The sequence below is a fragment of the Kribbella sp. NPDC051137 genome (genome assembly GCF_040682535.1).
Taxonomy (GTDB): Bacteria; Actinomycetota; Actinomycetes; order Propionibacteriales; family Kribbellaceae; genus Kribbella; species Kribbella karoonensis.
In genome coordinates this window covers 923,154-1,148,801 of the sequence record NZ_JBFBBI010000002.1, presented here as the reverse complement: position 1 = coordinate 1,148,801, position 225,648 = coordinate 923,154, and the positions used below count along the sequence as shown (strand labels likewise).

General features: G+C 69.7%; 215 protein-coding genes (2 of these 215 running past the window's edge). 99 read left to right on the top strand and 116 right to left on the bottom strand.

All coding sequences use genetic code 11. From position 1 onward, the window contains the following. Window positions 1-738: the 3' portion of an ABC-2 family transporter protein gene (locus AB0M51_RS13015; protein WP_344187607.1), read on the top strand. 45 nt of this gene lie to the left of the window's left edge; 738 of the gene's 783 nt are visible here — the last part of the coding sequence; its start codon lies beyond the left edge, outside the window; its stop codon occupies window positions 736-738. Here the strand turns inward: AB0M51_RS13015 and yicI are convergent. Next, window positions 717-2,753 (bottom strand): alpha-xylosidase, encoded by a 2,037-nt coding sequence (yicI, locus tag AB0M51_RS13010; RefSeq protein ID WP_363749353.1) that lies wholly within the window; start codon window positions 2,751-2,753, stop codon window positions 717-719. The genes AB0M51_RS13015 and yicI overlap by 22 nt on opposite strands. Window positions 2,754-2,872: 119 nt before the next feature. Here yicI and AB0M51_RS13005 point away from each other — a divergent pair, with 119 nt between their 5' ends. From AB0M51_RS13005 to AB0M51_RS12990, 4 genes are all read left to right on the top strand, one after another. Continuing rightward, window positions 2,873-3,550 (top strand): response regulator transcription factor, encoded by a 678-nt coding sequence (locus tag AB0M51_RS13005; protein WP_344187609.1) that lies wholly within the window; start codon window positions 2,873-2,875, stop codon window positions 3,548-3,550. 35 nt (window positions 3,551-3,585) lie between these two features. Continuing rightward, window positions 3,586-4,998, top strand: a complete 1,413-nt coding sequence (locus AB0M51_RS13000) for a HAMP domain-containing sensor histidine kinase (protein ID WP_363749351.1) — start codon at window positions 3,586-3,588, stop codon at window positions 4,996-4,998. Between the two features lie 62 nt (window positions 4,999-5,060). Continuing rightward, the gene (locus AB0M51_RS12995) at window positions 5,061-5,258 is read left to right on the top strand and encodes a DUF1918 domain-containing protein (RefSeq protein WP_344187611.1); all 198 of its coding nucleotides are present in this window, start codon (window positions 5,061-5,063) and stop codon (window positions 5,256-5,258) included. Window positions 5,259-5,309: 51 nt separating this feature from the next. After that, the gene (locus AB0M51_RS12990; RefSeq protein ID WP_363749349.1) at window positions 5,310-6,065 is read left to right on the top strand and encodes an SDR family oxidoreductase; all 756 of its coding nucleotides are present in this window, start codon (window positions 5,310-5,312) and stop codon (window positions 6,063-6,065) included. A gap of 23 nt (window positions 6,066-6,088) precedes the next feature. On the opposite strand, the gene AB0M51_RS12985 is transcribed toward AB0M51_RS12990, so the two are convergent. Then, entirely contained in the window at window positions 6,089-7,189 is a 1,101-nt protein-coding gene (locus tag AB0M51_RS12985; protein ID WP_363749347.1) for a crosslink repair DNA glycosylase YcaQ family protein, read from the bottom strand. A gap of 151 nt (window positions 7,190-7,340) precedes the next feature. Here AB0M51_RS12985 and AB0M51_RS12980 point away from each other — a divergent pair, with 151 nt between their 5' ends. Beyond that, window positions 7,341-7,595, top strand: a complete 255-nt coding sequence (locus AB0M51_RS12980) for a hypothetical protein (RefSeq protein WP_344187614.1) — start codon at window positions 7,341-7,343, stop codon at window positions 7,593-7,595. Window positions 7,596-7,630: 35 nt separating this feature from the next. On the opposite strand, the gene AB0M51_RS12975 is transcribed toward AB0M51_RS12980, so the two are convergent. Genes AB0M51_RS12975 through AB0M51_RS12965 form a run of 3 tightly spaced genes read right to left on the bottom strand, consistent with a single transcriptional unit; the run spans window position 7,631 to window position 11,790 of the window. Further along, a complete protein-coding gene (locus AB0M51_RS12975; RefSeq protein WP_363749345.1) occupies window positions 7,631-10,000 on the bottom strand; it encodes a glycoside hydrolase family 65 protein in 2,370 nt (789 codons plus the stop codon). Further along, complete coding sequence (locus AB0M51_RS12970) at window positions 9,997-10,740, bottom strand: beta-phosphoglucomutase family hydrolase (protein ID WP_344187616.1); 744 nt, start codon at window positions 10,738-10,740, stop codon at window positions 9,997-9,999. Before AB0M51_RS12970 ends, AB0M51_RS12975 begins: the two co-directional genes overlap by 4 nt. A gap of 60 nt (window positions 10,741-10,800) precedes the next feature. Continuing rightward, entirely contained in the window at window positions 10,801-11,790 is a 990-nt protein-coding gene (locus AB0M51_RS12965; protein WP_363749343.1) for an acetylxylan esterase, read from the bottom strand. Window positions 11,791-11,869: 79 nt separating this feature from the next. On the opposite strand from AB0M51_RS12965, the gene AB0M51_RS12960 reads away from it, so the two are divergent. Continuing rightward, window positions 11,870-13,324, top strand: coding sequence for a sulfatase (locus AB0M51_RS12960; RefSeq protein WP_363749341.1), 1,455 nt, complete (start codon window positions 11,870-11,872; stop codon window positions 13,322-13,324). Between the two features lie 3 nt (window positions 13,325-13,327). Here AB0M51_RS12960 and AB0M51_RS12955 read toward each other — a convergent pair whose 3' ends face one another. Together AB0M51_RS12955 and AB0M51_RS12950 are read right to left on the bottom strand one after the other, a co-directional pair. Beyond that, entirely contained in the window at window positions 13,328-14,380 is a 1,053-nt protein-coding gene (locus AB0M51_RS12955; protein ID WP_363749339.1) for an enolase C-terminal domain-like protein, read from the bottom strand. Further along, on the bottom strand, window positions 14,377-15,390 hold the full coding sequence (locus AB0M51_RS12950; RefSeq protein WP_344187620.1) for a DUF4037 domain-containing protein: 1,014 nt from the start codon (window positions 15,388-15,390) through the stop codon (window positions 14,377-14,379). The genes AB0M51_RS12955 and AB0M51_RS12950 overlap by 4 nt, the downstream gene beginning before the upstream one ends. A gap of 37 nt (window positions 15,391-15,427) precedes the next feature. Here AB0M51_RS12950 and AB0M51_RS12945 point away from each other — a divergent pair, with 37 nt between their 5' ends. From AB0M51_RS12945 to AB0M51_RS12935, 3 genes are all read left to right on the top strand, one after another. After that, on the top strand, window positions 15,428-16,072 hold the full coding sequence (locus AB0M51_RS12945) for an HAD family hydrolase (RefSeq protein ID WP_363749337.1): 645 nt from the start codon (window positions 15,428-15,430) through the stop codon (window positions 16,070-16,072). A 78-nt stretch (window positions 16,073-16,150) separates the two neighbouring features. After that, window positions 16,151-16,849 (top strand): universal stress protein, encoded by a 699-nt coding sequence (locus AB0M51_RS12940; RefSeq protein WP_344187622.1) that lies wholly within the window; start codon window positions 16,151-16,153, stop codon window positions 16,847-16,849. Between the two features lie 31 nt (window positions 16,850-16,880). Further along, complete coding sequence (locus AB0M51_RS12935; RefSeq protein ID WP_344187623.1) at window positions 16,881-19,589, top strand: AAA family ATPase; 2,709 nt, start codon at window positions 16,881-16,883, stop codon at window positions 19,587-19,589. A gap of 3 nt (window positions 19,590-19,592) precedes the next feature. On the opposite strand, the gene AB0M51_RS12930 is transcribed toward AB0M51_RS12935, so the two are convergent. Beyond that, entirely contained in the window at window positions 19,593-20,789 is a 1,197-nt protein-coding gene (locus tag AB0M51_RS12930) for an ROK family transcriptional regulator (protein ID WP_344187624.1), read from the bottom strand. 168 nt (window positions 20,790-20,957) lie between these two features. Between AB0M51_RS12930 and AB0M51_RS12925 the strand changes: the two genes are divergently transcribed. The 7 genes from AB0M51_RS12925 to AB0M51_RS12895 are packed head-to-tail and all read left to right on the top strand — an operon-like array spanning window position 20,958 to window position 27,595. Then, on the top strand, window positions 20,958-22,352 hold the full coding sequence (locus AB0M51_RS12925; RefSeq protein ID WP_344187625.1) for a sugar ABC transporter substrate-binding protein: 1,395 nt from the start codon (window positions 20,958-20,960) through the stop codon (window positions 22,350-22,352). Then, complete coding sequence (locus AB0M51_RS12920) at window positions 22,352-23,245, top strand: sugar ABC transporter permease (protein WP_344187626.1); 894 nt, start codon at window positions 22,352-22,354, stop codon at window positions 23,243-23,245. Before AB0M51_RS12925 ends, AB0M51_RS12920 begins: the two co-directional genes overlap by 1 nt. After that, a complete protein-coding gene (locus AB0M51_RS12915) occupies window positions 23,242-24,135 on the top strand; it encodes a carbohydrate ABC transporter permease (protein WP_344187627.1) in 894 nt (297 codons plus the stop codon). Before AB0M51_RS12920 ends, AB0M51_RS12915 begins: the two co-directional genes overlap by 4 nt. A gap of 10 nt (window positions 24,136-24,145) precedes the next feature. Continuing rightward, the gene (locus AB0M51_RS12910) at window positions 24,146-24,460 is read left to right on the top strand and encodes an EthD family reductase (protein WP_363749333.1); all 315 of its coding nucleotides are present in this window, start codon (window positions 24,146-24,148) and stop codon (window positions 24,458-24,460) included. Beyond that, window positions 24,457-25,545 (top strand): Gfo/Idh/MocA family oxidoreductase, encoded by a 1,089-nt coding sequence (locus AB0M51_RS12905; protein ID WP_363749331.1) that lies wholly within the window; start codon window positions 24,457-24,459, stop codon window positions 25,543-25,545. Before AB0M51_RS12910 ends, AB0M51_RS12905 begins: the two co-directional genes overlap by 4 nt. Further along, window positions 25,545-26,765, top strand: a complete 1,221-nt coding sequence (locus AB0M51_RS12900; RefSeq protein ID WP_363749329.1) for a Tm-1-like ATP-binding domain-containing protein — start codon at window positions 25,545-25,547, stop codon at window positions 26,763-26,765. Before AB0M51_RS12905 ends, AB0M51_RS12900 begins: the two co-directional genes overlap by 1 nt. Next, complete coding sequence (locus tag AB0M51_RS12895) at window positions 26,762-27,595, top strand: phosphoenolpyruvate hydrolase family protein (RefSeq protein WP_344187631.1); 834 nt, start codon at window positions 26,762-26,764, stop codon at window positions 27,593-27,595. Before AB0M51_RS12900 ends, AB0M51_RS12895 begins: the two co-directional genes overlap by 4 nt. Here the strand turns inward: AB0M51_RS12895 and AB0M51_RS12890 are convergent. Next, entirely contained in the window at window positions 27,592-29,070 is a 1,479-nt protein-coding gene (locus tag AB0M51_RS12890; protein WP_363749327.1) for an alpha-L-arabinofuranosidase C-terminal domain-containing protein, read from the bottom strand. The two genes, AB0M51_RS12895 and AB0M51_RS12890, sit on opposite strands and share 4 nt — an antisense overlap. Window positions 29,071-29,172: 102 nt before the next feature. Here AB0M51_RS12890 and AB0M51_RS12885 point away from each other — a divergent pair, with 102 nt between their 5' ends. Further along, on the top strand, window positions 29,173-30,381 hold the full coding sequence (locus tag AB0M51_RS12885) for an ROK family transcriptional regulator (RefSeq protein ID WP_363749325.1): 1,209 nt from the start codon (window positions 29,173-29,175) through the stop codon (window positions 30,379-30,381). On the opposite strand, the gene AB0M51_RS12880 is transcribed toward AB0M51_RS12885, so the two are convergent. From AB0M51_RS12880 to AB0M51_RS12795, 18 genes are all read right to left on the bottom strand, one after another. After that, window positions 30,371-32,350, bottom strand: a complete 1,980-nt coding sequence (locus AB0M51_RS12880; RefSeq protein ID WP_363749323.1) for a hypothetical protein — start codon at window positions 32,348-32,350, stop codon at window positions 30,371-30,373. The genes AB0M51_RS12885 and AB0M51_RS12880 overlap by 11 nt on opposite strands. After that, on the bottom strand, window positions 32,350-34,131 hold the full coding sequence (locus tag AB0M51_RS12875) for a sugar-binding domain-containing protein (RefSeq protein WP_363749321.1): 1,782 nt from the start codon (window positions 34,129-34,131) through the stop codon (window positions 32,350-32,352). Before AB0M51_RS12875 ends, AB0M51_RS12880 begins: the two co-directional genes overlap by 1 nt. Window positions 34,132-34,145: 14 nt before the next feature. Next, window positions 34,146-35,552, bottom strand: coding sequence for a sulfatase-like hydrolase/transferase (locus tag AB0M51_RS12870; RefSeq protein WP_363749319.1), 1,407 nt, complete (start codon window positions 35,550-35,552; stop codon window positions 34,146-34,148). A gap of 1 nt (window position 35,553) precedes the next feature. Further along, complete coding sequence (locus AB0M51_RS12865) at window positions 35,554-37,134, bottom strand: arylsulfatase (protein ID WP_363749317.1); 1,581 nt, start codon at window positions 37,132-37,134, stop codon at window positions 35,554-35,556. Between the two features lie 46 nt (window positions 37,135-37,180). After that, the gene (locus tag AB0M51_RS12860) at window positions 37,181-37,885 is read right to left on the bottom strand and encodes an SDR family oxidoreductase (RefSeq protein ID WP_363749315.1); all 705 of its coding nucleotides are present in this window, start codon (window positions 37,883-37,885) and stop codon (window positions 37,181-37,183) included. After that, on the bottom strand, window positions 37,882-38,727 hold the full coding sequence (locus AB0M51_RS12855) for a carbohydrate ABC transporter permease (RefSeq protein WP_363749313.1): 846 nt from the start codon (window positions 38,725-38,727) through the stop codon (window positions 37,882-37,884). The genes AB0M51_RS12860 and AB0M51_RS12855 overlap by 4 nt, the downstream gene beginning before the upstream one ends. Then, entirely contained in the window at window positions 38,717-39,631 is a 915-nt protein-coding gene (locus AB0M51_RS12850; protein WP_363749311.1) for a sugar ABC transporter permease, read from the bottom strand. The genes AB0M51_RS12855 and AB0M51_RS12850 overlap by 11 nt, the downstream gene beginning before the upstream one ends. A 3-nt stretch (window positions 39,632-39,634) precedes the next feature. Next, complete coding sequence (locus AB0M51_RS12845; RefSeq protein WP_363749309.1) at window positions 39,635-40,636, bottom strand: enolase C-terminal domain-like protein; 1,002 nt, start codon at window positions 40,634-40,636, stop codon at window positions 39,635-39,637. Further along, window positions 40,633-41,826 (bottom strand): ROK family protein, encoded by a 1,194-nt coding sequence (locus tag AB0M51_RS12840; protein WP_363749307.1) that lies wholly within the window; start codon window positions 41,824-41,826, stop codon window positions 40,633-40,635. Before AB0M51_RS12840 ends, AB0M51_RS12845 begins: the two co-directional genes overlap by 4 nt. Continuing rightward, window positions 41,823-43,139: an extracellular solute-binding protein gene (locus AB0M51_RS12835; protein WP_363749305.1), complete on the bottom strand. Its 1,317-nt coding sequence runs from the start codon at window positions 43,137-43,139 to the stop codon at window positions 41,823-41,825. The genes AB0M51_RS12840 and AB0M51_RS12835 overlap by 4 nt, the downstream gene beginning before the upstream one ends. Window positions 43,140-43,141: 2 nt before the next feature. Next, window positions 43,142-44,632 (bottom strand): sulfatase-like hydrolase/transferase, encoded by a 1,491-nt coding sequence (locus AB0M51_RS12830; RefSeq protein ID WP_344187644.1) that lies wholly within the window; start codon window positions 44,630-44,632, stop codon window positions 43,142-43,144. A gap of 107 nt (window positions 44,633-44,739) precedes the next feature. Beyond that, entirely contained in the window at window positions 44,740-45,570 is an 831-nt protein-coding gene (locus AB0M51_RS12825) for a phosphoenolpyruvate hydrolase family protein (protein ID WP_344187645.1), read from the bottom strand. Further along, window positions 45,567-46,781: a Tm-1-like ATP-binding domain-containing protein gene (locus AB0M51_RS12820; protein WP_344187646.1), complete on the bottom strand. Its 1,215-nt coding sequence runs from the start codon at window positions 46,779-46,781 to the stop codon at window positions 45,567-45,569. The genes AB0M51_RS12825 and AB0M51_RS12820 overlap by 4 nt, the downstream gene beginning before the upstream one ends. A gap of 1 nt (window position 46,782) precedes the next feature. Next, window positions 46,783-47,145, bottom strand: a complete 363-nt coding sequence (locus tag AB0M51_RS12815; protein WP_344187647.1) for a cupin domain-containing protein — start codon at window positions 47,143-47,145, stop codon at window positions 46,783-46,785. Window positions 47,146-47,147: 2 nt separating this feature from the next. Then, complete coding sequence (locus AB0M51_RS12810) at window positions 47,148-48,227, bottom strand: Gfo/Idh/MocA family oxidoreductase (protein WP_344187648.1); 1,080 nt, start codon at window positions 48,225-48,227, stop codon at window positions 47,148-47,150. After that, entirely contained in the window at window positions 48,224-49,048 is an 825-nt protein-coding gene (locus AB0M51_RS12805; protein ID WP_344187649.1) for a carbohydrate ABC transporter permease, read from the bottom strand. Before AB0M51_RS12805 ends, AB0M51_RS12810 begins: the two co-directional genes overlap by 4 nt. 4 nt (window positions 49,049-49,052) lie before the next feature. Beyond that, a complete protein-coding gene (locus tag AB0M51_RS12800; RefSeq protein ID WP_344187650.1) occupies window positions 49,053-49,940 on the bottom strand; it encodes a sugar ABC transporter permease in 888 nt (295 codons plus the stop codon). Then, window positions 49,937-51,205 (bottom strand): extracellular solute-binding protein, encoded by a 1,269-nt coding sequence (locus AB0M51_RS12795; RefSeq protein WP_344187651.1) that lies wholly within the window; start codon window positions 51,203-51,205, stop codon window positions 49,937-49,939. The genes AB0M51_RS12800 and AB0M51_RS12795 overlap by 4 nt, the downstream gene beginning before the upstream one ends. A 161-nt stretch (window positions 51,206-51,366) precedes the next feature. On the opposite strand from AB0M51_RS12795, the gene AB0M51_RS12790 reads away from it, so the two are divergent. Next, window positions 51,367-52,785, top strand: coding sequence for a PLP-dependent aminotransferase family protein (locus AB0M51_RS12790; protein ID WP_344187652.1), 1,419 nt, complete (start codon window positions 51,367-51,369; stop codon window positions 52,783-52,785). Window positions 52,786-52,790: 5 nt separating this feature from the next. On the opposite strand, the gene AB0M51_RS12785 is transcribed toward AB0M51_RS12790, so the two are convergent. From AB0M51_RS12785 to AB0M51_RS12770, 4 genes are read right to left on the bottom strand one after another with little or no spacing between them, the layout of a single operon-like run. Next, on the bottom strand, window positions 52,791-54,230 hold the full coding sequence (locus AB0M51_RS12785) for a sulfatase-like hydrolase/transferase (RefSeq protein ID WP_344187653.1): 1,440 nt from the start codon (window positions 54,228-54,230) through the stop codon (window positions 52,791-52,793). Then, window positions 54,227-55,111: a carbohydrate ABC transporter permease gene (locus AB0M51_RS12780; RefSeq protein WP_344187654.1), complete on the bottom strand. Its 885-nt coding sequence runs from the start codon at window positions 55,109-55,111 to the stop codon at window positions 54,227-54,229. Before AB0M51_RS12780 ends, AB0M51_RS12785 begins: the two co-directional genes overlap by 4 nt. After that, complete coding sequence (locus tag AB0M51_RS12775; protein ID WP_344187655.1) at window positions 55,108-56,082, bottom strand: sugar ABC transporter permease; 975 nt, start codon at window positions 56,080-56,082, stop codon at window positions 55,108-55,110. Before AB0M51_RS12775 ends, AB0M51_RS12780 begins: the two co-directional genes overlap by 4 nt. A gap of 15 nt (window positions 56,083-56,097) precedes the next feature. After that, window positions 56,098-57,555 (bottom strand): extracellular solute-binding protein, encoded by a 1,458-nt coding sequence (locus tag AB0M51_RS12770; protein WP_344187656.1) that lies wholly within the window; start codon window positions 57,553-57,555, stop codon window positions 56,098-56,100. A gap of 173 nt (window positions 57,556-57,728) precedes the next feature. Between AB0M51_RS12770 and AB0M51_RS12765 the strand changes: the two genes are divergently transcribed. Both AB0M51_RS12765 and AB0M51_RS12760 read left to right on the top strand, forming a co-directional pair. After that, a complete protein-coding gene (locus tag AB0M51_RS12765) occupies window positions 57,729-58,730 on the top strand; it encodes a LacI family DNA-binding transcriptional regulator (protein WP_344187657.1) in 1,002 nt (333 codons plus the stop codon). Beyond that, a complete protein-coding gene (locus AB0M51_RS12760; protein ID WP_344187658.1) occupies window positions 58,723-60,162 on the top strand; it encodes a sulfatase-like hydrolase/transferase in 1,440 nt (479 codons plus the stop codon). The genes AB0M51_RS12765 and AB0M51_RS12760 overlap by 8 nt, the downstream gene beginning before the upstream one ends. A gap of 8 nt (window positions 60,163-60,170) precedes the next feature. On the opposite strand, the gene AB0M51_RS12755 is transcribed toward AB0M51_RS12760, so the two are convergent. Genes AB0M51_RS12755 through AB0M51_RS12735 form a run of 5 tightly spaced genes read right to left on the bottom strand, consistent with a single transcriptional unit; the run spans window position 60,171 to window position 65,592 of the window. Further along, entirely contained in the window at window positions 60,171-61,127 is a 957-nt protein-coding gene (locus AB0M51_RS12755; RefSeq protein ID WP_344187659.1) for an ABC transporter ATP-binding protein, read from the bottom strand. Beyond that, the gene (locus AB0M51_RS12750) at window positions 61,111-62,097 is read right to left on the bottom strand and encodes an ABC transporter ATP-binding protein (RefSeq protein WP_344187660.1); all 987 of its coding nucleotides are present in this window, start codon (window positions 62,095-62,097) and stop codon (window positions 61,111-61,113) included. The genes AB0M51_RS12755 and AB0M51_RS12750 overlap by 17 nt, the downstream gene beginning before the upstream one ends. After that, complete coding sequence (locus tag AB0M51_RS12745; protein ID WP_344187661.1) at window positions 62,094-62,981, bottom strand: ABC transporter permease; 888 nt, start codon at window positions 62,979-62,981, stop codon at window positions 62,094-62,096. The genes AB0M51_RS12750 and AB0M51_RS12745 overlap by 4 nt, the downstream gene beginning before the upstream one ends. Next, window positions 62,981-63,985 (bottom strand): ABC transporter permease, encoded by a 1,005-nt coding sequence (locus tag AB0M51_RS12740; RefSeq protein WP_344187662.1) that lies wholly within the window; start codon window positions 63,983-63,985, stop codon window positions 62,981-62,983. The genes AB0M51_RS12745 and AB0M51_RS12740 overlap by 1 nt, the downstream gene beginning before the upstream one ends. Beyond that, entirely contained in the window at window positions 63,982-65,592 is a 1,611-nt protein-coding gene (locus AB0M51_RS12735) for an ABC transporter substrate-binding protein (RefSeq protein WP_344187663.1), read from the bottom strand. Before AB0M51_RS12735 ends, AB0M51_RS12740 begins: the two co-directional genes overlap by 4 nt. A 183-nt stretch (window positions 65,593-65,775) precedes the next feature. Between AB0M51_RS12735 and AB0M51_RS12730 the strand changes: the two genes are divergently transcribed. Continuing rightward, a complete protein-coding gene (locus AB0M51_RS12730; protein ID WP_344187664.1) occupies window positions 65,776-66,768 on the top strand; it encodes a LacI family DNA-binding transcriptional regulator in 993 nt (330 codons plus the stop codon). A gap of 40 nt (window positions 66,769-66,808) precedes the next feature. On the opposite strand, the gene AB0M51_RS12725 is transcribed toward AB0M51_RS12730, so the two are convergent. Together AB0M51_RS12725 and AB0M51_RS12720 are read right to left on the bottom strand one after the other, a co-directional pair. Continuing rightward, window positions 66,809-68,065, bottom strand: coding sequence for a putative glycoside hydrolase (locus AB0M51_RS12725; protein WP_344187665.1), 1,257 nt, complete (start codon window positions 68,063-68,065; stop codon window positions 66,809-66,811). Window positions 68,066-68,076: 11 nt separating this feature from the next. Next, complete coding sequence (locus tag AB0M51_RS12720; protein ID WP_344187666.1) at window positions 68,077-69,279, bottom strand: hypothetical protein; 1,203 nt, start codon at window positions 69,277-69,279, stop codon at window positions 68,077-68,079. 92 nt (window positions 69,280-69,371) lie between these two features. Between AB0M51_RS12720 and AB0M51_RS12715 the strand changes: the two genes are divergently transcribed. Next, window positions 69,372-70,025, top strand: coding sequence for an SGNH/GDSL hydrolase family protein (locus AB0M51_RS12715; RefSeq protein WP_344187667.1), 654 nt, complete (start codon window positions 69,372-69,374; stop codon window positions 70,023-70,025). Between the two features lie 10 nt (window positions 70,026-70,035). Next, a complete protein-coding gene (locus tag AB0M51_RS12710; RefSeq protein WP_344187668.1) occupies window positions 70,036-71,325 on the top strand; it encodes a Gfo/Idh/MocA family oxidoreductase in 1,290 nt (429 codons plus the stop codon). A gap of 91 nt (window positions 71,326-71,416) precedes the next feature. On the opposite strand, the gene AB0M51_RS12705 is transcribed toward AB0M51_RS12710, so the two are convergent. Then, complete coding sequence (locus AB0M51_RS12705; RefSeq protein ID WP_344187669.1) at window positions 71,417-72,190, bottom strand: glucosamine-6-phosphate deaminase; 774 nt, start codon at window positions 72,188-72,190, stop codon at window positions 71,417-71,419. Window positions 72,191-72,309: 119 nt separating this feature from the next. Between AB0M51_RS12705 and AB0M51_RS12700 the strand changes: the two genes are divergently transcribed. Both AB0M51_RS12700 and AB0M51_RS12695 read left to right on the top strand, forming a co-directional pair. Continuing rightward, window positions 72,310-73,446, top strand: a complete 1,137-nt coding sequence (locus AB0M51_RS12700; RefSeq protein ID WP_344187670.1) for an amidohydrolase family protein — start codon at window positions 72,310-72,312, stop codon at window positions 73,444-73,446. A 93-nt stretch (window positions 73,447-73,539) separates the two neighbouring features. Further along, window positions 73,540-74,811, top strand: a complete 1,272-nt coding sequence (locus AB0M51_RS12695) for an ABC transporter ATP-binding protein (RefSeq protein ID WP_344187671.1) — start codon at window positions 73,540-73,542, stop codon at window positions 74,809-74,811. Between the two features lie 14 nt (window positions 74,812-74,825). Here AB0M51_RS12695 and AB0M51_RS12690 read toward each other — a convergent pair whose 3' ends face one another. Genes AB0M51_RS12690 through AB0M51_RS12680 form a run of 3 tightly spaced genes read right to left on the bottom strand, consistent with a single transcriptional unit; the run spans window position 74,826 to window position 76,692 of the window. Further along, window positions 74,826-75,164, bottom strand: coding sequence for a putative quinol monooxygenase (locus AB0M51_RS12690; RefSeq protein WP_344187672.1), 339 nt, complete (start codon window positions 75,162-75,164; stop codon window positions 74,826-74,828). Beyond that, window positions 75,161-75,913: an MBL fold metallo-hydrolase gene (locus AB0M51_RS12685; RefSeq protein ID WP_344187673.1), complete on the bottom strand. Its 753-nt coding sequence runs from the start codon at window positions 75,911-75,913 to the stop codon at window positions 75,161-75,163. Before AB0M51_RS12685 ends, AB0M51_RS12690 begins: the two co-directional genes overlap by 4 nt. After that, window positions 75,913-76,692: an alpha/beta hydrolase gene (locus AB0M51_RS12680; RefSeq protein WP_344187674.1), complete on the bottom strand. Its 780-nt coding sequence runs from the start codon at window positions 76,690-76,692 to the stop codon at window positions 75,913-75,915. The genes AB0M51_RS12685 and AB0M51_RS12680 overlap by 1 nt, the downstream gene beginning before the upstream one ends. Before the next feature lie 80 nt (window positions 76,693-76,772). Between AB0M51_RS12680 and AB0M51_RS12675 the strand changes: the two genes are divergently transcribed. After that, a complete protein-coding gene (locus AB0M51_RS12675) occupies window positions 76,773-77,195 on the top strand; it encodes a MarR family transcriptional regulator (protein ID WP_344187675.1) in 423 nt (140 codons plus the stop codon). Here the strand turns inward: AB0M51_RS12675 and AB0M51_RS12670 are convergent, their stop codons facing one another. Then, on the bottom strand, window positions 77,196-79,250 hold the full coding sequence (locus AB0M51_RS12670; protein WP_344187676.1) for a transglycosylase domain-containing protein: 2,055 nt from the start codon (window positions 79,248-79,250) through the stop codon (window positions 77,196-77,198). It abuts the gene before it with no gap. An 82-nt stretch (window positions 79,251-79,332) separates the two neighbouring features. Further along, on the bottom strand, window positions 79,333-82,731 hold the full coding sequence (locus AB0M51_RS12665; protein WP_344187677.1) for a beta-N-acetylglucosaminidase domain-containing protein: 3,399 nt from the start codon (window positions 82,729-82,731) through the stop codon (window positions 79,333-79,335). A 153-nt stretch (window positions 82,732-82,884) separates the two neighbouring features. On the opposite strand from AB0M51_RS12665, the gene AB0M51_RS12660 reads away from it, so the two are divergent. Genes AB0M51_RS12660 through AB0M51_RS12650 form a run of 3 tightly spaced genes read left to right on the top strand, consistent with a single transcriptional unit; the run spans window position 82,885 to window position 84,405 of the window. Beyond that, the gene (locus AB0M51_RS12660; protein ID WP_344187678.1) at window positions 82,885-83,379 is read left to right on the top strand and encodes a DUF3592 domain-containing protein; all 495 of its coding nucleotides are present in this window, start codon (window positions 82,885-82,887) and stop codon (window positions 83,377-83,379) included. A gap of 40 nt (window positions 83,380-83,419) precedes the next feature. After that, on the top strand, window positions 83,420-83,890 hold the full coding sequence (locus tag AB0M51_RS12655; protein WP_344187679.1) for an SRPBCC domain-containing protein: 471 nt from the start codon (window positions 83,420-83,422) through the stop codon (window positions 83,888-83,890). Then, complete coding sequence (locus AB0M51_RS12650) at window positions 83,890-84,405, top strand: hypothetical protein (RefSeq protein ID WP_344187680.1); 516 nt, start codon at window positions 83,890-83,892, stop codon at window positions 84,403-84,405. Before AB0M51_RS12655 ends, AB0M51_RS12650 begins: the two co-directional genes overlap by 1 nt. On the opposite strand, the gene AB0M51_RS12645 is transcribed toward AB0M51_RS12650, so the two are convergent. Genes AB0M51_RS12645 through AB0M51_RS12635 form a run of 3 tightly spaced genes read right to left on the bottom strand, consistent with a single transcriptional unit; the run spans window position 84,395 to window position 87,929 of the window. Continuing rightward, window positions 84,395-84,886: a hypothetical protein gene (locus tag AB0M51_RS12645; protein WP_344187681.1), complete on the bottom strand. Its 492-nt coding sequence runs from the start codon at window positions 84,884-84,886 to the stop codon at window positions 84,395-84,397. The two genes, AB0M51_RS12650 and AB0M51_RS12645, sit on opposite strands and share 11 nt — an antisense overlap. A 5-nt stretch (window positions 84,887-84,891) precedes the next feature. Next, the gene (locus AB0M51_RS12640) at window positions 84,892-87,324 is read right to left on the bottom strand and encodes a molybdopterin-dependent oxidoreductase (RefSeq protein WP_344187682.1); all 2,433 of its coding nucleotides are present in this window, start codon (window positions 87,322-87,324) and stop codon (window positions 84,892-84,894) included. 5 nt (window positions 87,325-87,329) lie between these two features. Next, the gene (locus tag AB0M51_RS12635; RefSeq protein ID WP_344187683.1) at window positions 87,330-87,929 is read right to left on the bottom strand and encodes an NAD(P)H-dependent oxidoreductase; all 600 of its coding nucleotides are present in this window, start codon (window positions 87,927-87,929) and stop codon (window positions 87,330-87,332) included. A gap of 79 nt (window positions 87,930-88,008) precedes the next feature. Here AB0M51_RS12635 and AB0M51_RS12630 point away from each other — a divergent pair, with 79 nt between their 5' ends. The 3 genes from AB0M51_RS12630 (at window position 88,009) to AB0M51_RS12620 (ending at window position 90,135) form a co-directional block, all read left to right on the top strand. Beyond that, window positions 88,009-88,485: a DUF6328 family protein gene (locus tag AB0M51_RS12630; protein ID WP_344187684.1), complete on the top strand. Its 477-nt coding sequence runs from the start codon at window positions 88,009-88,011 to the stop codon at window positions 88,483-88,485. 96 nt (window positions 88,486-88,581) lie between these two features. Then, the gene (locus tag AB0M51_RS12625) at window positions 88,582-89,361 is read left to right on the top strand and encodes a sigma-70 family RNA polymerase sigma factor (protein WP_344187685.1); all 780 of its coding nucleotides are present in this window, start codon (window positions 88,582-88,584) and stop codon (window positions 89,359-89,361) included. A gap of 45 nt (window positions 89,362-89,406) precedes the next feature. Further along, the gene (locus AB0M51_RS12620; RefSeq protein WP_344187686.1) at window positions 89,407-90,135 is read left to right on the top strand and encodes a GAF and ANTAR domain-containing protein; all 729 of its coding nucleotides are present in this window, start codon (window positions 89,407-89,409) and stop codon (window positions 90,133-90,135) included. A 4-nt stretch (window positions 90,136-90,139) separates the two neighbouring features. Here AB0M51_RS12620 and AB0M51_RS12615 read toward each other — a convergent pair whose 3' ends face one another. Genes AB0M51_RS12615 through AB0M51_RS12585 form a run of 7 tightly spaced genes read right to left on the bottom strand, consistent with a single transcriptional unit; the run spans window position 90,140 to window position 94,515 of the window. Continuing rightward, window positions 90,140-91,882 carry a proton-conducting transporter membrane subunit gene (locus AB0M51_RS12615; RefSeq protein ID WP_344187687.1) on the bottom strand — a complete coding sequence of 581 codons (1,743 nt, stop codon included), beginning with the start codon at window positions 91,880-91,882 and terminating at the stop codon, window positions 90,140-90,142. Further along, entirely contained in the window at window positions 91,879-92,247 is a 369-nt protein-coding gene (locus tag AB0M51_RS12610) for a sodium:proton antiporter (RefSeq protein ID WP_344187688.1), read from the bottom strand. Before AB0M51_RS12610 ends, AB0M51_RS12615 begins: the two co-directional genes overlap by 4 nt. Next, window positions 92,244-93,155 (bottom strand): MnhB domain-containing protein, encoded by a 912-nt coding sequence (locus AB0M51_RS12605; protein ID WP_344187689.1) that lies wholly within the window; start codon window positions 93,153-93,155, stop codon window positions 92,244-92,246. Before AB0M51_RS12605 ends, AB0M51_RS12610 begins: the two co-directional genes overlap by 4 nt. Next, window positions 93,152-93,445, bottom strand: a complete 294-nt coding sequence (locus AB0M51_RS12600; protein WP_344187690.1) for a DUF4040 domain-containing protein — start codon at window positions 93,443-93,445, stop codon at window positions 93,152-93,154. Before AB0M51_RS12600 ends, AB0M51_RS12605 begins: the two co-directional genes overlap by 4 nt. Continuing rightward, window positions 93,442-93,768 (bottom strand): monovalent cation/H(+) antiporter subunit G, encoded by a 327-nt coding sequence (gene mnhG / locus AB0M51_RS12595; protein ID WP_344187691.1) that lies wholly within the window; start codon window positions 93,766-93,768, stop codon window positions 93,442-93,444. The genes AB0M51_RS12600 and mnhG overlap by 4 nt, the downstream gene beginning before the upstream one ends. Next, on the bottom strand, window positions 93,765-94,025 hold the full coding sequence (locus tag AB0M51_RS12590; protein WP_344187692.1) for a monovalent cation/H+ antiporter complex subunit F: 261 nt from the start codon (window positions 94,023-94,025) through the stop codon (window positions 93,765-93,767). The genes mnhG and AB0M51_RS12590 overlap by 4 nt, the downstream gene beginning before the upstream one ends. Next, window positions 94,018-94,515 carry a Na+/H+ antiporter subunit E gene (locus AB0M51_RS12585; RefSeq protein ID WP_344187693.1) on the bottom strand — a complete coding sequence of 166 codons (498 nt, stop codon included), beginning with the start codon at window positions 94,513-94,515 and terminating at the stop codon, window positions 94,018-94,020. Before AB0M51_RS12585 ends, AB0M51_RS12590 begins: the two co-directional genes overlap by 8 nt. Before the next feature lie 98 nt (window positions 94,516-94,613). Here AB0M51_RS12585 and AB0M51_RS12580 point away from each other — a divergent pair, with 98 nt between their 5' ends. Both AB0M51_RS12580 and AB0M51_RS12575 read left to right on the top strand, forming a co-directional pair. Beyond that, window positions 94,614-94,841, top strand: a complete 228-nt coding sequence (locus AB0M51_RS12580) for a hypothetical protein (RefSeq protein WP_363749286.1) — start codon at window positions 94,614-94,616, stop codon at window positions 94,839-94,841. Between the two features lie 109 nt (window positions 94,842-94,950). Further along, window positions 94,951-95,109: a hypothetical protein gene (locus AB0M51_RS12575; protein WP_363749284.1), complete on the top strand. Its 159-nt coding sequence runs from the start codon at window positions 94,951-94,953 to the stop codon at window positions 95,107-95,109. A 35-nt stretch (window positions 95,110-95,144) separates the two neighbouring features. On the opposite strand, the gene AB0M51_RS12570 is transcribed toward AB0M51_RS12575, so the two are convergent. Beyond that, window positions 95,145-95,567, bottom strand: coding sequence for a hypothetical protein (locus AB0M51_RS12570; protein ID WP_363749282.1), 423 nt, complete (start codon window positions 95,565-95,567; stop codon window positions 95,145-95,147). A gap of 100 nt (window positions 95,568-95,667) precedes the next feature. On the opposite strand from AB0M51_RS12570, the gene AB0M51_RS12565 reads away from it, so the two are divergent. Beyond that, window positions 95,668-96,063, top strand: coding sequence for a VOC family protein (locus tag AB0M51_RS12565; RefSeq protein WP_363749280.1), 396 nt, complete (start codon window positions 95,668-95,670; stop codon window positions 96,061-96,063). 13 nt (window positions 96,064-96,076) lie between these two features. On the opposite strand, the gene AB0M51_RS12560 is transcribed toward AB0M51_RS12565, so the two are convergent. From AB0M51_RS12560 to AB0M51_RS12550, 3 genes are all read right to left on the bottom strand, one after another. Continuing rightward, window positions 96,077-96,646, bottom strand: a complete 570-nt coding sequence (locus AB0M51_RS12560) for a hypothetical protein (protein ID WP_363749278.1) — start codon at window positions 96,644-96,646, stop codon at window positions 96,077-96,079. A gap of 178 nt (window positions 96,647-96,824) precedes the next feature. Next, a complete protein-coding gene (locus AB0M51_RS12555) occupies window positions 96,825-97,547 on the bottom strand; it encodes an endonuclease/exonuclease/phosphatase family protein (RefSeq protein WP_363749276.1) in 723 nt (240 codons plus the stop codon). Window positions 97,548-97,626: 79 nt separating this feature from the next. Further along, window positions 97,627-98,799, bottom strand: coding sequence for a zinc-dependent alcohol dehydrogenase (locus AB0M51_RS12550; RefSeq protein ID WP_363749274.1), 1,173 nt, complete (start codon window positions 98,797-98,799; stop codon window positions 97,627-97,629). A 92-nt stretch (window positions 98,800-98,891) separates the two neighbouring features. Between AB0M51_RS12550 and AB0M51_RS12545 the strand changes: the two genes are divergently transcribed. Beyond that, the gene (locus AB0M51_RS12545; protein ID WP_344187704.1) at window positions 98,892-99,245 is read left to right on the top strand and encodes a hypothetical protein; all 354 of its coding nucleotides are present in this window, start codon (window positions 98,892-98,894) and stop codon (window positions 99,243-99,245) included. Window positions 99,246-99,294: 49 nt separating this feature from the next. On the opposite strand, the gene AB0M51_RS12540 is transcribed toward AB0M51_RS12545, so the two are convergent. Further along, window positions 99,295-99,438 (bottom strand): GPGG-motif small membrane protein, encoded by a 144-nt coding sequence (locus AB0M51_RS12540; RefSeq protein WP_344187705.1) that lies wholly within the window; start codon window positions 99,436-99,438, stop codon window positions 99,295-99,297. Window positions 99,439-99,564: 126 nt separating this feature from the next. Here AB0M51_RS12540 and AB0M51_RS12535 point away from each other — a divergent pair, with 126 nt between their 5' ends. From AB0M51_RS12535 to AB0M51_RS12485, 11 genes are all read left to right on the top strand, one after another. Continuing rightward, complete coding sequence (locus tag AB0M51_RS12535) at window positions 99,565-100,875, top strand: cytochrome P450 (RefSeq protein WP_363749272.1); 1,311 nt, start codon at window positions 99,565-99,567, stop codon at window positions 100,873-100,875. Window positions 100,876-100,996: 121 nt separating this feature from the next. Beyond that, the gene (locus AB0M51_RS12530; RefSeq protein ID WP_363749270.1) at window positions 100,997-101,887 is read left to right on the top strand and encodes a hypothetical protein; all 891 of its coding nucleotides are present in this window, start codon (window positions 100,997-100,999) and stop codon (window positions 101,885-101,887) included. Between the two features lie 6 nt (window positions 101,888-101,893). Next, entirely contained in the window at window positions 101,894-102,991 is a 1,098-nt protein-coding gene (locus tag AB0M51_RS12525) for an SRPBCC family protein (RefSeq protein WP_363749268.1), read from the top strand. Window positions 102,992-103,023: 32 nt separating this feature from the next. Continuing rightward, window positions 103,024-103,482, top strand: a complete 459-nt coding sequence (gene gvpJ / locus AB0M51_RS12520; RefSeq protein ID WP_344187709.1) for a gas vesicle protein GvpJ — start codon at window positions 103,024-103,026, stop codon at window positions 103,480-103,482. After that, window positions 103,479-104,216, top strand: a complete 738-nt coding sequence (locus tag AB0M51_RS12515) for a GvpL/GvpF family gas vesicle protein (RefSeq protein ID WP_363749266.1) — start codon at window positions 103,479-103,481, stop codon at window positions 104,214-104,216. The genes gvpJ (AB0M51_RS12520) and AB0M51_RS12515 overlap by 4 nt, the downstream gene beginning before the upstream one ends. A 3-nt stretch (window positions 104,217-104,219) precedes the next feature. Continuing rightward, on the top strand, window positions 104,220-104,462 hold the full coding sequence (locus AB0M51_RS12510) for a gas vesicle protein GvpG (RefSeq protein WP_344187711.1): 243 nt from the start codon (window positions 104,220-104,222) through the stop codon (window positions 104,460-104,462). Between the two features lie 6 nt (window positions 104,463-104,468). After that, window positions 104,469-104,942 carry a gas vesicle protein GvpO gene (gvpO, locus tag AB0M51_RS12505; protein ID WP_363749264.1) on the top strand — a complete coding sequence of 158 codons (474 nt, stop codon included), beginning with the start codon at window positions 104,469-104,471 and terminating at the stop codon, window positions 104,940-104,942. Window positions 104,943-104,947: 5 nt separating this feature from the next. Continuing rightward, the gene (locus AB0M51_RS12500) at window positions 104,948-105,256 is read left to right on the top strand and encodes a gas vesicle protein (RefSeq protein ID WP_344187713.1); all 309 of its coding nucleotides are present in this window, start codon (window positions 104,948-104,950) and stop codon (window positions 105,254-105,256) included. Then, entirely contained in the window at window positions 105,249-106,016 is a 768-nt protein-coding gene (locus AB0M51_RS12495) for a GvpL/GvpF family gas vesicle protein (RefSeq protein WP_344187714.1), read from the top strand. Before AB0M51_RS12500 ends, AB0M51_RS12495 begins: the two co-directional genes overlap by 8 nt. Then, complete coding sequence (gene gvpJ, locus AB0M51_RS12490; protein WP_344187715.1) at window positions 106,013-106,168, top strand: gas vesicle protein GvpJ; 156 nt, start codon at window positions 106,013-106,015, stop codon at window positions 106,166-106,168. The genes AB0M51_RS12495 and gvpJ (AB0M51_RS12490) overlap by 4 nt, the downstream gene beginning before the upstream one ends. After that, window positions 106,165-106,437 (top strand): gas vesicle protein K, encoded by a 273-nt coding sequence (locus tag AB0M51_RS12485; RefSeq protein ID WP_344187716.1) that lies wholly within the window; start codon window positions 106,165-106,167, stop codon window positions 106,435-106,437. Before gvpJ (AB0M51_RS12490) ends, AB0M51_RS12485 begins: the two co-directional genes overlap by 4 nt. An 11-nt stretch (window positions 106,438-106,448) precedes the next feature. On the opposite strand, the gene AB0M51_RS12480 is transcribed toward AB0M51_RS12485, so the two are convergent. From AB0M51_RS12480 to AB0M51_RS12470, 3 genes are read right to left on the bottom strand one after another with little or no spacing between them, the layout of a single operon-like run. Then, on the bottom strand, window positions 106,449-107,528 hold the full coding sequence (locus AB0M51_RS12480; RefSeq protein ID WP_344187717.1) for an enolase C-terminal domain-like protein: 1,080 nt from the start codon (window positions 107,526-107,528) through the stop codon (window positions 106,449-106,451). A 25-nt stretch (window positions 107,529-107,553) separates the two neighbouring features. Next, on the bottom strand, window positions 107,554-109,341 hold the full coding sequence (locus AB0M51_RS12475; RefSeq protein ID WP_344187718.1) for a thiamine pyrophosphate-requiring protein: 1,788 nt from the start codon (window positions 109,339-109,341) through the stop codon (window positions 107,554-107,556). Further along, the gene (locus AB0M51_RS12470) at window positions 109,338-112,196 is read right to left on the bottom strand and encodes an FAD-linked oxidase C-terminal domain-containing protein (protein WP_344187719.1); all 2,859 of its coding nucleotides are present in this window, start codon (window positions 112,194-112,196) and stop codon (window positions 109,338-109,340) included. The genes AB0M51_RS12475 and AB0M51_RS12470 overlap by 4 nt, the downstream gene beginning before the upstream one ends. Between AB0M51_RS12470 and AB0M51_RS12465 the strand changes: the two genes are divergently transcribed. Together AB0M51_RS12465 and AB0M51_RS12460 are read left to right on the top strand one after the other, a co-directional pair. Next, complete coding sequence (locus tag AB0M51_RS12465) at window positions 112,091-113,773, top strand: sugar porter family MFS transporter (protein ID WP_363749260.1); 1,683 nt, start codon at window positions 112,091-112,093, stop codon at window positions 113,771-113,773. The genes AB0M51_RS12470 and AB0M51_RS12465 overlap by 106 nt on opposite strands. 18 nt (window positions 113,774-113,791) lie before the next feature. After that, window positions 113,792-114,457 (top strand): hypothetical protein, encoded by a 666-nt coding sequence (locus AB0M51_RS12460; RefSeq protein ID WP_363749258.1) that lies wholly within the window; start codon window positions 113,792-113,794, stop codon window positions 114,455-114,457. Between the two features lie 59 nt (window positions 114,458-114,516). On the opposite strand, the gene AB0M51_RS12455 is transcribed toward AB0M51_RS12460, so the two are convergent. Continuing rightward, complete coding sequence (locus tag AB0M51_RS12455) at window positions 114,517-115,413, bottom strand: LysR family transcriptional regulator (RefSeq protein ID WP_363749256.1); 897 nt, start codon at window positions 115,411-115,413, stop codon at window positions 114,517-114,519. An 81-nt stretch (window positions 115,414-115,494) separates the two neighbouring features. Here AB0M51_RS12455 and AB0M51_RS12450 point away from each other — a divergent pair, with 81 nt between their 5' ends. The 5 genes from AB0M51_RS12450 (at window position 115,495) to AB0M51_RS12430 (ending at window position 120,880) form a co-directional block, all read left to right on the top strand. Beyond that, on the top strand, window positions 115,495-116,178 hold the full coding sequence (locus AB0M51_RS12450; protein WP_363749254.1) for an alpha/beta hydrolase: 684 nt from the start codon (window positions 115,495-115,497) through the stop codon (window positions 116,176-116,178). 271 nt (window positions 116,179-116,449) lie between these two features. Beyond that, entirely contained in the window at window positions 116,450-117,967 is a 1,518-nt protein-coding gene (locus tag AB0M51_RS12445) for an alpha/beta hydrolase (protein WP_344187723.1), read from the top strand. 56 nt (window positions 117,968-118,023) lie between these two features. Continuing rightward, on the top strand, window positions 118,024-119,178 hold the full coding sequence (locus tag AB0M51_RS12440; RefSeq protein ID WP_344187724.1) for a histidine kinase: 1,155 nt from the start codon (window positions 118,024-118,026) through the stop codon (window positions 119,176-119,178). After that, window positions 119,175-119,831, top strand: a complete 657-nt coding sequence (locus AB0M51_RS12435) for a response regulator transcription factor (RefSeq protein WP_344187725.1) — start codon at window positions 119,175-119,177, stop codon at window positions 119,829-119,831. Before AB0M51_RS12440 ends, AB0M51_RS12435 begins: the two co-directional genes overlap by 4 nt. A 74-nt stretch (window positions 119,832-119,905) precedes the next feature. Beyond that, window positions 119,906-120,880, top strand: a complete 975-nt coding sequence (locus tag AB0M51_RS12430; RefSeq protein WP_363749251.1) for an SDR family oxidoreductase — start codon at window positions 119,906-119,908, stop codon at window positions 120,878-120,880. On the opposite strand, the gene AB0M51_RS12425 is transcribed toward AB0M51_RS12430, so the two are convergent. Continuing rightward, the gene (locus AB0M51_RS12425; protein WP_344187727.1) at window positions 120,856-122,304 is read right to left on the bottom strand and encodes an alpha-amylase family glycosyl hydrolase; all 1,449 of its coding nucleotides are present in this window, start codon (window positions 122,302-122,304) and stop codon (window positions 120,856-120,858) included. The genes AB0M51_RS12430 and AB0M51_RS12425 overlap by 25 nt on opposite strands. Before the next feature lie 119 nt (window positions 122,305-122,423). On the opposite strand from AB0M51_RS12425, the gene AB0M51_RS12420 reads away from it, so the two are divergent. Further along, entirely contained in the window at window positions 122,424-123,401 is a 978-nt protein-coding gene (locus AB0M51_RS12420) for a TIGR03557 family F420-dependent LLM class oxidoreductase (protein ID WP_344187728.1), read from the top strand. Here AB0M51_RS12420 and AB0M51_RS12415 read toward each other — a convergent pair. Beyond that, on the bottom strand, window positions 123,387-123,644 hold the full coding sequence (locus AB0M51_RS12415; protein ID WP_344187729.1) for a metal-sensitive transcriptional regulator: 258 nt from the start codon (window positions 123,642-123,644) through the stop codon (window positions 123,387-123,389). The two genes, AB0M51_RS12420 and AB0M51_RS12415, sit on opposite strands and share 15 nt — an antisense overlap. Before the next feature lie 86 nt (window positions 123,645-123,730). On the opposite strand from AB0M51_RS12415, the gene AB0M51_RS12410 reads away from it, so the two are divergent. Then, window positions 123,731-125,113: an MBL fold metallo-hydrolase gene (locus AB0M51_RS12410; protein ID WP_344187730.1), complete on the top strand. Its 1,383-nt coding sequence runs from the start codon at window positions 123,731-123,733 to the stop codon at window positions 125,111-125,113. 141 nt (window positions 125,114-125,254) lie between these two features. Here AB0M51_RS12410 and AB0M51_RS12405 read toward each other — a convergent pair whose 3' ends face one another. The 8 genes from AB0M51_RS12405 to dnaK all read right to left on the bottom strand — a co-directional run bounded on the left by AB0M51_RS12405 (window position 125,255) and on the right by dnaK (window position 134,202). Beyond that, window positions 125,255-126,202 (bottom strand): winged helix-turn-helix domain-containing protein, encoded by a 948-nt coding sequence (locus tag AB0M51_RS12405; protein ID WP_344187731.1) that lies wholly within the window; start codon window positions 126,200-126,202, stop codon window positions 125,255-125,257. 34 nt (window positions 126,203-126,236) lie between these two features. Next, window positions 126,237-127,289 (bottom strand): M23 family peptidase, encoded by a 1,053-nt coding sequence (locus AB0M51_RS12400; protein WP_344187732.1) that lies wholly within the window; start codon window positions 127,287-127,289, stop codon window positions 126,237-126,239. 104 nt (window positions 127,290-127,393) lie between these two features. Further along, entirely contained in the window at window positions 127,394-128,044 is a 651-nt protein-coding gene (locus AB0M51_RS12395; RefSeq protein WP_344187733.1) for a BON domain-containing protein, read from the bottom strand. Next, on the bottom strand, window positions 128,037-130,679 hold the full coding sequence (gene clpB, locus AB0M51_RS12390; protein WP_344187734.1) for an ATP-dependent chaperone ClpB: 2,643 nt from the start codon (window positions 130,677-130,679) through the stop codon (window positions 128,037-128,039). The genes AB0M51_RS12395 and clpB overlap by 8 nt, the downstream gene beginning before the upstream one ends. Continuing rightward, window positions 130,670-130,975 (bottom strand): chaperone modulator CbpM, encoded by a 306-nt coding sequence (locus tag AB0M51_RS12385; RefSeq protein WP_344187735.1) that lies wholly within the window; start codon window positions 130,973-130,975, stop codon window positions 130,670-130,672. The genes clpB and AB0M51_RS12385 overlap by 10 nt, the downstream gene beginning before the upstream one ends. Beyond that, on the bottom strand, window positions 130,972-131,826 hold the full coding sequence (locus AB0M51_RS12380) for a DnaJ C-terminal domain-containing protein (protein ID WP_344187736.1): 855 nt from the start codon (window positions 131,824-131,826) through the stop codon (window positions 130,972-130,974). The genes AB0M51_RS12385 and AB0M51_RS12380 overlap by 4 nt, the downstream gene beginning before the upstream one ends. 4 nt (window positions 131,827-131,830) lie before the next feature. Beyond that, on the bottom strand, window positions 131,831-132,343 hold the full coding sequence (locus AB0M51_RS12375) for a nucleotide exchange factor GrpE (protein ID WP_344187737.1): 513 nt from the start codon (window positions 132,341-132,343) through the stop codon (window positions 131,831-131,833). Next, a complete protein-coding gene (dnaK, locus tag AB0M51_RS12370; protein WP_344187738.1) occupies window positions 132,343-134,202 on the bottom strand; it encodes a molecular chaperone DnaK in 1,860 nt (619 codons plus the stop codon). Before dnaK ends, AB0M51_RS12375 begins: the two co-directional genes overlap by 1 nt. Before the next feature lie 261 nt (window positions 134,203-134,463). On the opposite strand from dnaK, the gene AB0M51_RS12365 reads away from it, so the two are divergent. Beyond that, window positions 134,464-135,654: a helix-turn-helix domain-containing protein gene (locus AB0M51_RS12365; protein WP_344187739.1), complete on the top strand. Its 1,191-nt coding sequence runs from the start codon at window positions 134,464-134,466 to the stop codon at window positions 135,652-135,654. Here AB0M51_RS12365 and AB0M51_RS12360 read toward each other — a convergent pair whose 3' ends face one another. Then, on the bottom strand, window positions 135,655-135,807 hold the full coding sequence (locus tag AB0M51_RS12360) for a hypothetical protein (RefSeq protein WP_363749243.1): 153 nt from the start codon (window positions 135,805-135,807) through the stop codon (window positions 135,655-135,657). It abuts the gene before it with no gap. A gap of 102 nt (window positions 135,808-135,909) precedes the next feature. Here AB0M51_RS12360 and AB0M51_RS12355 point away from each other — a divergent pair, with 102 nt between their 5' ends. Then, window positions 135,910-136,809: an AraC family transcriptional regulator gene (locus AB0M51_RS12355; protein WP_363749241.1), complete on the top strand. Its 900-nt coding sequence runs from the start codon at window positions 135,910-135,912 to the stop codon at window positions 136,807-136,809. Here AB0M51_RS12355 and AB0M51_RS12350 read toward each other — a convergent pair. Further along, a complete protein-coding gene (locus tag AB0M51_RS12350) occupies window positions 136,725-137,879 on the bottom strand; it encodes an MFS transporter (RefSeq protein WP_363749239.1) in 1,155 nt (384 codons plus the stop codon). The two genes, AB0M51_RS12355 and AB0M51_RS12350, sit on opposite strands and share 85 nt — an antisense overlap. A gap of 111 nt (window positions 137,880-137,990) precedes the next feature. Here AB0M51_RS12350 and AB0M51_RS12345 point away from each other — a divergent pair, with 111 nt between their 5' ends. The 5 genes from AB0M51_RS12345 to AB0M51_RS12325 are packed head-to-tail and all read left to right on the top strand — an operon-like array spanning window position 137,991 to window position 141,150. Beyond that, entirely contained in the window at window positions 137,991-138,749 is a 759-nt protein-coding gene (locus AB0M51_RS12345) for an ATP-binding cassette domain-containing protein (protein WP_344187743.1), read from the top strand. Then, a complete protein-coding gene (locus AB0M51_RS12340; RefSeq protein ID WP_363749236.1) occupies window positions 138,746-139,504 on the top strand; it encodes an ABC transporter permease in 759 nt (252 codons plus the stop codon). Before AB0M51_RS12345 ends, AB0M51_RS12340 begins: the two co-directional genes overlap by 4 nt. Window positions 139,505-139,518: 14 nt before the next feature. Beyond that, entirely contained in the window at window positions 139,519-140,295 is a 777-nt protein-coding gene (locus AB0M51_RS12335) for a MerR family transcriptional regulator (RefSeq protein WP_344187745.1), read from the top strand. Between the two features lie 40 nt (window positions 140,296-140,335). Beyond that, on the top strand, window positions 140,336-140,812 hold the full coding sequence (locus tag AB0M51_RS12330; RefSeq protein WP_344187746.1) for a MarR family transcriptional regulator: 477 nt from the start codon (window positions 140,336-140,338) through the stop codon (window positions 140,810-140,812). Continuing rightward, window positions 140,812-141,150, top strand: a complete 339-nt coding sequence (locus AB0M51_RS12325; RefSeq protein WP_344187747.1) for a hypothetical protein — start codon at window positions 140,812-140,814, stop codon at window positions 141,148-141,150. The genes AB0M51_RS12330 and AB0M51_RS12325 overlap by 1 nt, the downstream gene beginning before the upstream one ends. Before the next feature lie 139 nt (window positions 141,151-141,289). On the opposite strand, the gene AB0M51_RS12320 is transcribed toward AB0M51_RS12325, so the two are convergent. From AB0M51_RS12320 to AB0M51_RS12290, 7 genes are read right to left on the bottom strand one after another with little or no spacing between them, the layout of a single operon-like run. After that, on the bottom strand, window positions 141,290-142,336 hold the full coding sequence (locus tag AB0M51_RS12320; protein WP_363749233.1) for a DUF2332 domain-containing protein: 1,047 nt from the start codon (window positions 142,334-142,336) through the stop codon (window positions 141,290-141,292). Between the two features lie 47 nt (window positions 142,337-142,383). Further along, window positions 142,384-144,816 carry an aminopeptidase N gene (gene pepN / locus AB0M51_RS12315; protein ID WP_363749231.1) on the bottom strand — a complete coding sequence of 811 codons (2,433 nt, stop codon included), beginning with the start codon at window positions 144,814-144,816 and terminating at the stop codon, window positions 142,384-142,386. Then, window positions 144,806-145,807 (bottom strand): oligopeptide/dipeptide ABC transporter ATP-binding protein, encoded by a 1,002-nt coding sequence (locus AB0M51_RS12310; RefSeq protein WP_344187750.1) that lies wholly within the window; start codon window positions 145,805-145,807, stop codon window positions 144,806-144,808. The genes pepN and AB0M51_RS12310 overlap by 11 nt, the downstream gene beginning before the upstream one ends. Further along, the gene (locus tag AB0M51_RS12305) at window positions 145,804-146,775 is read right to left on the bottom strand and encodes an ABC transporter ATP-binding protein (protein WP_344187751.1); all 972 of its coding nucleotides are present in this window, start codon (window positions 146,773-146,775) and stop codon (window positions 145,804-145,806) included. The genes AB0M51_RS12310 and AB0M51_RS12305 overlap by 4 nt, the downstream gene beginning before the upstream one ends. Beyond that, a complete protein-coding gene (locus tag AB0M51_RS12300) occupies window positions 146,772-147,629 on the bottom strand; it encodes an ABC transporter permease (protein ID WP_344187752.1) in 858 nt (285 codons plus the stop codon). Before AB0M51_RS12300 ends, AB0M51_RS12305 begins: the two co-directional genes overlap by 4 nt. After that, window positions 147,613-148,551 (bottom strand): ABC transporter permease, encoded by a 939-nt coding sequence (locus AB0M51_RS12295; RefSeq protein WP_363749228.1) that lies wholly within the window; start codon window positions 148,549-148,551, stop codon window positions 147,613-147,615. Before AB0M51_RS12295 ends, AB0M51_RS12300 begins: the two co-directional genes overlap by 17 nt. Beyond that, window positions 148,551-150,155, bottom strand: coding sequence for an ABC transporter substrate-binding protein (locus AB0M51_RS12290; RefSeq protein WP_344187754.1), 1,605 nt, complete (start codon window positions 150,153-150,155; stop codon window positions 148,551-148,553). The genes AB0M51_RS12295 and AB0M51_RS12290 overlap by 1 nt, the downstream gene beginning before the upstream one ends. A 140-nt stretch (window positions 150,156-150,295) precedes the next feature. Here AB0M51_RS12290 and AB0M51_RS12285 point away from each other — a divergent pair, with 140 nt between their 5' ends. Further along, window positions 150,296-151,471 carry an amidohydrolase gene (locus AB0M51_RS12285; protein ID WP_344187755.1) on the top strand — a complete coding sequence of 392 codons (1,176 nt, stop codon included), beginning with the start codon at window positions 150,296-150,298 and terminating at the stop codon, window positions 151,469-151,471. Here the strand turns inward: AB0M51_RS12285 and fes are convergent. Both fes and AB0M51_RS12275 read right to left on the bottom strand, forming a co-directional pair. Continuing rightward, window positions 151,468-152,676 (bottom strand): enterochelin esterase, encoded by a 1,209-nt coding sequence (gene fes / locus AB0M51_RS12280; protein ID WP_344187756.1) that lies wholly within the window; start codon window positions 152,674-152,676, stop codon window positions 151,468-151,470. The genes AB0M51_RS12285 and fes overlap by 4 nt on opposite strands. After that, window positions 152,666-154,027: a M14 family zinc carboxypeptidase gene (locus AB0M51_RS12275; protein ID WP_344187757.1), complete on the bottom strand. Its 1,362-nt coding sequence runs from the start codon at window positions 154,025-154,027 to the stop codon at window positions 152,666-152,668. The genes fes and AB0M51_RS12275 overlap by 11 nt, the downstream gene beginning before the upstream one ends. A 145-nt stretch (window positions 154,028-154,172) precedes the next feature. Here AB0M51_RS12275 and AB0M51_RS12270 point away from each other — a divergent pair, with 145 nt between their 5' ends. The 8 genes from AB0M51_RS12270 (at window position 154,173) to AB0M51_RS12235 (ending at window position 162,819) form a co-directional block, all read left to right on the top strand. Continuing rightward, window positions 154,173-155,846: a helix-turn-helix domain-containing protein gene (locus AB0M51_RS12270; protein ID WP_344187758.1), complete on the top strand. Its 1,674-nt coding sequence runs from the start codon at window positions 154,173-154,175 to the stop codon at window positions 155,844-155,846. An 83-nt stretch (window positions 155,847-155,929) separates the two neighbouring features. Beyond that, window positions 155,930-156,538 (top strand): FMN-binding negative transcriptional regulator, encoded by a 609-nt coding sequence (locus tag AB0M51_RS12265; protein ID WP_344187759.1) that lies wholly within the window; start codon window positions 155,930-155,932, stop codon window positions 156,536-156,538. Next, window positions 156,535-158,016, top strand: a complete 1,482-nt coding sequence (locus tag AB0M51_RS12260) for an amidohydrolase family protein (protein WP_344187760.1) — start codon at window positions 156,535-156,537, stop codon at window positions 158,014-158,016. Before AB0M51_RS12265 ends, AB0M51_RS12260 begins: the two co-directional genes overlap by 4 nt. Before the next feature lie 85 nt (window positions 158,017-158,101). Beyond that, window positions 158,102-158,821 carry a VIT1/CCC1 transporter family protein gene (locus AB0M51_RS12255; RefSeq protein ID WP_344187761.1) on the top strand — a complete coding sequence of 240 codons (720 nt, stop codon included), beginning with the start codon at window positions 158,102-158,104 and terminating at the stop codon, window positions 158,819-158,821. A gap of 13 nt (window positions 158,822-158,834) precedes the next feature. Then, window positions 158,835-159,404 (top strand): Chromate resistance protein ChrB, encoded by a 570-nt coding sequence (locus AB0M51_RS12250; RefSeq protein ID WP_363749223.1) that lies wholly within the window; start codon window positions 158,835-158,837, stop codon window positions 159,402-159,404. A 134-nt stretch (window positions 159,405-159,538) separates the two neighbouring features. Beyond that, window positions 159,539-160,327: a hypothetical protein gene (locus AB0M51_RS12245; RefSeq protein ID WP_344187763.1), complete on the top strand. Its 789-nt coding sequence runs from the start codon at window positions 159,539-159,541 to the stop codon at window positions 160,325-160,327. Further along, window positions 160,324-160,536 (top strand): hypothetical protein, encoded by a 213-nt coding sequence (locus tag AB0M51_RS12240; RefSeq protein WP_344187764.1) that lies wholly within the window; start codon window positions 160,324-160,326, stop codon window positions 160,534-160,536. Before AB0M51_RS12245 ends, AB0M51_RS12240 begins: the two co-directional genes overlap by 4 nt. Before the next feature lie 66 nt (window positions 160,537-160,602). Next, a complete protein-coding gene (locus AB0M51_RS12235) occupies window positions 160,603-162,819 on the top strand; it encodes a hypothetical protein (protein WP_344187765.1) in 2,217 nt (738 codons plus the stop codon). On the opposite strand, the gene AB0M51_RS12230 is transcribed toward AB0M51_RS12235, so the two are convergent. Then, complete coding sequence (locus tag AB0M51_RS12230; protein WP_344187766.1) at window positions 162,816-163,487, bottom strand: response regulator; 672 nt, start codon at window positions 163,485-163,487, stop codon at window positions 162,816-162,818. The two genes, AB0M51_RS12235 and AB0M51_RS12230, sit on opposite strands and share 4 nt — an antisense overlap. A 97-nt stretch (window positions 163,488-163,584) precedes the next feature. Next, window positions 163,585-165,213 carry a sensor histidine kinase gene (locus tag AB0M51_RS12225; protein WP_344187767.1) on the bottom strand — a complete coding sequence of 543 codons (1,629 nt, stop codon included), beginning with the start codon at window positions 165,211-165,213 and terminating at the stop codon, window positions 163,585-163,587. A gap of 113 nt (window positions 165,214-165,326) precedes the next feature. Between AB0M51_RS12225 and AB0M51_RS12220 the strand changes: the two genes are divergently transcribed. Genes AB0M51_RS12220 through AB0M51_RS12210 form a run of 3 tightly spaced genes read left to right on the top strand, consistent with a single transcriptional unit; the run spans window position 165,327 to window position 168,117 of the window. Next, window positions 165,327-166,178: an ABC transporter ATP-binding protein gene (locus AB0M51_RS12220; protein WP_344187768.1), complete on the top strand. Its 852-nt coding sequence runs from the start codon at window positions 165,327-165,329 to the stop codon at window positions 166,176-166,178. After that, window positions 166,168-167,049 (top strand): ABC transporter permease, encoded by an 882-nt coding sequence (locus tag AB0M51_RS12215; protein WP_344187769.1) that lies wholly within the window; start codon window positions 166,168-166,170, stop codon window positions 167,047-167,049. Before AB0M51_RS12220 ends, AB0M51_RS12215 begins: the two co-directional genes overlap by 11 nt. 27 nt (window positions 167,050-167,076) lie before the next feature. Next, the gene (locus tag AB0M51_RS12210; RefSeq protein WP_344187770.1) at window positions 167,077-168,117 is read left to right on the top strand and encodes an ABC transporter substrate-binding protein; all 1,041 of its coding nucleotides are present in this window, start codon (window positions 167,077-167,079) and stop codon (window positions 168,115-168,117) included. Between the two features lie 55 nt (window positions 168,118-168,172). Here AB0M51_RS12210 and AB0M51_RS12205 read toward each other — a convergent pair whose 3' ends face one another. The 8 genes from AB0M51_RS12205 to hpnC all read right to left on the bottom strand — a co-directional run bounded on the left by AB0M51_RS12205 (window position 168,173) and on the right by hpnC (window position 178,108). Continuing rightward, window positions 168,173-169,546 carry a serine/threonine-protein kinase gene (locus AB0M51_RS12205; RefSeq protein ID WP_344187771.1) on the bottom strand — a complete coding sequence of 458 codons (1,374 nt, stop codon included), beginning with the start codon at window positions 169,544-169,546 and terminating at the stop codon, window positions 168,173-168,175. 99 nt (window positions 169,547-169,645) lie between these two features. Next, entirely contained in the window at window positions 169,646-170,641 is a 996-nt protein-coding gene (gene hpnH, locus AB0M51_RS12200; protein WP_344188468.1) for an adenosyl-hopene transferase HpnH, read from the bottom strand. A 2-nt stretch (window positions 170,642-170,643) separates the two neighbouring features. After that, entirely contained in the window at window positions 170,644-172,161 is a 1,518-nt protein-coding gene (gene ispH, locus AB0M51_RS12195) for a 4-hydroxy-3-methylbut-2-enyl diphosphate reductase (protein ID WP_344187772.1), read from the bottom strand. After that, window positions 172,158-174,065: a squalene--hopene cyclase gene (shc, locus tag AB0M51_RS12190; protein ID WP_344187773.1), complete on the bottom strand. Its 1,908-nt coding sequence runs from the start codon at window positions 174,063-174,065 to the stop codon at window positions 172,158-172,160. The genes ispH and shc overlap by 4 nt, the downstream gene beginning before the upstream one ends. Next, complete coding sequence (locus tag AB0M51_RS12185) at window positions 174,062-175,102, bottom strand: polyprenyl synthetase family protein (protein ID WP_344187774.1); 1,041 nt, start codon at window positions 175,100-175,102, stop codon at window positions 174,062-174,064. Before AB0M51_RS12185 ends, shc begins: the two co-directional genes overlap by 4 nt. Beyond that, window positions 175,099-176,424 (bottom strand): hydroxysqualene dehydroxylase HpnE, encoded by a 1,326-nt coding sequence (gene hpnE / locus AB0M51_RS12180; protein ID WP_344187775.1) that lies wholly within the window; start codon window positions 176,422-176,424, stop codon window positions 175,099-175,101. Before hpnE ends, AB0M51_RS12185 begins: the two co-directional genes overlap by 4 nt. Continuing rightward, window positions 176,421-177,281: a presqualene diphosphate synthase HpnD gene (gene hpnD / locus AB0M51_RS12175; RefSeq protein WP_344187776.1), complete on the bottom strand. Its 861-nt coding sequence runs from the start codon at window positions 177,279-177,281 to the stop codon at window positions 176,421-176,423. The genes hpnE and hpnD overlap by 4 nt, the downstream gene beginning before the upstream one ends. Next, complete coding sequence (gene hpnC, locus AB0M51_RS12170) at window positions 177,278-178,108, bottom strand: squalene synthase HpnC (protein WP_344187777.1); 831 nt, start codon at window positions 178,106-178,108, stop codon at window positions 177,278-177,280. Before hpnC ends, hpnD begins: the two co-directional genes overlap by 4 nt. A 220-nt stretch (window positions 178,109-178,328) precedes the next feature. Here hpnC and AB0M51_RS12165 point away from each other — a divergent pair, with 220 nt between their 5' ends. Continuing rightward, window positions 178,329-179,528: a helix-turn-helix domain-containing protein gene (locus AB0M51_RS12165; RefSeq protein WP_344187778.1), complete on the top strand. Its 1,200-nt coding sequence runs from the start codon at window positions 178,329-178,331 to the stop codon at window positions 179,526-179,528. Here the strand turns inward: AB0M51_RS12165 and AB0M51_RS12160 are convergent. Together AB0M51_RS12160 and AB0M51_RS12155 are read right to left on the bottom strand one after the other, a co-directional pair. Continuing rightward, entirely contained in the window at window positions 179,484-180,731 is a 1,248-nt protein-coding gene (locus AB0M51_RS12160) for a wax ester/triacylglycerol synthase domain-containing protein (protein WP_344187779.1), read from the bottom strand. The genes AB0M51_RS12165 and AB0M51_RS12160 overlap by 45 nt on opposite strands. Continuing rightward, a complete protein-coding gene (locus tag AB0M51_RS12155) occupies window positions 180,728-181,489 on the bottom strand; it encodes an SDR family NAD(P)-dependent oxidoreductase (RefSeq protein WP_344187780.1) in 762 nt (253 codons plus the stop codon). Before AB0M51_RS12155 ends, AB0M51_RS12160 begins: the two co-directional genes overlap by 4 nt. A gap of 87 nt (window positions 181,490-181,576) precedes the next feature. Here AB0M51_RS12155 and AB0M51_RS12150 point away from each other — a divergent pair, with 87 nt between their 5' ends. After that, window positions 181,577-183,931 carry an alpha-L-rhamnosidase C-terminal domain-containing protein gene (locus tag AB0M51_RS12150; RefSeq protein ID WP_363749214.1) on the top strand — a complete coding sequence of 785 codons (2,355 nt, stop codon included), beginning with the start codon at window positions 181,577-181,579 and terminating at the stop codon, window positions 183,929-183,931. Here the strand turns inward: AB0M51_RS12150 and AB0M51_RS12145 are convergent. After that, window positions 183,924-185,294, bottom strand: coding sequence for a hypothetical protein (locus AB0M51_RS12145; protein WP_344187782.1), 1,371 nt, complete (start codon window positions 185,292-185,294; stop codon window positions 183,924-183,926). The two genes, AB0M51_RS12150 and AB0M51_RS12145, sit on opposite strands and share 8 nt — an antisense overlap. Before the next feature lie 34 nt (window positions 185,295-185,328). On the opposite strand from AB0M51_RS12145, the gene AB0M51_RS12140 reads away from it, so the two are divergent. Continuing rightward, entirely contained in the window at window positions 185,329-186,303 is a 975-nt protein-coding gene (locus tag AB0M51_RS12140) for an L-threonylcarbamoyladenylate synthase (protein WP_344187783.1), read from the top strand. Here AB0M51_RS12140 and AB0M51_RS12135 read toward each other — a convergent pair whose 3' ends face one another. Then, complete coding sequence (locus AB0M51_RS12135; RefSeq protein ID WP_363749211.1) at window positions 186,304-187,257, bottom strand: aldo/keto reductase; 954 nt, start codon at window positions 187,255-187,257, stop codon at window positions 186,304-186,306. Window positions 187,258-187,355: 98 nt separating this feature from the next. Here AB0M51_RS12135 and AB0M51_RS12130 point away from each other — a divergent pair, with 98 nt between their 5' ends. The 5 genes from AB0M51_RS12130 (at window position 187,356) to AB0M51_RS12110 (ending at window position 192,381) form a co-directional block, all read left to right on the top strand. Beyond that, window positions 187,356-188,216 carry a fumarylacetoacetate hydrolase family protein gene (locus AB0M51_RS12130; protein WP_344187785.1) on the top strand — a complete coding sequence of 287 codons (861 nt, stop codon included), beginning with the start codon at window positions 187,356-187,358 and terminating at the stop codon, window positions 188,214-188,216. Beyond that, window positions 188,213-188,974, top strand: a complete 762-nt coding sequence (locus tag AB0M51_RS12125; RefSeq protein ID WP_344187786.1) for an SDR family oxidoreductase — start codon at window positions 188,213-188,215, stop codon at window positions 188,972-188,974. Before AB0M51_RS12130 ends, AB0M51_RS12125 begins: the two co-directional genes overlap by 4 nt. A gap of 27 nt (window positions 188,975-189,001) precedes the next feature. Further along, the gene (locus AB0M51_RS12120) at window positions 189,002-189,679 is read left to right on the top strand and encodes a FadR/GntR family transcriptional regulator (protein WP_344187787.1); all 678 of its coding nucleotides are present in this window, start codon (window positions 189,002-189,004) and stop codon (window positions 189,677-189,679) included. A gap of 188 nt (window positions 189,680-189,867) precedes the next feature. Then, window positions 189,868-190,068, top strand: a complete 201-nt coding sequence (locus tag AB0M51_RS12115) for a hypothetical protein (protein ID WP_344187788.1) — start codon at window positions 189,868-189,870, stop codon at window positions 190,066-190,068. 390 nt (window positions 190,069-190,458) lie between these two features. Beyond that, a complete protein-coding gene (locus AB0M51_RS12110) occupies window positions 190,459-192,381 on the top strand; it encodes a DUF222 domain-containing protein (protein WP_363749207.1) in 1,923 nt (640 codons plus the stop codon). Window positions 192,382-192,562: 181 nt separating this feature from the next. Here AB0M51_RS12110 and AB0M51_RS12105 read toward each other — a convergent pair whose 3' ends face one another. Genes AB0M51_RS12105 through AB0M51_RS12065 form a run of 9 tightly spaced genes read right to left on the bottom strand, consistent with a single transcriptional unit; the run spans window position 192,563 to window position 201,876 of the window. Beyond that, window positions 192,563-193,330: an enoyl-CoA hydratase/isomerase family protein gene (locus tag AB0M51_RS12105; protein WP_344187790.1), complete on the bottom strand. Its 768-nt coding sequence runs from the start codon at window positions 193,328-193,330 to the stop codon at window positions 192,563-192,565. Next, window positions 193,323-194,375: an ABC transporter substrate-binding protein gene (locus AB0M51_RS12100; protein WP_344187791.1), complete on the bottom strand. Its 1,053-nt coding sequence runs from the start codon at window positions 194,373-194,375 to the stop codon at window positions 193,323-193,325. The genes AB0M51_RS12105 and AB0M51_RS12100 overlap by 8 nt, the downstream gene beginning before the upstream one ends. After that, window positions 194,375-195,775, bottom strand: coding sequence for a CoA transferase (locus AB0M51_RS12095; RefSeq protein ID WP_344187792.1), 1,401 nt, complete (start codon window positions 195,773-195,775; stop codon window positions 194,375-194,377). Before AB0M51_RS12095 ends, AB0M51_RS12100 begins: the two co-directional genes overlap by 1 nt. A 4-nt stretch (window positions 195,776-195,779) precedes the next feature. Further along, a complete protein-coding gene (locus tag AB0M51_RS12090) occupies window positions 195,780-196,898 on the bottom strand; it encodes an aldose 1-epimerase family protein (RefSeq protein ID WP_344187793.1) in 1,119 nt (372 codons plus the stop codon). Then, window positions 196,895-197,632 (bottom strand): SDR family NAD(P)-dependent oxidoreductase, encoded by a 738-nt coding sequence (locus tag AB0M51_RS12085; RefSeq protein WP_344187794.1) that lies wholly within the window; start codon window positions 197,630-197,632, stop codon window positions 196,895-196,897. The genes AB0M51_RS12090 and AB0M51_RS12085 overlap by 4 nt, the downstream gene beginning before the upstream one ends. Beyond that, window positions 197,629-198,795, bottom strand: coding sequence for a mandelate racemase/muconate lactonizing enzyme family protein (locus AB0M51_RS12080; RefSeq protein WP_344187795.1), 1,167 nt, complete (start codon window positions 198,793-198,795; stop codon window positions 197,629-197,631). The genes AB0M51_RS12085 and AB0M51_RS12080 overlap by 4 nt, the downstream gene beginning before the upstream one ends. A gap of 4 nt (window positions 198,796-198,799) precedes the next feature. Continuing rightward, on the bottom strand, window positions 198,800-199,627 hold the full coding sequence (locus AB0M51_RS12075) for a carbohydrate ABC transporter permease (protein ID WP_344187796.1): 828 nt from the start codon (window positions 199,625-199,627) through the stop codon (window positions 198,800-198,802). A gap of 3 nt (window positions 199,628-199,630) precedes the next feature. Further along, window positions 199,631-200,563 (bottom strand): sugar ABC transporter permease, encoded by a 933-nt coding sequence (locus tag AB0M51_RS12070; protein ID WP_344187797.1) that lies wholly within the window; start codon window positions 200,561-200,563, stop codon window positions 199,631-199,633. Further along, a complete protein-coding gene (locus tag AB0M51_RS12065) occupies window positions 200,560-201,876 on the bottom strand; it encodes an extracellular solute-binding protein (RefSeq protein ID WP_344187798.1) in 1,317 nt (438 codons plus the stop codon). The genes AB0M51_RS12070 and AB0M51_RS12065 overlap by 4 nt, the downstream gene beginning before the upstream one ends. Before the next feature lie 150 nt (window positions 201,877-202,026). Here AB0M51_RS12065 and AB0M51_RS12060 point away from each other — a divergent pair, with 150 nt between their 5' ends. From AB0M51_RS12060 to AB0M51_RS12020, 9 genes are all read left to right on the top strand, one after another. Then, a complete protein-coding gene (locus AB0M51_RS12060; protein ID WP_344187799.1) occupies window positions 202,027-202,779 on the top strand; it encodes a FadR/GntR family transcriptional regulator in 753 nt (250 codons plus the stop codon). A gap of 109 nt (window positions 202,780-202,888) precedes the next feature. Then, window positions 202,889-204,895, top strand: a complete 2,007-nt coding sequence (locus AB0M51_RS12055) for a right-handed parallel beta-helix repeat-containing protein (protein ID WP_344187800.1) — start codon at window positions 202,889-202,891, stop codon at window positions 204,893-204,895. 131 nt (window positions 204,896-205,026) lie between these two features. Next, the gene (locus AB0M51_RS12050) at window positions 205,027-206,160 is read left to right on the top strand and encodes a DUF4185 domain-containing protein (protein WP_344187801.1); all 1,134 of its coding nucleotides are present in this window, start codon (window positions 205,027-205,029) and stop codon (window positions 206,158-206,160) included. Between the two features lie 44 nt (window positions 206,161-206,204). Next, window positions 206,205-207,545, top strand: coding sequence for an extracellular solute-binding protein (locus AB0M51_RS12045; RefSeq protein WP_344187802.1), 1,341 nt, complete (start codon window positions 206,205-206,207; stop codon window positions 207,543-207,545). A 7-nt stretch (window positions 207,546-207,552) separates the two neighbouring features. Next, complete coding sequence (locus tag AB0M51_RS12040; RefSeq protein WP_363749200.1) at window positions 207,553-207,957, top strand: hypothetical protein; 405 nt, start codon at window positions 207,553-207,555, stop codon at window positions 207,955-207,957. After that, window positions 207,873-208,529: a sugar ABC transporter permease gene (locus AB0M51_RS12035; RefSeq protein ID WP_363749198.1), complete on the top strand. Its 657-nt coding sequence runs from the start codon at window positions 207,873-207,875 to the stop codon at window positions 208,527-208,529. Before AB0M51_RS12040 ends, AB0M51_RS12035 begins: the two co-directional genes overlap by 85 nt. 24 nt (window positions 208,530-208,553) lie before the next feature. Continuing rightward, the gene (locus AB0M51_RS12030; RefSeq protein WP_344187804.1) at window positions 208,554-209,381 is read left to right on the top strand and encodes a carbohydrate ABC transporter permease; all 828 of its coding nucleotides are present in this window, start codon (window positions 208,554-208,556) and stop codon (window positions 209,379-209,381) included. Between the two features lie 55 nt (window positions 209,382-209,436). Beyond that, window positions 209,437-210,132 (top strand): NAD(P)H-binding protein, encoded by a 696-nt coding sequence (locus AB0M51_RS12025; protein ID WP_344187805.1) that lies wholly within the window; start codon window positions 209,437-209,439, stop codon window positions 210,130-210,132. A gap of 121 nt (window positions 210,133-210,253) precedes the next feature. Continuing rightward, a complete protein-coding gene (locus tag AB0M51_RS12020) occupies window positions 210,254-211,456 on the top strand; it encodes a glycosyltransferase 87 family protein (RefSeq protein ID WP_344187806.1) in 1,203 nt (400 codons plus the stop codon). Here AB0M51_RS12020 and AB0M51_RS12015 read toward each other — a convergent pair. Both AB0M51_RS12015 and AB0M51_RS12010 read right to left on the bottom strand, forming a co-directional pair. Then, window positions 211,420-211,878, bottom strand: a complete 459-nt coding sequence (locus AB0M51_RS12015; RefSeq protein WP_344187807.1) for a hypothetical protein — start codon at window positions 211,876-211,878, stop codon at window positions 211,420-211,422. The two genes, AB0M51_RS12020 and AB0M51_RS12015, sit on opposite strands and share 37 nt — an antisense overlap. 41 nt (window positions 211,879-211,919) lie before the next feature. Then, complete coding sequence (locus AB0M51_RS12010) at window positions 211,920-212,366, bottom strand: nitroreductase family deazaflavin-dependent oxidoreductase (RefSeq protein ID WP_344187808.1); 447 nt, start codon at window positions 212,364-212,366, stop codon at window positions 211,920-211,922. A 148-nt stretch (window positions 212,367-212,514) separates the two neighbouring features. Between AB0M51_RS12010 and AB0M51_RS12005 the strand changes: the two genes are divergently transcribed. From AB0M51_RS12005 to AB0M51_RS11995, 3 genes are read left to right on the top strand one after another with little or no spacing between them, the layout of a single operon-like run. Then, on the top strand, window positions 212,515-213,057 hold the full coding sequence (locus tag AB0M51_RS12005) for a TetR/AcrR family transcriptional regulator (RefSeq protein WP_344187809.1): 543 nt from the start codon (window positions 212,515-212,517) through the stop codon (window positions 213,055-213,057). Window positions 213,058-213,070: 13 nt separating this feature from the next. Then, a complete protein-coding gene (locus AB0M51_RS12000; protein WP_344187810.1) occupies window positions 213,071-213,865 on the top strand; it encodes an alpha/beta hydrolase in 795 nt (264 codons plus the stop codon). Continuing rightward, on the top strand, window positions 213,862-214,794 hold the full coding sequence (locus AB0M51_RS11995) for an aldo/keto reductase (RefSeq protein WP_344187811.1): 933 nt from the start codon (window positions 213,862-213,864) through the stop codon (window positions 214,792-214,794). Before AB0M51_RS12000 ends, AB0M51_RS11995 begins: the two co-directional genes overlap by 4 nt. 4 nt (window positions 214,795-214,798) lie before the next feature. On the opposite strand, the gene AB0M51_RS11990 is transcribed toward AB0M51_RS11995, so the two are convergent. The 4 genes from AB0M51_RS11990 to AB0M51_RS11975 are packed head-to-tail and all read right to left on the bottom strand — an operon-like array spanning window position 214,799 to window position 219,466. Beyond that, window positions 214,799-215,701, bottom strand: a complete 903-nt coding sequence (locus tag AB0M51_RS11990) for a carbohydrate ABC transporter permease (RefSeq protein WP_344187812.1) — start codon at window positions 215,699-215,701, stop codon at window positions 214,799-214,801. Then, the gene (locus AB0M51_RS11985; RefSeq protein WP_344187813.1) at window positions 215,698-216,591 is read right to left on the bottom strand and encodes a sugar ABC transporter permease; all 894 of its coding nucleotides are present in this window, start codon (window positions 216,589-216,591) and stop codon (window positions 215,698-215,700) included. Before AB0M51_RS11985 ends, AB0M51_RS11990 begins: the two co-directional genes overlap by 4 nt. Window positions 216,592-216,600: 9 nt before the next feature. Then, window positions 216,601-217,941, bottom strand: a complete 1,341-nt coding sequence (locus tag AB0M51_RS11980; protein WP_344187814.1) for an ABC transporter substrate-binding protein — start codon at window positions 217,939-217,941, stop codon at window positions 216,601-216,603. 22 nt (window positions 217,942-217,963) lie between these two features. Continuing rightward, a complete protein-coding gene (locus tag AB0M51_RS11975) occupies window positions 217,964-219,466 on the bottom strand; it encodes an alpha-N-arabinofuranosidase (protein WP_344187815.1) in 1,503 nt (500 codons plus the stop codon). A gap of 119 nt (window positions 219,467-219,585) precedes the next feature. Here AB0M51_RS11975 and AB0M51_RS11970 point away from each other — a divergent pair, with 119 nt between their 5' ends. Further along, window positions 219,586-220,677, top strand: a complete 1,092-nt coding sequence (locus AB0M51_RS11970; protein WP_344187816.1) for a LacI family DNA-binding transcriptional regulator — start codon at window positions 219,586-219,588, stop codon at window positions 220,675-220,677. Here the strand turns inward: AB0M51_RS11970 and AB0M51_RS11965 are convergent. Continuing rightward, window positions 220,582-222,807 carry a hypothetical protein gene (locus tag AB0M51_RS11965; protein WP_344187817.1) on the bottom strand — a complete coding sequence of 742 codons (2,226 nt, stop codon included), beginning with the start codon at window positions 222,805-222,807 and terminating at the stop codon, window positions 220,582-220,584. The genes AB0M51_RS11970 and AB0M51_RS11965 overlap by 96 nt on opposite strands. Window positions 222,808-222,887: 80 nt before the next feature. Further along, entirely contained in the window at window positions 222,888-223,889 is a 1,002-nt protein-coding gene (locus AB0M51_RS11960; RefSeq protein ID WP_344187818.1) for a LacI family DNA-binding transcriptional regulator, read from the bottom strand. Window positions 223,890-223,983: 94 nt separating this feature from the next. On the opposite strand from AB0M51_RS11960, the gene AB0M51_RS11955 reads away from it, so the two are divergent. Then, on the top strand, window positions 223,984-224,538 hold the full coding sequence (locus tag AB0M51_RS11955) for a hypothetical protein (RefSeq protein WP_344187819.1): 555 nt from the start codon (window positions 223,984-223,986) through the stop codon (window positions 224,536-224,538). Then, window positions 224,520-225,053: a hypothetical protein gene (locus tag AB0M51_RS11950; protein WP_344187820.1), complete on the top strand. Its 534-nt coding sequence runs from the start codon at window positions 224,520-224,522 to the stop codon at window positions 225,051-225,053. Before AB0M51_RS11955 ends, AB0M51_RS11950 begins: the two co-directional genes overlap by 19 nt. 14 nt (window positions 225,054-225,067) lie before the next feature. Here AB0M51_RS11950 and AB0M51_RS11945 read toward each other — a convergent pair whose 3' ends face one another. Continuing rightward, window positions 225,068-225,648, bottom strand: partial view of a DUF4838 domain-containing protein gene (locus AB0M51_RS11945; RefSeq protein WP_344187821.1) — the end only. 1,714 nt of this gene lie beyond the right edge of the window; the window shows 581 of its 2,295 coding nt (coding positions 1,715-2,295); its start codon lies beyond the right edge, outside the window; it ends in the stop codon at window positions 225,068-225,070.

The window sequence follows — 225,648 nt, the reverse complement described above, 5'->3', positions numbered from 1 at the left end:
CGCCGCGCCTTCGCCTACCGGACCAACTTGTTCTTCGACGCCCTGCTGGCGCTCGTCGAGCTGACCGCGTCGGTTTCGGCCGTCGGCATCGTCTTCGCGAGCACGGGACTGCTCGCCGGATGGACCGCCGGCCAGGTGCTCACTCTCACCGGGACGTATGCACTCATCACCAGCCTCCGGTCGACGTTCCTCGATCCGAGCCTGGCCGACCTCGCACCGCAGATCCGTGACGGTCGGCTCGACACGTACTTGCTCCGGCCGGCAAGTAGCGTCGTACTCGCGACCTGTACCCGGCACGCACCACTCGCCCTCGTACAAGGCGTGCTCGGCCTCGGCGTGATCGTCGCCGGACTGCGCCAACTGGGCACCATGCCGTCACCGGGCGCCATAGTCGGATGGGCGGCTCTAACCCTCATCGGGCTGACGATCGGCTGGGCGACCTCGGTCGGCCTGGCGGCGCTGGCGTTCTGGGCACCCCGACTGAGTCTCGGCGTGCTGCACTCGGCCGCCTGGCAGACCGGACGGTACCCGGTCGACATCTACGGGCGTTGGCTCAAACGGCTTCTGACGTTCGTCTTCCCGGTCGCCGCTCTCACGACCTGGCCGACGCTGGCCCTCACCCGAGGTCCCGACGCCGGCGTGCTCATCGGCGCAGTTCTGCTCGGAGCCGGATTCACGTCCGCGACCCTGCTCCTGTGGAGGCTCGGCGTACGGCGCTACACCGGAGCCACCTCGTAGATCTCGAGGACGCGGGAGCCCTCGCGAGCGAACAGCGGCAGCGAGTCGACAGCGTGGGTCTGCTGGAGCCAGGTGGGACCCGTGTGGGTCTCGCCGGTGAGGAGGGAGGTCCAGCGGCCGGCGGGCAGGTAGAACGAGACTTTGCCGTCGGCGCTCATCACGGGGGCCACCAGGAGGTCGGGGCCGAGCATGTACTGGCGGTCCAGGTAGGCGGTCGCGGGGTCGTCCGGGAACTCCAGGATCATCGGGCGCATCATCGGGACGCCGTCGGTGTGGGCCTCCTCGGCGGCCGTCAGTAAGTACGGCATCAGCGACAGCTTCAGCTTGGTGAACCTGCGGAGCACGTCGACGGCCTCGTCGTCGAAGGCCCACGGGACGCGGTACGACGAGGAGCCGTGCAGGCGGGAGTGGGACGAGAGCAGACCGAAGGCGACCCAGCGCTTGAAGATCGCCGGATCCGGCGTGCCCTCGAAGCCGCCGATGTCGTGGGACCAGTAACCGAAACCGGACGCGGCCAGCGACAGACCCCCGCGGAGCGATTCGGCCATCGCCTCGAACGTCGACTCGCAGTCGCCGCCCCAGTGCACGGGGTACTGCTGACCGCCGGCCGTTGCCGAACGGGCGAACAGCACCGCCTCGCCGGCGCCGCGGTTCTCCTCCAGCAGATCGAACACGGCGGCGTTGTAGAGCTGCGCGTAGTAGTTGTGCATCCGCTGCGGGTCCGAGCCGTCGTACCAGGCGACGTCCTCGGTCGGGATGCGTTCGCCGAAGTCGGTCTTGAAGCAGTCGACCCCGATGTCGATCAGCGCCTGCAGCTTCGAGCGGTACCAGGCGGTCGCGTCCGGGTTGGTGAAGTCGACGATCGCCATCCCGGCCTGCCACATGTCCCATTGCCAGACCGAGCCGTCCGGGCGCTTCAGCAGGTACCCGAGCCGGCGGCCCTCCTCGAACAGCACCGAGCGCTGCGCGATGTACGGGTTGATCCACACGCTGATCCGCAGCCCGCGGTCCTTCAGCCTGCGCAGCATGCCAGCCGGGTCCGGGAAGGCGACCGGGTCCCAGAGGAAGTCGCACCAGTGGAACTGGCGCATCCAGAAGCAGTCGAAGTGGAAGACGCTCAGCGGCAGGTCGCGCTCGGCCATCCCGTCGACGAACGACGTGATCGTCTCCTCGGTGTAGTCCGTGGTGAACGACGTCGACAGCCACAACCCCATCGACCAAGCGGGCACCCGCGCCGGCCGGCCGGTGAGCCCGGTGTACCGGCGCAGCACGTCCTTGGGAGTCGGGCCGGCGAACACGTAGTACTGGAGCTCTTCGCCCTCGACGCTGAACTGGTTGCGGGAGGTGACCTCCGAGCCGACCTCGAACGAGACCATCGCAGGATTGTCGACAAGGACCCCATAACCCTTGCTGCTCAGGTAGAACGGGACGTTCTTGTACGCCTGCTCGCTCGACGTACCGCCGTCCGCATTCCAGCTGTCGACAATCTGACCGTTCTTGACGAGCGGACCGAACCGCTCACCGAGGCCGTAGATCGTCTCGCCGACGCCCAGCGCGAGCTGCTCGTGGACGTACCGCCGCCCGTCCGGACCGGTAACCAGGCCGACGCTCCGCTCCCCCGAGTTCGTCAGCGGCCGCCCGTCCTGCTCGAAGCGGACGTCCCACGCCCCGTCGAGCCCGACCACGACGCTCAGCTCGCCCGAGGTCAGCCGCGCCTCGGTGGGACCGACCTCGACCTTCACGGGATGCCGCTCGTCGGTGTTCAGCCGGTACGCCGGACGACCGGGCAGACCGCCGACGTGGTGCGCGATCCGGACGCCGATCACACCGCGGGCCGGCGAGCTGAACGTGACCGTGAACAGCGGCTGGTTGAGCGTGTCGCCGCGACGCTCGATCCGCTTCGCGGGCGCGTACACGGTCAGCTCGCGGTCCCCCGCCTCGACACTCTCGACCGTCGCCGGCCGGAGCCGGCCGAACCCGGGCCGTAGCTGCCAGTACCCGTCGGTGAACTTCATGGTCGCCGGCCTCCAGAGGGATTGTCGAAGCGCTTCGACAACGCTAGGCGCGGCGGCCCGGGCCGTCAATCCGGAGGCCTCTCAGCGGACTCTCAGCCCCCGGCGGTGACACTGTCGGCATGCGAGTGCTGATGGTCGAGGACGAACTGCGGCTGGCCGACACGGTCCACCGCGGACTGACCGACGCCGGGTTCGTGGTCGAGTTGGTGCACGACGGCGAGAACGCGGTCTGGGCGGCCACCGAGCACAGCTACGACGTGATCGTGCTGGACATCATGCTGCCGAAGCTGAACGGGTACCGCGTGCTGGAGCTGCTGCGGGCCCGCGGGATCTGGACGCCCGTGCTGATGCTGACCGCGAAGGACGGCGAGTACGACCAGACCGACGCGTTCGACCTGGGCGCCGACGACTACCTGACGAAGCCGTTCAGCTTCCTGGTGCTGGTCGCCCGGCTGCGCGCGCTGATCCGGCGCGGCGGCCCGGAGCGTCCCGTCGTGCTGACCGCCGGCGACCTGTCGCTGGACGTGGCCCGGCGGCGGGTCGAACGGAACGGGCGGGAGATCACGTTGACGCCGCGCGAGTACGGGCTGCTGGAGTTCCTGATGCGGCACCGCGGCGACACCGTCAGCAAGACCGAGATCCTGCAGAACGTCTGGGACCCGGCGTTCGACGGCGACCCGAACGTGGTCGAGGTGTACGTCCGCTATCTGCGGAAGAAGATCGACACGCCGTTCGCGCGGCACGCGATCGAGACCATCCGCGGCATGGGCTACCGGATGAACCCCGAGGGCGGCTGAGAAGCAGCTGAGGCGAGACCTGCGAAACTGGTGGGGTGAGCACGGTCGTGCGACGTCGCGTTGACGGGTGGTACCGGACCGCCGGCGGCCTGCGTCAGGCCAGTGTGCGGAGCCGGTCCACCGCTGCTGCCGTGATCGTGGTCGCGGTCGCGCTGCTGATCGGCGCCGCCGCGCTGCTGCTGCTCCTGCAACGGGCGCTGATCGCCGAGGTCTCCGACGCCGCCGAGGGCCGGGTGGCGGACGTCGCCCGCCAGGTCAGCACCGAGGGCACCAAGGGCCTCAGCGAGGACCTGGCCAACACCACCCGCGCCAGCCAGCTCATCCAGGTCCTGGATCCGGGCGGGAAGATCGTCGCCGCCTCGTCGTCCCGGGTGGACAACTCGCCGCTCACCGACCTGCGCCCGCCGGCCGGTGCGCTGCTGCGGGCCGAGGTCGGCGAGATGCCGCTGATCGACGACGACCACTCGTTCCTGATCGTGGCGCAGGGCGCGGAGTACCACGGTACGACGTACACCGTGGTGGTCGCGTCGTCCGTGGAGACGCAGCGGCAGACCGTGGCGACGGTGTCGCAGTACCTGCTGATCGGGTTCCCGGTGCTGCTGCTCGTGGTCGGGGTCGCCGGGTGGCTGATGATCGGGCAGGCACTCCGGCCGGTCGAGCGGATCCGCTCGCGGGTGCAGGGCATCGGCAGCCGGGACCTGACCGAGCGGGTCCCGGTCCCGGAGACGCGGGACGAGATCGCCCGGCTCGCGGTCACGATGAACGAGATGCTCGACCGGCTCGAGACCGGGCAGGCGACCCAGCGGGCGTTCGTCGCGGACGCCAGCCACGAACTGCGGTCCCCGCTCGCCACGCTGACCGCCGCGCTCGAGGTGATCGAGGCGGACACCTCCGGGAAGGCGTGGCGCGAACTGCGGCAGGTGATGCAGACCGAGACCGACCGGATGCGGCAGCTCGTCGAGGACCTGCTGCTGCTCGCGAAGGCGGACGACACCGGCATCCGGATGCGGCAGACCGACGTCGACCTGGACGACCTGGTCGAGGCGGAGATCAAGCGGCTGCGCAGCTCGAAGCCCGAGCTGACGGTCAAGGGCGACGTCCACCCGGTGCGGGTGACCGGCGATCCGGCCCGGTTGAGTCAGGTACTGCGGAACCTCGTCGACAACGCGGCCCGCGCCGCGCACAGTACGGTCCGGCTGACCACCGCCGAGAAGGACGGCGCCGCGGTCATCACGGTCGAGGACGACGGCGACGGGATCCCCGAGGAGGACCGGCAGCGCGTGTTCGAGCGTTTCGTCCGACTCGACACCAGCCGCTCCCGGGCCAGCGGCGGCTCCGGCCTCGGCCTGTCCATCGCCCGCGAGATCACCCGCGCCCACCACGGCACCATCACCCTCGGCCCGGCCCGGTCCGGCGGCACCATCGCCACGGTCTCGCTGCCGAACTGACCGCAGGGGGTGGTGCCGGGCGCCTGGCGGGATCAAGCTGGGTGATGAAGGAGGTGGGTGTGGTGAAAGCCGTAGCAGGCGACCAGGTCGTCGTGGAGAGCAGTCACTTGGCGGCGCACCGCCGCGAGGGACAGATCGTCGAAGTGCCCGATCCGAACGGCGCACCGCCGTACCGCGTGCACTGGACGGACACCGACACCGACACGCTGTTCTTCCCGGGCCCGGACGCGCACATCGTGCACAGCGGCGAGCGGCGGTAGCAGCCGGCAATTGGTTTGCCGTCGGCCGCGCGATCGAGCAGGATCGCCGGCATGCTCGAACGACCTGTCGCGCTCGTCACCGGAGTCGGCCGTACGGTCGGGATCGGCGCGGGTATCGCCCGCCGTCTCGCCGAGTCCGGGTGGGACGTCGCGTTCACGTACTGGACCGCGTACGACGAGCGGATGACGTGGGGCGTGCAGGACGGCGCCACCGCTGAGATCACCGCGGAACTGACCGGGCTCGGGGTGACCGCCGTACCGATCGAGGCGGACCTCGCGGACCCGGCCGCGCCGGAGCGGATCTTCGCCGCCGCGGCGGACCGGCTCGGCCCGGTGACCGCGCTGGTGATGTGCCACTGCGAGAGTGTCGACTCCAGCATCCGCGACACCACCGTCGAGAGCTTCGACCGGCACTTCGCGGTGAACGCGCGGGCGACCTGGCTGCTGATTCGCGAGTACGCCCGCAGGTACGCCGTACCGCATGGCACCGGCCGGATCGTCGCGCTGACGAGCGACCACACCGTCCACAACCTCCCGTACGGCGCGAGCAAGGGCGCCCTGGACCGGATCACACTCGCCGCCGCGCAGGAACTGTCCGACCTCGGCCTGACCGCGAACGTGATCAACCCCGGCCCGATCGACACCGGCTGGATGACCGAGGAACTCCGCATCGCCTGCGCCCAGGGCACTCCCCTCGGCCGTCTCGGCACCCCGGCCGACACCGCCGACCTCGTCGACTTCCTTCTGTCCCCGCGCGGCCAATGGATCAACGGCCAACTCCTGAAGAGCAACGGCGGCTCGGCCTGACCGGAGCGGAGGCCGGGCGCGGCTCAGCCGATGACCAGCTCGAGGCGTAGCCACTTGGCGAGGTCGCGGAGCTCGCGGTGGACGGCGGCGGTCAAGGTCTTCGAGAACGGCTCGTCCTCGTGGATCGCGGCGACCCGCAAGATGCCGGCCTTGCGGTCGGACATCGCGTCGAGCTTCCCGACCAGGCGGTCGTGGTGCAGGATCGGCAGCGCGAAGTACCCCCAGCGCCGTTTCGCGACCGGCTTGTACATCTCCAACTGGTAGTCGAACTCGAAGATCTCGGTCAGCCGCTTGCGGTCGTACACCAACCGGTCGAGGGGCGAGATGATCGCCGTCCGGCCGGTGAACGGCTGGTCGAGCAGCTCCGGGTCGATCCGCCACTCGCCGCGGACACCGTCCACGACCGCGGGCTCCCCCGCCTCGCCGGCGTCCAGCGGCTCGCCCGGGCAGGCCGGGCCCTTCGCGCGCAGCAGGCCCATCGACCGCAGCCGTTGCCGGTCCCGGGTCCGGACCGCCTCGGCGAGCGGCACCGGCGGATCGTCCGGGTAGACCCGGGACGCCAGGTCCCACAGGCGATCCCGGCCCTCGCGGCCGGCGATCGCCACCTCGCCGCGCTGCATCATGAACTCGAGCAGCTGGGACACGTTCCGGTTGTTGGTCCAGCCGCTCGACTTCCACGGCCGCACGCAGGTGTCGGGCAGCTCGCGCATCACCAACGGGCCGTCCTGGCGCAGCCGCTCGAGGATGTCGAGCCGGCAGCCCTCGTTCGCCCGGACCCAGTCGAGGCGGTACTCCTGCCAGTCGAGCGGCTCGCCGTCGGCCGGCCACGCGGCCATCTCCGCGCGGTACAACGCCAGCGTCTCCGGCATCCGGACGAATCCGCGCAGCTCGAGCAGCTCCAGCGACGCGAGCGCGTCCGCCAGCTCGGCCGGGTCGTACGACGAACCGAGCCGGCTCCAGGCGACCAGGTCCGCATTCGGAGCGACGTACGCCGTCTGGTCGAGCTGCACCGCGTTCAGCCCGCGGACCACCTCGAACAGGTCGGCCGGCCGCTCGCGGGTGAGCAGCTGCGCGCGCACGGCCAGCCGTCTGGCGTCGCGTTTCGACAGCTGATGAACAGTCACGACCCCGAGACTACGGCCCCGCCCGGACAGTATTCCGAACCCGCGGCCCAGGGTCCGGTCCGGGTCCGGTCAGGGGAAACTCCACTGCCACGAACCGCGCTCCGCCGGGAGACTCGAGACATACCGTTCGACACCTCGGAGGATCCCAGCCATGTTCGGCTTCATCATCGCCGGTCTCATCATCGGTGCACTCGCCCGGTTGTTCACCCCCGGCAAGCAGAAGCTCGGCCTGCTCGCCACGCTGCTGCTCGGCCTGGCCGGCTCGGTGATCGGCGGCACGATCGCCAGCATCCTCGGCACCGGCGGCATCTTCGAGCTGAACGTGCTCGGCTTCGTCGTCGCGGTGATCTCGTCCGTGCTGCTGGTCGGGACCGCCGAGTCGCTCGCCGCCAAGAGCAAGAACTGACCGGGAGCAAGGACTGACGACGCGAAGCGCCGTCCTCAGCCGTCCTCGTTGACCGCCATCGCCGGCCGTGGCTCACGGCCCGGCGGCTGCGGCGGCCGGGGCAGCAGGGGGCGGCGCTTCTGCAACGTCCGGACCACCGGCTGCGCCGCGGTCACGGTGATCACCTCGCCCGCGTGCCGCAACGTCATCGAGGCGTCCGGTCCGTCGTGCACGCTGTACTTCACCGCGACCGGATCGATCGCCACCTTCAGCCGGACGCCGCGCCAGCGGACGGTGAAGTTCAACCCGGCCAGCCCGATCGGCAGCGCGGGGTCGAACGACAGGATGCCTCCCTGATCGCGCAGCCCGCCGAATCCGGCCACCAGCGCGCTCCACGCACCGCCGAGCGAGGCCATGTGCAGCCCGTCGCCGGTGTTGTGGTGCAGGTTCCGCATGTCGATCAGCGCGGCCTCGTACGCGTAGTCGTACGCCAGGTCCAGATGCCCGACCTCGGCCGCCATCACCGCCTGCACGCACGCCGACAACGACGAGTCCCGCACCGTCAGCCGCTCGTAGTAGTCGAAGTTCCGCGCCTTCTCCTCGGCGGTGAAGGCGTCACCGCACCAGTACGTCGCCAGCATCAGGTCGGCCTGCTTCACCACCTGGGTCCGGTACAGCTGGAAGTACGGCGCGTGCAGCAGCAGCGGGTACTTGCCCTTGTAGGCCTCGAAGTCCCACACGGCGTACCCGGTGAAGCCCTCGGACTGCGGATGCACGCGCAGAGCCTCGTCGTACGGCACGTAGACCGCCGCCGACGCGTCCCGCCAGGACGCCTCCTCCTCGCTGTCCACGCCGAGCTCACGGGCCCTGGCCGGAAGCTTCGCGGCGATCTCCGCGGCGGACCTCAGGTTCCGGGCGGCCATCAGGTTGGTGAAAACGTTGTCGTCGGCAACGGCGCTGTACTCGTCCGGGCCGGTGACTCCGGGCAGGTGCCACTGGCCGTCGCGGTCGTGGTGCCCGAGCGACATCCACAACCGGGCGGTCTCGACGAGCAGTTCGAGCCCCGCCTCGTCGAGGAAGTGCTCGTCGCCGGTGGCCCGGTAGTACCGCATCACCGCCTCGGCGATGTCGGCGTTGATGTGAAACGCCGCCGTACCGGCCGGCCAGTACCCGGAGCATTCCTGGCCGCGGATCGTCCGCCACGGGAACGCCGCACCCTTGAAGCCCAGCTCCTCGGCGCGCTGCCGGGCCATCCGCAAGGTCGAGTGCCGCCAGCGCAGCGCGTCCGCGGCGGCGTCCGGCATCGTGTAGGTCAGCACCGGCAGGACGAAGCCCTCGGTGTCCCAGAACGTGTGCCCGTCGTACCCGGCACCGGTCAGGCCCTTCGACGGGATCGCCCGGCGCTCGGCGCGCGCCCCCGCCTGCAGTACGTGGAAGAGCGCGAAGCGCACCGCCTGCTGGAGCTCGGGATGGCCTTGTACTTCGACGTCGGCGCCGTCCCAGAAGTCGTCCAGGAACTCGATCTGCTGCTTGGTCAGCCCGTCCCAGCCGGAGAACCGGGCACTGGCGAGCGCGGCCGCGACCTGGTCCCGGATCGCGGTCTCCGAGCGCAGGCTGGACCAGCCGTACGCCAGGTACTTCACCACGCGGAGGCTCTCGCCCGGCTGCAGCTGGCAGATCACCGTGGTCCGTGCCCAGTCCTCGCGGACGTCCTGGTCCATCGCGTACCGCACCGACGTGTCGACCTCGTGCGCCATCGCGGCGGCCATCAGCTGCCGGCTACGGCTGGTGCGGTGGATCAGCACGGTGCCGTGCTCGCCGCCGTCGTGGCTGACCGGGTGCAGCGGATTGTCCAGTACGGCGGCGACCCGCGGGTCGTCGGACAGCTTGGGCTGTGTCTCGTTCGCGACCAGCTCGGACTGGATGACGAACCGGGCGGGTTGGTCGACCGGCTCCACGACGTACTCGATCGCGGCGACGGCCCGCTGGGTCAGCGAGACCAGGCGGCGGGTGCGGACCTTGATCCGCTTGCCGCCGGGCGAGGTCCAGTCGACGTCGCGCTCGAGGATGCCGGTGCGGAAGTCGAGTGAGCGCTCGTGCTTGGTCAGGAAGCCGTACCGGATGTCGAACGGCGAGTCGTCGACAAGCAGCCTGATCAGCTTGCCGTTGGTGACGTCGACGAGCGTCTGGCCGGACTCGGGGTAGCCGTAGCCGGCCTCGGCGTACGGGAGCGGGCGCTGCTCGTAGAACGAGTTCAGGTACGTGCCCGGGATCGCGTACGGCTCGCCCTCGTCGAGGTTGCCGCGGAGGCCGATGTGCCCGTTCGACAACGCGAACAGGGACTCGGACTGGGCCAGCTTGTCCATCGCGAGCCGGGTCTCCCGGAGCCGCCAGGGCTCGACCGGATGGTGACCTCGATCGATCATCGGTCCTCCAGCAGCTCGGCGAGGTCCTTGACCACGACGTCCGCGCCGTGCGACGTCAGGTCGGCGGCCTGGCCGACCCGGTCGACGCCGACCACCTGCCCGAACTTCCCGGCGCGGCCCGCGGCCACGCCCGCGAGCGCGTCCTCGAAGACGGCCGCCGCGGACGGCTCGATCCCGAACCGCTCGGCCGCGGCGAGGAACGTGTCCGGCGCCGGCTTGCCCCGCAGCCCCTCGGTGCGGATCGTGATCCCGTCGACGATCTCCTCGACGTACTGCGCCAGACCGGTGACGTCGAGGACCTCGCGGGTGTTCGCGCTGGACGACACCACGGCCCGCCGCAGGCCTGCCTCGACGGCGGCCTGGAGGTACCGCCGGGAGCCTTCGAAGACGTGCACGCCCTCGGTCCGGATCCGGCGCTGGACGGCCTCGTTCTTCCGGTTCCCGAGGCCGTTCACGGTCATCGCCGCCGGCGGGTCGTCCGGGCTGCCGTCCGGCAGCGTGATGTGCCGGGCGGCCAGGAAGTCCCGGACGCCGCTGGCCCGCGGCTTGCCGTCCACGTACGCGTCGTACTCCGCGCGGGCGTCGAACGGCACGAACGCGATGCCGTGCCGCGCCGAATACGCGCGGAGGAACTCGTCGAACATCTCTTTCCACGCCGCAGCGTGGACGGCAGCCGTATCGGTGAGCACGCCATCCAGGTCGAACAAGCAGGCCTGGATCCCCGTGGGTAGTCCGAGCATGCCGACCACACTAGGGGGTCAAGCGGTCCGGACGGCCGAAGGCAGGCTAACGGGACGCTTTCATCCGAAGATCCCGGCGAACCAGTCGAGCTGGACGGCCTGCTGGTAGGTCTGCCCGCCCTCGTGCTCGTTGTACTGGTACACCTCGATGCTCTTCTGCTCGCTCCCGTAGCTGTTGAACGCGGCGAACACGGTCGACGGCGGACAGGTCGCGTCCATCAACGCGACCGAGAACAGCGCGGGCGTCGTCGCCAGCCGGCCGAGGTTCACGCCGTCGAAGTAGCTCAGCGTGTTGTGCACGGCGTCGACGTCCTGCCGGAAACCCTTCAGGTACCGGGTGATCTCGCCGTACGGGTCCTTGTCGGTGATCTGCAGCGCACGCTGGAAGTGACAGAGGAACGGTACGTCGGGGGCGCAGCCGACCAGGTCGATCCCGGCCAGCGGAGCGAGGCCGGCCGCGGCGATCGAGATGCCGCCGCCCTGGCTGCCGCCGCTGACCGCCAGCTTCTCCGGGTCGACGAACGGCGACGCCTTCGCGGCTTCCAGCGCCCGGACCGCGTCGATGTACACGCGGCGGTAGTAGTACGTCTCCGGGTCGGTGATGCCCGCGGTCATGAACCCCGGCGTGTGATTGAGACCGGCGTACGGCGTGTCGTCCGGGGTGCTGTCGAAGCCGCCCTGGCTGTAGCCCTGGCCGCGGGTGTCCATCACGAAGTGCGCGTACCCGGCCTGTGCCCACAGGGTGGTCGAGTGCGGCAGGCCGCGCCCGCCGCTGTAGCCGTGGTACTGCACCACGGTCGGCAGCGGTCCCTCGGCACCGGCCGGCACGTGCAGCCAGCCCTTCACCGGAGTGCCGCCGAAGCCGGCGTAGGTGACGTCGTAGGTGTCGACGACCGCGAGCTTGTTGTCGATCGCGGTGAACGTGGCGGACAGGTCGTCGGTGCGCGCCTTCTCGATCGAGCGGCGCCAGAAGTCGACCAGGTCGGCGGGCGCGGCCACCTCGGGCCGGTACTCGCGGAGCTTGTCGAGGGAAAGGTCGAACATGGCCATGACCGGTAAACCTACGCCCAGCGGGCACCCGCAGGAAAGCGGTGTCCAGATCCGGTCGCGGCTGTACTACGGTGGGTCGATGCCGACCCCGAACATCGTCTTCGTGATGTCCGACGACCACGCCGCGCACGCCATCTCGGCGTACGGCAGCAAGGTCAACAGCACGCCGCACCTGGACCGGATCGCGCGCGACGGCGTGCGGATGGACGCGACGTACTGCACGAACTCGATCTGCTCGCCGTCGCGGGCCTCGATCCTGACCGGGACGTACAGCCACGTGAACGGGGTCGCGTCGATCTACACCCAGACCGACTACCGGGTGCCGACGATCGCGGAGGTGCTGCAGGACGCCGGGTACCAGACCGCGCTGTTCGGCAAGTGGCACCTGGGTCAGCGGCCGGAGGCGGCGCCGCGGCACTTCGACGACTGGCGGGTGTTCCCGGACCAGGGCGAGTACGTCGACCCCGTGATGATCGGGCCGGACGGGCCCGAGACGGTGCCCGGCTACGCGACCGACATCGTCACCGACCAGAGCATCGACTGGCTCCGGCGGCGAGACCCGGACCGGCCGTTCATGCTGCTGGTCCACCACAAGGCGCCGCATCGGCCCTGGGTCCCGGACGAGAAGCACAAGCACCTGTACCCGGTCGGGTCGATCCCGGAGCCGAGCACGCTGCTCGACGACTACTCGACGCGCAGCAAGGCCGTTCGCGCGGTGACGATGTCCGTGGCCGACGACCTCGACGAGACCGAGCTCGGCGAACCGACGCCGCCGGAGCTGGAGGGACCCGAGAACCGTGACGAGCGGATCCGGTGGAAGTACCAGCGTTACCTCCGCGACTACCTGCAGTGCGTGCAGTCGATCGACGACAACGTCGGCCGGCTGCTCGACGTACTGGACGAGGAGGGGCTGTCGGACAACACAGTCGTCGTGTACACGTCCGACCAGGGGTTCTTCCTCGGCGACCACGGGTGGTACGACAAGCGGCTGATGTTCGACCAGTCGCTGCAGATGCCGATGATGATCCGCTGGCCGTCGGTCATCCCGGCAGGCGCCACCTGCGACGACATCGTGACCAACGTGGACTTCGCGGCGACCTTCCTGGAGATGGCCGGCCTCGCCGCGGCCGAGGTCCTTCCGACGTCGCAGGGCCGCAGCTTCCTGCCGCTGCTGCGCGGCGAGAAGGTCGCCGACTGGCCGACGGCGATGTACTACCGCTACTGGGAACACGACGACCCGAACCACCACGCTCCCGCGCACTACGGCGTCCGGACCAAGGACCACAAGCTCATCCACTACTACGGCGCCGGCATGGGCGTCCCCGGCTCGTCGGACCGGGTGTTCGACCCGGAGTGGGAGCTGTACGACCTGCGAAAGGACCCGGAGGAGCTCCTCAACGTCGCCGACGACCCGTCGTACGCCGAGACGCGCGCAGCGCTGACCGCACAACTGGCCGAGCTGCAGCAGCACTACGCGGACCTGCCGTACGAAGGCCCGTCGACACCCGCGCCGACCTGGCCCTGGACCGACTGAGTACTACGGCAACTCCAGGCCGAAGCCCGGGTCGTCGGTGAGGACCACGTGGCCGTCTTCGAGGGTGTAGGCGCCGGGGCCGGGGACGCCTTCGACGATGGGGGTGTTGCCGAGGCCGGCGGAGAGGTGGGCGGCGTACAGGGTCTTGAGTGGGAGGCCCCAGGCGTGGGGTGAGGCTTCGGACTTCAGCAGGGGCATCGTCCGGCGCCAGGCGGTGAGGCCGTGGCCGATGACGTCCATGAGCGCGACGTCCACAAGGCCCTCGGCTGCCAAGGCGACGACGTGGTCGACGTCCGGGTCGTACTCGCCGTCGGCGATCCGGATCGGTCCGCCGTTCAGGTGTTCGCGCAGGGCCTGCAGGTCGGGGCGGCGTTCGGGGAACGGCTCCTCGATCCAGTACAGGCCGCAGTCCGCGACCGCGTCGACGTACTCGAAGAGGCCGTTCAGGGTGAAGCCGTCGTTGCCGTCGACCAGGATCGCTGCGTCGGGGTAGAGCTCGCGGGTCAGCCGGGTGACCTCGATGTCGCGCCGCAGTCCGGCCCGCGGGTCCATCCACCGGTGGCCGCGGCCGATCTTCAGCTTGAAGTCGCGGAACCCGAACGCGTGGTCCTGCGCGAGGTTCGCGCGGATCGCGTCCAACCCGCCGTCCGGCCCACTGTCTGGCCCGCCGTCCAGGTCGTCGAAGTAGATGCCGCCGCTGTAGCACCGCACCCGCGGCGACCCGGCGCCGCCGAGCATCGCGTACACCGGCAGCTCGAGGATCCGTGCCGCCAGGTCGTGCAGCGGGTAGTCGAGGAACTCCGCCGCCGGGTCGACCACGCCGCGCTCCGGGTCGATCAGCTCCGCCAGCGGCCGGCCGATCAGCGGTCCGGGGTCCCCGTCCGACAACGGCAGCCCCCAGCCGGTCGCGCCGCGGTCCGTCTCGACGACGTACGCCGTGAAGCTGCCGCCGCTCCCGTGGCTACCGAGGAAGGAGTTCCGCCCGACGGTCCGCAGGTACTCGTACCCGAGCCGTACGGTCGTGACCGAGCTGATGGTGTGTTTCGTCAACGTCACTGGAAGACCTCCACGAGCCGGCGGTAGGCGGACGGGTTGCTCAGTACGTCGGTGCTGTCCACGAACTGGTCGATCGACCCGATCGGCCCGACGCGCTTCAGCCGCGGGTCCGACACCGTCGCATGACACGCCTCCGCGAACCGCGCGGCGTCCAGGACCAGTGCGGGACGGTCGAAGAACGGCCGCGGCTCCGGGTCGAGCCCGGGCGTGATCCCCAGCGCGTTGTGCCGCTCGGCGACCAGCCGGTACGCCGTGACCAGCGCGCGCTCGCGGTCCGCGAAGTTGCCCGCGGCAACCGTCTCCGCGAGCGCCCGGTCCAGCCCGTCCGGATGCCCCAGCCGGGCGAACGCCGTACCCAGCCATTTCGTGTACGGCGCATAGGTGCGGGACTGCAGCAACGCGAGCCGCAGCACCTCCCGGGCGAGCCGGGCCGCGACGATCCGGGACCCCAGCTCGTCGCCGACCTCGTGGGTCCGCTGCATGAACGGCTCCTCCTGCGAGATCCGGGTCCACTGGCAGGCCATCAGCCAGCGCCAGATCTCGTCCGGATACCAGGCCAACGCTGCACGCACCGGCGCGAGCCGGCCGTCGTCGGCGTACACCTGCCCTTTGACCACGCCGAGGAACTGCTGCTGCGGTGTGACCAGCCAGTCGTCCACACCGATGCCTTGTGTCGCGTCGAAGCCGAGATGTCCACACAACCAGTCACTCAGCCGTGCCACGGTAACGCGGTGCTCCACAGCGTGCACAGAGGACCCGAACCGGACCGGGTAGCCGCGGTACTCGTCCGGCAGCACCGCCTCGATCTGCTTGCGGACAGTCTCCGGTTCGTCCACCAGGACCACCAGCCGCGGACCCCAGTCGTGGTCCATCGAGCGTTCGGTGTCGTAGCCGAGCACGTCGGATCCCCAGCCGAGCAAACCGGCCGCATGGCCGGTGCTGCCGAGCACAGGGGCGACTACGTCCGCGTAGAACCCAGCCGACAGCTCCTGTGCGGGGAGGAAAGCCATGCGCACCATCCTTTCACCCCGCACTACAGTGGCGCTCGTGATTTCGCATGTGGTGTGGGACTGGAACGGGACGCTTCTCAACGACAACCACGCGGTGCTGGCAGCGGTCAACGAGGTGTGTACCGGGTTCGGCCGGCCCGAGCTGACGTGGGTCGAGTGGCAGGCCGCGTACGCGCGCCCGATGCGGCTCTCGTACGAGCAGGTCCTGGAGCGCACGCTCGACGAGGAGGAGTGGGCACAGGTCGACAAGCTCTACCACGACCGGTACGACGCGCTCCTGCACACGTGTGCCCTCGCAACCGGCGCACATGACGTACTGCGAGCTTGTGCGACCGGCGGGCGGACACAGTCGCTGCTGTCGATGTGGTTCCACTCCCGGCTCACACCGACCGTGGAGCTGTACGGGCTCACGCAGTACTTCACCCGCGTCGACGGCCTGCCCGGTGAGGTGGGCGGCGGCTCCAAGGCGGACAGCCTCGCCCGGCACCTCCAGGAGCAGCAGCTGGACCCGGCGTCCGTCGTACTGATCGGTGACGTCGTCGACGACGCCAACGCGGCCCAAGCAGCCGGTACGCAGTGTGTCCTGGTGACTACCGGCGCGATGACCCGCGAGGCATTGCTGGCCACGGGAGCACCGGTCACTGGCTCCATCACGGAGGCCCTGCAACTGCTGGACACGTGAGTCCGCCCGTGGTTCTCCCTGGTGTGATGCACCCACCTGCGACGAGACGGTGGTGCCACACGAAAGGGAGGCACCCCAATGACGCGCGTGGTGGTCTTAGTCGAGCAGGACAGCCAGGACACCCTGGACTGGGCCGCAGCCGAGGCAGCGGCTCGTAGCGCCGAGCTCCGCGTTGTGTACGCGTTCCCCTGGACGCACCCGCTCGACGCGTTCGATGAGCTGTCGGTCGACGAACGGGACCTGGAGGCGGCCGACACAGTCGTGCGGGACGCCGTCGAGTACGTCCGGGGCCTGTTCCCGAGCCTGCATGTCTCCTCGACGGTGTTCCCGGGCCGCCCGCTGACCGCGCTCCTCAACGAGGCGCGTGAGACCGCCGGGGCGCTGGTGGTCATCGGGCACGGGCGACGGTACGAGCGGAAGCTCGCCCGCCGGCTGGCCCGCCGTACGACGGCCTCGCTCGCGGTCGTCGGGCTGACCCGGGACCGTACGACCGGCCCGTCCGTCGGCCGGGTCGTGGTCGCCGTCGACGGTGACTCCGACGCCCTGGGCTTCGCTTTCGGTGCGGCGCGTCGCCGAGGCACCGGCCTGACCGTGGTGGGTCCGGACGACGTCAGCGCATGGCAGACGGTCTATCCGGAGGTCGACGTGCGGCACAGGACGGACGACGGGACCGGCACCGTACTCGTCGAATCCGCAGCGGCCGCCCTGACCGTGCTGACACTCCGCGACGACGGCGGGGTCTCCCGGCTCGCCCGCGGCCCGGTGGTGCTGGTCTGACCCGTGGGCCCGACCGTTTACGCTGGCGGGCGTGGTGGGGAATCAAGGGCTTCGCGGGCGGCGGCACGAGACCGAGGTATTGGCCGCGCTGGTTGGTGAGACCAGGGGTGGGCGTAGTCAGGTGCTGGTGCTCACCGGCGAGGCCGGGGTCGGGAAGTCGGCGCTGCTGGAGGCGCTGGTCGCCGCAGCCGACGGGTGCCGGGTCACGCGGACGGCCGGGATCGAGTCCGAGATGGAGCTCGCGTACGCCGGGCTGCATCAGCTCTGCCTGCCCTTCCTGGACAACCTCGAGCGGTTGCCGGATCCGCAGCGGGACGCGCTCGGTACGGCGTTCGGCCTGCGGAGCGGACCTACTCCGGACCGGTTCCTGATCGGGCTCGCGGTACTCAACCTGCTGGCTTCCGGTGAGCAGCCGGTCGTGTGTGTGGTCGACGACGCGCAGTGGCTGGATCTGATGTCCGCGCGGATCCTGGCGTTCGTCGCGCGCCGGCTCGCGGCCGAGTCGGTGGCGATGGTGTTCGCGGTCCGGGACGGGATCGCGCACGAGTTCGAGGGTCTGCCCGAGTTGCCGGTCCGCGGCCTGGACGACGCCGACGCGCGGGCGCTGCTCGAGTCCGTGCTCCCCGGGCCGATCGACCCGCGCGTCCGCGACCGGATCGTCGCCGAGACCCGCGGCAACCCGCTCGCGCTGCTCGAGCTCCCACGCGCCTGGACCGCGGCCGAGCTGGCCGACGGCTTGGTCACGGGCACGCTCACCGGGCGGATCGAAGACGGCTTCGTGCGTCGCGTCGAGGCCCTGCCGACCGAGACCCGCCTCCTCCTGCTCACCGCGGCCGCGGAGCCGCTCGGCGACCCGACCCTGTTGTGGCGAGCCGCCGAGCAACTCGGGATCGGTACGGACGCGGCCGCCGAGGCGATCGAGTCCGGGCTGATCGAGTTCGACCAGCACATCCGGTTCCGGCATCCGTTGGTGCGGTCGGCGGCGTACCGGACGGCGACTCCGCAGCAGCGGCTCGCGGTCCATCGGGCGCTCGCGGCGGTGACCGACCCGGAGACCGACCCGGACCGGCGCGCGTGGCACCGCGCGCAGGCGGCGGTGACGCCGGACGAGGACGTCGCCGCCGACCTGGAGCGGTCCGCGGCCAGGGCGCGGGCCCGCGGCGGGTTCTTTGCCGCCGGCATCTTCCTGGAACGCGCGGCCGCGCTGACGATCGACCCGGACCGGCGGGCCGACCGCGTGCTGGCCGCCGCGACCGCGAAGCGCACCGCGGGCGCGCTCGACTCCGCGCTCGACCTCCTCGGCGGGGCAGCCGCGGGTCCGGCGAACCCGGTCCGAGAGGCCGAGATCACCCGACTGCGCGGCGAGATCGCGTTCGACCGCGGGCACGCCGTCGAGGCCGCCCGTACGTTGGTCGAAGCCGCGAAACGACTCGAGCCGCACGACCATGACCAGGCCCGCGTCGCGTACCTCGAGGCGATGTCGGCGGCCATCTGGGCCAGCGGACCCGAAACCCCCGGCATCCTCACCGAGATCGCCACCGCGGCCCCGGCGCCGCACAGTTCCCTCGCTCCGGCCGGCGATCTGCTGCTGCAGGCGTTGGCCGTTCGCTTCACTCGTGGGTACGCCGAAGCCGCGCCGCAGTTGCTGCGAGCACTCGACCACGCCCGCGAAGGCGAGGCGGAAGACGGCTGGCTCTGGCTGGCCGGGAACCGGGCGAGCGGCATCGTCGCGATCGACCTCTGGGACCTCGACACCGCACTCGAACTCGCCGCCCGCCACGAACGCGCCGCCCGCGACAGCGGGGCCCTGGTCCAACTCCAGTGGGCGCTGAACTTCCGCGCCAACGTCGTCTCGATGACCGGCGATCTGACCGCCGCCGCGGCGTACGTCGACGAGGAACGTCGGCTCGCGATCGCCTCCGGCAACCGCGTCCTCGGCATCGGCGCCATGCAGCTCGAAGCCCTCCGCGGCGACGAGTCCGCCGCCCAGCCCCTCGTCGACGCGATGATCCGCGACGCCCGCGCCCAGGAACAGGGCCGGATGACCGCGATCGCGACGTACACCAGCGCCCTCCTCAACAACGGACTGGCCCGCTACGAGACCGCCCGCGACGCCGCACTCCAGGTCTTCGAACAGGACCCCGTCGCGTACGGCGCACTCGTCGTCGGCGAACTCGCCGAAGCCGCCTCCCGGACCGGCGACACCAAACTCGTCGAGACCACGCTCACCTGGCTCACCGACCGGGTGGCCGCCGTCCCGACCGACTGGTCGCTCGGGATGCGGGCCCGTGCCCAGGCGCTGCTGAGCAACGACGAATCGGCGTACCGCGCCTCCATCGACCATCTCGGCCGTACGGCGCTCCGCCTGGAGACGGCCCGCGCCGAACTCCTGTACGGCGAATGGCTCCGCCGCGAAGGCCGCCGTCAGGACGCCCGCGTGCACCTCCGCACCGCCCACGAACAACTGACCGCGATGGGCACCGCCGCCTTCGCTGACCGCGCCCGCCACGAACTCCTCGCCACCGGTGAAACGGTCCGCAAGCGCACCCCCGAGACCACCAACGACCTGACCGCCCAGGAAGCCCAGATCGCCGGCCTGGCCCGCGACGGCCTCACCAACCCGGAGATCGCAGCCCAGCTCTTCATCAGCCCCCGCACCGTCGAATGGCACCTCCGCAAGACCTTCGCCAAACTCGGCATCACCTCCCGCCGCCAACTCCGCACGGCCCTCGCGCGGTAACCCCTACGCGGACTGCAGCGTGAGCAGGTAGGCGTCCACCGCGGACGGGCTCAACGCGTGCTCGACCACCACCATCGCCGCGCCGTACAGACCGGCGTCGGCGCCCATCGTGGCCGGTTCGATCCGTACGTCGCCTGCCGGGCCGGACTGCGCCGAGCGGGCGATGCTCTCCCGGATCCCGGCGATCAGCTGCTCCTCGGCCTCGGCGAGATAGCCCCAGAGGCTGATCACGCCCGGGTTCAGCAGGTTCACCACGCTCGCCAGCACTTCCCCGAGGTCCCGCCCGGCCATCCGCACGGCGTGACCCGCCTCGACGTCGCCGGACCTGGCCAGTGCGGCGACGGCGCGCGCGTTCGGAGCGTCGAGGCCCCGTGCCCGCAGTTGTTTCGCCAGTGCGGCACCGCTGGCAACGGCGTTCAGGCAGCCCACGTTGCCGCAGCTGCAGGGCTCCTGTGAGCCGCCGACACGCGTGTGCCCGATCTCGCCGGCCAGCTTCGAGACCCCTTGGACGACCTTGCCGTTGACAACGATCCCGCAGCCGATGACGGTGCCGACCTTGACGCTGATCAGTGTCTCGGGCTCGTCGGTCCGCGCGCAGTGCTCACCGAACGCCAGCAGGTTCACGTCGTGATCGACGAACACCGGCACCGCCAGCCAGCCCGCCAGCACATCCTGTACTGCCTCCCCCGACCAGTCGGCGCCCGGCGCGTTCGTGGCCAGCTCGATCCGAGCGGGCATCCCGACCCCGATACCGTGCACCTTGGCGGTCTCGACGCCGAGCTGATCGAGGAGCCGCCCGAAGTCCTCGATCACCACGCCCAGCACCGGTACGGCTCCACTCGTCACGTCGATATCCGTCATCCGGCTCGCGAGGATCTCGCCGGACAGATCGGTGACCGCCGTACGGACACCGGAGATCCCGAGCTGGGCCGCGAGCGTCACACCGGATCGCGGGTTGAAGCTCAGCGTCGACGCCGGCCGGCCGCGGGACCCGACGGCGGTCGGGCCGTCCAGCGTCAGCATCCCGGAAGCGAGCAGCAGCTCCAGCCGGTCGTTCACCGTCGAGCGGGCGATGCCGAGCTGGTCCGCCAGTTGGCCGGTCGTGTTCGCGTCGCCGCGGCGGACGAGCTCGAGGATCTCGCCGGCGCGCACGATGCGGGACGGCGGGATCCGCCTCCGGGCGGGCTCTGTGCTGCTCATCGATTCTCCTCTGCAACCGCGATGTGTCAGCGTACGACGGCTTAATTATGCCAGATTCGACATCTTTCTGTTGACCATCGACATAAACGGTCCTACGCTCACCGAAACGAAGCCGGCCCGCCGCCCGGGGGATGACGGACGGACCGTGACCGAGCGAGGAGCAACCCCATGACCGAGCAGATCGGGAGCACCCGCACGAGCAGGCGTCAGCTCTTGCGTGCCGGTGGCGCGACCGCGCTCGCCGCCGGGCTGGGACCGGCCGCGCTGGCCGCCTGCGGTGGTTCCGGCGACGCCGGCGGCGACAGCGGCCGGCTGACCTTCATGTACTGGGGATCGGCCTTCGAGAAGAAGGCGATCGACGAGATGCTGAAGCAGTACGCCGGGGAGCACAAAGGCACGAAGGTCGACCCCATGTACGTGCCGGTGGCCAACTACCCGACCAAGGTGTCGAGCCTGGTCGCGGCCAACACCCCACCCGACCTGGCTTACCTGGGCACCGCCCAGATGTACGACCTCGCCCAGAAGGGCCTGATCCTCAATCTGTTCCCGTACCTGGACAAGTACCCGGCGCTCAAGGACCGGCTGCCGAGCAGCTACTTCTGGTACGGCAAGGACAAGCTCGCCGCGAACCAGCTCGCGATGGGCGTTCAGATCCTCTACTACAACACCGATGCCTTCAAAGCCGCCGGCCTCGACGCGGCGCCGTTCACCGCCGCGACGGCGTGGAGCTGGGACGACTTCGTCCAGGCTGCCGACAAGCTCACCGTGGACCAGAACGGCAAGCACCCCTCCGAGGACGGGTTCGACGCCGGCCAGGTGAAGCAGTTCGGCACCATCGCACCGTTCGGCAGTGCGCCGCTCTACAGTCTGCTGCGGTCCAACGGCGCCGACATGGTGAACGCGGACGGCACGAAGTTCGCGCTCGACTCGGCGGCGGCGATCGACGTACTGAAGAAGGTCCAGGACCTGATCTACGTGCACCGGGTGGCGCCGACGCCCGCGCAGCTCGGCAAGAACGCGCCGACCACCGCGGTGCAGCTGCAGACCAAGCGCGTCGGGATGGTGATCGACGGGAACTGGCAGATGCTCGACCTGATGGAGGGCAAGGTGCCGTTCGGGGTCGCCGTACTGCCGAAGTTCCAGGAGCCGTTGACGATGACCGGCGGCGCGGCCGGGGTGATCTTCGCGAAGACCAAGCACCCGGAGCAGGCGATCGAGCTCTATCTGTACTACAACGATCCGGAGCACGTGGACCTGTTCAAGGACGGCCTGTGGGCGCCGTTGCAGAAGAAGTACTACACGGAGCAGTCCGAGATCGACAAGTGGGTGCTGAAGGACCAGTACCCGCCGAACTTCCGGACCGCGGTCGTCGACACCACGCTGAAGAACGGCGTCACCGACTGGGGGCAGCAGATCAAGAACGCCGAACGCATCCACCAGGTGCTCGACCCGGCGATCGAGCAGATCAGCCTGAACAAGGGCGCACCGGTCGACATCGTCAAGGCGCTGAAGCCGAAGATGCAGGCGCTGCTGCAGGGCAAATGGCCCAGTCAGGCGCTCTGATGGCCTCGCCGCTCAAACAGGAAGCCCGGTGGGGTGTGCTGCTGGCCCTGCCGGCGATCATCGGGTTCGTCGCGTTCACGTTCCTGCCGATGATCGCGTCCGCGGTGATCAGCCTGACCGACTGGACCATCGGCGCCGCTCCGAAGTTCGTTGGCTTCGCCAACTACAAGCGGATGTTCACCGCTGACGACAGCTTCTACAAGTCGTTGTGGGCCACGCTCTACTACACGCTGGGCGCCGTACCGCTGCTGCTGATCGTCGCGTTCCTCGCGGCGCTGCTGCTGAACCAGCCGGTCCGCGGGCAGGCGATCTTCCGGGTGATCTACTACCTGCCCGCGATCGTCCCGATCGTGGCCAATTCGATGCTGTGGATCTGGCTGTTCAACCCGGACTTCGGCCTGCTGAACACGTTGACCGGGAAGGCCGGGCTGCCCCGGTCGCAGTGGATCTTCGACGAGAGTACGGCGATCCCGTCGCTGATCCTGATGTCCGTGTGGGGCTTCGGGAACGTCGCTGTGATCTTCCTGGCGGGACTGCAGGGCGTGCCACGACAGCTCTACGAGGCGATCGCGGTGGACGGCGGCGGCGCCTGGCGGAAGTTCCGGCACATCACGCTGCCGATGATGACGCCGACGATCTTCTACAGCCTGGTGACCAGCGTGATCGGCGCGCTCCAGGTGTTCGTGCAGGCCGCGGTGATGACCGAGGGCGGCCCGAACGACTCGACGTTGTTCTACATCTACTACCTGTACCGGACCGCGTTCACCAACAACGAGATGGGCTACGCCAGCGCGCTCGCGTGGGTGCTGTTCCTGGTCATCATGGCGATCACCGTCGTGCTGTTCCGGAACTCGAGCCGGTGGGTGTACTACGAGGCCGGGAGCGCGCGATGACCGCCGTACTGGAGAAACCTCGGACCGTCGCGACAGCGGCGCGGGCGTCCCGGCCGCTCGCTCCGAAAGGCCTGGGCAAGAAGATCCTGGTCTACGCGCTGCTGATCGCAGGCGCGGTGCCCACGCTGCTGCCGTTGATCTGGCTGGTCCGCAGCGCGTTGATGGACTCCGGGCAGATCTTCGTCTCGCCGCCGCAGTGGATCCCGAAGCCGTTCGCCTGGGACAACTTCTCCGGCGCTCTCACCCAGGTCCCGTTCGCGCGGTACTTCCTGAACACGCTGATCATCGAGGCCGGCGTCCTGACCGGGACGATGCTGTCCTGTTCGCTGGCGGCGTTCTCGTTCGCGCGACTGCGGTGGAAGCACAAGAACCTGGTCTTCGGCGTCCTGATGTCCGGCGTGATGCTGCCGTACGCCGTGACGCTGATCCCGACGTTCCTGTTCTGGCAGCACCTCGGACTGGTGAACACGTACGTACCGCTGATCCTGCCGCACTGGTTCGGCACCGGCGTGTTCAACATCTTCCTGCTCCGGCAGTTCTTCCTGTCGATCCCGTACGAACTGGACGAGTCGGCGTACATCGACGGTGCGTCGCCGTTCCAGGTGTACTGGCGGATCATCCTGCCGCTGTCGAAACCCGCACTGGCCGTGGTCGGGGTGTTCACCTTCCTCGGCGTGTGGAACGACTACCTCGGGCCGCTGATCTACCTGAACGACTCCGACAAGTACACGCTGGCGATGGGGCTGGCGTCGTTCCAGGGCACCTACACGGCACAGTGGGGGTACCTGATGGCCGCAGCGGCCGTGGTGCTGCTGCCGATCGTGCTGTTGTTCGCCTTCGCGCAGAAATACTTCGTCGAGGGCATCGCGCTGACCGGACTGAAAGGCTGACATGTCCCCCATGTACAAGGTGACCGTCCTCTACGGCCCGCCGGACTCGACCGAAGACTTCGACCGGTACTACGACCAGACGCACATTCCGATCGCGCAGCAGATGCGGGGTCTGAAGCGGTGGACGGTGTGCCGGTTCGACCCGGCACCCGACGGGACGCCGCCGCGGTACCACTACCAGGCAGAGCTCTACACCGACAGCCGCGCCGACCTGGAGCTGGTGCTGAACTCCAAGGCCGGCATCGCGGCGAACCATGACCTGGGGAACTTCGCCACCGGTGGCGCGGTGTTCCTGTTCGGCGAGGAGCGGGAGGTGCCGGTATGAGCATCGACGTGATCGTGGTCGGGCTGGGGTTCGGGGCCGACTTCGCACCGATCTACCAGGCGCATCCGGACGTCGGCCGGGTCGCGGTCGTGGATGCGGATCCGGACCGGACGGCCGCCGTCGCGGACCGGCTCGGGATCGCCGACCGGTTCGCGTCGCTCGAGGACGCGCTGGCCGCCGACGGGTGGGACGCCGTACATCTGCTGACGCCGGTGCGGTTCCACGCCGCCCAGGTCCAGCAGGTCCTGCGGTCCGGCCGGCACTGCGCGTCCGCGGTGCCGATGGCAACGACTCTGGACGACCTGGACGCGCTGATCGCGGCGCAGGACGAGTCCGGGCGCAACTACATGATGATGGAGACCGCGGTGTACTCCCGCGAGTTCTTCCACGCCAAGCGGCTCCTCGACGACGGGGTACTGGGACGGCTCAGCTACTTCAAGGGCGACCATCTGCAGAACCTCGACGGGTTCCCGGAGTACTGGCGCGGGTATCCGCCGATGCACTACGTCACCCACGCGCTCTCCCCCGCGCTCGCGCTGGCCGCTACGCGGGTCGAGTCCGTGCGCTGTCTCGGGTCGAGTCGGCTGACGCCGGAGCACGTCGGCGTTGCGGGCGACGGGTTCGGCACCGAGGCGGCGCTGTTCAAGCTGGCCGGGGACGAGGCGCTGGTGGCCAACGTGACCATGTCGTTCTTCCAGCTCGGGCGGAGCTACCTCGAAGGCTTCTCGGTGTACGGCGACGCCGGTGCGCTGGAGTGGCCGCAGTTGGAGGGCGGGCCGATGAAGGAGTTCCGGATGCCACCGTTGACTGGGGAACGGCGTGGGCGGGAGGTGCATGTCGTGGACGTGGAACCGGCCGGTGCGCCGGATCTGCTGCCGGACGTGCTGCGGGGATTCACGTCCGGTGGGCACGGTGGGTCGCATCCGCACCTGGTGCACGAGTTCGTGTCCAGCATCGTCGAGAACCGCATGCCTCGCGTCGATGCCCGGACGGCGGCGACGTGGACCGCGCCCGGGATCTGTGCGCACCGGTCCGCGCTGCAGGGCGGTGCGGAGATCCGGGTGCCCGATTACGGCACGCGCTGATGCCGACGATCGCTCTCGTCGGTGCCCTCGACACCAAAGGGGCGGAGTACGCATTCCTGGCCGGCCAGATAGAGACCTTCGGCGCCACTCCCGTCCTGATCGACATCAGCGTCCTCGGCCGTCCCGACCTGGCCGCGGTCTCGGTTCACCTTCCCGCGGAGCGGGTCGCCCGGAGCGGCGGAGGCTCACTCGCCCAGTTGCGGGAGCGGCGGGACCGTAACGCGGCAATGACCGTGATGGCCCGCGGCACCGCGCAGGTGGTGGCGCAGTTGGTTGCCGAGGGCCACGTCGACGGGGTGCTGATGGTCGGCGGGTCCAACGCGGCGTACGTGATGGCCGAGGTCTGCGCCCGGTTGCCGTTCGGCTTCCCCAAGGTTCTCGTCTCGACCGTCGCGGCCGGAGACACCCGCCCGTACATCCGGGACACCGACCTCACGCTGATGTACCCGGTCGTCGACATCAACGGCCTCAACCGGCTCAGCCGCCCCGTCCTCGCCAACGCCGCCCACGCCTGCGTCGGGATGGCGAGCCGGCGGTACGCCGAACCGCCCGGCACCGTCCGGGTCGTCGCGATCAGCATGTTCGGCGTCACCACGACCGCCGGTGCCTCGGTCGTCCGCGGGCTGGCGGACCGCGGCCTCGAAGCGTTGACCTTCCACTGCACCGGCGTCGGCGGCCGGACGATGGAGTCGCTGATCCGCAACGGCACGGTCGAGGGCGTCGCCGACCTGACCACGACCGAGCTCGCGGACGAGCTCGTCGGCGGAGTCTGCTCGGCCGGCCCCGAGCGGCTGACCGCGGCCGCGAGTTCCGGCGTACCGCAGGTGGTGAGCGTCGGCGCACTCGACATGGTCAACCTCTCCGGCAGCGTGCCGCCGGAGTTCGCCGACCGGAGGCTGTACCCGCACAACCCGGCCGTCACGTTGATGCGGACGACGCCTGCCGAGTGCGCCGAACTCGGGCGGACGATCGCGGCCCGGCTGAACCCGTCGACCGCCCCAGTGGCGGTCCTGTTCCCATGGCGCGGCCTGTCCCAGCTGTCCGTACCCGGCGAGGTGTTCCACGACCCCGACGCGGACGACGCGCTGTACCGGGCCCTGAAGCACGGGCTGCGACCCGGCATCGAGCTGCACGAATTCGAGACCGACATCAACGACCCGGCGGTGTCCGGTACCGCCGTGGATCTGCTGGCCAGCTGGCTGGAGAAGGAGACACCGTGAACACCAAGTCACGCACCGAACTGCTCGCCCGCCTCCGCCAGAAGGTCGCCGACGGACGCCCGATCATCGGCGGCGGCGCCGGCACCGGCCTGTCCGCCAAGTGCGCCGAGGCTGCCGGGCTGGACTTCGTCGTGATCTACAACTCCGGTCGCTACCGGATGGCCGGCCGGTCCTCGATGGCCGGCCTGATGCCGTACGGCGACGCGAACGCGATCGTGATGGAAATGGGCACCGAGGTGCTGCCGGTCACCGACCAGCTGCCGGTGATGGCGGGCGTCTGCGGCACCGACCCGTTCCGGGACATCCCACGGTTCCTCGACCAGGTGCGCGCGGCCGGGTTCGCGGGCGTCCAGAACTACCCGACCGTCTGCCTGTTCGACGGCATGATCCGGGCCAACCTCGAGGAGACCGGACTGGGCTTCTACCGCGAGGTCGAGATGATCGCCGCGGCCCGCGAACGCGAGCTGGTCACGCTCGCCTACGTGCACAGCGAGGACGAGGCGACCGCGATGACCGAGGCCGGCGCCGACATCCTCGTCCCGCACATGGGCCTCACCACGTCCGGCATGATCGGCGCGCAGACCGCACTCACCCTCGACGACTCGGTTGACCTGGTGACCCGGCTGCGCGACGCGGTGTTCGCCGTCGACCCGGACAGACTGGTGATCTGCCACGGCGGCCCGATCGCCACCCCGGCCGACGCCGCCCACATCCTGGCGAAGGTCGACGGCATCGTCGGCTTCCTCGGCGCCTCCAGCATGGAACGGCTACCCACCGAGGTCGCCATGGTCAACCACATGCGCAGCTACCACGACATCCGCCCCAGCTAAGGCACGAGCGGGGCGGCGGTGGTGACTTCGACGATGGTGTAGGAGCTTGCCGGGAGTTTCAGCACCTGGTTGTCGTCGAGTTTGGTGTGCTCGGTGTGGGGTCGTACGCGGTCGGGGTCGGTCGTGGAGTTCTTCGCCAAGGGGTCTTCTGTGTGGAGTTGGTGGAGCTTCACGACGGTGGTCAGCAACGGCCGGCCCAGGTTGAGCGTGAGGTGGGCCGGGCCGCGGTCGCGGTTGACGATCGAGAGCCAGACGGTGGTGCTGCCGGGGTTCGTCGAGGCGCTGATGTCGAGGGCGGGGAGGTCGCCGGGCGGTGCGGTGTAGTGGGTGTCGCCGGCGAGCGAGAGGGTGCCGCTGTGGTGGCGTTGGAGTTGCAGGGGCCAGTACACGGTCTCGCGGACTACCTGGTCGTCGGTGACGACCAGGGCGCCGACGACATTGATCGTCTGGGCGAAGTTCGCGAGGGTGACGAAGGCGGACCGGCGTTGCATGACGTTGAGGAAGGACGCGACGGCGAGCGCGTCGACGGTCCGGTAGCGGGTCTCGCCAGGGCGCCACTTCGGGCTCATTTCGAAGCGGGTGGCGTCGGCGCAGTTCCACTCGGTGAAGGCCAGCGCGGGTTTCGGCGTACCGGGCTTCTCGCGGGCGACGAGGTCGATCAGGCCCTGGATCGCGACGATGTCGGCCTCCGCGCGGTACGGGCCGGCGAGGACGCGGGTGTAGTCGCCGTCCTCGGTGGTCGGGTCGAACTGCCAGTAGGTGTGCAGGGTCAGGTAGTCGATGTGATCCCACGCCTCCCGCAGCAGTGCGAGGTTCCAGTCGACGGCCTGGGCGGGTTCGAAGCAGCCGATCGCAAGCACCTTCAGCGTGGGGTCGATCCGCTTGATCGCCTTCGCCCATTCGCGGCAGCGGACGGCGTTCTGCTGCGCGTCGACCTGGCCGAGTTCCCAGCTGCCCCACTCCTCGTTGCCGATCTGCCAGTACCGCACGTCGAACGGTTCGTCGTACCCGTGTGAGCGGCGCAGGTTCGCGTACACCGAGTCGCCGGTGCCGTTGCAGTACTCGACCCAGGCGAGCGCCTCGCGGAGCGAGCCGGTGCCGGTGGTCAGGTTGATCTGCGGCTCGGCCCCGATCCGCCGGCAGTACGCGACGAACTCGGCCGTACCGAAGCCGTTGCCGACGTCGTACCCGAAGTGCCAGTCGACGGTCCGCTCCCGGTCCGGGCCGACCCCGCGTTCCCATTCGTACGACGTCCCGGTGCAGCCGCCCGGCCAGCGGACCACCGGCGCGCCGAGCTCCGCGATCGCGTCGACGACCGTACGGCGCAGTCCGTCGGCGCCCGCGTCCGGGTGGCCGGGGTGGTGCAGCGCCTCGTCCGCGACCCACCGGCGGCGGGACAGGAACTGCCCGTAGATCTCCGGCCGGATCGTCCCGTCGACCGTCCCCCGCAGTGTGAACGTCGCCTCTGTGCCCACTGGCCGGCATCCTTCCGCTAGTTTTCTTTGAGTTGAAGATAATGAGCGTACGCCGAGGGTGTCAACGGGTCCGGCCGGTCCCGGCATGCTAGAACCGTTCCTATGAAGGAGCTCACGCGTTCTGCCCAGATCGGCGACATCCGGCAGCAGAACTACTCGACGATCATGCGTGAGCTGATGCGCTCGGGCCCGACCGCCCGCACCGACCTCGCGGCCGCGATCGGGATGTCCACCGGCTCGGTCACCCGGCTGACCGGGGCGCTGGTCCGCTCCGGGCTGGTCCGCGAGTCCCCCGAGCCGACCCAGCGCGGCACCGGACGCCCGAAGGTGCCGGTCGCGATCGACGAGTCGACGTACGGCGTGATCGGGGTGCACTTCGGGCTGCACCGGGTCAACATCTGCCTGAGCGACCTCCGCGGGCAGTTGCTCGCGGAGGCGCACACGTCGGAACGGACCACGGACTTCGACCGGCTCGTCCGCAGCGCGGCGCGCTCGGTGCGGAAGATGATCGACGGCCACAGCCTCACGGTGCTCGGGATCGGCGCGAGCACCGGCGGGTGGGTCGACAGCGCAGGCGGTGTCGTACACAGCCAGCCCGTCCTCGGCTGGCACGACGCGCCGCTCGCAGCCGCCCTGCAGGGGTTGGTCGAGGTGCCGGTGATCGTCGACTCGCAGGTGCGGGCGCTGGCGCTCGCGGAGCACTGGTTCGGCGCCGCGACCGGCGTGGACAACTTCGTCCACCTCTTCGTCGGCAACGTCATCGGCGCGGGCTACGTGTTCAACGGCGCGCCGTACCGCGGTGCCTACTCCGCCGCCGGCGGTCTCGACCACCTGCCGGTCGCCGGCCGCTCGGGCGAGCCGTGCACGTGCGGCAGCCGGAACTGTTTCGCGATGGTCGGCGGCGACCTCGAGGTCGCCCGGCGGGCCCACGCGGCCGGGCTCATCACCGACGACCAGGAGGTGTACGACGTGTTCGCGCTGGCGGTGAACGGCGACCCGCGCGCCCGCCGCCTGCTGCACGACCGGGCCGCCCTCGTCGGCAGCGCGACCGCCACGCTGATCGAGCTGCTGGATCCGGAGCTGGTCGTGATCGGCGGCGGGATCACCGCCCCGTTCGACCAGGTCCCGGTGTTGCGCGACGCCGCGCTGGCCAAGCTCGCGGTCGACCGCGGCGGCGACGCGCCGGCACGGGTCCGGGCCAGCGCTTTCGGCCCGCACGCGCTCGGCATCGCCGCCGCGGCGATCATGCTCGACGCCGTCTACCGCTCCCCCGAGGCGTACGTCTCGGCGCTGACACCGTCTAGTACCTGAGCTCGATCAGGTTGGCCGAGTGCGGCAGCAGCTCGGCCCGGACCTTCCGGCCCGGCGCGAGCGTCGTCGTGGTCCGCTGCACCGGTTGCGCCTGGTCGTTGTTGTACGCCGTGATGTCGGCGTCGGTGACCGTCGTCTGCATCGCCGACCGCACCGCGGGTCCGTCGGCCGGGTCGACCGTGATCGGCATCGCCTGATCGAGACTGCGGTTCACCACCAGCAGCTGCACGCCCGAACTCGTGCGCGTCGCGGCAGCGACCACGGCCGTGTAGCGCTGTCCCGGGATCGTCGGATTGTCGACTGTCGACACCTTCCGCGGCGCCGCGCCAATCATTGGCGCTGCCAACGTCAAGGAGAGCGACCGGCCGGTGATCCCGAAGCCGGGCGGCGATCCGAGGATGTTGCCCCAGTCCCGTTTCGCCGGGTCCGCGTTCGGGCCGCCGTTCAGGTTCGAGTTGATCGCGAGCCGGACGCCGTTGCCGATCTGGCCGATCAGCATCGTGGTCTCGTACACGTTGTGCATCTGCATCGCGGCGAAGTTGGCCGGCGTGCTGACGCCGGTCGGGCCGTTCTGGCTGATCGTGCCGTACTCCGTCACGGTCAGCGCGGGGCGTTTCCGCGGATCGGGGAAGTTCCGCGCGATGTCCTTGCGCAGTTCGGCCAGCTCCTGGGTCGGCCCGTCGCTGGCGTTCATCAGCTGCTGGTAGAGCTGCGTCGCGGTGTACGCGCCGTTCGCGTCGCCGCCGTACTGGTTGGTGTAGGAGTGGATGCCGATGCAGTCGTACGGACGCTTGCCCATGGCCTCGACGAACTCCGGTTTGCCCCATCCGGAGCAGACCGTGATCTTCGGGTCGACCGCCTTCATCGCCTTGACGAAGTCCACGAAGCCGTCCTGGCGGCCGGTCGTGTACTCGATGCTCAACGCGGCGCCCTTCGCCGGGATCGCGCCGTGCGTGCCGTCGCCGAACGTGATCGTCCCTTGCGCCTTGCCGAGCTGATACACCTGATCGCCCGGACCGGCCGTCGCCAGGGAGTCCACCCGGCGCCACGGTACGCCGCCGACGGTCAGCACCGGCTCCGCGATCGGACCTGAAGCCGCCGTCGCGTCGGAGGGCAGGGCGACCGGGTTGTACCGCGTGCGGTACGTCTGGTCCGCGGCCCCGGTACCGCTCTTGCGGTTGACCAGATCGCAACCCGTGAACAGCCCGTCGTCGTCCTGGTACGTCGGATCGGTCGCGGTCTGCCGGCTCCAGCCGCCGTCGATGAACTGACGGACCCGCAGCTGCGGGTCCTCGTCCCGCCAGTACCGCTGCCCGTCGAGGAAGGGCTCGTTGCCGTACTCCCAGGTCTTGATGCCGTACGGCGCGGGGTGCCCGTTGGCTGCCCGTACTTCGGCCCAGTCGACCCCGCCGTTCGGGTTGGTCGCCGTACCGTCACTCGGCGAGTTCATGTACTCGACGTAGTCCGCGGCATCCTGCGCGGTCTGGTTGATCGACGGGACCATCACCATGGTCTTCGCGCCGAGCTGGGAGACGAGCGCCTCCTCCTCGTCCGGCCCGAACCCGTTGCGGGCCGCGGGCAGGTTGCCGAAGCGCACCGCCGCGAACCCGCCGGACGTCTGACACCCGCGCTCCGCGACCGGCCCGATCGCCTTCTTGAAGTCGAAGAAGTTCGCCACCGTGCCGCCCGGATACCGGATCAGCTTCAGCTGCGCCGCAGCTGCGGCCGCCGCGAACCCGCCGGCCGCTCCGTGCGCCGCCGGATCCCAGGCCCCGAGTTCGTTGTCGATCCAGCGGGCGTTCGCGCCGAAGATCTCCGGCGTGACCGCGGGCGCGGCCGTCCCGTCCGCCATGATCAGCGGTGCGTCGTCGACGCGGATCCCGACCCGTCCGGGTTCGGAGTTCGCCGCGGCCGGCACCTGGATCAGCGCGGCCGCGACCGCGGCCACTACTCCCACACCCTTCCTCATCACCACTCCCTCCGACCCAGCTGTACGGCGCGGATCCGCTCGACGTCGAACTTGGCGGTCCGGTCGAAGCCGTAGATCCCGTTCTGTTCCTGGAACACGTCGGTGAGCTGTGTGTAGCAGTAGCCGAACATGTCGGGGTCCTCCAGCAGTACGCGCGTGAGACCCTCGAAGCGCTCGTAGAACTCCTGCACCGACCCGACGCGTTGCCCGTAGCCCCAGGACTCCCGCCGGTCGCTGCCACTCGCGGACGCGGCCTCCGCGTTCCACCAGATGCCGCCGTACTCGCTGACCATGTACGGCTGCCCGCGGTACGGGAGGGACTGCTGAGCGCCTTCCCGGCTCACGTTGCCGAACGGCTCGCTCTTCGCGAGGCCGGCCTGCTGGAGCGCGAACGCCTCCGGGTCCTGCTCGTACGAGTGGCTGTCCCAGATGTCCGTCTCCGGCACGCGGTGGCTGTAGCCGGAGGCGTCGATCACCGGACGCGTCGGGTCCGCCGTCTTCGCCGCCCGGAACATCGCCCGGGTGACGTCGTCGAGCTGCGTCTCGTGGTCGTGCAGGTCCTGGTGGGTCTCGTTCAGCGGGCACCAGCCGATGATCGACGGGTGGTTGTAGTCCCGGGCCACGACGTCCTGCCACTCGGCGACGTACGCCGTGGTCGGCTGCTGGTTGTTGCCCCTCGGACCCTGTCCTTGCGCGCCCCAGTCGGGAAACTCGCCCCACACCAGATAGCCGAGGCGGTCGGCGTGGTACAGGTACCGCTCCTCGAACACCTTCTGATGCAGGCGGGCACCGTTGAAGCCCGCTTCGAGTCCGAGCTGGATGTCCCGGACCAGGGCCTCGTCGGTCGGCGCGGTCATGATGCCGTCCGGCCAGTAACCCTGGTCGAGGACGAGACGCTGGAAGTACGGCGCGCCGTTCAGCAGGACCTGGTTGCCCTCGATCGCCACCGAGCGCAGGCCCGCGTAGCTCTCCACCTCGTCGAGCACGTCCCCGTCGTCGAGCACGAACCGCAGTCCGTAGAGATGCGGATCTTCCGGGCTCCACAGCCGACGGCGATCGGGCCCGATCGGCAGCACGCAGATCGGTGCGAAGTCGGTGCCGATCGCAACCACCTCGGACGCGACCACCCCGGCCGCGTCGGTCAGCTCGACGGTCAGCCGTTGACCGCGCCGGGGGTTGTCGATCGGCGTGCTGACGACGAAGCGCGAGTTCGCGACGTCCGGCGTGATCCGCGGCCGTCCCAGGTACGAGCGGCCGACGGGCTCGATCCACACGGTCTGCCAGATCCCGGTCGTCCGGGTGTAGTAGCACCCGGTGTTCTCGTACCAGGTCGCCTGCTTGCCGCGTGCCTGGACGCCGGAGCGCGGATCACGGGCCCGTACGACGATCGTCCCCGTGTCGCCGTCCAGCGCCTCGGTGATGTCGAACGAGAACGGCGTCGATCCGCCGCGATGGCGCCCGACCTCGATGTCGTTCACCCAAACGGTCGTGTCGTGGTCCACGGCCTGGAAGTGCAGCAGGATCCGCTGTCCACTCCACGCCGGGTCGACGACGACCTCGCGCCGGTACCAGACCGCGTCCATGAAGTCGGTGTTCCCGATGCCGGACAGCTCCGACTCCGGTGCGAACGGCACCAGGATCTCGCGGCGGTACGGCATACTCCGCAGACCGCGCTGCAACCCGGTGTCGCTGTGGTCGATCTCGAACTCCCAGGCGCCGTTGAGCGACTGCCAGCGTTGCCGCCGCCACTGCGGTCTGGGGTACTCCGGACGTGCCTCCATACAGCTGTGTCCTCTCAAGCTCGGACGCGGCGGCTGAGCCGCAACTCCGCGTCGAGACCGGTACGGCGTGCCGTCTGCGCGGCCACCCGCTGCGCGACCGGCCCGCCGTGATGGGTGTGTTCCTGCAGGTACTGCACATCGGTCAGATCGGCGCGCCACGCCAGCAGTGCCTCGAGCAACTGCCGGCGGACCTCCACCCGCTCCGCCCAGATGTCGTGCTGTTCGTGCGGGTCGGTCCGGCGGTCGAACAGCCGGCCGGTCGCGTGCTCCGGGTAGTACTCGAGCTTCCACTCGTCGGTTGCCAAGGCCAACGACCGGTGCAGGACGGATGCCGCACAGGTCCGGGCCGGCGGGCCGAGCAGGTTGAACCCCTGGAGCATCGGCGCGTCGACACCCGCGACGGCCGCGAACGTGGCCGTCAGATCGGTCGTCATCGCCCAGTCGCGGACCGACCCGGCCGCGATCACGCCGGGAAGGCGCACGATCAACGGGATCCGCCACGACTCGTCGTAGAAGGTGTGCTTGTCGTTGAAGCCGTGGTCGTAGTACTGCTGCCCGTGATCGGTGGTGAAGACGACCAGGGTGTCGTCGCGCAGCTCGTTGGCATCCAGCCAACCGACGAGCCGGCCCACCTGCGCGTCGCAGTACGCGGCGGATCCGTAGTACAACCGCCGTTGCCGATCGACGGCGTCGAGGTCCAGCGACCCGTCCTGCTGCTCGGCCTCGACGCCGCGCCGACCGACCAGTTGTTCCAGGTGCGCGGGTCGACGGTCCTCCTCGCCGGGTGTGTAGTTCAGCCGTGGTAGGTCCACACCGTCGAACAACGCGGCCCACTCCCCCGGCGGATCCAGCGGTGAGTGCGGACTGGGCAGCGAACAGAACGCGAAGAACGGTTGTGCCGGCCGCTCGGTGCGGTGCCGGGAGATCCCCTCGATGGTTCGGTCCACCAGGAAGGCGTCGCAGAACAGGTCCGGCGGAATCGGGTTCGGATGCGCAGAGGCCCGTCCGAACCCGTGCGCGGCCAGGTGCCGCGCATAGTCGTCCTCGACCTCGGCGCCTTTCTCCCCGCCCAGCACACTCTCGTCGTCGAACGCGGCCGGTCCCCCGAAGTGGGTCTTCCCGACCATGATCGTGTGGTAGCCGGCCCGGCCCAGCAACTTCGGCAACGTGACCAGGTCGGGGCGCCGGGCGATCCCGTTCTCCACGCATCCGTGCACCGGGGTATGCGTACCGGTCAGCAGACTCGCCCGCGCCGGAGTGCACACCGGCGCCGACGTGTGCGCCTGCTCGAACCGCGCGCCCTCCGCCGCGAGCCGGTCCAGGCACGGCGACACCGCGTGCGCAGCTCCATAGCAGGACAGGGTGTCCCGCCGGGAGCTGTCCGTCATCACGAGCAGGATGTTGGGCCGACCGGCTGCCATGTCAGGCCGGCTGGGTCGGCATCGCGGCCCGGGCTGCGAGTACGTCGCCGTACGGGATGACGCCGACCGTGTCGGCCCAGGTCTGCCAGCGCTCGGACAGGTCCTTCACCAGGTCCGGCTTCTCGGTGGACAGGTCGTGGCTCTCGCTGCGGTCGGTCGTCAGGTCGTACAGCTCCCACGGACCCTCGTACTCGCGCACCAGCTTCCACCGGCCGGAACGCACCGCGGCATTCCCGATGTGTTCCCAGAACAGGTCGTGCTCGTCCGCCGGACCGCCCCGGAGCAGTCCGAGCATGCTCCGTCCCGACGGCGGCGTCAGCTCGATCCCTTCGCGTTCGGTCAGCGCCGGTACGCCGGTTGCCTCGAGCAACGTCGGCGCGATGTCGGTGAGCTGGTTCGGGGCGTCGAGCACCGTCTCGCTCACGCCGCCGGCCGGCCACGACACGATCAGTGGCGTCGCGATCCCGCCCTCGTGGACCCACCGCTTGTACATCCGGAACGGCGTGTTCGACAGGTTCGCCCACGCCCGCCCGTAGCTCGTGTACGTGTCCGCGGTCCCCGGCCGGATCTCGGGAGTGTTCCCGATCTTCATCGGCGTACCGTCCGGCGCGCTCGGCGGGATGATCAGGTGATGCCGCCGGAACTGCTCCGCGCCCTCGGGGTCGCTGCGCAGTTCCTCGGCACAGCCGCCGTTGTCGGACAGGAACACGACGATCGTGTTCTCCCGCTGCCCGGTCTCGTCCAGTGCGTCCAGGATGGTGCCGACGGCTCGGTCCATCGCCCGGACCTGCGCGGCGTACGCCTCCATCCGCTCGAGCTGCCACTTCTGCTCGGGCTCGTCGTCCCAGGCGGGCACCGCCGGGTCCCGGCGGTCGAGCGTGGCGTCCTCGGCACAGATCCCGGCGTCGAGCTGACGCTGCCGCCGACGGGTCCGCAGTACGTCCCACCCCTCGTCGAACGCGCCGCGGGTCTCCGCCAGATCGGCCTCCTTGGCGTGCAGGGGCCAGTGCGGCGCCGTGAAGGCGACGTACCCGAAGAACGGCCGCTCGGCCTCGCGGATCGCGGCCGCGGCGTGCGCGCCGATCTCGTCGGTGTAGTAGAAGTCCGGCCCGAGCGCCGACAGCGGTACGGGCGTCTCGCCGTCGTGCAGCGTGGTCGTCTGGAAGTAGCTGCCCGCACCGCTGATCGTGCCCCAGAAGCGCTCGAAGCCGCGCCGCGTCGGCCAGGTGTCCGACGGCTGCTCACGCTCGTTCGCGAGGTGCCACTTGCCGGTCATGTGCGTGTGGTAGCCGGCGGCGCGGAACGTTTCGGCGAGAGTCGCGCAGCGGTCGTTCAGGCTTCCCGGGTAGCCGCCGGGGCCGTCGTTGTTGACCAGTTCGGCGACCCCGGTCTGGTGCGGGTGCAGGCCGGTCAGCAGCGAGGCGCGGGACGGGCTGCAGCGGGCGGTGTTGTAGAAGTTCGTCAGCCGGGCGCCGTGTGCGGCCAGGCGGTCGATGTTCGGGGTTCCGATCTCGCCGCCGAAGCAGCCGATGTCGGAGTACCCCATGTCGTCGACCAGGATGATCAGGACGTTCGGACGCATGAAGACCTCGCTGTTCGGTGTGTGTCGGTGTTGTGTCGCTGGGTGGTCAGGCCCAGTCCGGCAGCTGCGCGAGCATGCCGCCGTCGACCGGGAGGGACACGCCCGTCACGGCCCGGGCCTGCGGGCCGAGTAGGAACGCGACGACCTCGGCGACGTCCGCGGCGGTGACGAAGCGGCGGAGCGGATGGTGGTTCAGGAGTTCCTCGGCGGCGGCCGGGTCGGACCAGCGTGCGCGGTTGCGCTCGACGGGGACGAAGCCCGGCAGTACGGCGTTGCACCGCACACCGCGCGGGCCCCACTCCACGGCTGCCGCGCGCACGAGCGCGTCCAGCGCCGCCTTCCCCATGGCGTACGCCGCCATACCGGCTTTCGCCCGCTGGGCGTGGACGCTCGAGACGTGCACGACCGACGACGCCCCGGCCTCGACCGCCGCCGCCGTCCAGGCCCACGCGGCGCCTACCTGTGCCTCCAGAACGTCGGCAATCACCCGCGTGTCCAGCTCCTCCAGCGGCGCCTTCCCCTCGGCCAGGGTCGCCGTCACCAATCCGCCGAGCTGCCCCAACTCGCTCGCCACCTTCAGCGCGCGGCGCAGGGTTGCGTCGTCCCGCACGTCCCCCTGCACCCACTCACCGGTGCCCGAGCCTTCCACCAGGTCCACCGCGACGATCCCCCAACCCTGCTGTGCCAAGGCGGCGACCGCCGCCGAGCCGAGGCCACCGGCAGCCCCGGTGACGACGGCAACCGGCGTCATCCCTTCAGCCCGGAGGTTGCGACGCCGTCGACGATCCGGCGCTGGAACGTGATGAAGAGGACCAACGGCGGAAGCAGCGCGACGGTGCTCATGGCCAGCATCGGACCCCAGGACGAGTCGCCGGTGGAGTCCAGGAACTGCCGGAGACCGAGTGGCACCGTGAAGAGCTGGTTGTCGTTCAGGTAGATGAGCTGCTTGAAGAAGTCGTTGTAGGTCCAGATGAATGTGAAGATCACCGTCGTCACCAAAGCCGGCCGCAACAACGGGAAGACGATGTGGCGGTAGATCTTCCACGGGGAACAACCGTCCAGCCGCGCGGCCTCGTCCAGTTCCCGCGGCAGTGAGCGGATGAACTGCACCATCAGCAGTACGAAGAACGCGTCGACCGCGAAGAAGTGCGGGACGAACAGCGGGTAGAAGGTGTTCACCCAGCCGAGCTTGTTGAACAGGATGTACTGCGGTACCAGCGTCACGTGCGTCGGCAGCATCAGCGTGACCAGCATCGTCGCGTACGCGATCCGCCGGCCGAAGAAGTTCAACCGGGCGAACGCGAACGCGGCCAGGCTGCACGAGAAGACATTCCCGACGATCGCCAGCACCGAGATGAACAGTGAGTTCTCCAGGAAGATCGAGAACGCGTTGGACACGCCCTTCCATCCCTCGGAGTAGTTCGACGGCTCGAAGTGCCGCGGAATCAACCCCGGCTGCGAGAAGATCTCCGACGTCGGCTTGAACGAACTGGCCACCATCCACACCAGCGGATACAACATCACCAACGTCACCACAACCAGCGCGAAATGCGCCAACAACCGCTTCTTGTCAGCTCGCCTGTCAGTTTTCATAGTGCACCCAGTACCTGCTGAAGATGAAGTTGACGGCGACCACGGCGCCGGCCAGCAGCACCAGCATCCACGCCATCGCGGCGGCGTAGCCCATGTCGAAGTTCACGAATCCCTCCTGGTAGAGGTACAGCGAGTAGAACAGCGTCGAGTCGGCCGGCCCGCCGGAGCCGTCGCTGATGATGAACGCCGGCGCGAACGCCTGGAACGACCGGATCAGCTGCAGCGTGAGGTTGAAGAACAGGATCGGGCTCAGCAACGGCATCGTGATGCTCCAGAACTGCCGGGCCCTGCTCGCCCCGTCCACCTGCGCGGCCTCGTAGAACTCCCGCGGGATCTGCCGCAGCCCGGCCAGGAAGATCACCATCGGCGCGCCGAACTGCCACACCTCGAGCACGATCAGCGTGCCGAGTGCGGTGTGCGGCTCGGAGATCCACGACGGCCCGTGGATACCCACCAGCGCGAGGATCTGGTTCACCAGGCCGTCGCCGTTGAACACCTTCCGCCACAACACAGCGATCGCCACACTCCCGCCGAACAGCGACGGCAGGTAGATCGCCGACCGGTAGAAGTCCAACCCACGCAGCCCACGGTTCAGTACGACGGCCACCGCGAGCGCGAAGCACAGGCTCAACGGCGTCCCGACGAACACGTAGATCGCGGTCACCTTCAGCGACTGCAGGAAAAGCGGGTCGTCACCGAACATCCGCCCGAAGTTGCCCCACCCGATCCACTTCGGCGCGGTGAGCAGGTCGTACTTGGTGAACGCGAGGTACAACGACATCAGCATCGGCCCCGCGGTGAACGCCAGGAACCCGATCAGCCAGGGCGCCAGGAACAGCAACGCCCACCCGTTCTGGTACCGAGTCCGCCGTCCGCCACGCATCGCCGGAAACGCAACAGCCACAACTCACTCCTCTCCGACTCGTCGTACAGGACCGATCCCGGGCCCCTCAGGCCGCAAGGTGCCGCCCACCGGAGCCGCCTCACCCCACGCGTATTCGAGCCACCCGTCCGCACCCATCAACCCGGCCAGCTGCGCGGCGTGCGCCGTACCGACCGGGCCGCTCGGGTTGTGGAAGGTCAGCTGGGTCTCCCCGATCGCCTCCGCGATCCGCCGTACCCCGTCCGGGCCGCCCGCGTGCTTCGGATCCACCAGCCAATAGGCCAATCCGCCACACGAGGCGGCGGCCACAGCGGGCTGCCACACGTGCTCGCCACCCGCCAGCGACAGCCCCGCCGCGACGGCTGACTCCACGGCGGCGCGATCACCCAGCGGCACCAGATCCTCGACCCAGTGCAGCTCGAGGGCCGCCAACTCCGGTACGACGTCCGCCGCCGGCACCAGGTGGTGACAGTCGACCATCAGCCGTACGTCGTCCGGAAGCGCCGCGCGGACCTTCGTCACCAGCTCCAGCCCCGCGTCGATCAGCCGAGTCCCGGTCAGCCCCCGCGCATGATTGTCCAGGAACGGCGCCACCTTCACCGCCGTGAACCCGTTGCCCACGGCCCGTAACGCCTCCGCGACGATCGTCTCGGCGCCGTCCGCACCGAACCGCCGGTTCAGGTTCGCGTACAGCCGTACCGGACGCGGCGCGCCGAGGCCGAGCGACTCCGACAACGACCGCCCCTCGAGCCGCGCCGTCAGATCCGCGACCGCCGCCGCGAACCCGCCGCGCACCGTCGAGGACAGGAAACTGTCCGCGGGCCGGCCGAGTTCGGTCCTGGCCTGCGCGACGGATCGCCCGACCAGCGACGTACGGACGGACTCCGCGGCCGCGAGCAGCTCGTCGAGTGGACCACCGTCGGACAGCTCGCCGACGCCGTGGATGCCGTCGGCAACCACCTCGGCCAGCACCCAGGTGCTCCGCGACGACGGGCGGTGCGTCCACACCGATGCCGACTCGATCATCCGTACCGCAGCTCTAGCAGGCCGGGGACGAAGGCCGCCGGCGCCGCGTAGATCCGGTCGAGGACGACGCTCGCCGCCGAGACCGCCACCCCGTCGGTCCCGAACACGCTCAGCCGCACCACCGACTCCACGTCCACCGCGCGCTTGTCGCCCAGGTACGCACACGCCCCACGCCGCACGGCCGGCAGGTATTCCGGCGCATCGACCACACCGCCGCTGACGATCAGCACCTCCGGATCGAGCATGTCGATCAACGTCCCGGCCGCGACCCCGACCAACTCCGCCCGGGCGACGAGCAGCCCGTCGGCGTCCGCCGAACCCGTCCGCGCGGCCTGCACCAACTGCTCCAACGTCCCCCGCGTGCCGATCAGTCCGGCCTGCCGAGCCTCGGCGAGGACGGCGAGATCACTCGCGGCCACGTGCAGGCAGTCACGTCGCCCGCACGAACACACCTCGGCAGCCTGTACGCCGACCGACAGGTGGTCGACGCTTCCCGCCGCCGCGCGGTACCCCGGGAACACCTGGCCGCCCAGCACGAACCCGGCACCGACCACGTTCCCGACGAACAGCCCGACCAGATCGTCGACGCCCTGAGCGCCGCCGAACCACCGCTCGGCCATCGCCAGTGCCCGGAAGCTCGAGTCCACCTCGGTCGGCAGCCCGAGACTGCCGCCGAGCACGTCGCGCAGCGGCACGTCCCGCCAGCCCAGCACCCGATGAGCACGGACCACCCCGGCCTCCCGGTCCACCCAGCCGCCGGTGCTCGCACCGACGCCCAGCACCGTCGCACCGTGCCGGGCGACCAGGTCCCGGATCCCCTCGACCGCCTGCGCGACCAGCGGCTCGAACGCCCGCCTCCCCCGGTGCGGCAGCCGTACCTCGGCCAGTAAGCGCCCGCGCAGGTCGAGCAGGCACACCGTCGTACGGCGAAGTCCGAAGTGCACGCCGACGACGCGATACGTCCGCTCATCGACCGCCATCGGCGTCCGCGGCCGCCCGAGCGCCCGGTGTGCCGCCTCCGCGGGGAGCTCCCGCAGCAGCCCGGCCGAGCACAGCAGGCTGGTCAGCCTGGTCATCGTCCCGGTCGCCATCCCGGTCAGCTCGGACAGCTCCGACCGCGCGATCGGGCCGCGTCGCATGACCGTCCGCAGGATCGCCGAGTAGTTCTGCTGCCGCACTTCGGCCGTCACTGCAAGGCGGCCTTCGCATCGGAGAAGAACTTGGTCACCGCCTGCGACACCGAGCTCTTGCCGAAGCCGACCACCTGGTTCGCGTTCGGCAGTGAGGTCTGCAGCAACTTGCTCGCGCCGGGCGGGTACATCTGCAGCGCGGCCGGTCCCTTCGACGCGATCAGCGCGTAGTTGTCCAGTACCAGCTTGTTCAGGCCGGTCGCCGTCTTCGCCACGTCGGCCCGGATGTTCTCCGGGATCGGGACGCCGCGCGCCAGGCCCATCGCCTGCGCCGCCTCCGGCCGGCTGGTCAGGTACTTCAGCATCGAGACCGCGCCCTCGATGTTCTTCGACTTCGGCGAGATCGCGAACCAGCCGGCCGGGATGATGTTGGTCCCCGGCGCGGACCCGGCGCCGCCGGACGGGAACGTCCCGAGGCTCAGCGTGTCCTTCGTCAGACTCTGCATCGACGGCAGCCCGCGCGACGTCGCCGTCCCGGTGTACGCCGCCTTGCCGACCGTCACCGGGTCGTTCTGGAAGCCGGTCGCGGCCGCGGTGACCGGCATCGGTACGGCGGACCCGTTGCCGCGCAGGTCCTGCCAGAGCTGCAGCCACGCGGCCAGGTCCTCCTGGGCGAACCCGAGCGTGCTGCCGTCGCCGAACAGCGCCTTCCCGCGCCCGCGCAGGAACGACTCCAGCGCGATCGGATTGCCGCCGAGGTCCGCCGTACCGGCGAGCTTGTGGCCGCTCTTGTTCCAGACGTCGGCCATCGCGGACTTGTACTGGTCGATGGTCCAGTCCGGGCTCGGCGCGGTCAGGCCGAGACTCTTCAGCTTGGTCGTGTCGACGATGATGGCCGGCTGGGTCGCGGCGCCGAGCAGCGCGAAGTAGTACTTGCCGTCGGCCTTCGTGGTGGTCGCGACGTAGTCCGGCATCTTGTCCAGGCCGAGGTCGTCCTTGTACTGGTCCAGCGGCGCCACCGCCCCGCGCTTGATGTACTCCATCAGGTACGGCAGGTGGATCTGGAACACGTCCGGCGGGTTGCCGCCGGCAACGCGGGTGGCCAGCTTGTCGTAGTACCCCGAGAAACCTGAGTACTGCGGGTTCACCTTCGCCGCGCCGGAGCTCTTCTGGTAGAGGTCGAGCGCCTCGATGAGCTTCTTGTTCTGGTCGCCCTCACCCCAGAACATCACGTCCAGCGCGCCTTTCGACCCGCCGCCGCTCGAGGTGTTGTTGCTGCCGCCGAGCCCGCGGGTGCAGGACGACAGTGCGGTGACGCCGGCTGCCGCGGCCCCGAACTGCAGGAGCCGCCGCCGGGAGAACTGAGTGGTCATGATCAGCCTTTCGGTGCCTGTGTGGCGGGAATGCGTCGACGGACCAGGGCCGCGGCCTCCGGCAGTACGTCGGAGACCTCGTCGGCGAGCAGTTCCGCCAGCCGTGCCGCGGTCGGTCCGTCGTCGGCCGCGAGGTTGTGTTGCTCCCAGGGATCAGCCGCGAGGTCGTACAACTCCGCCTCGTCGTGGGAGCGGAAGACGTACCGATGACCGGCGGTCCGGACGGACAGGTTCAGGCTGTCCCGCGGGTACTGCCAGTCGGCGGCGTGGAACGGGTCGCCGTTCCCGCCGGGTCTGCCGTCGTGCAGCATCGTCTCGGCGGTCACGTAGTCGCGGATCGGCGCCGCCGTGCTGTCGCCGACCATCGCCGCGAACGACCGCCCGTCGTGCGAGTCGTGCCACGATACGTCGGCCAGCTCCGCCAACGTCGCCGCGACGTCGACCATCGACACGAAATTCGCGTTCCGGCTCTGCCGGCCGTCCGGGTGCCGCACGATCAGCGGGACCCGCAGGTCCTCCTCGTAGTGCAGCCAATGGCCCTTCTCCATCAGCCGGTGTGCGCCCATCAGGTCGCCGTGGTCGGACGTGAACACCACCACCGTCCGGTCCCACTCGCCTGCGTCCTCGAGGTACTGGCGGATCCGGCCGAACTGCGCGTCGACGAGAGCGCACAGCCCGAGGTAGTGGCTGGTCACCTCGATCCAGTTCTGCTCGTCGAGGTTCTCGAAGTCGCGGGCGAAGTGCGACTCGCGGACTTCCCGCGGCTTGGTCGCCGTACCTGTCTTCCAACTCTCCGGCAGTTGCACCTCGGCGCGGTCGATCAGCCGGTCGTACGGGCTCGGGACGAGCATCGGGAAATGCGGTGCGTTCATCGAGCAGACCGCGAGCCAGGGCTTGTCGCGCGGACGCCGGTCGAGTCCTTCGAGGAACGTGTCGCACTGCCAGGTCTCCAGGAACGAGTCCAGCGGCACGCTCGACGTCGCGTACGGCTTCGCCTTCAGCTGGGCGAGGTCCGTCGGCGTCAGGTTCTCGATGTGGTCGGGGTCGAACGGATACCCGCGCTTCCCCGCCCAGGCGCGGTAGTCCTCGATGTAGCGCCCGCGGTCCTGACCTCGCAGTACGGCCGGAATCGCGCTGCTGTCCGCCCAGCCCATCCGCTCGGGCGTCGTGCCGGGGACATGCCATTTGCCGTTGTAGTGCGTGTGGTAGCCGGCCGCGGCGAACGCCTGTGCGACGCCGGCCTCGCGGAGTCGCGGCTCGATCGGACGCCAGTTCCCCAGTACGCCGTGGTGCCGCGGCATCAGCCCCGTCCACAGGCTGGTACGCGACGGGCAGCACAACGGGAACGGCGTGTAGCAGGCGTCGAAGACGGTCGACGCCTCCGCCAGCGCGTCCAGGTTCGGCGTTCGCGCGGCGGGGTTTCCGGTACAGCCCAGGGTGTTCCAGCTCTGCTCGTCGGCCATCACGACCAGCACGTTCAGACGGTTGTCCACACGTCCCACCTTGTCGGTTCGACGGGTTTACTTCCAGCTGAAGTTAATTGCGCGGGACGGGTGTGTCAACCGCTCGTCCGGCATTAACTTCCGCCAGAAGGAAACTGTTACCGAACGCCGCGGCGGAGGTTCACGAACTCCGCGGTGGTCGCGGTGATCGCCCGTTCGGTAGGCAGCCGCTCCATCGACGAGGCGCCGTAGAAGCCGTCGATGTCCGGGCACAGCTCGAGGATCCGTTGTACGTCGGGAGGCTCCGCGATCGGGCCGCCGTGGCAGAGCACGAAGATGTCCGGCCGGATCGCGCGGGCCGCCGCGGTCCACTCGTTGATCAGCGGGGCACAGTCGTCCAGCGTGCGCGCCGTACCGGCACCGATCGACCCGCCTGTGGTGAGGCCGAGGTGGCAGACGATCACGTCCGCGCCCGCCTCGGTCATCGCGACCGCGTCGGCGCCGGAGAACACGTACGGCGTGGTCAGCAGGCCGAGTTCGTGGGCGACCGCGATCATCTTCACCTCCTCGGCGTACCCCATGCCGGTCTCCTCCAGGTTCGCCCGGAACGTGCCGTCGATCAGGCCGACGGTCGGGAAGTTCTGTACGCCGGAGAACCCGAGGTCGATGAGGCGCTTCAGGTACTGGGTCGGCTGGTAGAACGGGTCGGTACCGTTCACGCCGGCCAGCACCGGGGTGTGCTCAACGACCGGCAGGACCTCGCGGCCCATGTCCACGACGATGTCGTTCGCGTTGCCGTAGGCAAGCAGTCCGGCGAGCGACCCGCGGCCGGCCATCCGGTACCGGCCGGAGTTGTAGATCACGATCAGGTCGATGCCGCCGGTCTCCTCGCACTTCGCGGACAGGCCGGTGCCGGCGCCGCCGCCGACGATCAGCTCGCCGGCCGCACGCTTGGCCCGCAGGCGTTCCAGGATGGCGTCGCGGTTCATCGGTTCTCCTTCGTGAGATAGGTGTTGAGCTTGTCCGCCGCCGCCTCGGCGAACTGGGCGTCGTTGATCGCGGCGTCGATCTCGACGAGCTCGACGACCGAGCGGTCCACGGTGCCGCGGATCGCGTCGAACAGGGCGGCGTCGGCGGCCGGGTCGTGGAACACGCCGCCCTCGACCGCGATCGCCGAGATGCCTTTGAGCGGCAGCAGGAGGGCGGTCGGCCCGGTGGCGGCATTGAGTCGGTCGGTCAACCTGCGGCCGAGTTCGGCGCACTCCTCGGGGGTCGTGCGCATCAGCGTGACCGACGGGTTGTGCACGAACAGCTTCCGGTCCCGGAACTTCTCCGGCACCGTCTCCATCGGCCCGAAGTTCACCATGTCCAGCGCGCCGACCGACACCACCTGCGGGATCCCGGCCCGGCCGGCCGCCGTCAGCCGGTCCGGTCCGGCCGAGAACACGCCGCCGACCAGCTCGTCCGCCAGCTCGGTCGTGGTCAGGTCGAGCACTCCGGCGAGCTGCCCCGCCAGCGACTCCAGCGTGCGGCCGCCGACGCCGGTCATGTGGAACACGAGCACCTCGTACCCGAGCTCCGTCAGCCGCGCCCGCGCCGTGTTCACCGCAGGCGTGGTCACTCCGAACATGCTTGCTGCCAGCAACGGTACGTCGGTCGCCGTGGTCACCGGCCCGGCGAGCACCATCCCCGCGACGGCCGCCGCCGCGTTCGCCAGGATCTTCGCCGACAACCGGTTCACCCCGGCGACGTCCACCACACTCGGCATCAGCACGAGGTCGGTCTCCCGCACGTACGCCGAGGTGTCGCCCGACGCCGCCGTCGACACGATCACCTTCGGCACCCCCAACGGCAACTCCCGGAACGCGGCCGCCGCGATCGACGTACCCCCGGTCCCACCCAACGCCAACGCCCCGTCCAACCGCCCGTCGTCGTACAAACCCCGCACCACCACCGCCGCCCCACGCGCCATCGCAGTCACCGCGGCCCCCCGGTCCCCCGCCGCCCGCAACTCCCCCAGCTCGACCCCCGCCGCGGCAGCCACGACCTCCCGCCCCACCTCAGCGGGCATCCCCGCATCCCCCAGCACCCCGACATCAACCACAACCACACTTACCCCAGCCGCCAGCAGCCGGTCCCGCACGAACGCGTACTCGTCGGCCTTGGTATCGAGCGTCCCCACCAACACGACCGTCGGCATCTCACTCACCTACCGTTTCGCGGTTCGGAGTGGAGAAGCAGATGACGAAGACCGCCTCGTCCTCCCCCACGTTGCGCGCGTTGTGGAGTGCACCCGTCGGGATGCTGATCGTGTCGCCCGGACCCATCCTGACCTTGTCGTCGTCGACCGTGTGTTCGATCGTGCCCTGCAGCACGTGCAGTACCTCGTCGCAGTTCGGGTGGTAGTGGCGTGGGTTCTGCTCCCCCGGGCGGATGTAGCAACGGCCGACCGTCATCGTGCTGGAGTTGCCCAGCGCGGCCGAGACCATCCACTCGAGTCGCCCCCACGGCTGTTCCTCCACCGTCACCGCGTCGGCGGCCGTCACCCGGCTCTTCTCTCCCATGCTCAACTCCCCATCGTCGCGGACGTACCGGCAGGCAGCCGGCGGTACAACTCGTACAGCTTGAGGATCTCCCGCACCTGCCCGAGCGTGCCCTTCCCGACCGGCTTCCCGGCCAGCACGCTCTCGCAGAAGTGCACGATCTCCGGCACATACCCGAGGTAGAACAAGTTCTTGTTGTAGAGCTGCCCGAGCGAGAACTCCGGCTCCCAGTGCAGCGGAGCCACCGCGTCGTCGGTCACGAACGACGAGGACCGCCCGTAACCGAGGTCGGCTCCGGCGCGGTAGTACGTGATGCGTACACCGTTCTCCACCACGACGTTCGCCCCGTCCCCGATCACCTCCACCCGCTCCAGCGGCGCCCCGTTCGCCGACCCTGCCGCGAGATGCAGCGTGCCGACCGCCCCCGACTCGAACAGCAGACTCGACACACTCGCCCCGGTCCGCGGCTCCCACTCGTAGCTCAACCGCCGTACGGGCCCCATCAGGTACGTGAGGACCGCCGCCGGATGGAAGATGTGATCCAGGAAGCCGATCATCTTCACGTCGTCCGGACGGTCCTCCGGTGCCGGCAACGCCTGCGGGTACCGCACCGAGATCGACGACACCGCCCCGAACTCCGGCGTACCGATGATCGCCTTCACCTTCTCGGTCGCCGGCGTGAAGATCTTCTTCAACCCGGTCATCACGGTCCGGCCCGTCTCCTCGGCCGCCGCCTGCAGCCGATCCAGCTGCGCGATCCCGGCCGCGGTCGGCTTCTCCATCCACACGTGCGCGCCGGCCCGCACGCAGTCCTCGGCCAGTGCCGTCGCCTGCACGTCCCCTTCGGACGTGTACGACGTCACGATGAACACCGCGTCCGGCCGCTCCACCGACAACATCTCGCGATGGTCGTCGTACGCTGCCGCGGCCCCGAACTGGCGCGCATACGTCTCGGCCCGATCCAGCTGTACGTCGCACACGGCCACGAGGTCGACCGGGGCGTACTGGAACGCCGGATACACGTTGCGGTACGAGTGTCCGCCCGCGCCGACGAAGGCGACGCGCAGCCGCTCGGAGTACTCGAACTGATAGGTCACGGTCATCGCAAGGCTCCAGCCACGAGGCCCCGGGTGAACGACCGCTGCAACACGACGTACACCAGGACGGACGGAATCATCGCCAGCACGATGCCGGCGAACAAGGCACCTGAATCGGAGCTGTACTGCCCCTGGAACTGCACCAGGGCGAGCGGGATCGTCCGCTTCTCCTGGCTGAACAACAGCAACAGCGCGAGCTGGTACTCGTTCCACGCGCCGAGGAAACTGAACACCCCGACCGCGAGGACCGCGGGCTTCGCCAGCGGCAGCATCACGCTCCGGAAGATCCGCCAGTCGCCCGCGCCGTCGACCCGCGCGGACTCGATCAGCTCGTCCGGCAGGTCGCGGAAGAAGTTCCGGGCGATGAACACCCCGAGCGGTACCCCGCCGGCGACCAGGATCAACCCGAGCCCGACCCGGCTGTCGACCAGCGACATCTCGCGCAGCTGGTAGAACGTCGGCACCATGATCGCCTCACCGGGCAGCGTCATCACCAGCAGGTACGCGTAGAAGATGCCGTTGCTCCGCCCGGTCGTCAGCTTGCCGAACGCGTATCCCGCGGGGCACGTGACGAGCACGGTCAACGCGGTCACGGCGATCGCGATCACGGCGCTGTTCACGAAGTACGTACTGAAGGCGCCGCTCGTCCACACCGTGCGGAAGTTCTCCCACCGCCAGTGCACGGGCAGGCCGAGCGCGTCGCCGTAGATCTCGGTGTTGTTCTTGAAGGCGCTGAGCAGCGCCCAGAGCACCGGGACCATGGTCGCGCCGGCGATCAGCGCGACCAGAACCACGAGTCCGTGGTGCCAGCGGGTGACGGTACGCATGCGGTCACCTCCCCAGGGCGGCGCGGTCGCGCCAGCGGTTGAAGGAGACGGTGATCACGACCGCGATCACCGCGATGCTCAGCCCGGCCGCACTGGCCGCGCCGATGTCGCCGAGCCCGAACGCCTGACGGTAGGCGTACACCGCGACCAGCTCGGTGGACCGGTCCGGGCCGCCCTCGGTCATCGACCACACGGTGCCGAAGCCCTTGAGCGCGTTGATGAACGCCAGTACGACGACCAGGCTGATCGCGTTGTGCAGTGACGGCACCGTGATGTTCCGGAACCGCTGCCACGCGCCGGCGCCGTCGATCGCGGCCGCCTCGTGCAGCGCGGGATCGATCGCCTGGATCGCGGCGAGGAAGATCACCAGGTAGAAACCGTACGCCTGCCAGGCGCTCGCGATCCCGACCGCGGGCAGCGCGAACGTCGTACTGCCCAGCCACGGCTCGGTCAACCGTCCCAATCCGATCGCGTGCAGGAAGCCGTTCAGCAACCCGATCGTCGGGTGGTACAGCTGGCTCCAGATCACGCCGACGACGGCGAGCGACATGATGTGCGGCACGAACACCAGGCTGCGGAACAACGTCTGCGCCCGGCGCCACCGGATCTCGCTGATCAGCGCGGCGAGCACGAGCCCACCACCGACCGCGAGGCACAGGTGCATCGCCCACCAGATCACCGTCCGGCCGAGCGCCCGGAGGAAGAACGGATCCGACCAGACGTGCGCGTAGTTGTCCAGCCAGGCCCTGTGCATGACCGGCGCGACACCGTCCCAGCGGTAGAAGCTCAGCTCGACGCCACGCAGCAGCGGCAGGAACAGGAAGACCGCGAGCAGTGCCAGCGACGGCAGCAGCATGAGCGTGATCAGCGTCGTACGACGCGTCCCCTTCATCGGCCGGCTCCCATCTTGTCCTGTACGCCCTGCATCGCGTGCTCGGGTGTCGTACGGCGGGTCAGCAGGCCCTGAACGGCCTGGTACCACGCCTCCTTGGCCGCGTCCGGCAGGTACACGCTCGGGTTGAACCCGGTGCCCTTGGCAACCTTCTCCAGCCCGTCCTGGACAGCCGGATCGAGCACAGTGCCGGGCGGCACCACCTGGGCCGGGACCAGTGTGCGACCCTTCGCCGCGGTCAGCTTCAGGTACTCCGGACTCGCCAGCCAGCGCAGCCACTCGACCACCGCCGAGCGGGACTTCGTGCTCTTGTTCACCACCCAGCTCAGCGCCAGCCCGGCCGTCGGCAACGCCTCCTGCCCGGCGTCCACCGGCGGCATCGGGAACGCGCCGTACTGCGAGACGTCGATCCCGTCGTGCCGCGCATCTGCCATCGACCCCTGCGGTACGACGGTCATCGCACCGCCGCCCTTCCAGAACGCGGCCTGCGCCTGACCTCCGTCGAGCGCGGCCGCCTGGCCGCCGTCCAGGCAGCCCTTCGCGATCAGGTCGGACAGCATCTGCCCGCCGCGAACCACGTCCGGATCCGCGAACGACCCGGATCCGTTGATGATCTGGCTCATCTTCTGCCGCCCGGCGGAGGCCTGTACGAGGGCCCCGAGCAACCAGCCGCCCGCGAAGTTGTCCCGCGCGCCGGCCAGCAGCGGTTTCACCCCGGCGTCCTTCAACTTCTGGCAGGTGCCGAGGAACCCTTGCCAGTCCCGCGGTACGTCGATGCCGTGCGCGGCGAAGATCTTCTTGTTGTAGTAGACCTGGAACACGTCCAGGCCCTCGACGATCTCGTAGATCTTGCCGGTGCTCGCCTTCGTCTGCTTGACCACCTCGGGCTGGAACCGGCCGGCCAGCCCGTTGGTCGCGAAGACCTCGTCCAACGGCCAGATCAGTCCCGCCTTGGCGAGCATGCCGACCCGGCCCGGACCCGAGTTCACCAGCAGCAGGTCCGGTCCGCTGCCGGACCGCAGCAGGGTCTGCACGCTGCCCTGCTCGAACGAGATCGCTCCCTTCACGTACTCGACCTTGATGTCGGGATGCTGCTGCTCGAACGCCGCGACCGTGGCATCGGTGTACGGGAAGTCCGCTCCCATGATGCGGATCGTCCGCGACGTGTCCTGCGGGCCGTCGGCGCTCAGCGCTCCGGTGCCGGGCGCGGCGACCGTGGCACACCCGGGCAGGACGAGCAGCAGGGCAATCCAGATCCATCTCATTGCGCCCCACCTCACAGACCAATAGGCTCGATGGCGCCCTAGATTGGCGCTCGAAACCCGATGCCATCTATAGCCACAGCGACGAAATTGGACTCTGTTTGTGATCCAGGACGGTAATGGCCTCAGATTCCCGTAGATTCTCAGCGGATGAGCTCGCTCGCATGCTGGTCGGGACCGGCGCCCGGTCCGGCCCGCTGTACCGGCAGCTCAGCGACAGCCTGGCCGAGCTGATCGAGCGCGGCGAGCTGCCGCCGGGCGCCGCCCTGCCACCGGAGCGCGCGCTGTCCACCGCGTTGACGGTCAGCCGTACGACGGTGGTCGCGGCGTACCAGGCGCTCCGCGAGAAGGGGCAGCTCGAGCGGCGGCAGGGCAGCGGGACGCGGGTCGCGCTCGACCGCAACCGGGAGACCGTGTCGGGACTGGGCGGCGACCACGCCGCGAGCCAGTTCCTGAACGGGCCGCTGGCAACGATCGACTTCGCCACCGCCGCGCTGCCGAGTCTCGACCTGGTCGCCGACGTTGCCGCCGGGTTGACCCGGGACGACTACCTCCGGCTGACCAGCACCCATCACGGCTACCACCTGCGCGGCCTGCCCGCACTGCGCGAGCGGATCGCCCGCTGGTACAGCGACGCCGGTACGCCGACCGTGCCCGAGGACATCCTGATCACGTCGGGTGCCCAGCAGGCGCTCGAACTGGTGGCGCGCGGGTGCTTGCAGCCGGGCGACGGCGTGGTCGTCGAGCAACCGACGTACCGCGGGGCCTTGGAGGCGTTCGCGCGGACCGGCAGCCGGCTGCGGACCGTCCGCATCGACGAGCACGGCCTGGACGTGGCGGCGCTGGAGCGGCTGCTCGCGAACGAGTCGCCACGGCTCGTGTACGTGCAGACGGCCGCGCACAACCCGACCGGCGTCGTCCTGTCCGACGACCGTCGGCAGCGGCTCGCGAAGCTGCTCGACCAGCACGAGGTGGTGCTCGTCGACGACACCTCATTGGCCGGTACGGCATTCGACGGCCGGGCGACTCCCGCCGCTCTGGGGACGCACGAGCGGCTGGTGACGATCGGCTCGATGAGCAAGCTGTTCTGGGGCGGGCTGCGGCTCGGCTGGATCCGCGCCGTACCGCAGGTGGTCTCCCGGTTCGCGCAGGTTCGCGGGATCACCGACCTCGGCAGCTCGCTCGTCGCGCAGGAGGTCGCGCTGCGGCTGCTGGACCACCGCGCCGACGCCGAGGCGGAACGCCGGACGGCACTGCCCGTCGGATTGCGGACGTTGACCGAGCTGCTCGGCCGGCACCTCCCCGACTGGAGCTGGCAGGAGCCGCAGGCGGGCGCGTCGCTGTGGGTCCGCCTCCCACACGGCGACGCCACCCACTTCGCCCAGATCGCGCTCCGGTACGGCGTCGCGCTGCTCCCCGGCGCGGTCTTCTCCGCCGACGGCAGCACCGACCACCACACCCGCCTGCCGTACGCGTTGCCCCCGGCAACGTTGACCCAGGGCGTCGCCCGCCTGTCCCAGGCCTGGACCGACTACATCAACCGCACCACGGTCGACGTCACCCTGACGTCGGCCGTGACCTGAGCGGCTCAGAAGTCGTCGACGCGTGGCTGGCTCCGGTCCTCGGTGGCGACCAGCACGTCGAGCAGCATCTCCTGCAGGCGCAGCCGCACCTGAGCCTGGTCCGCCGCATCCCAGAGATTCTCGAGCTCCTGCGGATCGGCCTCCAGGTCGTACAACTCCCCGGCACGATCACGATCCGTCGACGGCCGCCCGTGGTAGACGACCAGCTTCCACTGCCCGGTCCGCAGCATCGTGGTGTGAACGGGCGGATCGTAGGGATGCCCGCTGTTCCGGTACTCGCTGATCGCCCAGCCGCGCCCGACCGCGCCGGCGTCCCCGCGGGCCAGCGGCAGCAAGCTGCTCCCCTGGCCGCGAGGCAGCGCCGGTGCCCCGGCGGCGTCCAGGAACGTCGGCGCCAGATCGACCCATTGCACCAGCTCCGGCCGGCGCGTGCCTGCGGGCAGCTGCCCCGGCCAGCGGACGATCAACGGCACCCGGACGGCGCAGTCGTACATCATCGGGCCCTTCAGCATCAACTGATGGTCGCCCAGCATTTCTCCGTGGTCGCTGGTGAACACAACGATCGTGTTGTCCGCCAGGCCTTCCGCCTCGAGCGCGGCCAGGATCCGGCCGACCTCGTCGTCGACCAGCGTGACCATCGCCCAGTACGCCGCCTTGACCTGCTGCAACTCGTCCTCGGTGTACGACAGGTACCCGCGCGCGTGCCCGGCGTACGACTCCTTCGACGCTTCGGTCAGGATCGGCGGCTTGTCGTCCAGCTCGGCGGGACGGGTCACCGGCGGCGGCAACTGCTCGGCCCGGTACCGCTCCAGGTACTCCGCCGGAGCACCGAAGCCGTGATGCGGGTCGAAGAAGTTCGCGACGAAACAGAACGGCTTCGACCGGTCCCGTGACGCCTGCAGGAAGTCGATCGTCTCGTTCCCGATCCACCGGCTGTAGTGCGCCTCGGTCGGCAGGTTGTCGAACCCGGGGCCGCCAGGTTCCCGGGCCTGCGCCGCGAGTTCGGGGTACGCCGTCTGCAGCCAGCGGTGGTACTGGTTCTCCGACGAACCCGGATACGGGTCGTGCGCCCAGCGGAAGACCCGGAAGCCGTCGTCGTGCCGCGGCTCCAACCGGCCTCCCTTGCAGGCCGAAAGGTGCAGCTTGCCGACCAGGCCGCAGTCGTAGCCCTCGTCGGCCAGCGTCCTGGTGAAGAACTCCTCGTGGTCCGGCAACTGGACGCCGTTCGCCCAGAGACCGTGCGCGTGCGGGTATCTCGAGGTCATCAGCGACGCCCGCGACGGTGAGCAGACCGGATTCTGCACGTAGCAGTTCTCGAAGAGCACGCCCTCCGCGGCCAGCCGGTCCAGGTTCGGCGTCCGGACATGCTCGTTGCCGTACGCACCGAGCGTGTCGTAGCGCTGTTGATCCGTACAGATGAGAAGGATGTTCGGGCGTTCACTCATGACTTGACGGCTCCTGCGATTCCCTCGACGAAGTAGCGTTGGAGTACGACGAACAGCACGACCACCGGGAGCAGCGAGATCGACGCGGCCGCGGCCATGCCGGACCAGTCCGTCGAGTTCTCGCCGACGAAGGCGAGCATGCCGACACTCAGGGTCCGGAGATCCGGCCGCGAGAAGCTGAACACCAGCGGCAGGAAGAACGCGTTCCAGGTGCCCAGGAACGTCAGCAGCGTGACGGTCGCGGTCACCGGGTTGGCCAGCGGCAGCATGATCCGGCCGAAGATGCTGAGGAACCCGGCGCCGTCGATGACGGCCGACTCCTCGAGTTCCCGCGGCAACTGGCGGAAGTAGCCGAGATACAGCAGGACCGAGGCGACGTGCGCGCCACCCGACAGGGCGAGCACCATGCCCGTCAGCGAGTTGAGCAGCCCGAGCCGCTGGGAGATCTCGACCACCGGGATGATCGTGTATCCGGTGGGCACGAACAGGGTCGCGATCAGCACACCCATGACGATCTTCCGGCCGAAGAATCGGTAGCGGGCCAGGACGTAGCCCGCCATCGCGCACCGCACGACGACGAGCACGACGGTCGTCACCGTGACCACGACAGTGTTGAACAGGTACTGACCGAACCCGGCATCGCTCCAGGCCCGGCCGTAGTTGCCCCACCGGGCGTGTTTCGGCAACAGCGAGAGCCCGGACGTGAAGACCTCGAGCGGGTCCTTGAGCGACGCACCGATCATCCACAGGAACGGGTAGATCCAGAGCAGCCCGCCGATGCCGATCACCACCGCCGCGCACCACCACGGCAGGCGGCGCAGCACACGCGCCGGGTTCCACCGGTTCGGCCGGCCGGCCGCGACCTCGTCCGCCGTACTCATGCCGTACCCCTCGCCTTCCGGGCGGCCCGGATCCCGAGCAACTGCAGGACTCCGATCAGGCCGACGAACAAGCCGAAGATCACCGCCGCGGCCGAGGCGAAGCCCAGCTCGGGAACCGTCGCGGCGAACGCCCACCGATAGATGTAGATCTCGACCACCTCGGTCGCGTAGAAGGGACCTCCGTTGGTCATGGTGAGCATCAGGTCGAAGACCTTCAGCGTGCTTTCCAGGGTCAGCAGCGTGATGATCACCGCGAACGGCTTCAGCAGCGGCAGCGTCACATGCCGCAGCAACCCCCAGGGCCCGGCCCCGTCGATCGCCGCGGCCTCGTAGACCTCGTCCGGTACCGTCTGCAGCGCGGCGAGCCAGTAGATCAGCGTGACGCCGAACCACTTCCAGATATAGACCCCGACCACCGTCCACAGCGCGGTCTTCGGATCGCCCAGGAAGTTGATGCCGTCGGCCACCAGACCGAGCTTGCGCAGAACCACGTTCACCGGACCCGACGCCGGGTCGAAGACGAACTGCATCACGATCCCGACGATCGCCGTCGTGGTCACCACAGGCAGGAAGAACGCGGTCCGGAACAACGTCCGCATCGGCAGCTTGGGCGAGTTCAGTACGAGCGCCAGCAGCAGGGTGAACAGCACCTTCACCGGCACGACGGCCACCATGAACAGCACGGTGATCTTGAACGAGTTCCAGAACAACGGGTCGGCCAGCACGGCCCGGTAGTTCGCCAGTCCGACCCAGTGTTTCGCCTCGTCGAACCCGTTCCACTCGACGAACGAGTACCAGTAGCTCGCGAGCACCGGGTAGATCGTGTAGACGCCGTACAGGACGACGGTCGGAGTGAGGAACAGCCAGATCCACAGCCGATTGCGCCCCTGCCGCGGGGGCTGCGGGCGTCTCGGCGACCGGCCTGCCGGGTCGGTACGGCGGTCCGCCCGGCCCTCAACGGTGACAGTCACGGCTCGGCACGCTCCTCACGACGTCTTGTACTTGTCGTGGCCGTAGTCCTCACCGGGCGTCCAGTTGCCGAACACCCAGTCGCTCTCGCTGACCTTCACGCCCTTCGCTGCCACGGCCTTGATCGCCCGCGCGCGCTCCGCGGTGAGCTTCCGGTCGTACTCCGACAGCGCCTTCCGGGCGTCGGGGAGCTGGCCGCTGAGCACGCCCTGCACGATTCCGCCGAGGTCCGGCTCGACCTGTTTCATCTCCGCCACCACCTCGCTGACTCCGGGGTTGCGGACCTCCGGCGCGGGCCGGAGCCGGATCTGCCGGCCGAACAGCTCGGCCGCCTTCTTGTAGGTCGGGTGGACGTTCGCCTTGTTCACCAGCGCGAGGTCGACCGGCATTCCGTCCATCTGCTCGGTCTCGGCGAGCATCACTTCCTCGGTGGTGAAGATCTTCAGCAGCTTGGCGACAAGTTCAGGCTCCTTGGACGTGGCCGCGGCACAGTAGTCGCCCGCCTTCGGCGGCGCGTAGAGCACCACCGGCCGGCCCGCCTCGGACGACGGGACGGACGCCACACCGACCTTGTCGACGAACGCCTTGAACTGGTCCTTGATCACGCCGATGTTCCACGGACCGTCGAAGAACAGGCCGGCCACGCCGGTGGACCACCGAGCGCGCGCGGTCCGCGCGTCCAGCGAGGACGACGCCGGGAAGATCAGGCCGTCCTTCTTCAACGCGCCGAGGAAGTCGATGGCGTGCACGTACGGATCGGTTCCGTAGCTGAAGGCGCCGGTGCGCGGGTCGGTGGCGCCGACGCCGCCGGCGGCCATCGCCAGGTCGGAGACGTGTTCACCGAGACGCTGGGCGAACTGCAGTGGAGCGATCCATCCCGAGATCCCGTCGCCGCCGGCGGACTTGATCTTGGCGGCCGCGGCCCGGAAGCCGTCCCAGGTCGCCAGATCGCGGTCCGGATCCAGGCCGGCCTTCTCGGCGAGTTCCACGTTGTACCACGTCAGCGTCCCGTACTGCCGGTAATTCACCATCGGCAGCGAGTACAGCTTGCCGTCGAAGTGCGTGAAGCCGTTCAGGAACGCGTCGGCCGGCATCGCCGACAGATCCTCCTTGCTCAGCTCGATCGGCGCGATCCAGCCGTCCTTGCGCAATCGCGGCTGCGGCAGCTTCACGCCGGCCGTCGTGAACACGTCCGGAAGCTGCTTGCTCCCGAAGGCCAGTTGCAGCGCCTGGCCCTGCTGGTTCGGGTTGTAGACCGTGTACTGCACAACGGTTCCGGACGATTTCTGGAAGTCCGCGAACAGCTTCTTGTGCAGGTCCTCGCGAGGCTGGAAGTGGTCCCAGACCCGCAGCGTCTTCGCGCCGGCCGCCTGGCCACCGCCACCTCCCCCCGGTGCGGTGCTGCAGGCCGCGGCCGCGAGCGCACCGATCACGCCACCGGCCGACGCGCCGAAGAATCTTCGCCTGCTGATCATGGATCCTCCCTGGGGATCACCTGGCCCGCTTTGATGATTCATCGTTGTACCAGGAACGTAACCCAGCTGTACAGATCTCGCCGAGAGCTCGGCCGAACGCCGCTCGGATTCAGGCGCGACAGGATTTAACGTTGTATCGTCGCAGCGACAGATCCTGGCGATGGGAGGTGCCGATGGCGGCAACACTCGGCGATGTCGCCGCGCGGGCGGGCGTGTCGATCAAGACCGTGTCGAACGTCGTCAACGGCACCGGCCGGGTCGGCGCAGCGACCAGGCAACGCGTGGAGCAGGTGATCGACGAGCTCGGGTACCGCCCGAACGTCTCGGCCCGGAGCCTGCGGCGCGGGCGGTCCGGCGTGATCGCGCTCGCCGTACCGCAGATCGGCAACCCGTACTTCGCCGAACTGGCCGAGCTGATCGTCAAGTCGGCCGAGAGCTACGGGTGGACGGTCCTGGTCGATCAGACCGACGCGAACCCGGAGCGCGAACGGCTCGTCCTGCAAGGGATCCGGTCGCAGCTCATCGACGGACTGCTGTTCGTGCCCGGCCGGCTGACCGCGGACGACTTCGCCGCCCGGACCGACACCACACCGATGGTCCTGCTCGGCGAGCGGCTGACCAGGGTCGCCGACCGGGTGGCCATCGACAGCTACGCCGCGGGTCGTGCGGCCACCGAGCACCTGATCGACCTCGGCCGGAAGCGGATCGCCGTGATCGGTGCCACGCCCAGCGGCGACGCGGTCTCCCGCGGCCGCTACGAGGGGTACTACGACGCACTGGTCGCCGCGGGTCTGCGGCCCGCGGCGCGGTTGGTGCGGTCCCAGGAGCGCTGGCGGCAGGACAAGGGCGTCGAGGCGGTCGAGCATCTGCTGGCCCTCAGCCGCCCGCCGGATGCCCTGTTCTGCTCGAACGACCTGCTGGCACACGGCGCGCTGCGAGCCCTCTTCGACAACGGCGTCCGGGTCCCCGAGGACGTCGCCGTGGTCGGTATCGACGACATCGCCGCGAACCGTTACACCCGCCCCAGCCTGACGTCGATCGCCCCGGACAAGCAGCACATCGCCGAGACCGCGGTCGGGCTGCTCGCGGATCGGCTGAAGGGCAGCTTCTCGTCCGCACCGCGTGAGTTCGTGGCCGGTTTCCATCTCGAGGTCCGGGAAAGCACCGGTGGATGACCGCGCACCGCGGCAGATCGTTCTCGTCCTGACCGATCAGCAACGCGCGGACCTGACTGCCCGGGAAGGATTCCCCCGGGACTGCACACCCACCCTCGACAACCTGGCCACCACGGGCCGGTGGTTCGACCGCGCCTACACCACGACACCTCTCTGCGTGCCGGCTCGGATCAGCCTGCTCACCGGCCGGTTCCCGAGCGCGCACGGCGTCCTCGGCAATACCGGGTACCACGACCCGGCGCGCGGCGCCGACCTCGTCGACGTCGTCGGACGCGCCGGGTTCCGGACCGCACTGATCGGCAAGAACCACTCGCACCTGACGCCGGACCGCATGGACCACTGGGCCGAGTACAGCCACTACGGCCGTATCCCGCCGACGGCCGCGACCGGCGCCGACCGCGACTTCGACGACTGGTTGCGCGCGAACCCCGGTACGACGACTACGCCGACGCCGTTCGCCCTCGCGCAGCAACTACCGGTCCGCCTGGTCGACGAGGCGATCGACTGGCTGGACTCGGCCGGTCCCGACGACCGCTCCCTCCTCTGGTTGTCGATCCCCGAACCGCATGTTCCCTACCAGGTTCCCGAACCGTACTTCTCCGGCTACGGGCCGGACACCGTGCCGCCACCCGCGACAACGTCCGCCGTTCTGGCCGACCGTGACTTTGCCTGGCGCTACGCCGGTCGGCTCGCGGAGCTCAGCGGCGAGGCCGCGCCGGCAGTCCTGGCGCGGGCACGCGCCAACTACGTCGGCATGCTGCGTCTGGTCGACGACCAGCTCTCGAGGCTGGTCGACCACCTCCGGCGGACCGGGCGGCTGGCCACGACGCTGTTCGTGCACCTGGCCGATCACGGCGACTTCGCCGGAGAGTACGGCCTGATGCGCAAAGGCCCGGGATTGCCCGAGGTACTCGCACGGATCCCGCTGCTCTTCCACGGGCCCGGCGTCCGGCCGGCCCCGCGGCCCAGCCACGCCCACGTGTCGATCGCAGACGTCCTGCCGACGATCTGTGAACTCCTCGACGAGCCGGTACCGGCCGGCGTGCAGGGCCGCAGTCTCGTTCCGCTGCTCCGCGATCCGGAAGCTGACGGCTTCACGAGTGTCTACGCCGAACAGGGAGACGGAACTCCGATACTCCAGGCCGAGCCTGCGGGCCGACTGCCCGGAGTACGTGAGACACCCTCGGGCGATCTCGCGGTCGACACAGTCAACGAGATCACCCAGTCCGGCCGCCGCCGGATGGTCCGGGCCGACCGATGGAAGCTGCTGTCGACCGCGGACGGTGCGGTGCAGCTCTTCGACCTGGAAGCGGATCCTTTCGAACTCGAAGACCTCGCCGACCGCGCGGAGCATGCCGAGACGTTGCGGCACCTCCGCGGCGAACTCGAGCACTGGATCGACCTGATCCACCGCACCTCAGGCATCACCTGATCCGCCACTCACTCGTGCAGCCAGCACCGTGACCAGTGGCCGTCGGGGAACGTGGTGGCCGGGGGTGGCTTCTCGGTGCAGATCGGCATCGTGTGGGGGCAGCGGGCCGCGAACGGGCAGCCCGCGAGTTCCTGCTCCCGGTCGGCCGGCTCCGTAGGACTGTCGACAATCGGCAATCTACCGCGCTCGCCGACGCGGTCCGGGTCCGGCGAGGACTCGAGCAGCAGCTGCGTGTACGGGTGCCGCGGGTGCTGCGTGACCTGCTCCGCTGGGCCGCCCTCGACCATCCGCGCGGCGTAGATCACGTTGATCTCGTCCGCGAAGTACCGGGCACTCGCGATGTCGTGCGTGATGTACAGCATCGCGAGCCCGTCCCGCGCGCACAGGTCCGCGAACAGCCTCAGTACGTCGAGCCGGATCGAGACGTCCAGCATCGACACCGGCTCGTCGCCGATCAGGACGGCCGGGTCCGCGGCCAGCGCGCGGGCGATCGCGACGCGCTGCCGCTGGCCGCCGGACAACTCGTGCGGGTACTTGTCGACGTACTGCTCCCCCGGCGACAGGTTCACCCGTTCGAGCAGCTCGACGATCCGCGCGTCCAGGTCGCCGCGCGCGCCGAAGTTCCGTAGTGGGCGGCCCAGGATGTAGCGGACCTTGTGCAGCTGGTTCAGTGACGCGAACGGGTCCTGCATGATCAGCTGCACCTGGCCGAAGTGCGCCTGCCGGTCCGCGCGCCGCCGGCCGCTGACCTCCTTGCCGGCCAGCCGGATCGTACCCTCGGACGGCTCGTCGCCGAGCGTCAGGATCCGGGCCAGCGTGCTCTTGCCGGACCCGCTCTCCCCGACCAGCGCCACCACCTTGCCCGGCTCCAGCTTCAGCGAAGCCGAGTCCACCGCAGTGAACCATTGACCGTGCCGCCTGCCGTGCAACGCCATCCGCTTGGTGACGTCAATGGCCTCCAGCATGGCCCACCTCCTGACGGTCGAGGAGCAGGCAGGCTGCCTGCGTACGGTCGCGCTCGATCAGCAACGGAAGTGTCTCCTTGCAGTCGTCGACGCGTTGCGGGCAGCGCGGCTCGAACGCGCACCCGGTCGGCAGCCGGCGCAGGTCGGGCGGCGCTCCTCCGATCCCGCGCAGCTCCCGCCGCGGACCGTGCAACGACGGGAACGAGTCCCGCAGCCCTTGGGTATAAGGATGTTTCGGGTCCCGGTAGATGTCCTGCGCATCGGCGATCTCGACCGCGCGACCGGCGTACATCACCATGATCCGGTCGGCGAGCTCGACCAGCAGCGACAGGTCGTGCGTGACGAACAGGACCGAGAACCCGAAGGTCGCCTGCAGCTCCTTCAGGTTGTCGAGGATCTGCCGCTGCATCACCACGTCGACCGCGGTCGTCGGCTCGTCCATCACCACCAGGTCGGGCTCGCAGGCGAGCGACAGCGCGATCGCGGCCCGCTGCCGCATCCCGCCGGACAACTCGTGCGGGTAGCTGCGCACCCGGTCGCGCGGGATGCCGACCAGTTCGAGCAGCTCCCCGGCCCGGTCCCACGCCGCGGCGCGCTTCATCGGCCGGTGCGCACGGATCGCGTCGGCGAACTGCGTACCGACCCGCATCACCGGGTTCAGCGAACTCATCGCGCTCTGGAACACGACGGCCAGCCGTTCCCAGCGAAGTTCCCGGAGCTGACGCGGCGTACAGCCGACCAGCTCGACCGGCCTGCCGTCGGCGGGCCGGTAGGTGACCGTGCCGCCGGCGATCCGCGCGGGCGGACGCTGCAACCGGGTGATCGCGGTCATCAGCGTCGTCTTCCCACTGCCGCTCTCCCCCAGCACGCCGAAGATCTCACCACGTCCGACGTCGAACGAGACCTTGTCGACCGCCCGCAGCTCTTCGCTGTACTCCACCACGAGGTCTCGTACTTCCAGCAACGTCATGCGGTCACGACCTTCCGCTTCGGGCGGCCACGGAGGGTACGGAGGGTACGGAGGGTACGGCGCCGTGGGTCGGACAGCTCGTCGATCCCGAAGTTGACCAGGCCGGCCGCCGTACCGACCAGCGCGATGCCGAGACCCGGCGGCAGGAACCACCACCAGGCGCCGGTCTGCAGCGCGCCCTGCGACTGCGCCCAGTAGAGCATCGTGCCCCAGCTGACCGTGTTCGTGTTGCCGGCGCCGATGAAGTCCAGGCCGGCCTCCGCGGCGATCGACCCGACCACCGCGAACAGGAACGTCGACGCGATCACCGGCGCCAGATGCGGGACGACCTCCAGGAACAGCACCCGCGTCTGTTTGTCGCCGGAGTACTGCGCGGCGGCCACGAAGTCGCGGTTCCGCAGCGACAAGGTCTGCGCCCGCTTGACCCGCGCGCCTCCGGCCCAGCTGGTCAGGCCGATGATCAGCGCGACCGCCGGCCAACCGCCGCGGCCCCTGGTGTAGCTCGCGATCAGCAGCAGCAACGGCAGCCCCGGGATGACCAGGAAGATGTTCACGAATCCGGTCAGCGCGGCGCCCGTCTTGCCCTTGTGATACCCGCTGACGAGTCCGAACAGTACGGCGAGGAACGTCGAGATCGTCCCGCCGACGAGGCCGACGAACACCGAAACGCGGGTCCCGGTGATGAACTGCGCGAACACGTCCACGCCGGACGACGTCGTACCGAGCCAGTGCTCGCCGGAAGGACCCGCCATCGGCGGACCCGCGTGCAGCTTGGTCGGCGACCGGCCGAGCACACCGCTGACGAAGTACGGACCGAGGATCGCGATCAGCAGCATCACGCCGAGGATCGCCAGTCCGACGGTCACCTTGCGGTCGCGGGCCATCACGACACCTCCCGGGTGCGCGGGTCGACCAGTACGTAGAGCGAGTCGACCACGAAGTTCGCCGCCAGCACGGTCAGCGAGATGATCAGGAACAGGCCTTGCATCAGCGGGTAGTCCACGTTCACGATCGCCTGGTTGAGCAGGCTGCCGAGGCCGGGGTAGTTGAACACCATCTCGGTCAGCAGCGAGCCGCCGACCACCATCCCGATCGACACCGCGAAGCCGCTGATGCTCGGCAGTACCGCGTTCCGTGCGGCGTACGAGAACACCACGCGATGCCCGGGCAGGCCCTTCGCCTGCGCGAGCAGGACGTAGTCCTCGTTCACCACCGACGCCATCATGTTGCGCATGTGGATCATCCACCCGCTCACCGAGGTCAGCACGATCGTTGCGGCCGGCAACATCGCGTGCCGGACCGCGCTGCTCAGAAAGTCCGGGCCGAACCCGGGCACGAGTCCGAGGTCGGCGCCGCCGGACAGCGGGAACCAGCCGAGCGTGAACGCGAACACGTAGGCGAGGATCAGCGCCACCCAGAAGTACGGCATCGAGTGCAGGAAGATCGACACCAGGCTGCCGACCGAGTCCAGCGCCCGCCCCGGACGCCAGCCGGCCACGATCCCGAGGCCGGTGCCGAGCACGAAAGCGATCACGGTCGCACTGCCGACCAGCAGCAGCGTCCAGAGGAACCCGGACTTCACCACCGCCGAGACGGTCGCCGGGTAGAACGAGATCGACCGCCCGAAGTCGAGGTGCACGATCCCGTTCAGGTAGCCGAGGTACTCGTGCCACCAGGACTGCCCGCGGGCGCCGCCGAACAGCCGGTGCACCAACTCCTCCTGCTGCTCGGACACCGGCCCGAGTTCGGACATCTTGAACAGGATCGCCGACGCCGGGTCGCCCGGCATCAACCGCGGCAGGACGAAGTTGATCGTGACAGCGGACCAGGCCGCGATCAGGTAGAACCCGATCCGCTGCACGAACGGCGTACCGAGGAACCGGGTCATGCCGGCTTCAACGAGAGGAACATGGTGGCCGCGAACACCCCGCTGATCGCCCCGGGATCCGGCGTCGTGTACGGGTCCTCGGCGCTCGGCCAGCCGGTCCAGTGCTCGGTGTTGTACATGTACGGCGTACCTTTCACCGACACCGGGACCACCGGGAGCTGGGTCAGCATGATCTGCTGCAGCGGCTTCGACGCCTGCAGCTGGGCTTCCGGCGCGGCCTGGGCGAGGGTGCCCAGCGCAGCCTCGGTCGCCGGGTCGTCCCAGCCGACCACGTTGGTCTTCGACTTCTTCGACAGCATCTTGTTGTAGAACGTGTACGGGTTCGTCCCGAAGGTGAACGCGTCACCGTAGATCGCGTCGAAGTCGCGCTTGTCCTCGTCACCGGTGTAGGCGGCCGACGGTACGCCGTTGACCGTGGCGTCGATGCCGACCGCGGCCAGCTGCGACGCGAGCTCCTGCGTGTACGCCATACCGTCCGCGAATGCGCTGACCGTGAGGATCTGGAACTTCAGTTGCTTGCCGTCGGCACCGATCAGCTTGCCGCCCTGCTCCTGGTAGCCGGCCTGCGCGAACTCGGCCAGCGCGGCCGTCTTGTCCGGCTTCACCGGGTCGCGGTCCTTGGCGTCGATCCACTTCGACCAGGTGCCCTGGTACAGCCCGGTCGGGCCGACCGGCTGGTAGACGCCCGGGTTGTACGCGTCGGTGACCGCCTGCCGGTCGATCGACAGCGCGATGCCCTTGCGGACGTGCACGTTGTCGAACGGCTTGCGCTTCAGGTTCAGCATCAGCGGTTTCATGCTCGCGTAGACCGGCCAGAGGTGGTTCTGCGCGGGATTCTTCTGCACGTACTGGTTCTTGACGTCCGGGATCCCGGCGTACGCGAGGTCGACCTCGTGCCGGACCAGCTGCTGGGCGAGCAGGTTGGTGTTGCTCGTGGTCACGTAGGTGATCTGCGGGACCGGGACCTTCTGCTTCCAGTAGTCGTCCCGCGCCGTGAACGTGGCCTGCTGGCCGGTCACCTGGCCGAGCGAGTACGGGCCGCTGCCCATCGGCTTCAGGTTCGTGTCGGTGTCCGGGTCCTTGCCGGTCCACACCTTCTGCGGCACGATCACGGTCCGCCCGAGGTCCTGGATCGCGGCGTACGCCGGTTTGGTGAACGTGAGGTGCACGCCGTCGGCGGTCTTGGTGACCTTGTCGACCGGCAGCGCCAGCAGGTCGTGCTGCTTCAGGTAGCCGAACGTGAAGATCACGTCGTCGGCGGTCAGCGCACTGCCGTCGGACCACTTCGCGCGGTTGTCGAGCGTGAGGTCGATCGCCTTCCCGCCGGGCGCCCACGTGTACTTCGTCGCCAGGCTCGGCATGAACTCGTTCTCGTGCGCGGTGTTGAAGTCGAACAACTGCTCGTAGATCAGCCCGATGGTGCCGCGCAGGGCGTTCACCGAGAACGGGTTGAAGTTCGGCTGCAAGGTCGGCTGCGAGTACGCCGCGACCGTCAGCGGCGGGGTTTTCGCGGCGGCCCCACCCGCGGCGCCTCCGGAACAGGCCGTCACCGAGGACAGCAAGGCCAGACCGGCCACGACCGCTGTCAGTTTCACTCTGGAGCGCACGGGATCTCCCTTCGATCCCCGGCCGGACCGGCCGGGGTGAGATGAGACTGCCAACGTTTGCAGCAAGAGTCAACGGTTTGCAGTCGAAACTCGTCCAAGTGGTTACAATCAGGGTGCAGAGCGGCGGCAATCGTTTGCGCTACGATGCCAAGATCTATCCGTACGCGACTTGGGGAGCTTGCCTTGGCTGTCACGCTGGCGGAGGTGGCCGCGGCCTGCAACGTGTCGACGTCGACCGTGTCACGGGCGCTGACCGATCCAGAGAAGGTCAACGCCGAGACCCGGACCCGGATCGAGCGGGTCGCCCGGCAGCTCGGCTACGCACCGAGCCGGGCCGGCCGCTCGCTGGTGTCCGGACGCACCGACACCGTCGGCCTGGTCGTCCCGGACATCGCGAACCCGTTCTTCCCGCCGATCATCAAGTCCGTCCAGGCGAGAGCCCGCGACAAGCGGTACGCCGTACTGATCGCGGACACGGACGAGCACGTGGCGGACGAGCTCGAGCTCGCCCGCGGGCTCAGCCGCCAGGTGGACGGGCTGATCCTGGCGTCACCGCGGACCGCTCCCGCCGAGCTCACCCGGCTCGCCCAGCAGCTCCCGGTCGTCTTCGTGAACCGCGAGGTCGAAGGCGCCGGCAGTGTCGTCATCGACGAGAACGAGGGAATGCAAGAGGCCGTCGAGCACCTCGTCTCGCTGGGTCATCGCCGGATCACCTACCTCGCCGGTCCGCGCCGCTCGTGGTCCAACCAGCAACGTCGCGACGCCCTGTCCAAGGCGTGCGCCGACAACGACGTGGAGCTCCGCGAGCTCGGCCCCTTCGAGCCCCAGATCCAGGCCGGCATGCGGGCCGCGGATCTGTTGCAGTCCTCGGAGGTCGCCGCCGCCATCGCGTACGACGACCTGATCGCCCTCGGCGTGATGTCCCGCCTCACCGAACGCGGAATGCAGGTCGGCCGCGAGATCAGCGTCATCGGCATCGACGACAGCCCGCTGTCCACCGTCACCCACCCGATGCTGACGTCCATCCACGTCCCGGCCGCCGAACTCGGCTCCGCCGCCGTGGACCTCCTCCTGAACCAGCTCCACGACGACGAAACCCCCACCACCACAGTCAAACTCGAAACCCGCCTGGTGATCCGCGGCTCCACCGGCATCCCCCCGGAAAACCTCCGGTGAGCACGCACCGCTCCCCGGAAGGGAGCGGTGCGTGCTTGGATCAGGAGCGTTTGAGGACGAGGCCGGTGTTGGCGGGGACGGTGATGGTGCCGGTGTAGTGGACGCCATGGAGGTCGGTGTAGGTGCCGGCCGGGAGGTCTACGGTGGACGGCTGGGCCGAGGACGGGTTCACGATCGTGATTCCGTCGCGGTAGAGGCGGGTCCACAGGATCGGGCCGCGACGTACCGGCGGGGTGATCGCGGTGCCGAGGTCGGCCGACATTTCGGGGATCTCGTTGAAGCCGGCGTAGTCCTTGCGGCCGGTGGACTCCAGCATCGCGGGAGACTCGCGATAGAGGAGGTAGTTGGCCACCACCCACTGACGCTGTTCGGGGGTCGACTGGTACCAGTAGTCGGTGGGGAGCTTGTTCATGATCACCGACGGCTTGCAGCGGTGCCGGCGGAGCAGGTCGAACATGATCTGCCACTCGTCGTCGACGACGTTCTCGACGCGGTGCACGGTGAAGCCCTGTTCGTTCAGCCAGATGTCGGAGATGTCGATCATCTGGTCCAGCGCCGCCAGGTACTCCGGCGACTTGTCCTGGAACTCGTCGTGCAGGCTCCCGTTGAACGTCAGGTTGAACGCCACCGACGCCCCGTGCGCGTGCGCGTAGTCGCGGAGGTACCGCAGCCAGTCGAGTACGTCCGCGACCCACGCCGGGTCCTTCGGGTCGGCGCCGAACTGCTGCACCCAGTTCCCGTCCTTGTCGTAGTGCCCGCTGACATGGAAGTCGTTCCGTACGCCGATGTTGTCAACGGCAATCGTCGTGAACCCGGCGGCGAGCGCGGGATCGATCAGGTTCGTCGTGAACCACTGCCGGACCTCGGGATTGCTGATGTCGATCGGCGTGTACACCTGGTTGTTGAACTCCCACGCCGGCGTCGTCCGGTCGGCGGTGTACTCGATCCAGTCGGGGTGGTTCGTCCTGAACCACTCCGGCGTGTACTGCCGCGCCGGCGCGTTCCGGAACGCGGTCACGTACGAACTGGCCAGCACCCCGGCCGGCTGCGCCGCCTTCAACGCGCCCCAGACGAACCCGACCCGTCCCGCATACACGGACGGATCCGGCACCTGCCGGTCGAACACCTGTGCCTGCAGTACGCCGTGATCCCGCGTCACCGGCAGCGGTACGCCGGACGCCGGCGGCGGACAGCTACCGCCTGCGCTGTCGGGTTCGGCCGCTTGCGCGGTCGTTGTGAGCATTCCCAGGCCGACGGCGACGATCACCGCGGCCGAGGACATTCGGCGGAGTCTCATGAAGGGTCCTTTCAGTGAGCCAGCACGCTGCCCGAGTTGGGCGGGAGCGACAGTTGGCCGGAGACCGTGGCGCCGTGCAGATCGGTCCAGGTCCCGGAAGGAAGCGAGACCACCGCGGTCGCGGTGGACGAGGGATTCACCAAGGTGAGGCCACGCTGATAGGAACGCGTGTACGCACCGGACGCGTCGTGCACCGGCGCGGCCGACGGGGCGCCGATGTTCGTGTGCAACTGCGGGCAGTCCACCCACACGTGGTACTCGCCGAGCCCGCAGAGCGTCATCATGCTCTTCTGCTCGCGATACAGCAGATAGTTCGCGACCGCCCAGTCGAGCTGCTCCTGGGTCGCGGTGGCGAGCGTCTCCTCGGTCGTCTGGTTGATCGCGAAGTGCAGCGTCTGTGCCGCGATCTGCCGGGTGAAGTTGTACTTGTCCAGCCAGGCCGTGTCGTTGTAGTTCCCGGGCCGGTGCACGGTGAAGCCCTGCTCGTCGACGTACACGTCGACCAGGCTCACCGCCTCGAGCATGTCGGACAGCACGACGGACCCGTTCCAGGTGATGTTGGCGGCCAGCCCGATCCCGAGCCCGTGCAGCCGGCCGGACAGGTACGACAGCCAGTCCAGTACGGCGCTCGACCAGGCGGTGTCGACCCGCTCCCCGGAGTACTGCTGGATCCAGGTGCTGCCCTGCCAGTGTCCCGCGCTCAGGAACGCGTTGAAGGTGCCGACGTTGTCCAGGGCAATGATCGGGTAGCCGGCGTCGATCTTCGGCTGGACGAACGCGTTCCAGTAGTACGTCCGGACGTCCGGGTTCTGGAAGTCGATCGGCACGTACGTCGTGTTGCCGAACTCCCACGCCGGCGTGGTCCGATCGGCCAGGTACACCACCCACTCCGGGTGGTTCGCCTGGTACCACGCGAGCGTGTGCGTCTTGTCGTAGTCGCGGAAGGCCGGCATGTACGCCGACGGAACCGCGCCGGCCGGTTGCGCGAGGCTGGAGGCTCCCCAGACGAACTGGACGAGCCCGGCGTACACCGAGCGGTCCGGGATCGAGTTGTCGAAGACCTGCCCGCGGCCGATCCCGTCGGCGGGTGGGTTCGGAAGGGTGAGAGCGGACGACGTGGCGCGGGCCGGGGTCGTCGTACCTGCGGCGAGGAAGGCGGTCGCTGCCGTACCGGCCAGCAGACTGCGACGGGTGACAGCGGGAACGTCGTTCATGGCGGACTCCTCTGCGGCGGAGGGGATGCGCTGGACGATACGGACTGCAAACGTTTGTCGCAATAGCAGAGAATGTTGCTATCGTGGTCGCCATGCCAAATCCCACCGGGCTCGTGGCCGCCTTGCGGTCGGACGAACCGATCCGCTGGTCCACGATCGGCGACAGCATCGCCCAGGGCGCGCACTGGACCGGCGCCGAGCGTGACTACGTGCAACTGCTCGAGGAACGCGTCCGCTACGAGCTCACCCGGTACGGCGACTCGTTCGTCCGCTGGGCCGTCTCCGGCGCGACCACCGAGGACACCATCGGCCGCCTCCCGGCCGCGCTCGACCTCGCGCCCGACCTGGTGGTGATCGGTGTCGGCACCAACGACGCGAAGGCCGGACCGGACGGCGTCGCGCGGTTCGCCGAGCGCTACGGCACCTTGCTGACAACGATTCTGGAGACCGGCGCGCTCGTCGTCGCGCAGACGCCCACCGCGGTCCTGCGCACCTGCCGGAACCACCTGGGCGACCACCTCCCGGCGTACGCCGACGCCATCCGCGCCGTCGCCGCGGAGCACGACGTCCTGCTGGTCGACCATTTCGCGCACTGGACCGCGGCCGGCGACGGGTGGGCGCCGGCCGAGTGGATGGCCGACCCGACGCACCCGAGCGGCCGCGGCCACCGGGTGATCGCACGCACGTTGTTCGAGAGTCTTGGCCTGTTCGCCGCCGACAGCGCCTGCTGCCGGCTGCTCGACTGAAGGAGCCCCGATGCCCGCCATCCGCCGGTACGCCGTGTGCGGTCTGTCCGCCCGCGGCCTCGCCAGCTTCGTCCTCCCGATCCTCGGCCTCAGCGACCGAACCGCCGATGGGGGTTTCGGGTACGGCGTCGACGTGGACGACCTCTCGCAGTACGCCGAGGTGGTCGCGATCGTCGACACCGACGCGGACCGGGTCGCCGAGTTCAACGCGTCACTCGAGACGCCGATCCCGTACTTCGCGGACTACGACGAGATGCTGAAGACCGTCGTACCGGACGCGGTGATCGTCACGTCTCCGGACCATACGCACGCCGAGTACATCCTCGGGGCGCTCCGGCACGGCATCGACGTGGTCAGCGAGAAGCCGATGGTCACCACCGCCGCTGCCGCTCGCGAGGTGCTCGCCGCCGAGCGCGCGTCGGGCGGGGGCGTGCAAGTGACGCACAACTTCCGGTACGTCGCCGCGCACCGCGAAGTGAAGCGGCTGATCCAGAGCGGGACGATCGGCCGGGTCACACGCGTGGTGATGGACTACCACGTCGACCTACGGCACGGCGCGAGCTACTTCCTGCGCTGGAACCGTCGCCGCGAGCTGTCCGGCGGGCTGCAGGTGCACAAGTCGTCACACCACTTCGACCTGCTCAACTGGTGGATCGGCGAGGCCCCCGAGGAGATCTTCGGGTACGGCGCACTCAACTACTACGGCCCGTCCAGCCCGCATCGGGCAGCGCGGGCCGAGGATCCGTACTTCCTTGCCCAGCAGGGATCCGGGGTCTTCCCGGCCGACTCCCAGGTACGGGCCGGGCTGTTCGGGCTGCACTACCCGGGGCAGTATCCGGCGGATCGGCCGCTCTACCTCTACGACGCCGAGATCGACGTCGAGGACACCTACAGCGCCGTCGCGCGCTACCCCGGCGGGGCGATGCTGACGTACTCGATCGACTTCTCCAGCACCTGGGAGGGCTTCCGGCTGAGCATCGCCGGTACGCACGGCTCCATCGACCTGCTGCACGGCCGCACGGTGGACGGCGCCCCGCTGCCCGACTCGGACCGGATCCGGGTCGCCGAGCTCTTCGGCCCGACCCGCGTCGTCGAGGTCGCCGCCGAACAGGGCGGCCACGGCGGTGCCGACCCGCGGATGCGCCACGACCTGTTCGCCGGCCCGAGCCCGGAATCCGTCGAACTGGGCCTGCTCGCCACCAGCACGGAAGCGGCGTACGCCGTAGCCATGGGCGACGCCCTGGCCCAGTCCGCCACCACCCACCGCCCCGTCAACCTCCCCGCGCTCCTCACCCCCTGAGCACGCGAACGGATAACCCCTCGCGTCGCCGGTTCTCCCCCCGTGACAAGGCGGGAGAACCGGCAAGCCCGGTGGATATCCGTTCGTGTGGTCAGGCCGGCAGCAGGTCGAGGGAGTCGCCGGCGGAGGCGCCGTCCAGGTAGAGCTTCGCGTGCGGCGTACGGCGGAGGATCGTCGACGGGCAGGTGGCGTCGATCGGCAGGGTCAGCGTGTTGCGGACCGCGGCGGCCTTGCGTTGCTCGGGAGCGACCACCTGTACTTCGCGGGCGCTGAGCAGGGCCGGCACCGTCAGCGAGATCGCGGTCGGAGGCACCGCGGCGATGTCCGGGAAATGTCCCTCGCCGACCTGCTGGCGCAGCGACTCCGCGGTCAGCGTGATCTGCTTGACCCACCGCGGGTCGTCGAAGTCCGCCTGCCCGGGTTCGTTGAACGCGAGGTGCCCGTTCTCGCCGATCCCCATACAGGTCAGGTCGATCGGCGCCGCCCGCAGCAACGCCTCGTACCGCGCGCACTCGGCCTCGACGTCGGCCGCCTCACCGTCGATGTACTCGACCCGGGCCGGGCCGAACGGTTCGGCGATCCGCTCCCGGATCCAGCGCCGGAACGACGCCGGGTGGTTCGCGTCGATACCGACGTACTCGTCCATGTGGAAGACGGTGACCTTCGACCACGGGACGTCGTACCCGGCCAGGGCGGTGACGAACGCGAGCTGCGAGTTGCCGGTGGCGATCACGACCCGGGCGGTGCCGCGCTCGGCGACCGCACGAGTGAGCAGCTCGGCGGTACCGGCGGCGGCCGCGGCGGCCATGTCGGCGGTGGCGGCGAAGACTTCGAGGCGGAGATCCTCGATCTGGGTGACAGGCACTATGCGCTCCTCGGGACGGCAGGATAGGCTACAAACGTTTGCAGCAAAGTAGCAGGTTTTGCCGTCAGTCCCAAGATGTAGTTATCTGGACCGGTACCCCGAGCCCGTGGAGGCGCACTGTGACGAGTGAGGTCCTGGAAGGCCGTACGGCGGACGGCCGCGGCGTGCGGGTGCGGTACTCCCCCGCCGGCATCGAGGAGGTCGCCGACCACCCGTCGGCGCCGGACCTGTTGCTGATCCCCGGCCTGGTCGACGTCCAGCTCAACGGGTACGCCGGCCTGGACGTCAACGACCCGGCCGCCAACGCACTGCCCGCGCTCGTCCGCACGCTGTGGGCGCAGGGCGTGACCACGGTCTGCCCGACGATCATCTCCGCCGACGACGCGACCACCACCACACTCGTGAAGACCGCCGCCGCGGCCCGCGCGAACGACCCGGTCGTGCGGTACGGCGTCCCCGGCCTGCATCTGGAGGGTCCGTACATCTCGTCCGTGGAGGGCGCCCGCGGGGCGCACGACCCGGCCGTGATCCGGGACCCGGACGCGGACGAGTTCGACCGCTGGCAGGCCGCGGCCGACGGGGCGATCGCGATCATGACGATCGCACCGGAACGCACCGGCGCGATCGGGTTCACCCGGCACCTCGCGGCGAACGGCGTACTGCCGTCCGTCGGTCACTCGCTGGCGAGCGCCGAAGACGTGCACGCGTTCGCGGCCGCCGGCGGACGGTTGTCGACGCATCTCGGCAACGGGCTGCCGGCACAGATCGACCGGCACCGGAACCCGATCTGGCCGCAGCTCGCCGAGGACGCCCTGACCGCCGGATTGATTGCTGACGGCCACCATCTCCCCGCCGACACGTTCGTCGCGCTGGTCCGCGCGAAAGGCGCCGGGCGCTGCGTCCTCACCAGCGACGCGGCGGCGCTGGCCGGGTGCGCCCCCGGCGACTACCGGACCGCGGTCGGCGGCGCGGTCACCGTGACCCCCGACGGCGGCCTCCGCCTGACCGGTACGCCGTACCTCGCCGGCAGCGGCGCTTCACTCCTCGACTGCCTCCGCTGGGCCGCGACCCACCTCCCACTGGACGTCGCCGTCACGATGGCCACCGCCACCCCGGCCAACCTCCTCGGCCTCCGTGACCGCGGCCGCCTCGAACCTGGCACCCGGGCCGATCTCCTGCTGTTCGCCCCGGACGCGTCGAACCCGCTCGGCACCCTCGGTACGGTGGTCGTCAACGGCTCAACCATCAACGCCTAGTTGCCACAGGCAACAGTCAAGCATTCAGCAACAACTTGCAGCTAGCTGCAGTAGTTCTTGCCGGTGGCCCTGTCCTTCCCGTATAAGGCGTACATGACGGCGATCCGGCTCGAGGCGGTGTCCAAGGTGTTCGAGGGCGAACACGTGGCCGTCGACGAGCTGTCGCTGGAGATCGGGGACGGCGAGTTCATGGTGCTGCTCGGGCCGTCCGGGTGCGGGAAGACGACGCTGTTGCGGATGATCGCGGGGCTCGAGCGGGTGACCGAGGGCGAGGTGTGGTTCGGGCGGACCAACGGCACCGACATGGCGCCGCGGGACCGGGGTGTGGCGATGGTGTTCCAGACCGGAGCGCTCTACCCGAACCGGACGGTCCAGGAGAACATCATGTTCCCGCTGCAGATCGCCGGGCAGGGCGATGCCGAGGCCGGGACGACCGCGGCCGGGCTGGCGCAGATCCTCAGTATCGAGTCGGTCCTGGACCGGATGCCGCGGACGCTGTCCGGCGGCCAGCGGCAGCGGGTCGCGATCGGGCGGGCGCTGGTCCGGCGGCCGCAGGTGTTCCTGCTCGACGAGCCGCTGTCGAACCTGGACGCGACGATGCGGACCGAGCTCCGGCAGGAGATCGGCGCGATGACCCGCGACCTGAAGGTCACCACGCTGTACGTCACCCACGACCAGGTCGAGGCGCTGACGCTCGCGGACCGGATCGCGGTGATGCGCGACGGGCGGATCGAGGACGTCGGCACACCGACGCAGGTCTACAACGACCCGGCGACCGCGTTCGTGGCCGGCTTCCTCGGGACGCCGCGGATCAACCTGCTGTCCGCGACCGTGAACGTGACCGCGCACCACCGGGTCCGGCTCGAGTTCGGCGGCCAGTCGATCGGCCTGGACCCGACCGACCGCCGCTCGCTGATCCTGCGGCACCACCACGGCGCCCCGGTGATCGTCGGCGCCCGCTCGAACGCGTTCCGCCTGATCGCAGGCGAGGACGCGCCGAATCAGCTGACCGGGACGATCCGCGCGTTCGAGTTCCACGGCCAGCAGTCGATCGCGTTCGTCCAGTGCGGCATCGAGGTCGTCAACCCGGACCGGATCGGCCGCCCGGCGCCCGCGCACGCCATACCCGCCGAGGCCGCCGGCCCGTCCCTCCTCACCCGTCTCCGCGCCCGCCTCGGCCTCGGCACCCCGCCGGAGCCCGAGCCGGAGCCCCACGGCCCGACCCACCGCCGCGCCGACCTCGTCGTCGAACTCCCCGTCGACACCGAACTCCAACGCGGCACCCGCGTCCACCTCGCCGTCGACACCACCCGAATCCACCTCTTCGACCACACCGGCCACCGCGTCGACCGCGTCACCCGCTGAACAAGCGGCGGGGGTCAAGCCAGTTCGACGAGTTGCACCAAGGCCTCGGCGTCGGAGGTGCTGTGCTGGGCGAGTTCGGTGAAGAAGTGCGCCACGTGGTCTGTGGTGAGGTGAGCGCGGAAGGCTTCTGTGTCTGTGTAGATCTCGTACAAGTAGAACGTGCCCGGGTCCGGCACGCTGCGGAACGAGCGGAACTCGCGGCAGCCGGGCTCGCCGCGGACCGCGGTCATGAGGGTGGTGATCGCAGCGGCCAACTGATCCTCGTGGCCGGGGATCGCGCGGACGACGGCGATCATCGGGCGTTCGCCGGTGGGGAGGTCGTCGGCGACGGCAGGCACGAAGTTGCGGTTCATCGGACGGTCACCGGGACACCTGGCAGTACCAGTCGTACGTCGACCTGCGGCGCGAGCCGGGCAACGGCGTCGGCGTAGTGGCGGGGATCCTGGTCCCCCTTGGTGATCATCTGGTCGCCGAGGCGGCCGCTGTGGAACGCGTAGTGCTGGGCGACGGCGACGGTCGGATCGAGTACGGCGGTCAGCTCCGCCGCCTCCTCGGCGTCCATCACGACCTGCTCAAGGTTCATCGGCCGGATGCAGAGGCCGTTCGTCGGCAGGATCGCGAGGTCGATCCGGCCGAACCGCTCGGGGATCGTGTCCAGCTCGGGCACCCGCAGCGAGTCGCCCCCGAAGTACACGGTCCGTCCACCGCTCTGGATCACGAACGTGATCTCGTGCACGCCGTGCTTCCCCGGCGCCGCGGTCACGCGCACATCGCCGACGGCGGTCGCCTCCCACGCCTCGATCGCGCGGACGTCCCGGAAGCCTTTGTTCCGGGCGATCGCCGCCACCGTCCCCGGTCCGACCAGTGGTACGCCGAGATCGAAGCCGCCGTCGACGAGCGCGTCGAGATCGCAGTGGTCGTAATGCTCGTGGCTGACCACCACCGCGTCGATCCGGCCGAGGTCCGCGACCTGGGACGCCACCCGCTCGCCCTGGTAATAGGTGGCCGTCTGGGTGAACCACGGATCGGTGAGGATCCGGCGGTCACCGATCTCGATCAGCTGGCAGGCATGCCCGATCCGCGTCACGGTCAATGTCGTCATCACGCCCCCAGTCCGAGCAGTGCGCCGAGCAGTTCCTCGGGCGTCTCCAGTTGCGGCAGGTGACCGGTCCGCGGCAGCAGCGTGTACGTCGCCGGCGGGATCGCGTCGGCGTACGCCTTGCCGTACTCCGGCCCCGCGATCCGGTCGCTCTCGCCCCAGACCACGTGCACCGGGATGTCGATGCCGCCGAGCCGCTCCGCCAGCGTCGGGTCGGACATCGTCGGCCCGGTGTACCCGATCAGCGCCTGGACGTCCGGGCTCGGGCCGGTCCCGCCCGCGGTCGCCGGCACCGGCGCCTTGCCGGGGTCGTGCCAGGAGAACTTCTGGATCTCGGTCGCCGAGAACCCGCTGACGTCGGTCAACGGCTGCCCCTCGACCTCGATGCCGATCCCGTCCACGATCACCGCACCGCTGACCCGCGGGCTGTGCCGCAACGCGATCTCCGCCGCCAGCCAGCCGCCGAACGAGTTCCCGATCACGGTCACATCGGCGAGGTCGAGCTCCTCGAGCATCGCGACGTACGCCGCGGCGAGGTCCCGCACGTTCGTCAGCCCGGCGCTTCGCGGCGTACCGCCGAAGCCGGGGTGGGTCGGCAGCAGCACCCGCGAATGCGTGCGCTCGGCGAGCAGGTCGGCGAAGCCGGCCATCGTCAGGACGCCGCCACCACCGTGCAGCAACAGGAACGGCCGGGTGCGGTCGCGGTCCTGGACGGTGAGGCCGGCGGCGGTCGTCAGGGTTCGTACGGGCCGGAGACTTCCGGCCGGAATCGGCGTGCTCATCTTTACTCCCTCACAAGGTTGCTTATATCAGGAACCTTAGATCCGGATCTTGATATAAGCAACCTGATACAGTGATCGGCATGAAACACCAGCCCGCGGACGTCGCCCTGGCCGTCAAACGCCTGCAGTACCGTCACCACCGCGCGCTGAGCCGCGCACTCGCCCCGCTCGGGCTCTCGCTCGTGCAGTGGGACACCCTCCGCCACCTGCACCGCAACCCGGACGCCTCCCTGCACGACCTGGCCGTCCTCACGTTCCAGACCGACCAGTCGTTCGGTTCGCTGGCGACCCGGATGGCCGACCGCGACCTGATCGAACGCGTGCCCGGCCCCGGGCGCGCCGTCAAACACCGCCTCACCGCGAAGGGCGAAGAGCTCCGCGCCGAAGGCCAGGAAGCCGTCGACGCCGTACTCGAGAACTCCTTCGACCCCCTCACCGCCGCCCAGCTGGACCAGCTGGGCACCCTCCTCGACAGCGCCCTCGGCCCGGACCCGACGGCGTAGCTACGGTCCGAGGCTGCCGAGGACGCGGGAGGGCGGTCTGGTGAAGTGGTCGTGGGGCAGGCCTTCGAGGGCGCCTTGCATGGCGGCCTCCCAGAGCGGGCCGGCGGTGCCGGACCCGGTGGGGTCGGAGATCGACTGGCCGTCGAGGGTCTGCCCGATCAGGTTCTGGTACGGCGGGGTCGCGTCGGCGACGACCGCGGCGGCGGCCAGGTCCGGGGTATAGCCGGAGAACCAGACGGCCAGGTTCTGGTTGATGGTGCCGGTCTTGCCGGCCAGGTCCCAGCTGCCGAACTTCAGGTGGCCGCCGGTGCCGCCGGGCTGCATGACCGCACTCAGCACCCGGTTGACGCCGTCGGCGACCCACGGTTCGAGGACCTGCTTGCAGGACTGGCTCGGCGTCGACAGGTACTTGCCGTTCTCGTCCCTGATCGAGGTGATCAGCAGCGGTTGGCAGTACACGCCGCGGGCGGCGAACGTCGCGTACGCGTTCGACAGCATCAGCGGGGTCACGTACCCGACGCCGAGCGTCATCGAGACCACCTGGTCGAGCGGGCCTAGGGTCTGCGCGTTGTACATGCCGAGCTTGCCTGCGATCGTCGCGATCGAACACAGCCCGGTCTTGCGGGACAGCTGGAGGAAGTACGTGTTCACGGAGTACCGGGCGGCGTCGACCATGGTGAAGTTGCCGCTCTTCGTCGAGTTCTTCGGCTGGTAGTTCTGGTCCCGCGTCCATCCCTTGCAGGTCCGGTACGGCACCATGCTCAGGTCGATCTGCTTCGGGGAGTCGATCTTGTAGTCGATCGGGATGCCCTGCTGGATCGCCGCCGCGATCGTGAACGCCTTCATCGTCGAACCGTTCTGGAACCCGCCGTACCCGCCCGCGTACGACTTCTCGACGTTGTAGTTGTACGCCGTCTGGTGGCGGCCCTCGCCGTACGGCTTGCTCTGCACCATCGCCTTGACCAGGCCGGTCCCGGGCTGGACGACGGTGATCGCGGCGACAGTGCTGTCGTTCGGTCTGCTCTGCTCGTCGATCGACTTCTGCGCGGCGGCCTGGATCCGCGGGTCGAGCGACGTCCGGATCGTCAGGCCGCCGGTCTTCAGGTACCGGTCGCGCGCCTGCACGGTGTCGCCGAGCGCCCGGTTGGCCAGCAGCTTGGAGGCGACGTACTCGCAGTAGAACGGGTACACCGAGTTGCCGCAGCCGTTCGGCACCAGGTGCATCCGGGAGAGGTCGATGACCGGTGACCGGAGCGCCGAGTTCGCCTCCGCGACCGAGATGCTGCCGAGCTGGAGCATCCGCTGGATCACGGTCGCGCGCCGGTCGGTCGCCGCCGCGGGGTGGTAGACCGGGTCGTAGCCGCTCGGGTTCCGCACCAGCCCGGCCAGCATCGCGGCCTGCGGCACGCTCAGGTTCGCGGCGTTCACGCCGAAGTAGTGCTGGGCGGCCGCCTGGACGCCGTACGCGCCGTCCCCGAAGTTCGCGAGATTCAGGTATCCGTCGAGGATCTGGTCCTTCGACTGTTGCTGCTCGACCGCGATCGCGTACCGCAGCTCGAGCAGCTTCCGCTGGTACGTCGGGGCCGTCGCGGCGCGCTGCTCCGCCGGCGTCCGGGCGTCCTCGAGCAGCGTGAGCTTCACGTACTGCTGGGTGATACTCGAGCCGCCCTCCTGGGTGCCCTCGGCGTGGTTGCGGATCAGGGCCCGCAGAGTGCCCTGCAGGTCGATCGCACCGTGCTGGTAGAACCGCGAGTCCTCGGTGGCGATGATCGCCTGGCGCATCACCGGCGCGATCTTGTCCAGCCCGACCGGGACCCGGTTCTCCTCGTACAGGTTCGCGATCAGGCTGCCGTCCGCGGCCAGGATCCGCGTCCCGACGTCCGCGGGGCGGCTGTTCAACGGTTTCGGCAGGGTGTTCAGCGTGTCCACCACCGCTTTGCTGCCGACGCCGACGAAACCCGCGATCGGCACCGCGAGACCGGCAGCGAGCGCACCGGCGAGCGCACTGACGCCCAGGAAACGCGTCAGCTGCCGGACCCCTTGCCCCGTGCCCACTCCTCCACCGTAGATCGCCGTGCCGCGGCACACACACGCCTCTCAGCGTCCTCTCATGTCGAGTGGCCGGACTGGGCACCTGTCAGACGGCCGGGTAGACCTCCAGCTCGTAGAGCGAGTAGCCGTACTGCGTGGCACGGTGGACGCCTTGCAGGCGGACGTAGCGGGCGGTGGTGTCGAGCCAGAGCGTGTCGACGCCACCGTCACCGTTCGTCACCTCGGTCGCGGTGGTCCAGGTCGTCCCGTCGTCCGACACCTGGATCCGGTACGCCGATCCGTACGCCGTCTCCCAGCGAAGCACGAGCTTGCCGAGGCGGGTCGGCGTACCGAGGTCGGCCTGCAACCAGGAGGCGTCGTCGTAGCCGGACGCCCAGCGGGTGCCGGTGTCGCCGTCGACGGCCAGGTCGGCGGTGAACGACGTACCCGGTTCGGTGCTGGAGGCAACGACCGGGCGGTGCAGGGCGACGTTCGTGGTCGAGGTGCGCGGGCGGACGGCGACTCGCAGTACGGCGTCGAAGCCGGTCTGGCCGACGGTGAGTCTGATCGGGATGTCCACGTCGGCCAGGGGTGCGTCGGCGGGCGGTGTCAGCTTGACCGGGACGGACTGGGTGAAGCCGCGCTTGACGGTCACGGTGGAGGGCGCGTCGACCGTCCAGCCCGCGGGCGCGGTGACGGCGACGGTCCCGTCGACGTCCACGCCGCGCTCGGCGGCCACGTCCACGGTGAAGGTCGACGTCTCGCCGCGGATCACGTCGGCGCGGTTCTCGTCGACGCGTAGCGCGGCGAGCGGGGTGTCCGACCACAGCGGCACCACCTCGGCCACGGTCGGCGTACCGCCCGTCCACACCAGCCGTACGGCGTCCGCCTTCAGGTCCGGCACCGGAAGCTCGGCGTACGCCGACGACACCGTGCCGATCCGCTGCCACACTCCCCCGACCTGGACCTCCACGTCCGCCGAACCGACGCTCCCCTGGAGGATCGTGAGACCGGCCAGCTCCCGCGGTGCCGACAATCCGATTGTCAACAGATCACCGGCGACGGGTGCGGTCGACGGCACGTACGCCGTGTCGAGGTTGCCGTCCACCGCCTGCCGGAACGCCGAGCCCGCCGCCGGGGCCGGCGCACCGCTCGCGGTCAGTGTGGTCGTCCGCCCGCCGGTCGTCTCGACCGTGAACTCGCGAACCACCAGCCAGTAGTCGCTCGCGCTCAACGAGCGGTACCGGACGTAGCGCGCGGCCGTGCCCGCCGGAGCAGTGGCGCGGACCTCGGCCGTCGTCGCGCGGGTGAGCTCGGTCCAGCGGGTGCCGTCCGGCGAGTACTCCAGGACACCCGAGTGGATGTAGTCGTTCGGGCTGGACGTCTTCCCCATCAGGAGGGTGATCAATCCGATTGTCGACAGTTGACCGAGATCGACGCGCACCTCGGAGCCGGTGCTCGGCGCGCCGTTGCTCCAGTAGAACGTGTTCGGGTCGCCGTCGAGCATCCGGGCCGGCACGTTGTCCTGGTACGTGCCGAGGTTGGTCGTCGCCGTCCGTCCGGGCTGGACACCGAGCCAGCGGTCGTGGACGCGGGCGGTCTCGGCGATCAGCTCGTCGACGACCCCCTCGCCGATCCGCGGGTAGGTGCCGCTGTGCGGGAGCCGGCTGTCGCGGATCGCCTTCGCCTGGACGACGAGTGCGTTCACCTGCTGCCGCGCGGCCCAGGCGCCCGCTCCGTCACCGGCGTCCAGGGCGGCCAGCAGGTCGAGCGCGCGGTCCATCGCCCGGCCCCACAGTTCCGTTGCCTTCAGCCACGATTCCGCCTGGTCGGCGAACGCCGGGTCGACCACCTTCGCGCGGATCGTGGCCGGGGCGGCCGCGATCGCCGCCACCTTCGGCCGCAGTACGGCGATCGCGTCGGCGCGCCGGCCCGACCGCCACAGCTGCCAGAACTGGTCGACCGCGGCCGCGAACACGGGCGCACTCTCCGGGTGCAGCGTGCCGTCGTAGGTGTTGAGGTCGGCGAACACCTCGAGTGCGGCGGTCCCGGCCGGGTCGCCGCTCGCCCGCTCGGCGAGGGCCCGGCGCCAGGACGCCTGCGGGTCGTACGTCGCCGGATTCCACCCGAGTTCGGCGAACGAGTACAGCGCGACCTTGCTGACCGCGGCCTGGTTCATCGGGTTCGAGACGACGCCGGCGACGCTGTCCGCGATCGCGGGTTCGCGGCCCGTGTACGGCGCGAGCAGCAGCCGGCCGGCCGCGTAGTCGTTGACCGGGTAGTTGTCCCAGATCAGGATGTCGTGACCGAACACCGCCTTCGCCTGGGCGGCCTGTGCGGCGGTGATCGTGCGCGGCACCACCCCGATCCCGGTCCAGTGCACGACCACATGGCTGTCGAGCTGCTCCCGCAGGGCCTTCTTGTACGGCGTCTCGCTGACGTTGTAGTACTCCGTCGGCACCATCTGCAGCGGGGCGACGTCCGGCTTGGACGCGACCCATTCGCGCTGCACCCGGTTCAGCAGGTCGCTCTGCGCCCGCCCTGCGGCGCCACCGCCCGTCCCGTACTTCGCCTTGTCCGCGTCGCAGTGCCAGGTGTTGTAGTCGATGTCGTCGAGCGGCACGTTGAACGAGCGCGCGCCGACGTCGTACAGCGCCTGGAACTTCGCGATCAGCGCCTGGAAGTCGGTCTCGGACGTGTAGCAGATCGACAACCCTGGCGACAGCGCGAACGTGAAATCGACCTTGTTCTGCCGGGCCCGAGCGACCAACGAGGCGAGCTGCGCGAGCTTGTCCGCAGGGTACGGGTCACGCCACTGCTCTCGGTGGTACGGGTCGTCCTTCGGCGCGTACTCGTAGGTGTTCATCCGGTGCTCGCCGAGGTAGCTGAGCTCGTCGAGACGGTCCGCCTGCGACCACGGCGTACCGTAGAAGCCCTCGATCGCGCCGCGGTATCGCATCGTCGGCCAGTCCCGGATCGCGACGCCGGGCAACCAGTCGCGGCCGGCCACGCCGGAGCCGTCCTGGATCAGCTGCGCGAGCGACTGCGCCGCGTAGAAGGTGCCGTCGCCGTCGACGCCGTCCAGCACCACCTGGGCGCGGTCGTCGCCGTCCCGGCCGGCCGCGAGTACGTACCCTTCGGCGGGGAGACCGGTGCTGTCCGCCACGTGCAGCGCGGAGAGCACCGCCGTGTCGCGGCCGAGCCAGATCGTGGTCGGCGTACCCGGGTCGGTGCCGTCGGTGGTCCGGATCGTCGTCACGCCGGCGCGGGACAGTGCCTGCCGTACGACGCGCTCGGCGTCGGCGTCGGTGCGCGCGGTCCGGACGAGGCCGACGACCGGGGTGATCGGGAAGCCGTCGGAGCGCTGCACGAGCTGCTGCGGCGCGGGTGAGACCGCGGGAGCGGCAGCCTTCGGTGCGAGTGGCAGGGTCGCGCCGGCCGGTGGCGCGAGTGTGAACGGGGCGGCCAGGGCGAGCACGCAGACAGCAGACCGGAGCAGGCGCATCGAGTCTCCTCGGGCAGGCGGGTGCCGACAGTTAGCCATTGCGCAGAACTGCTCGTCAAGGGGTGAAGACAGGCATCTTCAGACAGTCACAACGGCGGCGCGGCGCGCCGGTTCGAGTGGACAGAACACCACCGCTGAGTTCTCTTGAGAGGTGTGAGCACCCAGTACTCGGCGCGGCGGCTGACCCGCCGGAAGCGACTGGGCGCCGCCGTTACCTGGATCGTGTTCACCGCGATGGCCGTCGGCCTCTTCGCGGCCGGTGTCGTCACGCTGATCTGGGGCGTCCACCGGATCAACGACCTCGGTGACCTGGCCGACCACCAGGCCCGTGCCCGCGGCGAGATCGTCGCCACCCGCAAGCTTCCACACGAGCCCCAGGGCACCGGCGGCGGCACCGAGGTCACCGTCGGCTTCCGGTCCGCGGACGGAAGTTTCCACACCACCACCCAACCGGTCCAGTTGTGGAGCCGCGCCCGGCACATCGGCGACAAGGTCGACGTCGTCTACGACCAGCGCAACCCGGACTCGTTCTACACCACGTCGCTCGGCGTCGAACGCTTCCGCGACATCCTGATCCTCGTGCTGGCCGCCACGCTGCTGGTCGGCAGCACGATCGGCTACATCAACTACGTCCGGGATCCCTGGTAGCCACGACTACCCGTGGCGAACCTTGGGCACTGGTGTGTGTATGGCGCGTACAACGACACACCCAGGACGGACGGTTCGGGCGCCCCAACTCAGGTATGTCAGGACGCTGATTTGTGACGCGGACCGCCTGTGGAACCTCATCACCAGACCGGAACTCCTCGGCAGCTGGCTCGGTTCGACGCAGCTGAGCGACACGCAGTACGGCGGTTTCCTGGTCGCGACCGGCCCACAGGAGCACGAGACCGGGCTCGTCACGACGTGCGACCCGCCGCACTACTTCCAGGCCGACTTCGACAACCCGCCGCACGGGCCGAGCACGGTCCTGGTGGACGTCGTTCCGGCGCGGACCGGCTCGCACCTGATCCTGACGCACGGTGGCATCTCGCCCGGCCGCGTCCACCATTACGACGTCTTCTGGACAAGAGCCCTCGACCGGCTCACCCAGGCGGCCGCGGGCAATGCCCCGCTGTCCAAGGGCACCCAACTGCCGACGTCGGCGGGAGGCACCTGATGTACGACGTGCTGGTACTCGTCGAGGAAGAACTGAGCGCCCCGGACGCGGAGCGGCTGGTCGACCTGTACGCCGGTACGCCGGAACCTGTCCGGTTCCACCTGATCGTCCCGTGCGAGGACGCCCAGGCCCAGGTCGAAGCCTCGCTGGCGGGCATCGCGGGCTCCGACGTGTTCGGGATGACGGGACCGCGGTACGCCATGCGCCCGGACGAGGACGTCCGCCGGGCCGCGGAGGAGGCACAACACGCGGTCGACGCGCAGGCGACGGCCGCCGTCGAACGCGGCGTCGGCCGGCTTCGTTCGCACGGCCGGGAGGCGGACGGCAGCATCACCCACCGTCCACCGATCGACGCGCTGAAGGACATGCACGGCCAGGAGGTCGTCGTACTGACCCGTCCACACGTCATCGCCGAGCTGCTCCACGTCGACTGGTCGGCCCAGGCCCGCCGGCACCTCGGCGTACCGGTGCTGCACCTGCTCGAACAGCACCCGGAGGATCCGCCTAAGGCGTGACCATGATCTGCGCTGCGTTGGTCTTCAGGGACGCGTTGGCCCAACGAAGCTGACGGAGAGTCTGCGGGTGGCTGGCCTTCGTCAGGGAGAGCAACTCGGAGTCCTTCAGCGCCTGCGCGGTCTGCGCCAGCACCTCCCAGTCGAGTGACACGCCGGCTGCCTTGCGGTGGATCTCCCGGAGGTCTTTCAGCAGCAGGAGCGCGGGATCGTGGTACCCGCCGATCAGCTCGGCACCCTTCTGCCGGACCGCGGCCAGCAGCCCCGGTTCGTCGGCGGGCTCGGCGTCCAGTTCGACGCCGTAGTTCTTGCCGTGCTTCGCGAGCTCCCGGACATGCTCCTGCGACCACCGGGCGAGATCCCGGCCGAGGTAGAAGATGTCGTGGTCCGCCTTGTGCCGGCTGGACGCCTGCAGCAGCTCCGCGGCCAGGTCGTTCTCGGCGCGGTGCAGCTCCCGGATCGCCAGGCCCACCTTGTTCGTCATGCGTGTCACTCCTCGAAGTGCTCGACGACGGTCGCGTCGATACCGCCGACAGTCGGGCGGATGCCGCCGCCGACCGGTTTGGACGCCGTCGTGGTCGGCGCGGCCGAGGGTGCGTTGCCCAGGGCGACCCGCTCGACGCGCGCGGCCGCGCACTTGAACAACGGCTGCTTGGAGCACGGGTCCCAGTCCGTCACGGTCAGCTCGTTCGCGGCCCGCTCGGGCGGCCCGCCGGGAGCGTCCCAGTAGCCGTAATGGAACGGCAGGAACAGCGTCATCGGCCGGATCCCGCTGATCCGCAACCGGGCCTGCACACTCCCCCGCGGCGTACTGACCCGCAGCAGATCGCCTTCGTCCCACCCGTGCTGCTCGGCGTCGTACGCCGACAGCTCGACCCAGACCTCGGGCGCGGCGTTCCGCAGCTGGCGGACGCGGCCCGTCTTCGTCCGGGTGTGGAAGTGGTACAGGGTCCGCCCGGTCGTCAGCAGGTACGGGTACTCCGGCGTCGTCGGCTCGTGCGGCGGCACGTACTCCGCGGCCTTCAGCACCGCCTTCCCCGACGGGTTCAGCGCCTGGTACTCGACCGGATCCACCGGCGCCCCGGTCACCAGGTCCTTGCCGTAGCTCTCGCAGTACGACGGCGTACTCCAGAAGTCGCCGTCCACGTAGATGCGCTCGGTGCCGTCCGGATGCTCGGCGTTGCACGGCCACTGGATCCCACTGCCGCCGCGCAGCTTCTGGTAACTCATCCCGGTGTAGTCGCAGGGCCGGCCGGCGCTGCACTCCTTCCAGGCCTCGAACGCGCCCTCGGCGTCGGTCCACTTCACGAGCGGCCCGCCGTCCTTGTCCTTCAGCTCCAACCGCTGCGCGTAGTCGATGAAGATGTCCAGGTCGGCCCGCGCGGCGCCCGGCGGATCCACCGCCTTGTCGGACAGATGCACCGTACGGTCGGCGTTCGTGAACGTCCCGGTCTTCTCGCCCCACGTTGCCGCGGGCAACACCACGTCGGCGAGTTCCGCGGTCTCCGACCGGAAGATGTCCTGGACGACGAGGAACAACCGGTCCTGGGTGAGCAGCTTCCGGATCCGGTGCAGTTCGGGCAACGACACCGCCGGGTTCGTCCCGCTGACGTACAGGAACCGGATCGACCCGTCCTCGACGTACCGCAGCATCTGCATCAGGTGGGTCGGCTCGGAGTAGTGCGGGATCTGTTGCGGGTCGATGTTCCAGACTCGCGCGAGGTCGGCGACCTGGTCGTCGTTCGCCCAGTTCCGGAAGCCCGGCAGGTCACCGTCCGCGCCGCACTCACGGGTGTTCTGCGCGGTCGGCTGGCCGTTCATCTGCAGGATCCCGCAACCAGGCCGGCCCAGCATGCCGCGGAGCAGGTTGACGTTGTTGACCTGGACGGCGGCGGCGGTCGCCTGGTGCGACTGGTAGAAGCCTTGCAGGACGGTCGACAGCAGCCGTTCCGCCGTACCGAGCAGCCGTGCCGCGTCGCGGATGTCCCCCGGCTGGAGGTCGCAGAGCTCGGCGGCCCATTCCGGGTCGCAGCCCGCCACCTGCTTCGCTAGTTCGTCGTACCCGACGGTGTGCTGGTCGACGTACTGGCGGTCGACCCACTCGTTCTCGATGAGTTCGTGCAGGATCGCGTTCATCAGCGGGACGTTGGTCCCCGGGCGCGGCGCGAGATGGATCGTCGCAGCCTCGGCCACCGGCGTACGGCGTGGGTCGACGCAGAGGATCTTCGGCGGGTTCGGGCCCGCGAGGCGGTCCAGGATCCGCGTCCACAGCACCGTCTGCGTCTCCGCCATGTTGTGGCCGTAGAGCGCGATCACGTCGGCGTGGTCGATATCGGTGTACGACGCCGGCTGGCCGTCGCAGGCGAACGTCTCCTTCAGCGCCGCCGCCGCGGTCGCCGTACAGAGTCTGGTGTTGCCGTCCAGGTGGTTGGTGCCGATGCCGCCGTGGCCGATCAGGGCGAGCGTGTAGTACTCCTCGAGGAACAGCTGGCCGGTCGTGTAGAAGCCGATCGAGCTCGGACCGCGCTCGGCGAACAGTTCCTTCGTCCGCCCGGCGACCGCGGACATCGCGGTGTCCCAGTCGGTCTCCACCAGCTCCCCGTCCCGGCGGATCAGCGGTGCCGTCAGCCGGTCCGCGGAGTTGTTCGCCTGGTACCCGAACAGATCCTTCGGCCCCAGCCGGCCGTGGTTCACCCGGTCGACAGCGCGACCGCGGACACCGACGATGCGGCCGTCCTTGACCGCGATGTCCAGCCCGTCGCCGTTGGAGTGCAGGATCGCCGCCGACTGCACCCAGCGGTCGACCTCGTCCGGGCCGACCCCGTCGTCCAGCCGCAGGTCGACCCGCACCGGCCAGTCCTCCCCCGGTCCGTACGCCGCCCGTGTCCCCCAGGGCTCCGCGATCCGATCGATCGTCCCCATCGCGGTCAGCCGTTCTTCGGGATCGGGTGGGCTTCGAGGGCGCGCGCCACCGCGGCCAGGTTCGCCGCCATCGCCAGGCCCGTTCGCGCGGACCAGTCGTGGCCCTCGGCCGTCTCCGAGTAGCTCGGACCGGGGCCGGGGCCCCTGTTCCAGTACGTCCAGGCCTGCCCGGGGATCGTGTAACCGATGTCGCCGAGGGCGCCGCCGATCTCGGAGATCACGTGGTGCGCGCCGTCCTCGTTGCCGGTGACCACGACTCCGGCGACCCGGTTGTACGCGACCGGCCGCCCGTCGTCGGTCTCGGAGATCATCGCGTCCATCCGCTCGAGCATCCGCTGCGCGACCGACGACGGCCGACCCAGCCAGGTCGGCGTGGCGACCACCAGGATCTCGCTCCGCAGGAGCTTCTCGTGCACGGACGGCCATTCGTCGCCGGAGCCCTCGTCGCTCGTCACCCCGGGGCTGATCGCGAGGTCGACCAGTCGTAGCCACTCGACCTCCACCTTCTCGCGCTGCAGCCCGTCCGCCACGATCCCGGCCAGCTGCTCGGTGTTCGACCGTTCCGGCGACGCTTTCAGCGTGCAGTTCAGCACCAACGCCCGCATCATGACCTCCCTTGGTCGGGCGTCCGGTGCCCGGCCGTCCGTCCTGCATGCGCGTGGTGCCGCCGGGGTACGAGCAGGTATGGACAGGCTCTCGTACGAGCGCGAAGGCGAGACGTCCGGCGAGCGCCTCGACAGGCACTGGAACGAGTTGCTCCAGGAGTTGCGGCTCGTGCAGACCGGCACGCAGATCCTGTTCGCCTTCCTGCTCGGAATCGCGTTCCAGAACCAGTTCCACACCACGGACGGGTTCACTCATGCCGTGTACGCCTGCACGCTGACCGCCGCCGCTCTCGCGGTCGCGCTGTTCCTGGCCCCGGTCGCCTTTCACCGGTCCCTCTACCGGCAGGGTCTGCGCGACCACCTGGTACGGATCTCCGACCGGCTGGCCCGCGCGGGAATGGTGTTTCTGGTCGCCTCGATCTGCGGCGGGCTGCTGATCGCGCTGGACGTCGTCCTCCCCCGCGGTGCCGCCGTCGCGGTGGTCGCCGGCGTGCTGCTGTGGTTCCTGACGTTCTGGCTGGCGCTCCCGGCGTACGTCCGGCACAAACACCGATGATTCAGCTCGGTAACTCCGGGTACCCGGAGGTGGTCCCGGTTGCGGTCCAACCATGCGCCGCTCTGCCGGAACGGGCAAAAGGCAGGACAACCCGCAATGACAACGAGTAGTCCGGTCAAGGCGTCCCACGCCGAACAGTCCGCGCGGACCGAGCACCTGCTCCGGGCCGCGCACGCGAGCCGCGATCCACGCCGCGGCCGGCTCCGCGAGGAGGCGATCGTCAGCGGTATGCCGCTGGCCCGCACGATCGCCCGCCGGTACCGCGGGCGCGGCGTCGACACCGAGGACCTGGAGCAGATCGCCGTCGAACACCTCATCCGGGCTGTCCGCAACTATCGGCCGACCCCGGGCTCGGACTTCCGGTCGTACGCCGTACCGACGATCCGCGGCGGGATCCGGCACCACTTCCGCGACAACGCCTGGGCGATCAAGCTCCCGCGCCGGCTGCAGGAGATCCAGTCCCGGGTGAACGCCGTACAGACCACGCTCGCGGTCACGCTCGGTCACTGGCCCGACCACGCCGAGCTGGCTGCGGCGGTCGGCGTCGAGGTCGAGGAGATCGTCGAGGCCGAACGGGCCCGCGGCTGCTTCCAGCCGTCGTCGCTGGACGCCGAGCGGACCACCGACTCCGGCGCCCCGGCGTCCGTCCGCGAGGTCGCGCAACCGGGCAACACCTACGAGCTCGTCGACCAGGTCCACTCGCTGCGCCCGGTCGTCGAGAACCTCCCGGAGCGGGACCGGCTGATCCTGCGCCGGCGCTTCGTCGACCACTGCACGCAGGCCGAGATCGGCGCCGAGATCGGCGTCAGCCAGATGCAGGTGTCACGGCGCCTGCGGAACATCATCGGTCATCTGCAACTCGCGCTGTCAGCGTGACACGGCAGTCTGGGCTAACCACCTGCTGCGGTGCATGATGGGCTCGTGGCAGACACCGAACAAGAACTCACGGACGATCCTTTCGCGCGGAAGGATTTCGGGCAGACCGCGGACACATTCTCCAGGCTGGCGATGGAGATGCATGAGGCCCAGAGCATGGACGAGACCATTCAGATGGTGGTCGACTTCGCTCTGCAGGCGCTCACCTGTGAGTACGCGGGCGTCGCGCTGCGCACGGCCGGCGGCGGTCTGGAGATCCCGGCGGTCACCGATCCGGTAGTGGCCGGGATCTACGAGTTCCAGACCGCCGGCGGGGACGGCCCGCTGGTCCTGTGCATGCAGGAGCGGGCGACGGTTCTGGTGCCGGACGTCGTGGAGGACGCACGGTGGCTGAAGTGGGCGAAGAAGGTCCTCGACCTCGGGGTGCGCAGCGTTCTCGACGTGCCGCTGTGGACCTCGGCGGGACCCGTCGGCGTATTGGGTCTGTACAGCCGGCAGCCGGACGCCTTCGGGCCTGACGAGATCGCGGTCGCCTACATCCTGGCCCGGCACGCTGCCGTCGCCGTCGCGAGCGCCCGCCGCGAGGAGCACCTGAAGGTCGCGGTCGACGCGCGGAAGCTGGTCGGGCAGGCGATGGGCATCCTGATGGAGCGCTACAACCTGACCGGCGACCAGGCCTTCCAGGTCCTCCGCCGCTACTCCCAGGACACCAACACCAAGCTCCGCGACGTCGCCCAGCAACTCATCGACAGCCGGCGGCTCCCGTCCGTCTGATGCTTCAGGCCAGGGCCAGCAGTACGGCGGCGCAGGTGATGAGGCCGACGATCGAATACGCCGCGTAGTCGTTCACGGATCCGGTGTGCACGCGCCGGAGGAACGTGATCACCCGCGGCTCCGCGGACCGGCGTACGTACCAGGCGCACAGCAGGAGCCCCGCCGCGATGCAGCCGATCGCGATCAGCAGTTCGTCCGGTGCGAAGTAGTTGAACGGCGGAGGGGCCGGGTGCGGTCGCGCCTGGCCGGCGAGCGCCGCGGCGGCGTATCCGTTCGGGTCGAGCAGTACGGCGGCGGCCGGGGCGGCAAGGTGGTCGACGACGAAGCGCGGGACGACGCCGAACAGCACGCAGCCGGCCGCCAGCGCACCGAACGCGATCAGCGCGCCGGGTCGCCTGCGTTCGAGCGGGTCGTAGTCGTCGTCCCGCCGCCGGAAGAACGCGAGGTACGCCGCCCGGCCGAGCGCCGCGACCGTGATGACCTGCGCGACCAGTACCGCGCCGAACGCGGCCGGGTGGTCCGACCGGAGCGCGTCGTGGATCAGGCCCAGCGAGGCGTACCCGTTCAACGGCGGCACGCCCGCGATCGACGCCGTACCGAGCAGGAACGCCGCCGTCGCCAGCGGGCGGTGCCGCGCCAGGCCGCCCATCTGCGACAGCCTGGTCATCCCCGTCGCGTGCACGATCGCTCCCGCGCACAGGAAGAGCAGCGTCTTGAACAGGGCGTGATCGATCAGGTGGTAGACGAACCCGGTGACCGCGGTCATCGAACCGGCGCCGACGGCCGTCAGCAGCACTCCCATCTGGGAGACCGTGTCGTAGGCCAGCAGTCGTTTGAGATCGTCCTGGCCGAGGGCGAGTGCGGCGCCGGCGATCGCCGAGAGCGGGCCGAGGACGAGCAGGATGGCCGGCAGCGCAGCGCGGTGTACGGCGTACACGTCGAGCGCGAGGCGCGCGATCGCCACCACGCCGAGGTTGACCATCAGGCCGGAGAACAGCGCGGACACCGGGCCCGGCGCCGCCGAGTGGGCGTCGGCGAGCCAGCCGTGGAACGGCATCAGGCCGGCCTTCGTGCCGAACCCGGCGAGGAGCAGGGCGAGCGCTACGAGGTCCGCCGTACTGCCGGTCAGGGTGTGCTGCAGCTGCCCGAGGTTCAGCGCACCGTGCCGGGCGTAGAGGAGCGCCGTACCGACGAAGACGAAGAAGCCGGCCAGGTTGGTCAGCACCATCATCTTGAACGTCGCCTCCAGTGCCCACGGCCGCTCGAGGAAGAAGCCGGTCAGGCCGTAGCTCGCCAGCGCCGCGACTTCGAACCAGACGAACAGGTTGAGCAGGTCCGCGCTGAGCGCCGTACCGATCATTGCTGCGAGCAACAGTTGTGCGAGGCATGCGTACCACCCGGCCTCGTGAGCGCCCAATCCGCCGAGCTCCGAGAGGCTGTAGAGCAGCAGCAGCGTGCCGATCACCGCGGTCAGCAGCGCGTAGGTCAGTCCGAACGGTTCGGCGGTGAGGGTGATGCCGAGTTGCCGCCCGTTGATCGGGCCGACATTCCCGAGGGCGTGGCCGAGGACCTGCCCGCCGTATACGTCCGGAGCGAACAGCAGGAGGACGGCCGATGCACCGCCGAGCGCTAGCAACGACACGATCAGCGGGACCCGGGACGAGAGGTGGCTGAGCAGCGGCGCGAGGACGGCGCCGCCGATCGGAAGGACGATCGGCAGCGCGAGCAGCGCGGGGTTCACCGTCACCCGCAGAGGTCGCGGACCCGATCGGCGTCCAGTGTTCGGTAGTGCTGCGCGATCCGCACGACGGTGACCAGCAGTACGGCGGTCACGGCGACGCCGATCACGATCGCTGTCAGACAGATGTTCTGCAGCACCGGGTCGGCGACGTTGCCGGTCGCGAGGCCCTGCTCGGAGTTTCCCTTCGGTGGTCCCAGCAGTACCGGTGCGGTCGAGCCCCGCCGGTACGCCATCGACAACAGCAACAGGTAGCAGGACGACTCGACCAGCGAGAGGCCCATGACGATCTTGACCAGATTCCGCCGGGTCAGGATCACCACCACCCCGAGTCCGAACACCACCCCTGCCACCAGGTAGTTGGCAACGATCATTGTTCGTCCTTCCCGTCGCTGTCGTCGGGGTTCGCGGGGGTCCAGTCGTGGCGGACGGCGAGGATCGAGAAGATCACGATCGTCAGGCCGGTGCCGACCTCTATCAGCTCTGCCGCGGAGAAGGCTTGCATCGTGCCCCCGCTGCGGAATGTCCGTTCCGGTGCCAACGGCAACCAGTTCGCCCCGAACGAGCCGCGCAGGAACCCGAGTGCCAGGACGACGATCACGAGCAACGCACCGATCAGTTCCACGACCTCCAACGGCCCGGGCCGGACCACCCGGGCGATCCGGCGATACCCGAAGCCCGCGTACACGAGCAACACCAGCCCGACCAGCACAACCCCTGCCGGGAAGCCACCACCCGGCGAGTACCCCTGCAACATCAGATAGAGCCCCGCCACAGCCAGCACCGGCACCACCCACCGCACCGCGAGCCGGACCACCGCCGTCATCCCCCACGCCGGTTCCGGTGCGGCCGTCCCTACCTTCTCGGCATCCGGCGTCACCGCCGCGGCCGGCCGGCCTCCGCTCTCCCGGGCGTCGGCCTCCCGGGCCGATCGTTCGGACGGGCCGACGGGCTCGTCGCCCGGGTTCTCGTACTGTTGCTCCTCCTTGCCCGCTTCCTCCTCCCCGAAGTACTCCCGCCGGCGCTCACGATGACGCCCCAGCAGCAGCACGCTGACAACCGCCGCCAGCAACAAGAACGTCTCGCCGAACGTGTCGAACGCCCTGGTGCCGTACACGACCTCACTCACGGGCTCCGTCGTATGCCACTGCGGCAACGCGACCCTCAGCGCCTCCCTCGCGATCTGCGGCAGCCCGGCGCCCTCGCGCGGCAGATCGACGACACCCAGCGCGAGCACCCCGGCCGTCGCACCACCCAGCACCCAGCCGACAAGCGTCCTCATGACCGCTCGTCCGGCTCGTCGGCGGGTTCGCCGAGCTCGGTCCGGTCCTCGACGTCGGTCCGGACCTTCCCGATCGCGATCAGGTAAAGCGTCGGCAGCGCGATCGCTCCTACCACGACCTGGGCATGGGCATCGTCCGGAGCGCCGAGGACGACGAACAGCAGGCCGAGCACCGTACCGACCAACGACAACGCCATCGCGGCGCCGGCCAGATTCCGCAGCCGCACCACCAGCACGGCGCCGCCCAGCACCACAGCGAGACAAAGATAGTCGAGCACCCAGAAGGTCACGATCGCTCCCGTGGCTCGTCGACGACCGCGCCCGCCCACTGACGGATACCTGTCTTGTACGCCGCCCTGCCGAGCGCATGCGACGCCGCCGGGTTGAGCACCAGCAGCAGGAACGCCACCAGCAGCGCGTGTACGCCGTACTGCGACAGCACGCCCTTGCCGACGGCAACCGCGAGCAACGCGGGCACCGCGCCCATCGTGATCATCTTCGACGTGCACTGAATCCGCGAATAGACGTCCGGCATCCGCAGTACGCCGACCGCGCCCGAGAGCGAGAAGAACAGCCCGACCAGCGACAACACGACCACGATCGCCGCCCTCACAACAGACCACGCTCCAGGAACCGTGCCCAGACGAGCGCGCCGAGGTAGCCGAACGAGGCCATCCACAACGCGACGTCGAGATAGATGGTCCGATCGGCGAACGCCGCGAAGAACAGCAGCGCGAGCGTCGCCTGGGTGGACACCGCGTTCAGAGCCACCACCCGGTCCGTGACCGACGGCCCGATCGCGAGCCGCACCGCGAGCAGGCCCACCACCGCGAACTCGGCGATGGCGGACAATCCGAAGATGTCAGCCATCGCGGTCCCCCGTCAGCGCGGCGATCCGCCGCTCGAGCGGGCCGATGATGTCCTCGTACCGCCGGTCCCGGGGCGGGACGGCGATGCAGTGGTAGGCCAGCTCGCGACGCGACCGGTCGAGGTCGATGATCTGATTGTCGACAATCAGAGAGCTGACAATCCCCACCGCGGCCACCCGATCCGCATCGCCGAACCGGCTCCGCACCACCACCACGCCTGTTGCCAGTGGCAACGAGGGCGTCCAGATCCGGCGGGCGAGCGACAGATTGGCCCGCAGTATCTTGTAGGCGACGAACGGGACGAGCCGCAGCATCCGCACCGCCCGCCACGGAGGAACAACCGATCCGAGCGGCACGAGCGAGCCCGCGATCAGCAGGCTGACGACCAATCCGATCGCGGCCGACTCCACGGTCGGTGGTGAGGTCAGCAGTAGCCACACCAGGTAGCACCAGAAGGTCAGCGCCCCGACCGTCTTCGTGCGCGTGGTCATCCGCACTCCTTCCGCCGTCCAAGTGGTACCCGTGAACCGAGCGCCGCATTCGTTGCTTTCTGACAACGATGCCGGGTTGACGTGCGGCCGATCCGGAGGTGAGATGGAGGCGAACAGCCCTCCAGCAGCGCGGGGTCGCCGTTGTCCGCAAGGACCTGATGGACGAACTTCACGGTAGGGCCGACCGCGATCTCACCGTGGCGTCGATGGACGCCCGGCGGCCGCCGGAAGCTCGTCGCGGCAGCCACGTCCTCCGCGCCGCCACCCGGCGCCGGCAACCGGAGGGTGTCAGCTCGGTCGAGCCGGAATGCGTCGAGTGCGGTTAGCACGAGAACCGGGTCTCCCGCACTCCGGCCCACCGAGTGACGGATGCGTGTGACCGGGATGAGTGCGGGGCACCGGTGCGAGACCAACTCTGTTCGCGAGGAGGCTGACATGAGCTCGATTCCGACGCCGCAAGGCCCGGTGCCGCCGCTCGGCGACCCGGATCGTCTCGACCCAACCGACCCGGACGACCCGGACACCTCGCCGTCCCCGGACCCGGAGCCCGACCCGGACGAGGACCCCGACGAGCAACTCCCCCACGACAACTGACAGCAGTTCAAGGCCGGTGATCGGCCGCCGACTGGTCACGGCATCGGCGGCCGATCCCGCTCACCGCCGCCGCTTCGCGTTCCCGGCTCATCGGAATCGGAGCGGGTCTCCGCGACAGCAGGTGGTCCGTTCTGCGTGTCGTCTTCGTCGGGTGGGCTGAGTTGGGTGAGATCGAGGCGGTGGGTGCGGGTCAGGTACAGGGTGCCGCCGCCGACGATGGCGGCGACCACGAGGATCGCGCCCACGACCCAGGCAGAGCCGTTGTAGTCGCGTGGGCTGGAGTTCGCTGAGCCGGGCGGGTTCGGTGCCGGCGTGTTCGAGCCCAGGGTCGGTGTGGGCGACGGCGCGGCCGTCGAACTCGGGGCCGACGACGCGGCGTTCGCCTGGCCGGCCACAGCGGGCGCCAGTGCGATCACCAGCAGAGCCGCTGCAGCCAGCGTTCGCGATGCTCTGCTCATCATGACTTTCCGGTGCCCGCTCCCCACCATGACAAACCGACGGCTCGGACGCGAACTGGCACACCGTTAGGACACCGTTACACCGGGGAACCGGCCGGGCATGCCAACGAAACGCCCTGACGCAATCGGAGACCTTCGACTGGCCACGGTCTGTGTGAACGCGACCGACATGGACCGCGCCGCGGACTTCTGGTCGGCGGCTCTTGGGTACCGCCGTCCGGACCTGATCCGCGACAACGCCCAGTTCGCCAAGCTGGAGGACCCGGACGGTACCGGTCCCACTGTTCTTCTGCAGCGAGCAGAGTCGATCCCCAGCTCGCCGACCCCGGTGCATCTCGACCTGTACACCGCGGACCGCGACACCCACATCGAACGCCTCCTGAAGCTCGGCGCCACCCGCCCCGACCACTGGCCGTACCCCGCAGAACACGATTTCGTCGTACTGCGGGACACCGAGGGCAACGAGTTCTGCGTCATCAACGTCGCCGCCGACTGACCGCTCTCTCTCTTCAGTTGCTGTCGGTCAGGAAGCGGCGGGGGTCGCTGCCGGCGCTCGCGGAGGAGAAGAGCCAGGCTTGCAGTCCGTCGGGGTCGCGGCGTTCGAGTTCGTCGAGGCAGCGTTGCCGGGCCATGACCACGCGGAGACGCGCCTTCGCCGTCGGTGCCTGGTGCAGTTCGTCGTAGCTGTCCAGCCATTGGCGGCACAGTTGGCGCGTACCGACCGTTGCGTCGGGCATCTTCCTGTCGTGGACGCGGACGCCGTACAGCCGGAGCGCGGGCGGTGAGGTCGCGAGCAGTACGCCGAACATCGCCAGGGCGCCGAACCCCAGCAGTCTGATCAACGCCACCTCGCCGGCGGCCACCAGGAAGCCGACGACGGTCACCGTCACGACGTGGCGACGCCGTGATCGCGAGTTGTCGGTCCCGATCGCGAGCATGAGCCCGAACGGGACGGCCAGCGACGCCAGTATCATCCAGATCGCCGCCGGCAGGATCAGCACCGCGAGGATCACCGCGAGCAGCAGGAGTCCACCGGCGACGGTTCGCCACATCCAGCGATAGGTAAGCATCGCGGTCACGCGCACTCGATGCTGTCGACGATGTGTTCCTGCCGGTCGGTCGTGATCACCGCGAACGATCCGTCGTACTCGTTACCGCACACCTCACACACCGCCATGTGCACCTCCCAGCTAGCGATCGAGCCGCCTCGGTGCCCACGCCGTACACGCGTATGCACGACGAGCGCAGCCCCCGCCATCAGGCGACGGGGACGTCGGCGACGACGGCGTAGTGGTCGGACGGTGGGGAGCCGTGGTCCTCGTCGAAGCCTGTCAGGCGGGAGGTGACGGGGTCGGCGTTCGCGAGGATGTAGTCGATGCGGTGGTCCTCGAGCCACTCTCCCCTGCCCAGGTAGGGATTGCGGGAGCTGTACGTGATCCCGTCGTACGACTGCCGTTGCCAGCAATCCTCGAGGACGGCGAGCAGCGGCTCGAGCTCGGGACCACCGGGCGGAGCGTTCAGGTCGCCGGCCACGATCACCCCGTCGCCGCGGGCCTTGAGCTCGGACACCAGCTCGGCAAGTGAGGTCGCCTGGGCGAACCGCTGCTCCTGGTGGTCCTCTTCCCAGTCCAGGCAGCTCGTGATGAAGTGCAGGCTCTCCGTTCCCAACCGGATCTCGGCCCGCAGCGCGACGGTTCCCGTCGAGAGCGTGTGCCGCTCGACATGCCAGAGCGGGAAGCGACTGAGAATCCCGAGCCCGAGATGTACGTCGGGATCCGGATCCCGCGGCATCCGCGACGGCGCGAACACCGACGTCATGCCCAACTCGAACCCGAGCAGCCTGGGCTGCGCCTGGTCGTCACTGCGCCAAGTCTCCTGCAGAGCAACGAAATCGGGCCGTTGCGCGCGCACCGTCTCGGCAATCGCCCGCTGCCTCCGCAGCCACCGGTCCCCGAACCGTCCCCAGACGTTCCACGTCATGAACCTCACTGCTTTCTCACCTTCCTCGGATCACCCCACCGGTACCCGAGAACCCCGGGCACACGCCCTCAGCCGTGGTTCATGGGTGCAACAACACCTTCACGGCGCCGTCCGCCTTCTGCTGGAAGGTTTCGTACGCCTTCGGGCCCTCCGCGAGCGGCAGGTGGTGTGTCGCGAACGTGTCGACGTGCAGCGGGTCCTCGTCGGTCAGCAGCGGCATGATCTGCCCGCTCCAGCGCCGTACGTTCGCCTGCCCCATCCGGAGCTGGAGCTGCTTGTCGAAGATCGTCAGCATCGGCAGCGGGTCGGCGGCACCGCCGTACACCCCGACCAGTGAGATCGTGCCTCCGCGGCGGACCATGTCGACTGCGAGCAGCAGCGCGGCCATCCGGTCCACGCCCGCCTTCTGCATGAACGAGCGCTGGATCGCGTTCGGCAGCAGTCCCGCCGCCTGCTGGGCGATCCGCCCCGCGGGCGAACCGTGGGCCTCCATCCCGACCGCGTCGATCACCGCGTCGGGTCCGCGGCCGTCGGTACGGTCCCGGACCTGGTCCGCGACGTCGTCGCCGTACTCCAGGGTCTCGACGCCGTACGTCCGGGCTCGGCCCAGACGTTCGGGCACCAGGTCGACCCCGATCACGCGGTAGCCGCGGTGCAGCGCGATCCGGCACGCCATGTCGCCGATCGGGCCCAGCCCGAGCACGGCGACCGTGCCGCCGTCCGGGATCCCGGCGTACTCGACGGCCTGCCAAGCGGTCGGAAGCACGTCGGACAGGTAGACGAACCGGTCGTCGGGCGGACCGTCCGGTACCTTGATCGGCCCGTACTGCGCCTGCGGCACCCGCAGGTACTCCGCCTGCCCGCCCGGCACCTGCCCGTACAGCTTGGTGTAGCCGAACAGGGCGGCGCCCATGCCCTGCTCGCGGACCTGCGTCGTCTCGCACTGCGTCTGCAGCCCCTGCGTGCACATGAAACAGGACCCGCACGCGATCTGGAACGGCACCACGACCCGGTCCCCCGGCGGCAGCCGGCCCACCTCGGACCCGGTCTCCTCGACGACTCCGATCACCTCGTGACCGAGCACGTCGCCGACGTCCAGGAACGGACCCATCACCTCGTACAGGTGCAGGTCCGACCCGCAGATGCCGCTCGACGTAACCTTCACGATCGCGTCCGTCGGTTCCTCGATCCGCGGATCCGGTACGTCGCCGTATCCGATCTCACGCTTGCCCTGCCAGGTCAGCGCCTTCATATGGCCTCCTTTGCGCGGATCGGTGCCCACGGCGCGCGGCGGCAACCGCACGGGAGGCGCTTGGAGTGCGTCGCGCCGGGCACCGGGCGGCCATGACCGTGAAGTTGAACGAGAAGGCGTTCGAGCACGCGAAGTACCTGGTGCGGAAGGGGCAGACCACCAAGGACGAACGGGACGACTGGAGTGAGCACGCGCCGACGGCCGACGAGCAGAACGCTTATCTGGATCGGCACGGCTGGCGGGACTACGGGCTCTGGTTCCTCGGCGTCGACACCGAGATGGACGACGAGACCAAGGGGCACTACGAGTTCCCGTACGGCGACTTCCGGCGGGTGCACCGCTGCGGCGTGATCAGCGCCGAGTCGCGGGCCGCGCAGTACGACCATCCGGACATCCAGCGGGCGCTGGCCGAGATCCACGAACTCCTGGACGGCGGGCACGCCTGAGAAGGCGCCCCCATGCGGAGGAACGACATGGGGGCGCCTGGATCGGTGGTCAGGTGAAGATGCTGACGCCGCCCGGACCGACGAGCAGCCCGATGACGATGAGGGCGATGCCCCACAGCACTGCACCGCGGAACAGCGACACGATTCCGGATATCACCAGAATCACCGCGATGATCCACAGAATGAATTCCATGATCGCTCCCCTTGAATGAGCCGGGACGCTGCCCGGCGGAATACCCGTGCCGGATCTGCCGGTGCCCGTGGCGGCCGTACTCAAACCCAGGGGTTTCGGTGCGGAATGCGCGGACACCGGAGGAGCATGTCGAATCTTCTGCCATCCGCATCGGCGCTGGACAGCGGCCGGATCCTGCGCGACATACTCGGCCCGATGGTCGCCCAAGGCGCCATTCTCCGGCGACCCCGGATCGGCACGCTGGCCGAGCGGCTGAACGTCGACGACCGCGCGCTGCGCCGCGTCCGGCGGCTGCGGGCCCGGTACGGCGACGGCCCGGTGCTGCTCCGGGTCGCGGGGCGCACGATCGGGCTCGTGCTGGCTCCCGAGGACGTCCGCCGGCTGCTCGCCGAGACGCCCGAGCCGTTCGCGGCGGCGGCCGGTGACAAGGTCGGCGCGCTGACGCACTTCCAGCCGCACGCGGTCCTGGTCACCAACTCGTCATTGCGCGCCGGGCGGCGCGAACTGAACGAGCAGGCGCTCGACAGCCACCGTCCCGTTCATCGGCACGGCCACCGGTTCGTCGAGGTGGTCGGCGAGGAACTCGACGCACTGCACGCCACGGTCGGCTGGGACGAGTTCCGCGCGATCTGGTCCCGCGTCGTACGGCGCATCGTGCTCGGCGACACCGCCGGCGACGACCTGGAGATCACCGCACAACTCGACCGCCTGCGCGCCGACGCCAACTGGGCGCAATTCGGTCCGGATCACGAAGTTCTCCGCAGCCGGTTCCTCACGAACATCGCGCAGTACGTCGAAAAGGCCGAGCCCGGGAGCCTCGTCGCGTCTCTCGATCGCGGGCAGGAGGCACTCGACCCGGCCGGGCAGGTACCGCACTGGTTGTTCGCGTTCGACGCGGCCGGTATCGCGCTCTGGCGGCTCTTGGCCGTGATCGGGTCCCGTCCGGAGCTGCTCGAACCGATCGTTGCCGAGGCGCGCCATCCGGAGACCTCACCGTTGCTCGCGCAGGCCGGTGCCGCGGTCCAGGAATCGTTGCGGCTCTGGCCGACGACCCTCGTCGTACTGCGGCAGGCGAGCGAGCCCACCGTGTGGCGGGACCGGGTCGCGCCGGCCGGGACGGAGTTCGCGATCGTCAGCTCGGTGTTCCATCGCGACGACGAGGCGCTCGCGTTCGCCAACGACTTCGAGCCGGCCGTGTGGCTCGACGGGCGGACGGACGGGGCGTGGCCGATCATCCCGTTCAGCGAAGGGCCGGCCGGGTGCCCGGGGCGGAACGTCGTACTGCTGACCGCGAGCGCCGCTGTCGACCACGTCGCGGCGCGGTACCAGCTGGACGTCGACCCGCACACCCGTCGGCGACTGGCCGGCGCAATGCCCGGAACATTCAATCACGCGGATATTCGGATCGGTTTCTGGCGAAACAATCGTATGAATTAAAAATGCCGCCGGAATACGTCCGGTGACGCTCCGCATTTCCGTTCCGGGAAGTGTTTCGGTGGGGTTCCGGCGGGCACCGCCGGTCCGGGTCACGGGGCAACGACTTGTGAGGGAGAATCCGATGAACACGACCGCGAAGATCGCCGCGGCGGTCGCCGGCGGGTACCTGCTCGGCCGGACCAAGAAGCTTCGGCTGGCAGTGCTGATGGGCGGGATGCTGGCCGGTAAGCGGATCGCCGCCGATCCGGCCGCGATCGCGGGGCAACTCACCGACCTCGTGGAGCGGAACCCGGAGCTGTCGCGGTTGTCGGGGCAGGTCCGCGGCAAGCTGCTGCAGGCGGGACGCGAGGCAGCCGTCGCCGCGGCCAGCCACGGCCTCGACCGGGTGAGCGACTCGATCCACGATCGCACCGGCCGGCTGCTGTCGCGCGGCTCCGGGAACGACGAGCCGGACGACGAGTACGACGAGGCGGAGGAACCGTACGACGACGAACCCGAGGACGGGTACGACGACGAGTACGAGGATGAAGAGGAAGACTCCGGGGACGACGAGGACGTCGGGGACGAGGAAGACGCGGCCGACGAGGAAGACGCTGGGGACGAGGAGGAAGCGGGGGCCGCCGACGAGCCGGAGCGCCGCGGAGGCCGCCGGTCCCGGCCGTCGGCCGGACGGCGCCGCGGACGGGACAGCGGACAAGACAGCGGGCGGGACAGCGGAGAAGGCGGCGGGCGGGGACGGCGCCGTACCGCGGCGTCGACGTCGAAACGGGCGAGCGGTTCGAGTACCGCGAAGCGGACGAGCGGGTCGGGTACGTCGAAGCGCGCGAGCGGTTCGGGTACGGCGAAGCGCCCGGCCGCGAAGAAGGCTGTCGCCAAGAAGACCGCGGCAAAGAAGACCGCGGCGAAGAAGGCGACGGGCCGGCCGCCCGCGAAGAAGACGGCCGCGAAGAAGACCCCGGCGAAGAAGACCGCCGCGAAGAAGGCGAGCAGCACCTCGCGGAAGCGTGGGTGACCTGTCATGGCCGAACAGAACACACGCAGCGGTCGTGGCGGGGCCGACCGTAGCGGTGGCAGCCATAACGGTGGCGGCGGGCTCGAGGTGGCGTCGCTGCTCGAGGAGTTGCCGGTCGACAGGCTCAAGGGCGAACTGCAGGACGCCCTCTCCGCAGTGGTCGAGCGGGCGATCGAGGCGGCCACCGGCAAGGTCGGCGATCTCACCGAGCGGCTCACGGACGTCGCGGACGGCGGCAGCCTCCGGGAGAGCTTCGGCGGCGGATCCGAGGGCGAGTCCGGCGGCGGGCTGAAGGGGTCGATGGTCGCCGGAGCCCTCAAAGGCGGGCTTGAGAACGTCAAGGACAAGCTCACCGGCGGTTCCTCCGGGAACGGCGCGGGCAAGGCCACCAAGGCGACCAACATCATCGAGCAGATCGACGTCGGCGTGCCGCTCGACGTCGCGTACGACCAGTGGACGCAGTTCCAGGACTTCCCGGACTTCATGAAGAAGGTCGAGAGCGTCGAGCAGGAGTCCGACGAGAAGCTCACCTGGCGGGCGAAGATCGTCTGGTCGCACCGGACCTGGGAGGCGACGATCCTCGATCAGGTGCCGGACGAGCGGATCGTCTGGCGGTCCAACGGCCAGAAGGGGCACGTCGACGGCGCGGTCACGTTCCACGAACTCGCGCCGAACCTGACCCGGATCCTGGTCGTTCTCGAGTACTACCCGCAGGGGCTGTTCGAGCGGGTCGGGAACATCTGGCGCGCGCAGGGCCGCCGGGCCCGGGCGGAGCTGAAGCACTTCCGCCGGCACGTGATGACCCGGACCATCCTCGCCCCGGACGAGCTCGAGGGCTGGCGTGGAGAGATCCACGACTCCCAGGTCGTCCGCGGCCACGACGAACCCGAACCGGACGACGAGGACGACGCCGACGACCAGTACGACGAGGACGAGGACGAGTACGACGCCGACGACCAGTACGACGACGAAGGCGACGAAGGCGACGCGGACGAGTACGACGAAGGCGACGAGGAAGAGGACTCGGACGAGTACGGCGACGACGAGTACGACGAAGAGGACGAGGGCGACGAGCGCGAGCGGCGCGGCCGCCGGGCGAGCTGACACCGACGATCGACTGGAAGGGGTAGGTACCCATGACCGTTTCGGCGGTTGGACAACGCCGCTCCGGCGGCTATCTCGAACGGCCGGCACCGAGCAGTCTGGCCGACGTGATCGACACGATCCTCGACAAGGGCCTGGTGATCGACGCGTACGTGCGCGTCTCCCTGGTCGGCATCGAACTCGTCACGATCGACGCCCGGATCGTCATCGCGAGCGTCGACACCTACCTGCGGTTCGCTGAGGCCACGAACCGCCTCGACCTGTACCAGCAGGGCGGCGAGAGTCTGCCCGAAGCGGTCCAGGACATGCAGCACCGCGGCGCCGAGGGCCGGACCCGCGGCATCCTGAGCGGCGCGAAGGACGCGGCGAAGGATGCCCTGTTCGGCGACGACAACGACGAGGACGAGGACGAAGAGCAGGAGGCCGAGCCGCGCAGGCCGCGCCGCCGGTCCCGTGAGTCGACCTCCCGCCGGAGGAGGTCCGGCGAATGACCGACGAGCTGTTCTACGTCTACGGCGTCACGTACGACGACGTGGGCCTGCCCGACGACCTCCAAGGGCTCGACGACAGCCCGGTCGACCTGGTGCGCAGCGGGCGGCTGGCCGCCGTCGTCAGCGGGCTCGGCACCGGCCACCGGCTCGGGCGGCGCCGGCAGCTGCTGGCGCACAGCCGGGTACTGGACACGGTCGCGCGGCAGTCCCCGATCGTTCCGCTCCGGTTCGGCACTGTGGTCGAGACGCGCTCAGCCGCCGTAGAACTGCTCGATGCCGCCGAGGACCGCCTCGTGCCGCTGCTGGACAGCCTCGCCGACACGGCGCAGTTCACGTTGCACGCACGGTACGACGAGGAGAAGGTGCTGGCCGAGATCGTTGCCGAGGACCCGCAGATCGCCGACCTGCACCGGCAGACCCGCGGTGCGGCGGACGACACGACGTTGAGTGCGAGGTTGCGGCTCGGGGAGCTCGTCGCGGCGGCGCTGGAGCACAAGCGGGCGGCCGACGCGCCGGTCGTGCTGGAGCCGATCGCGAAACATGCGGTGGCGCACAGCGTGCGGCGGCCGACCACGGACGTCGAGCGGCTGGTCGATGCCGCGTTCCTCGTCGACCACCGGCAGACGCAGCAGTTCGACCAGGCCGCGGAGGCGGTCGCCCGGGCGCTGCACGGACGGGTCCGGCTGCAGCTCGTCGGACCGACCGCGCCGTACGACTTCGTCACGGAGCTCTGACGCATGGGACTGCTGACAGGAGTGCTCTCGTTGCCGCTGGCACCGATCCGGATGACGGTCGCGGTCGCCGAGCAGCTGCGGCAGCAGGCGCTGCAGGAGTACTACGACCCGGACCGGATCCGGCGGCAGCTCGACGAGATCGACCGGGCGCGGGCGGACGGAACGCTCGCCGACGCCGAGGCCGACGCGCTCGAGGAGGAGCTGATCGACCGACTGGTCGAGGGCAGATCCGAAGGGTTCGGGTGATCGGTCGTGGCAGCCCCGCGGAAGAGCACGACGCCGAGGAAGACGGCGGCGAAGAAGTCGGCGACACACAGCAGTGCGGCGCAGAAGCGCTCTGCGGCGAAGAGCACGGGGGCCGAGAACACAGAGGCCAAGAGCACGGCGGCGAAGAGTACGGGGGCGAGGAAGGCGCCGGCCAAGGCGCGTCCCGCGGCCGCGGCACCCTCGAGGGACGGTGCGCGGCTGCGGGACGTCGTACTGCGCTCGACCGGTGAGCTGGCCGAACTCATCGGGCTGCAACCCGAAGGAGTCGTGGCCGTCGAGCTGGACGGTGACGGTGGCGACGACCGGCAGTGGCGGGTCCAGGTCGAGGTCGTCGAGTCGCACCGGATCCCGGAGACGACCGACATCCTCGCCATCTACGAACTGGTGGCCGGCAGCAACGGTGAGCTGCTGTCGTACCGCCGGCTGAGCCGTTATGTCCGCGGGCGTTTCGAGGAGTGACAGCGATGAGCACCATTGAGAGGCAGCCGCTGGGCGGGTACGCGGCGACCCGGCCGCAGGCCGACAGCCTGGCAGATCTGCTGGAACGCGTTCTGGACAAGGGTGTGGTGATCGCCGGTGACATCCGCGTCGACCTGCTCGAGATCGAGCTGCTGACGATCCGGATCCGGTTGCTGCTGGTCTCGGTCGACAAGGCGGCCGAGATGGGCATCGACTGGTGGACCCGTGATCCGATGCTGTCCGGTTCGGCGGACCAGGAGGAACTCGAGCGGCTCCGCCGCCGTGTCGAGGAGCTGGAGGCAGACCATGAGTGACACCGCCTCGTACGTGTACGCCGCCGGCCGCGCGGTCGGCGAGCTGTCCGGCATCCGCGGCCTGCGCGACGCCCCGCTGCGGGTCGTCCGCTGCGGCGGCCTGGACGCGATCGTGAGCAGTGTCGACCTGCAGGAGTTCGGCGAGGCGCCGCTTCGCGAACATCTGGAGGACCTCGGCTGGCTCGAGGAGGTGGCGCGGAGTCACGACCGCGTCGTGCGGGCGGTGTGGTCCGCGACCGGCGCGGTGGCGCCCTTCCGGCTCGCGACGATCTGCACCACCGACGACGCCGTACGCATCCGGCTCACCACGCGGTACGACGAACTCGCGGCCGCCCTGGACCGGGTCGCCGGACGCAGCGAGTGGACGGTCAAGGCGTTCCGCCCACTGGTGTCCGGCACAAGCGCCGGAGCCGGCACCGGAACGAGCACTGCCACGAGTGGTACGACGTACTTGATGCGGCGACGTGAGCAGCTCGATCAGCAACGACAGGCGGCCGTGGACGCGCAGGCGGTTGCCGATGACATCCATCGACGGTTCGCGGGCGCGGCCGACGCGTGCCGGCGGTTGCCGCCGCAGGACCGGCGGTTGACCGGGTACGACGAACCGATGATCCTGAACGGCGCCTACCTGGTCGACGACCGCGAAGGCGAGCGGTTCCGGTCGACCGTCGAGGCGTTCGCCCTCGGCCTGTCCGACGTCCGGCTCACGGTCGACGGGCCCTGGCCGCCGTACTCGTTCACGTCGCTGGAGTCGGCGTGAGCGAAGTCGCGCTGGTCGACCTGCTGGACCGTTTGCTCGGCGCGGGCGTCGTCCTGGCCGGCGATGTCGTGATCTCGATGGCCGACGTCGATCTGGTCGAGATCCGCCTGGCCGCGCTGATCCGGACGATCACCGAGGAGCCTGCCCGATGAAGCAACGCATCGAAGCCGACGCGGAGACCGTCGAGCGCGAACTGTTCCGCCTCGTGCTGACGATCGTCGAGCTGATCCGCCAGCTGATGGAGCGCCAGGCCGTCCGCCGCATCGACGACGGCGGCCTGTCCGCCGACCAGATCGAGGAGCTCGGCCTCGGGCTGATGCACCTGGAGGAGGCCGTCACGTCGCTGCGGACGCGCTTCGACCTCACCCCCGAGGACCTGAACCTCGACCTCGGCCCGCTCGGCTCGCTACTCGGCGACTGATCCTTACATCCTTACGCGACCCGGTACGTCGCGGCCGCGAGCGGGAGCCACGTCATGCCGTGCCCCGGCGACTCGGACGGCGTCGCCGTACCGCCGGCCGGTGCCGGCAGGCCGTCGAACAGCATCGACTCGATCCGGGTGTGGTCGTGGAACCACTCGAGATGCCGCAGGTTCGGTACGGCGGACAGCGCCGCCAGATGCAGCCCCGGGGCGCAGTGCCCCGACAGCTGCAGGCCATGGGCCTCGGCGACAGCGGCGATCCGCAGCAGCTCGGTGATACCGCCGCAGCGCGTCACGTCGGATTGCAGACAATCGACCATCGGACACATCCGGGCGAAGTACGCCAGGTCGTACCCGTACTCCCCCGCCGTCACGTCGATCCCGGTCCGGTCCCGCACCACCCCGAGCCCGGCGAGATCGTCCGACGACACCGGTTCCTCGAACCACGTCACGCCGTACGACGCGAGCCGCTCGGCCACCCGGCACGCCTGCCCGACCGTGTACCCGCCGTTCGCGTCCACGTACAGCTCCGCATCGGCGCCGATCAGGTCCCGGGCCTGCGCGACCCTCGCCAGGTCCCGGTTCTCGCGTGTCCCCCAGCTCTCCCCGATCTTGATCTTGACCCGCGGTATCCCCTGCTCGGCCCAGCCGGTCAGCTGGTCCGCGAGCTGCCGGTCGTCGTACGTCGTGAACCCGCCGCTGCCGTACACCGGCACGCTGTCGTGCACCGCGCCGAGCAACCGGTGCAACGGCAACCCGAGCAGCCGCGCCTTCAGGTCCCACAGCGCGCAGTCGACCGCCGACAGCGCCATCCCGCCGACGCCCGGGCGGCCGATGTTGCGCAGCGCGGACCGCATCGCGTTCCACGATCCGCCGACGTCCATCGGGTCCCGACCCTGCACCACCGACGCCAGATCATGGCTGACCACGGTGGCGCAGGCCGGCGACCCGTACGTCCAGCCGGTCCCGGTCGCGCCGTCGGCCGAGACCTCGACCAGGACCAGCGTCGTGCTGTCCCAGGCGAACGTCCCGTCGCCCTCCGGCGCGTCGGTCGGGATCGTGTACGCCGATGCGCTGACGCTCCCGATCATGACAGGCCGATCATGACAGGGCCGGTCACGACTTGCCGGGCAGGAACTCCTGCACCTTGGACTTCACGCCCTCCTTGATCATCGCGGCCCGATCGCTGTCACCCCGCACGATCGACTCGAGCGCCTTCTCCATCTGCTCCCAGGTCGCGTGCGGCGGGATCGGCGGTACGGCGGGATCGGTCCGGAACTCGACGACGCAGGGCCGGTCCGCCGCCAGGGCCTCCTCCCAGGCCGGCCCGACCTCCTCCGGCTTCTCGGCCGTCACCCCGTGCAGCCCGAGCAGCTTCGCGTACCCGGCGTACGGGAACTCCGGCAGCTCCTGCGACGGCAGGAACTGCGGCGACCCGCCCATCGCCCGCAGCTCCCAGGTCACCTGGTTCAGGTCGTTGTTGTGCAGGACCGCGACCACCAGCCGCGGGTCCGCCCAGTCCTTCCAGTACTTCGCGATCGTGATCAGCTCGTTGATCCCGTTCATCTGCATCGCGCCGTCGCCGACGAGCGCGTACGCCGGCCGGTCCGGCAGCCCGAACTTCGCGCCGATCACATACGGCACACCGGGTCCCATCGTCGCGAGCGTCCCGGACAGCGAGCCGCGCATGTCGCCGCGGATCTTGATGTGCCGCGCGTACCAGTTCGCCGCCGACCCCGAGTCCGACGCCAGGATCGCGTCCGACGGCAACCGGTCCGACAGCTCGTGGAACACCAACTCCGGGTTGATCGGATCCGCGGACGTGTGCGCCCGCCGGTCCATCACCTGCCACCAGCGCCGCACGTTGCTCTCGATGCCCGACCGCCAGGACCGGTCCTGCTTGCGCTGCACCAGCGGGATCAGCGCGCGCAGCGTCCCGGCGGCGTCCCCGACCAGGTTCACCTCGAACGGGTACCGCATCCCGATCATCGTCGGGTCCAGGTCGATCTGGATCGCCCGGGCCTTCCCGAACTCCGGCAGGAACTGCGTGTAGGGGAAGTTCGACCCGACCATCAGCAACGTGTCGCAGTCCATCATCAGCTCGTACGACGGCCGGGTGCCGAGCAGTCCGATCGAGCCGGTCACCCACGGGAGCGCATCCGGCAGCACGTCCTTGCCGAGCAGGGCCTTCGCGACCCCGGCGCCGGTCAGCTCGGCCAGTTCGGTCACCTCGTCGACCGCGCCGCGCGCACCCTGCCCGACGAGGATCGCGACCCGCGAGCCCTCGTTCAGGATCTCGGCGGCACGGGACAGCTGGTCCGCTGCCGGCACCGGTGCCGACCAGTTCAGGTCTGTGCTCGACGGCACCATCTTGAACGCGTGCGACGGCGCCGTGTACTCGAGCTCCTGCAGGTCCGACGGGATGATCAGCGCCGTCACGGTACGGCGCGCCGCCGCGATCCGGATTGCCCGGTCGAGCACGTTCGGCAGCTGCTCCGCGACCATCACGGTCTCGCAGTAGGCGGACGCGACGTCCTTGTAGAGCGTCTGCAGGTCGACCTCCTGCTGGTAGCTGCCGCCCATCGCGCTGCGGGCGGTCTGACCCACGATCGCCACCACCGGCACGTGGTCGAGCTTCGCGTCGTACAGCCCGTTCAGCAGGTGGATCGCGCCCGGCCCGCTGGTCGCCGTACAGACGCCGACCCGGCCGGTGAACTTCGCGTAGCCGACCGCTTCGAAGGCGGCCATCTCCTCGTGCCGGGCCTGGACGAACCGGGGCTCGTTCCCCGCCTTCTGCCAGGCGGCGAGCAGTCCGTTGATACCGTCCCCGGCGTACCCGAAGACGTGGTCCACGTCCCATTCGCGCAGCCGTTGGAGTACGAAATCGGCAACTGTCGTGCTCATTGCAACCCTCCTGCCAGAAGTTCGGCGAGATGTACGGCCCGCCGGTCGGTGGCCTGTTCTATTTGCGTTCGGCAACTGAAGCCGTCGGCGACGATCACGGTGTCGTTGCCCGCGGCCCGTACCTTCGGCAGCAGCACGCGTTCGGCCGCCGCCATCGAGACGTCGTAGTGCCCGCGCTCGAACCCGAAGTTCCCGGCCAGCCCGCAGCACCCGGAGTCCAACTGCTCGCGGTCGATGCCGGCGCGCTCCATCAGGTCCGCGTCGGACGTCAGTACGGCGTGCTGGTGACAGTGCGTCTGCACCATCGCGTGCACGTCGAGCCGCGGCGGATCCCAGTCCTTCAGCAGCTCGGCGAACGTGACGAACTGCGCCGACAGCCGCCGCAGGTCCTCGTCCTCCGGCAGCAGCTCCGGCGCGTCCGACCGGAACACCGCGCTGCACGACGGCTCCAGCCCGACGATCGGCACGCCGGCGCGGATGTCGTCGCGCAGGACGTCGATCGTCCGCCGGAGCACGCGTTTCGCCGTACCGAGCTGGCCGGTCGAGATCCAGGTGAGTCCGCAGCACACCGGCCGCTCCGGGATCGTGACGTGGTAGCCCGCCGCCTCGAGCACCTGGACCGCGGCGCGGCCGACCGAAGGATGGAAGAAGTTCGTGAAGGTGTCCGGCCAGAGCACGATCCGGCGGCCGGGCGTCGGCGGGCGTTGCGAGAACCAGCGGGTGAACGACTGCTCGGCGAACGCCGGCAACCTGCGCTCGTCGGCGATACCGCCGGCCCGCTTCAGCAGCTTCGCGACCCGAGGCGTCTGAGTGGCGGCGTTCGCCAGCTTCGGTGCGCGGCTCGCGAGCTGCGCGGCAACCGGCAACCAGCCCATCGAGTAGTGCGCCATCGGCCGCAGCCGGTGCCGGTAGTGGTGCGACAGGAACTCGGCCTTGTACGTCGCCACGTCCACCCCGACCGGGCAGTCCACCTTGCATCCCTTGCAGGCAAGACACAGATCCAGCGCGTCCCGTACCTCGGTCGACCGCCAGCCGTCCGGGATCACCTCCCCGCGCACCATCTCGAACAGCAGCCGGGACCGCCCGCGCGGCGAGTGCTCCTCCTCGCGCGTCACCAGGTACGACGGGCACATCACCTCGCCCTCCGCCGACGACGACTGCCGGCACTTCCCGATCCCGACACAGCGCATCGCCGCTTTGCTGAACTTCCCGTCGTCGCGCGGATAGCTGAACTCGGTGGGCAACGGAGGGTGCGCGAAGGACGTGCCGAGCCGCAGGTGCGAGTCCAGCGGGTTCGGCTCGACGATCTTGCCCGGGTTCATCCGGTTCCGCGGGTCGAAGATCGCCTTGAACTCGCCGAACGCCCGGACCAGGTCCGGCCCGAACATCGTGGTCAGCAGTTCGCCCCGGGACTGCCCGTCACCATGCTCCCCGGACAGCGACCCGTCGTACCGCTTCACCATCCGCGCGGCCTGCTCCACGAAGTCGCGGTACCGCGCGATGCCGTCGGCGGTGCGCAGCTCGAACGGGATCCGGGTGTGCACGCAGCCCTGACCGAAGTGCCCGTACAGCGACGTCTCGGTCTCGTCGTACCCGAACCTGTTGAGCAGCTCGCGCAGATCGTGCAGGTAGTCACCGAGGTCGTCGGGGTGTACGGCGGAGTCCTCCCAGCCCTCCCAGTTCTCGTGCTTCGCGGCTGGGTGGGCGGTCGCGCCGAGACCGGCCTCCCGGAGTTCGATCAGTTGTTGCTCACGGCCCGGATCGTCGAGGTAGCTGATCGTCGCATCGCCGTCCTTCAGGTCGTCCATCAGCCGGTGCGCGGCCTGGTCCGCCTCCTCGAAGGTGTCGCCGGCGAACTGCACCATCAGCCAGCCGTGGCCTTCCGGCAGCCGTTCGATCGCGGTGTCGACGGTGTGCTCGTTGTGCTCGAGTTCGATCAGTATCTCGTCGAGCCCCTCGAGCTGCCACGGCTTGTGCGGCAGGATCCGGCGTACGGCGCGACCGGCGTCCTCCAGCCTCGGGTAGCCGAGCACGACCATCACCTGGTACTTCGGCACCCGGACCAGCTCGAGTTCCGCGTGCAGCACCGTGACGAGCGTGCCCTCGCTGCCGACCAGCGCCTTCGCGACGTCGAAGCCGTTCTCCGGCAGCAGCGAGTCGAGGTTGTACCCGGAGACCCGGCGCGGGATCTTCGGGTATCCCGTGCGCAGCTCGCCCAGGTACCGGTCGCGCAGGGCGGCCAGCTGCCGGTAGATCTCGGCCTGCCGGTCGTCGTCCGGTGTCGCCTCGTCCGCTGGCCCGACCCACATGCGGACGCCGTCGTACGTCAGCACCTCCAGCCGGCGCACGTTGTCGACGGTCTTCCCGTACGCCTGCGCGCTCGCCCCGCAGGAGTTGTTGCCGATCATCCCGCCGATCGTGCAGCTCTGGTGCGTCGACGGTTTCGGGCCGAACATCAACCCGTCCGGCGCGAGCGCCCGGTTCAGGTCGTCCAGGGCGATCCCGGGCTCGACCACACACGTCCGAGCGTCCACGTCGACCGAGAGCAGGTGGTTGCAGTACTTCGTCCAGTCGATCACGACCGCGGCGTTGGTGGTCTGCCCGGCCAGACTGGTACCGCCGCCACGCGACAGCACCGGCACGTCGGCCTGCCGGCAGACCTCGACAGCGGCCACCGCGGCGTCCACCGTCCGCGGCACCACCACCCCGAGCGGTATCTGACGGTAGTTGGACGAGTCGCACGAGTACGTTGCGAGCGACCCCGCGTCGAACCGCACCTCGCCGTCGACCGCCACCGCCAGCGCGCTCGCCAGCCTCTCAGGCGTGCGCGGGCTGTCGACCTCCACGTCTGCCACCACCGGCAACCTCCAGACCTCGACCGCGGACTGCGGTACCCGGGGCGGATCGCAGCAAACGCGTTTCGTGCGGTTTCCAGTGGTCACCGGGGAACGACAAGCCGATCGATCGAGGAGGCGCGTTCAGCATGGCGCCGCAGCAAGAATCGGCCGCCGGGGTGCTGGATCATCTCGACACCCGGGTGCCGACATCGTTCTACTGGTCACTGACCCTGCTCGCCACGGTCGGCGGGTTCCTGTTCGGGTACGACACCGCGAACATCGGGTCCGTCGTCAACTTCCTGCCCTGGAGCCTGGGCTCGCTCGCCCTCGGCTACCTGGTCGCCGGCGCCTCCATCGGGGCCGCGGTCGGCGCGCTCGCCGCCGGACCGACCTCGGACCGGCTCGGCCGCAAGTCGCTGCTGATCGTCGACGCCGCCATCTACGCGGTCGGCGCGCTGTTGTCCGCGTTCGCGTGGGACGCCTGGGTGCTGCTGTTCGCCCGCACGCTGATCGGTCTCGCGATCGGCGCCGACTCCGCGATCGCGACGGCGTACATCGCCGAATACGCCCCGAAGGCGCGGCGCGGCGCGCTCGGCATTCTGCAGCAGTGGATGATCACGGTCGGGATCCTGATCTCGTACGTCGTGGCGCTCGCCGTCCTCGTCCCGCTCCCCCAGCACGCCCGGTCCTTCGACTGGCGCCTGCTGCTCGGACTCGGCGCCGTACCGGCCCTGTTCGCGCTGGTGCTGCGGACCCGGATGCCCGAGTCGCCGCGTTGGCTGATGCGGCAGGGACGGTACGACGACACGCACGACGCGCTCGCCAAACTCGACATCGACGTCAGCGCCGAGCAGATCGAGCGCAGCGCCCACGAGATCGAGCGGCAGGAGGCACAGGCCGGCCGCAGCTCCCGGAACTGGACACGCGGCGTGAAGCGGGCGCTGATCGTGGTGTGCGTGTTCTTCGCGTTCCAGCAGATCACCGGGATCAACCTCACGTTCTACTACGGTCCGAAGCTACTGCAGCCCTATCTGCAGAGCGGCGGCGACAAGGTGCAGGCAGCGGTCGCGGCCGTCGCCGTCACCGCGCTGATGAGTGTGGTCAACGTCGTCGCGACGTACTTCGCCTTCAAGTTCGTCGACCGGGTCGGCCGCCGCAAGCTCGCCCTCGGCGGGTACGCCGTGATGTCGGTCGCGATGCTGATCGGCGCGGCCGGCGTCGCGTTCACCGGCGGGCTCACCCGGATCCTCCTGATCATGCTCGGCCTGAACATCTTCATCGCCGCGTTCGCGATCGGCGTCGGCGGCACCGGCTGGCTGATCCAGGGTGAGTACTTCCCGACCGCCGTCCGCGGCCGCGCCGCGGCACTCGGCGCCGCGGCCGACTGGATCGCCAACTTCGCACTGATCCTGCTGGTGCCGACAATGCTGAACGGCTTCGGGCTCGCCTGGCTGATGGTGCTGTTCGCCGTCCTGTCGGCGGTCGCGCTGCTGTTCGTGAACTCGTTCATCCCGGAGACCAAGGAGCTGTCGGTCGAGGAGATCACCGAGATCTTCGAACGTCAGGCCGCACACCAGCACCAGCCCGCGCACTGAGCAGGCGATACTTGGGCAATGGAGTTGTCACCTGAGCTCGATCGCGCGCAGTTGCGCGCGATCGAGTTGCTCCGCGAGGGCCACGCGGTCGTCGTGACCAATCCCAGTCCGATGACGTACGGCGTGGTCGCCCGCGACGCCCACGCGGTGAACCTTCTGAAGGGTCGTCCGGTCGACCAGCCGGTCGGGATCTCGGTGCACACCGAAGCCGCTCGCGATCAGCTGTTCCGGTACCTGGACCTCACCACCGACGCCCTCGCGGTAGTCGACTTCGCGCTCGCCGAGCGGATCACCGTGCTGGCACCGATCCGGCCGGACCCGACGATGCCCGAGTGGCTGGCGCCTGCGACGAGTGACGGATGGGTGCTGTTCTTCGACGGATCCTGGGGACCCCTCTGGCCGCTGTGGGGTTCCTTCCCGTTCCTGTACGGAAGCAGCGCCAACCGGACCGGTGGCTCGCCGGCCGCCTCCGCGGCCGAAGCCCGGGCGCAGTTTCCGGCCGGCACGGTCATCGTCGATGCCGACGACCGGCGTACACCGGCCACGACCTACGGCGCCAGCACGATCATCCGCGTCGACACGGACGGCCGGCTGACCCTACGGCGACCGGGTATCCAAGACCAACTGGCGGGCGGACCCGACGTACTCCTGGATCAACTGCGCGAGTTCAGATCCGCGACGTGAGCACCAGGTCGTGCATGTCCCGGAATCCACCACCATGCAGGCCGCAATCCTTGGCATGACTACTGGATCAGGCCGGCGAGGTCGTGGGCGACGGCGATCGCGATCTCTCGTGTCCGGAGTGCGAGTGGGGACTCGGTGCGGTTGGCAGGCCAGTACAGGGAAAGCTCGCGGTACGGCGACGGCTTCAGCGGGTGGATGCTGAGCTCGTCGTCGGCCCAGGCACCGGCGGCGTGCAGGGCGAGCCACGGCAGCACCGCCCAGCCGATGCCGACCCGGACCATCGACAGGATGGTTTCGTGACCCGGCGTACGGAAGACGAACCGCGGCTGTGCGCCGGCGCGGGCCAGCGTCCGCTCCAGCCATCGCTGGTGATAGGTGAGCGGCCAGCCGACCATCGGAACGTCGTCGAGCGCCTTCGCCCGGACCGGGCCGTCGGCGAACGTGCCTGACCGTGCCACCAGGAGGTACGGCTCCTCGAAAAGCTTGATCTGCTCGACCTCGCCCGCGACCGGGCCGTCGTGGAACAGCAGGTCGAGCTCCCCGATCCGGGGATCGTCCGGGGGCACCTCCGACAGCCTGATGTCGCAGCCGGGATGCTCGTCGAGCAGCCGGCGGATGACGGCCGGCAGGATCAGGTTCGACACGCTCTGGAAAGTGCCGATGTCGATCCGGCCGTTGCCCGCCCGGAAGCGGTCGACGGCGTTGGTCAGTGCCTCCGCCTTCGCCAGCAGCTCGCGACCATGGGCGAGGACCACTTCGCCCAGCGGGGTGATCCGGACAGCCCTCGGTCCGCCCGGCCGGTCGAAGACCTGGCCACCGACGGCCTTCTCCAGCGCGGCGATCTGCTGGCTGACCGACGATTGGGTGTAGCCGAGCCTGGCCGCCGCGTGCCCGAATGTTCGTTCCTCGGCGATCACTGCCATGGTCCGCAGGTACCGCAGTTCGACGTCGGCCACGGACCTAGCATAAGCGTTGACGATCGATACGATCGGAAATCATCGCTTTTCGTGATTCACCGACGGCCCTAGCGTGGTGCCATGACCCAGATGAGAACGTACGTGTTGATCCACGGTGGCGGCGACGTCGGCTGGTCCTGGCACCTGGTCGCCGCCGAGCTCCGGCGCCGCGGACACGAGGTGGTGGCTCCGGATCTGCCCGGCGACGAGTCCGCCACGTTCACCGACTACGCCGACGCGGTGATCGATGCCGTCGGCAACCGGGACGGCCTGGTCGTCGTCGGGCACTCGTTCGGCGGATACACCGCACCACTCGTCGCCGATCGACTCGGTGCCGACCTGCTGGTGCTGGTGGCCGCGATGATCCCCGCACCCGGTGAATCTCCGGCGGACTGGGGACGTACCACCGGATACGCCGAGGCGGTGCGAGCGGCCGCCGCCCGCGATGGTGGCCTCACCGGCAGCTCCGATCCGTACGTAGGCTTCCTCCACGACGTACCGCGCCCACTCGCCGACGAGGCGATGCGGAGGTCGCGGGAGCACCCGTCGCCGGCCGGGAGGACCGAGCCGTGGCCGCTGCAGGCCTGGCCGGCCATCCCGACCAGGTTCGTGCTCTGCACCGAAGACCGCTGCTTCCCGCCGGACTTCCTGCGCAAGCTCGCGGTGGACCGTCTCGGCATCGTCCCCGACGAGATCACCGCCGGCCACTGCGTCGCGCTCAGCCGACCGACCGAGCTGGCGGAGCTCCTCGACAGCTACCGATGAACTCGGCCCCTGGCGTGCGTTCGGCACTCTGGCGGCCGATCTTCGACGATCTCGCCGAGCCCGCTGTCGTGGCGCGGCACCGACCCTGCAGCGTACGCCGCCGACGCTTCGCTGACGGTCAGATCTGGTTCGTACCTCCGTCGACGGAGAAGTTCGCGCCTAGTACTTTCGGCCAGGGTGTGGATCAGCCGCGCGCTTGATGTGGGAGGACGGCGCTGATCGGCAGAGTGACTGCTGTCAGAGACGCGTACCGGCCGGAGGGAAAGTCAGGATGCGAAAGGTTGTGACCATCGCCGTCGCGGCTGCCGCAGTGGCAACAGCGACGACCTCGGGGGTTTCGCAAGCGGGGACGGTGAACGCTGCGACGCCTGTGCAGAACATCAAGTGGGGCGAGTGTGACAAGGACGTCGGCGACGGGCTGCCGTTGCCGGAGGGAATGCAGTGCGGGACGTTGAAGGTCCCGCTGGACTACCAGAAGCCCCAGGGCCGCACGATCGACATCGCGGTCTCGCGGCTGCCCAGCAAAAACCCGGAGAAGCGCCGCGGCATCCTGCTGATCAACCCGGGCGGTCCGAGCCCGGGTCTCGGCTACCAGGCGGTCCTGGTGGCGGCGAAGATGCCGCAGGCCGTGCTGGACAGCTACGACCTCATCGGCTTCGACCCACGAGGGATGGGCCGGAGTACGCCGGTGAAGTGTGATCTGACCGAGGAACAGCAGCTCTTCGGCAACATCCCGCCGTACGCGCGGAACACGGCCGACGTCGCGAAGCGCGCCGAGCAGTCGCAGCAGATCGCCGAGCAGTGCGCGGCCTCGGACACCGCCTGGATGCTGCCGTACGTCAGCGCCAAGAACACTGCGCGCGACCTGGACAGCATCCGGACCGCGCTGGGCGAGCAGAAGGCGTCGTACCTCGGGGCGTCCTGGGGTACGTACCTCGGTGCCGTCTACGCCACGATGTTCCCGGAACGCACCGACCGGGTCGTCCTGGACAGCAACCTCGGCCCGGCCGGCTGGGACTACGAGAGCCAGCGGCTGTGGTCGCAGGGGGTCGATGACCGCTTCCCCGACTTCGCGAAGTACGTCGCCGCGAACTACCGCGAGTACGGCCTCGGCCGGACGGCGGCACAGGTGAAGGCGAAGTACCTGCAGCTCGCCGCGCGCCTGGACAGGACGCCGGTCAAAGGTCCGGATGTGGTGTGGGACGGGGTCCTGTTCCGGCTGATCACGTTCGCCTACTCGTACGCCGCGACGCAGCAGCCCGCCCTTGCCGGGGTCTTCAAGGCGCTCGAGGCGAACCAGCCTCCTCCGCCGCTGCCCGCGAGCGAGAACGCCAAGGCGACGGCAGCCGGTGCGGACAACCTGATCTCCGCGCGCTATTACATGATCTGCAACGACTCGCACTGGCCGACGTCCCTGCAGTCGTACCAGCGGAACGTGGCGATCGACCGGATCCGGCACCCGCTGTTTGGTGCGGCCGGAGCGAACGTCAACCCGTGTGCCTACTGGCCGAAGCCGGTCGAGGAACCTGTGAGGATCGGCGACAACGGCCCGTCGAACGTGCTGATGGTGCAGAATCTCCGCGATCCCGCAACGCCGCTGGCAGGCGCCGAGCAGCTGCGGAAGGCGTTGGGCGACCGCGCCCGGATGGTGACGGCCGACCAGGGCGGGCACGGCGTCTACCTGCTGAACAAGAACCAGTGCGCGAACACGGCCGCGACATCGTTCCTGCTGACCGGCCGGTTGCCGGAGCGCGACTACCACTGCTCGGCGGACGCAGCACCCCGCTGATACTCCGTTCTACAAGGAAGGCGACGTACCCGGTGATCGGAAGTACCAACCGGACCTTGGGCCGCATCTTGATCGGCCTCGAGCTGGTGGCCTTGGTCGGCTTCAACGGCGACGAAGCGGTACGCCGGTTGTTCCTGCACGACCAGGCCACGCCGGGCGGTATCGCGTTCTTCGTGACCGGGGCGGTGATCAGCGCGCTGGCGCTGCTGCGGCGCCGGTACCCCGGAGCGATCGCGCAGTTCGTCGCGTCCGCGTTCGCAGTCTCGCTGATCTGCAGCGCGGTGGGCTTCTTCGTGAAGCCGGCCGCGCCGTTCGGCGGTGACGCCGAGACCGTCGCGCTGGCGCTGCTGATCGGAGCCGGTTGCCATCGGCTCCGATCGCTGCCGGCGGCGGCAGTCGCGACAGTCGGTGGACTGGCGCTCGTCACGGCGCCGATGCTCCGCTACGGCAGGGATTCGACCACGCTCACGCTCGCGGTGTTCTGGACGATCCTGTGGGGCTGCAGTGTCGCGATCGGGCTGATGCTGCGGGACGCCGACGCGCGCCGCGAGGCGGCGCTGGCGGCGGCGCGGAACCGGGAGCGGCTCGCCCTCGCCCGGGAGCTGCACGACCTGGTCGCCCACCACATCACCGGAGTGGTGGTCCGGACCCAGGCCGCCCAGGTAGTACTTGCCGAAGGCCCCGAACAGGAGTTGCTGCGCGAGATCGAGGGCGCCGGCGCCGAGGCACTGGCCGCCGTACGGCGCCTCGTGACGATGCTTCGCAGCCCTGAGCCGACCGTGCCACTCACTTCCGACGGTCTGGTGGAGGCTGTCGAGGCGGCCGCCGACGGTCACCCGAACGTTGACCTGCGGCTGGCGCCGAACCTGGACGACCTGACCGTAACACCGGAGACGGTGTCGACCGTGCATCGCGTCGTGCTGGAATCGTTGACGAATGTCCGCAAACACGCGCCCGACGCACGGACGGTGACAGTCACGGTGGAGCCGACGACCGGGCAGGGCGAACCTCTACTCCGCGTAGAGGTCAGGAACGACGGGGTTCGGCCGCGACGCCCGGCCGGTGGGTACGGGCTGGTCGGCATGCGGGAGCGGATCGACGCACTGGACGGCAAGCTGACCGCAGGTCCCGAGGACGACGAGTGGCGCGTCCGCGCCGAACTCCCGCTTCCTGATGGAGCGGCGGAACCGGAGAAGGGAACGGCACTGTGACATCGCGGACTCTGCGGATCCTGCTGGCGGACGACCAGGCACTGGTCCGTACCGGCTTCCGGCTGATCCTGGAACGCGAGGCCGGCATCGAGGTCGTCGGCGAGGCGGAGGACGGCAAGCAGGCGGTCGCGCTCGCTCGGGAGCTGCGGCCGGATGTCACGCTGATGGACATCCGGATGCCGCAGCTGGACGGCATCAGCGCGACCCGGTTGCTCGCCGGACCGGAGGTGGCCGATCCGCTACGCGTGCTGGTGGTCACGACCTTCGACCTGGATGAGCTCGTGCACGAGGCCTTGCACGCGGGCGCGTGTGGCTTCCTGCTGAAGGACGCCGGCCCGCGGCTGCTCGTCGAAGCCGTGCACGCCGCCGCGAACGGCGACTCCTTGGTGTCGCCGTCGATCACAACCAGGCTGCTGCGGCACTTCGGTACGCCGAGCGGCAGGACACGCCGCGCCGTACCGCCGCTGACCGAACGTGAGCTCGAGGTGACGCGATCGGTCGCTCGCGGCCGGACGAACGCCGAGATCACCGACGAACTGGTGATCTCGCTGTCGACGGTGAAGTCACACCTCGCCTCGGTCCAGCGCAAGATCCAGGCCCGCAACCGGACCGAGATCGCTGTCTGGGCCTGGGAGTCGGGCATCGTCCGCTGAACCGCTGTTCACCGAGCCCCGCGTTATTTGTGCGGCGGATGGGGCACCCGGTGGGTATGGGACGGGTTGTGGTGGTGACGGGAGCCAGCGGTGGCGTCGGGCGGGCGGCCGCGGTGGAGTTCGCGCGGCGCGGGGACCGGGTCGCGTTGCTGGCCCGGGGGCGCGAGGGGCTGGAAGGTGCGGCGCGCGATGTCGCGGACGCGGGCGGCGTGCCGCTGGTGATCCCGCTCGACGTGGCGGACTACGGTCAGGTCGAGGCGGCAGCCGATCAGGTCGAGAAGGAGCTCGGGCCGATCGACGTCTGGGTGAACGTCGCCTTCACGTCGGTGTTCGCGCCGTTCGACGAGATCGACCCCAGCGAGTTCAAGCGGGTCACGGAGGTCACCTACCTCGGGTACGTGTACGGGACCCGCGTCGCGCTGGCCCGGATGAAACCCCGTGACCACGGCACGATCGTGCAGGTCGGGTCGGCGCTGGCGTACCGCGGGATCCCGTTGCAGTCGGCGTACTGCGGGGCGAAGCACGCCATCCAGGGCTTCCACGACTCGCTGCGCTGCGAGCTGATGCACGACAAGTCGCAGGTCCGCGTGACGATGGTGCAACTACCCGCGGTGAACACACCGCAGTTCTCCTGGGTGCTGTCACGGCTGCCGAAGCATCCGCAGCCCGTACCGCCGATCTTCCAGCCGGAGGTCGCCGCGGACGCGGTCGTCTACGCAGCCGGCCATCCGGGACGCCGCGAGTACTGGGTCGGCGGCCCGACGGCTCTGACCATCATGGCGAACAAGTTCGCCGCCGGCCTCCTCGACCGCTACCTGGCGCGGACCGGCTACACGTCGCAGCAGACCGATCTGCCGAACGAGCAGGCCGCGAACCTCTGGAATCCCGCGGACAACCGCGGCCGGGACTACGGCGCTCACGGGGTGTTCGACGACCGCTCCACCGCCCGCAGCTACCAGGTCTGGGCCGCCCGCCACCGTGGCCTGCTCGGCGGTGCGGCCGCCGCGGCGGCCGTTACCGCCGCCTACTTCACCCGCAGCCACCGATAGCCGTACCCGCCGAGCACCACGTCCTTCTCGGTCTTCTCGTACGTCTGATCGGCGAGCAGGTCCGCCTCGTGCTCGATCTCGAGGTGGACCTCTTCGTCGGCGAGGTTCGCGAGCATCAGTACGGCGTCCTCGCCGCGACGATGCAGGACGCCGAAGACCGACGGCTGGTCGAACGCGACCGGCTCCGCGTGCCGCTGCGGCAGTCCGCCGAGCTCGTGCCGGGACCGCACCAGTTGTGCGATCCGGCTGAGCAGCGAGCCCGGTTCCAGCTCCTGCCGTTCGGCGGCCGCCCAGTCCATCGGCGTCCGGACCGCCTCCCGCTCGGGCAGCGACAGGTCCTCGTCCATCCCGATCTCCTCGCCGTACCGGACGATCGGCACGCCGGGCAGCGAGATCATGGTGGCGTGCGCCATCGCGATCCGGCGTACGTCGAAGTCCAGCATCGGAGCGATCCGGCGCCGGATGCCGCGGCCGTAGGCGCGCATGTTCTCGTCCGGCGCGAACGCCGCCATCACCTCGGCGCGCTCGTCGTCGGCCAGCAGGGCCAGGTTGAGCTCGTCCTGGTTGCGCAGCCAGTTCAGGTACGTGCAGCCGTCCGGCGGCTCGGGCTGCTGACGCATCGCCCGGCGCAGCGGCTCGGCGTCGCGACGGGCGAGCGCGAGGAACAGCAGGTTGTTCGTCCAGAAGTCCAGGATCCCCGACAGCCGGTCGCCGTTGCCGAAGTAGTTGTCGTACGACGACGGCGGCGAGTCCACCTCGCCCATCAACGGCGCGCCGTCCGCGAACCCGGCCAGCTCGTCCAGGATCCAGAACCCGTCGTCCCGTCCGTCCCGGACCGCCGCCTGCCGGACCATGTGCGGTACGGCGTCGACCCGGAACCCGTCGGCGCCGTGGTCGAGCCAGTGCCGGACGGTCTTCCCGATGTCCGCGCGGACATCCGGGTGCCCGACGTCGAGGTCGGGCTGATGCCAGTAGAACGCGTGCCGGTAGTACATGCCGGCGTGGTCGTCGTACGCCCAGATCGAGTCCTCCACACCCGCGAACACCGGCTGCTTCACGACCTCGTCCTCGTGCGGCTCGTGCGCCCAGACATAGAAGTCGCGGTACGGCGACGTCGGGGTTTCGCGCGCCGACCGGAACCACGGGTGCGCGCTCGACGTGTGCTGCATGACCAGCCCGATCACGACCCGCAGCCCGAGCTGGTGACAGCGGTCGGCCAGCTCGTCGAAGTCCGCCATCGTCCCGAACCGCTGCGACACGCCGCGGTGGTCGACCACGTCGAACCCGCCGTCGCGGTACGGCGAGACGTAGAAGGGCTGGATCCACACGGTATCGGCGCCGAGCGCCCGGATGTGGTCGAGCCGCCTGCGGATACCGCTCAGGCCGCCGTCGGCGAAGGCGCCCGGCGCAAGTTGATAGATCACTCGTCCGTCCAGAGTCAGCACACCTGCCGGGTACCCGTCGCGATCATCGGCAATCGGGGCGATTGCAGGACCCGGCGGCGGGCACCCGGGAAGGGAGACCTACTGATCGGAGGGTGCAGGTGAAGATCGGATACTTCCTGTCCAGCGAGGAGTACACGCCCGCCGAGCTGATCGAGCAGGCGCGACTGGCCGAGGAGGCCGGGTTCGACGGGTTGTGGATCAGCGACCACTTCCACCCGTGGAACGACGAGCAGGGCCAGAGCGCGTTCGTCTGGTCGACGATCGGCGCGATCTCGCAGGTCTGCGAGCTGCCGGTGACGACCGCGGTCACCTGCCCGACGGTGCGGATCCACCCGGCGGTGATCGCGCAGGCGGCCGCGACCAGCGCGGTGCTGCTGAACGGGCGGTTCCGGCTCGGCGTCGGCACCGGCGAGGCGCTCAACGAGCACATCCTCGGCTCCGTCTGGCCGAGTGTCGACGTGCGGCTGGAGATGCTCGAGGAGGCGGTCGAGATCATGCGCCGGCTGTGGACGGAGGACGGATTCGTCAACCACCACGGGAAGCACTACACGGTCGACACCGCACGGATCTACACCCGGCCGGACGAGCCGCTGCCGATCTACATGTCCGGATTCGGGCCGGAGGCAACCGATGTCGCGGCGCGGATCGCGGACGGGTACCTGACCACCTCGCCGGATGCGGAGCTGCTGCAGAGGTTCCGGGACCACGGCGGCGGCGACAAGCCGGCCCAGGCCGGATTCAAGGTCAGCTACGCACCGACGGCGGACGAGGGCGCCGAGCAGGCCCACCGGATCTGGGCCAACTCCGGTCTGCCCGGTGAGCTCGCCCAGGTGCTGCCGTCCCCACGCCACTTCGAGCAGGCGAGCCAGCTGGTCAGCAAGGAATCCAGCGCCCGGTCGGTTGCCTGCGGCCCCGACGCGGGGGCTCACCTGGAGGCGTTCACGCCATACCTCCAGGCCGGCTTCGACGAGGTGTACGTCGCCAACATGGGCCCGTACTCCGTGGACATGCTCAACCTCTACCGCACCGAAGTACTCCCCGAGCTGCGCCTCCGGAAGGCTTCAGGCCAGCGATAGGAACAGCTTTTCCAGTTTGGCGGGGTCGAGGTCGCTGTCCTCGTCGGTGAGGCACTGCTGGAGGCCGGTGCTGACGATCGCGAATCCGGCGCGGGACAGAGCTTTGTTGACGGCGGCCAACTGGGTGAGGGCGGCTTCGCAGTCGGCGCCCTCCTCCAGCATCCGGATCACGCTGCCCAGGTGGCCGTGGGCGCGTTTCATCCGGGTGATGATCGGCTTGATCTCCTGCGGATCGAGGTCCATACGGCCGATTCTACATCCCCCCGGGGGGATGTGCTACGGTGTCTCTCGAACCCCCCAGGGGGATGCCGTTCAGTGAGGACCAGCCGATGAGCCGCCTGACGATCCGGACCGTCGAGACCCCGTCGCTCGGCGACCGCAGCTATCTCGTGCACGACGGCGAGGTGGCGTTCGTGGTCGATCCGCAGCGGGACATCGACCGGATCCTGGACCTGCTCCGCGCCGAGGACGTCCGGCTCACGCACGTCTTCGAGACGCACATCCACAACGACTACGTGACCGGCGGTCTCGCGCTGGCCCGTGCCACCGGTGCGGCGTACCTGATCAACGCCGACGACCAGGTCTCCTTCGAGAGAACGCCGCTCCGCGACGGCGACACGATCCGGATCGGCGCCCGGATGCGGATCCGCGCGATCCACACCCCCGGCCACACCTTCACGCACCTGTCTTACGCGCTCACCGACGACGACCTGCCGATCGCCGTGTTCACCGGCGGATCACTGCTGTACGGCGCGACCGGCCGGCCCGACCTGCTCGGCGCCGAGCACACCGAGGCACTGGTGCGCCACCAGCACCACTCCGCCCACAAGCTCGCGCAGGCGCTCCCGGACGAGACCGAGGTCTTCCCCACCCACGGCTTCGGCTCGTTCTGCTCGGCCACCCAGTCCGCGGCGACCGCGTCGACGATCGGCACCGAGAAGCGGCAGAACCCGGCACTCACCCAGGACGAGGCCGACTACGTCCGCGACCTTCTCGACGGTCTCGGTGCCTGGCCCGCGTACTACGCGCACATGGCCCCGGCCAACGCCGCCGGCCCCGACGCACCCGAGCTGTCGCTCCCCCAGCCCGCCGACGCCGCCGAGCTCGAACGGCGGATCCACGCCGGCGAATGGGTCGTCGACCTCCGCACCCGGACCGCCTTCGCCGCCGGACACGCGCCCGGCACGCTGAACTTCGGTCTCGACGGCGCGTTCGCGACGTACCTCGGCTGGCTGATCCCCTGGGGTACGCCGGTCACCTTGCTCGGGGCATCCGCGGCGGACGTCGCACAGGCCCAGCGCGAGCTGGTCCGGATCGGCGTCGACCCCGCGGCGCACGCCACCGGCGACCCCGGCCAGTGGAGCGCCGACCGGTCCGTGTCGTTCCCGACGGCGACGTTCGCCGACCTCGAGCAGGTCCGGCACCACCGCGACGTCGTCGTGCTGGACGTCCGGCGTGCCGAGGAGCACCGGTCGTCCGCGATCGTGGGCGCGGTCAACGTTCCGGTGCACGACCTGCCGCGACGGATCGCCGACGTACCGCCGGGCGAGCTCTGGGTACACTGCGCCGCCGGCTACCGCGCGTCGATCGCCGCGTCGTTCCTGCACGCGGCCGGACGGCAGCTCGTTGCCGTCGACGACCAGTTCGAGAATGCCGTGAAGATCGGCCTGACCATGAAGGAGAACGAGCATGTGCCGACCGGTCACGTGTAAGACCTGTTCGAAGACCACCTGGGCCGGCTGCGGCCAGCACGTCGCACAGGTCAAGGCGTCCGTCCCCGCCGATCTGTGGTGCCCAGGCCATCCGAAGGCGGAGCGCGAGGGCGGCAGCTGGCTGGGCAAACTGCTCGGACGTTAGGGCAGATCGGCGAGCTGGTCGCCCAGCGGAGTACGTTCGTAGACGACGGTGCGGCCGTCGCGACGGGCACGGACCAGGCCCTGGGCGGTCATCGCGCGCAGCGACTGGTTCGCGGCCGAGGGCGAGACACCGAACTGCTCCGCCAGCGAGGTCGTCGTCCGGCCGCTGCCGAGGGCCCGCAGGTAGCGCAGGCGGCGCGGGCTCAGGAGCGCGGTGCCGCCGGGCTCGCCCGGGTCGGTCCACATCGACCGCTGGTTGCCCGCCCCGTACATCACCATCGGGTCGGAGTCGGTCAGCGGCGTCGAGCTGCTCAGCGTGAACAGCGACGGTACGGCGAACAGCGGCCGCCCGCGGGTGGTCAGCACCAGGTCGTCGTCCTCGCGGCCGAGGATGTGCGCGGTGATCGAGGTCCGGTCCGCGCGAACGCCCGGACCGCAGCCGTTCAGCGTGGCGATCACGCCTTCCGCCGCCAGGGATCGGGCCCGGCACGCGACGTCCGCGTCGAGCACTGCCTGCATCCGCGACCAGTGTGGCTGGAACGCCAACCGCCAGTACGCCGCCAGCGCGTCCGCGAGCCGGTGACCGAACGACCGGCCGCACACCCCGAGCCCCCGCGGTACGCCGCCGACCGCGGACTCGATGTCCGCGCCGAGCGTCCCCAGGTCCTGGTCACGCAGGTACGCGAGCTGCGCGTTGATCGTCAGCGGCACACCGACCCGCGGGTTGAACAGGTCCGGCGTGTCGAACGTCGGCCCGATCAACCCGCGTAGTACGTCGAGCGGAAGCTGGTCGCGGACACCGCAGACGGCGGCGTACCAGGGTGCTTGCAGAGGGTACGAGGACGGCGCGCGCAGCGCTCGCAGCGAGTTGCCGAGCTCGGTGAGCGGGGACACCACGAAGCGCACCAGCCCGTAGTCTCCCGGCTCCAGCTGATAGCGCGCCACAGCAGATTCTAGGCACGCGCCGTCCCCGTGGGCATCAACTCACGCGGTTGTACATGTCGTTGCCCGGGCACGCGGTCACGCCCAGCCGGGTCGCGCATCCGGTGTACTGGCTGGAGCCGTTCCACCACGTCCAGCCGCCGATGGTGCGGCCGTTCAGCCAGGTGTACGTGCCGTTGTAGTTGGCGTCGTACGTCCGGAGGCTCCAGTGCACGTGGGCGCCGGTCGCGGAACCGCCCGCGCAGGTGTCCGTGCCGATGTTGCCGAGCAGTGCGCTGCTGCCGACGGCCGTCGCGTTGTAGTACGTCGCATTCCACATGTGGTAGTAGTCCGTCGAGAAGCCGTTCGGGTGGATCACGCGGGTCCAGCCACCGCCCGCGCCGCACATCGAGGTCGCGGTCCCGCTGCCCGACGAACGGACCCGGCCACTCGCGTTGCCGCCGGAGAAGTCGAGGCTGCTCCAGTAGCCGGTCGCGCCGTCGTTCGCGTGCGGGCCCCCGGTCAGGGTCATGTAGTAGTCGGGCATCCACGGGAGCAGCAGTCCGCCGGTGTTGGATACGGCGGCGAGGTTCGCCTTGTGGTCGGCGTACGCCGTCATCGTCTGGCGCTCTGCTGGTCCGACGAGCGGTGAGGTGGCGACGTAGCCGGCGAACGTGCGGTCGCCTTCGAGGCCGGCGACCCAGTGGCCGTTGACATTGCGGGCGATGTAGAGCCAGCCTTCCGGGCTGCCTTCGGCGGTGCGGGGCGCCTCGACGTAGGCGACACCGCGGGCCCACCCGGCGGTGGCAGTGCGGACGTCGACGACCACTCTGCGCCCCTCGGCGGCGAGCTTGCCGACGGCAACTGCTGGGGCGAGACCGTTGGCGTCGTGGGATCGGGAAAGGATGCCAGCGGCAACCGTATCCACCAGGGACTTGCCACCGGCGCCGAGGGCCCCGGCAACCGCGGCGGGCAGCTTCACGGTGACGCCGGCACCAGGCTGTACCGCGTCCGCCGGCGGGGTGGATGCTGTGGCAGGCGGGGCGGCGAGGAGCAGGGTGACGAGAGCTAGGGTGGCGACGGTTGTCCTGCGGGACAGTTTCGAGGGCATGGGCGGGACCCTTCTGATCGGGCTGACGGGTGCCGCGAGTGTGGCAGACCCCAGGCGCCGCCACGAGAAGTTGAAGCCGAACCCTTAACGGTCGTCCGCGGCGGTCAGTTCACGATCTCGATCTGATTGACCACCTCGGTCACACCCGGCGACGCCCACGCGGCCGCGGCGGCCTCGAGCCGCTCGGCCAGCGACGTCGCGGTCCCGCCGAGCACCACCGTGGTGCCGTCCATCTCGACCGTGATCCCCTTCGCGTCGACCCGGGCGTTACGTTCCAGCGCGTCGACGATCGACTGCCGCACGTCCAGGGCGAGCGGCTCCGCCGCTACCAACCGGATGTCGTTCGTGACGCCCCTGACCGACTCCATCCGGCTGACCACGGTCTCCGCCTCGGCGCGCTGATGCTGCCAGCTCGCCGTACCGCTCAACGTCGCCCAACTGTCGACAATCCTCACGTCGACAGTCGACGGTACGCCGCTGTCCAGCACGAGCGCCTGAAGTACGGCACCGCGCAGGTCCGCGTCGTCCCGCCGCCCGGCATCCAGCGGCGTCACCACCAGCTCGTTACGCACCTCGACGACCCCGGCGACGTGCCGTACGTCGTTCTCCGCCTCGACTTTCTCGCGCAGCGACCCGACCGTCCCGCGCAACGTGGCCACGGCCTTCTCGACCGTCGCGACGATCGCGACACTGTCGACTTTCGGATCGTAGAAGATCGCGTCGTTGACATCACGCTGCAACTCGTCGTCACTCATCTGCTGCTCCAGTCACCGCGGGTGGGTTCTCGTACCGGACGGCCAGAGTGCCGTCGCCGGACAGCGTCACGTCGACCGTCGCGCCGTCCAGCACCTCGCCGCTCAGCAGCGCCCGGCCGACGCGGGTCTCGACCTCGCGGGAGATGAAGCGTCGCAGCGGGCGCGCGCCGTACACCGGGTCGAAGCCCTGCTCGGCGATGAACCGGAGTGCCTCCGGCGACACCACCAGCGTCATCTGCCGGTCCGCGAGCCGTGTCCGCAGGTCCCCGAACATGAGCTCGGCGACGTGCTCGATCTCCGGCAGCGTCAGCGGCTTGAAGAGCACGATCTCGTCGACCCGGTTCAGGAACTCCGGCCGGAAGTGGTGCCGCAGATCGGTCAGCACCGCCTCCCGGGCGTCCTCCGTGATCTGCCCGTCCGGCGTCACCCCGTCGAGCAGGTACGCCGACCCGAGGTTCGACGTCATGATGATCACGGTGTTCCGGAAGTCGACGGTCCGCCCCTGCGCGTCGGTCAGCCGGCCGTCGTCGAGGACCTGCAGCAGCGTGTTGAACACGTCCGCGTGCGCCTTCTCGATCTCGTCGAACAGCACCACCGAATAGGGCTTCCGGCGTACCGCCTCGGTCAGCTGGCCGCCTTCCTCGTATCCGACGTACCCGGGCGGCGCGCCCACCAGCCGGCTGACGGTGTGCCGCTCCTGGTACTCGCTCATGTCGATCCGGACGATGTTGTCCTCGGAGTCGAACAGCGCCGCCGCGAGCGCCTTCGCCAGTTCGGTCTTCCCGACCCCGGTCGGCCCGAGGAAGATGAACGACCCGATCGGCCGCCGCGGATCCTTGATCCCGGACCGGGCCCGGACGATCGCGTCCGCGACCAGCTGCACCGCCTCGTCCTGGCCGACGACCCGCTCGTGCAGTACGTCGTCCAGCCGGAGGATCTTCTCCCGCTCGCCTTCCTGCAGCCGGCTGACCGGGATGCCGGTCCAGCGCGCCACGATCGAGGCGATCTCCTCGTCGGTCACGACTTCGCGCAGCAACCGTCCCGCGCCCTGTTTCGTCGCGAGCTGTTCCTCCTCGGCGAGCAGCCGCCGTTCCAGCTCAGGCAACTGCCCGTGCCGCAGCTCGGCGGCCTTGTCGAGGTCGTACGAGCGTTCCGCCTGGTCGGCGTCCTGCCGGACCTGCTCGATCTGCCCGCGCAGCTCCTGGGTACGGCGTACCACCTGGCGTTCGGCCTCCCACCGCGCCCGCATCGCGTCCGACTCGGCGCGCAGCTCCGCCAGCTCCTTGCGCAGTTCCCCGAGCCGGTTCCTGCTCGCCGGGTCGTCCTCCTTCGCGAGCGCCGCGTCCTCGATCTCCAGTCGCCGTACCCGCCGGGTCAGCTCGTCCAGGTGCGCCGGCATCGAGTCGATCTCGGTGCGCAGCATCGCGCACGCCTCGTCGACCAGGTCGATCGCCTTGTCCGGCAGGAAACGGTCGCTGATGTAGCGATGGCTGAGCACCACGGACGCGACCAGCGCACCGTCCTGGATCTTCACGCCGTGGAACACCTCGAGCCGCTCCCGCAGCCCGCGCAGGATCGAGATCGCGTCCTCGACCGTCGGCTCGTCCACGACCACCGGCTGGAACCGGCGTTCGAGCGCCGCGTCCGGCTCGACGTGCTTGCGGTACTCGTCGAGCGTGGTCGCGCCGATCATGTGCAGCTCACCGCGGGCGAGCATCGGCTTGAGCATGTTGCCGGCGTCCATCGCGCCCTCGGTCGCGCCGGCGCCGACCACCGTGTGCAGTTCGTCGACGAACAGCAGGATCCGGCCCTCGGCCGCCGTGACCTCGTTGAGCACCGCCTTCAGCCGCTCCTCGAACTCACCGCGGTACTTCGCCCCGGCCACCAGCGCGGCGAGGTCGAGCGCGAACACCGCACGGTCCTTCAGCCCTTCGGGTACGTCGCCGTTCGCGATCCGTTGCGCCAGGCCCTCGACGATCGCGGTCTTCCCGACGCCGGGCTCACCGATCAGCACCGGGTTGTTCTTGGTCTTGCGGGACAGGATCTGGATCGTCCGGCGGATCTCCTGGTCCCGGCCGATCACCGGGTCCATCCGCCCGGTCCGCGCGTCGGCGACCAGTTCCCGCCCGTACTTCTCCAGCGCCTCGTACGACGCCTCGGGCAGCGCCGAGGTGACCCGCTGGTTGCCGCGGATCGCGGTCAGCGCCTGGAGGAACTTGTCCCGCGTCAACCCCTGCTCACGGGTCCGGCGGCCCGCCGCGGTGTCGGCGCCCTCCTCCAGCAGCGCCATCACGAGATGCTCGACGGAGACGTACTCGTCCTTGAGCCGCCTGGCCTCCCGCTCGGCGGTGTCGAAGAGCTTCGACAGCCGTTGCGTCACGTACACCTGGCCGGGTTGCGCGCCCGGGCCGGTCACCTTCGGGCGGCGGTCGAGATCGGCCTCCAGGTCTGCCCGCAGCCGGTCCGGGTCGGTGCCCGCCTGCGCGAGCAGCTTGGGGACCAGGCCGTCGGGCTGGTCCAGCAGCGCGAGCAGCAGGTGCTCGCCGTCCACCTCGGTGTGCCCGTGGCGGAGTGCCTTCGTCTGCGCGTCGTGCAGCGCCTCCTGCGACTTCTGCGTCAGGTGGTTCAGATCCATGTCCGGTCTCCGAAGTGTCGGGTACGGAGTGCTGGTTCCTGGGCGGCGAGCCGGTCGAGCAGGTCGAGCACCAGCCCGATCGCCGCGTAGTTGAGCGAGAAGGCCGCCCGCAGCCGCTGGATCCGCGCGACCACCGCGACGTCGCCGTACTCGAACCACACCCGGCCGCCGCTCACCCGCGCCGGCTCGAGCAAACCCAGCGCCACGAATCGACCGATCAGCTGCGGATGTACGTCTGTCAACCGGGCGAACGCGTCGAGATCGAGCAGCAGCGGCCGGGCCAGCGCGGTACTCATCGCGACTTCCCCCGTTCGAGCGTGGCGAGCTGTTCGTAGAGGCGGTGTTCTTCGTCGGACAGCTTCTCCGGGAGGATGATGCGGACCTCGGCGTACAGGTCGCCGTTCCGGAGGCCGCGGCCCTTCAGACGCAGACGTTTGCCGCTCGACGTACCGCCGGGCACCCGGAGCTTCACCTGGCCGCCGGGAGTGTCGAGGGCGAGCCGGGCGCCGAGCGCGGCCTCCGCCGGCGACACCGGGAGGTCGGCGTAGATGTCGCGGCCCTCAACCCGGTATCGCTGGTCAGGAAGGAGCCTGACGATCAGGTACAGGTCGCCGGCGGGCGCGTCGCCACTCCCCCGGCCGCCTTCACCGGACAGCCGGATCCGCTGCCCGTCGGTCACTCCGGCCGGGATCGTCACCTCGATCGTCCGGCCGCCGATCGTCAACCGCCGGTGGCCGCCCCGGTACGCCTCGACGATCGAGAGCTCGAGCTCCGCCTCCTGGTCCGCGCCCGGAATCGGGCCCCAGCCACGCCGCCCGCCGAACATCCCACCGAAGAGATCCTCGAGATCGATGTCTCCGGCATCGAACGGAGCACTCCGGCGCCCGCGCTGAGACCGCGCCCAGGACTCCGGGTCGACGTCCGGCGGCACCCGCCGGAAGTCGTCGCCGAACGCGTCGTACCGCTTCCGCTGCGCGGGGTCCGACAGTACGTCGTACGCCTCGGAGACCTGCTTGAACTTCTCCTCCGCGCCGGGGTCCTTGTTGATGTCCGGGTGGTACTGCCGCGCCAGCTTCCGGTAGGCCCGCTGCAGCTCGTCGGCCGACGCGTCCCGGCCGACCCCGAGCAACTCGTAGAAATCGGCCATGGCGTTACTGCTTCGCGACGACGACCGACGCCGGCCGGAGCAAGGCGTCCGCCGTCCCGTAACCGGCCCGGACCACGGCGATCACCGTGCCCGGCTCCGCGTTCGGATCGGCCAGCATGCTGACGGCCTCGTCGACGGCGGGGTCGAACGGCTCGCCGGTCGGGTCGAACCGCGGGTACCCGAGGCGGTCCAGGGCAGCGACGGCCTGTTGGTGGACCGCCTTGATCCCTTCGACGACCGCCTCGGCGCCCGTGCCCGCGTGCTGGAGCGCCAGCTCGAGGTTGTCCACGACCGGGAGCCAGCCGGCCGCGGCCCGGGCGCGCTCGGCGGCGCGCTCCCGGTCCAGGTCGCGCTGGTAGCGCTTGCGCAGGTTGTCCAGGTCGGCCGCCGTACGGCGCAGCTGGTCGTCGAGCCGGGCGATCTCTGCCTCGCCCGGCGTCTCCGGGTGCCCCTTGTCCGACTCGTCCGCGAACGCCGCCTCGCTCACCTTGTCCGAGAGCGCTTCCTCGCCGGACATCAGTCCACCGTGAAGTCGGCGTCGATCACGTCGTCGTCATCGGGGGCCGGGCCCGGCTGGTCGGCGGGCCGGCTCGCCAGCAGGCTCTGGTACACCTGCTGCAGCTCCTGCGTCAGCGGCCGTACCCGATCGGCCCCGGCACCGTCCTTGACCGCCTGCCGCGCATCCGCGACCAGCGTCTCGGCGCGGGCCTTCTCGTGGACTGCGACCGCCTCGCCGAGCTCGCCCAGCCGCCGGTCGACCTGGTACGCCACCGCGTCCAGCTCGTTCCGCGCGTCGACGTCCGCCCGCAACCGGGTGTCTTCGGAACGGTGCTGCTCGGCGTCCGCGACCATCCGGTCCACCTCGGCGGAGTCCAGCGCGGAGCTCTCGGTGATCGTGATCGCCTGCTCGGCGCCGGTGTCCTTGTCCTTCGCGGACACGTTCAGGATCCCGTTCGCGTCGATGTCGTAGGTGACCTCGATCTGCGGCTCGCCGCGACCGGCCGCCCGGATCCCCTCCAGCCGGAACCGCCCGATCACCCGGTTGTCCGCGGCCCGCTCGCGTTCACCCTGCAGTACGACGATGTCGACCGCGTTCTGGTCGTCCTCCGCGGTACTGAACGTCTCGGTCCGCCGAGCCGGGATCGTGGTGTTCCGCTCGATCACCTTGGTCATCATGCCGCCGAGCGTCTCGACGCCGAGCGACAGCGGCGTGACGTCGAGCAGCAGCACGTCCTTCAGCTCGCCCTTGATGATCGCGGCCTGGGTCGCCGCACCGATCGCGACCACCTCGTCCGGGTTCACGGTCATGTTCGGGTCCTTGCCGCCGGTCAGCCGCCGGACCAGCTGCTGAACGGCGGGGATCCGGGTCGAGCCGCCGACCAGGATCACCTCGTCGAGGTCGTTCGCGGTCACCTTCGCGTCGGCCATCGCCTGCTGCACCGGCCCCAGGCAGCGCTCGACGAGATCGTGGGTGATCTCGTCGAACGTCGACCGCATCACGGTCACCACCAGGTGCTTCGGCCCGGTCGACGTCGCGGTCACGAACGGCAGGTTGACGTGCGTCTGGGTCACCGACGACAGCTCGACCTTGGCCTTCTCGGCCGCCTCGAAGAGCCGCTGCAGCGCCTGCGCGTCGTCCCGGAGGTCGACGCCCTCGGCCTTCTTGAACTCGTCGGCCAGGTAGTCGACCAGCCGCCGGTCGAAGTCGTCGCCACCGAGGTGCCCGTCACCCGAGGTCGACAGCACCTCGACGACCCCGTCGCCGACCGTCAGGATGCTGACGTCGAAGGTCCCGCCGCCCAGGTCGAACACCAGGACGGTCTCGTTCTCCTTCTTGTCCAGCCCGTACGCCAGCGCCGCCGCGGTCGGCTCGTTGATGATCCGCAGCACCTCCAGCCCGGCGATCTTCCCGGCGTCCTTGGTCGCCTGCCGCTGGGTGTCGTTGAAGTACGCCGGAACCGTGATCACCGCCTCGGTGACCTTCTCGCCGAGGAACTTCGACGCGTCCTCGACGAGCTTGCGCAGGACCAGCGCGGAGATCTCCTCGGGCGCGTAGAGCTTGCCCCGGACGTCGAACCGCACCGACCCGTCGGGGCCGTCGACCACGTCGAACGAGACCGCGGTCAGCTCGCTGCTGACCTCGTCGTACCGGCGGCCGATGAACCGCTTCGCCGAGTAGATCGTGCCCTTCGGGTTCAGGATCGCCTGCCGCCGGGCGAGCTGGCCGACCAGCCGCTCGCCGTCCTCGGTGAACGCCACCACCGAGGGGGTCGTCCGGGATCCCTCGCCGTTCGCGATCACCGTCGGGTGACCGCCCTCTACCACCGCGATCACCGAGTTGGTGGTCCCGAGGTCGATACCGACCGCCTTCGCCATCTCAGCCTCCGTCCGTGCTCGGTCCGTTCCCCGGCGCGGTCGTTGCCCAAGGCACCGGCCCTGCACCGACCCGGTACCGGCCCGGGCGGCCGGCCGGGAACCGCCGTACGCCGGGAACGTGCCGGACGCTACCGCCGCGCCGCGACGCCGGCGGCGGATCGCCCGGGTCTTTGTCCGAAGCGACCGACCGGGTTGTCCGAACCACCAGCCGCCGGGTCGCGGGCCGCTGTCAGCACGCCGCCGGTGTGCTGAGATGAGGACATGACCGACACCGAGCCGGACCTCGCGCAGCTCGCGGCCTGGGCGGAGGGACAGCTCCCCGAGCTCGCCGAGCAGGCCTGTACGGCGATCGTCGCCAAGATGCCGTTCTACCGGACCGGCGCGGTCGTCTCGATCGCGGAACTGCGGCGCTCGGTCGGGCACAACCTGCGTTTCCTGGTCGGCGCGATCCGGGAGCCGCAGGCGCCGCTCGACCTGGACGCGCCGCGGGAGACCGGGCGCCGCCGGGCGCAGCAGTCGGCGCCGCTGCCCGAAGTACTGCAGGCGTACCGGATCAGCTTCGCGACGCTCTGGGACGCGCTGCTCGCGCACGCCCGGGAGACCGGCGCGCAGTCCGCGCCGGACGCGCTGCTGTCGGCCGCGAGCCTGATCTGGCAGGTCACCGACGAGCACGCGCTCGCGGTCACCGAGGCGTACCGGGCCGCCACCGCCGAGCTGATGCTGGCGCGGCAACGGCGCCGGGCCGCGCTGGTCGAGGCGTTGCTGACCGGTCAGCCGGGCCCGGACGGCGGCCCGTGGGAGGCCGCGTCACTGCTCGGGCTTCCGCCCGGCGGCCAACTGCTCGTCGTCGCGGCGGAGACCCGCGCGCTGGCGGCGGAGAGCCTGCCCGGGATCGAACGTCGGCTGTCCGAGCGCGGCGTCGTCTCGGGCTGGCGGCTGACACCGGCGCTGCAGCTGGGCCTGATCGCGGTCGCCTCCGGTCAGGAAGAGCTCGCCCTGTCCCTGCTCCGCGACGGCGTCAGCGCCCGTACCGGCGTGAGCCCGCTGTACTCGAACCTGTCGGACACCCCACGAGCGCTCCAGCTCGCACGAACCGCGATGGCGACGGTCCCGGTCGGGCGCGCCGAGGTACGCCGGTTCGACCCGAGCCCGCTGGCCGCGCTGATCGCGATCGACCCGAACGAAGGCCGGCGGATCGCCGAAGCCGTCCTCGGCAGCGTGCTCGCGCTGCCGGCCGACGACCGTACGGTCCTGCTCGACACGCTCCACGAGTACCTGAACCACGACGGCTCGGCGGAGCACGCGGCGCGCGCCCTGCACTGCCACGCGAACACCGTCCGCTACCGCCTCCGCCGGCTGCAGGACCTCACCGGCCGGACGCTGTCGGACCCGCACGACGCCGCGGAGCTGGCCAGCGCCTGGTACGCCGTACAGCTCAGTCCGAGCCGCTGATCAGTCCTCCTTCAACGCCTTCGCGGCGCCCCGCAGATTCTCCAGGCCCGCCTCCAATGCCTCGGTCGAGGTCGGGTCCTCGGCGTCACTCGTCTCCGCGGTCGCCAGCTCCTCGGCCGCGTCGTCGGCCACCTCATCCGGATCTTGTTCCATCGTTCGAGACTAACGAGCGAAGCCCTGCCGCGGACAGGACTTGTCCCGATCGACAGCAAGCAGTGTGGAATAGGCCGCCCCGCCTCGGCTGTTCTCGTGTTCATGGCGGATTCTCGGCGTACCGCGGCCCGGTTCGACCTCGGTCAGCTCAACCACCACATACTCGGCAGGCGCGAGACGTTGAGCGTTCCCGGACCCCAGTGGTTCCTGGTGCTCGACGGTACGGCGTACCTCGAGACGGCGGGCGGGAGTACGCCGCTCGCGGTCGGGGACGCGGCCTGGGTGGACGCGCGAACCGCTTTCGCGATCGCGTCGGACGAGGGCGCCAAGCTCGCGATCGGGGATCTGCGGGTGGTGGTCGCGACGCGGCCGGTGCCGAGTCCGCTGCTCGTGCGCGGGTTCGCCGACCGGCACGCGGGGGTCGCCGACCTGGTGCGAGGCTGTCCGCTGGACGGTGTCTGCCGCGCGACGGTGTTCGCGGACGGGTACGGCACGCTGATCGGGGCCGCGATGACGGACTCCTGGCAGCAGGACCAGGGGCCCGTCCCCGAGGCGGGCGATCCGCTCGTCACGCGGGTGCTCGAGGCGGTGGTCGCGGATCCGGCGAACAAGTGGAGCGTGGAGTCGCTGGCGGGACTCGTACACCTGTCCCGGTCCGCACTCAGCGCACGCTTCCAGAAGGCGCTCGGCCGCAGCCCGGTCCGGATGCTGCGGGAGGTCCGGATGGGCGAAGCGCGCCGGCTGTTGTCCGACCCCCTGCTCCCCGTCGAGGCCGTCGCCGCCCGCTGCGGCTACGGCTCGATCGCGGCCTTCAGCCGCGCCTTCGCCGCTGACCACGGCTCCTCCCCCCAATCCTGGCGGTCCCATGCCCTGCACGACGACCCCAGCACAGCGAAGCCGGCGGAGCCGACTGGCCTTCAGGACGGGCGGAGGACGGCGAAGCCGATCCCGCTGAGTGCTGCGCAGACGGCGCCGACCGTGAGCGCCGCCGCGACGCCGTGACCGTCGACGACTGACCCGCCGACGGCCGCGCCCATCGTGATCGCGGTCTGGAACGCCGTCACCTGCAGGCTCATCGCGGACTCGGTGTGCTCACGCTCGGCCCGCGCCACCCAGAGCTGGGTCGCGACCGGGATCATGCTGAACGCGATCCCCCAGCACACCACCCCGACCACCAGCATCGGCACACCCACGGCGTACCCGGTCACGGCCAGGCTCGCCGACAGCAACAGCGGTGCGACCGCCGACGCCAACCGCAGGCGGGTCGCCAACACGCCGGCCGCGAGATTCCCGAGCAATCCGCCGAATCCCCACGCGAGCAACAACCAGGCCGAGTCCCCCGGCGTCACCCGCATGATCGCCAACCGGATGTACGGATAGGCGACGAAGTTCCCCAGTGCGGCGAGCACGATCATCACCAGACCCGCGATCAGCAACGGATTGCGCAACGCGCTCCGCATCATCACGAGCCCCGCCGACGGATGCGCCGGCACCGCCGGGAACACCGCCACCAGGAACCCCAGGCTCACCACGGTGACCCCGGCCGCGACCCCGAACACAACGCGCCACCCCGCGGTGTCCGCCCCGACCGAGGCCAGCGGTATCGCGACGATCGTCGCCACACTGACCCCGACCGACAAACTGGTCGACACCAACCGCTCCCGACCAGGCATCGCCTGTACGCCGGCCCCGAACGCGAACGACCAGTACCCCGCGATCGCAACCCCGAGCACCAGCCGACTCAACAGAACAACGACAAACGCGGGCGCAAGAGCCACCGCCAGATCCGATACGGCAGCCGCCGCCAACAGCCCGATCAGCACCAGCCGCCGATCCGTCCGCGGCAACACCACGGCGATGGACGGCGCCGTGACCGCACCAGCGATCGCGGTGGCGGCCACCGCCAGCCCCGCCGTCCCTTCGGAGACACCGAGGTCGGCGGCCATCCTGGGCAGCACGCTGGCCGGCAAGAACTCGCTCGCCACCAGCAGGCAGATCCCAAGATCGAGAGCAATCAGAGACGACAGTCCGGTACGGCGGGCTGCCGCGCGAGACGTAGTAGTAGAAGACACCCTCCAAGCCTCGCGACCCCGGCCTCCGCGCGCTTGATCGTCCGTCGCGTGCACTTGATCAGAAGTGCTGCCTTGACCTTGACGCAGGGTCAACCCTTCATCCTGATCGCCATGAGTACCGATCCAGCTATCCGGGTGCAAGGGCTGCAGAAGTCCTACGGCAAACAGGCGGTCCTGCGCGGCGTGGACTTCGAGGTGGCGCGGGGCAGCATCTTCGCGTTGCTCGGCTCCAACGGCGCGGGGAAGACCACGACGATCAGGATCCTCGCGACCCTGCTGCGGGCGGACGCCGGGACCGCGGCGATCAACGGCTTCGACGTCGCGGGGCAGCCGGACGACGTACGGCGGTCGATCAGCCTGACCGGTCAGTTCGCGGCCGTCGACGAGATCCTCACCGGACGGGAGAACCTCGTACTGGTGGCCAAACTGCGCCATCTCGCGGATCCGGGCAAGGTCGCGGACGACCTGCTGGCGCGGTTCTCGCTGACGGAGGCGGGCGCCCGCCGGGTCGCGACGTACTCCGGCGGCATGCGGCGCCGGCTGGACATCGCGATGAGCCTGCTCGGGGACTCGCCGGTGATCTTCCTCGACGAGCCGACGGCGGGCCTGGACCCGGAGGCCCGGATCGAGGTGTGGCAGCTGGTCAAGGAGCTGGCCGGCTCCGGTACGACGGTGCTGCTGACCACGCAGTACCTCGACGAGGCCGAGCAACTGGCGGACCGGATCGCGATCCTGCACCAGGGCCGGATCATCGCGAACGGCACCCTCGCCGAACTCAAGCAGCTGCTGCCGCCCGCGAAGGTCGAGTACGTCGAGAAGCAGCCGACGCTCGAGGAGATCTTCCTGGCAATCATTGGAGACCAGCGATGAACCGGTACTTCCTCAGCGACACCACCGCGCTGACGGTGCGGACCCTGCGGCACATCACCCGCAGCCTGGACACCATCATCACCACCGTGCTGACTCCGGTGGCGCTGATGCTGATGTTCGTCTACGTGTTCGGCGGCGCGATCAACACCGGATCGAAGTACATCAACTTCATGCTGCCCGGCATCCTGCTGATCACGATCGCGTCCGGGATCTCCTACACCGCGTTCCGGCTGTTCATGGACCTGAAGACCGGGATCCTCGAGCGCTTCCGGTCGATGCCGATCGCCCGGTCGGGCCTGCTCTGGGCGCATGTGATCACGTCGATGGTCGCCAACGTGATCGCCTTGGTGATCGTCATCGGTGTCGCGCTGCTGATGGGCTTCCGCTCGGGCGCCGGCGTCCTGGCCTGGCTCGCGGTGACCGGCATCCTGCTGCTGTCGACGTTGGCGCTGACCTGGCTCGCGGTGATCCCCGGGCTGACCGCGGGATCGGTGGAGAGCGCGGGCGCGTTCGCCTACCCGCTGATCTTCCTGCCGTTCCTGAGCTCGGCCTTCGTGCCCACGCAGACCATGCCCGGACCGGTGCGGTGGTTCGCCGAGCATCAGCCGGTGACGTCGATCGTCGACACGATCCGGGCGCTGTTCGCCCAGCAACCGGTCGGCAACGACATCTGGGCGGCGCTGGCCTGGTGCGTCGGCGTGCTCGTCGTGGCGTACGTCCTGGCGATGATGGCCTATCGACGCAAGGCCGCCTGAGGCAGGCTGGACCCATGCTCACGATCAGCCAGTTGGCGGCGTACGCCGGGGTGACGGTCCGGGCGGTGCGGCACTATCACAAGATCGGGCTGCTGCCGGAGCCCGACCGTGACCGCTCCGGGTACCGGTCGTACGGCTCGGCCGCGGTCGTCCGGCTGATCCGGATCCACACGCTGGCCGAGGCCGGCGTACCGCTGGCCCGGGTCCAGGAGCTCCTCGACGCGACGCCGGAGGAGTTCGAGGACGGCGTACACCGGATCGACAAGGACCTGCGAGCGGAGATCCGGCGGTTGCAGGACAGCCGCCGGCGACTCGCCAGACTCGCGGCCGGCGACCACCTCGCGCTCCCGCCGAGCGTCGTGGGCTATCTCGACCGGCTGCGCGCGCACGGCGTCAGCGAGCGCTACATCGAGATGGAACGCGGCGCCTGGATCATGATCGCCGTGCAGGTGCCGGAGGTCATCGACGCCGTGATCGCGGCGAAGCACGAGCAACTGGAGGATCCGGACGCGCAGAAGCTCTACAGCCTGGTGAGCGAGGCGGTCGACAACGACGGCGACGAGGCCTTGCTGGTCGAGATCGCCGACCTCCTCGAACGCCTGTACATCCGGGCGGCCGAGGCCGGCGAGCTCGGCGCGGAGCCGTTCGACGACCGGCTCGTCGAACTGCTGGACGCCGTCATGATCGAATCCGCCCCCGAAGCCGCGCGGCTGCTCGCGATGATGGAGGAGCGCGGCTGGAGGGGGTGGACCCGGATCGAGCGGATCCCGGAGCGGATCACGCGGAGCTGACGCGAATTGTTAGTGTGCTAACTATTGCTACACTAACTGTATGCCCGCACGACAGACCCTGCCGGAGAATCCGCTCGCGCTCGAGCATCAGGTGTGCTTCGCGCTGGCGATCGCCGCCCGCAGCGTGATCGCGCTGTACCGCCCGGTGCTCGAGCCGATGGGGCTGACACACCCGCAGTACCTCGTGATGCTGGCGCTCTGGGAGTTCGAGCCGGTCTCGGTCAAGGACCTGTCCGGGATGCTCCAGCTCGAGCCCGCGACGCTCTCCCCGCTGCTCAAGCGACTGGAGAGCGCCGGCCTGCTGCGCCGCGACCGCGACACCCGGGACGAGCGCTCGCTCGCGGTCGCGCTCACCGACAAGGGCCGCGCGCTGCGCACCGAGGCACTGAAGGTGCCGCCGGCCGTCGTCGCGCGGCTCGGTCTGGACATCGACGAACTGACGGAACTCCACGAACGCCTGACCCACGTCATCGCCGCCGCGCGGAACGCCGGGCCGGCACCAAGAAGTGAGGATTGATGGAAGAGGCACCGTACGCCGACCCGCGACCGCGGCCCCGGCGGCCGATCCGCCGCCGGACGCCGCGGCCGATGAACATCGAGACGGTCCAGCGCTGGGTCGTCTCGGCGGTCCTCTTCCACGTCGGCACCGTCCCGGCGGTCACGCTCGCGGTCTACAGCATCGGCGTCTCGCACGGCGACTTCGGCAAGGGCGTCGGCCTGTGGATCATGTCCGGCGTGATCGGCGTGATGACCGCGGTCGGCATCCTCGCCATCCACCGCCGGAGCCCGCTCTCGCTCTGGGTGGTGCTCGGCATCCTTCCGACCGCGGTGACCGGCTTCTACATCTTCCGTTAGCGGCAGCCACTTCGATCGTTCGAATACACTCGCCTGCTGTGCGCATTCTGGTACTGCAGGCCGAGGGTGGGGCGGGGACGGCCTCGGCGTGCGGGCCAACGAGCTCCTCGCCGAAGCCCGCACGCTCTCCGGCGAGTAATCAGGGCACCCAGGCGAAGTCGTCGTCCGGGGTACGGCGGGGCGCCAGCCGGCGGACGTACGGGTCGGCCAGGGCGAGCAACTCGCCGTCAGGCTGGGTCCCGACGAGGTAGCTGGAGTTGCGCCCGGCCAGCTCGGGCGGGACCTCGATCCCCGCGCGGGCCAGCAGACCGGGGGCCTCGGCGAACACCCAGGCGACAGTTCTGCGCCGGGCGAGAACGTCAAGTTGTGCGAGGAAAGCGCTCCGGTCGTCCGGCGTGAGATAGCTGAGCAGCGACGCGGTGAAGACGACCAGCGGTTCGTCGCCCGGTACGGCGGACAGCAGTCGCTCGACGTCCCGCGCGGCGTCTCCGGCGACCACCCGGATCCCGCCGGCCAGCGTCACGTTCGTTGCCGTGCGCAACATCGCGAGATCGTCCACCTGCTCGGGCCAGACGAACGCCTCCAGCCAGGCCCGGTGCACCGGCTCGCGCAGATCGACCGGATGCGCGTCGATCCCCAGTCGGGTGGTGACCTGGGGCGTCGGCGACAGCAGGTCCTCGAGGTCACCGTCGAGGAGCTCGGTGCCGAACGTGTAGCGGTCGAAGGAGAGGTTCAGCCCCGCACTGGCGCCGACCTCCGCGACGGCGACCGGGCTGTTCCACTTCCGCACCAGGTGACTCACGGCCAGGTGCAGCGCGATCGCCCGCCGCGGCTCGTTCGTCTGCGTCGACCGGGTCCGCAGCAGCGTCACGAGCGGATCGCGGTACGTCCGGCAGAGCGCCCGGAACGCCGGCATCAGTTGACCGTCGACATCGCGCCGGCCACCATGCGTCGGGTAGTACGCCGCCAACGGCTCGTCCGGATGCTCCGCCAGCAGCGCGTTCACGCACGCGAACAGCAGACTCGGCTTCCGCTGCACAGGCGGGGTGCCGAGCATCAGGCCCAGCAGCTCCGCGTCGTCGAGGATCGCCGCACTCAACGCCTCGTACACCGGCGACCGCCCGGCGGCCTGCGTCGTACCGAACAACTCGAAGAGCGCCCGCAGTCGCTCGACCTCTCCATCCACACCCGCACGCTACGCCTCCCGAGGGCCGCGTAGGTGTAGCAATTGTTTCAGGAGCAAACCGTCCATCCAGACCATGGCCGCATCGCCTGGTTCCCACGGGCAGTCGCGGCGCGGCGGGCCGTCTCCTCCTGGTCGTGCAGGGGGTGGGACAGGACGGGTGGTACGGCGGTGGCGACCTCGCGGACCTTGTCGAGGAACGGGAGGTCGGCGGTGGCCGGGAAGGCGTAACGGGCGACGCGGGCCGCCGCGAACCAGTCGGTGGTGTGGGCAAAGGGGACGAGGCGCTCCAGGAACGACATCGCGTGGTCGGTGTCGTGGCGGGGATGCCAGAGTGCTGCGCCGAAGGTTTGCAGTTCGGCCGCCGGGATGCCGGGGGCTGTCAGCAGGAGATCCAGGGCGGTGGTCTTCGCGGCCGCGGTGGGAATGGCCGCGCGTGCTGCGGCCGCTCGCCAGCGGGCGTCCGGGTCGGGGTCGCGGGTCTGCTCGGCGTTGATGCGGTCGTGGTCGGCGGCGCCGAGGGCAACCAGGCGGGTGAGGAGGCGCCAGCGGATCGGCTGGGGTTGATCGGTGCTCGCCAGGAGTGAGTCGACCAGGGCGAGGTGGTCCGCGGTTCCGGCGCAGTCCGCGAGTGCCTCGACCAGGACGGGTTGTGAGGGGTCGAGGACGGTGGTGATGGCGGCGGCGAGGTGATGTTCGAGGGCTGGTCGCTGGGCGGGGTCGGCGTAGATGGTTGCCTCGGCGGCGAGGTTGGTCAGCGCTTGGAGGTGGATGGGGTCCGGTTCGGTGGGCACGGAGGCGGTGACGTAGGTGTAGATGTCGGCGGCTGCGAGGTGGCCGGTGAGCAGGAGGCCCCGGAGGGTACGGCGGGCCGTGAAGCGCGCGACCGGGTCGGTCAGGCCCGCGCCGGACGTCACCAGCGTGCGGATCGACTCGGCGTCGGGCAGCAACATCGCGTACGTCGTGTCGCGGTCGTCGAGGAGCAGCAACCCGGATCCGTCGAGCGGAACCTCGGTGCGGGCCTCGGTCACCGCGAGCCCTACCCGGGCGACCTCCGCGAGCGGCGAACCGGCGTACACGCCGATCGAGATCGTGTGCGGACGCAGTACGCCGTCCTGGACGAGCACACCGTCTTCGAGTGACAGCGTGTTGATCCCGCTCGACTCCAGCCAGAGCCTTGACCACGTGGTCAGGGCCACTGGTGTGAACGGCTGGACGGCGGCGAGCAACGCGGGCAGGTTGCCGTTCCCACCCGAGTGTTGGGCGAAGTACTTGCGTAGGCCCTCGAAAAACGCGTCCTCGCCGACGACGGACACCAGTTGGCGCAGTACGGCCGCGCCCTTGGCGTAGGTGATCGCGTCGAAGTTCGCTTCGGTGGCGGCGATGTCGGGGATCGGGCGGCTGACCGGGTGGGTGGAGGACAGCAGGTCGGCGTCGGCGGCGCGTTCCTTCTCGAGCGCCGTCGCCACCGACCAGCGGCGGTCCAGGACGCCGAGTTCGGCAGCGGCCCAGAGGGCGGCCCAGTCCGCGAAGGACTCGCTGAGCCACAGGCCGTCCCACCACTGCGGCGTCACCAGGTTGCCGAACCACATGTGCGACATCTCGTGCAGCAGGACGAGCGCCCGCCGGCGGCGTTGTTCGGCGGTCGGCTCCGAGCGGTAGAGGACCTGGTCGTTCCAGGTGACGCACCCGTGGTTCTCCATCGCGCCGGGCTGGTCGGGGAGGAACACGTGGTCGTACGAGTCGCCGTCGAACGCCACGCCGAACGCGTCCTCGAAGAGCGCCAGAGCACGCCGGCTCAGGTCGAAGAGCTCGTCGGCGTTCGCGTCCAGAGCGTCCGCCAGCGAACGGCGCGCGAAGACGGCCATCCGCTCCGACCTCGCAACGTGGAACGGCCCGGCGCACACAGCTGTCGCGTACGTCGGCAGCCGCGGTGTCGGCGCGAACCTCCACACCGCGACGTCCCCGTCCTCGGCGACCTCCGTCTCCCGCCGGTTGCTGACGCAGTGCCAGTCCAGCGGAACCCGCACCTGGAACGCGAACGTCGCCTTCAGATCCGGCTGATCGAAACACGCAAACGCCCGCCGCGCATCGAACGGCTGGAACTGCGTCCACGCATACACACCGTCATCGACAGACTTGGACAGGCCGCGTCCCGACCCGGCGCGATGGCGTGAGCGGATGTCCAGTCGGTGGGTCCCGCCCAGGGGACCGAGGCGGAGACGGTCGCCACGGACCACCTCGTCCGGATCCAGAGGTATGCCGTCGAGGACCACCTCGTCGACCCGCTCGGCGACCAGGTCGATCCACGTGAGACCCGGCCCGCCGGTCCCGTCGTACGTGAACTCGACCACGCTCCGCGACTCGAAGTGCTCCCCGCTCGGCAGCCCGGTCAGGTCCAGCGTCACGTCGTACGACGTCACCGACAGCACGGCCGACCGGGCCGCTGCCTCCGCCGCGGTCAGGCCCCCATCATCCGGCATGGGTTGCCTCCGGCAACGGCTCGGCCAGCGGGAAGTGGCACGCCACGGCGCCGGCGCCCACCCGCAGCAGCGCGGGATCGTCCGACGCGCAGCGGTCCTCGGCCAGCCAGCACCGGGTGCGGAAGTGGCAGCCCGACGGCGGATCCAGTGGGCTCGGCGGCTCGCCGCGGAGCACGATCTCGGGCGGCCGGTGCCGTGCGGACCGGTCCGGCACCGGCGCCGCCGCGAGCAGCGCCTTCGTGTACGGATGCCGCGGCCGGGCGTAGACCCGCACCGAGTCTCCCTCCTCGACGAGCCGGCCGAGGTACATCACCGCGACCCGGTCCGCGATGTGCTGTACCACCGCGAGGTCGTGCGCGATGAAGACGTAGGCAATCCCGAGCTCCCGCTGCAACTGCTCGAGCAGGTTCACGATCTGCGCCTGCACCGACACGTCCAACGCCGACACCGGCTCGTCGCACACCAGCACCTTCGGCCGCAGCGCCAGCGCCCGCGCGATCCCGACCCGTTGCCGTTGCCCGCCCGAGAACTGATGCGGCAACCGCTCCGACTGATCCGGGTTCAGCCCGACCATCTCCAGCAGCTCGGCCACCGCCTTGGCCCGGTCGCCCCGCGGTACGACGTCGGGGTGGATCTCCAGCGGTTCGCGGACGATCGCGCCGATCGTCATCCGCGGATCCAGCGACGTGTACGGATCCTGGTGCACCAGCTGGATGTCGCGCCGCGCCCGCCGCAACCGCCGCCCGCGCATCGTGTGCAGCGGCTCGCCGAGCAGCTCGATCTCGCCCGAGCTCGGCCGCTCCATCCCGACCAGCAACTGCGCCAGCGTCGACTTCCCGGACCCCGACTCGCCGACGATCCCGAGCGTCTCGCCGCTCCGCAGCTCCAGATCCACCCCGTCCACCGCGTGCACGGTCCCCCGCCGCCCGGCGAGCAGCCCGCCGATCCGGAAGGTACGCCGCACGTCGCGCGCCTGAAGTACCACAGTCATCCTGCACCTCCGGCGAAGTGACAAGCAGCCTGGTGAACCGACGAAACGGCGGCAACCGGCGGTGCCGTCCGGCAGACGTCCGCGGCCTGCACACAACGGGTCCGGAACGCGCACCCGGACGGCAGGTTGCCGAGGTCGGGCGGTTGTCCGCTGATCACCCGGAGCGGCAGGCCTTTCCGGTCCGCCGTACAGATCGAGTCCAGCAACGCCCGCGTGTACGGATGCGCCGGCCGTTCGAAGACGTCGTCCGCCGGGCCCTGCTCGACGACGCGGCCGGCGTACATCACCAGGATGTCGTCCGCCATTCCGGCCACCACGCCCATGTCGTGGGTGATCAGCATCAGGCTCATCTGCCGGTCCGCCTGCAGGGACGCGAGCAGTTGCAGGATCTGCGCCTGCACGGTGACGTCGAGCGCGGTCGTCGGCTCGTCCGCGATCAGGATCTCCGGGTCCGCAGCCAGCGCGGTCGCGATCATCACCCGCTGCCGCATCCCGCCGGAGAACTGGTGCGGATAGTCGTCGATCCGCCGCGCCGCGTCGGGGATGCCGACGAGATCCAGCAACTCCAGCGCCCGCCGCCGGGCCGCGCGCCGCGACATCCCCAGGTGCACCCGGCAGCTCTCGCCGACCTGGTACCCGACCGGCAGTACCGGGTTCAACGCCGACAGCGCGTCCTGGAACACCATCCCGACCCGAGCACCCCGGACGGTACGCCGTTGCTCCGCCGGCAACTGCAGCAGATCCTGACCGTCCAGCACCACGCGCCCCCGCCCGACCCGGCCGACTCCCGCCGGCAGGACGCCCATGATCGCCCGCGCCGTCGCGCTCTTCCCCGACCCGGACTCCCCCAGCACCGCCAGCGTCCGCCCCGGTGTCAGCGAGAGGTCGACGCCGTCGACGGCGACGTTCCAGCCGCGCGACGTCCGGAACTCCACCGTCAGGTCCGAGACCTCCAGCAACGTTGTCATCGCGACCTCGGATCGAAGGTGTCCCGCAACGCGTCGCCGAGCATCACGAACGACAGCACGGTCACGGACAGGAACAGGGACGGGAACAGCAGCAGATGCGGGTGATCGCGGAAGGAGTCCTGCGCCTGGTTCAGCTGCACGCCCCACGAGATCGACGGCGCCCGCAGGCCGACGCCCAGGAAAGTCAGCGCGGACTCGGCGGTGATCATCCCGCCGACGCCGAGGCTGGCCACCGCGAGGATCGGGGCGAACGAGTTCGGCAATACGTGCCGGGCGATCACCCGGACCGGTCCGGCACCGAGCCCGCGGGCCGCCTTCACGAAGTCGAGGTCGACGGTCGCCAGCGCGGCCGACCGCATCAGCCGGGTCATCGCGGGCCAGGCGAACAGGATCAGTACGGCGGACACCACGACGACGTTCCGCTGGTGCAAGGTGTTCAGGATCACGACCTGCCCGACCAGCGCCGGGAAGCCGAAGAAGATGTCCATCGTGCGGCTGATCACGGCATCGACCGCGCCGCGGTAGTACGCCGCCAGACACCCGAGCAGCAACGCGATCAGCACGCACCCGGCCGTCACGGTGAAGCCGATCGTCACCGACGACCGCGTTCCGTACACCACGTTGCTGTACAGGTCGCAGCCCTGGATGTCGAACCCGAACGGATGCCCCGCGACCGGCCCGTTCCCGCTGTTCCTGAGGTCGCACGCCCGCGGATCGACCGGTGCGAACACTCCCGGTACGGCGGCCACGACCAGGATCAGTACGACGACCCCGAGCGGGATCGCAATCCGCGGCTTCCGCAACACCCGCCGCCGGGACCGCGGAACCGCCAGCACCTCACTTGCGGCCGGCAAGGCTGATCCTCGGGTCCAGTAGGCCGTAGACGATGTCGACGAGCAGGTTGATGATCAGGTAGACCAGCACCAGCAGGCTGCAGACGCCGACCACGACCGGGCCGTTCTGCTGCGAGATGCCGTTGAACACGACGTACCCGAGTCCGGGGATGTTGAAGATGCCCTCGATCAGCACGGTGCCGCTGACCATGTACCCGAGGCTGAGTCCGAGCACCGACACCACCGGGACGAGCGAGTTCCGGAGGATGTGCCGGACCACGATCATCCGCTGCGGCAGGCCCTTCGCGATCGCGGTGTCCACGTAGTCGGCGTACCGGTTCTCGATGATGCTGGCGCGGGTCAGCCGGACCAGCTCGGGAATGCCGAACAGCGCGAGCACCGCGGCCGGCAGCAGGTAGCTGGCCGGCCACCCCTCCCGTACGCCGGACGTCGGGAACCAGCCGAGGTTCACCACGAGCAGGATCTGCGCGACGTACGCGATCACGAAGTACGGTACGCCGACCACCACCGTCGTCGCGGTCAGCACGATCCAGTCGACCGTACCGCCCTGGCGCATCCCGGCGAAGGTTCCGAGCGTGATGCCGACCACGGCCATGATCGCCCAGGCGGTGAGGCCGAGCTGCAACGTGTACGGCCACGCCCGGACGACCAGGTCCGACACCTCATGGCCCTGCAGGTCGATCCCGAGATCGCCGCGCACCAGGCCGCCCAGATAGTGCCCGTACTGCGCCCACAACGGCTGATCCAGGTGGAACCGCTCGCGCAACGCCTCCTCGACCGAAGGCGACAGCACCCGCCCCGGGCCGGCCAGCGCCTTGATCGGATCGCCCGGCAGCGCGTACACCGCGGCGAAGATCAGCAGCGTCGTACCGAGCACGACCGGGACCATCCCCGCCAGCCGGCGGAGCACGTAGCCGGCCATCAGCCGACCTTGACGACCGACAGCCGGGCGCCGCCGAGCACCTCCGGTACGACTCCGCTCAGCCGGTCGGAATGCACGAGCCCGCCGACCGGCCAGTACAGCGGCGCCACCGGGAGGTCCGTGAGCGCCTGCTCGGCCGCCTGCTTGGAGTAGTTCGTCGTCGAGTCCGCGTCCTTGCTCGACGCCGCCTGGGCGATCAGGCCGGCGAACGTCTTCGAGTCGTACCCGGTCACGTTCAGCGGCGCGCCCGCCGAGAACATCTGATCCGCGAGCGCGTAGATGTGCGGGTACGGCGCACCCGAGTACAGCAGGCTCGGACCCTTGATCGACTTGCCGCCGAGGCCCTGGTACAGCTGCGCGATCGGTTGCGACTCGAAGCTGACCTTCTGGAGGCCGAGGTTCGTCCGGAGCTGGTTCGCGATCGCCTGCAGCACCTTCTCGTTCGTCGGGTCCTGGTAGGTGTAGAGCGTCATCGGGCCGTTCCAGCCGCCGGCCGCCTGCAGCGCGGCCTTCGCTCCCTGGGGGTCGTACTTGCACGCGTCGCACTTCGCGTCACCGCCGCCGGTGAGCGTCGGCGGCGCCAGCCCCGTGGCGGCCTTCGCGTTCCCGGCCAGCAGGGACTTGACGATCGCGTCCCGGTCGATCGCCATCGAGATCGCCTTGCGCAGCTGCGGGTTCGCGAACCGGCTGTCGTACAGGGGAAAACTCAGGTACACGACGGCCGGGTACTGGACGTCGACGACCTGGTCCGGAGTGTCCTTCTTGGCCTTCGAGAGGTCGGAGCCGTCGAGCAGCGCGAGGTCGATCGTGCCCGCCTGGAAGTCGGTGTAGATCGCACCGGTCTGCTGGTACACGTGCAGGTCGATGCCACTGGCAACCGCCTTGGTGCCGCCGTACCCGTCGTACCGCTCGAGCTTGATCTCCTGCGCGCCGGTGTCCCAGCCGCCGGTCTTGAACGGGCCGTTGCCGATCGGGTGGGTGCCGAAGGCCTTCAGGTCCTTGGTCGCGTTCGCCGGGAGCGGCGCGAAGGTGGTCGAGGACAGGATGTACGGCAGCAGCGCGTTCGGCTTGACCAGTGTGACCTTGAGCGTGGAGTTGTCGACCACGTGGACGCCGGACAACGTCTTCGCGGCCGGCTTGCCCTTCGGCGGGTTCATCGCGGCGTACCCGGCGAAGATCGAGGTCGACGCGTTCCCGGTGAGCGCGTTGGCGCCGAGGGCGGTCGCGTTCCAGGAGTCCGCGAACGACTGCGCGGTGACCGGACTGCCGTCCTGGAACGTCCAGCCGGGCTTCAGCTTGATCGTCCAGTTGAGGTTGTCGGTGGACTCGATCGAGTCCGCGACCAGCATCTCGAGCTTGCCGCTCTGCCCGTCGACCCTGGTCAGCGGCGACCAGATCGCGTAGTCGACGTAGCTGCTGCCGGAACTGCCGGGCGTCAGGTTCTGCACGAAGAACGCCGGGACGCCGACGGCGAAGCTCTGGTCCCCGTCACCGGCCGAGCTCTTCCCGGCGCAGGCGGCGAGTACCGTCATCGAGACGGCGGCGAGGACCACGACGAGACGCCGCCGTACGCGGGCCGCGGAACTGGCGGGAATTCCGGTCATCAGGGGCCTCCAGGGGATCGGTCCGCCCATCCTGGGTGTGGCGACTGACACGCAGCCTTATCGGACAGCTCAGATTCGGCGCGCCGATGTTGTCGAGATCGACAGCCTCACAGCGGGTCGGTCCGGACAGGATGCAGGACATGACGATGCTGGCAGTCCAGGGTGGCACCGTGGTCCCGGTCGACGGACCTCCGATCCCGGGCGGGACGGTGCTGATCGGCGACGGGCGGATCGTCGCCGTCGGCGCCACGGTCGCCGTACCGGAGGACGCCACGGTCGTGGACGCCCGCGGCCGCTGGGTACTGCCGGGTCTGGTCGACGCGCACACCCACATGGGCACGCTCGAGGAGGGCGAAGGGTGGGCCGGCGACGACCACGACGAGGCAACCACTCCGGTGACCGCGCACCTGCGGGCGCTGGACGCGATCAACCCCGCGGACGAAGGGTTCCGGGACGCGGTCGGCGGCGGGGTCCTCGCGGTCGGGATCAACCCGGGCTCGTGCAACCCGATCGCCGGCGAGACCGTCGCGGTCCGCTGCACCGGCCGCACCGTGGACGAGATGGTGCTGCGCTCCCCCGCCGGGATGAAGTCCGCACTCGGGGAGAACCCGAAGCGGTACCACGGTGACGCCGGCCGGCTGCCGGCGACCAGGATGGGCATCGCCGCGGTGATCCGGCAGGCGCTGGCCGAGGCGCGGCAGTACGACGGTACGCCGGCCGACCTCGGCAAGGAGGCGCTCGGCCGGGTCCTGCGGCGGGAGATCCCGTGGCGGCAGCACTGCCATCGCGCGGACGACATCCGTACGGCGGTCCGGCTGGCCGACGAGTTCGGGTACGACCTGGTCATCGACCACGGCACGGAGGCGCATCTGGTCGCGGAGCTCCTTGCCGAACGCAACATCCCGGTGCTGCTCGGTCCGCTGATCGTCGGCCGCGGGAAGGTCGAGCTCCGGAACCGCGCGTTCCGGAACGCCCGGCTGCTCGCGGAGGCCGGGATCGAGCTGTCGCTGGTCACCGACCACCCGGTGATCCCGGCCAACCTGCTGATCGTCCAGGCTGCGTACGCCGTCCGCGAAGGGCTGGACCGGGACGTCGCGCTCCGCGCCGTCACGCTCAACCCGGCCCGTGTGCTGGGGATCGCGGACCGTCTGGGATCGCTTGCCCCGGGCAAGGACGCGGATCTGTGCGTCTGGTCCGGCGACCCGCTCGACCCGATGCAGCGCGTCGAACTCGCGTACCAGCAGGGCCGCGAAGTGTTCCGCTGGGACAACGAGCGCCGCGTCGGAACGATCGGCGGGCGGGACTGGTGGGCTTAGCCCGTGAAGGCCCAGCGGAGTTCGGAGGGTAGTTCGGCGAGCCAGCAGTTCAGGTCGTGGCCGCCGTTGTACTCCCGGTAGAGGACCTCGTCGGCGTACCCCTCCAGCGCGTCGGCGAGGCGCTGGGTCTGCGGGATCATCCAGTCGCCCTCCTGCAGCCCGACGTCCAGGCAGAACCGGACCGGCAGCTCGCGGTCGACCTGCCGGAGCAGGTATTCGGGCTCCTCATCCGGCGGGCTCCACCAGAACGAGCCGGACTGCGCGATCACCGTCCCGAAGACGTCCGGCCGCCGCAGACCGGCGTACACCGACGCCAACCCGCCGTAGCTCTTCCCGGCGATCACGGTCCTGCGTGGATCACTCGTCGCCCCGGTCACCTTGCGCGCCCACGGCAACAATTCGTCGGTCAGGAGCCGCAGAAACCCTTGGTTACAAGGAAGTTCACGCGCTCTGGTGGCGAAGTCGACGCTGTCCGGCAGGACGGCGACCAGCGGCGGCAGCTCGCCCGCGTCGACCAGGTTGTCGAGCGTCGGGAAGATCGGCAGCGCCTCGTTCCAGTCGCGCCCGTCCAGGAGGACGAGCAGCGCCGGCTCGGGTCCCTGTACGGCGGACTCCCAGAGCCAGACGGTCCGCTCGTTCCCCAGCACGTCCGATGTGACCGTCTCCTCGCGGATCACCCCACGGCGTACCCCGGCCCGTGGCGCACACCAGTCCCGCGGCGTCGCCTGGTCGAGCGCGAAGGTGGAGAAGTGCTGCGGCGGGCTCACCGGGTCGCCCGCGACACCCGGCAGCGTGAACGGCGACCGGTTGAACGGGTCCGGGACGAACGTCGACGCCCGCGCGACGGCCTCCGGCGTACCGGCGACGGCCAGCGGCTCCAGGGAGTCGTCCGGCGACAGGACGTACCGCCCTCGGTGGTCCGCCCACACCAGGTAGGTCCGGAACCACACGTCCGTACCGTCGAGCCGCTCCAGTTGGTTGCCGGGGATCTCCCACCACAACGCCGGTCCGCCGATCACCGCCACCGTCTCGACCGGACGTTCCTCCTTCCACAGGAACGTCACCAGTCGCTGGTCCTCGTCGTACGGCTCGATCAGCGGTGTGCCGGTCAACGCGACCTCGGCCCAGAAGCGCGCGAGTACGCCGTCCACCGGTCCGCCGGCCAGGTCCTGGCGGAGTTGCTCGATCCGCGGGCTAGTGGGCACGAGTCAGGTACTCGGCCGTCGCCGCGAGGGCGGCGTACTGGGACGCCACCAACGATCCGATCGGGATCTGCACCGTCGACGCTCCCTCGGCGGCCTCCGCGAGCCAGGCGTCGTACTGCGCGGCCAACCGCCGCTGCGCCTCCCGGATCGCCGGTGTCGCATTGCCGATGGCAACTTCTCCGTCGAGCGCGCGGAGCAGCATCCCCGCGTACCGCAGGCGGAACATGTGCACCGAGTCCCGCAGCGAGGCCAGCTCGGCGACCGTCGCCGGACGTTGCGCCCCCGCGTCGGTCGCACGCTTCTCGATCGCGTCCGGTGAGGGTGCCATCACCCGCGCGTAGTACCGGCTGGCCCGCACGTACGCCGAACCCGCCGTCAGCTCGTCCCCGGTAGCGGCGAGGATCTCCTCCATCCACTCCACCAGCTCGCGGAACCCGGCCGCCTGCTCCCGCAGCACCTCGGCGTACGTCGTCGTGGTCGGCGACGCGTCGCTCACCCGCGCGTCGTCCCAGTGCGGCAGCTCGCTCAGCAGCGTCAACGTGCCGTACGGGCGCGCGTAGGAGTGGCTGCTGTTCCCGCCGAACTTCTCCGGCAGCGGGTCGTCGTGCTCGACGTAGTAGTCGTACAGCGTCTCGATGTCCGGCATCCGGAAGATCCCGTCGGCGAACCGCTCCATCGACGGCGACTCCGGCTCGCCACGGTCCAGGCTCAGCCCGAGCCGCTCGGGGATCTCCTGCAGTACGCCGTGCAGCTCGGGCTCCGGCCGCGACAGGTAGTAGTACGCGCCGCCGACCTCGGTGTTGTGCAGCGAACACATCAATCGCGGGCGGACCTGGTCGATCAGCCGCATCAACGCCGTCGTCTCCGGCAGCACCTGGTCGAAGTACGCCGTCTTGTAGTCGAGCGGGAACGTCCACTCGATCTGCTCGTCGCCGGCCGGGCGGTAGAAGTTCCGGGCGTAGTGCTCGCGGGTGAACGGCCCCTTCAGCCAGCCCTCGTTCAGCCGTAGCCCGTCGGGGTCGATGCACGCGACGATGTGCCAACGATGCCCGAGCCGTTCCCGCAGCGTCTCGTCCGCACACACCCGGGCGGCCAGGTGCAGCGCGGTCAGGCCGCCGATCGGCTCGTTCGGGTGCGGCAGTCCGAACACCAGCGCGTCCGGGCCGGTGGAGCCGATCGTCAGGCAGAGCAGCGGGTCGCCGAGCCGGGAGGTCCCGATCCGGCGCAGCGAGGTCAGGTCGGGGTGGAGATCGTGCAGGTGGGTCAGCCCCGCGACGAGCTCGTCGGCAGTGCTGAACACCGCGATCTCCGGGACGGTTTGCAGCTCGGTCTCCAGCCACGCGGGCAGCACCCGGGTCGCCTCCTCGATCGTCCGGACGGGGCTCTCATGGTGGGTCGGCGACGGGCCGGTGGGCCTTGGTCCAGCCGACCAGATTGATCCGTTGCTTTGTCGGATCCGACAAGGCTATCTCCGGCAGGACGTCTATTGTCGCTGTATGCACGGTCGGTCCAGCCCCGAGTCGTCGATTCCGTCGGCGACCTTTGTCGTGCCCGTCGAACCGCCCGCCGACGCGCCGGACCGGACCCTGGACCGGATCGTGGAGAACCTCGGTCCGCACGCGCTGCACGTGATCACCGCGGGCGGCCGGTTGTCGGACAAGGTCCGCGAGGTCGTGGTGCACGGCCCGGGTGAGCCGCTGCCGCCGGCCGACGCCGGCATCCTGCTGCTCACCGGCAGCCCGTCGACGCAGGCCGCCGACACCGTCCACGGGGCCGCGGCCGCGGGCTACCGCGCCGTCGTGGTGAAGGCGTTCGGTGACGATCTGGCCCGGCTCGCGCACGCTGCCGACAAGGCCCGGATCGCGCTGCTGACCACGCCGGACGAGATGGCCTGGCGGCACCTCGACGCGTTGATCAGCTCCAGCAAGGAGCCGGCGCTGTCCGACGCCACCGACCGGTTCGCCGCGATCGGGCTCGGCGACCTGTTCGCGCTGGCCAACGCGATCGCCACCTCGGTCGGCGGCGCGATCACGATCGAGGACCCGACCGGCCGGGTGATCGCGTACTCGAACCTGCCGCACCAGGAGATCGACGAGATCCGCCGGCTCGGCATCCTCGGCCGGCAGACCCCGGACCGGCCGACGAACTACGAGGAGTACCAGGCCGTCCTGCGTTCCGAGAGCCCGGTGTACTTCGAGAGCCCGGCGCCCGAGTACGCGAGCCGGATGGCGATCGCGGTCCGCGCCGGCACCGAGGCGCTCGGGCTGATCTGGGTGCTGACCGACCGGCCGCCGGTCGTCGCCCGCGCGGAACGCGTCCTCGTCGACGCCGCCCGCGCGACCACGCTACACCTGCTCCGCGCGCGCGGGCAACGTGATCCGGAGCGGGCCCGGCGTACCGAAGCACTCCGGCTGTTGCTCGACGGCGCGGTCGCGCCGCGCAGCGCTGCCGCCCAACTCGGCATCAAGCCGGACACCCCCAGCGTGGTGCTGGTGATCGCGCCGGTCGGCGACGACGTCGAGCCGATCCTGGCCGCGTCCCGGATCGTCGACCTGGTCACGTTGTACTGCGAGGCCTGGCACTCGAGCGCCTTGTGCGTCACGGATTCCGGCCTCGTCTACGCGCTGCTCCCGACCCGGACCACCGACGAGCCGTCGCCGCGGCTGCTCAAACTCGCCGACGATCTCGCGGCGACCATCCAGCGCTCCGGGCATCTCGACGTACTGGTCGGCATCGGGTCCTGCGCCGCCGGTCTGGCCGACGTACCGGAGTCACGGGCGATGGCGGACCGGGTGCTCGCGGTGCTCACCGGGCGGGCGTCGCGCGGTGAGCCGACACCCCGGGTCGCGAGCGTCGAGCAGGTGCGCACCGAGGTGGTGCTGCGGATGGTCGCGAACCAGGGCGCCGCCGTCGAGGGGCAACTGCTCGGACCGGTGCGCGCGATTCGCGAACACGACCAGCAGCACGGGACGGAGTACGCCGAGAGCCTGCTGACCTACCTCAGCTCGTTCGGCGACGCGGTCCGGGCGGCGGAGGCGCTGAACATCCACGAGAACACCATGCGGTACCGGATCCGGCGGATCGAGACGATGTTCGACCTCTCCCTGGAGGACGGCGACCAGATCCTCGCCACCTGGCTGCAACTGCGGCTGCTCCGCCTGATCGACTGACCTGTCGTCCCCGACAACCGCCCGCCGACAATCGTTGCCGCGCGACAAAGCCGGGGCCCGGGCCGGAAACCTACGGTTCTCGCATGCTGGAGAACCCCGCTTACGCCCTGACCGATCCCGCCCGCATCCAGGACCTCGTCACCCGTCACTCCTGGGTCACACTGGTCAGTCACCTGCCGACCGGACTCGTCGTCTCGCACGCCCCGATCCTGGCCGAACCGGACCAGTCGATCGTCGGCCATCTCGCCCGGGTGGACGCCGACAACCACGAACTCGGGCAGCACGACGTCGTCGTCATCGTCCAGGGCCCGCACGGCTACGTCACGCCGGACTGGTACGCCGGCGGTCCGTACGTCCCGACCTGGAACTTCGTCGTCTGCCATCTGCACGGACGGCCCGAACTCCTCACCGCGGACGAGACGTACGACGTACTCAGCCGGACCGTCGACCACTACGAGCAGGCGAGACCGAACCCGTTCCGGCTCGACCAGGTGACGGAGTACGCCCAGCAGCTCGCACCGCACACCACCGGGTTCCGGCTGGTGCCGTCCCGCGTCGTCGCCAAAGCCAAGCTGAGCCAGGACAAACCCGCCGCCGACCAGGCCGGCGTACTGGCCGGGCTCGACAGCGATCAGGTGCACGGGAATCCGGAGCTCGCCGCGACCATGCGCTCCTTCGGGGTCGGCCGATGAAGCCGGTCGTGCTGCGGCAGGTCCGGCTGGGCAGTGACAGTCGGATTGTCGACGTGCGTATCGTCGACAATCGACTGGCCGCGATCGGCGAAGTCGTCCCGGAGACCGGCGACGACGTGCTGTACCACCGCGGCGCGACCCTCCTGCCCGGGCTGATCGACGGCCACGTGCACACCGCACAATGGGCCGAACGCCGCCGCCGGATCGACGTCCAACGCGCCCGGTCCGCGACCGAGGTCGTCGAACTCGTGGCCAGCGCCCTCAAGGACCGTCCGCCGTTATCGGCCGGCGATGTCGTGACAGCCCACGGTTTCCGCGACGGCCTGTGGACGACCCCACCGCACAAGGACATGCTGGAGGCGGCGCTGCCCGGCGTACGGATCGCCGTCATCAGCCAGGATCTCCACGCGATCTGGCTCAGCCCTGCCCTGCTCCAGCACCTCGGCCGCGAGGACGAGACCGGCGTACTGCGGGAGCAGGACTGCATCCGGGTGAACTACGAGTTGTCCCGCGACGTACCGCACGAGCTCGTCGACCGATGGGTGCTCGAGGCAACCCGCGCCGCCGCCCGGCGCGGCATCACCTCGATCATCGACTTCGAGTACGCCGACAACCGGGCCGACTGGGTACGCCGCTCCGAGCAGGGTCCGGTCCCGGTCCGGGTGAAGACGTCGATCTGGCGGCCCTGGCTGGACGAGGCGATCGACCTCGGCCTCCGCACCGGTCACGCGGTGCCCGGCGGGCATGGCCTGATCGAGGTCGGCCCGTTCAAGCTCGTCGCGGACGGTTCGCTGAACACCAGGACGGCGTACTGTCACGACCCTTATCCGGAGGCCGGGGCCGGTGAACGGCACGGACTGTTGCTGATCGGCGAGGACGAGCTGGTCTCCCTGATGACTCTTGCCTCCAGCAACGGACTCGACCCGGCGGTGCACGCCATCGGCGACCACGCGAACACGATCGCGCTGAACGCGTTCGACCGGGTCGGTTGCCGCGGCCGGATCGAGCACGCCCAGCTGATCAGGCCCGCCGACGCGACCCGATTCGCCCGGCCGGGCCTGATCACGTCGATCCAGCCGCAGCACGCGATGAGTGACCGCGACGTCGCCGACCGGCACTGGCCGGACCGCGACGCGTTCCCGTACGGCTCGCTGCTCCGGGCCGGCGCGACCCTCGAACTCGGATCGGACGCTCCGGTGGCCGAGCCCGATCCCTGGCACGCGATCGCCGACGCCGTACACCGCACCGACGACGACCGGCCACCGTGGCACGTCGAGCAGGCGATCCCGCTGCCCGCCGCGCTGAAGGCCGCTGCCGGCGGCCGGCAGCGGCTGACCGTCGGCGACCCCGCCGATCTCGTCCTGGTCCCCGAGGACCCCGCGACGTTGTCGAACGCCGACCTGCGGGCGCTCCCCGTCCTGGCCACGCTGGTGGCCGGTGAGGTGAGCTTCCTTGCCGATGATTTCGGTAACGAATAGACTGATGTAACAGGTGATGCAAATTAACTGAGGTTACGCAAACCTCAGTTCGGCAAGGCTCACCTCAGTCCGAAAGGATGTATCCATGACCGCGGAACTCGCGGAGCAGTCCCCTGAGATCCACCACTCCCACCGCGACGTCACCGGCGGCTGGCTGCGACCCGCGACCTTCGGCGTGATGGACGGTCTGGTGTCGAACTTCGCCCTGGTCGCCGGTGTCGTGGGCGGCGGTGCGACCGGCAAGGTCGTGCTGATGACCGGCCTCGCCGGGCTGGTCGCCGGCGCCTGCTCGATGGCGTCCGGCGAGTTCACCTCGGTCTCGTCCCAGACCGAGCTGATGCAGGCCGAGATCGCCGTCGAGAAGCGCGAGTTGGAGATCCACCCGGCCGAGGAGGAGCGCGAGCTCGCGCTGATGTACGAGGCCAAGGGACTGCGTCCCGAGCTGGCCGCCGAGGTGGCCCGCGAGCTGACCGCGAACCCCGAGGTCGCGCTCGACGTCCACGTCCGCGAGGAGCTCGGCGTCGACCCCAACGACCTGCCGTCGCCGTGGGTCGCTGCCGGGTCGTCGTTCGCCGCGTTCGCGGTCGGCGCGCTGATCCCGCTGCTCCCGTTCGTCTTCGGCGCCGGCAGCATCCTGCCCGCGCTGGTGCTGAGCGCGCTCGGCCTGGTGGTCACCGGCGGCATCGTCGGCAAGATCACCGCCCGCCCGTTCTGGTACGGCGGCGGTCGCCAACTCCTGCTCGGCGGGCTGTCGGCGGCGGTCACGTTCGCGATCGGCCTCGCAGTGGGAACAGGCCTGTCCTAGGTAGGCTTACCTGATGGCGACCCGACGTACGAATCCGAAGAAGCCGGAGAGCTGGCTGCTGCTGATCTACAAGGTGCCCAGCGACTCGTCGCGGGCCCGGGTCGCGGTGTGGCGCGAACTGAAACGGCTCGGCGGGTTCTACGTCCAGCAGGCGGTCTGCGTGCTGCCCGACCGCGAGGAGTTGCGCGCCGGGATGGAGAAGGTCCGCGCCCGGGTCACCGAGCTCGGCGGGTCGAGCGTGTTCCTGACCCTCAACGACGTCGAGGACGACGTCCGCGAGCAGTTCGTCGAGGGTTTCCGCGACCAGTCGGCCAAGGAGTACGCCGAGATCGTCGAGGAGTGCGACACGAAGTTCGTCAAGGAGATCGAGTTCGAGCGCTTCCGGGAGAACTACACGTTCGAGGAGGCCGAGGAGATCCGCCAGGACCTCGAGAAGCTCCGTCGCTGGCTCGCCAAGGTCGAAGGCCGCGACTGGATGGGTGCCGACGGCAAGGACCTCGCCCGTACCAAGGTCGCCGACTGCGAGCGCCTGCTCGAGGAGTTCGAAGCCGACGTCTACGAACGCACCCAGGGCGAAGCCTGACCGCTTCCCCCGGCACCACCGGAAGACCCGGCCGACATGTTCGGCCGGGTCTTCTGCGTTCCATTGACACCTCATTTCACTGTAACTATCGTTTCGTGCAGCATATGTTTCATCTGCACTGGAGGAAGTGAGAGATGGACGCGGCAACGTGGGGACTGATCATCGCGACGTTCGTCGCGTGTTTCGTGGAAATGGTGGAGGCCACCACGATCGTCATGGCGATGGGGTACACCCGGGGCTGGCGGTCGGCGATGGCCGGGACGTTCGCGGCGCTGGCGGTGCTCGCGGTGGTCACGCTGGCGGCCGGCTACGCGCTGGCGACCTGGCTGCCGGAGTCGGCGCTGCAGCTCGCGATCGGCGGCCTGCTGCTGATCTTCGGCCTGCAATGGCTTCGCAAAGCGATCCTCAGATCGTCCGGACGCAAGGCCGTCCACGACGAGGACGCGATCTACCGCGAGGAGGTCGAGGCAGCAACGGCGGCGGGTGAGTCCAAGGGCGGCATCGACCTGTTCGGCTTCATGGTGTCGTTCAAGGGCGTCTTCCTCGAAGGCATGGAGGTCGTGTTCATCGTCCTCACCTTCGGCCTGAACGCGAACAACATCCCGGTCGCCGGCGCGGGCGCCGCCGCGGCCGTGGTCGTCGTACTGGCGATCGCCGTCGCGCTCCGGCGGCCACTGTCGATGATCAACGAGAACCTGCTGAAGTACGGCGTCGGGCTGCTGCTCGCGTCCTTCGGGACGTACTGGGCGGTCGAGGGCATCGGCATCTTCCGGCATGGCAGGGAGAGCCTCGGCTGGCCGGGTCACGACCTGATGATCCTGGTGCTGATCGCTGCCTGGCTGATCCTCAGCCGGGTCTTCGTCGCGGCCCTGCGCAAGCCTGCCGTCGGGTCCCCCGCCGTCGCCGTGGAGGTGCGGAAGTGAAGTATCTGAAGGCTTTCGGCCAGTTCTGGTACGACTTCATCATCGGCGACGACTGGAAGATCGCGGCCGCGGTCGTCACGACGCTCGCCGTCCTGGTGGTCGTGATGCTCACCGGCGCCCTGAACGACACCGCGCTCACGCTGCTCGGCGGCCTGCTGCTGATCGCCGCGTTCAGCATCAGCCTGGCGATCGACGTCCGGAAGAAGTAGCCGCAGGCCTTGCATCTTCTTCCGGTATCCCGAAGACTTTTCTTGGATACCGGAAGGAGAAGCCTGATGGAACCGGATGCCGAACAGGCGCTCACCTGGTGGGCGCCGCAGCGCCAGGTCTGGACGCCGGTCGGGTGGCCGTCGCACCTGTTCCGGTTCGACGTGTTCTATAACGGCACGATCGTCTGCCAGCCCGCGGTCGCGCTCCCGCCCAGCGACTCCCCCGCGCTCAAGCCGTACCTCGCGCCGTACCGCGGCCGCGACTTCCAGGTCACCGTGGTGATGCCCGACCGGGGCCGGATCCCGCCGCCGCCGAGCGCACCGCAGTACCTGCATCGCACCGACTTCGGCGTCGGGATCCAGGGCTGGCGGGAGGACACCGCGACGCCGGTGCTGTGGACCGAGCACCGGCGGCAGGAGGGTCTCGTACTGCGGCAGTCGACGTTCGCGCACGTGGCCGGCGGACGCGACGTGGAGACGGCGCTGGAGCCGATCTACGCGTGGACGCGGTTCACCGTCGAGCAGGTGAACGACGTACGGCCACCAGACGAGTTCCGGCTCGTACTGCGGTTGAGCAAGGTGTTCCTGACGCACGTCGTCGATCCGCCGGAGCAGCAGGAAGCGTGGATCACGATGCAGGTGACGCCGTCCGCCGCTCCGCTCGACGGTCCGCTGGAGCAGTGCGGCGACCGGATTGTCGATGCCGATGGCAACGTTCGGCTCGTCGCCCCGGGGAGGCTCAGCCCGGTGGCGCCGGGTGTCTACGACTTGGAGATCATCCTCGACGCGCGGGTCGGGGCGTCCGTCGACGTGCTGCTCCCGATGCTCCCGGGCGACGTCGACGACGAGGTCCGGCTCGGCTACGACGGGGCACTGGCCGAGGCCGAGTCGTACTGGGAACCGCGCACCGCGGCGGTGATCCGGACGCCGGAGAAGTACGTGAACTCGTTCTTCCGGCGCAGCGTGCAGCTCGCCGAGATCATCGCGGAGAAGAGCCCGGACACCGGTCTGCCCACGTTCCTCACCGGATCGTTCGGGTACGACGTGCTGTGGAGCACGCCGACGTCGATGGTCAGCCACATGTTCCTCGACCTGCTCGGCCATCACGACCTGGTCGCGTCGCACCTCGAGCTGTACCGGGCGTCGCAGGGCGTGCGACAGCCGCCGGGAACGGCGTACGACGGGATCTCGAACGCCGGGTTCTTCGCGACGCCGTCGAGCCTGCAGTCGTTCGACTGGCTGAGCGATCACGGCGCGATCCTCGAAGCGGTCGCCAGGCACGCGCTGCTCAGCCGCAACCAGGCGTTCGTCGAGCGGTGGACCGAGCCGATCGTGCAGGCGTGCGACTTCATCGCCCGGTCGTGCGCGTACGTCGAACATCCGGCGGTGCCCGGCCTGATGCCGCCGGCGAAGGCGAACGACACCGGCGTCGAGCAGCAGTCGGTGTCGATCCAGGCGTGGACGTACCGCGGGTTGATGAGCGCGGTGCAACTGCTGCGGCGGATCGGGCATCCGCGGGCGGTCGAGTTCGCGGAGCTCGGCGAGCGGTTCCGGGCGGCGTACGTCGAGGCGTTGCGGACCGCGGACGCGCCGACGTGGACGGCTCCGGACGGTACGCCGTGGCCGGTGCTGCCGAGCAAGTTCTACGGCCCGGAGAGCGCCTGGCCGGAGCTGGAACTGTTCGACGGCGGGGCGCTGATGTCGGTGTGGGCGGGGCTGATGCCGGCCGACGATCCGTTGATGCGGTCGTTCGTGGAGTTCTTCCGGGTCGGCCCGAACACGGCGAACTTCGACTCAGCACACCACACCGCGCTGGACCGGGTCGTCCTCGACCACGAGCAGAGCAGCGGCGAGCCGTGCTACAGCTGGAATCTCTTCCACAGCTGGGAACTGGGTGACCGCGAGCACTTCCTCGAAGGGCTCTACGGCCTGATCACCGGGGCGATCTCGCCGCAGACCTACATCGCCGGGGAGCACCGGCACGGGATGTACGGGATGGTCGGCGTCCAGCCGCTGATCGTCTGGGCGGCGCGGCACGCGGTGATCGACGACGCGATCGTGCCCGGCGAGCTGCACCTGCTCCGGCTCTGCCCGCGGGCGTGGATCTCCCCTGACGAGGAGACCGTGTTCGAACCGATGCCGACGCTGTTCGGCCCGATGACGCTGCGGTTCCGGCGGTACGGCGACACGCTGGAGGTGCGGCACAGTACGACGTGGGCCGAGGAACCGGCGCGGATCGTCGTCCATCGGCCGCCCGGGATCCAGCGCATCGTGATCGTCTAACGGCCGCGCCAGGCGAAGCGGTGTTCGGGGCGGCCGGTGCTGCCGTAGCGGAGGGTGAGTTCGACCCGGTCTGCGCGGACCAGGTCGGACAGATAGCGCTGCGCGGTGGCGCGGGAAACGCCGGTGAGGTCTGCGATCGCCGCCGCGGTCAGTGGTTCGTCGGCGCTCCGGAGCGCGTCCCGGATCGCGTCCGCGGTGACCGCGGACCGTCCCTTGGGCAGCGCCCCGGCCGACGAGTCACCCTCGCGCAGGGCGCCGAACGCCCGGTCGATCGCGTTCTGGTCGAGCCGGCGGTCGCCGTCGACCTGCTGCCGGAACCGCGCGAACGCCGTCAGCCGGTCGGCCAGCACCTGCGGCGGGAACGGCTTGACCAGGTAGTTGATCGCCCCCAGCGCGACCGCCCGGCGTACCGTCTCCGCGTCGTCGGCCGCGCTGATGACGATCACCGCCGCGCCGAGCGTCCGGATGATCGCCGAGCCCGGCGCGTCCGGGAGGTACTCGTCGAGCAGTACGAGGTCCGGCTCGGTCTCCTCGGCCGTCCGCATCGCGTCCGCCGCCGTGTGCGCGACCCCGACCACCCGGAACCCGGGCACCCGCTCGACGTACGACGCATGCACCCCGGCCACCCGGAAGTCGTCGTCGACCACCAGTACTCCGATCTCGGTCATGGGGCCTCCCGGTCTGGACTGAGGAGCGGAGCGACGAGGGAAGACCGGGAGGTCGAGCCCCATGACCCGCCGCGACGGAGTCGCGGCATGTGCACCGTCATCTGGCCTCCCGGCTGTTGATCACGCCTGGTAGGCGGGCGGTGAAGACGGCGCCGTGGTCGTTGCCTCCGGCATCGACCAGCAGGACGTCGCCGCCGTGTGACCGGGCCGTCTGCCGGGCCAGCACGAGGCCGATGCCGTGTCCGTCGGCCGCCGCCCGCGACGTCACGCCGTACCCGAAGATGTCCGCGCCGGAGGGTACGCCGGCGCCGCTGTCCAGGACGTGCACGATCAGGTCCTCGCCCGACGACGCGAGCGTGATCTCCACCCGGGCGGGGCGACGATCGGCCGGAGTGGTCTCGGCGGCGGCGCGGATCGCGTTGTCGACCAGGTTGGCGACCACGGTCACGGTGTCCAGCGGGCGTCGCAGCCGGCCGTCGACCCAGGTGGAGTCGCCGGTGCGCAGCTCGACACCGGCTTCCGAGGCGGCCGCGGTCTTCGCGGTCAGCAGGCCCACCAGGTACGGATCGGTGACGCCGTCGGGGCGGGTCGCGGAGACCCGGAGGTCGTCGAGGTATTCGAGCGCCTGGTCGACGTGCCCGACGTGCAACATGCCCGCCAGCGAATGCAGCCGGTTCGTGTACTCGTGGGCCTGCGCGCGCAACGCGTCCGTCAGCGCTCGGGTCGCCTCGAGCTCGCGGCCCAGCTCGTCGAGGTCAGTCCGATCGCGGAGGATCAGTACCTGCCCGAGATCGCGACCGTCCCGCCGCACCGGCAGCCGGGTGACCAGGACGACCCGGTCGCCGATCACCCGCAGCGCCCCGGTCGGCGCCTGCTCGAGCCGGAACAGCTCCACGATCTCGTCGGGTGCGCCCGACGCGTCGAGCGGCCGCCCGCGCACGATCGGACCGCCGCCGGTCAGCCGGATCGCCTCGTCGTTCGCGACTGTGACCCGCTCCCGGTCGTCGATCGCCAGCACCCCGTCCCGCACGCCGCCGAGGACGGCCGCGTGCTCACGCAGCAGATCGGCCATCTCCTCCGGCTCCAGGCCGAGCGTCGTACGCCGCAGCCGTCGGGCCAGCGTCACCACGCCGACCATGCCCAGCGCCAGCACCGGGACCATGATCAGCGCGAGCAACAGCACCAACTGCCGGAGCCGCACGTTCAGGTCGTCCATCGAGATGCCGACGCTGACCTCCCCCACCACGCGTCCGTCCGCCGCCCGCAGCGGAACCTTCCCGCGCGCCGAGTCCCCCAGCGTCCCCTGCTGTACGACGACCACGTCGCGGCCGGACAGCGCCTCGGACGGGTCGGTGCTGACCCGCTGCCCGACCTCGCTCAACGTCGGATGGCTGTACCGGATGCCCGCATCGTTGGTCACCACAACGTACAGCGCGCCGGTCGCGACGCGGACCCGCTCGGCCGCGACCTGGACCGGACCGGTCCGGCTCGGCTTCGTCGTGGTGACCAGGCCGGCGAGGTCGGCCTGCTGCGCGACGGAGCGGGCGACGGCGAGGGCGCGTTGTTCGTACTGGCGCTCCAGGTCGCTGCGCAGCAGCAAGCCGGACACGACCAGGCAGAGCAGCAGGATGATCGTGAGCAGCGCCGCCTGGAACACGATCGCCTGGGTCCGCAGTCGCCAGGAACGCGGACCGTGCCGCGTCGAACCGGCTGTTACGGTGGCCATCGGTCCACCATACGACTCGTGAGCAGAATGCGCAGAACGCGAGTTGTGCGGCTAGCCACCACAACGAGCGCAAGGGTTCCGGCGTCGGCGGCGCGCTTCTACGGTCTTCCGCCATGACCCCTGTCACACCGAAGCCCAGCACGGGCACCGCCGCCCCGGCCGTCGCCCCGGCGATCGCGCTCCGGCAGGCCACGAAGCGCTTCGCGACCCGCGACCGGGGCGCGTTCACGGCGATCACCGATGTCGACCTCGAGGTCGGCGCCGGCGAGTTCGTCACCGTCGTCGGCCCGACCGGCTGCGGCAAGTCCACCACCCTGTCCCTGGTCTCCGGCCTCGAACCCGCGTCGTCGGGCGAGGTGCTGGTCCACGGAAAGCCGGTCTCCGGGATCCCGGACGGCGTCGGCTACATGTTCCAGACCGATGCGACGCTGCCGTGGAAGAACGTCCTCGACAACGTCGCGCTCGGGCTGCGGTACCGCGGCGTCGCGAAGGCCGACGCCGAACGCCGCGCCCAGGACTGGATCGGCCGCGTCGGCCTGACCGGGTTCGAGGACCGGTACCCGCACCAGTTGTCCGGCGGCATGCGCAAGCGCGTCGCGATGGCGCAGACACTGATCACCGAGCCCTCACTCCTGCTCCTGGACGAGCCGTTCGGCGCGCTCGACGTACAGACCCGGGAGCTGATGCAGGACGAACTGCTCCGGCTGTGGTCCGGATCCGGCGCCGCCGTGGTGTTCGTGACCCACGACCTGACCGAGGCGATCGCGCTCGCCGACCGGGTGGTCGTGATGACCGCCGGCCCGGCGACCGTCAAGGACGAGGTCGCGATCGACCTGCCGCGGCCGCGGAAGGTCGAGGACATCCGGCTGACGCCGGAGTTCATCGAGCTCTACCGGCGTGTGTGGGACAGCCTGCGCGAAGAGGTCGAGATCACCCGAGCCCGAGGAGCCTCCCATGTCGCTTGACACCCGTACGCCGCCCGCGGCCGCGCAGGACGCCGTACCGAAGAACACCGGCGCGTGGGCGTTCCTGCGCGGCCGCACCGGTCAGCCCAAGTGGCTGGTGCACGTCGTCCGGGTCGTCCTGGTGGCGGCCTGGCTCGGATCCTGGGAGCTCGCCGCGCGCACCGTGATCGACCCGTTCTACTACTCGATGCCGAGCAAGATCTGGGCCAAGCTGGTGGACTGGTTCACCGTCGGCACGGCGCAGGGTTCGATCTGGTCGAACATCGCGGTCACGCTCGAGGAGGCCGTCGTCGGGTTCGTACTCGGTACCGTCGCCGGCATCGTCCTCGGTGTTGTGCTCGGCCGCAGCCGGTTCCTGGCCGACGTACTGGCGCCGTTCATCAAGGCGGCGAACGCGATCCCGCGGATCGTGCTCGCGTCGCTGTTCGTGATCTGGTTCGGCCTCGGGCTGTCCTCGAAGGTCGCGACCGCCTTCGTGCTGGTGTTCTTCGCGGTGTTCTTCAACGCCTTCCAGGGCGCCCGTGAGGTGGACAAGGTGCTGGTGGACAACGCCCGCATCCTCGGCGCCTCGCGCTGGGACCTGATGCGCTCGATCATCCTGCCGAGCGCCACGTCCTGGATTCTCGCCTCGATGCACGTGGCCTTCGGGTTCGCGCTGATCGGCGCGATCGTCGGTGAGTTCACCGGTGCCGACAAGGGTCTCGGGATCCTGATCAACCATGCCCAGGGCAACTTCGACGCGGCCGGCATCTACGCCGGGATGATCGTCACCACGGTGATCGCACTCGGCGCGGAGTGGCTCATCTCCAAGGCCGAGGCCCGGCTGACCGCCTGGCGTCCCTCCAGCGTGTCGCAGACCGCAACCGCCTGATCCCCTGCTTCGTAAAGGAAAACTCGCATGCGTCTCAATCGACTGACCGTTGCCGCGGTCGCGTTCCTCCCCGTCGCCGCGCTCGCCCTGGCCGGCTGCCGCGATTCCCGATCCGCCGCGACCACGTCCGCCGACGGCACTCCGCAGGTCAAGATCATGGTCGGCGGGATCAACAAGGTGATCTACCTGCCCGCGATGCTGACCCAGCGGCTCGGGTACTTCAAGGACGCCGGCGTCGACGTCCAGCTCTCCGACGAGCCGTCCGGCGCCAGCGCCGAGAACACGCTGGTCTCCGGCCAGGTGCAGGGCGTCGTCGGGTTCTACGACCACACGATCACCCTGCAGGCGCAGGGCAAGTGCATCAAGAGCGTCGTACAGCTGGCCAAGGTCCCCGGTGAGGCCGAGGTGGTGTCGAACAAGGCGCCGCTGGCCGGGGCCAAGGACTTCAAGGGCAAGAAGCTCGGCGTGACGTCGCCGGGCTCGTCGACCGACTACCTGACGCAGTACCTCGCGACCAAGAACGGCGTCTCCACGAAGGACTACACGACGGTCAAGGCCGGAGCCGGCTCGACGTTCGTCGCCGCGCTCACCAACGGCGGGATCGACGCCGGGATGACGACCGACCCGACGATCGCGACGATCACCTCGAAGAACCTCGGCAAGGTCATGATCGACATGCGCACCGAGGAAGGTACGAAGGCCGCACTCGGCGGGCTGTACCCGGCCGCGTCCCTCTACATGGACTGCTCGTACGTCGACGCGAACAAGGACGCCGTACAGAAGGTGGTCAACGCGTTCGTGAAGACCATGAAGTGGATCTCGACGCACTCCGCCGCGGAGATCGCCGACAAGATGCCGGCCGACTACGCGGGCGCCGACAAGGCGTTGTACGTCAAATCGATCAAGGATTCGTCACCGATGTTCACCACCGACGGCGTGATGCCCAAGGGCGGCCCGGAGACCGTCCTCGACGTCCTCGGCACCTTCAGCGACACCGTCAAGTCCCAGAAGGACAAGATCGACCTCTCCAAGACCTACACCACCGACTTCGTCACCGACGCCAAGTAGTCCCTCCCCACGTAGCCCCTCCCCCGAGTAGGCGCCCGCTTCCCCCGGCGGGCGCCTACGGCGTCGGGGTGTTCGAGGGTGGTGGCGTGGTGGACGCGGTCGGAGTCGTCGACGTGCTCGGCGGAGTCGAACTCGGGGTGTTCGACGGGGTCGTCGACGTGCTCGTCTTCGTCGGGGTGGGGGTCGGCGTCGGTGTCGACTGCGTCGGGGTGGAGCTCGGCGTCGTCGACGGGGTGTTCGTCGGCGTGGACGGAGTGGACGACGGGGTGGTGCTCGGGGTGGAGCTGGGGGTCGTCGACGGAGTGTCCGTCGTACTGCGGGTGGCGTTGGTCGCGCCGTCGGAGCGGGTCGGGCTGCTCGTGGGCGTGGTGGTCGGCGTACCTGAGGTGTTGCTCGGCTGGGGGCCGACATCGACAGTCGGTGAGTTCGTGGCGCCGGTGTTTTGCAGCACGATGCCGGCCGCGACCGCGCCGCAGACGGCGAGTACCGCGACGGCGGCGATCAGCAGGGGCTTGCGAAGATCGCGATTCGGCGCGGCAGCAAGCGGAGCGACCGCCGGCTGGGCGATCGGCCGGGTCGGCAGGATCGGCTGCGTCGGCAGGACTGGCTCGGCGGCCGCGGGATAGCGCTCGGCAGCCGCGCTGAACGACGTGAGTTCCGCCGCGGTCGGGCGGTCGGCCGGGTCCTTGGCGAGCATCCGGAGGAGCAGGGCCTCGTACGGTCCGCCGAGCTCCGGGCGCAGCCGGCTCGGCGGCACCGGTTCGGTGTCGACGTGCTGGTACAGCAGCGCGGTCGGGTGGTCACCCATGAACGGCGGGCGGCCGGTGAGCAGCTGGTAGAGCACGCAACCCAGCGCGTACACGTCCGACTCCGGGCCGCCCTTCTGCCCCCGTGCGCGCTCCGGCGACAGGTAGAGCGGGCTGCCGATGATCTGCCCGGTGACTGTCAGCTCGTTGGTCTCGGCGCCGGGCAGGGCCGCGATCCCGAAGTCCGCGACCTTCACGACGCCGTCGGCGGAGATCATCAGGTTGCTGGGCTTGATGTCGCGATGGACGACGTTCTCCGCGTGCGCCGCCGCGAGACCGGCCGCGGCCTGCTCGACGATGTCGACCGCACGGTCCCACGAGACCGGTCCGTCCTCGTCGATCTCGCCCGCCACCGTGCGGCCCTCGACGAGCTCCATCACCAGGTAGAAGTTGTCGTCGTACTGCCCGAAGTCGTACACCGCGACGATGTGGGCGTCACTCAGCCGGGCCGCGGCCCTGGCCTCGCGCTGGAACCGTTCGGCGGCCGCGGTGTCGTCGCCGGACCGCAGCATCACCTTCACCGCGACCTCGCGCCCGAGCAACTGGTCGGTCGCCCGGAACACCTCGCCCATGCCGCCACGCCCCAACGACGCGCCCAGCCGGTACCGCTCGCCGATCAACATCCGTCCCTGTACCCCACCGCGCCGTCCGCCAGTCCAACGGTCAAGGCTACTCGCTGCACAAGGTCTGCCCCGACAGGTGCCCCTGGTGACCGCCCGGGATCAGCCAACTGCAGCGCGCAAGGTTTCCCGCAGGGAGCCGAGGGTCGCGACCACGGCGGTCGGTTCGTAGCCGCAGTGGGCCATGCAGTTCGCGCACCGCGGGTCCTTGCCGCGGCCGTAGCTCGACCAGTCGGTCTCGTCGAGGAGCTGCTGGTACGTCGCGACGTACCCGTCGTCCATCAGGTAGCAGGGACGCTGCCAGCCCTTCAGCGAGTACAGCGGGATCGCCCAGGCCGTGCAGTCGAAGTCGACCTTGCCCTCCAGGAAGTCGAGGAACAGCGGAGAGTGATTCAGCCGCCACTTCTTCCGGCGTCCGTCCCCGAACGCCTTCCGGAACAGCTGCCGGGTCTCCTCCGGCCCGAGCCAGTGCTCCTGGTCGGGCGCCTTCTCGTACGCGAACCCCGGGGAGATCTGCATGTTGTCCACGTGCAGGTCGTCGTTGAGGTAGTCGAGGACGTCGATGACGTCCTGCGGGCTGTCCGTGTCGAAGAAGGTGGTGTTCGTCATCACCCGGAAGCCGGCCGCCTGCGCCTGCTTGATCGCGGCCACGGCCTGGTCGAACACGCCGTCCTTGCAGACCGACCGGTCGTGCCGCTCGCGGAGACCGTCGATGTGCACCATCCACGCGAAGTTCTTGTGCGGCGTGAACCTGTGCAGGTGCTTCGGCAGCAGTACGGCGTTCGTGCACAGGAACACGATCTTGTTCCGGGCCAGCAACCGCCGGACGATCTCGTCGATCTCCTTGTGCATCAACGGTTCGCCACCGGCGATCGACACCATCGGCGCGCCGCACTCCTCGACCGCCGCGACCGCTTGCTCGACCGGCATCCGCTGCTTCAGCCAGTCGTGGGTCTGCTGGATCTTCCCGCAGCCCGCACACTTCAGGTTGCAGGCGTACAGCGGCTCCAGCTCGAGCAGGATCGGGAACTTCTCCCGGTGCCGGAGCTTCTGCTTCATCAGATAGGCGCCAAGGCGGACGGACTGCCGCAACGGCATGCTCACGGGTGGGTCACCTCTTTCGGTAGCACGAACCGGACGTCCTCGGTCGGCTCGCCGGTCTCGGTCACCGTGAGCGGGCCGAGGCCGGACAGGCAGCGGACGAGGTCGTCGACGAGGGTGGGCGGGGCGGAGGCGCCGGCGGTGATTCCGATGGTTCCGGCGCCGGCCAGGCGGTCGAGGGGAAGCTCGCCGGCGTCGTCGACCAGGACGGCGGGGGCGCCCGCGGCCTCGGCGACCTCGACGAGGCGACGGGAGTTGGAGGAGTTCTGGGAACCGAGGACGATCACCAGGTCGGATCGCCGGGCGATGGCGCGGACGCCTGCCTGCCGGTTGCTGGTCGCGTAGCAGATGTCGTCGGTCCGTGGGCCTTTGAGTGCGGGGAAGCGCTGCCGGAGGACGGCTGCGGTCTCGGCGGCTTCCTCGACGGCGAGGGTCGTCTGCATCGCGTAGGCGACCCGGGACGGGTCGGGTACGTCGACGGTCTCGGCCTCGGCGGGGTCGGAGACGACGAGGACGTGGTCCGGTGCCTCGCCGATCGTGCCGACGACCTCTTCGTGGTCGGCGTGGCCGATCAGTACGACGGTGTTGTCGTCGGCGGCGTACCGGCGTACTTCCTGGTGCACCTTGGCGACCAGGGGGCAGGTGGCGTCGACCACGCGGAGGTGGCGCTCGGCGGCCTGTGCGCGGACGGCCGGAGCGACGCCGTGCGCGGCGAGTACGAGGACGCTGCGGTCGGGAACCTCGTCGGCCTCCTCGACGAAGATCGCGCCACGGCGTTCGAGACCGGCAACGACGTGGCGGTTGTGGACGATCTGGCGGCGTACGTACACCGGCGCGCCGAACTGCTCCAGCGCGCGCTCGACCGTCTCGATCGCCCGCTCCACGCCGGCACAGAACGACCGCGGCGCCGCGAGCAGCACCTCCCGCTCACCCGCGGCGGCGCTCCACGCGGTGATCACGTCCGTCGTACGCCGCAACTCCCGCAACGCCCGCACGCCCCGCCCGATCGTCCCAACCCGCCAGAGCGGCTGACCTGGCGTATCCACCACCACCCGAACCACCACGGTCTGCCCGTCGTCCCCCGCCAGCAACGCCGACTCGGTGTCCACCGCCACGGCCCCCCGAGCCGCCAACGCCGCCCGCTCCGCCACCGAGTCCACCACATGATCGGCAGTCACAACCGGGCCCACATGAACAACAAACCCCCGCCTCCGCAACTCCCCCGCCACAAGAGCGGCCGCCTCACACCTGACAGTCGGCCCCCAGCCGACGCCCGCGTCGCGGGTGGTGGGTTCGGGGGCGGCGAGCCCGTCCCGAGGAGTTGGGACGACGGATTGGATCTCGGTTGCGACGACCACGTCTCCTGGGTTGATTCCGTCGACCAGTGCGCCTGCTACTCCGGCGATGAGACGGGGACCGTCGTGGCGTACGCCCTTGGATCGGCCGGTGTGAACAGGGTGGACGGCGTGGAGGGCGAGCCACTCGGCGTACAGCGGGGTGTACACGACGCCGGTCATCGGGTGCTCCTGAGATAACGACCCAAGGCCCAGATCGGGAAGACCAAGCGGTACAGGTGATAACCGATGTAGAAGTCGCCCGGGAACCCTGTCCCGGTGTACCGATCCTCGTCCCACCCGCCGTCCGCGCGCTGTGTCTCCACCAAATAGGCCAGCCCCCGCCGCACGGCCTCCCCACCCGGCTCAGCAGCGAGCAGCGCGAGCAGAGCCCAGGCCGTTTGCGACGGAGTGGAGTCCCCGCGACCGATCCAGGACGGATCGGCGTACGACCGCAGGTCCTCACCCCACCCACCGTCCGGGTTCTGGTGGTTCTCCAGCCAGCGAACAGCGCGCCGTACGACGGGATCGTCCACCCGGAGGCCGACCGCGATCAACGCCGGGACGACGGCCCCCGTGCCGTACACGTGGTTCGTCCCCCAGCGACCGAACCACGACCCGTCGTCCTCCTGCGTGGCGAGCAGCCACCGCACCCCGCGGCGGCACTCGTCCGTCTCGGTCCTCCCCTCCGCGGCCAGCATCTCCACGACGTGCGCGGTGACGTCGGCCGACGGCGGATCGATCACCGCGCCGAAGTCACAGAACGGCAGCCGCAGCGCGGTCGTGTCCGTGTTGTCCGCGTCGAACGCGCCCCAGCCTCCGTCGGCCGACTGCATCCCGGTCGTCCAGGTCACCGCGTCGTCCAGCGCCGCCCGCAGCCGCTCGGGTTCGGGGTGCGCGACCCGCCGCAGGGCCAGCACGATCTCCGCGGTGTCGTCGGTGTCCGGATACCCGTCGTTCGCGAACTCGAACGCCCACCCGCCGCTCACCAGCCCCGGCCGTCGTACCTGCCAGTCCCCCGGCGCGTCGATCTGCTCGGCGAGCAGCCAGTCCGTTGCCTTGAGCACCGTTTCGTCATCGGCCGGCACGCCGGCGTCGAGCAGCGCCGCGACCGCCAGCCCGGTGTCCCACACCGGCGACTGACACGCTTCGAGCCACCGCACCGGACCGTCGGGCGTCTTCGCGTGCACCGTGAACCCGTCGAGCCCGCGCAGCCCGGCCGCCAGTACCGGGTGGTCGATCGGATACCCCATCGACCGCAGCGCGATCAACGAGTACACCCACGGCGGCTGGATGCCGCCCCACCCGCCGTCCGCCTCCTGGCGCGCCACGATCCACTCGGTCGCCCGCCGCATCGCCAACCGGCGTAGCCATTTCAACGGCCCGCGAGGGCCCCAGCGTGTATAGGCGTTGAGTACGACGTCAAGCCGCTGAAACGCCCCGTCCAACGTCCACAGGTGAGCATGCGCACGGGGCGGCGTACCCGACCGCAGCCCCTCGACCGTGAACTCGACCGGATGCACCGGCCGGTGCGCGCTCACGATGGTCAGCGGGACGATCGTCTGTCGCGCCCAGCACGCCCAGTTGTAGACGTTCAGCGGTGCCGAGCTCGGCAGGAAGATCAGCTCCGGCGGCAGGTCCGGGCAGTCGTCCCACGGCCACAGCCCGAACAGCGCCAGCCAGATGTGCGTGAACACCCGCGCCTTCTCGACACCTCCGCCCGACCGGATGAAGGCGGCGGCCCTGCGCATGTGCGTCGCCCCTGGAGGATCACCGGCCATCCGCAGCGCGACCCACGACTCGACGGTCGTCGACAGATCACCGGGCCCGCCCGGGAACGTCGCCCAGGTCCCGTCCGCGCGCTGCTGCGACCGGATCCACCGCGCGGTCTCCGCATCGGTCCGCTCCGTCGCGACGCCGAGGAAATGCCGCAGCATCAGGTCCTCGGCGTCCATCGTCACGTTCGTCGCGAGGTCGCCCTTCCACCACCCGTCGTCGTGTTGCAGGGACCGCAGGTATGCCACCGCCGCGTCCAGGCACTCCCGCACCCGGACCTCGAGCGATGCGTCCACCCGCGAGGCCGTCACAGCTGACGCTCCGCCACGAACCGCGACAACTCGTCGAACGGCGCACGTCCGGCGGCGTCCACACCCGCCAGGTACAAGGCCCGTCCGGCCCTCCGCACCCGCTCCCCCGCCTCGGCCAGCGCCCACTCCCGCCCGCCCGCGCGTTCCACGAGTACGGCGGCCCGCTGGACGTCGTCCTCGGACGGTACGCCGGGCTTCGCCAACCAGTCGGCCAGCTCCTGCCCGTACGTCCCGCCGTACTCCAGCGACCACACGACCGGCAATGTCTTCTTGTGCGCCCGCAGGTCCGAGAACACCGGTTTGCCGGTCTTCTCCGGCTCGCCCCAGATCCCCAGCAGGTCGTCGACGAGCTGGAACGCCAGCCCGAGCTCCCGCCCGTAGCTGCGGAACTCCTCGCACACGGCCGGGTCGGCGCCGGCCAGGATCGCGCCGAGCTCGGCCGATGCCCCGAGCAACGAGCCGGTCTTCCCGAGCGCCATGTCGACGCACTCGTCCATCCCGACGTCGTCGCGCTGCTCGAACGCCAGGTCGAGGACCTGCCCGCGGATCAGTTCCCGGGTCGCGACCGCCAACGCGTGGCCGGCGCGGGCGGCGTACGGCGAGTCGCATTCGTCCAGCACCTCGTCGGCGAGGCAGGCGAGCGCGTCCCCGACCAGGATCGCGGTCGCGTCGCCCCAGACCGACCAGACGGTACGCCGGTGCCGGCGCCGGGTGTCGCGGTCCATCAGGTCGTCGTGGATCAGCGAGAAGTTGTGCACCAGCTCGACCGCGACGCCGCCGGGGATCCCGGGTTCCGGCGTACCGCAGACGGCCTCGGCGACCAGCAGCGTCAGGCCCGGGCGGATCGCCTTGCCGGAGCTGCCGGTCATCGGCCGGCCGTCCGTGTCGCACCAGCCGAAGTGGTACGACGCGATCAGCCGGGTGTGGTCGTCCAGCCGGCTCAGGACGTTCCGCAGCGACGGCTCGACCAGGTCCCGCCCCCGGGCCAGCAGCTCCGGCGCTTTGGTTGCCGAGGGCATCGGCTCGACGGCGGTCATGAGGCCGCGTCCGGGACCGGTACGGCGGCGGCGTCCAGCACCGAGGCGGCGGCCGCCTCGCCGCTCCGGACGGCGCCCTCCATCGTGGCGGGCCAGCCGGTCGCGGTCCAGGCGCCGGCCAGGTGCAGGCCGGCGCGTCTCGTGGTCGCACCGGGCCGGAACCGGCCGGTGCCGGGCGCCGGCCGGAAGGTCGCATTGCGTTCTCGGGTCACGAAGAACTCCTTCACACGCGCGTCGGCAGCCGCGGGAAGCAGCTGCCGGAGAGCGGGTACCAACAGTTCGCGGAGGTCAGCGACCGGTACGTCGATCAACGCGTCGGCCGCGGACAACGAGACCGCGACGTACTGACCGCCCGGTTCGGCGCCGCGGTCGAACACCCACTGCAGCGGGCTGTCCACCGCGGCGACGAACGGCTCGTCCAGTACCACCCGGTCGAACACCACATGCGCATTGACGATCGGCGAGCTACCGAGTGCCTCCGCCCACCCGTCCGGCAGCTCCACCGCGTCGTCCGGCATCAACGCCGCCGCATCACCCGGCGGCACCGCGAGTACGACGTCGTCGTACGTCTCGCCCTCGATCGCCCATCCGCCCGCCTTCTCGTCCAGCGCCCGGACCCGCGCCCGGAGCCGTACCGCGGCACCCGCCGCCCGCAACGCACGAGCAGCGGCGTCGCCGTGCAACTGCTGCAACGGGACCGCCGACCAGCCGATGTCCGCGGCGTCGCTGCGCTCGAGCAGTCCGAGCTGGAACACCGTCGCCGCCACGGCGAGCGACGCCTCGTCGGCGCGGGCGTTGAGCGTCGCGATCCCGATCAGCTCCCACAACGCCTCCACCGCCCGCGCGTCCTGCCCGTGCGCGGCCAGCCAGTCCCCGAACGACTGCGCGTCCGTCGCCGCGGCGGCCCGATCCACCCGCCCCATCGCCAGCGCCGCGCGCACGGCCGCGATCCGCTCCGCCGTCGTCAGCCAGCGGTACGACATCAACGCGGGCCCGAGATGCAGCGGCGCGGGCATGCCGTTGCGCCGGATCCGCCCGGCCCCGGAGTGCCGACCGCTCAGCACCGGTACGTCGAGCCGCCGCTGCAGGTGCACCTGGTCCCGCACTCCCAGACGGTCGAGCAGCCGCAGGTACGACGTACAGCACCGGAGGAACACGTGCTGTCCGTTGTCGATCCATCGCCCGCCACGTTCGAACGAATGCGTCAGCCCGCCCAGTTTGGGCCGCCCCTCCAGCAGCACGACCGCGCAGCCCGCGTCGGCCAGCGACAGCGCCGCGGTGATCCCGGCCAAGCCGCCGCCGACGACCGCGACCCGCCTCATGACCGGACTCCCGCCAGCGACGTCAGCGCCACCTGGGCCTTCTCCGCCGTCGACAACGAGAGGCGGCGGTCGTACACGAGCACCGGGTTCGCGCCGATCCGGCAGAGCAGGTGGTGGTAGATCCCCGACATCGCCCGGCACGACGCACCGCTGCGCCGGTCCAGGTACGGCAGCAACCGCCAGCCGAGCGAGTACCAGTCCTGCGCGCGGCCGGCGGCGTACCGGATGTACCCGGCCAGCCGGCCCTGCGGGTCTTCGAGGACGCCGTGCTCGTCGAGCGCGATCCGGGCGCCGAACCGCTCCAGCTCGTCGGCGGGAAGGTAGATCCGCCCGTTGCCGAAGTCCTCCCGGATGTCGCGCAGGATGTTCGTCTGCTGCAGCGCGATGCCGAGCTGGTCGGCGTACTGCGAGAGCGTGTCGAAGTCGGCGTCCGCCGTACCGAAGATCGACAGGCACAGGCGTCCCACCGACCCGGCCACGCGGCGGCAGTACACGACCAGCTCGTCGAAGTCGCCGATCCGGACGTCGCCGAGGTCGGTCTCGACGCCCGCGACGAGCTCCTCGAAGGCGCCGAGCGGGACCGGGTACCGGCGGGCCGCGTCGGCCACCGCGACGTACACCGGGTCGGTCAGGTCGTCGAGCCGGCCGAGGTCCTTGCGTACTCCGGCGAGCGCGGTGCGCTTGTCCGCCAGAGGCAGGTCGCCGTCGCCGATGTCGTCGATCCGCCGCGCCAGGGCGTACAACGCCGACAGCGCGTTGCGCTTCGGCGGCGGCAGCAGCCGGATGCCGTAGTAGAAGTTGCGCGCCTCCGCCTTGGTGATGTCCAGGCACGCCTCATAGGCCTCTGTCACGGTCATCGCGCCACCGCCTTGACCAGCAACCGGATCGTGTCCGCCTTCGACGGCCGCGCCTCCTTGGCCAGCACGTCGCCGCCGGTACGACGTAACGCCCGGACCGTCGCCTGCCCGCCGGCCACGAACCCGGCCACGGACACCCGGGCCCACCCGCGTAACCGCCGTACGATCGCCGACCCTTCGCTGAGCAACTGTGCGGCCCGCTCGGTCTCGAAAATCATCAACTGCCGCAGCGCCGCGGATGCCTCGGGCTCGTCCAGATCACTCTCGGCAACGCCGTACGTCGCCAGATCCTGCTGTGGCAGGTAGATCCGTCCGGCCCGGCGGTCCTCGCCGACATCCTGCCAGTGCTCGACCAGCTGCAACGAGGTACAGACGAGATCCGACAGCCGCTCGGTCTCGGGATCGTTGACGTCGAAGACACCGAGCACCATCCGGCCGACCGGATCGGCGGACAGCCGGCAGTACCCGAGCAGGTCGTCGAAGGTCTGGTAGCGGGTCACCGTCTGGTCCTGCAGGTTGGCCTGGATCAGCCGGTGGAACGGGGCGGCCGGGAGGTCGTGGGCGCGGACCACCGGGGCCAGCCGGCGCAGGACAGGATGCGCCGGCTGCCCGCTCGACCAGATCCGCTCCAGGTCGCCCGCGAACGCCTGCAACGCGGCGGCCCGATCTCCCTCGTAGCTGTCGCCCAACTCGTCGACCGTACGGGCATAGGCGTAGATGGCGTGCAGTCCTTCCCGCGGTCCACCGGGGAGGACCTTCAACGCAACAGGGAAGTTTTCCCCGTGTTCCCTCCTGCCGAGTTCACTTTGCAGTCCGTCTGGATGCACATCTCCATGATGTGAAGCGGTTTCCTGCCAACTCTGCGCCGCTGGAGAACATTCCGGCGGCCGGAAATTGTCACGGCGTTACAGTTGGTGCCGGAGGCCCCATGACCATGCTGATGCCACGACTCCGTCGCGGCGGGTCATGGGGCTCGACCTCCCGGCCTTCCCTCGTCGCTCCGGTCGCTGCGCTCCCTCCGCTCCTCAGTCCAGGCCGGGAGGCCCCATGACCATCCCCACCTTCGACCGCGCCGGCCTGGAGAAGGCCCTGCTCGAAGATCTGCCGGACCTGCTCGCCGAGGTGCGCGACCGGCTGGCCGAGCACTGGCCGGACTACGCGGCCTTCCTGGACACCGACCGGGACGCCGTCCTGGGGCCGGCCGAGCTGTTCGTGCACCGGCTGCTCGACATGTCGCTCGCGAATCTCCGGAACCCCGAGCAGACCACCTTCGAACAGGCCGACGCCGCCGTCCGCGCGGTGTTCGAGGAGATCGGCCGGACCCAGCTCCGGGAGGGCAACGACCTGACCCGGTTGCTGACCGCGTTCCAGCTCGGCGCGCGGGTCGCCTGGCGGCACGTCGCGGCGACCGCGCTCCGGCTCGACTTCGCACCGGACCACCTCGCGGCACTGGCGGACTCGGTGTTCGTCTTCGTCAACCAGCTCTCGTTCTCGGCCGCCAACGGCTATCTGCAGGAGCAGATCGAGGACGCGGTGGCCCGGGAGCGCCGCCGCGAGGAGCTCGCCGACCTGCTGCTCGCCGGCAGCGCGACCAGCGAGGCGCTCCGCAGCGCCGCGGTGCAGGCGGCCTGGCGGATCCCGGAGACCGCCGCGGTCGTCATCTACAGCGGCGAGCGCAGCGGTGACCACCAGGCCGCCACCACGCTGGTCGCCCGGCTCGAACCGGGCGCGCTGCCGATCCGGCGCAACGGTCTCGTGGTCGGCGCGATCGTTCCGGAACCGGCCGGTCCCGGCCGCCGGTTGCAGCTCAGCCGGGAACTCGCCGGGATGGGCGCGGTGGTCGGCAACGCCGTGGCACTGGCGCAGTTGCCGCGCAGCCTGGAGATCGCCCGGATCGCGGTCCGGCTGCGGACCACCGGCGTACTCTCCGGCGACCCGGTGTTCGCCGACGAGCATCTGGACGCGCTGATCGTGTGGCGCGACGAGGCGCTGGTCGCCGCGCTCCGCGACGAGATGCTCGCGCCGCTCGAAGGTGAGACCGACGCCGCCCGCGAACGTCTCGCCGAGACCCTCGCCAGCTGGCTGCGGCACTTCGGCGACCGGCAGGCGATCGCCCAGGAGCTGAGCATCCACCCGCAGACCGTGCGCTACCGGATGGCCCGACTCAGGACCCTGTACGGCGACCGCCTGGACGACCCCGACTCACGCGCTCGCCTCTTCCTCGCCCTCGAGTGGCCCGGACCGTAGCGCGCGGTTCACGTGCTCGGACAGCGCGGCGGCGTCGATCAGCTCCGGGTCGGTCGCCAGCCCGATCCCGAGCACACCTCCCCAGCTCAGGGCACCCACCGACAGCGGCGTTCCGGGTGCCAGCGGCAGGATCGGGTAGACGCGGTGGTGCGGCACCCCGAGGAACGTCATCGGCACCGTCGGCCCGGGCATGTTCGACACCACTCCGTGCAGGAACCGCGGTCCGTACACGGTTTGCGCGAACCAGCGGACGGCCGGCTCCGGCACCGCGCGCAGACCGGTCGCCATCACGAAGCGCGCGCCCAGCGCCCGCGTCGAACGGCGCAGCCGGTCCCGCCGGGCGGCCACCTCGGCCAGCAGCTCCTCGAAGGGACGCCCGTCGACGGGCACCTGGACCATGCTCGCGCCGATCGCGTTGCCCTCGACCGCTGTGCCCGGGGTTCGCACCACCGTCGACACCGAGATCCGCAGGCTCCGCGGAAGTCCCGTCGAGACGGCGTGCACCCCGTCGGCGAGTACGGCGATCAACAGGTCGGTCACGCGGACACCGCGGGCCGCCGCGACTCGCCGTACGACGTCCAGCTCGACCTCGGCGACGCCGTAGGCACGCCGCGGCGAACCGGGCGGCAACGGCCGGGCGACGCCGTCCGTCGCGAGCTGGGCGAGGCCCGCGGCGACGGCCACCGCCCGGGCGAGCCGGCCGGGCATCGGGCCGGCCGGCACCGGTATCTTCGGGCGCGGCTCGAACAGGCTGAACGTGTGCAGCACCGCACCGATGCCGTCGGCAATCGAATGGTGCAGCAGCACCACGAGCGCGTCGGCGCCACCCGGGCCGATGTCGCGGACCAGGACGATCCGCCACAGCGGCCGGTCGCGCGGCATCGGCTGCTCCGCGAGCTCACCGACGTATCGCAGCAGCCCGGCCCGGCCGTCCGGCGACCGGTGCTCGATGACGTGCCAGTCCAGGTCGACGTGCTCGGCCTCGACCCAGCGCAGGCGGCGCCAGCGTGACGACGGTCCGAGTCGCTGGTGCATCCTCGGCAGCCGGGCGAATCCGTCGGCGACCAGCGCGCGGACCTCCTCGATCGACGGCCGCCGATCGGTCGGTTCGAGGACGACCACCCCGCCGACGTGCTGCGCCGCGCCGCTTCCTTCCACGTGCAGGAAGAACGCGTCGGCCGACGGCACCACGATCCCGGTCACACCCGCTCACCGAACCTCGCCGACAGGCGGCGGTAGAGGCCGGGGGTCAGCGCGCGGACCGCCGGCGCGACCCGCAGCCAGCCCGGCACCCAGGTCTCGGCACGGTCGTTGGCGATGCCATCGACCAGGGCTTGTGCGACCGCGGCGGCAGGCACCGGTCGCGGGCGTTTCCGGTCGTACGGCCGGCCGCGTGCGATGAAGAACCCGGTGTCCGCGACGCCGGGGACGGTAAGGCTCACACCAACACCTGTATCACGAAGTTCCAGCCGGAGGCTCTCCGCGAAGATGTCGAGCGCGGCCTTGGTGGCGGCGTACACGGCCTCACCGGCCACGGCCGTACGTCCGGCGATCGAGCCGACCAGGGCGACGTGGCCGTTCCGTCGTTCAACCATCGGGGGCAGAAGGCAACGAACCAGGTGCAGCGGGGCGAGCAGGTCGAGCGTGACCAGGCGGTCGAGCTCCGCGCTACCCACGTCGGTGAACGGACCGGACCAGCCGGCGCCGGCGTTCGCGACCAGTACGTCGACCTGCCCGTGGACAGCGAGCGCCGCGCCGGCGACCTCGGCCGCCGCGCCGGGCACGGCCAGGTCTCCGAGTACGACGGCACCGCCGACCCGGTCGGCCACGGCCGTACTGCGGTCCTTGTCGCGGCCGTGGACGATCACCCGGGCACCGGCCGCGGCGAGGCCGTCGACCACTGCCGCGCCGATCCCCGCCGATCCGCCGGTCACCAACGCGACCTTGCCGTCCAGTCGCATCGCACCTCCACAGCCGTTCTCCGTCGGGAGCTCGCCTGGCAGCGATCAGGCTACCCCTCGGACCGGGGACACTGTCACCATTGACCGGTGACGATCGACTGGCTGCAGCTCGACGACCATCCGTTCCCTGGCGCCTGGCCGGCGCGTTGGATCCGAGCTGTGGAGGGCGGTGACGTCGTCGGGTTCCGGCTCCGGGTCCAGTGCGCGGAGCCGGCCGAGACCGTGGTCCACGTGTCCGCGGACGAGCGGTACGAGCTGTGGCTGGACGGCGAACTCGTCGGCCGTGGCCCGTCGCGGGGCGAGGTCGGCCACTGGTCGTTCGAGAGCTACCGCCTGCGGCTCGGGACGGGCGGGCATTGGCTCGCCGCCCGCGTGTGGAGCCTCGGCGAGGACGCGCCGCTGGCACAGCTGAGCCTCGGCGACGGGCCGACCTTCCTGCTCGCCTCGTCCGGCCTCGACCTCGACACCGGTACGGCGGACTGGCAGGCGGCCGTACTCCCTGGCCACGGCCGCCGCTCGAAAGGCGACGGGTACGGCTGCGGCGCCAGACACGTGAGCGACGGCCGCTCGTACCCGTGGGGCTGGCAGACCGCCGCAGACGACCTCACCTGGCGGGCAGCTCCGGCCGGGAATCCCGGACGTAGTGGCCGGGACGCCTCGCGGCCTGGCGACAGCGGACCTGGGGCCCGGGACGGTGCTGCTCGTGAACGGCTGCTGGTGCCGGCGCGGTTGGCGGCCCCGGTGCAGGGCTGGGCGTCGGGCGCACGGGTCCGTCATGTCGCGGAGCATCCGGCCGGCGAGCCGACCCGCGACCGCGTCATCGACCCGGCCGATCACCTCGACGCAGAAGCGGGCCCATGGCAACAACTCCTCGAGGGTACGCCGCTGGTCCTGCCGCCCCGCACCACTCGCCGTGTACTGATCGACCTCGACCAGTATGTCTGCGCCTACCCTGTCCTCGACCTCGACGCCGGCCGCGACGCCGAAGTACGACTGCATTGGCAGGAATCCCTCTACGAATCGGATCCCCAAGCAGGCAAGGGCCATCGAGACGTTGTCAAAGGCAAGCTCTTCGGCCGCCCAGGACTGGAAGAGGACGGCATCGGCGACCTCTTCATCGCCGGCGGCGGCCCGGAACAGCACAGCACCCTGTGGTGGCAGTCCGGCCGGTACGTCGAGGTCCTCGTCACCACCGCCGCCGAGCCGCTGACCATCACCGGACTGCGCTTCCAAGAGACCCACTACCCGTACGAGGACAGGCTCCGCTTCACCGCCAGCGATCCGCGGCTCGCCCAGGTCGGCGCCCTGGCCTTCCGGACCTTGCAGGCGTGCAGTCACGAGACCACCATGGACTGCCCGTACTACGAGCAGCTCCAGTACACCGGCGACACCCGCCTGCAATGCCTGATCGCGTACGCCACCACCGGAGACGACGCCCTCGCCCGGCAGGCCCTTCGCGCCTTCGCCGGCAGCCAGCAGGACGACGGGCTGGTGTTGTCACGCACGCCGTCCCGTCAGTCGTCGCCGATCCCGCCGTTCACGCTCTGGTGGGTCGCGATGGTGCACGACTTCGCCTTGTGGCGCGGCGATCTCGGCTTCGTCGCCGAGCTGATGCCGGGTGTCCGTGCGGCCCTCGACGCGCACCGCCGTACCGTCGACGACCGCGGGGTCTTCCACGCCCTGCACGGCTGGAACTTCACCGACTGGGTGCCCGGCTGGGAAGCCGGCTGCCCGCCCGGGATCGTCCAGGACGGCGAGGTCCACGCCGACTGGCCGGGTCCGGGGCACGGCGTGTCGGCAGTGCTGCACCTGCAACTGGCGCTGGTAGCGCGGCAGGCCTCCGACCTGGAGACCTGGACGGGCGGGTCCGGCGCGGGGTACGCGCAACTGGCCGATCGCCTCCTCGACGCCGCCGACGGGGCCTTCTACGACGTCGATCGCGGCCTGTACGCCGACGACCTGGAGCACACGGCCTTCAGCGAGCACGCGCAGTCGCTGGCGCTGCTCGCGGGCGCGAAGTACGGCGAGACCGCGGTCCGGACGATGCTGCGGGAACCGTTGGCGCGGACCACGGTGTACTTCGACCACTACCTGTTCGAGGCGCTGCAGCGGATCGGGCGGACCGACGTACTGCTCGACCGGCTCGGGCTCTGGTACGGGCTGCTGGATCGCGGCCTGCGTACGGTGATCGAGCACCCCGAGCCGACCCGGAGCGACTGTCACGCATGGGGTGCGCACCCGCTGTACCACTACGCCGCGACGCTGCTCGGTGTCCGGCCGACGGCGCCCGGGATGACGACTGTCCGGGTCACGCCGCAGCTCGGCGGTCTCGAGTGGGCGCAGGCCTCGGTGCCGACGCCGTACGGCCCGCTGGAGGTTCGCGCGGTGGCGGGCGGCCCGACCGAGGTGACCGGACCGCCTGAGATCACGGTGGTCAGCTGACGACGACGTCGACCTGGTGGTGACCGCTGAGCGCGGCCGGTACGTGCGGGGCGTCCTGGGGCTGCCCGTCGAGGTGGACGGAGCGAACCTCGGTGCCCTCACCCCGCACGGTGATGTCGAGCGTCGCGGCCCGGTAGCGGAGTGACCGCAGCGACCACTCACCGGCGTACGACGGCGGCACCGTGGGGCGGAGCGTGATGCCGTCGGCGCCGAACTTGAGCCCGAACAGACCCTCGTGCACCAGCCGAAGCAGTGCGGTGGCTGACCAGGTCTGGTGCGGCAACGACTCCCACTGCCGACCCACCTGCCAGCCGCCGTCGACCTCGCCGGTGGTCGCGTTGTAGAGCTCGAACAGTTCGTCGCCGCTGGAGCGGAACAGCCTGACCAGGTCGTCGACCGTACGGCCGAACTCCGCCGCCTGCCCGGCCCGGGCGGCCGCGTACCCCCACAGGCCCATCACCATCGGCCAGCAGATCGCGTTGTGCCGGCCCGGGTGGTCGGCGTCGAACCGCGGGAAGTGCGGCCAGACGTTCACCACGCCGAACGGCTCGTGGTGGATGCCCGCAACCAACCCGGCCGCGCGCTCCGGCCCGGCGATGCCGAACTCGACGGCCAGCGCGAGCCCGGCAGTCTCCTGGTGCGGGTCGAGACCGTCCGGCCCGAGGAAGTAGCCGTACTGCTCGCTCTCGTCCGACCAGAGGTGCTCGTTGACGGCGGCAACGAGTTCGGCCCGCTGCGCGGGGTACGGCGCCGGATCCGCGCCGGCGTCCGCCGCGAGTTGTTCGAGCGCTCCGAGCGCCCCGACGTACACGGCGTTGGTCGACAGGCAGCGCAGTTCGGCGGCGCCCGGGTGGTCGAGGACGAACGACGACGGGTTGCCCGGCTGGTACGGCGGCTCCGGGAATCCGGCGATGCCGTCCTGCATCAGCGACGGGCCGCGGTACAGGCCGGTCGACGCGTCGAAGCGGTCCCGGCGGAGGATCTCCAGCGAGGCGGACGCGATCCGGAACGCCTCGGCGCCGAACGCCGTGTCGCCGGTCACCAGCCGATGGTGGCGGGCACCGATGACCCAGATGATCTGGTCCCACCACTGAATGTCCTGGGCAATGAGTCCGTCGGTGCAGACCTTCAGCAGCGTGTAGCCGGCGACCTCGGGCGAGAGCAGGCTCGCCGCGTGCCACGCGTTGATGGCGGCGTCCCGCGTCCACGGGTCGGAGTACCCGCCGCCGGCCCGGACGTACGCCGAACCGCCGTCGGGGATCGTGTTGACGTCGAGCAGGTTGTGCAGCGCCGCGGCGTAGCAGACCTGCAGATTCTCGCCGCGCACACCGGCGGGCGGCACGAGCACCGGGCGATCAGTCATGCCCCCACCCTTTCAGGCGGGGCATCGTGAGACGATGGCAGGTGTGTCGGTAACAGCCAGTGAGATCGAGAAAGCCGTCGAGGTACTGCGGGCCGGCGGCCTGGTGGCGATCCCGACCGAGACCGTCTACGGGCTCGCCGCCGACGCCGAGGACCCGCAGGCCGTCGGCCGGATCTTCACGACCAAGGGCCGGCCGCCGTCGCATCCGCTGATCGTCCACATCGGCAGCGCCGAACAACTCGACGACTGGGCCGACGACGTACCGGAGACCGCGCGGCTGCTGGCCGAGCGGTTCTGGCCCGGGCCGCTGACGCTCGTCCTGCGCCGCGGCCGGCGGGTGCCGCTCGCGACCACCGGCGGCCTGGAGACGGTCGCGATCCGGGTGCCCGACCATCCGGTCGCGCTGGAACTGCTGACCGCGTTCGGCGGCGCGGTCGCCGCCCCGTCGGCCAACCGCTTCGGCTCGGTCAGCCCGACCACCGCGGAGCACGTCCGGCTCGAGCTCGGCGACGACGTCGACTACGTGCTCGACGGGGGCCCGTGCGGGGTCGGCGTCGAGTCCACGATCGTGGACGTCACCGGCCCGGCACCGACCGTCCTCCGTCCCGGCGGCGTGACCCGCGAGGACCTCGAGGCAGCCCTCGGCCGGGCGCTCGCCGTACCGACGACGAGCACGGTCCGCGTTCCCGGCCAGCACCCGTCCCATTACGCCCCACGAGCCCGCGTCGTACTGGTCGCACCGGAAGACCTCGCCGCCGAGGCACACCGGTACGCCGACCACAAGGTCGGAGTCCTCCTCCCGCCGGCCCTGTCCGGCACCGCCGTCGACGCCCACGCCGTCGTACAACTCCCCGACTCGCTCCCCGACTACGCCCGCGGCCTCTTCAGCTACCTCCGCGACCTCGACCACCAGGGCTGCGACCTCATCCTCGCCACCCTCCCCGACGAGACCGGCCTCGGCCTGGCCATAGCCAACCGCCTCCGCCGAGCCGCCGGCCCCCGCGACTGATCAGCTCGGCCGAGGCGCCAGTCGGCGGTCGGCCAGGTCCTGCCAGAGCGCCGGAGGGATCTCGGTGTCCAGGTGGGTGAGGTTCTGTCCGAGTTGGGCCGGCGTGTTGGCGCCTGCTACCACGGCGACGACGCGCGGGTCCTCCAGCGGGTAACGGAGGGCTGCGGCCGGGAGGGGTACGTCGTGGGTGGTGCAGATCGTGTTGAGCTGGATGGCTCGGTCGAGGACGTCGTCGGGGACGTCGGCGTAGTTGTACTTGGCGTCCCGGGTCGGGGACGTGGCCAGGAGGCCGCTGTTGAAGACGGCGGCGGCGATGATGCGGACGTCGTGGTCGTCGCAGGCTGACAGCACGTCGGGGGCGACGCTCTGGTCGAGGAGCGTGTAGCGGTTGGCCACCATCAGTACGTCGGCGAGTCCGCTGCGGGCCGTTGTGAGCAGGGCGTCGATGCCGAGCGTGCCGGTGCCGATGGCGGCGACCATCCCCTCGGCGCGGAGGTCGGCCAGGGCGGTCAGGGCGGACTCCGTGGCGCCGGGGTCGCCCGACAGGTCGGGGTCGTGGACGAAGAGGATGTCGATCCGGTCGAGGCCGAGTCTCGTGAGCGAGTCCTCGACGGAGGCCCGGACGCCTTCCGGCGAGTAGTCGAGCTCGCGGCGGAGCCCCGCCGGTACGACGAAGCCGGTCGCGTCCAGCGCCGTACCGTCCCAGGACGGGTTCTCGCGGAGCAGCCGGCCGACCTTCGTGGAGACGACGTACTCGTCGCGGGGTTTGCCGGCGAGGAAGCGGCCGAGGCGTTGCTCGGACAGGCCGAGGCCGTAGTGCGGAGCGGTGTCGAAGTACCGGACGCCGGCGTCCCAGGCGGCGGTCAGGAGCGCGTGCGCCTGCTCCTCGGAAAGCTCCTCGAACAGGTTGCCGAGCGGCGCGCAGCCGAGCCCGAACCGTGGAACGTCGATCACGGCAGCACGCTAGACATCATATCTTTAGCGTGTCAAGCTACCGCTGATCGCCGAAAGAGCCGGAATAGTCCGGCAAAGATAAGATCTAAGGAGTCGCGATGAAGTTCGCCCGCTTGGGTCCGGTCGGTGCGGAGGTGCCGGTCGTCGTCACCGCCGACGGGGTCCGGGACCTTACCGGCATCACCGCGGACCTCGACGCCGGGTTCTGGGAGTCCGACGGACCGGTCCGGGTCGCCGCCGCGCTGACCGCCGGGGAGCTGCCGTCGGTCGAGAACGCGGACGGGCTCCGGATCGGTGCCCCGATCGGCCGTCCGGGCGCGATCGTCTGCATCGGCATGAACTACGCCGCGCACGCCGCCGAGTCCGGCGCCGAGCCGCCGGCGACGCCGGTGGTCTTCTTCAAGGCGCCGAACACGCTGGCAGGCCCGAACGACCCGGTGACGATCCCGCGCGGCAGCACCAAGACCGACTGGGAGGTCGAGCTCGGTGTGGTGATCGGCAAGCGCGCGTCGTACCTCGACTCCCCCGCGGACAGCCTCGACCACGTCGCCGGCTTCGTGGTCGCGAACGACCTGTCCGAGCGCGCGTTCCAGATCGAGCAGTCCGGCGGCCAGTGGAGCAAGGGCAAGATCGCCGCCGGCTTCAGCCCGGTCGGGCCGTGGCTGGTCACACCCGACGAGGTCGAGCACCAGAAGCTCACGCTGCGCAGCTTCGTGAACGGCGAGCCGCGGCAGGACTCCAGCACCGCCGACCAGATCTTCGACGTGGCGACCGTGATCCACCACCTCAGTCAATACATGGTGCTCGACCCGGGCGACCTGATCATGACCGGTACGCCGGAAGGCGTCGCGCTCTCCGGCCGGTTCCCGTACCTGCGGCCGGGTGACGTCGTCGAGGTCGAGATCGACGGCCTCGGTCGCCAGCGGCAGGAGTACGTCGCCTGGGAGGCCGGCCGATGAGCGCCTCCGAATACGACGGCCTGGTGGCGATCGTGACCGGCGGCGGGTCCGGGATCGGCGCGGCGACCGCCCGCGAACTGACCGCCCGCGGCGCGCGGGTGGCGGCGTTCGACCTCGACCCCGCCGGCGCTCCCGAGGGCGTACTCGGGATCCGGGCGGACGTGACCGACGACGAGAGCGTCCGTACGGCGGTGCAGCAGGTGCTGGAGGCGTTCGGCCGGATCGACGTACTGGTCAACAACGCCGGCATCGGCGCGCAGGGCACGGTCGAGGACAACCCCGACGACCAGTGGCACAAGGTGTTCGACGTCAACGTGATGGGCGCCGTCCGGGTCAGCCGCGCGGCCCTGCCGTACCTGCGGAAGTCGCCGGCCGCCGCGATCGTCAACGTCGCCTCGGTCGCCGCGACCACGGGGATCCCGCAGCGTGCGCTGTACTCGACCACGAAGGGCGCGGTGCAGTCGCTGACCATGGCGATGGCCGCCGACCACCTCCGCGAAGGCGTGCGGGTGAACTGCGTCAACCCCGGTACGGCGGCGACGCCCTGGGTGCAGCGCCTGCTCGACGCCGCGCCGGACCCGGTCGCCGAACGGGCCGCGCTCGACGCCCGCCAGCCGCACGGCCGACTGGTCTCGGCGGAGGAGGTCGCGCTCGCGATCGTCTACCTGGCCGGACCTTCGTCCGGCTCGACGGCGGGTACGGCGCTGGCCGTCGACGGCGGAATGGCTAGTCTGCGGCTACGGCCCAAGGAAGACTGAGGTCCAAGGAAGACTGAAAGGCAGCAGATGGCGCTGACCGACGTCGCGATCGAGAAGATCAAGACGATGATCCTCGACGGCCGGCTGAAGCCGGGTGACAAGCTGCCCCGCGAGGCCGACCTCGCGGAGCAGCTCGGCATCTCGCGGAGCCCGCTGCGCGAGGCGGTCAGCGTGCTGTCGATGCTGCGGATCCTCGACGTACGGCGCGGCGACGGCACGTACGTCACCAGCCTGACACCCGACCTGCTGCTGGAGACGATGAGCTTCATCATCGACTTCCACCAGGACTCCAGCATCCTCGACCTGTTCGAGGTACGCCGGGCCCTCGAACCGATGGCGGCCGAGAAGGCGGCTCGGCTGATGGCCGGCGAGGACGCGGCACAGCTGCTGGCACTGACCGAGGCCGTCGACCCGGACAGCCCGATCGGCGACCTGGTCGCGAACGACCTGGAGTTCCATCACCGGATCGCGGCGGGGGCGAGCAACCCCGTGCTCTGCTCGCTGATCGACAGCGTGGCCGGGCGGACGCACCAGGCGCGGGCGTGGCGAGCGGTCACACAGGAGGACGCGTTCGAACAGACCCAGCGCGAACACCGGGCGATCGCGCTGGCCATCGGCGAGCGCCAGCCGACCCTCGCCGCCGCCCTGTCCCTCACCCACGTCGCCGGCATCGAGAACTGGATCCGCCGCAATCTGGCCGTCTAGGTGTGCTGTCCAGGCAGGTCCGGTGCAGCTGTCGCGCTACGGGAACAACCGTCAGGCCGACCTGCTGTCTCGGGAAATCGGTGACAGCTCTGTGTCAGGGCATGGGTGACACTCGATCTCTCAAGAGACATCGGACACTCACGGCATCTACTCGGTCTGACCGGACGTGCTCGCTCAGCGGCAGTTGAGTGCGTCTGACCATCTGGCTCGGCAGGCACAATATCGGGCTTGCCGCTCTCCGCTTCACGACAGCGCGAACGGTTCGCGGCGGCGATCCCGCAATACCGGCGATGGAGCGTGTGTTCATTCCGGGCGACGAAATCATGATCGTCTTCTCGGCCACGAAGATCCGCGACATGGGCTACACAGACCCGAGATTCGTGGTCTGAACGCGGCATGTCCGGACGCGAATTGAGGCATCCTCATTGCCGTGAGCAGCTTCCTGGAACGGTATCGGGAGCGTCGGGAGCGAGCCCGGCGACTCCGGCAGCTGGGCGTCTGTGCGGAGTGTCGTCATCCGTGGTGTGAGCATCCCGGCACCGGGAACGACTTCGAAGGCATGTGCGGCGAGTGTGCTTACGAGTTCGACCACGACCAGCGCGAGTCCCCCTCGCCGGGATGCCGGATCGCCTGCCCGCCACTGGACTAGGTGCACTCGCCGCGGCCAAATGCATGCGTGGTCTCGCTCAGCCTGATCACGTTTGACCCTGAGACATCACACACACACACCGGCGGGAGTCCAATTTGAATCCATCGAACACATGTTCTAATATAGTCACATGACGGTAGTGATGGTCGAACCCTTCGCCGCGCGGCCGGAGACTGCCTCGCAGCAAGGTTCTCCGGGCGAGCCGGCAGGTCTGCTGTCCGCCCTCCCGCTGCCGCCCGATCGGTGCCCGCCCGACCAGCCGCCTGATGATGCGTATGACGCCGACTTCCTGGACTCTTTGTACGACGTGGACGGTTCGTGTCCGTCGCGGTACCTGTCCGAGGAAGACCTGTACGACGACCTCCCGCCGATGTCCCGGGTCGACCAACTGGACTGGGAAGAGTGGGCCGGTGTCGACCAGGACGAGGCCGAACGGACCATGCTCCGCCTCAAAGCCCCGCCCTGGGTGTTCCTGCCCCCGGGCGCCGAACTGGCCGCGGCGCTGGAAGAGCTCCGTCCGCAGTGCGAGTCACCGGTCGCGTTGATCGAGGCCATGAAAGCCGCCGCCCGGATGGAGGCCTGGGCCGCGTCGATCAAGACCGCCGCCCAAGCCTCCTTCGTCCGGCAACGCAAAGCCCAAGCCGTCGACCTGCCCCGCCCCACCCAGATCGACTCCTCGGGCCGCCCGATCGACCCCGAACGCTCCTGGGTCGCCGAGATCGCCGCCGCCCTGCACCTGTCCCACAACACCGCGGCCCGGCACGTCGACACCGCCCTCCACCTCACCAGCACCCTGACCGCCACCCACACCGCCCTACGCTGCGGCGCCCTCACCTTCTCCAAGGCACTGGCCATCTCCGAAGCCACCCGCGCCCTACCACCCACCGCAGCCCAAGCCGTAGAAGCCCACGTCCTCAAACGCGCCCCCGGCCAAACCCACCGAAACCTCAACAACTCCCTGCGCCGCCAAGTCGCCAAACACACCACCCGCGAAGACACCGACCGCCACCGCGACGCCGTCCGCGACCGCACCTGCAAAATCGTCCCCCTGGCCGACGGCATGGCCGGCCTATGGGTCGTCCACACCGCCGACAAGATCCAGCAAATGTGGACCGTCATCCAAGCCATGGCCGACCTCGCCAAACGCGGCACGACCCTCAGCAGCCCTGCGGCTGACCTCAACCCTGAGGAGTCCGCCAGCCCGGCAGTTGAGGCCAACCCCGCGACGTCCACCGAGCTCAACGGGAACACCGGGACCGTCGAGGCAACCGGGGCAGCCGGGACGACCGGGGCGGCCGGGACGACCGGGGCGGCCGGGATGACCGGGGCGGCCGGCGTCTCCGGAGTCGGCGGACTGAGTGGTGCGGCGGGGGCAGTTGGGGCCACGGGTTCGGCCGGACCGGCGAAGGATGAGCGGATCGCGCCACAACGGCGTGCTGACGCGGTGAGTGATCTGTTCGAACACATGCTCCACAACGGACTGGACTGGCTAGGCCGCCGACTCCCCGACCAACACCGCCGACGACCCCACATCGAGGTGCTGATCCCGATCACCACCTTGCTCGGGATGGACGACGACCCGACCGAGTTGGCCGGCTACGGTCCGATCCCCGCCGCCATGGCCCGCCGCATCGCCACCGGCGGCACGTGGCGACGTCTGCTGACCGACCCTGCCAACGGCACCGTGGTGGAAGCCTCCACCACGCGGCACGATCCCGGCGCGATGGTCACCGAAACCCTCCTCGCCAGACACCCTGTCTGTGCCTGGCCCGGCTGCAACCGAACCTCGCGCGAATGCGACCGCGACCACGGCACCCCGTTCGCCCGATCCGGCGAAACCAGCCTGGCCGGACTCGCACCCTTCTGCGAATACCACCACGTAATCAAGGACACCCCTGCCTGGGGCTGGTCCACCATCAACCACCCCAACGGCTCCGTCACCCTGACCACGCCGACCGGCCACCGCTACACAACCGTCCCACCAGCCCGCGGCCCCATCACCCCACAACCACCTCCAGCCCCGTGGCCACCGGACGACCCACCGCCCTTCTGACACGAACAGCTCGTGTCACCGGCGGTAAACACGCGCCATCCGCGCCGACGAGCGCGTCACGGATGAGGGCTGCAAGTTCCGGGAGTCGTTCCGGTGGTGTCAGCCACGGGCCGGCACCCGATGTCCAGCGGTGCACCCATGCGTCTGCGGTGGACCGCCGAGATCGCCGTACAGCAATCATCTAGGTACGGGTGAACTTCGGCTCGCGTTTCTCCGCGAAGGCGGCGCGGCCCTCGGCGGCGTCGTTGGTGGCGAAGCAGATCGTTTGTACGTCGCGCTCGTAGGCGACTGCTTGCTCCAGCGGCATGTTCAGTGCGGCCGCTACGTTCGCCTTCGCGGTCTCGACGGCGATCGGGGCGCGGGAGGCGATCGTGGTGGCGAGTTCGAGGGCGCGGGGCAGCAGGGCGTCCGGTTCGAGGACCTCGCTGACCAGGCCCCAGGTGAGGGCGCGTCGGGCGTCGATCGGATCCCCGGTCATCAGCATCATGGCGGCGTTGCCCGGGCCGACGGTGTGGGTCAGGAGCGCGGACATTCCGCCGCCGCCGATCCAGCCGAGTTTGACCTCGGCCGCCGCGAACACCGCCGTACTGGAAGCCAGGCGGATGTCGCAGATCAGCGCGGTCTCCAGCCCACCGCCGAGGGCGAATCCGTTGACCGCGGCAACTATCGGCTTGCGCAGCACCTTGAGCGCGTCGCAGTAGTCGGCGCGGTTCCGGAACGCCCACGGGGTCTCGTACTTGTCCAGCTCGGCGATGTCGGAGCCGGCGCTGAAGGCGCGGCCGGTTCCGGTCAACACGACGGCGCGGATGTCGTCGGCGTCGTTGCAGTGCCGGGCCAGCTCGACGAGCGCGTCGGACATGTCCGCGGTGACCGCGTTCAGTTTCGCTGGCCGGTTGAGCGTGATGACGGCGACCTGGCCGTGCTGCTCGAACAGTACTTCGTCACTCATCGCCGATGCCTTTCCACAGGGTCGCGATCCGGTCGAGGCCTGCCGTGGCCGTCACCTCGCCGTACACGACGTCGCGGGCCACCTCGCTCGCCGCGGTCTGGAACTCGATGTAGCCCGGCTGCCGCGGGCGCACCCAGGCCTCGCTGATCGTACGGAGCGTGCCTCGGTAGAAGTCTCCGGTCCGGACGTTGACGGCGTCCGAGGTCCACGCGCTGAGTCGTGCCGGTTGTCCGGAGTATTGCGGGACGAACATTTCCTGGGCTGTTGCTGATAGCAACCAGCGGAGGTGGTCGAGGAGCTCGGCGGTGGGCCGGCAGCGGCGGGTGATCGCCAGGCCGGTGCCGCCGATCGTCGAGCCGGGTCTGGAGCCTGGGCGCTCCGAGGGCGCGTCGGTGAAGGTCACGGTGGGCGCGTAGTTCACGTAGCCGTAGATCAGTGGGCAGTGCGCGATGGTGTCGTCCGCGACCATCGTGTCCAGCAAGGCGATCGGGTCGAGCGACCTGGTGTGCCGCGGAGCGCGGGTGGTCAGGTCGGTCATCAGTTCGAGCGCGCGGTGGGCGGTGTCGGTCGGTGCGAAGGTTGGCTCCTCCCCCAGTGCGACCGAGATCGACGAGAAGGTGAGGAGCGCGTGCGGACCGGCGACGGAGAGGGCGACCGGCGCCGCACGAGACAGTTCCACCACCTCACGCCAGAGCCGCGGCGGCGGACCGGCGAGGTCGGTGCGGGTCGCCGCGACCTGGGTAGCCGCGTCCAGCGGGAGCGCCCACAGGTGCCCGTCGAGCCGGTACGACGCCACGCTCGGCCCGACGAACTCGCCCTCGAGCAGCTCGTCCACCGGCTGCAGGTGCTCCTTGGCGTCCCCGAGGTGCGGGTGGTCGAGCACGATCACGTCGTACCGCTCGGCCAGCTCGCTGATCGGCGTCGACTCGAACCCACTCAACGGCTGCACCTCCCACACCAAGTCGATCCCCCGCCGCACAGACGCCTCGACCAGCGCATCCCGCCCCCGCGGATGATCCCAGGTCAACCCCCGGTAGGAACCCATCACCGCACCTCGCCGACGGTTCGCGGTGCGGCGCCGGAGTCTGCCAAGCCGTTCTTGCCGTCCGCCGTCGCGGGGCGGGCGTTCGTAGAGAGCGGAGCTGTCTCCGGGTGCGCGCCATCCGCGGGAGCGCTCGCGGTGTCCCGGATTGCTTCCAGTGGGTGCGTGCGAGCGCCCGCAGGGCGTGGGGCGACGTCTGCGAGACGGGTTTCTGCGACCGCTCCGTCGTGCAGCAGATCCGTGATCTGCTGCGGGGTGAAACCTGCCTCTGTCAGCACCTCGCGGGTGTGTTCGCCTACCAGGGGGGCACCTCGTACGACAGTGGCCGGCGTCTTCTCGAAGGTGTACGGGAAGCCGGGGGTCTTCACGTGGCCCTCTGTCGGGTGGTCGTACTCGACGAAGGTGCCGTTGTGCCGGATCTGCGGATCGTCGACCAGTTGCTGGTAGTCGTACACCGGCCCGCACCAGATCCCCGCCTCGGTCAGCGCCGTCAGCCACTCGTCCGTCGTACGCACGAGCAGCCGCTCCGCCGTCAACCGGAACAGCTCGTCCCGATGCGTCCAGCCGTGCACCTCGGAGTCCAGCTCCAGGAAGCTGTCCTCGCCGATCACCCGCCCGAGCGTCGGCAGATCGGGCATCGCCAGCGCGAGGAACCCGTCCGCGGTCTTGAACGTCCCGTACGGCGCCCTGATGTACACATGCGCGTGCGGCTCCGCCCCGCGCTGCTGCGGGACCCCGCCGGCGGTGAACACCGACAACTCCTGCATCTGCAGCGTGGTGATCGCATCCAGCATGTTCACCTTCACGAGCTGCCCCTCGCCGGTTCGCTCCCGATGCAGCAGCGCCGCGAGCACCGCCTCGAACGCGGTCGACGCGGTCACCGCGTCGACGAGGTACTGCCCGGCCGGCTGCGGCGGTTCACCGTGCCGGCCGGTCGACAGCATCGCGCCGGACCTTGCCTGCAGCAACAGGTCCTGCCCGGGCAGGTTCCGGTGCGGCCCGTCCTCGCCGTACCCCGACATCGACACGTAGACCAGCCGCGGGTTGATCGCGGACAACGTCGCGTAGTCGACGCCGAGCCGCTCCGCCACCCCGGGCCGGTAGTTCTGCAGGAACACGTCGGCGGTCTCCACCAGCCGGGTCAGCACCTGCTTCCCGGCCGCCGACTTCAGGTCGACGGCCAGTGACCGCTTGTTCCGGTTGAGGGACAGGAACGACACGTTGATCGCGTTTCCCTGCGCCCCGCCCGCGGCGGCGTGCCGTTGCCACTCGCCGGTGACCGGCTCGACCTTGACCACGTCGGCGCCGAGGTCGCCGAGCCGCTGCGCGGCGAACGGACCCGCCATCGCGATCGAGCAGTCGAGCACGCGGTACCCGTCGAGGATGCCCATCTGTTCTCCCATCGTGTCAGTCGGGTTGGCCGGCGACTCGGCGGACGGCGTCCCGGACGGCAGTGGTCGCCTCGACACCGTCGAGGACCCGGATCGTGGTGCGGTACGAGCGGGACTCGCCGTGTTCGAGCCAGGTCATCGAGCCGTCCTCGCGGGCGGCCGCGTCGCCGGTCACGTGATGCGTCGACGGTTCGAGGCCGACGGCGTACTGGCCGCTGCGCAGGTTCTGCCATTCGAAGAAGCACGGCATGGTGGCCGCGTCCCAGCTCACCTCGACGCCGAACGTACTGTCACCGCGGATCAGTGCGACCCGGTGCCGGCCGTCCTCGTCGGCGACCAGCCGGTGCTCGTACACCTGCTCCACGAACCCGGGCCGCGGGTCGGGCAGCACACGGTACGAGACACCCTGCCCGGCGGCCGAATCGCTCTGCCAGGTTGTACCGGCGATCGGCGCGACGAATTCGGTACCGGCGTCGATCACGGGCCAGCCGAAGTTCAGGTGGTACAGGAACATGTGCGGCGTACGTTCGTACCCGAGGTTGTCGACCACGTCGTACAGCCGGACCTCGAGCCCGTCGAAGTCGACCTCGATCGTCCGGGTCAGTCGCAGGTGCTCACCGAACGACGTCGCCTGCACGACCTCGCCGCGGACCCGCAACGTGCAGTGCTCGCCGTCCCACACCTCGCCCGCCTCGAGCAGCCGCCCGGGGATCGCGGTGAGCCGGCCGTGCAGCCCGTGCGAGACGGTCTGCTTCGGCGGATACCCGTACTGCGTCGCGTCGACCTCGTCCCCGAACAGGGTGTGGTCGAGGCCGCCGGACACCAGCAGCCCGTCGAGCGCCCGCAGCCACGACAACCCACCCTCGTCGTTGTGCTCGTGCAGCCCCGGGTGCCGGAAACCGTTCCCCGACCGCCACCCGAACGGCACACCGCGGAACCGCGCACTCCCGAGATCGAGTGCCCGGTCCACGAGCACCTCCACCTCGAGCCCGGCGGCACTACGCAACTGCACGGCTCGTACGCCGCGCTCGACTCCGTTGCCCAGGACAACTTCCCGGACCCCGGCGACACTCGTGAGGTCCCCGGTCCGCTCCCGCAACGCGGCCGCCGACATCTCGGATCCGAAGATGTTCACTCCATCACCCATCCGCCGTCGACGTTGATCGTCTGCCCGGTCACGAACGACGCGTCCGGGCCGGTCAGGAACGACACCACCGCGGCGATCTCGGAAGGTCTGCCGCGGCGCTTGATCGCCTGGTGGTCGAGGACGAACGCGGTGTAGGCCTCCGGGTTCTCGTGGATCGTCTCGGCCTTGGTGGGGAACGCGCCTGGTGAGACGGCGTTGACGCGGATGCCTTCCGGGCCGAGCTCGCGGGCGAGGGCGCGGGTCAGCGAGACGGCCGCGCCCTTCGTGCTGACGTAGCTCGCGAGTTTGTCCCAGCCGCCGTGCCAGGTGATCGAGGCGATGTTGACGATCGAGCCGGTGCCGCGGGCGCGCATCGAGCGGGCCGCGGTCTGGGCGGCGACGAAGTACGCGCGCTGGTTGACCGCGACGACGTCCTCGTACTCCGTGAGCGGGATGTCGAGGAACGGCGTCGCCGGGTAGATCGCGGCGTTGTTCACGAGGACGTCCAGCGGGCCGAGGGCGTCCTCGGCAGTGGTGATCGTGTCCACGATCGCGCCGGCGTCCCGCAGGTCGACCGGCAGCACGCGGACGGTGGCACCGGCCGACTTCAGCTCAGCCTCCGACTCACTCAACCCGTCCCCCGGCAGGTCGAGCAACGCCACCCCGTACCCGTCACCGGCCAACCGCAAGGCAATCGCCCGCCCGAGCGAACCCCCGGCCCCGGTCACCACAGCTGACTTCATCGGACGTCTCCGTTGCGGATGGCGGGTTTGACCACGAGGCGGCGGCCGGCACGGTCGGGGCGGACGTGGGGTCCGGCGTCGTCGTCCCAGCTGCCGGAGCTGGCCAGGTGCGCGATCGCGTCCTCGTCCACGACGTACCCGAGCCCCGGCGCCTCCCCCAGCACCAGATGCCCGTCGGCGACCTCCTGGTCCGCGCTGATCCCGACCGGCATCCCAAGATCCTGGATCTCGATCGACAGATGGTTCGGTACGACGGCCGCCGCATGGCCCAGCGGATTCACGTCGTACCCGACCGGGCTGACGGGCAGATCGAACGCATGCGCCAACGCCGACACCCGCAAGAAGTGCGTGATCCCCCAGACGCTGCCCGTCTGCACGATGTCGACGGCATTCGCCGCCAGCAACGGCCGGAACTGCTCCAGCCCTGTCAGGTTCTCGCCCGTGGCAACGGCAGCCTTCACCGACCGGGTCACCATCGCGAGCCCGTCGACGTCCCACCGCCGCACCGGCTCCTCGACCCACGCGAGATCCGCATGTTCCTCGATCCGCCGAATGTGCCGGACCGCTTCCTTCCGCGCCCACGACTCGTTCGCGTCCAGCATCAGCGCCGGCGCCGCCCCGGTCTGCTCGCGGTACAACTCGCTCAGCAGGTCCAGGCGTCGCAGGTCGTCGGCCACGTCGAGCCCGCCCTTGAGCTTCACCGCCTGCAGCCCGCGCTCCGCGAACTGCTTGTGCAGCCGGCTCAGCTCGTCGTCCGGCAACGGCCCGTCCAGCCCCGAGGCGTACGCCGGTACGACGTGATCGCGCGCGCCGAGCAACCGCCACAACGGCTGCTCGGCCGCCTTCGCCTTGAGGTCCCACAACGCCATGTCGAGCGCACCGATGGCACCGAACACGGCACCGGTGTGCCCGCGCTTGAACACCCACGCGAGCATCCGGTCGTACAGTGCCACGACCGCCCGCGGATCCTGCCCGTCGAGCGCCGGGAACAGCGCGTCGATCCCCTCGTGCGAGCCCAGCCCGATCCCTTCGAGCCCGGTGTCCGTGGTCAGTACGACGATCGGCACCGACGTACGGCCGGAGCCGACCGTCCCATTGGCGTCACCGATCGGTCTGCCCCAGTCGTGCACCGTGGTGAGCGTGCGGTATCCCGTGATGCGCATATGGCTATCCCTTGGTCGAGCCGGCGGTGACACCGTCGGTGATCTGGCGCTGGAAGAACAGGTAGATCGCGATCACCGGCACCGCGGCGACGAGTACCCCGCCGGCGAACAGCGGGATGTTGTCGGAGTACTGCCCGCGCAGTGCGGTCACTCCGACCATCAGCGTGCGGTGCTGCTCGGACTGCATCACGAGCAACGAGATCAGGACGTCGTTCCAGCAGAACAACGCGTTCAGGATGCCGACCGACAGCAGCGCCGGGCGGCCGAGCGGCAGCATGATCCGGCGGTACACGCCGAGCGTCGTACTGCCGTCGACCCGGGCGGCCTCGACCACCTCGGCCGGGATCCGCGAGTAGAAGCTCGTCATCAGGAAGATCGTGAACGGCAGGAACTGCCCGGTGTAGGCGAGGATCAGGCCTGGATACGTATCCAGCAGGTGCACCTGGCCGAGCACCCGGAAGAACGGCACCATGATCACCTGGAACGGGATCATCAACGCGCCCAGGCAGACCAGGAACAGCCACTTCCGGCCGCGGAACGTCACCTGGCTGAACGCGTACCCGGCCATCGAGCCGAGCAGCAGCAACAGCACGACCGCGCCGGCCGTGACCACGATCGAGTTGAACGTGTACCGGCCGAGCCCGGACGAGCTCCACGCGTCCGCGATGTTCGCCGCGGTCAGGTGATCGGCCAGCGAGAACTGGTTGAGTACGTATTCACGGCGCGACTTCATCGCGACGTTCAGCGTGAACAGCATCGGGTAGATCGTGGCCAGTGCCAGCAGGCACATCGGTACGGCGACGATCCGCCGGGTGAAACCGCGTTCGCGCATCGGTCACACCTCCTTCGTGGCGCGCTTGATCAGCCGGATCTGGGCGAGCCCGACGACGAGCATCACGAGGAACAGCACCATCGACGCGGCCGACGCCAGCGCCGGGCTGTTCATCTGCCCCTGGGTGACCCAGATGTAGAACTCCGGCAGGTACGTCGCACCGCCCGGGCCGCCCGCGGTCATCACGTAGACGAGGCCGAACATGCCGGTCAGCATCCCGATCATCGTGGTCACGAAGACGAACTGGATCGTCTGGCTGAGCTCCGGGACCACCACGTGCCGGATGGTCTGCGTCAGGTTCGCGCCGTCGCATCGCGCGGCGTCGAGCAGCGACTGGTCGAGTGTGGAGAAGCCGGCCATGAAGATCACCAGCGCCATCCCGAACGTCGCCCAGATGTGCACGCCGATCACCGACACGATCGCCAGGTGCGAGTTGCCCAGCCAGTCGACCGGGCCGAGGCCGACCACACCGAGCAACTGGTTCAGCGGCCCGTCCACGGACAGCAGGATGTTGAAGATCGCGCCGATGATCACCGGCGACAGCACGACCGGGAAGAAGTACACGCTCCGGTAGAACCGGTGGCCGGGGACCTTCAGGAACAGGAAGGTGGCCAGGATCCCCGGCACCGCGACCGCGACCGGCAGCGCCAGGAACAACAGCCCGACGTTCTTCACCGCGGTCCGGAAGACCGGGTCGGAGGCCAGCGTCTTGTAGTTGGCCAGGCCAACGAAGACGCCGTTGCGGTCGCCGTCCCCGGTCAGCGAGTACTGCGCACCGAGGACGAGCGGCACGACCCGCAACCCGACGATGATCAGCAGGGCCGGCGTCACCAGCACCAGCGCGGCGATCTTCTGCTCGCTGAGCCGCCACCGGCGTACGGCCGTCGTACGCCGGGCCGCGGGCACCGCCACGGTCTGCTCTCCGGAAGCGCTCACTTGTCCGACGCCGCCAGTTGGGTGAGGACCTGATCGACAGTCACGTCACCGCTGATCAGCTGCTGCGACAGCCGGTGCATCAGGTCGAGCGTCTTCGCGGACAGCGCGGTGTGCAGCAGCGGCTTGCTGTCCGGGAGCCAGGACACGATCTCGCCGGCCGCCGGTACGTCGACCGCCTTGGTGTCGATGGTCTTGTCGGCCGCGATCGCGCCGGCCTTCTCGAAGAACAGTTTCTCCGCGTCGGAGCTTGCCAGGCTCTTCACCAGGTCCATCGCCAGCGCCGGGTCCTTCGTCCACTTCATCACGCCGTACCCGATGCCGCCCTCGGCCGGGAGGAAGGTCGACTTCACGTTCGCCGGGTCCGAGATCGGCGGCTTGTAGACGCCCAGGTCCGGGCCGAGGAACTCGTCGAAGGACTTCCAGTGCGCGGTGTCCGAGATCAGGCCGATCACGTTGCCGCCCTTGCCGCCGGAGAACATCGTGAACTGGTCGTTGAACATGGCGGTCGAGTTGACGCCCTTGTTGTACCAGCCCTCGTCGTTGGTCTTCTTCCAGAGCTCGAAGATCTGCCGGACCTCGGGCGACTTCCAGTCCCGCTTTCCGGCCAGCCAGGCGTCGTACTGCGCCGGGCTGAACACGCCCGGGCCGAAGCCGGACAGGAAGAACTCGATGCCGAGGCCCTCCTTGTTGCCGAGGTTGAAGCAGGCGTTGCCGGACTTCTTGATCGCGGCGCAGTCCGTCTGCAGCTCGGCCAGCGTCGCCGGCGGCTTGTCCGGGTCGAGGCCGGCCTTCTTGTAGACGGCCTTGTTGTAGTAGAAGGGGAAACCCTGCAGTGTGACCGGAACGGCGTACGTCGTCTTGTCCTTGCGGAACGCGTCCCAGCCGACGAGGCGGTCCTTCAGGTCGCCGAGCTTGTCGTCGAGCGGCAGCAGCGCCGAGGCCCGCTCGCGCAGCTGCGCGCCGCCGTTGAACATCGAGATGTCCGGGCCCTTGCCGGCCTGGATCGCCGTACCGAGGATCGTGTAGTACTGGTCGTACGGCTGGGCGACGAACTCGACCTGCACGCCGGGGTGCTTGGCCTCGAAGTCGGACTTGGCCTTCGCGTAGTAGTCCTTCGTCGTGGCGTCGCCGGAGTGCCAGTCCCAGACGACCAGCTTGCCGGATCCGGCACCGCCCGCACTGGCACCGCTGCCCGCCTGACTCTGCGGAGCGGCCGCTCCGCAGGCGGCGGAGACGAGCGCCAGCGCCGGGACGAGCGCGGCGGCGACCCAGCCGCGGCGGAATTGCCAGAGATGGCCTGAGGCGCTCGACATGATCGCGCCCTCCTTCGTTCTTCGAGTTCGTTGGGGCTCTCGTTGTGGCAAGATGTTAGTTGTCTGTTGTCTGTTGTCAAGAGTTTGTTGACTGCTGACAGATGGGCGACAATCCGTGTACGCGTCAGGACATCGAGCTGGGAGGCACAGGTGACGTCGGACCCCGGACAGGCAACCGTGCGACTCGCACCCGCGGCGGCCGCGCGCCGCCCGGCACGACTCGCCGACCTGGTCGTCGAGTCGATCCTCGACGGGGTGGTGTCCGGGTCGATCCCGCCGGGCGCCGCGCTGCCGCCGGAGTCGGCGCTCTCCGAGCAGTTCCAGGTCAGCCGGATCACCGTCCGCGAGGCGGTGAAGCTGCTCGAGGCGAAGGGGCTGGTCGAGGTCCGGCGCGGGGTCGGCGCGGTCGTCAAGGACGACTCCAGCTGGAACCTGCTGGACACCGACGTGCTCGCGTCCGCGGTGCGCAACGACGCGAACCTGACGATCCTCGACGAGCTCGTCGGGGTCCGGATCGCGCTCGAGTCGAACCTGGCCGGCCTGGCCGCGGAGTACGCGACCGACGAGGACCGGGCCGCGATCGAGGCGGTCTTCCATCGGCTCGAGGCGGACACAGCCCGGCCGGAGGTCTTCATCCAGACCGACGTCGAGTTCCACGACCGGATCATGGCCGCGTCGGGGAATCGGCTGGCCCGGTCGATCGTCAGCACGGTGCACAGCCAGGCGCGGACCAGCATGCGGTACCAGGGCCACCCGAGCGTCGAGGACGTCCGTACGACGAACTCCGAACACCGGATCGTCCTGGACCGCATCCTCGCCCGCGACCCCGCCGGCGCCGCCGCCGCGATGACCGACCACATCCGCTCCGCCTGGCAGCGCCGCCGCCCGCTCCCGCCCGCCTGACGCTCCGCCGCCGGTTGCCGGATCCGGTCGTCAGGTCTTGACGGCCCTGTCCGGGACTCCTACGTTGCCGCTGACAGATGACAGACAACAGACGACATAGGAGTTCTGGATGCCCCGACATCGTCCGGCTCGCGTGCTCGCCGCAGCCGCCCTCACCGCCCTCACTGCCCTCTCGTCCACCGCCCCGACCTTCGCCGCCCCGCGCCCCACCGACGTCATCCTGGTCGCCCCGGACGGCAAGAAGCCTCAGAACCTCGACGCCGACCAGGTCGTCCGGACCCTCGACGCCGCCCAAGCCCTCGTCCGCGCCCGCAGCGCGACCACCGACGTCCGCGTCCTCCTCACCGGCGGCACCTACGAGCTGACCGCCCCGCTACAGTTCGGCACCCGCGACGGCGGCCGCAACGGCCACACCGTCACCTGGCAGAGCGTCCCCGGCCAGCGCGCCGTACTCTCCGGCGGCACCAGGATCACCCACTGGAAGCTGACCGACCCGGCCAAGAACATCTGGTCCGCCGACGTCCCGGCCGGCACCCGGTCGCGCCAGCTGTACGTCGACGGCAAACTCGCCCAGCGGACCCAACTGCTCCTCGCCGAGTCCAAGAAGACCCGCGGCAGCCTGGTGTTCAGCCAACGCGGGCTCACGGTCAACGATCCGGTCCTCGCCGCGCAGATCGCCGCCCTGTCCAATCCCGGCGCGCTGGAGATCGAGGAGCTCGGCTCGTTCACCGACCGCTACTCCCCCGTCCACTCGGTCGACGGCAACACCCTGGTGATGGAGCAGCCGGCCTGGGACAACAACAACTTCGGGTACGACACCCTCAAGTCGCCGTACGCCCGCGGCGCGATCTACCTGAACAACGCGTACGAGCTGATCTCCGGCCCGAACCAGTGGTACCTCGACTCCGCGAAGGGCAAGCTCTTCTACCGCCCCGCCGACGGCCGGTCGATGGCCGCGGCCGACGTCCGGCTCCCCCGGCTCGAGTCGCTCGTCCAGATCGGCGGGAGCTACGCCGATCCGGTCCAGAACCTTGCCTTCAGCAACATCACGTTCGCCCACAGCACCTGGAACTTCCCGAGCGGGCCGCAGGGTTACGTCGACCAACAGAGCGGCGCGCACGCGGTCGGCGAGTACGCCAAGCCCGCCGACTTCCTGACCAGCTGCCAGAACGGCTGCCCGGAGTTCGAGAAGACCCGTAACGAGTGGCACCAGATCCCGGCCGCCGTGCAGGTGTCCGCCGCCGCGCACGTCAGCTTCGACGGCAACAGTTTCGAGCAGCTCGGATCCGTCGGACTCGGCCTCGGCATGGACCCGAACGCGCACGCGTCCGGCACCGGGTACGGGGCCGCCGAGATCGATGTCCGTGGCAACAGCTTCACGAACAGCGCGGCCTCGGCGATCGTCGTCGGCGGCGTCCAGCCGGACGCCCACCACCCGCGGGACCCGCGGATGACGAACCACGACGTGCGGATTGTCAACAACAGGATTGTCGGCGTCTCGAAGGAGTACCGCGACAACGCCGGCATTCTGTCGACATACGTCACGCGGGCGACGATCACCCACAACACGCTGACGGATCTGCCGTACGACGGGGTCGACATCGGCTGGGGATGGGGTATCAACGACCCGGGCGGCAACCAGTACTACCTGAAGGCCGGGCTGTACAACTATCAGCCGATCTACGACACACCGACCACGTTCCGCGAGAACTACGTCGCGTACAACCTGATCCACGACACCAAGCAGGCGATGCACGACGGCGGCAGCATCTACACGCTCTCCGCGAGCCCGGGCGCCGTGATCGAACGCAACTACGTGTACGACAGCCAGGTGACGTTCGGCGCGCTGATCGACCAGGGCACCCGGTACGTCGTGATGCGTGACAACGTGTTCCTCGGCAGCAGCCGCTGGGTCTACATCAACTCCGACGCCGGCAACCCGGACACCTTCAACACCAAGGACAACCTGGTCACCGGCAACTGGTGGGACGTCGGCCCGGAACGCAACCCCGAGGGCCCCGGCTACAACAACCAAGTGATCGGCAACACCCAGATCACCGACGGCAACTTCCCACCCGAGGCCCGCCAGGTGATGACCGAGGCCGGCGCCCGCTAGACACGCCGCGTCAGCCTACGAATCCGCTCCGCAGCCGCCCGGGGCCGGCGGGGCGTCGTGCCCAGATCGTTGCCTCCGCATCGCTCCTTGACCCATTGTGCGGGAAATCGATTTCTGCCACACTCCCCGGCATGAACAGCGTGGGCAGGGTCGGTGTGATGGCGGGGCTGGCGTGCCTGGCCCTGTCGAGCACCACCGCCTGCGGCGGGGTGCCCGCCACGAACGATCCGCGCCTGAGCGGCGACCAGAAGGCGCCGTTCCGGCTCGGCGGCGTCGAGCACGTGACGAAGGTAGCGCAGCTGACAGGCCACGACTCGATCAACCACACCGGATCCGTCGAGGTGGTCGGGCAGGACCTCGGGTCGATGTTCGACGCCGACGGGAAGACCTGGTTCGTGTTCGGCGACACGTTCGGGCAGCGCGAGGACGGGCACACCGGAGGCGGCGGCACCGAGTGGCGCTCGAACACGATGGCCTGGACCACCGACAGCAACCCGGCCGACGGCATCACCTTCGGCGGTTATGTCACCGACGACACCGGCTGGGCGAAAGAGCTGATCCCGGGCAAGAAGATCGACAACGACGAGATGACGATCATCCCGACGTACGGCTTCGCCGCGAACGGCGCGATGTACCTCGCGTACATGTCGGTGCGGCACTGGGGTGACCCCGGCGAATGGGAGACCAACTACGCCGGTCTCGCGAAGTCGACCGACCACGGCCAGAACTGGACCACGCTGGAGTCCCCGCGCTGGGACGGCAACAGCAACTTCGTCCAGGTCAGCGTCACGAACCTCGACGGGACGCTGTACTTCTGGGGTGTCACGCACGGCCGGTTCGGCGGCGTCGCGCTGATGCGGGTCGCCGAGGCGGACGTCGAGCACCAGAAGGCGTACGAGTACTTCACCGGCGTCCGCGACGGCAAGCCCACCTGGGGCAAGGACCCGGCCGCGGCCGCACAGATCGCGGACGGGACCGTCGGTGAGCTCTCGGTGATGTGGAGCGAGTACCTCGGCCGCTGGATCATGACCTCGACCGACGGGTCCGGCCTGGGCTCGACGATCCGCGAAGGCATCACGCCCTGGGGTCCGTGGGGTGACCCGAAACCCCTCGTCACCCAGGAGGATCTGCCCGGCGTCTACTCGCCGTACCTGCATCCCGGGTACGTCGCGAACGGCGGCCGGACGATCTACTTCTCGATCTCCCAGTGGGGTCCCTACAACGTGTTCTGGTACCGCGCCGACCTCGTCAAGCAGTCGAAGTGACCGGCACCCGGCACCATCTATCACAGATCACAAGGAGCAGGAACATGCGTCACCGGAGACTCAGGATTCTCGTCGCCTCGGCCGTGGCCGCGACCCTCGCCCTCGCCGGCTGCGGCTCGTCCGACAACTCGGGGGGCTCCGGCGGTAAGGGCGGGACGACCGAGATCACCTTCTGGCAGCAGCAGTTCGAGCCGTACCAGCAGAAGTGGTTCAAGACGTACGTCGACAAGTTCAACGCGTCGCAGACCGCCGTCAAGGTCAAGTACCAGGTGGTTCCCGGTGACACCTGGACGCAGAAGCTGAAGGCGGCGCAGGCCGCCGGCACCCAGCCCGACGTCGCGACCACGAACTACGGCGGCATCCCGGCGGGCGTCGCGAACGGCCAGTTCGCCGAGCTCGACGGGCTGCTCCCGGACAAGGCGTGGGACGACATCAAGCCGAACGTCGCCGGCTTCGTCAAGGTCGACGGCAAGCACTACGCGTACCCGATGCTGGTCGAGCCCTCGACCGTGCTCTACTACCGCAAGGACCTGGTCACGGCCGCCGGGCTCGACCCGAACTCGCCGCCGAAGACCTGGGACGAGCTGCTCACCTGGGCCCAGAAGCTGACCAAGGGCAACGTGAAGGGGATGACGATGGCCTCCGTCGCCCCCGACCTCGGCTGGTCGAGCTGGGGCCTGCAGTACAACGCGTGCGGCCACCTGCCGATCAACGACGACTGGTCCGCCGCGAACGCGAAGGACCCGTGCTACACGAAGCTCTTCCAGCTGTACCAGACCCTGTTCCAGAAGGGCTGGATGCCGCAGCAGCCGAAGGTCGGGTACGCCGACGCGTCGCCGTACGGCCAGGGCCAGGTGGCGATGATGGCGGACGGCTCGTGGGCCGTCGGGCAGCTCAAGCAGAGCTTCCCCGCGATGATCAAGAACACCGCGGTCGCGCCGTTCCCGTCCGTCGACGGCGACCCGAGCAAGCCGACCGCGACGCTCGGCGGCTGGACGCTGACCGTCGACGGCAAGTCGAAGAAGAAGGAGGCCGCGGCCAAGTTCATCGACTACCTGCTGGCCGGCGACCCGGCGATCATGGCCGACTTCTTCCGGCAGAGCGGCTTCTCGAAGTACACCGTCCGTACGTCGGTCGACAAGGCGCTGGCCGGTGACCCGGCGGCCACCTCCGACCCGTTCATGAAGATCATCAGCGACAAGGTGGTCGCGACCGGCAAGGCCGAGCCGGCCTACCCGTTCGACATCTCGCTGGCCTTCGCGACCGCGATCGAGTCCGTGATGAAGGGCAAGTCCGACATCCCGGCCGCGACCCAGAAGGCGAGTGACGCGATCGACCGGGTGATCAAGCAGCAGCACCTCAAGGGCACGGCACCGAAGGGCTGACCGGACGATGCTCGACACCTCCACACAGCCGACGGGCCGGGTCACCCAGGTGACCGGCCCGTCGCGCCGGACCCGCCGCGGCAGGAAGGTCGCCGAGCAGGTGCCGCGGCACCTGCGGGCCCATCTGACCGCCTACCTGATGATCGCGCCGATGGTGATCCTGCTCGGGATCTTCGTGATCTGGCCGCTCGTCTACGCGTTCTACCTCAGCTTCTTCGAGATGAGCTTCTACAAGGACGCGAAGTTCGTCGGGTTCGACTTCTACCAGTACGTGCTGACCGACCGGACTTCTACGCGTCGCTGTGGGTCGGCCTCAAGCTGGCGATCATGGTCGTACCGGCGATCCTCGTCCTCGCGCTGCTGCTCGCGAGCTTCATCGCGACGCTGTCGAAGCGGCTGGCGGCGTTCATGAAGACCACCGTCTACGTGCCGGCGGTCGTCTCGAGCGTCGTCGCGGCGATCATCTTCGTCTTCATCTACCAGGACGAGGGCGTCGCGAACTGGTTCATCGGGCTGTTCGGCCACGGGCCCGTCGCCTGGCTGAACACGGCCGGTACGGCGCTGCCGGCGGTGGCGATCCCGGCGGTCTGGCTCGGGTTCGGCGTCTCGACGCTGATCATGCTCGCGGGCATCCTCGACATCCCGGAGAGCTACTTCGAGTCGGCCCGGCTGGACGGCGCGAACTTCTGGCAGCGCACCCGGTACATCACGGTCCCGTCGCTGCGCAACGTCATCCTGTTCCTGCTGGTCACCGGGCTGACGCTGACGATCCAGGAGTTCCAGCTGCCGCTGGTGATGACGAACGGCGGCCCGGTGGACGCCACCAACACGCCGAACCTGTACATCTTCAACAGCTTCCGCGACGGTACGCCGTACGCGACGAGCTACTCGCTGACGGCGGCGCTGCTGCTCTTCATCGTCATCGGCACCATCTCGATCATCATCTTCCGGGTCGTCAGCTCCGAGAAGTCGTCGGACGCCTGAGGCGTCACCGAAAGGACCTTTTCGATGAACCGCTCGTGGTACGCCCCGCGCCGGCTGCTGTCGTACCTGCTGGTCGCCGGCATCGCCCTCACCGCGCTCTTCCCGCTCGCGTGGATGGCGATGTCCGGCTTCAAGAGCCGGACCGAGGTACTGCGCAGCCCGTTCCAGTTCTTCCCCGACGTCTGGCGGGTGGAGAACTACCGCCTGATCCTCGCCGACCCGGCGTTCGTCCGGGCGATGGGCATCACGTTCCTCGGCGCCGTGCTCTTCACGGTCGCCAGCCTGGTGGTGAACTCCACGGCCGCGTACGCGTTCGCGCGGCTCGAGTTCGCCGGCAAGCGGCTGTGGTGGATCGTCTGCATCACCCCGATGTTCATCCCGGCGATGGCGATCCTGCTGACGTCGTTCGTCGTGGTGAGCAAGCTCGGGATGCTCGACACGCTCGCCGTGCTGATCGTCCCCGGTGTCGCGTCGAGCGCCCAGATGTTCTTCCTCCGCCAGTTCTACCTGAACATGCCGGCCGCGGTGGAGGAGGCCGCCCTGATCGACGGCGCGACCCGCTGGCAGATCTTCCTGCAGATCTTCGTACCCCAGTCCCTCGGCCCGTACGTCGTGGTCGGCATCGGCTCGTTCCTCGCGTACTGGAACTCGTACGTCTGGCCGGTCCTCGTCGTGTCGAACCCGGACCTGACGCAGATCATGCAGTACCTCGCCACGTTCCGCTCCTCGCGCGGCAACGACTGGGGCATGCTGATGGCCGGCTCCACGCTGGCCGCCCTTCCGACCATCGTCCTGGTCCTGATCTTCCAGCGCTACATCGTCAACGGCGTCCGCCTGGCCGGCCTGAAGTAGCCGTCCCGCGGCTGAAGACTGTCACATCTCTGCTGCGGCAGCCGACATACACATCATGAAACTGGTGGTGTTCGGAGCACATGGTGGGACTGGTCTGCATCTGACCCGGCAGGCGCTCGAGCTCGGGCATGGTGTGGTCGCGGTGACGCGGCGGCCTGGGGAGTTTCCGGTCGTTCATCCGAGGCTGACCGTTACCGGCGGCGACGTCTACGAGGTCGAGGACGTCGCCGCGGCCGTCGAGGGTGCGGACGCGGTGCTGTCCGCGCTCGGCGTCCCGTTCACCCGGCGACCGGTCACGGTCTACAGCCGCGGTACGGCGAACATCGTTGCCGCCATGGAGCGCCACGGCGTCAAGCGGATCGTGGTGATCAGCTCGGTCTCCACCGACCCACACCCGCACGGCGAGGCCGGCTTCCTGATGAACAAGGTGATCCAGCCGCTGGTCACCGCCACGATCGGCAGGACGACGTACGCCGACATGCGCCGGATGGAGGCAGACCTCCGGGCCACGACGCTCGACTGGACCGTGGTCCGCCCGGCCGGGCTCTACGACGCCGACCGTGTGACGGCGTACAGACTGGAGGAAGATCGCACCGACGGCTTCCGGACGAGCCGCGCCGACCTGGCCGCGTCCGTCCTCGCCCAACTGGACACCACCCAATGGGTGCACCGCAACGTCGCGGTGACGACCTCCGACGGCGCACCGAGCCTGCTGCAACTGATGTTCGGCGAAGCCCTCCCCCGCCGCTGAACCCCAACCGCCACGGACGTCGCCGTTAACAGGTTGTAACGCGGTCGCTCCAATACCGCGCTGGCACGGGTTCGGGTGGAGTCGGATGCTGGAGAAGGGCGGTACGGGGGGGAGGACCGGGTTGACTGACGATCGGCGGCCGAGCGGTATCGGACTGCCGTCGAGCCGCTGGATGTGGGCTGCGGCGGTGCTCGCCGGTACGGCGGCGTGTGTCCTGCTGCCGTTGTTGTGGGACCACACCGGCGCCGACCTCAAGGTCTACCGTCTCGGCGGCGACACGATCCTCAGCGAACCGTCGGCGCTCTACTCGGCCCGGCTGCCGGTGATCTCCTTGCCTTTCACCTATCCGGCGTTCGCCGCGCTGGTCTTCGTACCGTTCGCGCTGCTGCCCTGGCCGCTCGCGTACGGCGTCTCGATCGCCTGCTCGATCGTTGCGCTGTGGGTGATCGTCCGGTACTCGCTGCGCGACCAGCGGCTACGGACGGCGGCCGTGCTGGTGGCAGTCGCCGGGTGCCTCCTGGTGGAGCCGGTGCGCGAGACCTTGTCGTACGGTCAGATCAACCTGTTCCTCTGCGCACTCGTCATGTACGACGTACTCGACGGGAAGCACCCCGGCCGGGGCAGCTGGGTCGGGGTCGCGGCCGGTATCAAGCTGACGCCATTGGTCTTCCTCGCGCTGCTCCTCGTCACCAAGCAGTGGCGTGCCCTCAGGTATGCGGCCGGAGCCTTCTGCGGCACCCTCCTGATCGGCTTCGTCGCGGCACCGAGCGCGTCGTGGGAGTACTGGACGCGGCTGGTGTTCAACGCGGGCCGGATCGGCCCGCCCGCGTTCGCCGGCAACCAGTCCTGGAACGGGCTGCTCGTCAGACTCGGCGCACCCTCCGGCGGAACCGTTTGGATGGTCCTGGTGCCGGCAACAGTCATCACCGGCCTCTGGTTGAGCCGCCGCCTGTACAACCAGGGCCAACCGCTCGCGAGCCTGTCGGTGTGCGCCACGATCGGGTTGCTCTGCGCACCGATCTCGTGGAACCACCACTGGGTGTGGATGATCCCTCTCGGCGTTGCCCTCACGAAGGTCGTGCCCGTCGACCGGCCGCTCGCCAGGGTCGCGGTGGCTGTTGTCTGGTTCGGCTACCTGATCTTCGCACCGTACCGCTGGGTGCCGCGCGCCGACGGCCGGGAGTTCTCCTGGACCGTCGGCGAGCAACTCCTCGGCAATGCCTACGTGATCGCCGCGCTGGCAGCACTCGTCGTACTCGCCGTCACGAGCACCAGCCGACGCGACCGTCAGCAGACGGTGTACTCGGGAGCCGGATCGTTGTAGCTGTCGGACCAGGGACCCGAGCTCACGATGATGTGCACACCGAGGCACGGGGCCGAGGCCGGGGAGTAGAGCATCCCGCTGGTTCCGACGGCGTAGTCCTTCGCCGACGTGCTGGACGACCCGTAACGACCGTCGATACTCGCCGCGATCCCCATCCCGTTCGGGTTGCTCGGTGCGACCTGCACCCAGTTGGTCACGCAGCGGGGCGACCAGTAGATCCGCATTTGTCCGACGTACCGGCCGTACTTGTCCCAGACGCCCGTGGAGTGGATCACCTGTTGGTCGCTCGTACAGCCCTTGATCCACGGGAAGTACCCGTTCAGCTCGGTCCCTGCGTGCGCCGGCAGCGCCAGCACCGCGGTACCCGTGATACCTAGTGCCAGCGCTGCGACGGTCGTCCGAATCCTGCTCTTCAATCTCATGTCCGGGAACGTAACAACGGGCCGAGAGCAACTACCTAGGATTAAGGCAAAGGCTTCATGCTGCGCTGCTCGAGTACCACGACGGGAATCTGGCGATCGGTACGTCGCTGGTAGCGCTCGTAGCCTGCGTGGATCTTGACGATCCTCGCCCACAGCGCCTCCCGCTCGGCTCCGGTCGCGGTGCGGGCGTGGACGGATCGGGTGCGGCCGCGGAGCAGCACCTCGACGTCGGGGTTCGCGCGCAGGTTCCGGTACCAGGCGGGGTGTCGGTCGTCGCCGCCGAACGACGCCACCAGCGCGATCCGCTCGTCGTCGGCGATCGGTGCGGTCAGCATCGTCGTGCGCCGCTGACCGGTCTTCCGCCCGACGGTCACGAGCCCGACCACCGGCATCCCCAACGCCCGGCCGAACACCCGCCCCTTCGACCCGAAGAACACCGCCACATGCAGCCGCGTCGAGAACTTGTACAGCACGTCCTTGATCCGCATCTCCACCCCTCCATCGCAACTCCAAGTTGCGATCTCCAGCGTGACACACCCCTTCGCGTATCGCAACTCTGAGTTGCGATACGCTGGCAGAGTGACGGGAGTTGAGCGACCTCGAGCACCCGGGCGGGGGCCGAAGGTGCGGGCGGCTGTGCTCGATGCGACTCTGGCCGAGTTGGCGGACGGTGGATACGCGGGGTTGACGATCGACAAGGTCGCCCGGCGGGCCGGCGTGCACAAGACGACGGTTTACCGCCGGTGGCCGAATCGCGAGCGCTTGGTTGCCGACGTACTCGGCGAGCACCTCACGACCGACTTCCCGATCCCCGACACCGGGAGCCTGGCCGACGACCTGCGCGCGCTCGCGCAGGCCTTCGTCGCCTGGGTGACCAGCCCGCCGGGCCGGATGATCTTCACCGCGATCTACAGCGACGCGGCCCGCTTCACCGAGATCGACGACGTACGCCGGGACCTGTTCGAGTACGGCCCCCGCCGCGCGAAGCTCGTCGTGGAGCGCGCCGTCGCCCGCGGCGAACTGCCCGTCGGCACGAACCCGGTCGCGGTGATCCGCACGTTGATCGCGCCGATCTACTTCCAGCTCACGGTCGTGTCCGAACCCGTCGACGAACACACAGCGGAACAAGCCGCCGGCATCGCTCTCGCGGCCGCGCGGGCCGGGGTCTTCCACCTGTGAAATCATGCTCGGCATGCGCGGAAGAACGGACCACCTGACCTGGTACCGGACCGATGAGGCAGCGGCTGAGGTCGTCTTCCTGCACGGGTTCACCGACTCGGCGCAGTGCTGGGATCCGGTGATCCGAGCGCTCCCGGGCGTCCGGACCCTGGCGATCGACGCCCGCGGACACGGCGAGTCCGGGCTTCCCGACGAGCCGATCCGCTACACCGCCCACCGCGACGACGCCGCCCTCGTACTGTCGGACCAGCCGGAGAACGGCGGAGTCGTCGTGGTCGGCCACTCGATGGGCGCGATGGCCGCCGCCTACCTGGCCGCGTCGCGGCCGGACCTGGTGCGGGCCGTCGTACTGGAGGATCCGCCGACCGGTGCCCCGGGCAACCATCAGGACGAGCCGTGGTCCGAGCCGGAGTGGCTCGCCGAGCTCCGCGCCCTCGAGCTGCCGGACCGGATCGCCCGGGGCCGGGCCAACGACCCGGGCTGGCCCGACGACGAGCTCGAACCGTGGGCCGTGTCGAAGGGGCAGGTCAACCCGCACCTGTTCGACCTGACGTTCCAGCAAGCAGGCCCGCTGACCGAGCTGCTCGCCGCGATCACCTGCCCGGTCCTGCTGATCCACGGCGACACCGACCGCGGCGGACTCATCTCCCCGGAGTACGCCGAGCAGTGCGCGCAGGCCGCCGCCGGCGAGTTCCACGCAGTACACATCCCGGAAGCCGGCCATTCGGTACACCGCGACAACCGCCCGCGGTACCTGGCGGAACTCACCGCGTTCCTGACGCACCACGACCCAAAGGATGCCCGATGAAGAGCGTGCCCCTCGGCGCCACCGGCCTCGCCGTCCCGAACGTGACCCTCGGCGTGATGCGGATCGGCGGCAAGACCGACGACGAGATCCGCACCCTCGTCCGCACCGCGCGTGACGCCGGCATCGACTTCTTCGACCACGCCGCCGTGTACGGCGGTGCGCTGCACGGCGCCGAGGAACGGTTCGCCGACGCGCTTCGGCTGACGTCGTCCGAGCGTGCCGAGATCACCCTCCAGACCAAGGCGGGCATCGACCCGGCGGCCGGGTACGACTCGTCGTACGAGCATCTGGTCGGCTCGGTCGACGACTCGCTGCGGGCGCTGCGCACCGACTACCTCGACGTCCTGCTCATCCACCGTCCCGACGCACTCGTCGAACCGGCCGAGGTCGCGCGGGCGTTCGACGACCTGGAGGCGGCGGGCAAGGTCCGGGCGTTCGGGGTGTCCAACCACACGCCACTGCAGATCGAGCTGCTGAAGACCGCCGTACGGCAGCCGCTGGTCGTCAACCAGCTACAGCTGTCGCTCACGCACGCGCCGATCGTCGCGCAGGGCGTCGCCGCGAACATGGCCGGGCTCGACCAGTCCGCCGTGATCGACGGTGGCGGCGTCCTCGACTACTGCCGCATCCACCGCATCACGGTGCAGGCGTGGTCCCCGTTCCAGGCCGGCTTCTTCACCGGTCCGTTCCTCGGCTCACCGGACTACCCCGAGCTGAACGCGGTGATCGACCGCCTCGGCAAGCAGTACGGCGTACCGCCGATCGCGATCGCCACCGCCTGGATCACGCGGCATCCCGCGCAGATGCAGGTCGTCCTCGGCACCACCACACCCGAGCGTGTCGCGGGCGCCGCGCAAGGCTCCGACGTCCCGCTGACACGCGCCGAGTGGTACGAGCTGTTCAAGGCGGCCGGCCACCAGGTGCCGTGACCGGTCAGCCCTTCAGTCCGCTGTTGGCGACCCCCTCGATGACGTAGCGCTGCACGACGACGTACAGGATCAGCACCGGGATGGCGGCCAGCGTCGCGCCCGCCATCACGACCGGGTAGTCCGTGGTGTAGGCACCCTGCAGTGTCGCCAGACCTGGTGCGAGCGTCATCTTCTCCGGGCTGAACAGCACGAACACCGGCCAGACGAAGTCGTTCCAGGCGCCGAGGAAACTCAGCACCGCGAGCGTCACCAGCGCCGGTTTCGACAGCGGCAGCACGATCCGGGTGAAGATCGTCCAGGAGTTCGCCCCGTCGATCAGCGCGCTCTCCTCCAGCTCCCGCGGGATCGCCAGGAAGAACTGCCGGAGGAAGAACACCCCGAACGCGTTGGCCGCTCCGGGCACCACCAGCGCCCAGATGCTGTCCAGCCAGCCGAGCGTGCTCATCGTCAGGTAGTTCGGCATGAAGAAGATGAAGCCCGGGACGAACAGCGTCGCGATCAGTGCGCCGAACAGCAGGTTGCGCCCGACGAACTGCATCCGCGACAACGCGTACGCCGCCATCGAGGCGACCGTGACGACCAGCAGCATGTGCAGGACCGAGACGATCAGCGAGTTCGCCAGCCACAGGTACACCGGGTTCGCCGCGTCGGCGAAGATCATGTGGTACGCACGCAGCGTCCACTGCCCCGGCAGGATGTGGATCGGGATCGACCTGGCGTCGGTCTCGGTCTTGAACGTCGTCAGCAGCATCCACAGCAGCGGCAGGACGAAGATCAGCGAGATCACCGTCATCGCGACGTACGTCAGCGGTCCGACCCGGTGCCGCGAATAGGCCCGTCGCCGGCGTCCCGTACCGCTGTCGTCCGGCGTCGCGGTCGGCGTTACGTCCTGAAGAGTCGTCGTCACTTGCGCTCCCTCATCAGCAGGAAGTTGGCGATCGAGACCAGTGCGAGCACGAGTGCCAGCACGTAGCTCATCGCGGACGCCGTACCCATCCGGAAGCCCCGCAGACCCTCGTTGGTCATCGCCATGATCGCCGTCGTCGTACTGTCTCCCGGCCCGCCGTGGGTCAGCAGGTACGGCTGGCCGAACAGGTTCGCGCTGGCCAGGATCGTGGTGGTCAGCACGAACACGAACACGTTCCGCAGCCCTGGAACGGTGACGTGCCGGAACTGGCCCCAGCGGCCGGCGCCGTCGAGCTCGGCTGCCTCGTACAGCTCCGGTGGGAGCGACTGCAGCCCGGCCAGAAAGATCACCGCGTTGAAGCCGATCGTCCACCAGATCGTGGTGACCAGGATCGTGATCCACGCCTCCGGCTGACTCGACAGCCACGCGACCTTCGGCAGCCCGATCCCGGAGAGCAGCCCGTTGACCAGGCCGACCTCCGGGTCGAACAGATACCCGAACAGCACCCCGACCACCGCGACCCCGAGCACGAACGGCGTGAAGATCACCGCGCGGAAGAACGTCCGGCCGGGGAACTGCCGGTTCAGCAGCAGCGACAGCAGCAGCGGGATCGCCACCAGGAACGGCACGCTGATCAGGACGAAGAGGAACGTGTTCTTCATCCCGTTCCAGAACGGCTGGAAGATCACCGACCCCGAGTTGAACAGGTCACGGTAGTTCTGCAACCCCACCCACGGCTTGCCCGGCAGCATGAAGTCCCAGTTGTGCAGGCTCATCCAGACACCGCGGATCGCCGGCCAGATCAGGAACGTCAGCATCAGCACGACGAACGGGGCGACGAACAGGTACGGCGTCCACGGGCGGTGGTGGCGCAGCGCGGTCCGGCTCATGGCCCCGACTCACCCGTACTTCTTCTTGTTCGACGTCAAGATCTGATCGCCCTTCTGGGCCGCGTCCCGGAGCGCCTGGTCGACCGGCTTCTTGCCCGTCATCGCCAGGCTGACGGCCTTCGACCACTCCGGGTCGGTGTCGCCCATGCCCGGCACGTTCGGCGGGAAGTGCGCCCAGTCGATCATCTTCTCGAACTGCTTGACCTCGGTGTACTTCTGGAAGTCCGCCGACTCGCGGACCGACTTGCGGGCCGGCACCATCCCGGCCTCGGCCCAGCCGACCGAGTGCTGGCTCATCCAGTTGATGAAGAACCGCGACGCGTCCGCCTTGTTCTTGTCGTCCTGCACCTGGCGCGGCAGCGTGAAGCAGTGCGAACCGGCCCAGGTCTGCTGCTGGGAGCCGAGCACCGGGATCGGCGCGCAGCCCCAGTCCAGGCCCTTCGCCGTCTTGCAGGGCGTCACCATCCACGGGCCGACGATCATGAACGCGGCCTTGTTGTTGCTGAACGACACCCAGTCGCCGTCGCCCGCCGCGTTCTGCGGTGAGTACCCCTGGTCGATCAGGCTCTTGAAGAACGTGATCGAGTCGATCGCGGGCTGATCGCCGAAGCCGGTCTTGGTGCCGTCATCGCTGATCATGTAGCCGCCGTTCTGGAAGATCATCGACTGGGCGATCAGCCCGCCGACGCTCAGCGCGCTCACCCAGTAGCCCTTGACGCCCTTGGACTTGCACTTGTCCAGGATCGCCATGAACTCGTCCTTGGTGGTCGGCGGCTTCTCCGGATCCGCGCCGACCTGGGACAGCACCTTCTTGTTGTAGTAGAGCCCCGCCGGGTGGATGTCGAGCGGGATCGCGTACTGCGAGTCCTTGTAGTGCGCCGACTTCCACACCGCGTCCGCGTAGTCCGCGGCCGTCAGGTTGAGGCCCTTCACCACGTCGTCGATCGGCTGGATCACCCGCCGGGCGGCGTTGGTCGCGATGTCCGCGGTGTGCATCAGGCAGATGTCCGGGGCCTTGCCGCTCTGCACCGCGGCCGGCAGCTTCTGGAACAGGTCGGCCCACGCGATCGAGGTGGTGGTGACCTTGATCTTCGGGTTCGCGGCCATGAAGTTCGCGACCAGCTTCTTCATCACCGGGCCGTCGCCGCCGGTCAGTCCGTTCCAGTACTGGAGCTCGACGTTCGGGCCGTCGTACCCGTCCGCGCCGCCCTTTCCGGTGGCCGGCGCCGTCCCGGCCTGGCCGGGTCCGTGACTACCGCCGCAGGCCGCGAGCGACAGGCCGGCCGCGGCCGCGCCGGCAACGCCGAGCAGTGTCCGGCGGCCGAGCCGCACAGGATCTGGTGCGTTCATGGTCAGGTCCTTTCTGAGGGGATCAACGGCTCGTGAGCCGAATGCAGTGCCACGACGCCGGCGGCAGCGTGACCTCGAGGTTGCCGCCGGCAACTTCGGAGACGCCCGGGTGCGGGACCACCCGGTCGGGCGCGTCCTGGGAGTTGACGGCGTACCGGTCGTCCTCGGCGACGGTCAGGTGCTCGACCACCCGGAGGTCGCCGAACGCCCCGAGCCGGACCGTCCACGAGGTCGACTCGGTCAGCGACCGGTTGACCGCGAAGACGGCGAGGTCGCCGGACTCCGCGTCGTACGTCGCGACCGCCCAGACCTGTTCGACCTCGCCGTACGCCGGCGTGTCGATCCGGCCGTGGTCGCCGGCGAGCATCAGGACGGTTCCGCGCGCGTGCTTCGCGGTCAGCGCGAACGGGTGGAAGATCGTCTGCCGCCACGCCGGTCCGCCCTCGGCGGTGAGGATCGGGGCGATCGCGTTCACCAGCTGCGCCTGGCACGCCACGCCGACCCGGTCGGTGTTGCGCAGCAGCGTGATCAGCAACGATCCGACCACGACCGCGTCGAGTGCGTTGTAGACGTCCTGGATGAGCTCGGGTGCCTCGGACGCCTCGGTCCGCTGCACCTCCTGCTCCCCGTGCCGGGCGGCGAACCACACGTTCCACTCGTCGAACGACACCTTGATGCGCTTCTCCGAGTGCCGCATCGCCGCGACGTGGTCGGCGGTCGCGACCACGTCCCGGATGAAGCGGTCCATGTGTGTCGAGGCAGCCAGGAACGACGCCTCGTCACCGCCGACCGGCTCGTAGTACGCGTGCGCGGAGATCAGCTCGACGTCGTCGAAGCAGTGCTCGAGGACAACCCGTTCCCACTCGCCGAACGTCGGCATCGTGGTGTTCGACGAGCCGCACGCGACCAGCTGGAGATCCGGGTCGAAGGTCTTGTACGCCCGCGCGACCTCCTGCGCGAGGCGCGCGTACTCGAGCGGCGTCTTGTGCCCGATCTGCCAGGGGCCGTCCATCTCGTTGCCGAGGCACCAGAGCCGGACGTCCCAGGGTTTGCCGTAGCCGTTCGCGACGCGTTGATCGGCGTACCGGGTGCCGGCCGCGCCGTTGACGTACTCCAGGTAGTCGACCGCCTCGGACAGGCCGCGGTTGCCGAGGTTCACGGCGAGCATCGGCTGGATGCCGATACGGTTGCACCAGGCAAGGAAATCGTCGGTGCCGACCTGGTTGGTCTCGATCGAACGCCAGGCCAGGTCGAGCACCCGGGGCCGCTGGTCGCGCGGCCCGACACCGTCCTCCCAGCGGTAGTTCGAGACGAAGTTGCCGCCCGGGTAACGGACGACGGTGGCGCCGAGCTCGCGCACCAGCGCGGCGACGTCACCCCGGAACCCGTCGGCATCGGCGGTGGGGTGGGTAGGTTCGTAGATCCCGGTGTAGACGCAGCGGCCGAGATGCTCGACAAAGGTTCCGAACAACAGGGGATTGAGCTCGCCGACGCTGAACGCCGGGTCGATCGTGGACGTGGGCATAGGCAGTCCTCACAGGAAGTTCCAACGATGTAACGCCCGCGGTGGAGGAAGTTTGCAACGGGTGCAAACACGCTGTCAACGGCTCGCCACCCAGAAATCTTCATCGTTAGAATCCCTGTATGGCCGTGACATTGCGCGATGTCGCGCTGCAGGCCGGCGTCTCGGTGCGAACTGTCTCGAACGTCGTCAACGGGAAACCGCACGTGCGGCCCGTGACCCGGGCACGGGTCCTGGACGCGATCACCGCGCTCGGGTACCGGCCGAATCTCTCCGCGCGTCAGCTCAAGTACGGCCGCGGCGGGTTCCTCGCGCTCGTCGTCCCCGAGCTCGAGGCGCCGTATTTCGCCGAACTCGCCGCGCTCTTCACGCAGGTGTGCGTCGAACGTGGTTACCTGGGACTGCTGGAGAGCACCGGCGGGACCCGTGAGCACGAGCAGCTGGTACTGCGCGGCGCCCAGACGCACATGATCGACGGAATCCTGTTCTCACCGCTCAGCTTGTCCGGCTCAGAGCTGGCAGAACGCTCGCCGAGCCAGCCGATGGTGCTGCTCGGCGAACGCGAACCACCGTCCGGCTGGTCGCGCGTCGCGGTGGACTCGGTGGCGGCGTCGCGTGCCGTCACCGAACACCTGATCGCCACCGGCCGCCGGCGGATCGCGGTCATCGGGCACTACGAGCACGACCACAGCATCGGCACCGGGCTGCTGCGCTTCCGCGGTGTCATCGAGGCTCTCGACGCCGCAGGGCTGGCGTTCGACCGGCAACTGTTGCTGGGCGTCCGCAAGTACGACCAGGAGTCCGGCCGTCGCGCGATGCTGACGCTGCTCGAGCGGGCCGAACGTCCGGACGCCGTCGTCTGCTTCAACGACCTGATGGCGCTCGGCGCGATCCGGGCCTGCTACGAGGCCGGTGTCGCGGTCCCGGACGAGATCGCGATCGCCGGGTTCGACGGAAACCGCCAGACCGCGTTCAGTACGCCGTCGCTCACCACGATCACGCCCGACATGGAGGCGCTGGTCCGCAGCGCGGTCGGGCTCCTGATCGACGGCTGCGACGACGGCGTACAGGTCGACGTACCGTGGTCGCTGACGATCCGGGAGAGCACGGCCGGCCGGTCATCGGGCAGTCTGGTTGGCGCGCTGCCGGTCCGCGAGCGGGATCGCCTCGAGCTTGCGGAGGTCAACGGTGCCGAACATGTCGGCGAACCGTGACAGGGGTTCCACCTCGGCCACCGTGCACCACGGCAGCCAGACGTTCGTGCCGTTGACGACCAGGTCGCTCAGCCCGACGGCCTCCTCGACCAGGCCGGGTACGGCGTACCCCTGTGACTGGCCGGTGAGCTCCGTCGTCCGCACTCCGGCAGTGAGGATGGTCGTCGCGACGTCGCGGTAGTGAGTGTCGCCCGTGAACAGGAACAGGCGGTAGAAGTTCCAGCTCTGGTAGCAGATCCAGTTGTCGATCCCCGAGTGGCCGGAGGCGATGAACGACAGGCCGAACGCGCCGTCCCGGGCATACGAACGGCGTGGTGTGTCGATGCGCCACCGCCACCCGACGAGCCAGGTCTCGGTGAAGTCCGCCGCCCGTTTCGCCAGCTCGAGCCAGCGGTCCTCGCCGGTCAGGTCGTGCAGCGCGAGCGCCGCGTTGAAGGCCATCCCGCCGGCTTCCTTGTCCAGCACGTTCGGGTTGTCGGCCGTGCCGCCGATGAACTGCCAGTCCTTCGTGTTCGCGACGTACCACTGACCGGCCGCGACGGCGGCCTTGCGGTACTTGCCGTCGCCGGTCAGCGCGGCCGTGTGGCAGAGGAACCGGATCGGGTGCGACGTGTTGGTCCGGGCGTCGCTCGCGACCGAGCCGTCCATGGTGTACGAGCGGGCGAACGAGCCGTCGGCGTACTGCTTGCTCACCAGGAAGTCGGCGAAACCGGTGACCGCCTTCTCCCAGGTGGCGACGGGTTCGCCGCGGTCGCGCATCAGCCGACAGGCGTCGACCATGCCGTCCATCCCGTCGGAGGCGACCCGGACGAAGATCTGGTACCAGTCCCGCCAACGCGGTTGGTCGCCGTCGATCCACAGCCGGACCAGCCCGTTGGGCAGCGGTGACTCGGTCGCCCAGAAGTCGAGGATGGCCTTGCCCTTGGCGAGTCGCGCGGCGTCTCCGTCCAGCAGGCCGCTGCGCAGCAACTGGTAACCCGCGGGAACCTGCTGCCCGACGAAACCCATCATGTAGCTGACCGCGTCGGCCTCACCGCTGTCCAGGCGGGATCTGAACGGCAGCCCGGGTTTGCCGTTGTACCTGGCGACCTGGCTGTCCAGGAGCGCCAGACCGGAGGCGTGTACGGCGCTGTTGCGGTCCCGCAGCGGGGCGACCTTGAACAGGCTCCAGTGGTCACGCCAGGCGTCGCGCGCCGCGGTCGCGAACGTGTCGGAGGCTGCGGCCGCGATGCGCACCTGGTACGTGTGGGTGAACCCGGCGCGGGCCGGGTGACTGCGGCGGGTCCATTGCCCGCCGAGGTAGGTGACGTCGCCCTCGCTCCCGGGATACGCGATCGCCAACGCGGCCTTGCCCGCGGTCTGATGTACGCCGAGGGACGCGAACTGGACGTCTCCGTGGATCCACCAGGCGTTCGAGTCCTCCGGGTACAGTCCGTTGGTCGCCGTGGCGGGTGCCGCGTCGACGTGCGCGAGGCTGAGGGTCTGTCCGCTGCGGCGGTTGCGGAGTGCGGCGAACGGGAGGCTCAGCCGCATCTCCCGGACCAGGATCCATTCGGCGGCGTCGTTGCCCGCGATCCCGCCGCCGAGGCCGGTCGTGCTGCCGGTGCGGATCGCCGGCAGCAGCAGGTCCTGGTCGGCGAGCGGTCCGGGATCGGCCGGGCTGATCTCGAGGCTGGAGCCGAATCCCATCTCCTGCAGCGGATTCGGGGCGGCGGCGGTCACCGATCGGGTGAGGGTGACCGCCGCGCCGGCGATCCGCCAGTCGTCGCGGAACGTGTAGCGGCCGCCGGTCGGCGTACGGACCTCGCCGGTGCCGGTCGCCGTACTCCCCGAGATACTGAGCGAGGTGTAGCCGGCGGCCGACCTCGCCGGGGCGTCGCCGACCTTCACGTCGAGGCGGAGCGGGTCCTTGCACTCCCAGACGACCTGGCCGCCGGCGACCGCGCGGATCCCGGTCCGGGCGGCGTCGGCGGCGGGGATCTTCTCCAGCGTCAGTCCGGTGATCGGTCCGGTGCCCGGTCCTTTGACCGGTCCTGCTGCGGTCGTGGCCCCCGCGGACTGCAGCGGGAGGGTTGCGGCGGCACCGCCGGCCGCGGCCACGGTGACGAAGGAACGCCGGGAAACGTGCATCATCTGCTCCTCAGCAAGGCGGGTCCGACGGGCATCGTGCCCGGACACTCTGGCACCGTCTTGTGCATCGATGCAAGAGTTCAGGCGACTGTCGACCCCCGGACGACCAGCCGGAACGGCGTCAGCATCCGGGTGAAGCCGTGCGCCGCAGGCCGCCCGTCGATCCGGTCGACCAGCAGCCCGACCGCCTGCCGCGCGAGCTCGTCCAGGTCCGGGGCGACGGTCGTCAGCGGCGGCTCGGAGAACGCGCTCATCGCGATGTCGTCGATCCCGGCGACCGCCACGTCGCCCGGTACCGCGAGGCCGTGGTCGCGGATCGCCCGGAGCGCACCGTGCGCCAGGCTGTCGTTGAACGCGAAGATCGCCTCCGGCGGCCGCGCCCGGCGGCGGAGCAGTTTCGCGACGTCCCGGTACGCCCCTTCGGCCGACCACGGCCCGCTGTCGTAGTCCAGGTTCAGCAGCCGGCCGAGCCGCGCCTCGGTCATCGCCTGCCGATACCCCTCGAACCGCAACCGCGCCGTCTCGGTGTCCTGGTTGCCGTACGCCAGGATCCGCCGGTGCCCGCAGTCGATCAGATGCTGTACGACGGTCCGCGCGGCGGCGACGTTGTCGATCCCGACCTGCGGCGCGTTCGCGACCGGCGGCGACTCACCGAGGATGACCGCGGGCAGCTCCGCGATCCCCGGCGCCGGACCGGCCACCGCGTTCAGCAGTACCCCGTCCACCATCCGGGTGAGCGACCCCTGTAGCACCTCGCGCTCGATCTCCGGAGCGTTCCCGGTCGTCTCCACCAGCACGCTCAGCCGATGCTCACGGGCCGCACGGATCACGCTCTCGGCCAGCGCCGCGAAGTACGGCTCGGCCAGACTCGGGACCACCAGCGCGACGAACCCCGTCCGCCCGGACCGGAGCCCCCGGGCCAGGTAGTCCATCTGATACCCGAGCTCGTCGAGCGACGCCTGGACCCGTGCCCGCATCTCGTCGCTGACGTACGCGTAGTTGTTCACCACGTTGGACACTGTCCGCGGCGAAACCCCCGCATGCGCAGCGACATCCTTCATCCGCACCCGACGTTGCACCATCACCAGATGATGCCACGATGCATACAAAATTGCAGGATTAAGGCAGATCCTTCACGATTCGTTGCGGATCGGAGCAGTGCCGTATTCTCGCGCCGTGGCATCGCATCCTCCGCTCCCCTGGGAGCTTCCACCGGCGGCGGAGCGGCTCGTGGACGAGTTCCGCCGTACCGGGGCGTTCCAGGTGCGGACATCGCTGAGGGCCGTCGCGGGGATCGTCGCGTGTACCCTGCCGTTCGTCGGGATGTTCGCGTACTCGTTCACCAGCCCGAATCCGTCGATGCCGGTCGCCATCGGTGCGGTGTTCGCGGGACCGGTGCTCGGGGTCGCGATCTGGATCGCGTGGCTGCTGATCCCCCGGGTCCGGGTGGTCGCCGACCGGGACGGGCTGACGGTGCGCGGCCGGCGGGTGGCGTGGGCCGAGATCTCGGAGTTCCGGATCGGCGTCGCCCAGAGCCGCGCGACGTACACCTATGTGATCGCCGAACGCACCCACCCCGACGGACAACCGGCCCCGGCGGTCAGCCTGCCGCTGCTCCTCAGCCCGCAGGCGCGGACGCTGAAGACCGCCCTCGACCTCCTCCTGAACGAACACCACGCGAACACCCGCGGACTCCCCGGAAGGATCCAGCGGTGGCCGAACCAACCGTGACCCGCAAGTCCCCCTTCGGCTGGACCGCCACCGCCGACAACACCGGCCTCGCAGTACTGCGCGACCCGAGCAGCCACGTCCGCGCAACCTGGCAGCTCCTGCGCTGGACCGGCGGCGGCAAGGCACTGCCCTTTGAACCGCCGGCCACCACCACGCTGATCCCGTACATGCTGCAGACCCACCCGGTCACCGTCTACTACCCGGACGCCCCGTCCGAAGAGGCGCTGATCACCTTCGGCGCCCCCACCCGCAAACGCCGCCGCGACCACAACGGGACGCTGCACCTGGCAGGGCGCACCTACCAGGTCCTCCACTTCCGCCGCATGCGCACCGAACTCCACCGCGCCGGCACCCGGATCGCGGTCGCCAAGAGCGGCGTCTTCGGCCGCCTGCACCTGAAGTACGCCGCCCCCGCCGGCGACCTCGACCAACTCGCGATCGCCCTCCTCTGGTTCGCCATCGGCCCGGGGCGCCCGGGCGCGATGGCGATGCTCACCGAGTTCATCTCCGTCTGAAGCAGTACGCCGAGCTACGCCCGTACGCCGATCAGCCGGTCGACGTACAGGTACGGGACGTCCGGGTTGTCGACCGGCGCGATCCAGAACCAGTGGATGGTGCTCGGGTCGGTGTCGCGCTGGTAGCTGCCCGGGATGGCGAGTTCGTGGTACTGGCCGTCGCGCATCGACTCGACCGTCGGGAAGGCCACGTTGCCGAACGGCGGCCAGACGCCGGTCGCGAGGGCCTGCTTGGTGCCGTCCGCGGCAGTGGCCGGGATCCGGGCGGCGACGTACAGCTTCCAAGTGCCCTCCGCCGGGAGCTTGTCGAGCGGAAACATGACCGCCCAGTCGGTGTTGCCAGTGGCAACCATTCGTGCGGTGCCGTGGTCGGACGCGAGGTCGTCGGGCACGATCGCCGCTGTCTTGGTCGAGATCGTGAAGTCGAAGTCCTGGATCTCGAACCAGTCCCCCGCCGGCAGCCCCAGCGCGACCTGCGGCACCGGTGCCGGCACCCGCTCCACGACCGTGGTCGCGCGATCGATCATCTGCTGCAGCGTGCCGCCGGTCTCGGTGTACTGCGTCAACCCCGACTGGATGATCTCTGTCTTGAACC

Bases quoted from the DNA above. Each gene is read 5' to 3' on its own strand.
- yicI (WP_363749353.1), bottom strand. From the start codon at position 2,753: ATGAAGTTCACCGACGGGTACTGGCAGCTACGGCCCGGGTTCGGCCGG.
- AB0M51_RS13005 (WP_344187609.1), top strand. From the start codon at position 2,873: ATGCGAGTGCTGATGGTCGAGGACGAACTGCGGCTGGCCGACACGGTC.
- AB0M51_RS12990 (WP_363749349.1), top strand. From the start codon at position 5,310: ATGCTCGAACGACCTGTCGCGCTCGTCACCGGAGTCGGCCGTACGGTC.
- AB0M51_RS12980 (WP_344187614.1), top strand. From the start codon at position 7,341: ATGTTCGGCTTCATCATCGCCGGTCTCATCATCGGTGCACTCGCCCGG.
- AB0M51_RS12975 (WP_363749345.1), bottom strand. From the start codon at position 10,000: ATGATCGATCGAGGTCACCATCCGGTCGAGCCCTGGCGGCTCCGGGAG.
- AB0M51_RS12970 (WP_344187616.1), bottom strand. From the start codon at position 10,740: ATGCTCGGACTACCCACGGGGATCCAGGCCTGCTTGTTCGACCTGGAT.
- AB0M51_RS12965 (WP_363749343.1), bottom strand. From the start codon at position 11,790: ATGGCCATGTTCGACCTTTCCCTCGACAAGCTCCGCGAGTACCGGCCC.
- AB0M51_RS12960 (WP_363749341.1), top strand. From the start codon at position 11,870: ATGCCGACCCCGAACATCGTCTTCGTGATGTCCGACGACCACGCCGCG.
- AB0M51_RS12950 (WP_344187620.1), bottom strand. From the start codon at position 15,390: ATGGCTTTCCTCCCCGCACAGGAGCTGTCGGCTGGGTTCTACGCGGAC.
- AB0M51_RS12940 (WP_344187622.1), top strand. From the start codon at position 16,151: ATGACGCGCGTGGTGGTCTTAGTCGAGCAGGACAGCCAGGACACCCTG.
- AB0M51_RS12930 (WP_344187624.1), bottom strand. From the start codon at position 20,789: ATGAGCAGCACAGAGCCCGCCCGGAGGCGGATCCCGCCGTCCCGCATC.
- AB0M51_RS12925 (WP_344187625.1), top strand. From the start codon at position 20,958: ATGACCGAGCAGATCGGGAGCACCCGCACGAGCAGGCGTCAGCTCTTG.
- AB0M51_RS12920 (WP_344187626.1), top strand. From the start codon at position 22,352: ATGGCCTCGCCGCTCAAACAGGAAGCCCGGTGGGGTGTGCTGCTGGCC.
- AB0M51_RS12915 (WP_344187627.1), top strand. From the start codon at position 23,242: ATGACCGCCGTACTGGAGAAACCTCGGACCGTCGCGACAGCGGCGCGG.
- AB0M51_RS12910 (WP_363749333.1), top strand. From the start codon at position 24,146: ATGTACAAGGTGACCGTCCTCTACGGCCCGCCGGACTCGACCGAAGAC.
- AB0M51_RS12905 (WP_363749331.1), top strand. From the start codon at position 24,457: ATGAGCATCGACGTGATCGTGGTCGGGCTGGGGTTCGGGGCCGACTTC.
- AB0M51_RS12900 (WP_363749329.1), top strand. From the start codon at position 25,545: ATGCCGACGATCGCTCTCGTCGGTGCCCTCGACACCAAAGGGGCGGAG.
- AB0M51_RS12885 (WP_363749325.1), top strand. From the start codon at position 29,173: ATGAAGGAGCTCACGCGTTCTGCCCAGATCGGCGACATCCGGCAGCAG.
- AB0M51_RS12880 (WP_363749323.1), bottom strand. From the start codon at position 32,350: ATGAGGAAGGGTGTGGGAGTAGTGGCCGCGGTCGCGGCCGCGCTGATC.
- AB0M51_RS12875 (WP_363749321.1), bottom strand. From the start codon at position 34,131: ATGGAGGCACGTCCGGAGTACCCCAGACCGCAGTGGCGGCGGCAACGC.
- AB0M51_RS12870 (WP_363749319.1), bottom strand. From the start codon at position 35,552: ATGGCAGCCGGTCGGCCCAACATCCTGCTCGTGATGACGGACAGCTCC.
- AB0M51_RS12865 (WP_363749317.1), bottom strand. From the start codon at position 37,134: ATGCGTCCGAACGTCCTGATCATCCTGGTCGACGACATGGGGTACTCC.
- AB0M51_RS12860 (WP_363749315.1), bottom strand. From the start codon at position 37,885: ATGACGCCGGTTGCCGTCGTCACCGGGGCTGCCGGTGGCCTCGGCTCG.
- AB0M51_RS12855 (WP_363749313.1), bottom strand. From the start codon at position 38,727: ATGAAAACTGACAGGCGAGCTGACAAGAAGCGGTTGTTGGCGCATTTC.
- AB0M51_RS12845 (WP_363749309.1), bottom strand. From the start codon at position 40,636: ATGATCGAGTCGGCATCGGTGTGGACGCACCGCCCGTCGTCGCGGAGC.
- AB0M51_RS12835 (WP_363749305.1), bottom strand. From the start codon at position 43,139: ATGACCACTCAGTTCTCCCGGCGGCGGCTCCTGCAGTTCGGGGCCGCG.
- AB0M51_RS12825 (WP_344187645.1), bottom strand. From the start codon at position 45,570: ATGAACCGCGACGCCATCCTGGAACGCCTGCGGGCCAAGCGTGCGGCC.
- AB0M51_RS12820 (WP_344187646.1), bottom strand. From the start codon at position 46,781: ATGCCGACGGTCGTGTTGGTGGGGACGCTCGATACCAAGGCCGACGAG.
- AB0M51_RS12815 (WP_344187647.1), bottom strand. From the start codon at position 47,145: ATGGGAGAGAAGAGCCGGGTGACGGCCGCCGACGCGGTGACGGTGGAG.
- AB0M51_RS12810 (WP_344187648.1), bottom strand. From the start codon at position 48,227: ATGACCGTGACCTATCAGTTCGAGTACTCCGAGCGGCTGCGCGTCGCC.
- AB0M51_RS12805 (WP_344187649.1), bottom strand. From the start codon at position 49,048: ATGCGTACCGTCACCCGCTGGCACCACGGACTCGTGGTTCTGGTCGCG.
- AB0M51_RS12800 (WP_344187650.1), bottom strand. From the start codon at position 49,940: ATGAAGGGGACGCGTCGTACGACGCTGATCACGCTCATGCTGCTGCCG.
- AB0M51_RS12795 (WP_344187651.1), bottom strand. From the start codon at position 51,205: ATGAGATGGATCTGGATTGCCCTGCTGCTCGTCCTGCCCGGGTGTGCC.
- AB0M51_RS12790 (WP_344187652.1), top strand. From the start codon at position 51,367: ATGCTGGTCGGGACCGGCGCCCGGTCCGGCCCGCTGTACCGGCAGCTC.
- AB0M51_RS12785 (WP_344187653.1), bottom strand. From the start codon at position 54,230: ATGAGTGAACGCCCGAACATCCTTCTCATCTGTACGGATCAACAGCGC.
- AB0M51_RS12780 (WP_344187654.1), bottom strand. From the start codon at position 55,111: ATGAGTACGGCGGACGAGGTCGCGGCCGGCCGGCCGAACCGGTGGAAC.
- AB0M51_RS12770 (WP_344187656.1), bottom strand. From the start codon at position 57,555: ATGATCAGCAGGCGAAGATTCTTCGGCGCGTCGGCCGGTGGCGTGATC.
- AB0M51_RS12765 (WP_344187657.1), top strand. From the start codon at position 57,729: ATGGCGGCAACACTCGGCGATGTCGCCGCGCGGGCGGGCGTGTCGATC.
- AB0M51_RS12755 (WP_344187659.1), bottom strand. From the start codon at position 61,127: ATGCTGGAGGCCATTGACGTCACCAAGCGGATGGCGTTGCACGGCAGG.
- AB0M51_RS12750 (WP_344187660.1), bottom strand. From the start codon at position 62,097: ATGACGTTGCTGGAAGTACGAGACCTCGTGGTGGAGTACAGCGAAGAG.
- AB0M51_RS12745 (WP_344187661.1), bottom strand. From the start codon at position 62,981: ATGGCCCGCGACCGCAAGGTGACCGTCGGACTGGCGATCCTCGGCGTG.
- AB0M51_RS12740 (WP_344187662.1), bottom strand. From the start codon at position 63,985: ATGACCCGGTTCCTCGGTACGCCGTTCGTGCAGCGGATCGGGTTCTAC.
- AB0M51_RS12725 (WP_344187665.1), bottom strand. From the start codon at position 68,065: ATGAGACTCCGCCGAATGTCCTCGGCCGCGGTGATCGTCGCCGTCGGC.
- AB0M51_RS12720 (WP_344187666.1), bottom strand. From the start codon at position 69,279: ATGAACGACGTTCCCGCTGTCACCCGTCGCAGTCTGCTGGCCGGTACG.
- AB0M51_RS12715 (WP_344187667.1), top strand. From the start codon at position 69,372: ATGCCAAATCCCACCGGGCTCGTGGCCGCCTTGCGGTCGGACGAACCG.
- AB0M51_RS12710 (WP_344187668.1), top strand. From the start codon at position 70,036: ATGCCCGCCATCCGCCGGTACGCCGTGTGCGGTCTGTCCGCCCGCGGC.
- AB0M51_RS12695 (WP_344187671.1), top strand. From the start codon at position 73,540: ATGACGGCGATCCGGCTCGAGGCGGTGTCCAAGGTGTTCGAGGGCGAA.
- AB0M51_RS12690 (WP_344187672.1), bottom strand. From the start codon at position 75,164: ATGAACCGCAACTTCGTGCCTGCCGTCGCCGACGACCTCCCCACCGGC.
- AB0M51_RS12685 (WP_344187673.1), bottom strand. From the start codon at position 75,913: ATGACGACATTGACCGTGACGCGGATCGGGCATGCCTGCCAGCTGATC.
- AB0M51_RS12680 (WP_344187674.1), bottom strand. From the start codon at position 76,692: ATGAGCACGCCGATTCCGGCCGGAAGTCTCCGGCCCGTACGAACCCTG.
- AB0M51_RS12675 (WP_344187675.1), top strand. From the start codon at position 76,773: ATGAAACACCAGCCCGCGGACGTCGCCCTGGCCGTCAAACGCCTGCAG.
- AB0M51_RS12665 (WP_344187677.1), bottom strand. From the start codon at position 82,731: ATGCGCCTGCTCCGGTCTGCTGTCTGCGTGCTCGCCCTGGCCGCCCCG.
- AB0M51_RS12655 (WP_344187679.1), top strand. From the start codon at position 83,420: ATGGCGCGTACAACGACACACCCAGGACGGACGGTTCGGGCGCCCCAA.
- AB0M51_RS12650 (WP_344187680.1), top strand. From the start codon at position 83,890: ATGTACGACGTGCTGGTACTCGTCGAGGAAGAACTGAGCGCCCCGGAC.
- AB0M51_RS12645 (WP_344187681.1), bottom strand. From the start codon at position 84,886: ATGACGAACAAGGTGGGCCTGGCGATCCGGGAGCTGCACCGCGCCGAG.
- AB0M51_RS12640 (WP_344187682.1), bottom strand. From the start codon at position 87,324: ATGGGGACGATCGATCGGATCGCGGAGCCCTGGGGGACACGGGCGGCG.
- AB0M51_RS12635 (WP_344187683.1), bottom strand. From the start codon at position 87,929: ATGCGGGCGTTGGTGCTGAACTGCACGCTGAAAGCGTCGCCGGAACGG.
- AB0M51_RS12630 (WP_344187684.1), top strand. From the start codon at position 88,009: ATGGACAGGCTCTCGTACGAGCGCGAAGGCGAGACGTCCGGCGAGCGC.
- AB0M51_RS12625 (WP_344187685.1), top strand. From the start codon at position 88,582: ATGACAACGAGTAGTCCGGTCAAGGCGTCCCACGCCGAACAGTCCGCG.
- AB0M51_RS12610 (WP_344187688.1), bottom strand. From the start codon at position 92,247: ATGATCGTTGCCAACTACCTGGTGGCAGGGGTGGTGTTCGGACTCGGG.
- AB0M51_RS12605 (WP_344187689.1), bottom strand. From the start codon at position 93,155: ATGAGGACGCTTGTCGGCTGGGTGCTGGGTGGTGCGACGGCCGGGGTG.
- AB0M51_RS12590 (WP_344187692.1), bottom strand. From the start codon at position 94,025: ATGGCTGACATCTTCGGATTGTCCGCCATCGCCGAGTTCGCGGTGGTG.
- AB0M51_RS12585 (WP_344187693.1), bottom strand. From the start codon at position 94,515: ATGACCACGCGCACGAAGACGGTCGGGGCGCTGACCTTCTGGTGCTAC.
- AB0M51_RS12575 (WP_363749284.1), top strand. From the start codon at position 94,951: ATGAGCTCGATTCCGACGCCGCAAGGCCCGGTGCCGCCGCTCGGCGAC.
- AB0M51_RS12570 (WP_363749282.1), bottom strand. From the start codon at position 95,567: ATGAGCAGAGCATCGCGAACGCTGGCTGCAGCGGCTCTGCTGGTGATC.
- AB0M51_RS12565 (WP_363749280.1), top strand. From the start codon at position 95,668: ATGCCAACGAAACGCCCTGACGCAATCGGAGACCTTCGACTGGCCACG.
- AB0M51_RS12555 (WP_363749276.1), bottom strand. From the start codon at position 97,547: ATGACGTGGAACGTCTGGGGACGGTTCGGGGACCGGTGGCTGCGGAGG.
- AB0M51_RS12550 (WP_363749274.1), bottom strand. From the start codon at position 98,799: ATGAAGGCGCTGACCTGGCAGGGCAAGCGTGAGATCGGATACGGCGAC.
- AB0M51_RS12545 (WP_344187704.1), top strand. From the start codon at position 98,892: ATGACCGTGAAGTTGAACGAGAAGGCGTTCGAGCACGCGAAGTACCTG.
- AB0M51_RS12540 (WP_344187705.1), bottom strand. From the start codon at position 99,438: ATGGAATTCATTCTGTGGATCATCGCGGTGATTCTGGTGATATCCGGA.
- AB0M51_RS12535 (WP_363749272.1), top strand. From the start codon at position 99,565: ATGTCGAATCTTCTGCCATCCGCATCGGCGCTGGACAGCGGCCGGATC.
- AB0M51_RS12530 (WP_363749270.1), top strand. From the start codon at position 100,997: ATGAACACGACCGCGAAGATCGCCGCGGCGGTCGCCGGCGGGTACCTG.
- AB0M51_RS12525 (WP_363749268.1), top strand. From the start codon at position 101,894: ATGGCCGAACAGAACACACGCAGCGGTCGTGGCGGGGCCGACCGTAGC.
- gvpJ (WP_344187709.1), top strand. From the start codon at position 103,024: ATGACCGTTTCGGCGGTTGGACAACGCCGCTCCGGCGGCTATCTCGAA.
- AB0M51_RS12515 (WP_363749266.1), top strand. From the start codon at position 103,479: ATGACCGACGAGCTGTTCTACGTCTACGGCGTCACGTACGACGACGTG.
- AB0M51_RS12510 (WP_344187711.1), top strand. From the start codon at position 104,220: ATGGGACTGCTGACAGGAGTGCTCTCGTTGCCGCTGGCACCGATCCGG.
- AB0M51_RS12500 (WP_344187713.1), top strand. From the start codon at position 104,948: ATGAGCACCATTGAGAGGCAGCCGCTGGGCGGGTACGCGGCGACCCGG.
- AB0M51_RS12495 (WP_344187714.1), top strand. From the start codon at position 105,249: ATGAGTGACACCGCCTCGTACGTGTACGCCGCCGGCCGCGCGGTCGGC.
- AB0M51_RS12485 (WP_344187716.1), top strand. From the start codon at position 106,165: ATGAAGCAACGCATCGAAGCCGACGCGGAGACCGTCGAGCGCGAACTG.
- AB0M51_RS12480 (WP_344187717.1), bottom strand. From the start codon at position 107,528: ATGATCGGGAGCGTCAGCGCATCGGCGTACACGATCCCGACCGACGCG.
- AB0M51_RS12475 (WP_344187718.1), bottom strand. From the start codon at position 109,341: ATGAGCACGACAGTTGCCGATTTCGTACTCCAACGGCTGCGCGAATGG.
- AB0M51_RS12460 (WP_363749258.1), top strand. From the start codon at position 113,792: ATGGAGTTGTCACCTGAGCTCGATCGCGCGCAGTTGCGCGCGATCGAG.
- AB0M51_RS12450 (WP_363749254.1), top strand. From the start codon at position 115,495: ATGACCCAGATGAGAACGTACGTGTTGATCCACGGTGGCGGCGACGTC.
- AB0M51_RS12445 (WP_344187723.1), top strand. From the start codon at position 116,450: ATGCGAAAGGTTGTGACCATCGCCGTCGCGGCTGCCGCAGTGGCAACA.
- AB0M51_RS12415 (WP_344187729.1), bottom strand. From the start codon at position 123,644: ATGGACCTCGATCCGCAGGAGATCAAGCCGATCATCACCCGGATGAAA.
- AB0M51_RS12410 (WP_344187730.1), top strand. From the start codon at position 123,731: ATGAGCCGCCTGACGATCCGGACCGTCGAGACCCCGTCGCTCGGCGAC.
- AB0M51_RS12400 (WP_344187732.1), bottom strand. From the start codon at position 127,289: ATGCCCTCGAAACTGTCCCGCAGGACAACCGTCGCCACCCTAGCTCTC.
- AB0M51_RS12395 (WP_344187733.1), bottom strand. From the start codon at position 128,044: ATGAGTGACGACGAGTTGCAGCGTGATGTCAACGACGCGATCTTCTAC.
- clpB (WP_344187734.1), bottom strand. From the start codon at position 130,679: ATGGATCTGAACCACCTGACGCAGAAGTCGCAGGAGGCGCTGCACGAC.
- AB0M51_RS12385 (WP_344187735.1), bottom strand. From the start codon at position 130,975: ATGAGTACCGCGCTGGCCCGGCCGCTGCTGCTCGATCTCGACGCGTTC.
- AB0M51_RS12380 (WP_344187736.1), bottom strand. From the start codon at position 131,826: ATGGCCGATTTCTACGAGTTGCTCGGGGTCGGCCGGGACGCGTCGGCC.
- AB0M51_RS12375 (WP_344187737.1), bottom strand. From the start codon at position 132,343: ATGTCCGGCGAGGAAGCGCTCTCGGACAAGGTGAGCGAGGCGGCGTTC.
- dnaK (WP_344187738.1), bottom strand. From the start codon at position 134,202: ATGGCGAAGGCGGTCGGTATCGACCTCGGGACCACCAACTCGGTGATC.
- AB0M51_RS12365 (WP_344187739.1), top strand. From the start codon at position 134,464: ATGACCGACACCGAGCCGGACCTCGCGCAGCTCGCGGCCTGGGCGGAG.
- AB0M51_RS12360 (WP_363749243.1), bottom strand. From the start codon at position 135,807: ATGGAACAAGATCCGGATGAGGTGGCCGACGACGCGGCCGAGGAGCTG.
- AB0M51_RS12355 (WP_363749241.1), top strand. From the start codon at position 135,910: ATGGCGGATTCTCGGCGTACCGCGGCCCGGTTCGACCTCGGTCAGCTC.
- AB0M51_RS12345 (WP_344187743.1), top strand. From the start codon at position 137,991: ATGAGTACCGATCCAGCTATCCGGGTGCAAGGGCTGCAGAAGTCCTAC.
- AB0M51_RS12340 (WP_363749236.1), top strand. From the start codon at position 138,746: ATGAACCGGTACTTCCTCAGCGACACCACCGCGCTGACGGTGCGGACC.
- AB0M51_RS12335 (WP_344187745.1), top strand. From the start codon at position 139,519: ATGCTCACGATCAGCCAGTTGGCGGCGTACGCCGGGGTGACGGTCCGG.
- AB0M51_RS12330 (WP_344187746.1), top strand. From the start codon at position 140,336: ATGCCCGCACGACAGACCCTGCCGGAGAATCCGCTCGCGCTCGAGCAT.
- AB0M51_RS12325 (WP_344187747.1), top strand. From the start codon at position 140,812: ATGGAAGAGGCACCGTACGCCGACCCGCGACCGCGGCCCCGGCGGCCG.
- pepN (WP_363749231.1), bottom strand. From the start codon at position 144,816: ATGCCGGATGATGGGGGCCTGACCGCGGCGGAGGCAGCGGCCCGGTCG.
- AB0M51_RS12310 (WP_344187750.1), bottom strand. From the start codon at position 145,807: ATGACTGTGGTACTTCAGGCGCGCGACGTGCGGCGTACCTTCCGGATC.
- AB0M51_RS12305 (WP_344187751.1), bottom strand. From the start codon at position 146,775: ATGACAACGTTGCTGGAGGTCTCGGACCTGACGGTGGAGTTCCGGACG.
- AB0M51_RS12295 (WP_363749228.1), bottom strand. From the start codon at position 148,551: ATGGCCGGCTACGTGCTCCGCCGGCTGGCGGGGATGGTCCCGGTCGTG.
- AB0M51_RS12290 (WP_344187754.1), bottom strand. From the start codon at position 150,155: ATGACCGGAATTCCCGCCAGTTCCGCGGCCCGCGTACGGCGGCGTCTC.
- AB0M51_RS12285 (WP_344187755.1), top strand. From the start codon at position 150,296: ATGACGATGCTGGCAGTCCAGGGTGGCACCGTGGTCCCGGTCGACGGA.
- AB0M51_RS12270 (WP_344187758.1), top strand. From the start codon at position 154,173: ATGCACGGTCGGTCCAGCCCCGAGTCGTCGATTCCGTCGGCGACCTTT.
- AB0M51_RS12265 (WP_344187759.1), top strand. From the start codon at position 155,930: ATGCTGGAGAACCCCGCTTACGCCCTGACCGATCCCGCCCGCATCCAG.
- AB0M51_RS12260 (WP_344187760.1), top strand. From the start codon at position 156,535: ATGAAGCCGGTCGTGCTGCGGCAGGTCCGGCTGGGCAGTGACAGTCGG.
- AB0M51_RS12255 (WP_344187761.1), top strand. From the start codon at position 158,102: ATGACCGCGGAACTCGCGGAGCAGTCCCCTGAGATCCACCACTCCCAC.
- AB0M51_RS12250 (WP_363749223.1), top strand. From the start codon at position 158,835: ATGGCGACCCGACGTACGAATCCGAAGAAGCCGGAGAGCTGGCTGCTG.
- AB0M51_RS12245 (WP_344187763.1), top strand. From the start codon at position 159,539: ATGGACGCGGCAACGTGGGGACTGATCATCGCGACGTTCGTCGCGTGT.
- AB0M51_RS12235 (WP_344187765.1), top strand. From the start codon at position 160,603: ATGGAACCGGATGCCGAACAGGCGCTCACCTGGTGGGCGCCGCAGCGC.
- AB0M51_RS12230 (WP_344187766.1), bottom strand. From the start codon at position 163,487: ATGACCGAGATCGGAGTACTGGTGGTCGACGACGACTTCCGGGTGGCC.
- AB0M51_RS12225 (WP_344187767.1), bottom strand. From the start codon at position 165,213: ATGGCCACCGTAACAGCCGGTTCGACGCGGCACGGTCCGCGTTCCTGG.
- AB0M51_RS12220 (WP_344187768.1), top strand. From the start codon at position 165,327: ATGACCCCTGTCACACCGAAGCCCAGCACGGGCACCGCCGCCCCGGCC.
- AB0M51_RS12215 (WP_344187769.1), top strand. From the start codon at position 166,168: ATGTCGCTTGACACCCGTACGCCGCCCGCGGCCGCGCAGGACGCCGTA.
- AB0M51_RS12210 (WP_344187770.1), top strand. From the start codon at position 167,077: ATGCGTCTCAATCGACTGACCGTTGCCGCGGTCGCGTTCCTCCCCGTC.
- AB0M51_RS12205 (WP_344187771.1), bottom strand. From the start codon at position 169,546: ATGTTGATCGGCGAGCGGTACCGGCTGGGCGCGTCGTTGGGGCGTGGC.
- hpnH (WP_344188468.1), bottom strand. From the start codon at position 170,641: ATGCCGTTGCGGCAGTCCGTCCGCCTTGGCGCCTATCTGATGAAGCAG.
- ispH (WP_344187772.1), bottom strand. From the start codon at position 172,161: ATGACCGGCGTCGTGTACACCCCGCTGTACGCCGAGTGGCTCGCCCTC.
- AB0M51_RS12185 (WP_344187774.1), bottom strand. From the start codon at position 175,102: ATGACCGCCGTCGAGCCGATGCCCTCGGCAACCAAAGCGCCGGAGCTG.
- hpnE (WP_344187775.1), bottom strand. From the start codon at position 176,424: ATGAGGCGGGTCGCGGTCGTCGGCGGCGGCTTGGCCGGGATCACCGCG.
- hpnD (WP_344187776.1), bottom strand. From the start codon at position 177,281: ATGACCGTGACAGAGGCCTATGAGGCGTGCCTGGACATCACCAAGGCG.
- AB0M51_RS12165 (WP_344187778.1), top strand. From the start codon at position 178,329: ATGACCATCCCCACCTTCGACCGCGCCGGCCTGGAGAAGGCCCTGCTC.
- AB0M51_RS12155 (WP_344187780.1), bottom strand. From the start codon at position 181,489: ATGCGACTGGACGGCAAGGTCGCGTTGGTGACCGGCGGATCGGCGGGG.
- AB0M51_RS12145 (WP_344187782.1), bottom strand. From the start codon at position 185,294: ATGACTGATCGCCCGGTGCTCGTGCCGCCCGCCGGTGTGCGCGGCGAG.
- AB0M51_RS12140 (WP_344187783.1), top strand. From the start codon at position 185,329: ATGGCAGGTGTGTCGGTAACAGCCAGTGAGATCGAGAAAGCCGTCGAG.
- AB0M51_RS12130 (WP_344187785.1), top strand. From the start codon at position 187,356: ATGAAGTTCGCCCGCTTGGGTCCGGTCGGTGCGGAGGTGCCGGTCGTC.
- AB0M51_RS12125 (WP_344187786.1), top strand. From the start codon at position 188,213: ATGAGCGCCTCCGAATACGACGGCCTGGTGGCGATCGTGACCGGCGGC.
- AB0M51_RS12120 (WP_344187787.1), top strand. From the start codon at position 189,002: ATGGCGCTGACCGACGTCGCGATCGAGAAGATCAAGACGATGATCCTC.
- AB0M51_RS12110 (WP_363749207.1), top strand. From the start codon at position 190,459: ATGACGGTAGTGATGGTCGAACCCTTCGCCGCGCGGCCGGAGACTGCC.
- AB0M51_RS12105 (WP_344187790.1), bottom strand. From the start codon at position 193,330: ATGAGTGACGAAGTACTGTTCGAGCAGCACGGCCAGGTCGCCGTCATC.
- AB0M51_RS12100 (WP_344187791.1), bottom strand. From the start codon at position 194,375: ATGGGTTCCTACCGGGGGTTGACCTGGGATCATCCGCGGGGGCGGGAT.
- AB0M51_RS12095 (WP_344187792.1), bottom strand. From the start codon at position 195,775: ATGGGAGAACAGATGGGCATCCTCGACGGGTACCGCGTGCTCGACTGC.
- AB0M51_RS12085 (WP_344187794.1), bottom strand. From the start codon at position 197,632: ATGAAGTCAGCTGTGGTGACCGGGGCCGGGGGTTCGCTCGGGCGGGCG.
- AB0M51_RS12080 (WP_344187795.1), bottom strand. From the start codon at position 198,795: ATGCGCATCACGGGATACCGCACGCTCACCACGGTGCACGACTGGGGC.
- AB0M51_RS12075 (WP_344187796.1), bottom strand. From the start codon at position 199,627: ATGCGCGAACGCGGTTTCACCCGGCGGATCGTCGCCGTACCGATGTGC.
- AB0M51_RS12065 (WP_344187798.1), bottom strand. From the start codon at position 201,876: ATGTCGAGCGCCTCAGGCCATCTCTGGCAATTCCGCCGCGGCTGGGTC.
- AB0M51_RS12055 (WP_344187800.1), top strand. From the start codon at position 202,889: ATGCCCCGACATCGTCCGGCTCGCGTGCTCGCCGCAGCCGCCCTCACC.
- AB0M51_RS12050 (WP_344187801.1), top strand. From the start codon at position 205,027: ATGAACAGCGTGGGCAGGGTCGGTGTGATGGCGGGGCTGGCGTGCCTG.
- AB0M51_RS12045 (WP_344187802.1), top strand. From the start codon at position 206,205: ATGCGTCACCGGAGACTCAGGATTCTCGTCGCCTCGGCCGTGGCCGCG.
- AB0M51_RS12040 (WP_363749200.1), top strand. From the start codon at position 207,553: ATGCTCGACACCTCCACACAGCCGACGGGCCGGGTCACCCAGGTGACC.
- AB0M51_RS12035 (WP_363749198.1), top strand. From the start codon at position 207,873: ATGGTCGTACCGGCGATCCTCGTCCTCGCGCTGCTGCTCGCGAGCTTC.
- AB0M51_RS12030 (WP_344187804.1), top strand. From the start codon at position 208,554: ATGAACCGCTCGTGGTACGCCCCGCGCCGGCTGCTGTCGTACCTGCTG.
- AB0M51_RS12025 (WP_344187805.1), top strand. From the start codon at position 209,437: ATGAAACTGGTGGTGTTCGGAGCACATGGTGGGACTGGTCTGCATCTG.
- AB0M51_RS12015 (WP_344187807.1), bottom strand. From the start codon at position 211,878: ATGAGATTGAAGAGCAGGATTCGGACGACCGTCGCAGCGCTGGCACTA.
- AB0M51_RS12010 (WP_344187808.1), bottom strand. From the start codon at position 212,366: ATGCGGATCAAGGACGTGCTGTACAAGTTCTCGACGCGGCTGCATGTG.
- AB0M51_RS12000 (WP_344187810.1), top strand. From the start codon at position 213,071: ATGCGCGGAAGAACGGACCACCTGACCTGGTACCGGACCGATGAGGCA.
- AB0M51_RS11995 (WP_344187811.1), top strand. From the start codon at position 213,862: ATGAAGAGCGTGCCCCTCGGCGCCACCGGCCTCGCCGTCCCGAACGTG.
- AB0M51_RS11985 (WP_344187813.1), bottom strand. From the start codon at position 216,591: ATGAGCCGGACCGCGCTGCGCCACCACCGCCCGTGGACGCCGTACCTG.
- AB0M51_RS11980 (WP_344187814.1), bottom strand. From the start codon at position 217,941: ATGAACGCACCAGATCCTGTGCGGCTCGGCCGCCGGACACTGCTCGGC.
- AB0M51_RS11975 (WP_344187815.1), bottom strand. From the start codon at position 219,466: ATGCCCACGTCCACGATCGACCCGGCGTTCAGCGTCGGCGAGCTCAAT.
- AB0M51_RS11970 (WP_344187816.1), top strand. From the start codon at position 219,586: ATGGCCGTGACATTGCGCGATGTCGCGCTGCAGGCCGGCGTCTCGGTG.
- AB0M51_RS11965 (WP_344187817.1), bottom strand. From the start codon at position 222,807: ATGCACGTTTCCCGGCGTTCCTTCGTCACCGTGGCCGCGGCCGGCGGT.
- AB0M51_RS11960 (WP_344187818.1), bottom strand. From the start codon at position 223,889: ATGGTGCAACGTCGGGTGCGGATGAAGGATGTCGCTGCGCATGCGGGG.